Origin of the sequence: Amycolatopsis palatopharyngis, from assembly GCF_003385185.1 — a bacterium.
Lineage (GTDB): Bacteria > Actinomycetota > Actinomycetes > Mycobacteriales > Pseudonocardiaceae > Amycolatopsis > Amycolatopsis palatopharyngis.
Genome location: NZ_PQHZ01000005.1, coordinates 1 through 230686, shown reverse-complemented (window position 1 = coordinate 230686; position 230686 = coordinate 1). Strand labels below are relative to the sequence as shown.

General features: G+C 68.0%; 214 protein-coding genes and 4 pseudogenes (1 of these 218 cut by a window edge). 143 read left to right on the top strand and 75 right to left on the bottom strand.

Features of this window, described 5'->3' with window-relative positions:
* From secY to truA, 12 genes are all read left to right on the top strand, one after another.
* Positions 1-871, top strand: the 3' portion of a protein-coding gene (gene secY / locus D0C15_RS05895) for a preprotein translocase subunit SecY (RefSeq protein WP_116041506.1). Its footprint begins 437 nt before the window's first position; 871 of the gene's 1308 nt are visible here — the last part of the coding sequence; its start codon lies beyond the left edge, outside the window; it ends in the stop codon at positions 869-871.
* Complete coding sequence (locus D0C15_RS05890) at positions 868-1422, top strand: adenylate kinase (RefSeq protein WP_116041435.1); 555 nt, start codon at positions 868-870, stop codon at positions 1420-1422. The genes secY and D0C15_RS05890 overlap by 4 nt, the downstream gene beginning before the upstream one ends.
* Before the next feature lie 44 nt (positions 1423-1466).
* On the top strand, positions 1467-2246 hold the full coding sequence (gene map / locus D0C15_RS05885; protein ID WP_116041433.1) for a type I methionyl aminopeptidase: 780 nt from the start codon (positions 1467-1469) through the stop codon (positions 2244-2246).
* A 439-nt stretch (positions 2247-2685) separates the two neighbouring features.
* Positions 2686-2907 (top strand): translation initiation factor IF-1, encoded by a 222-nt coding sequence (gene infA, locus D0C15_RS05880; RefSeq protein WP_009948665.1) that lies wholly within the window; start codon positions 2686-2688, stop codon positions 2905-2907.
* Positions 2908-2944: 37 nt separating this feature from the next.
* Entirely contained in the window at positions 2945-3058 is a 114-nt protein-coding gene (gene rpmJ / locus D0C15_RS05875; RefSeq protein WP_091673789.1) for a 50S ribosomal protein L36, read from the top strand.
* Positions 3059-3261: 203 nt separating this feature from the next.
* The gene (gene rpsM, locus D0C15_RS05870) at positions 3262-3642 is read left to right on the top strand and encodes a 30S ribosomal protein S13 (protein WP_116041431.1); all 381 of its coding nucleotides are present in this window, start codon (positions 3262-3264) and stop codon (positions 3640-3642) included.
* Positions 3639-3836 (top strand): hypothetical protein, encoded by a 198-nt coding sequence (locus D0C15_RS05865; protein ID WP_116041429.1) that lies wholly within the window; start codon positions 3639-3641, stop codon positions 3834-3836. Before rpsM ends, D0C15_RS05865 begins: the two co-directional genes overlap by 4 nt.
* Before the next feature lie 19 nt (positions 3837-3855).
* A complete protein-coding gene (gene rpsK / locus D0C15_RS05860; RefSeq protein WP_091673792.1) occupies positions 3856-4260 on the top strand; it encodes a 30S ribosomal protein S11 in 405 nt (134 codons plus the stop codon).
* A 23-nt stretch (positions 4261-4283) separates the two neighbouring features.
* Complete coding sequence (gene rpsD, locus D0C15_RS05855) at positions 4284-4889, top strand: 30S ribosomal protein S4 (RefSeq protein ID WP_116041427.1); 606 nt, start codon at positions 4284-4286, stop codon at positions 4887-4889.
* A 118-nt stretch (positions 4890-5007) separates the two neighbouring features.
* Positions 5008-6081, top strand: coding sequence for a DNA-directed RNA polymerase subunit alpha (locus tag D0C15_RS05850; protein WP_091673794.1), 1074 nt, complete (start codon positions 5008-5010; stop codon positions 6079-6081).
* A gap of 81 nt (positions 6082-6162) precedes the next feature.
* Positions 6163-6891, top strand: a complete 729-nt coding sequence (gene rplQ, locus D0C15_RS05845) for a 50S ribosomal protein L17, sunset domain variant (RefSeq protein WP_116041426.1) — start codon at positions 6163-6165, stop codon at positions 6889-6891.
* Positions 6892-6902: 11 nt separating this feature from the next.
* Entirely contained in the window at positions 6903-7817 is a 915-nt protein-coding gene (gene truA / locus D0C15_RS05840; RefSeq protein WP_211323100.1) for a tRNA pseudouridine(38-40) synthase TruA, read from the top strand.
* Here truA and D0C15_RS05835 read toward each other — a convergent pair.
* The 3 genes from D0C15_RS05835 to eccE all read right to left on the bottom strand — a co-directional run bounded on the left by D0C15_RS05835 (position 7800) and on the right by eccE (position 10847).
* The gene (locus D0C15_RS05835) at positions 7800-8759 is read right to left on the bottom strand and encodes a hypothetical protein (RefSeq protein ID WP_425455362.1); all 960 of its coding nucleotides are present in this window, start codon (positions 8757-8759) and stop codon (positions 7800-7802) included. The genes truA and D0C15_RS05835 overlap by 18 nt on opposite strands.
* 187 nt (positions 8760-8946) lie before the next feature.
* Positions 8947-9669, bottom strand: coding sequence for a hypothetical protein (locus D0C15_RS05830; protein ID WP_116041422.1), 723 nt, complete (start codon positions 9667-9669; stop codon positions 8947-8949).
* Entirely contained in the window at positions 9666-10847 is a 1182-nt protein-coding gene (eccE, locus tag D0C15_RS05825) for a type VII secretion protein EccE (RefSeq protein ID WP_116041421.1), read from the bottom strand. The genes D0C15_RS05830 and eccE overlap by 4 nt, the downstream gene beginning before the upstream one ends.
* Before the next feature lie 465 nt (positions 10848-11312).
* Here eccE and eccB point away from each other — a divergent pair, with 465 nt between their 5' ends.
* The 3 genes from eccB to D0C15_RS05805 all read left to right on the top strand — a co-directional run bounded on the left by eccB (position 11313) and on the right by D0C15_RS05805 (position 14553).
* On the top strand, positions 11313-12935 hold the full coding sequence (gene eccB, locus D0C15_RS05815) for a type VII secretion protein EccB (protein ID WP_116041417.1): 1623 nt from the start codon (positions 11313-11315) through the stop codon (positions 12933-12935).
* Positions 12936-13015: 80 nt separating this feature from the next.
* On the top strand, positions 13016-13327 hold the full coding sequence (locus D0C15_RS05810) for a hypothetical protein (RefSeq protein ID WP_116041416.1): 312 nt from the start codon (positions 13016-13018) through the stop codon (positions 13325-13327).
* A gap of 134 nt (positions 13328-13461) precedes the next feature.
* Positions 13462-14553 (top strand): hypothetical protein, encoded by a 1092-nt coding sequence (locus D0C15_RS05805; protein WP_116041414.1) that lies wholly within the window; start codon positions 13462-13464, stop codon positions 14551-14553.
* 185 nt (positions 14554-14738) lie between these two features.
* Here the strand turns inward: D0C15_RS05805 and mycP are convergent, their stop codons facing one another.
* Both mycP and eccD read right to left on the bottom strand, forming a co-directional pair.
* A complete protein-coding gene (gene mycP / locus D0C15_RS05800) occupies positions 14739-16370 on the bottom strand; it encodes a type VII secretion-associated serine protease mycosin (protein ID WP_116041499.1) in 1632 nt (543 codons plus the stop codon).
* Positions 16371-16385: 15 nt separating this feature from the next.
* Entirely contained in the window at positions 16386-17780 is a 1395-nt protein-coding gene (eccD, locus tag D0C15_RS05795) for a type VII secretion integral membrane protein EccD (protein WP_116041413.1), read from the bottom strand.
* A gap of 356 nt (positions 17781-18136) precedes the next feature.
* On the opposite strand from eccD, the gene eccCa reads away from it, so the two are divergent.
* The 5 genes from eccCa (at position 18137) to D0C15_RS05770 (ending at position 25491) form a co-directional block, all read left to right on the top strand.
* Positions 18137-22153 (top strand): type VII secretion protein EccCa, encoded by a 4017-nt coding sequence (gene eccCa, locus D0C15_RS05790; protein WP_116041411.1) that lies wholly within the window; start codon positions 18137-18139, stop codon positions 22151-22153.
* 180 nt (positions 22154-22333) lie between these two features.
* Positions 22334-24247 carry a type VII secretion-associated protein gene (locus tag D0C15_RS05785; protein WP_116041497.1) on the top strand — a complete coding sequence of 638 codons (1914 nt, stop codon included), beginning with the start codon at positions 22334-22336 and terminating at the stop codon, positions 24245-24247.
* Positions 24244-24600: a hypothetical protein gene (locus D0C15_RS05780; protein ID WP_116041409.1), complete on the top strand. Its 357-nt coding sequence runs from the start codon at positions 24244-24246 to the stop codon at positions 24598-24600. Before D0C15_RS05785 ends, D0C15_RS05780 begins: the two co-directional genes overlap by 4 nt.
* Before the next feature lie 219 nt (positions 24601-24819).
* Positions 24820-25134, top strand: coding sequence for a WXG100 family type VII secretion target (locus tag D0C15_RS05775; protein ID WP_116041407.1), 315 nt, complete (start codon positions 24820-24822; stop codon positions 25132-25134).
* A 69-nt stretch (positions 25135-25203) separates the two neighbouring features.
* Positions 25204-25491, top strand: coding sequence for a WXG100 family type VII secretion target (locus D0C15_RS05770; RefSeq protein WP_116041405.1), 288 nt, complete (start codon positions 25204-25206; stop codon positions 25489-25491).
* Positions 25492-25566: 75 nt separating this feature from the next.
* On the opposite strand, the gene D0C15_RS05765 is transcribed toward D0C15_RS05770, so the two are convergent.
* A complete protein-coding gene (locus tag D0C15_RS05765) occupies positions 25567-26037 on the bottom strand; it encodes a DUF4333 domain-containing protein (protein ID WP_116041496.1) in 471 nt (156 codons plus the stop codon).
* 4 nt (positions 26038-26041) lie between these two features.
* The gene (locus D0C15_RS05760; RefSeq protein WP_245975585.1) at positions 26042-26956 is read right to left on the bottom strand and encodes a hypothetical protein; all 915 of its coding nucleotides are present in this window, start codon (positions 26954-26956) and stop codon (positions 26042-26044) included.
* Between the two features lie 182 nt (positions 26957-27138).
* Here D0C15_RS05760 and rplM point away from each other — a divergent pair, with 182 nt between their 5' ends.
* The 11 genes from rplM (at position 27139) to D0C15_RS05705 (ending at position 38438) form a co-directional block, all read left to right on the top strand.
* Entirely contained in the window at positions 27139-27591 is a 453-nt protein-coding gene (rplM, locus tag D0C15_RS05755; protein WP_091673810.1) for a 50S ribosomal protein L13, read from the top strand.
* 14 nt (positions 27592-27605) lie between these two features.
* Positions 27606-28091, top strand: a complete 486-nt coding sequence (rpsI, locus tag D0C15_RS05750; protein WP_116041404.1) for a 30S ribosomal protein S9 — start codon at positions 27606-27608, stop codon at positions 28089-28091.
* 262 nt (positions 28092-28353) lie between these two features.
* A complete protein-coding gene (gene glmM, locus D0C15_RS05745) occupies positions 28354-29688 on the top strand; it encodes a phosphoglucosamine mutase (protein WP_116041402.1) in 1335 nt (444 codons plus the stop codon).
* A 109-nt stretch (positions 29689-29797) separates the two neighbouring features.
* Positions 29798-30103 carry a hypothetical protein gene (locus tag D0C15_RS05740; protein ID WP_116041400.1) on the top strand — a complete coding sequence of 102 codons (306 nt, stop codon included), beginning with the start codon at positions 29798-29800 and terminating at the stop codon, positions 30101-30103.
* On the top strand, positions 30103-32385 hold the full coding sequence (locus D0C15_RS05735) for a hypothetical protein (protein WP_116041398.1): 2283 nt from the start codon (positions 30103-30105) through the stop codon (positions 32383-32385). The genes D0C15_RS05740 and D0C15_RS05735 overlap by 1 nt, the downstream gene beginning before the upstream one ends.
* A 20-nt stretch (positions 32386-32405) precedes the next feature.
* Positions 32406-32861: a hypothetical protein gene (locus D0C15_RS05730; protein ID WP_116041396.1), complete on the top strand. Its 456-nt coding sequence runs from the start codon at positions 32406-32408 to the stop codon at positions 32859-32861.
* 2 nt (positions 32862-32863) lie between these two features.
* On the top strand, positions 32864-34582 hold the full coding sequence (locus D0C15_RS05725) for a fatty acyl-AMP ligase (RefSeq protein ID WP_342768550.1): 1719 nt from the start codon (positions 32864-32866) through the stop codon (positions 34580-34582).
* A gap of 28 nt (positions 34583-34610) precedes the next feature.
* On the top strand, positions 34611-34892 hold the full coding sequence (locus D0C15_RS05720) for an acyl carrier protein (RefSeq protein WP_116041394.1): 282 nt from the start codon (positions 34611-34613) through the stop codon (positions 34890-34892).
* A gap of 104 nt (positions 34893-34996) precedes the next feature.
* Positions 34997-35317, top strand: coding sequence for a hypothetical protein (locus tag D0C15_RS05715; protein WP_245975584.1), 321 nt, complete (start codon positions 34997-34999; stop codon positions 35315-35317).
* The gene (locus D0C15_RS35415; protein WP_116041392.1) at positions 35317-37842 is read left to right on the top strand and encodes a WXG100 family type VII secretion target; all 2526 of its coding nucleotides are present in this window, start codon (positions 35317-35319) and stop codon (positions 37840-37842) included. Before D0C15_RS05715 ends, D0C15_RS35415 begins: the two co-directional genes overlap by 1 nt.
* A 29-nt stretch (positions 37843-37871) precedes the next feature.
* Entirely contained in the window at positions 37872-38438 is a 567-nt protein-coding gene (locus tag D0C15_RS05705) for a hypothetical protein (RefSeq protein WP_116041390.1), read from the top strand.
* A 19-nt stretch (positions 38439-38457) separates the two neighbouring features.
* On the opposite strand, the gene D0C15_RS05700 is transcribed toward D0C15_RS05705, so the two are convergent.
* Complete coding sequence (locus D0C15_RS05700) at positions 38458-39276, bottom strand: dienelactone hydrolase family protein (RefSeq protein WP_116041388.1); 819 nt, start codon at positions 39274-39276, stop codon at positions 38458-38460.
* Between the two features lie 227 nt (positions 39277-39503).
* Between D0C15_RS05700 and glmS the strand changes: the two genes are divergently transcribed.
* The 8 genes from glmS to tsaE all read left to right on the top strand — a co-directional run bounded on the left by glmS (position 39504) and on the right by tsaE (position 49075).
* Complete coding sequence (gene glmS / locus D0C15_RS05695; RefSeq protein ID WP_116041386.1) at positions 39504-41366, top strand: glutamine--fructose-6-phosphate transaminase (isomerizing); 1863 nt, start codon at positions 39504-39506, stop codon at positions 41364-41366.
* 24 nt (positions 41367-41390) lie between these two features.
* Complete coding sequence (locus D0C15_RS05690; RefSeq protein WP_116041384.1) at positions 41391-42839, top strand: bifunctional ADP-dependent NAD(P)H-hydrate dehydratase/NAD(P)H-hydrate epimerase; 1449 nt, start codon at positions 41391-41393, stop codon at positions 42837-42839.
* A 110-nt stretch (positions 42840-42949) separates the two neighbouring features.
* The gene (locus D0C15_RS05685) at positions 42950-44014 is read left to right on the top strand and encodes an NAD(P)-dependent alcohol dehydrogenase (RefSeq protein WP_245975583.1); all 1065 of its coding nucleotides are present in this window, start codon (positions 42950-42952) and stop codon (positions 44012-44014) included.
* Positions 44007-44819 carry a DeoR/GlpR family DNA-binding transcription regulator gene (locus tag D0C15_RS05680; RefSeq protein ID WP_116041382.1) on the top strand — a complete coding sequence of 271 codons (813 nt, stop codon included), beginning with the start codon at positions 44007-44009 and terminating at the stop codon, positions 44817-44819. Before D0C15_RS05685 ends, D0C15_RS05680 begins: the two co-directional genes overlap by 8 nt.
* Complete coding sequence (xylB, locus tag D0C15_RS05675) at positions 44816-46258, top strand: xylulokinase (RefSeq protein WP_116041380.1); 1443 nt, start codon at positions 44816-44818, stop codon at positions 46256-46258. Before D0C15_RS05680 ends, xylB begins: the two co-directional genes overlap by 4 nt.
* An 89-nt stretch (positions 46259-46347) precedes the next feature.
* Complete coding sequence (gene alr, locus D0C15_RS05670; protein ID WP_116041379.1) at positions 46348-47478, top strand: alanine racemase; 1131 nt, start codon at positions 46348-46350, stop codon at positions 47476-47478.
* Positions 47475-48593, top strand: a complete 1119-nt coding sequence (locus D0C15_RS05665) for an alpha/beta fold hydrolase (RefSeq protein WP_162829908.1) — start codon at positions 47475-47477, stop codon at positions 48591-48593. The genes alr and D0C15_RS05665 overlap by 4 nt, the downstream gene beginning before the upstream one ends.
* Entirely contained in the window at positions 48587-49075 is a 489-nt protein-coding gene (gene tsaE / locus D0C15_RS05660) for a tRNA (adenosine(37)-N6)-threonylcarbamoyltransferase complex ATPase subunit type 1 TsaE (RefSeq protein ID WP_162829907.1), read from the top strand. Before D0C15_RS05665 ends, tsaE begins: the two co-directional genes overlap by 7 nt.
* A gap of 65 nt (positions 49076-49140) precedes the next feature.
* On the opposite strand, the gene D0C15_RS05655 is transcribed toward tsaE, so the two are convergent.
* From D0C15_RS05655 to D0C15_RS05645, 3 genes are read right to left on the bottom strand one after another with little or no spacing between them, the layout of a single operon-like run.
* Positions 49141-50496 (bottom strand): carboxyl transferase domain-containing protein, encoded by a 1356-nt coding sequence (locus D0C15_RS05655; protein WP_116041376.1) that lies wholly within the window; start codon positions 50494-50496, stop codon positions 49141-49143.
* Positions 50489-51946 carry an acyl-CoA synthetase gene (locus D0C15_RS05650; RefSeq protein WP_211323095.1) on the bottom strand — a complete coding sequence of 486 codons (1458 nt, stop codon included), beginning with the start codon at positions 51944-51946 and terminating at the stop codon, positions 50489-50491. The genes D0C15_RS05655 and D0C15_RS05650 overlap by 8 nt, the downstream gene beginning before the upstream one ends.
* A gap of 24 nt (positions 51947-51970) precedes the next feature.
* On the bottom strand, positions 51971-53269 hold the full coding sequence (locus D0C15_RS05645) for an SLC13 family permease (protein WP_116041374.1): 1299 nt from the start codon (positions 53267-53269) through the stop codon (positions 51971-51973).
* Positions 53270-53488: 219 nt separating this feature from the next.
* Here D0C15_RS05645 and D0C15_RS05640 point away from each other — a divergent pair, with 219 nt between their 5' ends.
* The 5 genes from D0C15_RS05640 to D0C15_RS05620 all read left to right on the top strand — a co-directional run bounded on the left by D0C15_RS05640 (position 53489) and on the right by D0C15_RS05620 (position 57623).
* Positions 53489-54235: a FadR/GntR family transcriptional regulator gene (locus D0C15_RS05640; RefSeq protein WP_116041372.1), complete on the top strand. Its 747-nt coding sequence runs from the start codon at positions 53489-53491 to the stop codon at positions 54233-54235.
* A 45-nt stretch (positions 54236-54280) separates the two neighbouring features.
* Complete coding sequence (tsaB, locus tag D0C15_RS05635) at positions 54281-54961, top strand: tRNA (adenosine(37)-N6)-threonylcarbamoyltransferase complex dimerization subunit type 1 TsaB (RefSeq protein ID WP_116041370.1); 681 nt, start codon at positions 54281-54283, stop codon at positions 54959-54961.
* Positions 54958-55440 carry a ribosomal protein S18-alanine N-acetyltransferase gene (gene rimI, locus D0C15_RS05630; RefSeq protein WP_116041369.1) on the top strand — a complete coding sequence of 161 codons (483 nt, stop codon included), beginning with the start codon at positions 54958-54960 and terminating at the stop codon, positions 55438-55440. The genes tsaB and rimI overlap by 4 nt, the downstream gene beginning before the upstream one ends.
* On the top strand, positions 55440-56486 hold the full coding sequence (gene tsaD, locus D0C15_RS05625) for a tRNA (adenosine(37)-N6)-threonylcarbamoyltransferase complex transferase subunit TsaD (RefSeq protein ID WP_116041367.1): 1047 nt from the start codon (positions 55440-55442) through the stop codon (positions 56484-56486). Before rimI ends, tsaD begins: the two co-directional genes overlap by 1 nt.
* A 66-nt stretch (positions 56487-56552) precedes the next feature.
* A complete protein-coding gene (locus D0C15_RS05620) occupies positions 56553-57623 on the top strand; it encodes a DNA polymerase III subunit beta family protein (protein ID WP_116041365.1) in 1071 nt (356 codons plus the stop codon).
* A gap of 251 nt (positions 57624-57874) precedes the next feature.
* Here the strand turns inward: D0C15_RS05620 and D0C15_RS05615 are convergent, their stop codons facing one another.
* Positions 57875-59827 carry an N-acetylmuramoyl-L-alanine amidase gene (locus tag D0C15_RS05615; protein WP_116041363.1) on the bottom strand — a complete coding sequence of 651 codons (1953 nt, stop codon included), beginning with the start codon at positions 59825-59827 and terminating at the stop codon, positions 57875-57877.
* Positions 59828-59945: 118 nt separating this feature from the next.
* A complete protein-coding gene (locus D0C15_RS05610; RefSeq protein WP_116041484.1) occupies positions 59946-61583 on the bottom strand; it encodes an alkaline phosphatase D family protein in 1638 nt (545 codons plus the stop codon).
* Positions 61584-62011: 428 nt separating this feature from the next.
* Here D0C15_RS05610 and groES point away from each other — a divergent pair, with 428 nt between their 5' ends.
* Together groES and groL are read left to right on the top strand one after the other, a co-directional pair.
* On the top strand, positions 62012-62305 hold the full coding sequence (gene groES / locus D0C15_RS05605; protein ID WP_026360373.1) for a co-chaperone GroES: 294 nt from the start codon (positions 62012-62014) through the stop codon (positions 62303-62305).
* A 93-nt stretch (positions 62306-62398) separates the two neighbouring features.
* Positions 62399-64018 carry a chaperonin GroEL gene (gene groL / locus D0C15_RS05600; RefSeq protein ID WP_116041361.1) on the top strand — a complete coding sequence of 540 codons (1620 nt, stop codon included), beginning with the start codon at positions 62399-62401 and terminating at the stop codon, positions 64016-64018.
* A gap of 137 nt (positions 64019-64155) precedes the next feature.
* Here groL and D0C15_RS05595 read toward each other — a convergent pair whose 3' ends face one another.
* The gene (locus D0C15_RS05595) at positions 64156-64908 is read right to left on the bottom strand and encodes an SDR family NAD(P)-dependent oxidoreductase (protein ID WP_116041359.1); all 753 of its coding nucleotides are present in this window, start codon (positions 64906-64908) and stop codon (positions 64156-64158) included.
* A 93-nt stretch (positions 64909-65001) separates the two neighbouring features.
* Between D0C15_RS05595 and D0C15_RS05590 the strand changes: the two genes are divergently transcribed.
* Positions 65002-65637, top strand: coding sequence for a TetR/AcrR family transcriptional regulator (locus tag D0C15_RS05590; RefSeq protein WP_116041482.1), 636 nt, complete (start codon positions 65002-65004; stop codon positions 65635-65637).
* 85 nt (positions 65638-65722) lie between these two features.
* Here D0C15_RS05590 and D0C15_RS05585 read toward each other — a convergent pair whose 3' ends face one another.
* Complete coding sequence (locus tag D0C15_RS05585) at positions 65723-66025, bottom strand: WhiB family transcriptional regulator (RefSeq protein ID WP_116041357.1); 303 nt, start codon at positions 66023-66025, stop codon at positions 65723-65725.
* A gap of 384 nt (positions 66026-66409) precedes the next feature.
* On the opposite strand from D0C15_RS05585, the gene D0C15_RS05580 reads away from it, so the two are divergent.
* The 5 genes from D0C15_RS05580 (at position 66410) to D0C15_RS05560 (ending at position 70935) form a co-directional block, all read left to right on the top strand.
* Positions 66410-67438, top strand: a complete 1029-nt coding sequence (locus D0C15_RS05580; protein WP_245975581.1) for a MerR family transcriptional regulator — start codon at positions 66410-66412, stop codon at positions 67436-67438.
* A complete protein-coding gene (locus tag D0C15_RS05575) occupies positions 67435-68319 on the top strand; it encodes a hypothetical protein (RefSeq protein WP_116041353.1) in 885 nt (294 codons plus the stop codon). The genes D0C15_RS05580 and D0C15_RS05575 overlap by 4 nt, the downstream gene beginning before the upstream one ends.
* Positions 68320-68458: 139 nt before the next feature.
* Positions 68459-69055, top strand: coding sequence for a response regulator transcription factor (locus tag D0C15_RS05570; protein ID WP_003073605.1), 597 nt, complete (start codon positions 68459-68461; stop codon positions 69053-69055).
* Between the two features lie 284 nt (positions 69056-69339).
* Complete coding sequence (locus tag D0C15_RS05565) at positions 69340-69912, top strand: sigma-70 family RNA polymerase sigma factor (RefSeq protein WP_116041351.1); 573 nt, start codon at positions 69340-69342, stop codon at positions 69910-69912.
* Between the two features lie 93 nt (positions 69913-70005).
* A complete protein-coding gene (locus D0C15_RS05560; protein ID WP_116041481.1) occupies positions 70006-70935 on the top strand; it encodes an anti-sigma-D factor RsdA in 930 nt (309 codons plus the stop codon).
* 77 nt (positions 70936-71012) lie between these two features.
* On the opposite strand, the gene D0C15_RS05555 is transcribed toward D0C15_RS05560, so the two are convergent.
* Entirely contained in the window at positions 71013-71408 is a 396-nt protein-coding gene (locus D0C15_RS05555) for a DUF5319 domain-containing protein (protein WP_162829906.1), read from the bottom strand.
* A gap of 92 nt (positions 71409-71500) precedes the next feature.
* Here D0C15_RS05555 and guaB point away from each other — a divergent pair, with 92 nt between their 5' ends.
* The 3 genes from guaB (at position 71501) to D0C15_RS05540 (ending at position 76174) form a co-directional block, all read left to right on the top strand.
* Positions 71501-73009, top strand: a complete 1509-nt coding sequence (gene guaB, locus D0C15_RS05550) for an IMP dehydrogenase (RefSeq protein ID WP_116041348.1) — start codon at positions 71501-71503, stop codon at positions 73007-73009.
* A 190-nt stretch (positions 73010-73199) separates the two neighbouring features.
* Positions 73200-74351 carry a GuaB3 family IMP dehydrogenase-related protein gene (locus D0C15_RS05545; RefSeq protein WP_116041479.1) on the top strand — a complete coding sequence of 384 codons (1152 nt, stop codon included), beginning with the start codon at positions 73200-73202 and terminating at the stop codon, positions 74349-74351.
* Positions 74352-74455: 104 nt separating this feature from the next.
* A complete protein-coding gene (locus D0C15_RS05540; protein WP_116041346.1) occupies positions 74456-76174 on the top strand; it encodes a GMC family oxidoreductase in 1719 nt (572 codons plus the stop codon).
* A gap of 29 nt (positions 76175-76203) precedes the next feature.
* Here D0C15_RS05540 and D0C15_RS05535 read toward each other — a convergent pair whose 3' ends face one another.
* The gene (locus tag D0C15_RS05535; RefSeq protein ID WP_116041344.1) at positions 76204-77649 is read right to left on the bottom strand and encodes an aldehyde dehydrogenase family protein; all 1446 of its coding nucleotides are present in this window, start codon (positions 77647-77649) and stop codon (positions 76204-76206) included.
* A 127-nt stretch (positions 77650-77776) separates the two neighbouring features.
* Between D0C15_RS05535 and guaA the strand changes: the two genes are divergently transcribed.
* Entirely contained in the window at positions 77777-79375 is a 1599-nt protein-coding gene (guaA, locus tag D0C15_RS05530) for a glutamine-hydrolyzing GMP synthase (protein ID WP_116041342.1), read from the top strand.
* Positions 79376-79401: 26 nt separating this feature from the next.
* Positions 79402-80241, top strand: coding sequence for an E3 ubiquitin ligase family protein (locus D0C15_RS05525; RefSeq protein ID WP_116041340.1), 840 nt, complete (start codon positions 79402-79404; stop codon positions 80239-80241).
* A 181-nt stretch (positions 80242-80422) separates the two neighbouring features.
* Here D0C15_RS05525 and D0C15_RS05520 read toward each other — a convergent pair whose 3' ends face one another.
* Positions 80423-80698: a hypothetical protein gene (locus tag D0C15_RS05520; RefSeq protein ID WP_116041478.1), complete on the bottom strand. Its 276-nt coding sequence runs from the start codon at positions 80696-80698 to the stop codon at positions 80423-80425.
* Positions 80676-81971: a PspC domain-containing protein gene (locus D0C15_RS05515; RefSeq protein WP_116041476.1), complete on the bottom strand. Its 1296-nt coding sequence runs from the start codon at positions 81969-81971 to the stop codon at positions 80676-80678. The genes D0C15_RS05520 and D0C15_RS05515 overlap by 23 nt, the downstream gene beginning before the upstream one ends.
* Positions 81972-82097: 126 nt before the next feature.
* On the opposite strand from D0C15_RS05515, the gene D0C15_RS05510 reads away from it, so the two are divergent.
* Both D0C15_RS05510 and D0C15_RS05505 read left to right on the top strand, forming a co-directional pair.
* On the top strand, positions 82098-83480 hold the full coding sequence (locus D0C15_RS05510) for an ATP-binding protein (RefSeq protein ID WP_116041338.1): 1383 nt from the start codon (positions 82098-82100) through the stop codon (positions 83478-83480).
* Positions 83477-84151: a response regulator gene (locus D0C15_RS05505; RefSeq protein WP_116041336.1), complete on the top strand. Its 675-nt coding sequence runs from the start codon at positions 83477-83479 to the stop codon at positions 84149-84151. Before D0C15_RS05510 ends, D0C15_RS05505 begins: the two co-directional genes overlap by 4 nt.
* 31 nt (positions 84152-84182) lie before the next feature.
* On the opposite strand, the gene D0C15_RS05500 is transcribed toward D0C15_RS05505, so the two are convergent.
* Entirely contained in the window at positions 84183-85118 is a 936-nt protein-coding gene (locus D0C15_RS05500; protein ID WP_116041335.1) for a DMT family transporter, read from the bottom strand.
* A 101-nt stretch (positions 85119-85219) separates the two neighbouring features.
* On the opposite strand from D0C15_RS05500, the gene D0C15_RS05495 reads away from it, so the two are divergent.
* The gene (locus D0C15_RS05495) at positions 85220-86107 is read left to right on the top strand and encodes a LysR family transcriptional regulator (RefSeq protein ID WP_116041334.1); all 888 of its coding nucleotides are present in this window, start codon (positions 85220-85222) and stop codon (positions 86105-86107) included.
* Positions 86108-86141: 34 nt separating this feature from the next.
* Here D0C15_RS05495 and D0C15_RS05490 read toward each other — a convergent pair whose 3' ends face one another.
* The 3 genes from D0C15_RS05490 to D0C15_RS05480 form a co-directional block, all read right to left on the bottom strand.
* Entirely contained in the window at positions 86142-87179 is a 1038-nt protein-coding gene (locus tag D0C15_RS05490; protein WP_116041333.1) for a serine/threonine-protein kinase, read from the bottom strand.
* An 81-nt stretch (positions 87180-87260) separates the two neighbouring features.
* Complete coding sequence (locus D0C15_RS05485) at positions 87261-88901, bottom strand: serine/threonine-protein kinase (protein ID WP_116041332.1); 1641 nt, start codon at positions 88899-88901, stop codon at positions 87261-87263.
* Between the two features lie 239 nt (positions 88902-89140).
* The gene (locus D0C15_RS05480) at positions 89141-90034 is read right to left on the bottom strand and encodes a hypothetical protein (protein WP_116041331.1); all 894 of its coding nucleotides are present in this window, start codon (positions 90032-90034) and stop codon (positions 89141-89143) included.
* Between the two features lie 2 nt (positions 90035-90036).
* Here D0C15_RS05480 and D0C15_RS05475 point away from each other — a divergent pair, with 2 nt between their 5' ends.
* Positions 90037-90249, top strand: coding sequence for a hypothetical protein (locus D0C15_RS05475; RefSeq protein ID WP_116041330.1), 213 nt, complete (start codon positions 90037-90039; stop codon positions 90247-90249).
* A 173-nt stretch (positions 90250-90422) separates the two neighbouring features.
* Here the strand turns inward: D0C15_RS05475 and D0C15_RS05470 are convergent, their stop codons facing one another.
* From D0C15_RS05470 to D0C15_RS05460, 3 genes are all read right to left on the bottom strand, one after another.
* Positions 90423-91442, bottom strand: a complete 1020-nt coding sequence (locus D0C15_RS05470; RefSeq protein WP_162829905.1) for a hypothetical protein — start codon at positions 91440-91442, stop codon at positions 90423-90425.
* 694 nt (positions 91443-92136) lie between these two features.
* Positions 92137-92451 (bottom strand): hypothetical protein, encoded by a 315-nt coding sequence (locus D0C15_RS05465; RefSeq protein WP_116041327.1) that lies wholly within the window; start codon positions 92449-92451, stop codon positions 92137-92139.
* Between the two features lie 94 nt (positions 92452-92545).
* Positions 92546-92842, bottom strand: a complete 297-nt coding sequence (locus D0C15_RS05460; RefSeq protein ID WP_116041325.1) for a chorismate mutase — start codon at positions 92840-92842, stop codon at positions 92546-92548.
* Positions 92843-93126: 284 nt separating this feature from the next.
* Between D0C15_RS05460 and D0C15_RS05455 the strand changes: the two genes are divergently transcribed.
* Positions 93127-95667 carry a UvrD-helicase domain-containing protein gene (locus D0C15_RS05455; RefSeq protein WP_116041323.1) on the top strand — a complete coding sequence of 847 codons (2541 nt, stop codon included), beginning with the start codon at positions 93127-93129 and terminating at the stop codon, positions 95665-95667.
* A gap of 520 nt (positions 95668-96187) precedes the next feature.
* Here D0C15_RS05455 and D0C15_RS05450 read toward each other — a convergent pair.
* Positions 96188-97030 (bottom strand): M23 family metallopeptidase, encoded by an 843-nt coding sequence (locus D0C15_RS05450; RefSeq protein ID WP_116041321.1) that lies wholly within the window; start codon positions 97028-97030, stop codon positions 96188-96190.
* A 480-nt stretch (positions 97031-97510) separates the two neighbouring features.
* On the opposite strand from D0C15_RS05450, the gene D0C15_RS05445 reads away from it, so the two are divergent.
* The 8 genes from D0C15_RS05445 to purH all read left to right on the top strand — a co-directional run bounded on the left by D0C15_RS05445 (position 97511) and on the right by purH (position 107080).
* Positions 97511-99256, top strand: a complete 1746-nt coding sequence (locus tag D0C15_RS05445; protein WP_116041319.1) for a hypothetical protein — start codon at positions 97511-97513, stop codon at positions 99254-99256.
* A gap of 11 nt (positions 99257-99267) precedes the next feature.
* Entirely contained in the window at positions 99268-99630 is a 363-nt protein-coding gene (locus tag D0C15_RS05440) for a hypothetical protein (protein ID WP_116041317.1), read from the top strand.
* Positions 99631-99849: 219 nt separating this feature from the next.
* The gene (sucC, locus tag D0C15_RS05435; RefSeq protein ID WP_116041315.1) at positions 99850-101028 is read left to right on the top strand and encodes an ADP-forming succinate--CoA ligase subunit beta; all 1179 of its coding nucleotides are present in this window, start codon (positions 99850-99852) and stop codon (positions 101026-101028) included.
* Position 101029: 1 nt separating this feature from the next.
* Entirely contained in the window at positions 101030-101917 is an 888-nt protein-coding gene (gene sucD, locus D0C15_RS05430; RefSeq protein WP_116041313.1) for a succinate--CoA ligase subunit alpha, read from the top strand.
* Positions 101918-102166: 249 nt separating this feature from the next.
* Positions 102167-102898, top strand: a complete 732-nt coding sequence (locus tag D0C15_RS05425; protein WP_162829904.1) for a DUF5336 domain-containing protein — start codon at positions 102167-102169, stop codon at positions 102896-102898.
* A gap of 189 nt (positions 102899-103087) precedes the next feature.
* Positions 103088-104779, top strand: coding sequence for a cell division protein PerM (locus tag D0C15_RS05420; protein ID WP_162829903.1), 1692 nt, complete (start codon positions 103088-103090; stop codon positions 104777-104779).
* 121 nt (positions 104780-104900) lie between these two features.
* Positions 104901-105518 (top strand): phosphoribosylglycinamide formyltransferase, encoded by a 618-nt coding sequence (purN, locus tag D0C15_RS05415; protein ID WP_116041309.1) that lies wholly within the window; start codon positions 104901-104903, stop codon positions 105516-105518.
* Positions 105515-107080: a bifunctional phosphoribosylaminoimidazolecarboxamide formyltransferase/IMP cyclohydrolase gene (purH, locus tag D0C15_RS05410; protein ID WP_116041308.1), complete on the top strand. Its 1566-nt coding sequence runs from the start codon at positions 105515-105517 to the stop codon at positions 107078-107080. The genes purN and purH overlap by 4 nt, the downstream gene beginning before the upstream one ends.
* Before the next feature lie 121 nt (positions 107081-107201).
* On the opposite strand, the gene D0C15_RS05405 is transcribed toward purH, so the two are convergent.
* Together D0C15_RS05405 and D0C15_RS05400 are read right to left on the bottom strand one after the other, a co-directional pair.
* Complete coding sequence (locus tag D0C15_RS05405; RefSeq protein WP_116041306.1) at positions 107202-107924, bottom strand: hypothetical protein; 723 nt, start codon at positions 107922-107924, stop codon at positions 107202-107204.
* 129 nt (positions 107925-108053) lie between these two features.
* Complete coding sequence (locus D0C15_RS05400; protein WP_116041305.1) at positions 108054-108911, bottom strand: alpha/beta fold hydrolase; 858 nt, start codon at positions 108909-108911, stop codon at positions 108054-108056.
* 304 nt (positions 108912-109215) lie between these two features.
* On the opposite strand from D0C15_RS05400, the gene D0C15_RS05395 reads away from it, so the two are divergent.
* The 5 genes from D0C15_RS05395 to D0C15_RS05375 all read left to right on the top strand — a co-directional run bounded on the left by D0C15_RS05395 (position 109216) and on the right by D0C15_RS05375 (position 115770).
* Positions 109216-109947: a hypothetical protein gene (locus D0C15_RS05395; RefSeq protein WP_116041474.1), complete on the top strand. Its 732-nt coding sequence runs from the start codon at positions 109216-109218 to the stop codon at positions 109945-109947.
* 2 nt (positions 109948-109949) lie between these two features.
* Entirely contained in the window at positions 109950-111575 is a 1626-nt protein-coding gene (locus tag D0C15_RS05390) for a DNA polymerase Y family protein (protein WP_170161325.1), read from the top strand.
* Between the two features lie 64 nt (positions 111576-111639).
* Positions 111640-111777, top strand: a complete 138-nt coding sequence (locus D0C15_RS05385; protein WP_162829902.1) for a hypothetical protein — start codon at positions 111640-111642, stop codon at positions 111775-111777.
* A 3-nt stretch (positions 111778-111780) separates the two neighbouring features.
* Complete coding sequence (locus D0C15_RS05380) at positions 111781-115089, top strand: error-prone DNA polymerase (protein ID WP_116041301.1); 3309 nt, start codon at positions 111781-111783, stop codon at positions 115087-115089.
* 36 nt (positions 115090-115125) lie between these two features.
* Entirely contained in the window at positions 115126-115770 is a 645-nt protein-coding gene (locus D0C15_RS05375) for a pentapeptide repeat-containing protein (RefSeq protein ID WP_116041299.1), read from the top strand.
* Positions 115771-115781: 11 nt separating this feature from the next.
* On the opposite strand, the gene D0C15_RS05370 is transcribed toward D0C15_RS05375, so the two are convergent.
* Positions 115782-118472, bottom strand: coding sequence for a glycohydrolase toxin TNT-related protein (locus D0C15_RS05370; protein ID WP_116041298.1), 2691 nt, complete (start codon positions 118470-118472; stop codon positions 115782-115784).
* 167 nt (positions 118473-118639) lie between these two features.
* Between D0C15_RS05370 and D0C15_RS05365 the strand changes: the two genes are divergently transcribed.
* The 3 genes from D0C15_RS05365 (at position 118640) to D0C15_RS05355 (ending at position 120821) form a co-directional block, all read left to right on the top strand.
* Entirely contained in the window at positions 118640-119662 is a 1023-nt protein-coding gene (locus D0C15_RS05365) for a DMT family transporter (protein WP_116041471.1), read from the top strand.
* A complete protein-coding gene (locus D0C15_RS05360; protein ID WP_211323094.1) occupies positions 119659-120522 on the top strand; it encodes a bifunctional methylenetetrahydrofolate dehydrogenase/methenyltetrahydrofolate cyclohydrolase in 864 nt (287 codons plus the stop codon). The genes D0C15_RS05365 and D0C15_RS05360 overlap by 4 nt, the downstream gene beginning before the upstream one ends.
* 65 nt (positions 120523-120587) lie before the next feature.
* Positions 120588-120821 (top strand): DUF3017 domain-containing protein, encoded by a 234-nt coding sequence (locus D0C15_RS05355; RefSeq protein WP_116041468.1) that lies wholly within the window; start codon positions 120588-120590, stop codon positions 120819-120821.
* Between the two features lie 106 nt (positions 120822-120927).
* On the opposite strand, the gene D0C15_RS05350 is transcribed toward D0C15_RS05355, so the two are convergent.
* A complete protein-coding gene (locus D0C15_RS05350) occupies positions 120928-122121 on the bottom strand; it encodes an MFS transporter (protein WP_116041297.1) in 1194 nt (397 codons plus the stop codon).
* Positions 122122-122337: 216 nt separating this feature from the next.
* Positions 122338-122658, bottom strand: a complete 321-nt coding sequence (locus D0C15_RS05345) for an ArsR/SmtB family transcription factor (protein WP_116041295.1) — start codon at positions 122656-122658, stop codon at positions 122338-122340.
* A gap of 96 nt (positions 122659-122754) precedes the next feature.
* Here D0C15_RS05345 and D0C15_RS05340 point away from each other — a divergent pair, with 96 nt between their 5' ends.
* Positions 122755-124032: an MFS transporter gene (locus D0C15_RS05340; RefSeq protein ID WP_116041293.1), complete on the top strand. Its 1278-nt coding sequence runs from the start codon at positions 122755-122757 to the stop codon at positions 124030-124032.
* On the opposite strand, the gene D0C15_RS05335 is transcribed toward D0C15_RS05340, so the two are convergent.
* Positions 123965-124153, bottom strand: a complete 189-nt coding sequence (locus D0C15_RS05335) for a DUF1918 domain-containing protein (protein WP_116041291.1) — start codon at positions 124151-124153, stop codon at positions 123965-123967. The genes D0C15_RS05340 and D0C15_RS05335 overlap by 68 nt on opposite strands.
* Before the next feature lie 99 nt (positions 124154-124252).
* Between D0C15_RS05335 and D0C15_RS05330 the strand changes: the two genes are divergently transcribed.
* Positions 124253-124903: a spermine/spermidine synthase domain-containing protein gene (locus tag D0C15_RS05330; protein WP_116041289.1), complete on the top strand. Its 651-nt coding sequence runs from the start codon at positions 124253-124255 to the stop codon at positions 124901-124903.
* 7 nt (positions 124904-124910) lie between these two features.
* Here the strand turns inward: D0C15_RS05330 and D0C15_RS05325 are convergent, their stop codons facing one another.
* A complete protein-coding gene (locus tag D0C15_RS05325; protein ID WP_116041287.1) occupies positions 124911-125864 on the bottom strand; it encodes a TIGR03557 family F420-dependent LLM class oxidoreductase in 954 nt (317 codons plus the stop codon).
* Positions 125865-125902: 38 nt separating this feature from the next.
* Positions 125903-126334, bottom strand: coding sequence for a DUF6196 family protein (locus D0C15_RS05320; RefSeq protein WP_116041285.1), 432 nt, complete (start codon positions 126332-126334; stop codon positions 125903-125905).
* A 246-nt stretch (positions 126335-126580) separates the two neighbouring features.
* Here D0C15_RS05320 and D0C15_RS05315 point away from each other — a divergent pair, with 246 nt between their 5' ends.
* Positions 126581-127804, top strand: coding sequence for an NADP-dependent isocitrate dehydrogenase (locus D0C15_RS05315; RefSeq protein WP_116041283.1), 1224 nt, complete (start codon positions 126581-126583; stop codon positions 127802-127804).
* Positions 127805-127955: 151 nt separating this feature from the next.
* Positions 127956-128285, top strand: coding sequence for an SH3 domain-containing protein (locus tag D0C15_RS05310; protein ID WP_116041281.1), 330 nt, complete (start codon positions 127956-127958; stop codon positions 128283-128285).
* Positions 128286-128294: 9 nt separating this feature from the next.
* Here the strand turns inward: D0C15_RS05310 and D0C15_RS05305 are convergent, their stop codons facing one another.
* Complete coding sequence (locus D0C15_RS05305; RefSeq protein WP_116041279.1) at positions 128295-129029, bottom strand: MBL fold metallo-hydrolase; 735 nt, start codon at positions 129027-129029, stop codon at positions 128295-128297.
* 51 nt (positions 129030-129080) lie between these two features.
* Here D0C15_RS05305 and D0C15_RS05300 point away from each other — a divergent pair, with 51 nt between their 5' ends.
* The 3 genes from D0C15_RS05300 (at position 129081) to D0C15_RS05290 (ending at position 133071) form a co-directional block, all read left to right on the top strand.
* Positions 129081-129875 carry an exodeoxyribonuclease III gene (locus D0C15_RS05300; protein ID WP_162829901.1) on the top strand — a complete coding sequence of 265 codons (795 nt, stop codon included), beginning with the start codon at positions 129081-129083 and terminating at the stop codon, positions 129873-129875.
* 157 nt (positions 129876-130032) lie between these two features.
* Positions 130033-130377, top strand: coding sequence for a hypothetical protein (locus D0C15_RS05295; RefSeq protein ID WP_342768548.1), 345 nt, complete (start codon positions 130033-130035; stop codon positions 130375-130377).
* A gap of 138 nt (positions 130378-130515) precedes the next feature.
* Positions 130516-133071 carry a bifunctional FO biosynthesis protein CofGH gene (locus D0C15_RS05290; RefSeq protein ID WP_116041277.1) on the top strand — a complete coding sequence of 852 codons (2556 nt, stop codon included), beginning with the start codon at positions 130516-130518 and terminating at the stop codon, positions 133069-133071.
* A 53-nt stretch (positions 133072-133124) separates the two neighbouring features.
* Here D0C15_RS05290 and D0C15_RS05285 read toward each other — a convergent pair whose 3' ends face one another.
* Positions 133125-133874, bottom strand: coding sequence for a S1 family peptidase (locus D0C15_RS05285; protein WP_116041275.1), 750 nt, complete (start codon positions 133872-133874; stop codon positions 133125-133127).
* A 221-nt stretch (positions 133875-134095) separates the two neighbouring features.
* Between D0C15_RS05285 and trpS the strand changes: the two genes are divergently transcribed.
* Positions 134096-135133, top strand: a complete 1038-nt coding sequence (gene trpS, locus D0C15_RS05280) for a tryptophan--tRNA ligase (RefSeq protein ID WP_116041273.1) — start codon at positions 134096-134098, stop codon at positions 135131-135133.
* 57 nt (positions 135134-135190) lie between these two features.
* Here the strand turns inward: trpS and D0C15_RS05275 are convergent, their stop codons facing one another.
* Positions 135191-135568 (bottom strand): hypothetical protein, encoded by a 378-nt coding sequence (locus D0C15_RS05275; RefSeq protein WP_116041271.1) that lies wholly within the window; start codon positions 135566-135568, stop codon positions 135191-135193.
* A gap of 136 nt (positions 135569-135704) precedes the next feature.
* On the opposite strand from D0C15_RS05275, the gene yhjD reads away from it, so the two are divergent.
* Entirely contained in the window at positions 135705-136739 is a 1035-nt protein-coding gene (gene yhjD / locus D0C15_RS05270) for an inner membrane protein YhjD (RefSeq protein WP_116041268.1), read from the top strand.
* A 107-nt stretch (positions 136740-136846) separates the two neighbouring features.
* Here the strand turns inward: yhjD and D0C15_RS05265 are convergent, their stop codons facing one another.
* Positions 136847-138007 (bottom strand): acyl-CoA dehydrogenase family protein, encoded by a 1161-nt coding sequence (locus tag D0C15_RS05265; RefSeq protein ID WP_245975579.1) that lies wholly within the window; start codon positions 138005-138007, stop codon positions 136847-136849.
* Between the two features lie 692 nt (positions 138008-138699).
* Between D0C15_RS05265 and D0C15_RS05260 the strand changes: the two genes are divergently transcribed.
* From D0C15_RS05260 to D0C15_RS34645, 5 genes are all read left to right on the top strand, one after another.
* Positions 138700-139518 (top strand): AfsR/SARP family transcriptional regulator, encoded by an 819-nt coding sequence (locus tag D0C15_RS05260; RefSeq protein WP_116041266.1) that lies wholly within the window; start codon positions 138700-138702, stop codon positions 139516-139518.
* Between the two features lie 10 nt (positions 139519-139528).
* On the top strand, positions 139529-140467 hold the full coding sequence (locus D0C15_RS05255; RefSeq protein ID WP_211323093.1) for an MBL fold metallo-hydrolase: 939 nt from the start codon (positions 139529-139531) through the stop codon (positions 140465-140467).
* Between the two features lie 60 nt (positions 140468-140527).
* A complete protein-coding gene (locus D0C15_RS05250) occupies positions 140528-140947 on the top strand; it encodes a nuclear transport factor 2 family protein (protein WP_245975578.1) in 420 nt (139 codons plus the stop codon).
* A gap of 159 nt (positions 140948-141106) precedes the next feature.
* Complete coding sequence (locus D0C15_RS34650) at positions 141107-141661, top strand: nitroreductase/quinone reductase family protein (RefSeq protein WP_245975577.1); 555 nt, start codon at positions 141107-141109, stop codon at positions 141659-141661.
* Positions 141654-142145, top strand: coding sequence for a hemerythrin domain-containing protein (locus D0C15_RS34645; RefSeq protein ID WP_116041262.1), 492 nt, complete (start codon positions 141654-141656; stop codon positions 142143-142145). Before D0C15_RS34650 ends, D0C15_RS34645 begins: the two co-directional genes overlap by 8 nt.
* 69 nt (positions 142146-142214) lie before the next feature.
* Here D0C15_RS34645 and D0C15_RS05235 read toward each other — a convergent pair whose 3' ends face one another.
* Positions 142215-143531, bottom strand: a complete 1317-nt coding sequence (locus D0C15_RS05235) for a nucleotide disphospho-sugar-binding domain-containing protein (protein ID WP_170161324.1) — start codon at positions 143529-143531, stop codon at positions 142215-142217.
* Between the two features lie 81 nt (positions 143532-143612).
* The gene (locus D0C15_RS05230) at positions 143613-144779 is read right to left on the bottom strand and encodes a serine hydrolase domain-containing protein (RefSeq protein WP_245975576.1); all 1167 of its coding nucleotides are present in this window, start codon (positions 144777-144779) and stop codon (positions 143613-143615) included.
* Between D0C15_RS05230 and D0C15_RS05225 the strand changes: the two genes are divergently transcribed.
* The 5 genes and pseudogenes from D0C15_RS05225 to D0C15_RS35650 all read left to right on the top strand — a co-directional run bounded on the left by D0C15_RS05225 (position 144736) and on the right by D0C15_RS35650 (position 149758).
* Entirely contained in the window at positions 144736-146322 is a 1587-nt protein-coding gene (locus D0C15_RS05225) for an NDP-hexose 2,3-dehydratase family protein (RefSeq protein WP_245975575.1), read from the top strand. The two genes, D0C15_RS05230 and D0C15_RS05225, sit on opposite strands and share 44 nt — an antisense overlap.
* Entirely contained in the window at positions 146319-147434 is a 1116-nt protein-coding gene (locus D0C15_RS05220; protein WP_116041258.1) for a DegT/DnrJ/EryC1/StrS family aminotransferase, read from the top strand. Before D0C15_RS05225 ends, D0C15_RS05220 begins: the two co-directional genes overlap by 4 nt.
* 29 nt (positions 147435-147463) lie before the next feature.
* On the top strand, positions 147464-148195 hold the full coding sequence (locus tag D0C15_RS05215) for a class I SAM-dependent DNA methyltransferase (RefSeq protein ID WP_116041256.1): 732 nt from the start codon (positions 147464-147466) through the stop codon (positions 148193-148195).
* Positions 148192-148782: a dTDP-4-dehydrorhamnose 3,5-epimerase family protein gene (locus D0C15_RS05210; protein WP_116041255.1), complete on the top strand. Its 591-nt coding sequence runs from the start codon at positions 148192-148194 to the stop codon at positions 148780-148782. The genes D0C15_RS05215 and D0C15_RS05210 overlap by 4 nt, the downstream gene beginning before the upstream one ends.
* Positions 148779-149758 (top strand): annotated as a pseudogene (locus tag D0C15_RS35650) (NAD-dependent epimerase/dehydratase). Before D0C15_RS05210 ends, D0C15_RS35650 begins: the two are co-directional and overlap by 4 nt.
* On the opposite strand, the gene D0C15_RS05200 reads toward D0C15_RS35650, so the two are convergent.
* Positions 149744-150877 carry a nucleotide disphospho-sugar-binding domain-containing protein gene (locus tag D0C15_RS05200; protein ID WP_116041253.1) on the bottom strand — a complete coding sequence of 378 codons (1134 nt, stop codon included), beginning with the start codon at positions 150875-150877 and terminating at the stop codon, positions 149744-149746. The pseudogene D0C15_RS35650 and the gene D0C15_RS05200 sit on opposite strands and share 15 nt — an antisense overlap.
* Positions 150878-151071: 194 nt before the next feature.
* Here D0C15_RS05200 and D0C15_RS05195 point away from each other — a divergent pair, with 194 nt between their 5' ends.
* The 5 genes from D0C15_RS05195 to D0C15_RS05175 all read left to right on the top strand — a co-directional run bounded on the left by D0C15_RS05195 (position 151072) and on the right by D0C15_RS05175 (position 155466).
* Positions 151072-152337 carry a beta-ketoacyl-[acyl-carrier-protein] synthase family protein gene (locus D0C15_RS05195; protein WP_116041251.1) on the top strand — a complete coding sequence of 422 codons (1266 nt, stop codon included), beginning with the start codon at positions 151072-151074 and terminating at the stop codon, positions 152335-152337.
* Positions 152334-153539 carry a ketosynthase chain-length factor gene (locus D0C15_RS05190; RefSeq protein WP_116041249.1) on the top strand — a complete coding sequence of 402 codons (1206 nt, stop codon included), beginning with the start codon at positions 152334-152336 and terminating at the stop codon, positions 153537-153539. The genes D0C15_RS05195 and D0C15_RS05190 overlap by 4 nt, the downstream gene beginning before the upstream one ends.
* Positions 153532-153816 carry an acyl carrier protein gene (locus D0C15_RS05185; RefSeq protein WP_245975574.1) on the top strand — a complete coding sequence of 95 codons (285 nt, stop codon included), beginning with the start codon at positions 153532-153534 and terminating at the stop codon, positions 153814-153816. The genes D0C15_RS05190 and D0C15_RS05185 overlap by 8 nt, the downstream gene beginning before the upstream one ends.
* A gap of 26 nt (positions 153817-153842) precedes the next feature.
* The gene (locus D0C15_RS05180) at positions 153843-154625 is read left to right on the top strand and encodes an SDR family NAD(P)-dependent oxidoreductase (RefSeq protein WP_116041245.1); all 783 of its coding nucleotides are present in this window, start codon (positions 153843-153845) and stop codon (positions 154623-154625) included.
* A 73-nt stretch (positions 154626-154698) separates the two neighbouring features.
* Positions 154699-155466: a TylF/MycF family methyltransferase gene (locus tag D0C15_RS05175; protein ID WP_245975573.1), complete on the top strand. Its 768-nt coding sequence runs from the start codon at positions 154699-154701 to the stop codon at positions 155464-155466.
* A 186-nt stretch (positions 155467-155652) separates the two neighbouring features.
* On the opposite strand, the gene D0C15_RS05170 is transcribed toward D0C15_RS05175, so the two are convergent.
* On the bottom strand, positions 155653-156600 hold the full coding sequence (locus D0C15_RS05170) for an aromatase/cyclase (protein ID WP_116041241.1): 948 nt from the start codon (positions 156598-156600) through the stop codon (positions 155653-155655).
* A gap of 75 nt (positions 156601-156675) precedes the next feature.
* Here D0C15_RS05170 and D0C15_RS05165 point away from each other — a divergent pair, with 75 nt between their 5' ends.
* Positions 156676-157104, top strand: coding sequence for a nuclear transport factor 2 family protein (locus D0C15_RS05165; protein ID WP_116041454.1), 429 nt, complete (start codon positions 156676-156678; stop codon positions 157102-157104).
* Between the two features lie 141 nt (positions 157105-157245).
* Here D0C15_RS05165 and D0C15_RS05160 read toward each other — a convergent pair whose 3' ends face one another.
* The 3 genes from D0C15_RS05160 to D0C15_RS05150 are packed head-to-tail and all read right to left on the bottom strand — an operon-like array spanning position 157246 to position 160047.
* A complete protein-coding gene (locus D0C15_RS05160; protein WP_116041239.1) occupies positions 157246-158280 on the bottom strand; it encodes an LLM class flavin-dependent oxidoreductase in 1035 nt (344 codons plus the stop codon).
* Between the two features lie 34 nt (positions 158281-158314).
* Complete coding sequence (locus D0C15_RS05155; protein ID WP_116041237.1) at positions 158315-159052, bottom strand: SDR family NAD(P)-dependent oxidoreductase; 738 nt, start codon at positions 159050-159052, stop codon at positions 158315-158317.
* Positions 159049-160047: an acyltransferase domain-containing protein gene (locus tag D0C15_RS05150; protein ID WP_116041235.1), complete on the bottom strand. Its 999-nt coding sequence runs from the start codon at positions 160045-160047 to the stop codon at positions 159049-159051. Before D0C15_RS05150 ends, D0C15_RS05155 begins: the two co-directional genes overlap by 4 nt.
* Before the next feature lie 115 nt (positions 160048-160162).
* Here D0C15_RS05150 and D0C15_RS05145 point away from each other — a divergent pair, with 115 nt between their 5' ends.
* The 12 genes from D0C15_RS05145 (at position 160163) to D0C15_RS05090 (ending at position 170745) form a co-directional block, all read left to right on the top strand.
* Positions 160163-161242: a ketoacyl-ACP synthase III family protein gene (locus D0C15_RS05145; protein ID WP_245975572.1), complete on the top strand. Its 1080-nt coding sequence runs from the start codon at positions 160163-160165 to the stop codon at positions 161240-161242.
* Positions 161243-161313: 71 nt separating this feature from the next.
* Complete coding sequence (locus tag D0C15_RS05140) at positions 161314-161550, top strand: acyl carrier protein (RefSeq protein WP_116041233.1); 237 nt, start codon at positions 161314-161316, stop codon at positions 161548-161550.
* The gene (locus D0C15_RS05135) at positions 161547-162815 is read left to right on the top strand and encodes a beta-ketoacyl-[acyl-carrier-protein] synthase family protein (protein ID WP_116041231.1); all 1269 of its coding nucleotides are present in this window, start codon (positions 161547-161549) and stop codon (positions 162813-162815) included. The genes D0C15_RS05140 and D0C15_RS05135 overlap by 4 nt, the downstream gene beginning before the upstream one ends.
* Positions 162812-164017: a ketosynthase chain-length factor gene (locus D0C15_RS05130; protein WP_116041229.1), complete on the top strand. Its 1206-nt coding sequence runs from the start codon at positions 162812-162814 to the stop codon at positions 164015-164017. The genes D0C15_RS05135 and D0C15_RS05130 overlap by 4 nt, the downstream gene beginning before the upstream one ends.
* 18 nt (positions 164018-164035) lie before the next feature.
* The gene (locus D0C15_RS05125) at positions 164036-164296 is read left to right on the top strand and encodes an acyl carrier protein (protein WP_116041227.1); all 261 of its coding nucleotides are present in this window, start codon (positions 164036-164038) and stop codon (positions 164294-164296) included.
* A complete protein-coding gene (locus D0C15_RS05120; RefSeq protein ID WP_211323092.1) occupies positions 164293-165237 on the top strand; it encodes an LnmK family bifunctional acyltransferase/decarboxylase in 945 nt (314 codons plus the stop codon). The genes D0C15_RS05125 and D0C15_RS05120 overlap by 4 nt, the downstream gene beginning before the upstream one ends.
* Positions 165237-165497, top strand: coding sequence for a phosphopantetheine-binding protein (locus D0C15_RS05115; protein ID WP_116041225.1), 261 nt, complete (start codon positions 165237-165239; stop codon positions 165495-165497). The genes D0C15_RS05120 and D0C15_RS05115 overlap by 1 nt, the downstream gene beginning before the upstream one ends.
* Positions 165497-166729, top strand: a complete 1233-nt coding sequence (locus D0C15_RS05110) for a hydroxymethylglutaryl-CoA synthase family protein (protein ID WP_116041223.1) — start codon at positions 165497-165499, stop codon at positions 166727-166729. The genes D0C15_RS05115 and D0C15_RS05110 overlap by 1 nt, the downstream gene beginning before the upstream one ends.
* Positions 166726-167457, top strand: coding sequence for an enoyl-CoA hydratase-related protein (locus D0C15_RS05105; protein WP_116041221.1), 732 nt, complete (start codon positions 166726-166728; stop codon positions 167455-167457). The genes D0C15_RS05110 and D0C15_RS05105 overlap by 4 nt, the downstream gene beginning before the upstream one ends.
* Entirely contained in the window at positions 167454-168209 is a 756-nt protein-coding gene (locus D0C15_RS05100; protein WP_162829900.1) for a polyketide synthase, read from the top strand. Before D0C15_RS05105 ends, D0C15_RS05100 begins: the two co-directional genes overlap by 4 nt.
* Complete coding sequence (locus D0C15_RS05095; RefSeq protein ID WP_116041218.1) at positions 168206-169060, top strand: ACP S-malonyltransferase; 855 nt, start codon at positions 168206-168208, stop codon at positions 169058-169060. The genes D0C15_RS05100 and D0C15_RS05095 overlap by 4 nt, the downstream gene beginning before the upstream one ends.
* Positions 169057-170745: a polyketide synthase gene (locus tag D0C15_RS05090; RefSeq protein WP_116041216.1), complete on the top strand. Its 1689-nt coding sequence runs from the start codon at positions 169057-169059 to the stop codon at positions 170743-170745. The genes D0C15_RS05095 and D0C15_RS05090 overlap by 4 nt, the downstream gene beginning before the upstream one ends.
* A gap of 61 nt (positions 170746-170806) precedes the next feature.
* On the opposite strand, the gene D0C15_RS05085 is transcribed toward D0C15_RS05090, so the two are convergent.
* Positions 170807-171979: a serine hydrolase domain-containing protein gene (locus D0C15_RS05085; protein ID WP_116041215.1), complete on the bottom strand. Its 1173-nt coding sequence runs from the start codon at positions 171977-171979 to the stop codon at positions 170807-170809.
* Positions 171980-172135: 156 nt separating this feature from the next.
* Here D0C15_RS05085 and D0C15_RS05080 point away from each other — a divergent pair, with 156 nt between their 5' ends.
* A complete protein-coding gene (locus tag D0C15_RS05080) occupies positions 172136-172651 on the top strand; it encodes a hemerythrin domain-containing protein (RefSeq protein ID WP_116041214.1) in 516 nt (171 codons plus the stop codon).
* Positions 172652-172778: 127 nt separating this feature from the next.
* Here D0C15_RS05080 and D0C15_RS05075 read toward each other — a convergent pair whose 3' ends face one another.
* Complete coding sequence (locus tag D0C15_RS05075; protein ID WP_116041213.1) at positions 172779-173621, bottom strand: nitroreductase/quinone reductase family protein; 843 nt, start codon at positions 173619-173621, stop codon at positions 172779-172781.
* Positions 173622-174079: 458 nt separating this feature from the next.
* On the bottom strand, positions 174080-174415 hold the full coding sequence (locus tag D0C15_RS05070; protein ID WP_091673893.1) for a cupin domain-containing protein: 336 nt from the start codon (positions 174413-174415) through the stop codon (positions 174080-174082).
* 135 nt (positions 174416-174550) lie between these two features.
* Between D0C15_RS05070 and D0C15_RS05065 the strand changes: the two genes are divergently transcribed.
* Complete coding sequence (locus tag D0C15_RS05065; RefSeq protein ID WP_116041211.1) at positions 174551-175885, top strand: MFS transporter; 1335 nt, start codon at positions 174551-174553, stop codon at positions 175883-175885.
* A 21-nt stretch (positions 175886-175906) separates the two neighbouring features.
* Here the strand turns inward: D0C15_RS05065 and D0C15_RS05060 are convergent, their stop codons facing one another.
* Entirely contained in the window at positions 175907-177154 is a 1248-nt protein-coding gene (locus tag D0C15_RS05060; protein ID WP_116041210.1) for a serine hydrolase, read from the bottom strand.
* A 41-nt stretch (positions 177155-177195) separates the two neighbouring features.
* On the opposite strand from D0C15_RS05060, the gene D0C15_RS05055 reads away from it, so the two are divergent.
* From D0C15_RS05055 to D0C15_RS05025, 7 genes are all read left to right on the top strand, one after another.
* Positions 177196-177444 carry an SCO4848 family membrane protein gene (locus D0C15_RS05055; protein WP_116041209.1) on the top strand — a complete coding sequence of 83 codons (249 nt, stop codon included), beginning with the start codon at positions 177196-177198 and terminating at the stop codon, positions 177442-177444.
* 130 nt (positions 177445-177574) lie between these two features.
* Positions 177575-179011 (top strand): S8 family peptidase, encoded by a 1437-nt coding sequence (locus tag D0C15_RS05050; protein WP_116041207.1) that lies wholly within the window; start codon positions 177575-177577, stop codon positions 179009-179011.
* 171 nt (positions 179012-179182) lie between these two features.
* Positions 179183-181483: a PQQ-dependent sugar dehydrogenase gene (locus D0C15_RS05045; RefSeq protein ID WP_245975571.1), complete on the top strand. Its 2301-nt coding sequence runs from the start codon at positions 179183-179185 to the stop codon at positions 181481-181483.
* Between the two features lie 136 nt (positions 181484-181619).
* On the top strand, positions 181620-182570 hold the full coding sequence (locus tag D0C15_RS05040; RefSeq protein WP_116041205.1) for a M28 family metallopeptidase: 951 nt from the start codon (positions 181620-181622) through the stop codon (positions 182568-182570).
* A gap of 151 nt (positions 182571-182721) precedes the next feature.
* The gene (locus D0C15_RS05035; protein ID WP_245975570.1) at positions 182722-184092 is read left to right on the top strand and encodes an HNH endonuclease signature motif containing protein; all 1371 of its coding nucleotides are present in this window, start codon (positions 182722-182724) and stop codon (positions 184090-184092) included.
* A gap of 245 nt (positions 184093-184337) precedes the next feature.
* Positions 184338-185186 carry a helix-turn-helix domain-containing protein gene (locus D0C15_RS05030; RefSeq protein WP_170161323.1) on the top strand — a complete coding sequence of 283 codons (849 nt, stop codon included), beginning with the start codon at positions 184338-184340 and terminating at the stop codon, positions 185184-185186.
* A 6-nt stretch (positions 185187-185192) separates the two neighbouring features.
* Positions 185193-185381, top strand: coding sequence for a DUF397 domain-containing protein (locus tag D0C15_RS05025; RefSeq protein WP_116041203.1), 189 nt, complete (start codon positions 185193-185195; stop codon positions 185379-185381).
* 1 nt (position 185382) lies between these two features.
* Here the strand turns inward: D0C15_RS05025 and D0C15_RS05020 are convergent, their stop codons facing one another.
* The 7 genes from D0C15_RS05020 to sdhC form a co-directional block, all read right to left on the bottom strand.
* Entirely contained in the window at positions 185383-186612 is a 1230-nt protein-coding gene (locus tag D0C15_RS05020; protein ID WP_116041201.1) for an RNA polymerase sigma factor, read from the bottom strand.
* Positions 186609-186932 (bottom strand): YciI family protein, encoded by a 324-nt coding sequence (locus D0C15_RS05015; RefSeq protein ID WP_116041199.1) that lies wholly within the window; start codon positions 186930-186932, stop codon positions 186609-186611. The genes D0C15_RS05020 and D0C15_RS05015 overlap by 4 nt, the downstream gene beginning before the upstream one ends.
* Before the next feature lie 51 nt (positions 186933-186983).
* Positions 186984-187601 (bottom strand): dihydrofolate reductase family protein, encoded by a 618-nt coding sequence (locus D0C15_RS05010; protein ID WP_116041197.1) that lies wholly within the window; start codon positions 187599-187601, stop codon positions 186984-186986.
* Between the two features lie 177 nt (positions 187602-187778).
* Positions 187779-188573, bottom strand: a complete 795-nt coding sequence (locus tag D0C15_RS05005; protein ID WP_116041196.1) for a succinate dehydrogenase iron-sulfur subunit — start codon at positions 188571-188573, stop codon at positions 187779-187781.
* A gap of 37 nt (positions 188574-188610) precedes the next feature.
* Entirely contained in the window at positions 188611-190401 is a 1791-nt protein-coding gene (gene sdhA, locus D0C15_RS05000) for a succinate dehydrogenase flavoprotein subunit (RefSeq protein WP_116041194.1), read from the bottom strand.
* Positions 190402-190424: 23 nt separating this feature from the next.
* Positions 190425-190844: a succinate dehydrogenase hydrophobic membrane anchor subunit gene (locus tag D0C15_RS04995; protein ID WP_116041192.1), complete on the bottom strand. Its 420-nt coding sequence runs from the start codon at positions 190842-190844 to the stop codon at positions 190425-190427.
* Positions 190844-191290 (bottom strand): succinate dehydrogenase, cytochrome b556 subunit, encoded by a 447-nt coding sequence (gene sdhC / locus D0C15_RS04990; RefSeq protein ID WP_116041190.1) that lies wholly within the window; start codon positions 191288-191290, stop codon positions 190844-190846. Before sdhC ends, D0C15_RS04995 begins: the two co-directional genes overlap by 1 nt.
* A gap of 459 nt (positions 191291-191749) precedes the next feature.
* Here sdhC and D0C15_RS04985 point away from each other — a divergent pair, with 459 nt between their 5' ends.
* The 6 genes from D0C15_RS04985 (at position 191750) to D0C15_RS04960 (ending at position 198676) form a co-directional block, all read left to right on the top strand.
* The gene (locus D0C15_RS04985; protein WP_116041188.1) at positions 191750-192889 is read left to right on the top strand and encodes a BMP family lipoprotein; all 1140 of its coding nucleotides are present in this window, start codon (positions 191750-191752) and stop codon (positions 192887-192889) included.
* Between the two features lie 81 nt (positions 192890-192970).
* Complete coding sequence (locus D0C15_RS04980; protein ID WP_116041186.1) at positions 192971-194563, top strand: ABC transporter ATP-binding protein; 1593 nt, start codon at positions 192971-192973, stop codon at positions 194561-194563.
* Complete coding sequence (locus D0C15_RS04975; RefSeq protein ID WP_116041184.1) at positions 194560-195660, top strand: ABC transporter permease; 1101 nt, start codon at positions 194560-194562, stop codon at positions 195658-195660. Before D0C15_RS04980 ends, D0C15_RS04975 begins: the two co-directional genes overlap by 4 nt.
* An 8-nt stretch (positions 195661-195668) precedes the next feature.
* Positions 195669-196937, top strand: a complete 1269-nt coding sequence (locus D0C15_RS04970) for an ABC transporter permease (RefSeq protein WP_245975590.1) — start codon at positions 195669-195671, stop codon at positions 196935-196937.
* Between the two features lie 2 nt (positions 196938-196939).
* Complete coding sequence (locus D0C15_RS04965; protein WP_116041182.1) at positions 196940-197338, top strand: cytidine deaminase; 399 nt, start codon at positions 196940-196942, stop codon at positions 197336-197338.
* A 30-nt stretch (positions 197339-197368) separates the two neighbouring features.
* A complete protein-coding gene (locus D0C15_RS04960; protein WP_116041180.1) occupies positions 197369-198676 on the top strand; it encodes a thymidine phosphorylase in 1308 nt (435 codons plus the stop codon).
* 25 nt (positions 198677-198701) lie between these two features.
* On the opposite strand, the gene D0C15_RS04955 is transcribed toward D0C15_RS04960, so the two are convergent.
* A complete protein-coding gene (locus tag D0C15_RS04955; protein WP_116041178.1) occupies positions 198702-199793 on the bottom strand; it encodes a PA containing protein in 1092 nt (363 codons plus the stop codon).
* Positions 199794-200091: 298 nt separating this feature from the next.
* On the opposite strand from D0C15_RS04955, the gene D0C15_RS04950 reads away from it, so the two are divergent.
* On the top strand, positions 200092-201183 hold the full coding sequence (locus tag D0C15_RS04950) for an adenosine deaminase (RefSeq protein WP_116041177.1): 1092 nt from the start codon (positions 200092-200094) through the stop codon (positions 201181-201183).
* 116 nt (positions 201184-201299) lie between these two features.
* Positions 201300-202526, top strand: a complete 1227-nt coding sequence (locus D0C15_RS04945; protein ID WP_245975569.1) for an MFS transporter — start codon at positions 201300-201302, stop codon at positions 202524-202526.
* 1 nt (position 202527) lies between these two features.
* Here the strand turns inward: D0C15_RS04945 and D0C15_RS04940 are convergent, their stop codons facing one another.
* On the bottom strand, positions 202528-203805 hold the full coding sequence (locus D0C15_RS04940) for a primosomal protein (protein ID WP_116041175.1): 1278 nt from the start codon (positions 203803-203805) through the stop codon (positions 202528-202530).
* A gap of 147 nt (positions 203806-203952) precedes the next feature.
* Here D0C15_RS04940 and D0C15_RS04935 point away from each other — a divergent pair, with 147 nt between their 5' ends.
* Positions 203953-206487, top strand: a complete 2535-nt coding sequence (locus tag D0C15_RS04935) for a DEAD/DEAH box helicase (RefSeq protein WP_116041173.1) — start codon at positions 203953-203955, stop codon at positions 206485-206487.
* Positions 206488-206559: 72 nt separating this feature from the next.
* Here the strand turns inward: D0C15_RS04935 and D0C15_RS04930 are convergent, their stop codons facing one another.
* On the bottom strand, positions 206560-207552 hold the full coding sequence (locus D0C15_RS04930) for a sugar-binding transcriptional regulator (RefSeq protein WP_116041172.1): 993 nt from the start codon (positions 207550-207552) through the stop codon (positions 206560-206562).
* A 145-nt stretch (positions 207553-207697) separates the two neighbouring features.
* Between D0C15_RS04930 and D0C15_RS04925 the strand changes: the two genes are divergently transcribed.
* The 4 genes and pseudogenes from D0C15_RS04925 to D0C15_RS04910 all read left to right on the top strand — a co-directional run bounded on the left by D0C15_RS04925 (position 207698) and on the right by D0C15_RS04910 (position 211890).
* Positions 207698-208702, top strand: coding sequence for a zinc-dependent alcohol dehydrogenase family protein (locus D0C15_RS04925; RefSeq protein WP_116041170.1), 1005 nt, complete (start codon positions 207698-207700; stop codon positions 208700-208702).
* A pseudogene (locus D0C15_RS04920) lies at positions 208695-210060 on the top strand (ABC transporter substrate-binding protein). Before D0C15_RS04925 ends, D0C15_RS04920 begins: the two are co-directional and overlap by 8 nt.
* Positions 210060-211018, top strand: a pseudogene (locus D0C15_RS04915) (carbohydrate ABC transporter permease). The pseudogenes D0C15_RS04920 and D0C15_RS04915 overlap by 1 nt, the downstream one beginning before the upstream one ends.
* 2 nt (positions 211019-211020) lie before the next feature.
* Positions 211021-211890 carry a carbohydrate ABC transporter permease gene (locus D0C15_RS04910; protein ID WP_116041168.1) on the top strand — a complete coding sequence of 290 codons (870 nt, stop codon included), beginning with the start codon at positions 211021-211023 and terminating at the stop codon, positions 211888-211890.
* A 22-nt stretch (positions 211891-211912) separates the two neighbouring features.
* Here D0C15_RS04910 and D0C15_RS04905 read toward each other — a convergent pair whose 3' ends face one another.
* From D0C15_RS04905 to D0C15_RS04890, 4 genes are all read right to left on the bottom strand, one after another.
* Positions 211913-212767: an aldehyde dehydrogenase family protein gene (locus tag D0C15_RS04905; RefSeq protein WP_245975589.1), complete on the bottom strand. Its 855-nt coding sequence runs from the start codon at positions 212765-212767 to the stop codon at positions 211913-211915.
* Between the two features lie 177 nt (positions 212768-212944).
* Positions 212945-214384 carry an aldehyde dehydrogenase family protein gene (locus tag D0C15_RS04900; protein WP_116041164.1) on the bottom strand — a complete coding sequence of 480 codons (1440 nt, stop codon included), beginning with the start codon at positions 214382-214384 and terminating at the stop codon, positions 212945-212947.
* A gap of 1 nt (position 214385) precedes the next feature.
* On the bottom strand, positions 214386-215339 hold the full coding sequence (gene deoC / locus D0C15_RS04895) for a deoxyribose-phosphate aldolase (RefSeq protein WP_116041162.1): 954 nt from the start codon (positions 215337-215339) through the stop codon (positions 214386-214388).
* Between the two features lie 21 nt (positions 215340-215360).
* Positions 215361-216002: a DUF1707 SHOCT-like domain-containing protein gene (locus tag D0C15_RS04890; protein WP_116041160.1), complete on the bottom strand. Its 642-nt coding sequence runs from the start codon at positions 216000-216002 to the stop codon at positions 215361-215363.
* A gap of 93 nt (positions 216003-216095) precedes the next feature.
* On the opposite strand from D0C15_RS04890, the gene D0C15_RS04885 reads away from it, so the two are divergent.
* The 3 genes and pseudogenes from D0C15_RS04885 to upp all read left to right on the top strand — a co-directional run bounded on the left by D0C15_RS04885 (position 216096) and on the right by upp (position 218154).
* Entirely contained in the window at positions 216096-216806 is a 711-nt protein-coding gene (locus D0C15_RS04885) for a VOC family protein (RefSeq protein ID WP_116041158.1), read from the top strand.
* Between the two features lie 151 nt (positions 216807-216957).
* Positions 216958-217512, top strand: a pseudogene (locus tag D0C15_RS04880) (DinB family protein).
* A gap of 18 nt (positions 217513-217530) precedes the next feature.
* A complete protein-coding gene (upp, locus tag D0C15_RS04875; protein WP_091673942.1) occupies positions 217531-218154 on the top strand; it encodes a uracil phosphoribosyltransferase in 624 nt (207 codons plus the stop codon).
* 8 nt (positions 218155-218162) lie between these two features.
* Here upp and D0C15_RS04870 read toward each other — a convergent pair whose 3' ends face one another.
* Positions 218163-218756, bottom strand: a complete 594-nt coding sequence (locus tag D0C15_RS04870) for a TetR/AcrR family transcriptional regulator (protein ID WP_116041157.1) — start codon at positions 218754-218756, stop codon at positions 218163-218165.
* Positions 218757-218848: 92 nt separating this feature from the next.
* On the opposite strand from D0C15_RS04870, the gene D0C15_RS04865 reads away from it, so the two are divergent.
* A complete protein-coding gene (locus D0C15_RS04865) occupies positions 218849-219253 on the top strand; it encodes a MerR family transcriptional regulator (protein ID WP_116041156.1) in 405 nt (134 codons plus the stop codon).
* A 20-nt stretch (positions 219254-219273) separates the two neighbouring features.
* Positions 219274-220275: an aldo/keto reductase gene (locus D0C15_RS04860; RefSeq protein ID WP_116041154.1), complete on the top strand. Its 1002-nt coding sequence runs from the start codon at positions 219274-219276 to the stop codon at positions 220273-220275.
* Positions 220276-220381: 106 nt separating this feature from the next.
* On the opposite strand, the gene hisS is transcribed toward D0C15_RS04860, so the two are convergent.
* The 10 genes from hisS to D0C15_RS04810 all read right to left on the bottom strand — a co-directional run bounded on the left by hisS (position 220382) and on the right by D0C15_RS04810 (position 229973).
* Entirely contained in the window at positions 220382-221674 is a 1293-nt protein-coding gene (gene hisS / locus D0C15_RS04855) for a histidine--tRNA ligase (RefSeq protein WP_116041439.1), read from the bottom strand.
* Positions 221675-221726: 52 nt separating this feature from the next.
* Complete coding sequence (locus D0C15_RS04850; protein WP_116041152.1) at positions 221727-223238, bottom strand: MFS transporter; 1512 nt, start codon at positions 223236-223238, stop codon at positions 221727-221729.
* Entirely contained in the window at positions 223235-223939 is a 705-nt protein-coding gene (locus D0C15_RS04845; protein WP_116041437.1) for an LppX_LprAFG lipoprotein, read from the bottom strand. Before D0C15_RS04845 ends, D0C15_RS04850 begins: the two co-directional genes overlap by 4 nt.
* Before the next feature lie 38 nt (positions 223940-223977).
* Complete coding sequence (locus tag D0C15_RS04840) at positions 223978-224760, bottom strand: D-Ala-D-Ala carboxypeptidase family metallohydrolase (protein ID WP_116041150.1); 783 nt, start codon at positions 224758-224760, stop codon at positions 223978-223980.
* A 109-nt stretch (positions 224761-224869) separates the two neighbouring features.
* Positions 224870-225322 (bottom strand): flavodoxin family protein, encoded by a 453-nt coding sequence (locus tag D0C15_RS04835; RefSeq protein WP_116041149.1) that lies wholly within the window; start codon positions 225320-225322, stop codon positions 224870-224872.
* 101 nt (positions 225323-225423) lie between these two features.
* Complete coding sequence (locus D0C15_RS04830; protein WP_116041147.1) at positions 225424-227037, bottom strand: phospho-sugar mutase; 1614 nt, start codon at positions 227035-227037, stop codon at positions 225424-225426.
* A 414-nt stretch (positions 227038-227451) separates the two neighbouring features.
* Positions 227452-227679, bottom strand: a complete 228-nt coding sequence (locus D0C15_RS04825; RefSeq protein ID WP_116041145.1) for a hypothetical protein — start codon at positions 227677-227679, stop codon at positions 227452-227454.
* Positions 227680-227685: 6 nt separating this feature from the next.
* A complete protein-coding gene (locus D0C15_RS04820) occupies positions 227686-228492 on the bottom strand; it encodes a purine-nucleoside phosphorylase (protein WP_116041143.1) in 807 nt (268 codons plus the stop codon).
* Positions 228493-228501: 9 nt separating this feature from the next.
* Positions 228502-228963, bottom strand: coding sequence for an ABA4-like family protein (locus tag D0C15_RS04815; protein ID WP_116041141.1), 462 nt, complete (start codon positions 228961-228963; stop codon positions 228502-228504).
* Positions 228960-229973, bottom strand: a complete 1014-nt coding sequence (locus tag D0C15_RS04810; protein ID WP_116041139.1) for a hypothetical protein — start codon at positions 229971-229973, stop codon at positions 228960-228962. The genes D0C15_RS04815 and D0C15_RS04810 overlap by 4 nt, the downstream gene beginning before the upstream one ends.
* A gap of 86 nt (positions 229974-230059) precedes the next feature.
* Here D0C15_RS04810 and D0C15_RS04805 point away from each other — a divergent pair.
* Positions 230060-230686 (top strand): MerR family transcriptional regulator (locus tag D0C15_RS04805; protein WP_342768546.1); only part of this gene is annotated, 627 nt, incomplete at its 3' end.

Below are 230686 nucleotides of genomic sequence, written 5' to 3'. Positions count from 1 at the left end.
GGCGGTCATCCCGGACAACAGCGTCTACGCACTCGCGCTGATCGTCGTCACGATGACCGCCGGTACCGCGGTCATGATGTGGCTGGGTGAGCTGATCACGGAGCGCGGTGTCGGTAACGGCATGTCGGTGCTGATCTTCCTGAACATCGCGGCCCGCATTCCGGCGGAAGGCGCGAACATCCTGAGCAACCAGGGTGGCCTCGTCTTCACGTTCGTCTGCATCCTCGCGCTGGCGATCATCGCCAGCGTCGTCTTCGTCGAGCAGGGGCAGCGCCGCATTCCGGTGCAGTACGCCAAGCGGATGATCGGTCGCCGGATGTACGGCGGCACCTCCACTTACCTGCCGATCAAGGTGAACCAGGCCGGCGTCATCCCGGTGATCTTCGGGTCGTCGCTGCTGTACCTGCCGGACCTCATCAGCCGCCTGGTCGGCGATCCGAACAGCGCCTCCGGCTGGCAGGTCTTCCTGCAGAACTACGTGGTCGACCAGTCGAGCGTCGTGCACATCTTGCTGTACTTCGCGCTGATCATCTTCTTCACTTACTTCTACATCACGATCACCTTCAACGTGGATGAGCGTGCGGAGGAGATGAAGAAGTTCGGCGGCTTCATTCCTGGCATCAGGCCGGGACGACCGACCGCCGAGTACCTCAACTTCGTGCTCAGTCGGATTACCTTCCCTGGCTCGATCTACCTCGGTTTGGTAGCGATCCTGCCGAACTTCTTCTTGTCCATCACCGATCAAGGGAACAACCAGAACTTCCCGTTCGGTGGCACGGCCGTACTCATCATGGTCGGTGTCGGGCTCGATACCATGAAGCAGATCGAAAGCCAGCTGATGCAGCGCAATTATGAAGGGTTCCTCCGATGACGCGAGTTGTTCTCGTCGGTCCGCCAGGCGCGGGGAAGGGCACCCAGGCAACGGCGTTGTCCGAGAAGCTCGGTGTGCCCCACATCTCCACCGGTGACCTCTTCCGCGCACATGTCGGTGAGCAAACCCCGTTGGGACAGGAAGCGAAGCGCTACCTGGACTCCGGTGAGCTCGTTCCCGATTCGGTTACCAATGAAATGGTGCGCGAGCGACTCAACGAGCCCGACGCCAAGGCCGGCTTCCTGCTCGACGGCTTCCCGCGAAACACGCGACAGGCTGGCGTTCTCGGCGAAATGCTCGCCGAGTCCGACACCGCGCTCGACGCGGTGATTCAGCTTCAGGTTGCCGAGGACGTTGTCGTGCAGCGGCTGCTGTCCCGTGGACGCTCCGACGACACTGAGGACGTGATCCGGCGCCGCCAGCAGGTGTACGCCTCGGAGACCGCCCCATTGTTCGAGCACTACTCCGACATCCTGGTCACCGTCGATGGCGTCGGTGATGTCGACGAGGTTTCGTCGCGGGTGTTGGATGCATTGCGCAATCGCGAGTGAATCTCAGTGGATTTCGAGTCGTCCAGATGTTCCGGCGTGGGCGCATGATCGAGATTAAGACGCGTGGCGAGCTGGAGGCCATGCGTGCGGCCGGGTTGGTGGTCGCGCGCACGCTCGCGGCGGTGACCGCGGCCGCCAGGCCTGGTGTGACGACCGCTGAACTCGATGAGTTGGCTGAACAGACCATCCGGGAAGCAGACGCGATCCCCTCGTTCAAGGGGTACCACGGCTTTCCGGGGTCGATCTGTGCCTCATTGAACGAACAGATCGTGCACGGGATCCCGTCCACGGATCAGGAGCTCTCCGAGGGCGATCTGCTCTCTGTGGACTGCGGTGCGATCTTGGATGGATGGCACGGCGACTCGGCGGTGACGATCGAGGTCGGCGAAGTGTCGGAGCCGGATCGCGCGCTGTCCGCCGCCACCAGAGCGGCGATGTGGGCCGGCATAGAGTCGGTGGCAGCGGGCCGCAGGCTGACCGACATCTCGCACGCGGTGCAGACGGCTGCGGAGCGTGTGGCAAAGGCCGATGGGGTCGAATACGGCATGATCGCTGAGTACGGCGGTCATGGCATCGGCACCGAGATGCATATGGAGCCGTTCCTGCCCAATCTCGGCAAGCCGGGGAAGGGGCCGAAGCTGAAGGTCGGAATGGCACTGGCCATCGAGCCGATGCTGACCGGCGGAAGTGGCGAGACGGTCGAGCTCGCCGACGGATGGACCGTGGTGACCGCCGACGGCTCGAGGGCTGCCCACTGGGAACACACCGTCGCGATCACAGAAGAAGGTCCCTGGGTGCTGACGCAGCCCGAGACGGCTGTCTGACCCGCAGCTGGTCAAGTCCACCGCGGTGACGACACTTAGCCCGCTAAAGGCACTCAGCTAGACGGAACCGACCGCCGTAACGTTGTTACGTAATCTGTCGGGTCGAGTCGCGGGTGCAGGGCTGGCTGTTTTCGGGCATCCTGGAGTTCGTCCCGCGGGCTCATATCTGCCGGGCGAGGCTGTTTACGCAGCGTGGCGAGCTGTCGTTGTCGACGACTGTCACTCGTTCGCGTGGCCTGCGGACCCTCGTCCTGGTAGCACAGTCGGACCCCGATTGGGGGCCGCGACACAGGCTGCGTACACTGTCAAGTCGGCATGCTCATCACGCCGAGTCCATCGCGCTCGTGAACTCTCGCGGCACTTGGGGTCGGGGTGGCGTGCGTGTTGGCACCAGCCAGGTAAGCACTCACCGCTCAACCAATCACGAAACGCGGAGGACATGGGCAAGAAGGACGGGGCCATCGAGGTCGAAGGCCGCGTAATCGAGCCGCTTCCCAACGCGATGTTTCGCGTCGAGTTGGAGAACGGCCATAAGGTCCTTGCACACATCAGCGGCAAGATGCGGCAGCACTACATCCGTATCCTGCCTGAGGACAGGGTTGTCGTAGAGCTCTCGCCCTACGACTTGTCCCGTGGTCGCATCGTCTACCGCTACAAGTGATCACGGCGAGCAGAGCACAAGCAGGAGAGCAGGAGACGTGAAGGTTCAACCGAGCGTCAAGAAGATCTGCGACAAGTGCCAGATTGTCCGGCGTCACGGCCGGATTATGGTGATCTGCGACAACCTGCGGCACAAGCAGCGGCAGGGCTGATCACCCGCACTCGTTCAGAGTGGATTGACAGCTAAACAAATCTCCCCGCACCTGCCGGGTCGCCCCGCGACCCGGTTCACCCCCGGACTTCAGGCCGGGGCCGGGACACCAGCCGCGCAAGCGGATGGCACGACAGCGAGTCGGTCCCGGGAGCGGACGGGGAGCAGACCTGAAGATCGAACAGATTGAGGAGCACATCGCCCATGGCACGACTCGCTGGCGTTGATCTCCCCCGCGAGAAGCGGTTGGAGATTGCGCTTACTTATATTTTCGGCATTGGCCGGACCCGCTCGAAGGAAATGATCGCTGGGACGGAACTGAGCGCGGACACCCGCGTGAAGGACCTCAGCGATGAGGACCTGGTGAAGCTGCGGGACTACCTCGAAGAGAACTTCAAGGTCGAGGGTGACCTTCGCCGCGAGGTGAACGCCGACATCCGCCGGAAGATCGAGATCGGATGCTACGAGGGTCTGCGGTGGCGCCGTGGTCTTCCCGTGCGCGGACAGCGCACCAAGACCAACGCGCGCACCCGGAAGGGTCCGAAGAAGACGGTCGCCGGCAAGAAGAAGGCTGGCAAGAAGTGAGTGTCCGCGGCAAGAGGCTCGTGCAGGTCGGTGGCGCTCAGCGTCACCGCACGACCTCGTGCGTTTCGCCGAAGGCGCTCTACGCCCGCCCGATGGCCCTGCGCCAGCTGTACACCGATGCCGGTTCAGTGATCCGGCGCGGGCAGCGGGAAGCCAGGGACGCAGCCGCCGCTCACCACGAGAACTCGCGCTAACGAGGAGAATCACCCAGACATGCCACCGAAGACACGCGCTGCCGGCGCGAAGAAAGTCCGGCGCAAGGAAAAGAAGAACGTCGCGCACGGTCACGCGCACATCAAGAGCACGTTCAACAACACCATCGTCTCGATCACCGATCCCACCGGTGCGGTGATCTCCTGGGCGTCCTCCGGGCACGTCGGCTTCAAGGGCTCGCGTAAGTCCACGCCGTTCGCCGCACAGATGGCTGCTGAGAGCGCGGCCCGCAAGGCCGCCGAGCACGGGATGAAGAAGGTCGACGTGTTCGTCAAGGGCCCCGGCTCCGGCCGGGAGACCGCGATCCGTTCGCTGCAGGCGGCCGGGCTCGAGGTCGGCACCATCCAGGACGTGACCCCGCAGCCCCACAACGGCTGCCGCCCGCCCAAGCGGCGCCGGGTCTGAGGAACGGGGAGGAGTAAGAAGAAATGGCTCGTTACACCGGCCCCGCGACTCGTATCTCGCGTCGCCTCAAGGTTGACCTCATTGGCGGCGACCAGGCATTCGAGCGTCGTCCTTACCCGCCCGGCCAGCACGGCCGTGGCCGGATCAAGGAGAGCGAGTACCTGCTTCAGCTTCAGGAGAAGCAGAAGGCTCGCCACACCTACGGCATCCTCGAGCGGCAGTTCAGCCGCTACTACAAGGAGGCTGCACGGCGCACCGGCAAGACCGGTGAGAACCTGCTGCAGATCCTTGAGTCGCGGCTCGACAACGTGATCTACCGGTCCGGCATCGCCCGGACCCGGCGCCAGGCGCGCCAGCTGGTCAGCCACGGCCACTTCCTGGTCAATGGCAAGAAGGTCAACGTGCCCAGCTTCCAGGTCAGCAAGTGGGACATCATCGACGTCAAGCCGAAGTCGATGCAGATGCTGCCGTTCGTGGCGGCCAAGGAGTCCTTCGGTGAGCGTCCGATCCCGGGCTGGCTGCAGGTCGTGCAGTCCAACCTGCGGGTTCTGGTGCACCAGCTGCCCGAGCGTGCACAGATTGACGTTCCGGTTCAGGAACAGCTGATCGTCGAGTTCTACTCGAAGTGATCCCAGCCGGGCCATATGGCCCGGACGGGACCGGGCGGTGGCGCCCAGAGTGCGCCACCGCTACGCCATACCTTTCGGCGTCAAATGGCGGGCGTCGGCAGGAGAGGAAGAAAGAACAATGCTGATTTCACAGCGGCCGGGTCTCGGCGAAGAGACTGTCAACGAGACACGGTCCCGGTTCACCATCGAGCCGCTCGAGCCAGGCTTCGGCTACACGCTCGGCAACTCGCTGCGGCGTACGCTGCTGTCCTCCATTCCGGGGGCAGCCGTGACGAGCATCCGCATCGACGGCGTGCTGCACGAGTTCACCACGGTTCCCGGGGTCAAGGAAGATGTCACCGACATCATCCTGAACCTCAAGGAACTCGTCGTGAGCTCCGAGGAGGACGAGCCGGTCACCATGTACCTGCGCAAGCAGGGGCCTGGTGAGGTCACCGCTGCCGACATCGTGCCGCCGGCCGGTGTCACCGTGCACAACCCCGATCTGCACATTGCCTCGCTCAACGGCAAGGGCAAGCTGGAGATCGAGCTGGTCGTCGAGCGCGGCCGTGGCTACGTGCCCGCACTGCAGAACAAGCAGGCCGGTGCGGAGATCGGCCGGATTCCGGTCGACTCGATCTACTCGCCGGTGCTCAAGGTGACGTACAAGGTCGAGGCGACCCGTGTCGAGCAGCGCACCGACTTCGACAAGCTGATCCTCGACGTGGAGACGAAGCCGTCGATCACACCGCGGGACGCGGTCGCGTCGGCAGGTAAGACTCTGGTGGAGCTGTTCGGTCTCGCACGTGAGCTGAACGTCGACGCGGAGGGCATCGAGATCGGGCCGTCGCCGCAGGAGGCGGACACCATCGCCGCCTACGCGATGCCGATCGAGGACCTGGACCTCACTGTCCGGTCGTACAACTGCCTCAAGCGCGAGGGTATCCACACGGTTGGCGAGCTGGTGTCCCGCAGCGAGGCGGACCTGCTCGACATTCGGAACTTCGGTGCGAAGTCGATCGACGAGGTGAAGCTCAAGCTCGTCGGCCTGGGCCTCGCGCTCAAGGACAGCCCCCCCGGGTTCGACCCGACGGCGGCCGCCGCCAGCTACGACGGCGAAGGCTGGTCCGAGGGCGTCGACAGCATCACCGACGGTATTTCGGACAACGGCCACGACGATGGCCAGGATTACGCAGAGACGGAGCAGCTGTAAGGCCAGCTACGGTCCGTTCGTCGTGGATCTCCCCGGCGAACGGACCTGGCCTCCAGCTGAACAGCTGAACTAGGAGAACCGATGCCCACCCCCACCAAGGGAGCCCGTCTCGGCGGGTCGCCGGCCCACGAGCGGTTGATGCTGGCGAACCTTGCCACGTCGCTGTTCGAGCACGGCCGGATCACCACCACCGAGGCCAAGGCCCGGCGGATGCGGCCGCTCGCGGAGAAGCTGATCACCAAGGCCAAGCGTGGTGACCTGCACAACCGGCGGCAGATCCAGCGGGTCATCCGTGACAAGGCCGTCGTACACAAGCTGATGGCTGAGATCGGCCCGTTCTTCGTCGACCGCAACGGCGGTTACGTGCGGATCACCAAGACGATGCCGCGTAAGGGCGACAACGCTCAGATGGCGGTCATCGAACTGGTGTCGGAGAAGACGGCTACCGCTGAGGCCGAGGCCGCGCGGAAGACCAAGTTCGCCAAGGACGCGCCGAAGCAGGACGCGGCCGAGGCTACTGCCGAGACCACGGAGGAGACTGCCGAAGCCGCGGCGGGCACCGAGGCGGAGGAGACTTCCTCCACCGAGAACGCCCCCTACGGTGAAGGCAGCCACGCAGCCCTCGACGACGGTTCGCAGCCTGAAGGTTTCCCGATCAAGGGCAACGAGGGCTCGAAGCTGTACCACACGCCGGAGAGCTCGCACTACAAGCAGACTGGTGCCGAAGTCTGGTTCGCCAGCGCAGAGGCTGCTGAAGCCGCAGGCTTCCAGTTGCCGCCGTCGCAGCGCGAGTCCGAGGACGAGTCCTGACAGCTGCTGACATCCCGAACGAGCCCGCCACTCCCCAAGGGGAGGGCGGGCTCGTTCGTCTGCGTCTCGACGTCGGTTACGACGGCACAGACTTCTCTGGCTGGGCACGTCAGCCAGACCGGCGAACAGTTCAGGGCGTGCTCGAGTCTGCGCTGGCGAAGCAACCTCCAGGCGCCGCGGTCCCCCGCTCGGTGGTCGTGGCAGGCCGAACCGACGCCGGAGTCCACGCCACCGGCCAGGTCGTCCACGTCGACGTGGTGCCTTTAGCGGGCGAAACGTCGTCCCGGCGGCTGCAAGTGGACGAGTACGGCATCGTCGACCTGGAACGAATGTGTCACCGGTGGAACCGCTATCTTCCCGCGGATGTCCGGGTGTTGGCGGCATCCGTGGCTCCTGCAGGCTTTGACGCGCGATTCTCCGCAGTGCGACGGCACTACCTTTATCGGGTCTCGGATGCACCCTGGGGTGTCGATCCACTGAGGCGAAGGGACACCTTGTCCTGGGGCAAACCGTTGTCGGTGGACGCGATGAACGAGGCGTCGGAGGCGCTACACGGCCTGCACGACTTCGCGGCGTTCTGCAAGCAACGTGAAGGCTCCACGACGATCAGAGAGCTGCAGCAGTTGGTCTGGCGCCGTGTGGATGACCACCTGGTTGAGGTGTCGGTCTCAGCGGACGCGTTCTGTCACTCGATGGTGCGGAGTCTCGTTGGGGCGCTGCTGCTGATCGGTGACGGCCGCCGCGAGATCTCGTGGCCTGCGCGCCAGTTGAACAGCGGGGTGCGGCACAGTGCTGTGGCGCCGGCGCATGGGCTGACGCTGGTCGGCGTGGACTATCCACCAGATGACGAGTTGGCTGCGCGCGCGCACCAGACCAGGAACGTACGCTCTGCGCCCGAACAGTCCGGCTCAGGTTCCGGGCTCTGAGTTGCGGCGTTCAGCCTCCGATACCGCATTCAGGATCGCCTGGTAATCCGATGCGAGCAGGTCAGCGTCGACGATCACGAACGTCCAACCTTCATCGGTGACACGTCTTCGGCGCTCGCGATCCCTAATCCTCTGATCGGGATTGAGATGCCAGCGCCCGTCGTATTCGATTCCCACTTTTGCTTCCACTAATGCCAGATCAAGGCGTGCAAGGAACCGTCGCTTTCTGTGCACTTTATGCTGTGGAACCGGCTTGAATCCACCGATGACGAGTACGACGCGAAGTTCGGATTCCGGCATTGATTCGGCTCGTGGGTCGGCAAGACTGAGTGCGCACCTGGCGAGCCGGATGCCGCGATTTCGCCGTTTCAGCAGGGAACGCGCCAGTGCCCCACGCCGGACCAGTCCGGATCGCAAGAACGCGTCGATGTCGGGAACGGCGATACGCAGCCGGCGAACCCAGCCGCGTTTGCGCGGTGAGAGTCGAAGCATCAAGTCGAGTGCGATCCGTGGTGGGCGAGCGATGCGAATGCCGTTCCACGGACGTGATTCCCGTCGAGTGATGGCGGTACGCCTGACGTGGATTCCATCCACTGGCCCGAACCGGTGCTTCTCGGGCACTACGAACTCAACTGGGTCGTTGGGCTGCGCGAGCTGGACTCCGCGCACTGTGGCGGCCGAGCGTCCGGTCAGGACGGCTTCCTTGGGAACGATGAGCGCCGCACCGCGGCAACGGAGTTCGTGGGTTACCGGAACGTCGGCGCGCACGTAGACGTCCTGGAAGAGGCGACGAAACGCGGTGCCGCGAAGCCGGCCTTTGGTTACCAGTCCTGCGCGTCGTGCTTCGGAGCCGCGGAAGACATCGGTAGGTTCATCGAGCTTGTTGTGTTTGGTCACCAGAGCAGGGTCGGACGAAGCACCGACATTTTCCGCGATCTGCATCTTCGGCGGCTTCAGTTGTGCACAAGAGGTACGAGTAGTCCACAATTTCAGATTGGGACTTGACTAACTCGAAGCCCCACTGACGCCCATTGTGTCGGTGCCATAAATGCCTTTAGCGGGCTAACTGCACTCACCCCGGCCCCGAGGACCAGGCTGCAGTCAGCCCGCTAAAGGCGGTCCTCTGGTGTCAGTCGCCGCGGCGGACCGGGCCGAGGAGTTGTTGCTCCTTGGCGGTCGTGACGAGCCGGAGCGGGCGCCAGAGGTTTCGTCCCAGCGCCACGACCTGATCGTCCTTCAACGTCGTCAGCTGGCGCATCATCTGCGGCGGCAACCGCCAGATACGCCCCGCCAACTCCGCCTGCCCAGCGGGCAGTCGCTGCATCAGTACGAGGTCGGCCGCATTCGCCGTCGCCCCGGCCTGTGGGTGCAGGTACGGCAGCACATACACGGTGGTTTGCCACGGGGAGCGAGGCGGGAAGAGGTCCTGCGGTGTCGGTCCACCGTCGTGCACGACCAGCAACGGCGCATCCTCGGACGGCCGGGGCAACTCCACCGGTGAGAGCCGCCGGATCTGCACCAACGGGGACGGCCGTCCGTTCGCCTGTGTGCCAGCGGCCTTCGAGAGCACCTGCCAGGCCGTCGGGCGTCCCGTGGCGATCACGATCCAGGCACCCACCGCCATCGCCCTGAGCGCCACCTGGCGGGCCAGATACAGGCCACCCACGAGGACGATTCTCGTGGGGGCCGACCGTAGTGCGGAGATCGTCAGTGGCTCGCCCTGCAGGCCCGAACCGAGGACGATTCCACCTCGATCACCAGATGGGCTGATCGCGTCCAGCAGATTTGGATCGACCGTGAACTCCGGGGCGACACCGGTGTTCTGGTTCGCGTCACGAAGCCGCGAGCTCATGGGGTACCTCCCATCGGCAACGTGGCCGCGAAACCCTCGAACTGGAGACCACGCAACGGGGTGAGTGCCACGTTCATCCGGCTGGATATCGTGTTCAGCCGCTCGTCCGCGGCCTCGAGTTCCCGCGGATTACGGGCGCTCACGCGCACCACGCCACGCAGGCCCACCTCGCCCTCGTCGGCTGCGGGGGAAATCGACATCGCGACGGTGGCGGACAGCGCCCGGACACTGGTCAGAGCGTTCAAGCTGCTGGTGATTCGACCCTTCGGCCAACCGGTGATCGCGTAGCTGGTGTGCCCGATGCCCGCGGCGGTGACTCCGGTCCAGCGCTCCTGCATGTTCACGCGGGTGCCCGACCCCGCGACCCCGGTGAGTTCCGCGGCGGAAATCCCCGCTCGCAACAACTCGTCAGGATCCAGCGGCCGAGTCGGAACGCCACGGGACTCCAACGCGTTGCGGACCCGCGACAGCGCACCGATCAGCGCGCGGTGGGCGCCGACGACGCCGCCGCCGCGCTCGCGCACAGCCGAGGGGCACCGCTTGGGGTCCAGCCGGATCGCGACCCACGTCGTCCGTCGCGCTGCGGCGGGCAGCGGACCGAGAACCTCCAGGTACGAACTGAGTGCGGGGGAGTCCGACGGCAGCGCAGCACTTCCTGGGTAGCAGTGCCAGATGACCTGAATGGAGTCCAGCACCACACCGCGATCCTCGAGACAAGGCGCGAGTGCTGACAACGGCAGGCTTGGGGCACCGCCTGCTTGGGTGATCAGCCCCGGGGCAGGCTCCACCATGAGCACCGCGGTCCACGTTCCGTCGTTCCACGCGAGACCCACTTGCTGCCGCTCGTGGTCGACACCGTGCGCCACGACCAGATCCGGCACGGCGAGCCGGAGAAGATTCACCCGGGGGTCGTCGGGACCGGTGACCGAGTCACCTTCCGCGGCGATCGCTTCCAGGCTGGTGGGCGCAACCGGTTCCGCCACTCGATCGTGGGATCGCATGGTGTAGCGCATCGTGAGGCTCGCCCACTGGGTGAACCACTGGCCGCCCCAGCGAAGGAATGCGATCACCAGGGCCACCGCCAGCACGCCGATCCCGACGTAGACGAGTGAACTGTTGATCGCGATCAGGATCAATCCGACGGCGAGTCCGACCTCGAGGACGATCAGATTGGCCACGGGCAGTGGGCCGAGCCTGGCGCCGAGTGAACGTCGCCGTGCGGGCGGGGCGACTGGCCCGGAGGACGTTGGCTCCGGTGCGCCCCCGTCTCGCCGGGGAGGCTGCTGACCGGGTGGTGGTCCCCCTGGGCCACCGGGCCCACCGGGCCCACCAGGGCCGCCTGGTCCTCGTGGGCCCCCCGGCCCTCCTGGGCCACCGCCAGGTCCGCCTGGTCCTCCCGGCCGCTGTGGCGGGCCGGGAGGCCGTCCCGGCGGGGGCTGCGACCCCGGCGGCGGGCCCGTCGGACGTGGAGGAGTGGTGACGGACATCCGCGCGTTCTCTTCCCCTCGTTGGTGCTACTCGGCTGGAAAGCCGGTCCCGAGGAGTCAAACATTAGCTGGAGTTGGTAGAAAGCCCACACCAGACGGTCCCCGTACGACTATCCTGCGGAACCGTACCGCGACTGGGAGAGCTGTAGGTCGAGAATGCCGTCAACACCGACAACTAAGTCTCAGGTCCACGCGTACCAATTCGTGCTGCGTCGTATGCAGTCCGCGCTGGTCCGCAGGGACGCTGTGATGCTGCACGACCCGATGCGAACGCATTCCCGGGCCACGATCGTGGGTGCGGTGCTGAGTGCGCTGGCGATGCTCGGCTTCATCATCTTCGGCCTGTTCAAGCCGTCGCCACAGGCTCCCGGTCCGGGGAACATCGTGATCGCGGAGCAGTCTGGCGCGATCTACGTCATGGCCGGCAGCCCGAAGAAGCTGATCCCGACGTTCAACCTGGCCTCGGCACGGCTGTTGTTGATGGCGCAGACCGACCAGGAAGGTGGCGAGGGTGGCCCGCCAGCCGGTGGCGCTGCCGCAGGACCCGTCGAGGCCGTCGAACCGACCGTCATTCCCGACGAACAACTCAAGGACATCCCGCGCGGCAGGCTGCACGGCATTCCGAACGGACCCGAGTCGTTGCCGACGGGCGAAATGCGTGTATCGCCCGAATGGGCAGTCTGCGACGAGATCGGCCTGGACCCGTCCTTGCCGGATCCCACCAGCATCAACGTGAACGAGACGACGGTATTCGCCGGCGTTTCCGACCTCGGCAACGAACTCGCGACCAACGAGGCCATCCTGGCGACCTCGGAGAACGATGAGACCTACCTCATCTACCGACTTGTCGACAATCCCAACCAGCCGAACGCGAACACGGTGCGGGCCAAGGTGGACCTGTCGAAGGGATCGGTGCGTGCCGCTCTCGGTCTGAGTGCGAAGCCGCGCCAGATCTCGATGGGGCTGCTCAACGCGATTCCTGAGGTCAACGCGCTCAACCCGCCGACGGTCGCGGGGGCCGGAACCAGCAACTCCCTCGGCCTGAGTGGGCTCTTCGTAGGTGACGTGTTCTCGGTGTCGCGTACCGGCGAGGCCGACGAGTTCTGGGTGGTGACCAAGTCCGGAATCCAGGAGGTCTCCAAGGCCGTCGCGGACATGATTCGCTACGAGAAGTCGATCAGTGCCGACGAGATCGACTCGGTACGGCCGGACGCGATCTCGAACGTCCCTGTGCTTCGTCCCGGCGACCCCGACTACCTGCAGGTGAGTGAGTACCCGCAGGCTGTGCCAACGGTGCTGGAAGCGGAGAAGCACCCGGTGACGTGCCTCGGTTGGAACGTTGCCGGAGAGGGCGTGAACAGGGGCGGCCAGACGAAGGTCTATGTCGGTGCCGAGCTACCCGGACCGAAGAACGAAGCGGGTGACTCGACCGCGGTCCAAATCGGACAGCCGAGCCCGGACGGTCTGCAGATCGACAAGTTCTACCTGCAGCCGGGAATGGCCGCAGTCGTGCGTTCGGTGACCGCTAAGGAGACCTTCGACAAGGGGGCGATCCAGCTGATCACCGATCGTGGAATGCGGTACGGGGTGCCGGATCTGCGAACGGCCCAAGGCCTGGGGCTTGATCCCCAACAGCCGGCGCCGGACAACATCATCCGCTTGCTTCCGACGGGTGCTTCGTTGAACACGCAGGACGTTTTGCGGACATTCGACAGCGTGCCCGTCGAGGAGAACGCGGGCACGTTCACAGAGCCGAAGCCCCAGGCAGCGGGCAACTGACACGTCTGAACGGAACCTCTGTGTGAGGCTGGTCGTCCCAGGGATGACGGTAGCGGTTCGAGCGTGCGGGAGGTGCGGTGATGGCCTTCAAGATCGACGCAGCGGCGGTCGGTGAATATGTCGGGGACATTCGCCGCGCCGCTGACGGCCTCGAGCGCGCCGCACGTGCCAGAGATGCGGTGGAGCTGGCACCGGATGCGTTCGGCGCTGTCGGGCGTGAACTCGGCGTGCACGATGCCTACTTGCGTGCGGCGAAGGCACTTCGCGGGCAGCTGCGGGACGGATCGCAGGCACTGGAGTCGGCGTCGGACGCGCTGAACGATGTCGTCCGCAAGCATTCGGACGGTGACGAGGATCGCGCCGAGGACATCCGAAGGGCGGGGCAGCTGTGAACCGGTCGGAGCGGCCGTCGCCGGAGGGCAACCAGGATGCCTTTCGCGGGCTAAATGCTCCCCCGGGCGCCCTCGCGGGCGACGTTCGCGCGCCGGGGCCGGTGGCCTCAGCGGCGGGGTCGGAAGCGGAAGTAATGCCTGCCACGCAGGTACTCGGCGGTGTGCGAGACGGTGAGGACATCGCGGCGGCGATCGGTGATCACCTGAGCTGTCTCGAAGAGCTCTGCGAAGTCCTCGAGGTGACGAACCCCGTCGCGACCTGTTTCACCCCGTTGCTCGGGAGCTGGAGCGAACTCGAATCCGAGGCCGAACGGTGGCGGGCCGCCGCGGCGGCTGTAGCCGACGCAGCACAGGACGCCGAGGCACCTCTGGGCAAGTTGGACGGCGCCTGGGAAGGCAAGGACGCGGACGCTTTCGTCGCCTACATCGGGAGCGTGGTGGCGGCGAGCAGCGAGGCCCAGGAGGCGATCGGCCTGTTTGCGTCCGCGCTGGACGAGACCGCCACCGGTGTCCGGCGGATCGTGTTGGACATGGCGGAGGTCCTCGTTGACACGGCCGAAACCGTGTCGGAGTCGGCCGCGATGGCTGTGGGTGGAGCGGACACGGCGAGACTGCAGCTCGAGGACACACATCGGCATGTGCGGGCCTTGTCCGATGCGGCCGAGGACGTCTTGCGGGATTTCGCGCAACTGTGTGCCGCGGTGAGCGAAGACGGTGATGACGATGCTCAGGTGGGGCAGGCCCGAACGGAGCGCCGCTCTCCCGAAGAACGTTTCCGATTCACCGACGATGCGCCGCAGGAAGCTGGCGGCGGCAGTGCCTCGCATGGAAACACTGATGGCGCCGCAGGGCCCGAAGCCTCGGTCGATGAAGCCCCGATCGGTGGAGGTGCTGCCGCTGCCCAGGTGGGCGGTGTGGGTGGTGGCGAGCCCGATCCTGTCGATGGCGAGGCACGGGGACGGTCGGCGTCCGAGGAGGCGAGCGAATTCGGAGCAGGAGCGGTGACGGGCGCGGCCGCCGGCGCTGTCGCGGGCGGAGCCGTGCGCGCCGCTGGTGCGCCGATGATGGGCGGAATGATGCCGATGGGCGCCATGGGGGCGGCTTCGGGGCAGGGCGGCGACAAGGAACACCGCACCAAACAGCGCGTTGTGACAGAGCCGAACGAACTGTTCGGCCGACCGGAGCAGGTCGCGCCTCCCGTCATCGGCGAGGAGAAGCCGAAGTAGTGCACTTAGCCCGCTAAAGGCGCACAGGGCAGCCGGGGACCGGGGCCAGGCGACGCGGGACCCGGGGGAGTGCACTCAGCCCGCTAAAGGCGCACAGGACAGCCGGGGGCCGGGGCAAGGCGACGCGGGACCCGGGGGAGTGCACTCAGCCCGCTAAAGGCGCGTGCCGGCGGGCGGTGGGTGGGTCAGGTTGATTTGGGGCGATTCCGGCGGGCCGTGTGTACCACGAACAGGGTGATGAACAGGGCGACCAAGCCGCCCCCGGCGCCGGCGAACGCCACGATCATCGGAGTCTGGTCGCCCTCGTGTGACGGCGGAAGGTCGGAGGGCAGCTGCACGGGCTGCGCCGCGGCCATCCCCTCCTCCTCCGGAACCGTCGCGGTCAGCGCCGCGACCGGGTTGATCACCCCGTGTCCCACGAAGTTGTCCCTGCCGCCCGGCGCCGCTGGGTGCTGTGCGGTGCTCTTGATCCGGTTGATCACCGCTTCGGCCTTGAGGTCGGGGAACTTCGCCCGCACCAGCGCCACCACCCCCGATACGTACGGTGCCGCGAAACTGGTCCCCTGGATGGGAGTGGGTTCCCCGTTGCCCTCGACCGTCCGGTTGGCGAGTTTGTCCGAATCCTTCGCGGGATCCAGTGAGATGATGTCCGTTCCTGGCGCGGCGACGCTCACCCAGGGGCCGTGCACACTGAAGTCCGCCACGCCGCCCGTCTGATCTATGGCCGCCACCGAAAGCACGTGCTCGGAGAACCAGGGCGGCGTCACGATGGAGCGCGGTACGTCCGGGTCCAGCTGATCATTCTGCTTGCACGTGTCCCCGGTGTTGCCCGCGGCCGCGACCACGACGATGTCGCGCAGGTAGGCGTCCGCCACCGCGGCCTGCAGGCGCCGCTCCGGATCGGTGATCATCCCGTTCGCGGTCCGGCAGTTGTTGATCGAGATGTTGATGACCTTCACGCCGGGAACCTTCGCGGCGAATGCGACCGCCTGCGCCAGCGTGTCCACAGTGCCCGCCGCGTCGGCTTCGCCCTGCTGACGGCCGGGGGAGTCCTGAGCGGGACCGGTACCGGGCGCGATCAGCTGGTCGGAGCCACCTCCTGGCTGTCCGCCTCCACCGTCTTCGGGCTTGTCGCCCTCGCCGGAGGCGGGCTCCTCGGCCGTGCTTGGTGGCGCTGCTGTCTCCTTCGCGGGCTTGTAGTTCTGGCTCGACTGACGAATGGAGACGATGCTCGCGTCCGGCGCGACGCCGGTGAACCCGATTTCCGGATTGGTCGGGTTGGCCGCGATGATTCCCGCGACCTCCGTGCCGTGCCCGTCGCAGTCCTCCAGTCCCGGACCCGGCGGGACGTTCTTGACGTAGTCGGCGCCCGGCTCGACTCGTCCCTGGAAGAACGGGTGCGGGGTGACCCCGGTGTCGATCACCGCGACCTTGACCGGTTTCCCGTTGCTGTACTTTCCGGCGTATCCACCTGTGGCGGAGCGCGCCAGTTTCTGCGCGTCCTCGATCCGCAGGTACTGCTGGCCCCACGGCTTGTTCGGCAGGACGACGTTGTCATCCAGTTCCGCCCTGCGGACGCAACCGATCTCCTGGACGTAGTTCTTGTCTGGTTGATTGCTGGGAGCAGGGAACATGCCACCGTCCACTGCGGGCGGTTCGGCGTAGTGGCCGCCGTCGTCCGCCGAAACGGACGGCTGGGCCAGTGCCACCGGCGCGGTCACACCGGGTGTGAGGGCGCCGATGCCTGCTGCGAGCAGCAACGCGGTGAGGCGCCGTGCCGGACTCGTCGCGCGCACGTGCGTTCTCCTAGCTCCCATGCTGAGTTTGTCCACTCACATGATGTCGAGGTGGCGCAGTGTGGAGTACAGCCCCATCACGGCGAGGGCGAACGGGAGTACGGTCGCGATGCAGATGGCCTCGATGATCTCGACCGTGCGGCGCATCGGGGGCGAGAATCGCTGGTTGGGGAAGATCACCCCGACGACGAGGGCGCCTGCGGCGACCAGGATCAACGCGCCGAACACCCACAGCACCCGGCCGAACGGATCTTCGGTGAGCAGCCAGCCGATCAGAATGCCGCCTGCCGACACCATGCCGGTGGTGAGCAGCGCGATGGCCTGGCTGCCGTTCGCGTAGGACCTGGCTCGCAGCAGCAGCACCAGGGTGGCGATGACGCCGGTGATGATCCCGAAGATGCTGGGAGACGTCGCCGTGATGATGGCCGAGATGGCCGCCACCGAACCGCAGCCGATCAGTAGGCCGGTCATGTAGTTGTGCGCGATGTTCGTGCGCCGTTCGATGGCTGAGTAGTCCGGGAAGCCGGTGTCCTCCTTGAGTTCCTCGGCGGTACCGGGAACGTGTGGCAGAGGTAGCTTCGCCAGCCAGATCGTGGCCCTTGGCAGCATCGAGATGAACGCGAGCGAGAACGCTGCGGTGCCCGCCGCGATCCCGGCCGCGGGATGGGCGATCAGGGTCGCGAACGCGAACGCGATCAGCCCGAGCGCACCGGCCGTCGCCGCCGCGATGAACGTCGTGATGCCCGCCCCGATCACCAGGATCGCCACGGCCGCCACGACCACCACGAGACCACTGGCCAGCAGCAGATTCGCCCGTACCGACACACCGGGCACGATGTGGAATCCGCTGACGAACGCCATCGGAAGACCACCAGCGGCCGCGATCAGGACTCCGGTGGACTCGGCTTCGTAGCCCTTGGCCAGGGTGGCCCCGAGAGCGATGCAGGCGATGGCACCGATACCCCCCGCGATCGCGGGAGCAAGCGATGAGCCGCCGAACAGCGCGCCACTCATGAACAGGGCAAGTGCTGCGGTGACCAGTGCGAGGCCGCCCGCGATGTGCCCGATGCGCTGGGCGGTCTCCTTTGTCCACGGCCGGAAGCTGTCCGGATCGGATTCGGCGATCGCGTCGACGACGTCGTCGTAGAGCGGAGGCGGCGGGTTCTCGTTGCGCTTGCGCAGCTGCAACAGCTCACCGTCGATGACACCGAGGGATGCGAGTGTCCGGCTGGGGTCCAATGGCGCGTCACCGAGCTTCGCCAGTGCCCAGCCACCGTGGCGGGCGCCGCCGTCCGGTGTCGCCTCCCTGGCCATCTCCAGCAACATCGGCAGCAGGTCGGCCACGGCGACGTCAGCGGGCAGCGCCACGTCGATCCGGGTGCGCGGAGCCACCACAGTGACCCTGCTGAAAACCGTCGTGCCCGTCGCCACCTGCTGGCCCCCTAGCTAAGAGAGAATGCTGTGTTGCACCCCGGGTACTTATACCGAACTCCTGGGCGCACATCATCGCCCGCCCGCGAGTTTCCGGCAAAGACGGCCGGTTCGTGTGCTGATGCCGGATGGGGTGCCCAACCTCGGTCAAACCGCCCACTCTGTCGGTGCCGGGCCCTAGTATTAGCGCATCGGACGGGGGGCGTGTGGTCTTTCCGGCGAAACCGGGTGGAGTAATTCGTCACCCGGGTCTGTGCATGTCAGTGCTTGTTCATGATGGCGCGCGGTTCGCTACCGTGTGGACCCGGTCGCGTTCACGCCGGCCGCCATCGCCGAGTTGAATGAGGGGTCCTTCGGTGAGCACGCTGCAGTTCAAGCGGTCGCCACGACTTGCCGCACCGCGCCCACCCGGTGGCGAGGTACACCTCGAGCCGCCACCGGAGATCCCCAGGACGATCCCCGGCAACATCCTGATGAAGCTGATGCCGGTGGTCATGGTGGTCGCCATGCTCGGCATGGTCGTCTTCATGTTCACCAGCGGTGGCGCGATGTCGCGCAGCCCGTTGTTCCTGATGATGCCGCTGATGATGATGATGTCGATGGTCGGCATGTTCGCCGGCGGCGGCAAGGGAGGCGGCCCCAAGAAGGCCGAGATGAACGAGGACCGCAAGGACTACCTGCGCTACCTCGGCCAGATGCGCGACCGCGCCAGGGAGGCGATGGTCGAGCAGCGCGCAGCGCTCGAATGGGTGCATCCCGACCCGCAGACCCTGTGGTCACTGGCCACCAGCAGGCGGATGTGGGAGCGCAGGCAGAACGACCAGGACTTCCTGCACCTCCGGGTCGGCCGCAGTTCGCACCGTCTCGCCACCCGGCTGGTCCCACCGCAGACCGGCCCCGTCGACGAACTCGAGCCGATCGCGACCCTGGCGCTGCGCCGGTTCGTACGCGCGCACTCGATCGTTCCCGACCTGCCCACCCAGATCACGCTCCGTGGTTTCGCTGCCGTGAGCATGCAGGGCGACCGGGAGCTCACCCGTGGGCTCACCCGCGCCATGCTCGCGCAGTTGCTCACCTTCCACAGCCCCGACGACGTGCTGCTGGCCGTCGCGACGGCAGGCCGGGCCAAGGACGAATGGGAATGGGCGAAATGGCTGCCGCACGCCCAGCATCCCACGATGTCCGACGGGATCGGTCAACTCCGGATGATGGCCGGCTCGCTGGCCCAGATCGAGCAGTGGCTGGACGAGGAACTGCGCGATCGCCAGCGGTTCTCCCGCAACGCCACGCCACCGCCGGACCAGCCGCACGTCGTGATCGTGATCGACGACGCGGATGTCACCAGGGAAGAGCAGATCATCCTCGAGGAGGGGCTGGTCGGGGTCACCCTGGTCGACCTCTCCGACTCCATCGGGAACCTCGCCGCCCGCCGCGGACTGCGCCTGGTCGTCGAGGAGGACCGGCTCGGCGCGCGCAGTGCCGGTGGTGTCGAGTGGTTCGGCCGTCCGGACACGCTCAGCGTGGTGGAGACCGAGGCGCTCGCCCGCAAGCTCTCGCCGTACCGGGTCGGTTCCGCGGCGGCCGAGGCGAGTGAGGACGAGCCGCTGCTGTCCAACCCGTCGCTGCTGGAGTTGCTCGGGATCCCCGGCGACCCGATGACGTTCGACGTGCAGCAGGCATGGCGTCCGCGCCCGGTCCGGGACCGTTACCGGGTGCCGTTCGGCGTGGGTGAGTACGGGCAGCCGGTGGAACTGGACATCAAGGAAGCGGCCATGGAAGGCATGGGCCCGCACGGTCTGTGCATCGGTGCGACCGGTTCCGGAAAGTCGGAGTTCCTGCGCACCCTGGTGCTCGGCATGCTGGCCACGCATTCCTCGACAGCGCTGAACTTCGTCCTCGTCGACTTCAAGGGTGGTGCGACCTTCCTCGGCCTCGACCAGGCGCCGCACGTCTCCGCGGTCATCACCAACCTGGCCGACGAGGTCACGCTCGTCGACCGGATGAAGGATGCGCTGGCCGGGGAGATGAACCGGCGCCAGGAGGCGCTGAAGAACGGCGGCAACTTCAAGAACGTCTGGGAGTACGAGAAGGCCAGGGAGAACGGAGCGGACCTCGATCCGCTGCCCGCGCTCTTCATCGTCGTCGACGAGTTCTCCGAGCTGCTGTCCGCGAAGCCGGACTTCATCGACCTCTTCGTCGCGATCGGACGACTGGGCCGGTCACTGCAGATGCATATGCTCCTGGCGTCCCAGCGCCTGGAGGAGGGCAAGCTGCGTGGTCTCGACTCGCACCTGTCGTACCGGATCGGGCTGAAGACGTTCTCCGCGGCGGAGTCGCGCGCGGCGATCGGTGTTCCCGACGCGTTCGAGCTGCCTTCGGTGCCAGGTGGCGGTTACCTCAAGTACGACACCTCGACGATGGTGCGGTTCAAGGCCTCCTATGTGTCCGGCCCGTACCGCCCCGCCGGGATCAAGGCGGCAGCTCCCGGCTCGGCCGTGGTGCGCGCGGACAAGCGCCCGCAGCTGTTCGTCCCGGACTACATCGAGCTGCCATCGGAACCCGAGCCCGAGCCCGAGACGGTTGAGCCGCAGAAGCCCGAACCACAGTCCGAGGAGGCGGTGGAGCCGAGCGAGCTCGACGTCATCGTCAACCGGCTGATCGGTCAGGGCCCGCCCGCACACGAGGTGTGGCTGCCGCCGCTGAAGGAACCGAATTCGCTGGACACCCTGCTGCCGAACCTCAACCCGACCGAGGACCGTGGGCTCTCGCCCGTCGGCTTCTTCGGAAACGGGCGGCTGCAGGTACCGATCGGCATCGTCGATCGGCCCTACGAGCAGCGCCGGGACCCGCTGTGGGCGGACTTCTCCGGTGCCGCGGGACACGGTGTGATCGTCGGTGGGCCGCAGTCGGGCAAGTCGACCATGCTGCGGACACTGATCATGTCGATGGCGCTGACCCACACGCCGGAGGAGGCGCAGTTCTACTGTGTCGACCTCGGTGGTGGCACGCTGTCGGGGCTCGAGGACCTGCCGCACGTCGGTGGTGTGGCGGTCGCGCGCCGGGAGCCGGACAAGGCTCGCCGGATCGTCGCGGAGCTGACGACGCTGGCCAACGAGCGGGAGTCGCGTTTCGGGGCCATGGGCATCGATTCGATGAACGAGTTCCGTAATCGAAAGCGGCGCGGGGAGATTTCCGCCGAGCAGGACGGTTTCGGGGACGCGTTCCTCGTCGTCGACGGCTGGCGCGCGCTGCGCGACGACTTCGACGAGCTGGAACCGCAGATCACGAAACTGGCCGTGCAGGGGTTGACCTACGGCGTGCACGTCATCATCGCGTCCAACCGATGGGCCGACATCCGCCCGGCGATCAAGGACATGCTCGGTACGAGGTTCGAGCTGCGGCTCGGTGACCCGAGCGAGTCCGACATCGACCGGCGCGTCGCGGTGAACGTACCCGCCGGTCGCCCGGGACGCGGTCTGACCAGGGACAAGCTGCATATGCTCACGGGGCTGCCGAGGATCGACGGTTCCAGCGACGCAGAGGACGTCGGCTCCGGCGTGGCCGACGCCGTGGCGAAGATCAAGACGGCATGGAAGGGCAGGCATGCTCCGCAGGTGCGGTTGCTGCCCGAGCTCATGCCGTACGAGGAGCTGCTGGCCGAGGACAAGCACCGCAACAGCAAGCTCGTGCCGATCGGGGTCAACGAGGACGAACTCGCACCCGTCTACCTGGACTTCGACGCCGAGCCGCACTTCATGGCGTTCGCCGACGGCGAGTCCGGCAAGACGAACCTGCTGCGCCAGATCGCGCGCGGTATCACCGATCGCTACACGAAGCAGGAAGCGGTCATCATCCTGGTCGACTACCGGCGCACCATGCTCGGTTACGTCGATGGCGACCAGTTGCTGGGTTACGCGGTGTCGGCGAACCAGCTCACCGAGATGATGAAGGACGTCGCGGGTTCGATGTCGAAGCGACTGCCCGGCCCGGACGTGACCCAGGAGCAGCTCAAGAACCGATCCTGGTGGACTGGTCCGGAACTCTTCCTGATGGTCGACGACTACGACCTCGTGGTGACGCAGACGAACAACCCGCTCAAGCCGCTCTCGGAGTACCTGGCTCAGGCGAAGGACGTCGGCCTGCACATGATCGTGGCGCGCCGTACCGGTGGTGCCTCGCGGGCGTCGTTCGACCCGATCGTCGGCAAGCTGAAGGAGATCGCGGCTCCGGGCCTCATCATGAACGGCTCACGGGACGAAGGCGCACTACTGGGGAACGTGAAGCCCGGGCCGATGCCACCGGGACGAGGCACGTTCGTGAGTCGCAAGGTGGGCAAGCAGCTCATGCAGGTCTCCTGGATCAACCCCGACTGAGACGTCCCCGGCCTCCTGCGCAGGGACGCCGGGTTCAGCGCGCCTGCCGGTTGGTGCGTTTAGCGGGCTAAATGCACCAACCGGCCCCCGGGGGTCGTGCGTTCGGCCTCGGGGTGGGGGCGGCCGGGGATCTGGGAGAGTGACGCGGGGATCGAGAGCAGGATGGGGCGGGAGCGGTCGGTGACGTTGCGGGTGGCGGTGGACTTCGGGACATCGAGCACCTGTGTCGTCGCGTCGGTGAACGGTCGTGAACCTCAGGTCGTGGTGGTGGACGGCCAGCCCTTGCTGTCCTCGGCGGTGTACGCCGCTCCCGACGGGACGTTGTTCGTCGGCCAGGAGGCCGAGCGCCAGGCCGCGGTCGATCCCTCCCGCTACGAGCCGCACCCCAAACGCCGGATCGACGAGGGCGAACTGCTCCTCGGTGCCACCGTCCTGCCCGTGCTGGACGTCGTGCATGCCGTGCTCCGGCGCGCGGTCACCGAGGCTCGCCGGGTCGCCGGTGGCGCTGAGGTCGACCTCCTGGTCCTGACCCATCCCGCGCAATGGGGAGCCATGCGTACCCGCCTGCTGCGGCAGGCCGCCGGCAGGCTGGCCCACGAGGTGGCGCTCGTGCCGGAACCCGTCGCGGCGGCGGTTTTCCACGCCGCCACGCACGCCCCCGCCGAACTCAACCAGGACCGCACGGTCGAGTTCAGCGGCCAGGTGGGAGACACTATTGCCGTGCTCGACGTGGGCGGTGGCACTGTCGATGCCAGCGTCGTCCGCCGGATGCCCGCCACGGGCCCCGGTCCTCGGCGCGGAGGCTTCCAGGTGCTGGCCACCCGTGGTGATCCGACGTTCGGCGGCGCGGACGTGGATCAGGCGTTGCTCGAACACGTCGGTTCCCTGGTGTCGTCGGCCGATCCACAGGCGTGGCGGCAGCTCGTCGAAGGCAGGGAACTGACGGATCGGCGTCGCCGGCGTGTGCTGCGTCAGGACATTCGCGGCGCGAAAGAGACCCTGTCCAGGCACGCCTACACCGACGTGCCGATGCCGCCCCCCTTCGCCGACGCGCATGTCACGAGGGAGGACCTGGAGCGGCTGGTCGCCGGGCCGCTTGGCCGGGCCGTCGACCTCACCACGACCACGATCGAGGCCGCAGGGGTGCGGGCCAAACAGCTCACCGCGATCTTCCTGGTCGGCGGTTCCAGCCGGATCCCGATGGTCTCCCGGCTGGTCCATGAACGAACCGGCGTGGTCCCGACCACTCTCGATCAACCGGAGACCGTGGTGGCCCGCGGCGCATTGCGCGCCGTGCTGATCGATTCCGACCGCACTGGTTCGCTGCCCGGCGCCCCCGCGGTCCGGGCGGGGGTGCCCCGGCAACCCGGAGATCCGCGCACCGAGATCGTCGGACCGCGCGATATCCCGCGACCGGCATACCGGCGGCAGCCCGGCCCGCCCCCGGGAAACGGGCCACAGGGGCCACCGCGTCCCATGGCGGCACGTGCCTCGACCGCGTCGATGCCGCCGCACGGGCGACGCCCGCCCGCTCCGCCGGCCCCGGCCGCCTCACCGAAGCGCCCGTACCGTCGGTTGCCCTGGCTGCTCGGAGCGGGTGTGGCACTGGCCGCGGTACTGGCGACCGTGCTGGTCCTGACCTTGGACAACGCGCCGGAGGGGCGGACGTTCGCGCAGTACAACTACACGTTCGTCGCGCCGCCCGAGTGGACGCAGACTGGAGACAACGTCGCCGACCGGCAGGTGATCGTTAAGCCCGCCGACGCCGTGAAGGCCGACAATCTGGTGGTGGTGCAGGAGTTCGAACTGCCCTATGACGGTGTCGCCGAACGGGATCGTCTTGCACAGGAGTTGCGGACGCAGATCGAGAACAGCACCGGAAGCACGTTCGCCGACTTCGCTCCGCAAACCGAGTTCGCGGGGAAGGACACCGTGTTCTATCGCGAACTCAAGTCGGGGGCCACAGTCGACTGGTATGTGCTCGCACAGGCGAACACGCAGGTCAGTGTCGGTTGTCAGTATGTGCAGGACCGCACCCGAGTAGCGGGAGCATGTGAGCAGATCGTGCAGACGCTGGAGATCAGGGCGGGATGATCAGTGACGAATCGGCGCGATTGACCGCCACGGTCCAACATGCCGTCACCTTCAGCAGCCGGACCATGGGCGAGGTGAAGGCTCGCAACGAGCGCTATCGGGCGGAGAACGCGCGGCAGGCGTCCCGGGCGCCGCAGGCAGCCGATCCCACTCCGGCAGAACTCCGCACCGCCGCGCGCCGGTTCCGCATCGGACAGGGACTGCCCCTTCCGGACCGCGACGAGAGGGTCCAGGCTCGCCGTGGCCGGGACAGCGAACCCCGAACGAGTGATGAGGACGAGGACTTCTCGCAGGCGCGCGTCATGGTTCGCGAGGACGGAACACCCCCGCCCGAGCCGTTCCGTCGCGACTGAACTCGTTGTCCCCCAACGAGTGCGGCCGCTGTCGTCAGCGCAGCCCGGCGACCCGGAACCCGCTGTTCACCTGGGGTTCCCTTGCCAAGCGTTCACGCTAGCAACTACTTCCAAGCAAACGGGGACAACGCGGAACCAGTCATGGCAGGGTCTTCGTCGTAGGCACGTACGAACGAACGAAGTACGTACGACATCCACCAACGAAGGGGGTAACTCCAAATGGGCGGTTTTAAGGGCGAGGTCGCGCAGTTCACGCAGGCCGAGAAGGACGTCGTCGACACCAAGAACGCCATGGTGCAGAACCTGAACGCTCTGCGCGACAACATCGAGGCCACGCAGGCCGGATGGTCCGGCCGGGCGGCCGAGGCGTTCAACAACGTGATGATGCGCTTCGACGAGAACTCGCGGAAGATGTACGAATCCCTCGAGGGCATCGGCACCCTGCTCGAGCAGGCCGGTAGCAAGTACGAGGCCGCGGAAGAGGCACAGCTCGAGGCGGTTCAGAGCGCCTCGCGGGGCATGGAAGGCCTCTGAGTCAACTTCTTTCAGCTGTAGCGATAGTCCAGAAACACCACAGACTTTCAGGATCACAAGGAGGGTGAAATGCCGGACGGCATTGTCGTTGATTACCAGACCATCAACACCGCGGCGGAGGACTGCAACAAGACCGGCGGTGAGCTTGGTTCGCTGTTCGAGGACCTCAAGTCCAAGCTGAACCCGCTGATCACCACCTGGGAAGGTGAGGCGCAGGCCTCGTACCTCGAGCTGCAGACCAAGTGGGACCAGTCCTTCGAGGACATGAAGCAGCTGCTCGCGCAGATCGCCGCCGTGCTGCCGCAGATCGCCGACGGCTACCAGGGCACGGAAAAGGGCGTCACAGGGATGTTCTGAGCCCTTCCGGCTACGCTCCACAGACGACAGTGCCCCCAGCTCACAGAGCCGGGGGCACCGTCGTTTTCGGATGTTCTACTTCGGTGCGCCGACCTCGAACTCGGGCTTCTTGTTCAACACCCTGATGGACACGGACTTCTCCTCGCCGGAAATCTCGACCGTGCACTCGAACGTCGTTCCGTTGCGGACCGGCTGGCCATCGGGACAGCGAGCGTTGGCGACATCGTGCTCGCCGAAACTGTCGCGCAGCACTGTCGCGACCCCGTACTGCAGCGACTGCTGATCCAGCACGTCCCCCTGGAACGCGCCCAGCAGCCAGGCGGCCACTCCGCCCCCGCCCAGTACGAACACGATCGCGCCGACGGTCAGGAGCGCCTTCTTCCGCCGGCTGCCACGCTTCGGTGCCTGCTGTGAGCTGGGATCACCGAACGCTCCGAAGCCGCTGTACTCGGATTGGAACGAGCCGCCGTAGCCAGGCCCGGGCGGCGGTGGCTGGTGCCGCGGTGGTTGCCACCAGCCCTGCGGCTGACCTGGTGGTTGCGTCATCCGTTCACCCACCACTCTGGATCTTCCCGAGGCGGTCGTAGAAGTCGTTGACCGCTGCCTGATCCTTCAGAGCAGTGACCTCGCCGGCGTCCGGAACCGGCGGCAGGTCGTTCTCCGTCGGGGGTTCCAGGACCTGGTATGCCATCCGCACCTCCAGCTCGTGACCGTCATCGCTGACGGTGCCGGCCATCTCGATCCGCCGGAGTTCGTCCTCAGGCCCGAGCACGATGAGTGCGGTCAACGGCTCAGAGCGCATCGATTCGCTGACATTGGCGAGCAGCTGTTCGGGGAAGCCGATGACCCTGTGCTCGAGAAAGATCCGCAGCGGGATCTCGGCGGTCAGTTCGACGCTGCCGTCGGGCAGGCTCTTGGCCTGCTTGGCCGCTCTGTCCGCTTCGGCCGCGTCCGCGACGCTGTTCAGCATCTTGCAGACGGTGCTGTACCCCTCCCAGAAACATTCGCCGTAGTTGTGGCCGGTGTAGGGCATGGACACCCAGGGCGTCGGGGCGAGGCTCGAGTACAGCGGGCCGAGCCGTAGGTATTCCACCTCACTGCCTGCCGGATGGTAGGAGTCGAGGAAGGCGCCGGAGTCCCGGTTGGAGTGGTTCTTGGACAGGCGGGTGGGCGGGCTGCCGATCTGCACGGCCGTGATGGTGTCGTCGGCCTTCTTGTCATCGATCCTGGCGAACGAGTCGAGGGTGCTCTTGCGCGGCTCGTTGCCGGTGAAGTCCTCACTGAGGTGCTGCAGCTTGTCGGCGAACTTCGCACTGACGTACTCCGCGGCCTCCGCACCGTCGGGAATCGCGGTGGCGGTGTGAGTGGTGCCACACCCCGTTGCCGCCAGGGCGACGCCGGTCAGCAGCGCCGTCAGTGCGCCTGCTCGACGACGGCCGGACCGCGCATCCGGTCGGGTGGTCACCGTGAAGCCCCCTGGTTGTACGATCGGTCTGCTGGGTCAGACTAGTATGAGTACCGGCGGGGACCCCCCGCTTTGACCCTCATTCCGGCGGCCGAGTATCTTCATAAGCTGTTGTGCGCTGCGGCGCGTACGCGCTAGGCCCGCACGGAACCCACAAGCAATGTTGACGACGAGGTAGACCCTTGCCCACGTACAGCCCCAAGCCCGGCGACGTCACTCGTGCCTGGCACGTGATCGACGCCGAGGATGTCGTGCTCGGCCGGCTCGCGACCGAGGTCGCCACGCTGCTGCGCGGCAAGCACAAGCCCACCTACGCTCCGCACGTGGACACCGGTGACTTCGTCATCATCGTCAACGCCGAGAAGGTGGCGCTGACCGGCCACAAGCGGGAGCAGAAGTTCGCTTACCGCCACAGCGGTTACCCGGGTGGCCTGCGTAAGCGGTCCTTCGGCGAGCTGCTCGACTCCCGTCCCGAGCGACTGCTCGAGAAGGTCGTCAAGGGCATGCTGCCGAAGAACAAGCTTGGCCGCGCCCAGGGTAAGAAGCTCAAGGTCTACGCAGGCCCTGAGCATCCGCACTCGGCGCAGCAGCCCCAGCCGCACGAGATCACCAAGATCGCTCAGGTGACCAAGTGAGTGAGGAACAGTCTGTGACCAGCACCGAGACCGAGGTCGTCGCCTCCACGGAGTCGCCCGACGCCGTCGCGACCAGCGAGACGCCGGCCGCACCGAAGCCGTCGCGTGCCGCTGGTGGCGCCGCCCAGACGGTCGGCCGCCGCAAGGAGGCCGTCGTCCGCGTGCGGCTCGTCCCCGGCTCCGGCGAGTTCAAGCTCAACGGCAAGAGCCTTGAGGACTACTTCCCGAACAAGGTGCACCAGCAGCTCATCCGTGAGCCCCTGGTGACCGTCGAGAAGCCCGAGTCGTTCGACATCTTCGGCAACCTGCACGGCGGTGGCATCTCCGGCCAGGCCGGTGCGCTGCGCCTGGCGATCGCTCGTGCGCTCGTCGAGGTCGACGCGGATGACCGCCCCGCGCTGAAGAAGGCCGGCTTCCTGACTCGGGATGCCCGCGCCACCGAGCGTAAGAAGTACGGCCTCAAGAAGGCCCGTAAGGCACCGCAGTACAGCAAGCGCTGACGCGCCGAGGTACTGCGACCGCCGCGACCTCTGGTCACGGCCGAAAGCAACCTCCGGAAGCGCTCATCCGTCACACGGGTGGGCGCTTCCGTGCTTTCCAGGTCCCTGTCGCTGCCGTCCCGGCTCCAGAGCCGGAGTGCCTTTAGCCCGCTAAAGGCACTCACCGGGGGTGAAGGTGAGGGGGGCGGATCGACTGTCGCCGAGGCCGCTAGGTTGTCGGGGTTGTTCGGATGCGGGGTAGCCCGCACAAGGAGGTCGACACATGGCTCGCCTATTCGGCACCGACGGAGTCCGGGGTCTCGCCAACGGTGAACTCACTCCCGAGCTCGCGATGTCCGTCGCGGCCAGCGCCGCTCGTGTGCTCGCCGCGCATGATCGCTCGCACCGTCCAGTTGCGGTTGTCGGCCGGGATCCCAGGGCCAGTGGCGAGATGCTCGAGGCCGCCGTTGTCGCCGGACTGACCTCGGCCGGAGCCGACGTGCTCCGGCTCGGTGTGATCCCGACTCCTGGTGTCGCCTACCTGGTCGGCGCCCTGTCCGCCGATCTCGGCGTGATGATCTCGGCCTCCCACAATCCGATGCCCGACAACGGCATCAAGCTGTTCGGCGACGGCGGGCACAAACTGCCCGACGGCATCGAGGACGAGATCGAGGCAGGCCTGACCGCTGCCGCGATCCGGCCGACCGGTGCCGAGATCGGCCGCGTCACCGAGGCCCACGACGCGGTCGACCGATACATCGCGCACCTGATCGAGGCGAGCCCGCAGTCACTCGCCGGTATCCGCGTGGTCGTGGACTGCGCGAACGGGGCCGCTTCCGCAGCCGCACCTGACGTCTACCGCAAGGCAGGCGCCGAGGTAGTCGCCCTGTACGCGGAGCCGGACGGCGTGAACATCAACGACGGTTGCGGATCCACCCACCCGGAGCGGCTCCGCGAGGCTGTGCTCGCGCACGGCGCGGACCTTGGCATCGCCCACGACGGCGACGCCGACCGCTGCCTCGCGGTGGACGCGGAGGGCAACCTCGTCGACGGCGACCAGATCATGGCCGTGCTCGCGATCGCGATGGCCGAAGCCGGCGAACTGGTCGACGACACCCTCGTCGCCACCGTGATGAGCAATCTCGGCCTGCACCTGGCGATGCGTGCGCACGGCGTCGCCCTGCGGACGACCTCGGTGGGTGACCGCTACGTACTCGAGGAGCTGCGCAGCGGTGGTTTCTCCCTCGGCGGCGAGCAGTCGGGTCACGTTGTGCTGCCCGGCTACGCCACAACTGGCGACGGTCTGCTCACCGCGATGCGGCTCATGGCGAGGGTCGCGGCCACCGGCAGGCCGCTCGCGGAACTCGCCGGAGTCATGCGGCGGTTGCCGCAGGTCCTGGTCAACGTCAAGGTCGCAGACAAGGCGGCGGTCGCCGCCTCCCCGGCAGTCCGGGACGCCGTCGACGCGGTCACCGCCGAGCTGGGCGAGGAGGGCAGAGTGCTGCTGCGCCCCTCCGGAACCGAGCAGCTGGTGCGGGTCATGGTCGAGGCCCCCGCCGAGGAGACAGCGCAAGCCGCGGCGGACCGTCTCGCCGGTGTCGTCTCCACCGCTTCCTGATCCGGCCTTCTCCCGGCTTACTCCGAACCGCCTGCGTCGCTGCCCGCCGATCGGTACATTCTGTGTGCGCGGATCAGCGCATCGTCAGAGACCGTAGTGAAGGGGAGCCATGGCAGGCGGGCACTCAGTCGAGACCGACCGGTTGGCGAATGCGGCCGGGACCCTGAATGACGTGCCGCGGCAGGCTCTCGAGTCACCATTGCGCGCTGTCAAAGACGTGCAGATCACCGCAGCGGATTTCGGCCGGGCCCATGGCGCATGCTCCACGGCCTATACCGAAGGTGTACTGAAGCTGGCCGACTGCGCCGAGAGCTACCTGACCGCCTCGGAAGAGTTCGGCAAACGGATCACCGGCGCGGGCACACAGTACGCGGCGAATGAGGACCAGGTCGCCGGCGAAATGGGTAGGTACTGATGAGTCTCGCTGCGGTGGGCGATGACGGAACAGATATTCCGAGTCGTCAAGAGGCCGAACAACTCCTGGACGATCCGAATCCTCGAGGAGAGATCCAACGCGGTTTCGCCCTGCGCTACCTCGACTACGTCGAAGAAGATCCGACGGCATATGGATTCCGGGACGAAGCTGATTTCAACGCGTTCAAGGAGAAGTACAAGGAACGGCTGTCCATCAGCGACGGTGATCTGTTCCGGTCAGTAGCCGGCGCCGAGGACGACGTAAGACTCTTCTACACGAAGGCCAAAGAAGATCACGATCAACTGCGGGCTGACGCCAGGCAGGGCGACCGTGATGCTGTCAACGGTGGCGCGAGCGCGTTGGAGGCCGTTCGCGGCAGAAGCTCCGAGACCGATCCCGGGGCCGCGAACTCGAACGAGATACTCGACGCCGGCGTTTCGGGCCTGCGGGCTTTTGACGTTTGGCTGCCGCTGTACAACCGGGCCGTCGCGCTGAACGGTGGCGGCGCAGCCGTGACGATTGAAGAGATATATCGGCTCTACGACGAACAGCGAGACATCCCGTTCGACAAGTTCGGTGCCGGGGCCGGGGAATTCGAAGCATTGCGGGACGCGATCGCCAGCTCGTCCGCGGATGTGGCAGGCAGGCTCCAGAGCACATTTTCTTCGTGGGAAGGTGCTGCGGCGGATCGGGCACGCCAGTACGAGCAGGGCTATGCGGAGCAGACCTCGGCAGTTGCCGAGTCGATCGGCACGGCCGCGGAAGGCCTGCGGCACACGGTCGGTTCTGTGGGGCAGTTCTGCCAGGAGAAAGCCAACTGGGTCCTCACCTACTACTTCGATTCGATCAACGGTGTTACCGCGCAGGACATGGAACGACTTGTTCGAGTCGCCGAGGGCAACGGCAGCCAGAACGACATCATTCACTGCATCGGCTTCATGGGCATCGAGGCGAAAAACCGGTTCAATGACGACTGGGGTGGTCTTGATCAGGACACTGTGGACTTCATTGTCGAGCAGGCAGGGGTGTGGCTCGGAGAAGTGTTCTGCGCGTGGTTCGGAGAGCACCTCGGCAACTACCGGATGATGTGCGAGAACATCAGGGTGGCGGTCGATGGCGCGTGGAACGCCTTCCCGGAGATGATCAGCCGAATCCCGGAGAACCCGTACTCCGGAATCGGCGCAGCCGGGACACCGCCGCAACCACAGCAGGCAGGACCGGCTCCGGCCGCGGGCCCGAGCGTCGGACCGGCCGCAGGTATGACTGCGGCGCCGGAATCGGCCCCAGGTGTTACCGCCCCCGCATCGACCGTTCCCACCCCGAGTACTCCAGCTCCGGACGTCCAGTCTCCGAGTGCCCCGGCTCCGGCCGTTCCTGCCCCGACGGTTCCGGCTTCCAGCGTTTCCGAGGCGGAGGCCCGGCCCGAGATCCCAGCCACTGAACCGGATTCGAGCAGGCAGAACGCGCAGAGCGAGTCGAACGTTCTGACCATCTCCCACGGTGACTACGAAATCTCACTGAGCCTGCCCGATGGCGAGGGCGCGATGGAGATCACCCTGGACGACGGCACCGGCCAGCCCAAGGAGTTCGCTCTCGACTTCGGCGCCAAGGACGTCGAGCACGACACCGAGCCGGGAGCTGTGGACACGGTCGCTCCGAACAGCGCACCCCAGGCAGACCAGCCGCACCGGCCAGGCGCCGACGGGCGGATCCACGTCGAGGACGGCAGTCTTCGGGTCGTTGCCGAGCAGCCGGAGGGACCGAAGGGTGGCACCGTGCTCACGGTCGACGACGGAATGGGCGAGCCGGTGACTTACACGCTCGGCGCTGGCGAGCGGACAGCCGCGCCTCTCGAGCAGCCCGATGCCGCGCAGAGCACTACCCCACAGTCGGTGTCCGGACTCAGTGAGGTCGCCGAGGGCGCGGCGTTCGCGGATGTCAGCCGAGGAGCCATGGTCGACGAGCCGGACTCCGGCGTCCCGGCCTCCGGAACCGACGGTGCGCCCGCACGCCAGGCAACACCGGGCGCAGGCCTGGGGACCGCTCCAGGCGGCTTCGCGCCCGTCGATGGCGAGCAGAACACCTCTGCCGTCGGCGGCGCGGGCATGATGGGCGGGGCAGGTGGCGCCGCTGGCGGCTCAGGTGCTGACCAGGAGCGAAACGCCGGCGCCTTCCGGGTGGAGGGAAACATCTTCGACACCGCAGGTCTCGGAGATCGCATCAGTGGAACGTTGGGCCTCGACGATGACCCGGTGACCGGGCAACAGTCGAACGAGCGCTGACACCGGTTGAAGGAAAGCAAATGGATTCCGCGGCGAACCTGCAGCAGTTGCGCAGCAGACTCGGCTCGATCGACCGGGAGAACACGGAGCGGCTCGCGCTCATCGAGAAGCGGGCGACCAGGGCCGCGCAGGAGAGTAAGGACAGCACCCAGCGGCTCGCGACCAACGCGAACGAGGTCCTCACTCAGCTGAACGAGCGGGCCCAGCGCATCCGGAGCGCTGGGGGTTGGGCTACCGAGAGCAGTACCGCGAACTCGGCGATCGCGGAGAACGACTTCGGTTTCGACGAGGAAGAGCACGCCCCGGCACAGCCCGAGAACGCGCCCGTGACGAGGCCGCTGCCGCTCGCGCCGCCACCGGCTCCGGTGCAGCCGCTCCCGGAGGCCCCAATCACGAAACCAGCGGGCGGCAGGCCGGTGCGCAGAGCGCCCGTCGAGGAGGACGACTATGCCCACACCGACTGGACCGCCGACTGAGCGTGACTGAGATCGGCACGGGCGATCCGCCCGCTCTCGACATCCCCGAACGCGCGTTGACGGAGTACCTGCCGATGCGCGCGGAACGTGACGAGCCCGCCTTCACCTGGACCGGCCGCGACGGCGCCGAACACACCCTGAGCTGGCCGGACCTGCTCGCGCGGGTGCAGGCGCTCGCCGCGAACCTGCGGTCCGTCGCCGGGCAAGGCGAGCGGATCGCCGTGCTCACGAGGCAGGACCTGGACTACGTCGTGGGTTTCCTCGGCGTGTTGTACGCGGGTCTGGTGGCGGTGCCGTTGTTCGCCCCCGAGACTCGCGCGCACAGGCCACGGCTGGTCGCCGCGCTGCGGGACAGCGCGGCGACGGTGTGGCTGACCTCGGCGCGGGACAAGGATCGGCTGCGTGAACTGGCCGAGACCGAATCGCTGCCTCTGCCACCGCAGGTGATGGCGGTGGACGAAGTGCGCGGGAACGCTGCCGGAGCACCCGCCGAGGTCGATCTTGCCGCTCCGGCCTACCTGCAGTACACCTCGGGCTCGACCCGCGATCCGGCCGGCGCTGTGATCACCCACGGCGCGCTGACGGCCAGTGTCTGTCAGGTCGCCGAGGCTTATGCGGTGCACCAGGGCACGACCTGCGCCGGTTGGATCCCGTTCTCCCACGACATGGGGCTGATCCAGCTGCTCTGCGTGCCGGTGTTCACCGGCGCCCGGTCGGTCTTCATGGAACCGTTGGAGTTCATCCGCAGGCCACGCCGGTGGCTGGAACAGCTTTCCGGATATCCGGACGTCTTTACCGCTGCCCCCAACTTCGCCTATGACCATGCAGTGGACGCCGTTCCGGCCGCCGCGCGAACGGGCCTTGACCTGTCCGGCGTCCGGATCGCGCTCAACGGCAGCGAGCCGGTGCGGCAGGCGACCATCACGGCGTTCGCCGAAGCCTTCGGCCCGTACGGGTTCGCTCCGACAGCCCACCGCCCCTCGTACGGGCTCGCCGAAGCCACGGTCTACGTCTCCAGTGCGGGGCCGGAGGGGCCGACCAGCACGTCGTTCGGTCGCGCTGCGCTGGCCCGGGGCCGGGCCGAACCGCCCGGTTCCGAAGACGACGAACGCCGCCTGGTGTCCGTCGGACGGCCGGTGGGGCAGCTGGTGCGGATCGTGGACCCCGACCTGGGCCTGCTCCGTCCAGACGGCCGGGAAGGCGAGATCTGGGTGCACGGCCCCCATCTCGCCGCCGGCTATTGGCGGAAGCCGGAGAGCACAGCGACGACCTTTAGCGGGCTAATTGCAGATCCTCCAGCCGGGCTGCCCCGGGACGGGTGGCTGCGTACCGGGGATCTGGGCCTTGTGCACGCTGGGCAGCTGTACATCACCGGTCGGCGCAAGGACGTCATCGTCATCGACGGGCACAACCACTACCCGCAGGACATCGAGGACACCGTCGCCGGTGCGGACCCGCTGATCCGCCGCGACCGCGTGGCGGCCTTCGCCGTGACCGACGACCGGGGCGAAGGGGTGATGGTGGTCGCCGAGCACGTCCGCGTAGCCGATCCCACCGGGCCGGACCGGTCGCGGATCGCCACCGAAGTACGACGGGCCGTCGCCGAGCGGCATGATCTCGTCCTGCGCGCGTTCGAGTTGGTGGCGCCGGGGGGTGTGCCCAGGACGTCGAGCGGAAAGGTAGCCAGGTCCGCGGCCAGGCAACGTCACTGGCCGGGGTGAACGGGTGCGGCTCGGCGATAATGGCCGCATGACCAACGACGAGGCGGCACGGCCGGGCAGGCACATCGGCGACATCCGCAAGATCGTGTGTGACTCGCTGCTGCTGGAACCCGCGGCGATCGGTGACACGACACCGCTGGCCGACGTCGGGGTGGACTCCAAGCGGCGAGTGCAGCTGCTCGCCACGCTGGAGATCCATTACGAGGTGACGATCGATCTGGACGAGCGTGACCGGATGACGACACTGGCCGGTATCGCCGAGGTCCTCGATGAGGCCCTTCAGGCCAAACCGGCCATCTCCGGCGACTGACCACGGTACATTTCGTGTGCATCTGCGACGGCACCGAACCGAGCCGTGGTGCGTCGTAGGTCCGGACACGCACCCGGAAGACCTCAGGACAGGGGGAGCGCGCGGTGGGCGCAAAGGGCGAGGGTTACAAGACAGACGCCGACGCTATGGCGGCCGCGTCGAAGCGGATCAACGAGCTGGCCGAGGACCTTCCGGACGACAACAAGGATCTCGGCGAAACGAAGGTGAACGCGGCCGGTTTCGGTGAGGCACACGGCGAATACGCGACCAGCTACACCACGGGAGTGAGCACCCTCTCCGCCGCTGTACAGGGCCTCGGCACAACCCTCGCCGGTTTCGCGGCGCGCATCGGTGGCGCGGGAACCGCCTACACCGCAGGCGATGACGCGCGCACGGGTGACATGAATGCCGCGGGGAGGCAGTAATGGCCAAGTCGTGGGAGGAAGTCAGGACCGTCCTCGACGATCCGGCCGTTTCGCCCGAGACCAAGCAGGCGCTGCTGTCGTCGTGGCTGAACACGCCGGAGGGCTGGCAGGCGGACCGGGACGAGGTCGAGCCGTACTCGGAGGCGTACAACGCTTTTCCCGTCGGGTTCGGTGGATCCAATGTGGACGACCTGTACCAGGATGCACAGGACGAGTCGGATCAGGGCAGCTACAACGATCGTGAACAGGGCGAAGCCGTCGACCAGGGCAAGCAGGACCTGGAGAGCGCGCGACCTCCCGCGGTTGGCGGCGTGGGGACCAAGACCTCCGACGAACTGCTCGACACCGCCGTTGCCGCACTGAAGGTCTTCCAGAACTTCGGTCCGCTGCTGGCCGAGCTGCCTGCCGACTGTGTCGGGCAGACCAGACCGCTGGACTTCAACACCGACATCAAGAAGCGCTTCGATGAGCAGCGCGGCATCAGCTTCGAGAACTTCCTGACCGACGCGGAACGGTTCAGCACCGGTGCCACGACGGTCGACACCACCATGCGGGACACCCAGGGACAGCTGAGTTCCCTGTTCCAGAACTGGACTGGCGACGCCGCGGACGCGGCCCATGACCACTACTCCGAGAAGATCGCGCCGAAGGCGCAGGAGCTCAGCAGGGATCTCACCAGCGCCGCGGAGGCGGTCGAGATCGCCGTCGACGCCGTGTACCAGCTGGTGAAGGGCAAGGCCGACGCCGTCAACGACCTCTACACCGATCAGGTGGGCAAGGCCGACCTGGCGATGGCGCAGAAAGTCATCAACATCGCCAACGGTTCGGCCGCGGGTAAGGACGAACTCGCCGATGTCGCGGGCTGGATGGATGTCAATTTCGGTACCAACCTGCGTGAGACGCTCAACGACGACGCGTGCTGCGATGACGACGACATCAAGGAAGAGGGAATCCGGCTCGCCAAGCAATGGATCCAGAACCAGTTCAACCCGGACATGTGGGACTGGCTGTACCTGTCCTTCGACCGGACCTGCACGGACACTCTGGATCTGGTGAACCAGGCCTATGACGCGTTGGACGAGGTCATGGGCGACCTGGAGAACGAATTCCAGGGGGCGACCGACCAGCCGCCCACGCCCGAGCGGGAGGACGGCGGTGGTGGCGACACCGGAGGCGGTGGTGGCGGCACCGGCGGTGGTACCGGTGGCGGCACGGGTGGTGGTGGTACCGGCGGCGGCGGAACGGGCGGTGGCACCGGGGGCGGCGCCGAGGTTCCCTCGACCGAACAGCCCGGCACGAACCCGGTCACCGGAAAGCCGCTGGAGGTCGACCCGGAAACCGGCAAGCCCTATCCGATCGACCCCGAGACCGGTGAAGCGATCAAGGACGCGGGTGACGATCGGGACACGCTGACCGTCGAACAGGGCGATCGCACGATCGAGATGAACGAACCCGACGCCGAGGGCGAGATGGAGATCTCGGTCGACGATGGCAGCGGGGAACCGAAGGAGTACAAGCTGGACTTCAGTGCCGAGGAAGGCACCGAAGGCACAGCAGGCGACGGCGAGCGGGCCGGGGAGTTCGGCCCGGAGGGCAGCAAGGACGGCGCCGAGCAGATCTACCGGCCAGGGCCCGATGGCAAGATCCACATCGAGGACGGCGACCTCAAGATCACCGCGGAGCAGCCGGAGGGCCCTGACGGTCCGACCGTCGTCACCGTTGACGACGGCACCGGGGAACCCACGACCTACACCCTCGGCGAGGAGAAGGCAGCAGGTGAGCCGCGTACCGCGGGCCCGCGAGGTGATGCCGGAGCGGGTGGCGAACAGGCCGCTGGTGGCTCAGGTGGCTCCGGCTCCGCGGACAGTCCCGGTGACGGTGCGGAGAGCGGTGACGACATCCGCACCATGCCTGCTCCCGATGACGGTTCCGTGCCGATCTCGGCCGAAGCCGGTGCTGACGAGGGCGGTGCGGGTGGTGGCGCCGGGGACGGCGCGGCGGGCGGTGGCTCTGGTGGCGGCGGTTCGGGTGGCGCGGATGGCGGCGGTGCGGACGGCGCTGGCTCGGGCGGTGCCGGTTCCGACGGCGCTGGTTCCAGTGGTGACGGCGGCGCGCAGACGGAGCCGCAATCCGTCGGCGCGGGGGCGAGTGGCGGCATCGCGGCTGGTGTCGATGCCGGCGCGGGAGGGGTGTCCTCCGGAGTCGGCGAGCCGGTGATGGACGGCGGGGTGCAGACCTCGGCCACGCCCCAGCCCTCGGCTGGACTCGGAATGGCGCCGGGCGGTGTCGCGGAGCCGGTCGCGGCAGGTGCCGCGCAGGGTGCGTCCGGTGGAATGGGCGGCGGCATGGGCATGATGGGCGGCGGTATGGCCGGTGGCGCGGGCGGTGGTGGCGGCGGCGATCAGGAACGTGGCTCCAGCCAGTACCGCGTCGACGGTGGGATCTTCGAGACCAGCGGGAGCGCCAACCGGATCAGTGGATCGCTGGACGACGAGGGTGACCGTTCGATCAGCTACGAGCGATGATGCTGCGCAGGCGGGGTTGAGGAGGACCGATGGATGTGTCGGGACGTGTCGAGCGAATGCGAGCGACCCTGGGGGCGCTCGTGCGGGAACAGGCCGACCGGCGAGCGCTGCGTGATCGCCAGGGACAGGAGCTGAAGGCCCGCTCCCAGGAGTACATGACGAAACAGGTCCAGGCTGCCGAGCGGTATGTCCAGCATCGGCGGGAGCTGGGCAAGCGCAAGGAGGAGGCGGGTGGCTGGGCGACGGAGAAGACCCTGTCGGACAAGAGCCATGTGATGGGCTTCGGGCCCGAGGACCCGGAGGAGGCGCCGGCGGCCGGGTTCGCCCAGTACGCGGCGCCCTTGCCGGTTGCGCCTGCGGTGCCTGTGCCGGACCCTGTCGCGCCACCCGCTCCCGCGCCGGGTGGTTGGCAGGAGCCGCCGGCACCACCGCCGGCTCCGGACGCTCCAGCAGGACCGGCTGCACCGGCCGCACCGGCTGCATCGGCTGCATCGGCCTCGGAGGAGCCGAGGGCGCCGAAGCGGCCGGGTCGTCACGCGCGTCCGCAGGAGTCGTTCGACGACGACGATTTCTCCAACAACAGCTGGATGAAGTAGTCCGGGCCGAACGCCAGGATCAGGTCGCTGCTGGCTCCTGGCTGCTGTCGAGGAAGATCGCCGCCTGCTTGAGGTCGGCGTCGAGCAGCGGCCGGTAGCTGTCGTCGCTGGTGAGGTGGGTCAGGAAGAACCCCGCGAACAGCGCGCGCACCAGGCGCTGGGTCGGGCGGTGTGGCTTGCCGTGCAGCAGCAGCTGGCTCCAGTGCCTGCCTTCGGTCACGCCGAGGTGCGAGGACTTGGCGATGGTGCGCAGCTGTACTGGTCCACCCCAGGCTCGGGCGATGACCTCGGCGTTGCCCGCCGCGGGTGTCACCAGGTCGTCGTCCGGGACGAGGTGCAGGCCAGGTGCTTCGACGGAACGAGCGGCCTCGCTCGCCGGGGGAACGGTCTGCGCGGCCGCGATGGTCGCGACGGCCTTGATCCGCGAGCCCTGCTCGGCCGCGGCGAGAACCGCCGCGCCGCCGCCGATCGAGTGCCCGGCGAGTCCGAGCGCGGCGGGGTCGACGCTGATTCCCGCTGGACCGAGCCGGACACCGGTGAGGATGTCCAGCGTGCTGTGCAGATCCGCGGCGAAAAGGCGGTGGGACGGAACCGGGCCATGCTGAGTCGCGGGGGCCGCCGCGACGATTCCCCAGCTGGCGAGGTGTCGCAGCAGGCCGAGGTAACGGTCGGGGGACTGCATCCAGCCGTGTCCGAAGACGACGGCGGGCAGGTTCAGCCCGCTGGTCGGGGTGAACACCACGCCGGGCAGGCCGACCAGTGCCAGGTCGCCGCGCAACACCTCGTGTGGCCCGGGGTGCTGCAGCTGCTCGAGTAACCGCTTGGGCTTGGGCGCCATGGCGCGAGCGTAGCTGTTCCGGCGTCCGGTGGCCGGGTAGGCCGGGGAAGTGCATTTAGCCCGCTAAAGGCGCTCGGCCCGAACCAGGCGGCCTGAGTGCCTGACCTCGGCTTGCTTTGGGGGCGGTGTGTGCATTTAGCCCGCTAAACGCACTCACCTGGCCTCCGGGGGCGGGCTGGCGCCGAGCCGGGCGAGGCGGCCACAGTGGGCTCGTTACGCTGGAGTGCGTGTGCGGAATCGTGGGATATGTGGGCCATCGCCAGGCGCTCGACGTCGTCCTCGGCGGCCTCCGGCGAATGGAGTATCGCGGGTACGACTCGGCGGGAGTCGCCGTGCTCGACGGTGACGGCGCGCTGATCGTCGAGCGCAAGGCGGGCAGGCTGGCCAATCTGGAGGCCGCCCTGGACGAGGTCGGCCGCGAAGGCTTCGGTGGCACCGCGGGCATGGGCCACACGCGCTGGGCGACGCACGGGGCGCCGGTGGACCGCAACTCCCACCCCCACCGCGACGCGTCCGGCAAGGTCGCCGTCGTACACAACGGCATCATCGAGAATTTCGCGGCGCTACGGGCCGAACTCGAGGCCGACGACATCGAGCTGACCAGTGACACCGACTCCGAGACGGCCGCGCACCTGGTCGCTCGCGCTTACGGTGCCGGCCCCACCGAGGGCGACCTCCCCGCGAGTGTGGCGGCCGTTTGCCGCCGCCTCGAGGGCGCCTTCACGCTGGTCGTCACCCATGCGGATGACCCCGACCGCATCGTCGCGGCCCGCCGTTCGTCCCCGCTCGTGGTGGGGGTCGGCGAGGGCGAGACCTTCGTGGCCTCCGACGTCGCCGCCTTCATCGAGCACACACGGGAAGCGGTTGAACTGGGTCAGGACCAGCTCGTGGTGATCTCGCGCGACGGATACGACGTCACCGACTTCGCCGGCGAGCCCGCCCAGGCCAAGCCGTTCACCGTGGACTGGGACCTCTCCGCCGCGGAGAAGGGCGGCCACGAGTACTTCATGCTCAAGGAGATCGAGGAGCAGCCGGAGGCGCTGGCCAACACACTTCGCGGGCACTTCGACGGCGGCCGGGTGATCCTCGACGAGCAGCGGATCTCCGATCAGGACCTGCGCGACGTCGACAAGGTCTTCGTCGTCGCCTGTGGTTCCGCGTACCACTCGGGACTGGTGGCCAAGTACGCCATCGAGCACTGGACCCGCCTGCCGGTGGAGGTCGAGCTCGCCAGCGAGTTCCGCTACCGGGACCCGGTGCTCGACCGGGACACCCTGGTGGTGGCGGTCTCTCAGTCCGGCGAGACGGCCGACACGCTGGAGGCGGTCCGGCATGCGCGGGAGCAGAAGGCGCGGGTGCTCGCGGTCTGCAACACCAACGGGGCACAGATTCCCCGCGAGTCCGATGCGGTGCTCTACACCCACGCGGGTCCCGAGATCGGCGTCGCGTCGACGAAGGCGTTCCTCGCCCAGATCGCGGCCAACTACCTGGTCGGACTGGCCCTGGCCCAGGCGCGTGGCACGAAGTACCCCGACGAGGTGGCCCGTGAGTTCGCCGAACTCGAGGCCATGCCTGCCGCCGTCCAGAAGGTGCTGTCCACTGTGGAGCAGGTGCGGGCGCTGGCCAGGGATATCGCCGATTCCAAGGCGATTCTGTTCCTCGGCAGGCACGTCGGTTTCCCGGTCGCTCTCGAGGGTGCGCTCAAACTGAAGGAGCTCGCCTACATGCACGCGGAGGGTTTCGCGGCCGGCGAGCTCAAGCACGGGCCGATCGCGCTGATCGAGGAAGGCCTTCCGGTCGTCGTGGTGATGCCGTCACCGAAGGGCCGTGCCGTGCTGCACGCCAAGCTCGTCTCCAACATCAGCGAGATCCAGGCGCGGGGTGCGCGCACGATCGTGATCGCCGAGGAGGGGGACGAGACCGTGCGTCCCTTCGCGGACGAACTCGTCGAGATCCCCGCGGTGGCTACGCTGCTGCAACCCCTGGTCTCGACGGTCCCGCTTCAGGTGCTCGCCGCGGAGATCGCCAAGACCCGCGGCTACGACGTCGACAAGCCGCGCAACCTGGCAAAGTCTGTCACTGTGGAGTGAGGTTCGAGAGAGCCGGAGGGCAGCGTGCAGGGAATCTGGACCACCGAACGGATTCGCGACGCTGAGCAGCGGTTGCTCGCCGTCACGCGGGAAGGTGCTCTGATGCACCGGGCCGCGTTCGGGCTCGCCGTCCGTGCGGCCGAGATGCTCGCCGAACACGCGGGACGGGTCGCGGGTCGCAGCGTCGCGCTGCTGGTCGGCGCCGGGAACAACGGTGGTGACGCACTATGGGCGGGGGCGTTCCTGCGCCGCCGTGGCGTGGGGGTGACCGCTGTCCTGCTGGCTCCCGGCCGCGCGCACCCTGCCGGGTTGGCCGCCTTGCGCAGGGCGGGCGGCCGCGTACTGCCCGCCGAGGACGGTGCGTCCGTGCTCGAACGCTCCGACCTGGTGATCGACGGAATCGTCGGCATCTCCGCACACGGCCCCCTGCGTCCCGCGGCCGCGAAACTGCTCGAGCACATCGGTGCACCCGTGCTCGCCGTGGATCTGCCCAGCGGCGTGGATCCGGACACCGGCGCGGTCGACGGTCCGGCGATCACAGCCGCGCGGACGGTGACCTTCGGCGCCCGCAAACCGGTCCACGTCCTGAATCCCGCACGTTGTGGACGCGTGGATCTGGTGGACATCGGCCTTTCCAGGGAGTTGGGACAGCCCGACCTCCTGCGGCTCGACACCGCGGACGCTGCCGCCGCCTGGCCGGTACCGGGGCCCGAAGACGACAAGTACACCCAGGGCGTGGCCGGAATCGCGGCCGGGTCCGCTGCGTTTCCGGGCGCCGCCGTGCTGGCTGCCGGTGCCGCCGTGCGGGCCACGTCGGGCATGGTGCGGTACGCGGGACCGGCTGCGGACGTGGTTCGCGATCACTGGCCGGAGGTCGTCGCCACCGGCTCGATCTTTGATGCTGGCAGGGTGCAGGCCTGGGTGGTCGGCCCCGGCATCGGTACCGGCCGGGAGGGGCGCGAGGTCCTGGAGCACGCGCTCGGTCAGGGGGTGCCGGTGTGCGCCGATGCCGACGCGATCACGATCATCGCGAACTCGCCCGAGGTGCTCGACGCCAGGCAACCGGGCACGCCGTTGCTGCTCACACCGCACGCGGGCGAGTTCGAGCGGTTGACGGGGCGCGCTCCCGGCGCGGACCGGGTCGCGGCTGCCCGTGCGGCGGCGGCACGATTCGACGCGGTGATGCTGCTCAAGGGGCATTGCACGGTGGTGGCGGACGCCGGGGGACGGGTGCTGGTCAACCCGGCGCGAGGGTCGTGGCCCGCGACAGCAGGGTCGGGTGACGTGCTCTCGGGGATGACCGGTGCGTTGCTGGCGGCGCGGCTGGATCCCTGGCTCGCGGGCGGGGTGGCCGCCTACGTCCACTCGCTGGCAGCCGAACACGCCGCCCGGGGCGTGCCGGTTTCGGCCTCGGGCATCCTCGACGCGATCCCGGAGGCGATACGCGCGGTCCGCACGCTCAGGGCAGGGTGAGTGCCTTTAGCGGGCTAAAGGCACTCACCGGGCACCCACGAGGCCGGAACTTATCGAATTATGTGTTAACAACGCGGGCTTGCTCTGGTAAAAATGCCGCAATGGGCGACATGGGCAGTTCCAGCGATGTAGGCGCGATTCCCGACACGATGGCAGTGTCCGTGCTCCGCGGGGTGCACGACGTCGTCCTGCAGCGGCGTCCGGTGCCGACCCCCGCGCCGGACGAGGTGCTCGTGCGCGTGCACTCCGTCGGGACCTGCGGCTCCGACGTCCACTATTACGAGCACGGCCGCATCGGCGACTTCGTTGTCGAACAACCCCTCGTCCTCGGCCACGAACCCAGCGGCGTCGTCGTCGCGAGGGGCGAGTCCGCAACCCGGCACGAAATCGGCACCCGGGTCGCACTGGAGCCCGGAGTGCCCTGCTCGCACTGCGCCGAGTGCCGCCTCGGCCGCTACAACCTGTGCCCGCGCATGCGCTTCTTCGGCACTCCGCCGATCGACGGTGCTTTCTGCGAGTACGTCACCCTCCGCGAGGATTTCGCCCACCCCGTTCCCGACGCGCTCTCCGACGACGCCGCGGGCCTGCTGGAACCCCTGTCGGTCGGCGTCTGGGCCTGCCGCAAGGCGCGGGTCGGCCCGGGTTCGCGGGTGCTCGTCACCGGCGCCGGTCCCATCGGGCTGGTCGCGGCACAGACCGCACGGGCCTTCGGCGCCACCGAGGTGGTGGTGACCGACGTCAACGCCGGTCGCCTGCGCGTGGCCGCCGCCTTGGGTGCGACGGCGACGATCGACGTGTCGACGACCGACCTGGCCGAGTCCGGGTTCGAGCCGGATGTCCTGCTCGAGTGTTCCGGCGTCGCCGCGGCCGCCTCGCAGGCCATCCGCACGGTCGGCCGTGCGGGCCGGGTCGTGCTGGTCGGCATGGGCGGCGACGAGATCTCGCTGCCGCTGGCGCACGTCCAAGGGTTCGAACTCGAACTCACCGGCACCTTCCGCTACGCCAACACCTGGCCGACCGCGATCGCGCTCGCCGCAGGGGGCGAGATCGACCTCGACCGGCTGGTCACCCACCGGTTCGGGCTCGACGAGGTGGAGCAAGCACTGACCGTCGCGCGGCACGACGACACAGTGATCAAAGCCGTGGTCCGGCCGCAGGAAGCCGGCCATGGATAAGGTGCGCCCGCCACGCGGCGACCGGGCGGCGGTCGAACGCCGACGACAGCGCGTCCTGGACGCCGTGATCGCACAGGGCGAGGTGCGGATCGACGATCTCACCGAGCGGTTCGGCGTGAGTCTGATGACCATGCACCGTGACCTCGACGACCTGGCGGATCGCCGATTGCTGCGAAAGCTGCGCGGACGGGTCGCCGCCTATCCGGCGCTCACCATGGAGACCGCGAAACGATTCCGGGTGGGTCTGCACCGAGAACTCAAGGAGGCCCTGAGTGCCGCCGCTGTCGCCGAGATCGGGCGGGGGCAGACGCTCATCATCGACGACTCCACGACGTTGTTCCCACTCGCTCGCGGGCTCGGCGCGCGCGAGCCAGCCACCGTCATCACCCACTCGCCCGACGTCGCCAGGATCGTCTCGGGCGCCACCGACACGGAGGTGGTGCTGCTCGGCGGCCGCTACACCGAATTCGACTCCTGCGTCGGCCCGGACACCATCGCCGCTCTGCGCAAGGTGCGTGCGGATATCGCCGTCCTCTCGGTCACCGCGTTAGCCGGCGGTCGCCTCTACCATCCGGTTCGCGAGTACGCCGAGGTCAAAACCGCCATTTTGGGAGCGTGCAGGCAGGCCTTGCTGGTCGTCGACCACTCCAAGTTCGGCCGGACCGCGACCTACGCCCACGGGGACGCAGGGGAATTCGACCTGGTGATCACCGACGACGAGACACCGGCCGAGGAAATCGAGGCCATTCAGGCGCTGGGAACCCGTGTCCGGACAGTAAGTGCGACAAACGAGGAGCGGCCATGACGGCTGACAGACAGACCCTGGTGGCAGGGGTCGATTCGTCCACCCAGTCCACCAAGGTGATGGTGTGCGACGCCCGCACCGGCGAGGTGGTCCGCAGCGGCAGGGCAGAACATCCGGACACCACCGAGGTCGATCCGCAGGTGTGGTGGGACGCGCTCGGCGCTGCCTCCGGCGGGTTGCTTTCGGAGGTGCGCTCGATCGGTATCGCCGGTCAGCAGCACGGCATGGTCACCCTCGACGAGACGAACAGCGTCGTGCGGCCCGCGTTGTTGTGGAACGACACTCGATCCGGGCAGGCCGCGGCCGATCTCACCGACGAGCTGGGTGGACCGCAGGCATGGGCCGACGCGGTCGGCTTGGTGCCGGTGGCCAGCTTCACCATCACGAAGCTGCGCTGGATGGCCGAGCACGAACCGGGCCTGGCCGACCGCGTCGCCCGCGTGTTGCTGCCGCACGACTGGCTCACCTGGCGGCTGCTGGGGGACGACGCGCAGCCGGTCACCGATCGGGGCGACGCTTCCGGCACCGGCTACTACTCCGCGACCTCCGCCGCGTACCGCACCGACCTGCTGTCCCGGGCTTTCGGTGGGCGGGCACCGGAACTGCCCAGGGTTCTCCGCCCCGCAGAGGCGGCGGGGCACACCCCGGAAGGGATGCTCGTCTCGGCGGGCACCGGCGACAACATGGCGGCGGGCCTGGCGCTGGAACTGGACGAGGGCGACGTCGTGGTGTCGCTCGGCACCAGCGGCACCGTGTTCGGGGTCAGCGAGACCCAGCCCGCCGACCCGTCCGGAACCGTCGCCGGGTTCGCCGATGCCACCGGTCGATTCCTGCCGCTGGCCTGCACGCTCAACGCGGCCAGGGTCCTCACCGCCACCGCGAGCATGCTCGGTACCGACCTGGCCGGGCTGGACCGGCTCGCGCTCGCGGCCGAGCCAGGTGCGGGCGGGCTCACCCTGCTGCCGTATCTCGACGGCGAGCGAACGCCGAACCTGCCCGACGCCAGCGGTACTCTGCTCGGCCTGCGCAGGGCCAACATGACGCAGGAGAACCTGGCACGGGCCGCGGTGGAAGGCATGTTGTGCGGGCTCGCCGCGGGGCTGGACGCGCTGCGCGCGCATGGGGTCGTCGCCCGCAGGGTGCTGCTCATCGGTGGAGCGGCGCAGTCGGCGGCCGTGCGAGCGGCGGCTCCTGCCGTCTTCGGTGTTCCCGTCGCCGTCCCCCCGCCCGGGGAGCACGTCGCCATCGGAGCCGCACGACAGGCCGCGTGGGCGCTGTCCGCGTCCAGGAGTTCGGGGCCGGTCGAACCGCCACGCTGGCAGGGCAACGCGACAGTGCACCTGGACGAACCCACCTCGGCCGAATCGGCGGCCGGGGAGCAGGCCAGGCAGCGCCACGCGGAGGCCCGAGAGCAGGTCCACGGTCACGCGGAAGCCTGACGCGCTGGCCCTGTCTGCTCGGGCGTGGTGAGCGCCACGGCCTGCCGGGCAGGGCCAGGTGCGCCGCCTGTGGGAAACTCGGCAATGTTATGAACGCTGACCTGCACCGTCGCGCCGAGGTCGTCATCGATCTGGACGCCATCCGCCACAACATCGCGCTGCTCGCCGGAAGGGCGGCCGCGTCCGGTGCGGCGACCATGGCCGTCGTCAAGGCGGACGGTTACGGCCATGGTGCGGTTGCGGTGGCGCGCGCCGCCGTCGACGGGGGCGCGACCTGGTTGGGAACCTGTTCGCTCGGCGAGGCGCTGGATCTGCGGGCGGCAGGCATCGAGGTGCGCCTGCTGAGCTGGCTGGACGGCGATGATGTCGACTTCGCACCCGGCATCGAGCAGGGGGTGGACCTCGCTGCCAGTTCGATGGGTGAGTTGAGCCGGATCGCCGCCGCCGCGGGAAGGGCCGGGAGCAGGGCCCGGGTGCACCTCAAGATCGACACCGGGCTCAATCGCAACGGGTGTCCGCCGGAGAGCTGGCCGCAGCTGGTCAAGGCGGCAGCGGCGGAGCCGGATGTCGACGTGGTGGCCATCTGGTCGCATCTCGCCTGCGCGGACGAGCCGGGACATCCGTCGATCGACATGCAGGCCGCGCGATTCGACACCGCGTACACGCAGGCACGCGAAGCCGGGCTGCATCCCTTGCGGCATCTCGCGAACTCGGCAGCCACCCTGACCCGCCCTGATCTGCATTTCGACCTGGTGCGTCCAGGGATCGCCGCATACGGGCTCAATCCGGTGCCCACCGCCGACGACCTTCGCCCCGCGATGACCTTCCGGTCCACAGTGGTCCTCACCAAGCGCATCACGGCGGGTGAGTCCGTCTCCTATGGACATACGTGGACCGCGAACCGCGACACCACACTGGCATTGGTTCCCGTCGGATATGCCGACGGTGTTCCACGCACTTTGTCCGGGCGAATGAGTGTCTGGCTCGATGGCAGGCGTCGTCCTGTGGTGGGCCGGGTGTGTATGGATCAGATCGTGGTGGACTGCGGCGACGACGAGCCGGCGGTCGGAGCCGACGTGGAGCTGTTCGGTGCCGGCGCGGACGGTGGTCCGACGGCGCGGGAGTGGGCGGACACGATCGGCACCATCGACTACGAGATCGTCACCGGCATGTACCGCCCGCGAGTGCACCGGCGGTATCTCGGAGGTGCGATGCGATGACTCCATCGCGCCGGATTCTCGGAATCGCGGGCGGAGTCGGGGCGGTACTCACCGGGACTGTCGCTGCCGCACTGGCGGTCACGACTCAGCAGCGCAGGAATCGGGTGGACCCGTTCGTGGACGAACCACTCGGCAAGTTGCAGCCGGACCGCACCTCGACCGTGGCCGCCGACGACGGAACCCCGCTGTCGGTGTCGGAAATCGATCCCGAGGACGGGGTGGATCCCGAGCTCACCGTCATCGGCGTGCATGGTTTCGCGCTGTCGCAACTCAGCTGGCACTTCCAGCGGCGCGACCTCGCCTCGCTACGGCTGCCCGGCGTTCGTCAGGTCTACTACGACCATCGCGGGCATGGCCTCTCCGCTCCGGCGTCGCAGGAGAGCAGCACGATCGAGCAGTTGGCGCGGGATCTCGACGCGGTGGTGCGTGCCGTCGCGCCCGAGGGGCCGATCGTCCTCATCGGACACTCGATGGGCGGCATGGTGATCATGGAGCTGGCCCAGCAGGCCCCCGAGTTGTTCGCCGACCGGGTGCAAGGGGTCGCATTGATCGCGACTGCGGCGGGTGAGGTCGGTGCACGGGGACTGCCCCGGTCGCTGCTGTCGAAGTACAACCCCCTCACCCGAGGAGTCGGCGAGCTCGCGGGGTGGCAGCCGGGACTGGTCGAGTTCGTGCGGGCCGCGGGAGGGCAGCTGACCCGTCAGGCGATCCGCAGCCTCGCGTTCGGCGGGCGGGATGTCAGTCCCAGACTCGTCGACTTCATGCTGGAGATGCTCGCGGTCACCCCGGTGCGCGGGCTGGTGAACTTCGTGGACACCCTGGGCAGCCACAACCGCTACGCCGCGCTCGCCGGGTTGAAGAACACGCACGTGCTGGTGATCGGGGCGGCCGACGACCGGCTCACTCCGTTCTCGCACGCCGAGCGGATGGCGGCCGAACTGCCCGATGCCGAACTGGTCCGGGTGCGCGGCGCCGGGCACATGGTGCAGCTGGAACAACCCGAGTTGGTGAACAGCCACCTCATCGACCTGCTGCAGCGGGCGTCCGGGGCTGACGGGAGCGACGGAGGCAGCGGGATCGGATCGCGGGAACGAGGCAGGTGGTGGCGATGGTGAACATGGAACTGGCGACCGCCGAGGACACGATGGCGTTCGGTCGCGCACTCGGTGCCCGTCTGCGCCCTGGTGACCTCGTGCTGCTGGCCGGTCCGCTCGGTGCGGGTAAGACGACACTGACGCGAGGTATCGCCGAGGGCCTCGGCGTTCGGGGCAGGGTCAGCTCGCCGACGTTCGTCCTGGCGCGGGTGCATCCGGCCGGGATGGGGGAGGACGGCGCAGGCGTACCGCTGGTGCACGTGGACGCCTACCGTCTCGGCGGGGACCTCACGGAACTCGACGATCTCGATCTCGATGCCGACCTCGAGCGGTCCGCCGTCGTGGTGGAGTGGGGCGAGGGCTCCGCGGAGCGGTTGTCGGCGGACTACCTGGTCGTCCGCCTCGACCGCCGCCCCGACAGCGACGACGAGACCCGCACCCTCACCCTCGAACCGCACGGCACCTGGTCCGAGCGGGTCCCAGAACTGCACTTAGCCCGCTAAGTGCACTACAGGGGCCTGGAGCCGCGCCGGAGGGTGCGGCTCGGCGGGGGACGACACTTAGCCCGCTAAGTGCAGGTCACGGCGTGGGGGACGATGCCTTCGGCTACGCCCAGGGCTACTACGTCCGTGGGGCGCAGGCGGAGCTGGTCGGCGGTGGCGGGAACCTCGCCGGGGTCCCGCTTCAGGATGGAGGCCGCCGCCTCCGGAGAGGTCACCGAGAAGTAGCTGTCCGGCGTCATCCACGTACGTCCTGCCGCGGCGAAGGCCAGCGCGCCCCCCGAGCCGCCCTCACCGATCACCAGCGTTGACACCGGGACCCGCGCTGACGCCACCGCCGCGAACACCTCCGCGATCGCCCCGCCGACCCCGGCACGCTCCGCGGCAGCGTCGTTCGCCGCACCGGGCGTGTCCACCAGGGTGAGCACCGGGATGCCGAGGCGGTCGGCGAGCCGGATCAGCCGCGCCGCCGTGCGAAATCCGGGCGCGGTGGTCGCGGTGCCACACTGCGCCGCGTAAGCGATCACCTGACCTGCACGGCTGCCGAATCCGCACGCCACCGTCTGATCCACCCCGCCGCCGCAGCGGTCACCGCTGATGTCCTCCCTGTGATCGAAGTAGTCGTCGAGATAGGCCCCGGCACGCGGGCGCTGCTCCGCCCTCGCCGCCCGCACCGCGGCCCATCCGGACTCGGGCTCAGTCCTGACCCCGAGTGCCCGGGGCAGGTCAGGGGCCCCGCCCCGGCGCGCGGTCAGCAGACGCAGCCAACTCGCCAGGGTTCCCGGCAGGTTCTCCGGGGAGACGAGCCGGTCGACGTGCCCGCCGGCGAACTGGCCCTCGGCGGTGTAGGCGGCCACAGCGTCGTCGTCGCCGGCCGGGCGGACCCGCGAACCCGCGAATCCGACCTGTGCTCCCGGTACCGCCAGCGTGACATCGGCACCGGCGCCGAGCGTGGCCCAGCCGCCCCCCGTCGTCGGATCCCGCAACACGGCCACCTGCGGCAGTCCCGCCGTCCGAACCCGCGCGGCGGCCGCGGCGATCCGCTGCAACTGGGCGAGCGCGGCCATCCCTTCCTGCATCCGGCTGCCGCCGGTCGCCACCGCCGTGACCACCGGCAGCCCCTGCCGCACCGCGTGATCGAACGCCGCGTCGATGCGAGCACCGGTCCGCCTGCCGAGCGAACCGCCGAGGAACCCGAACTCGAACACCACCAGCAACGCCGTGACACCGCCGACGTCGCCGGTTCCGCACACGACGGACTCGTCCTCGCCCGTGCGTTCTGCCGCGCGCAGGCGGGCCTCGTCGTAGCCGGCCCAGCCGATCGGGCCGTCGGCCTCGGTGGAGGTCCGGTCCAGGAACGGGAGTTCGGTGAAGCTGTCCGCGAGTTCCCCGATCAGCTTCCGCGCGGGCTTTCGGTCAGGCATGCAGGGCTCGCTTCAGCACCTTGCCCATGTCGTTGCGCGGCAAGGCGTCCACATAGTGCACGACCCTCGGTCGCTTGTGCGGCGCCAGTAGCCGGGACACATGGTCGGCCAGTTCCTGCTCGTCCGGCCGTGGTGCGGACGAAACGATCCAGGCGACGATCCGCTCACCCAGGTCGGGATCCGGTTCGCCGGTCACCGCCGCCTCGGCCACGCCGGGATGCTCCAGCAGCGCGTTCTCGATCTCGCCTGCGCCGATCTTGTAGCCACCGCTCTTGATCAGGTCGGTTGCCTTGCGCCCGACGATGCGCACGTAGCCGTCGGTATCCCTGATGGCCATGTCGCCGGTCCGGAACCAGCCGTCCACGAACGCCTCCGCGGTGGCATCCGGGCGATTGAGGTACTCGGTGAACAGATTGGCCCCGCGCACCTGGATCTCGCCGACGGTCTCCCCGTCGCTGTCCTCGATCGGCGTCCCGTTCTCCTCCACGAGGCGCACCTCGACACCGCGCAGCGGCACGCCGACCGTCCCCGGCCTGCGTTCCCCGTCCGCGCGCACGCTGGTGTTCATCAGCGTCTCGGTCATGCCGTACCGCTCCACCACCTGCTGTCCGGTGGCGGCTGTGATCCGCTCGTGGTCGTGCACGGGCAGGGCGGCCGAACCGGATACCAGCAGTCGTGCGCCCGCGAGCGCGTTACGCAGTGCCGAATCGTCCTGCACCTCGGCGGCGATGCGGTGGTACATCGTCGGCACGCCGAACATCATCGTGGCGCCGTTCGCCAACTCCTCGGTAAGCGGCGCGGTGGCGAAGCGGCCGAGGTGGCGCACCTGCCCACCCCGGCGCAACGGACCGAGCACGCCGAGGATCAGCCCGTGCACGTGGAACAGCGGCAGGGCGTGCACGAGCACGTCCTCGGCGCTCCACTGCCACGCGTCCTCCAGTGCGTCGAGGGTCTCGGCGATCGCCCTTCGGGGCAGCACCACGCCCTTCGGTGGGCCGGTGGTACCGGAGGTGTAGACGATCAGCGCCGGCGACTCGGGGCCGGGCTCTTCCGGCAGCACACCGGACTCGCCGGTGAGGTTCACGTCCTTGCGCGGTAGATCACGCAGGCCGGCTGGCAGCTCAGTGCCGGGTTCGGCGAGCACGAGAGCAGGGCTGCTGTCGGCGATGATGTGGGCGAGTTCGCGCTCGCCGATCTTCGGGTTGATCGGTACGGCCGGCACCCCGGCCAGCAGGGCGGCCACCACCGCGACGCTCGTCTCGATCGTGGCCGTGGCCCAGACCGCGACCCGCACCGGCGACCCGCCCTGCCCTCGCAGTGTCCGCAACTCGCGCGCCAGCGTTCCGGCCACGTCGCCCAGTTCGGCGTAGGTCAGTGCGCGGTCGCCGAACCGCAGGGCCTGCCTGGCCTGCGCCGACTTTTCCTGTAGTGCCGGGAACAACTCGCTCACCCGAACTCCTTCTCCTCGTCGTTCTCAGCCGAAACCCGGCACGATCATGATCAGCCACACCACGGCGGGCATCGCCGCGACAATGATGCCGCCGTAAACCATCAGCTGCCGGAAGAACCGATCGCGATCCACCTCGGTCGCGTTGGCGAGCACCAGTGCGCCGTTGGTGCTGAACGGGCTCACGTCCACGACGGTGGAGGCGACCGCAAGACCGACGATCATGCCGATCGGCCCGATGGTGCCCTGCTCGAGGAACGGCACGGCCAGTGGAATCAGCGCGCCCATGATGCCGACCGAGGAGGCGAACGCGGACACGATCGCGCCGATGTAGCAGAGCAACACGGCCGCCAGCAGTGGGATGGCCACGTTGCCGACCGCGTTGCCCGCATAGTCGATGGTGCCCAGTTCCTGCAGGACCCCCACGTACGTGAGCACTCCGCAGATCAGCAGCACCGTGGGCCAGGTGATCTCGGTGACCGCCTTGCGGCTGCTCTCGGACCAGAACACGCTGAGCAGCACGGCCAGCGAAATCGCGGTGAGCCCGACATCGAGGTCGAACACCAGGGTCGCGACGACCAGGACGGCAAGACTGAGCAGGGTCGCGATCCGCGCCGGGTTCAGGCGAGGAGTTTGGGGTAGCACCGAGGTCGCGGTGGCTGCTCCGGGGCCACCCGCGCCGATCACGTCCGGCGTCGATCCGTCCGTGAGGGCGTTCTCGCGGCTGAGCCGCAGGCCGCCGAAGACCACGAACACCACCGCGGCGATCACCAGGTTCACCGCGAAGCTCGCGCCGAACAGGACGAGTTCGCTGCCGGGCAGCCCCTCACGCTCGACGATGCCGTTGACGATCGAGCCGTAGATGCTGATCGGGGAGAAGCCGCCCGCCTGCGCACCGTGCACGACCATCGCGCCCATGAGCAGCGGGTGGATGCCGTAACGGGCGGCGAACCCGAGCGCGATGGGGGCGACGATCGCCACGGCTGCGGGGCTCACCGCCCCGATCGCGGTGAGTGTGGCGCTGATGCCGAACATGACCCAGGGGATCAGCGCCAGCCGCCCTCCGACGAGACGGATCGCCGCGTGTACCAGCCAGTCCGTTGTCCCGTTGGATCTCGCGATGGCGAACAGGAACGTCACCCCGACCAGCACCACGAACAGGTCGGCCGGGAAGCCGGCGAAGATCGCGTCGGCGTCCATTTCACCCGCAAGGGTGCCGACGGCGAACGCGGCCGCGAAGGCCAGCGCGCCCATGTTGATCGACTTGGTGGTCGCGATGACGAACACGACCACGAGAACAAGGATGGAGATCAGTTCGGCGGACATCGGGCTCCCGTCGTTGGGTGCCGCACCGGCAGCGGTCGGATCGGGCGGTAGGGGCCAGTGGTACGGATGACACTGGCCTAGTGGCTGAACCACTTTGCGGTGCTGTGGTTCACAGTGTCAAGAGCCAAGTGGCAAATTGGCTGAGCCACTGCGCCGCTTCGAGCTGCTCACCGGCTGTTATCCTGCGAGGACGATTCGGGCGATCAACGAGGGGGAACCGTGTCCGACGCCCTGCGGCCGATGGCTCGCCCTCGCCTGTACGAGCAGGTACTGGAGCGGCTTCGGGACTACGTTTCCGACGGCAGGCTCGGTGTGGGCGACCGGCTTCCGCCGGAGCGGGAACTGGCTCAGCGGCTGGGCGTCAGCCGGGCCTCGGTAAAGCAGGCGATCGTGGTTCTCGAGGTGCAGGGCTTCGTCGAGGTACGACACGGCGGTGGCACCTACCTGGTGCGCGACACGCTCGACCCCGAGCCGGTGGAACAGCTCGTCGAGCGGCGCAGGCGGCTGCCCGACGTGCTGGAAGCCCGCGAGGCCATGGAGACGAAGCTCGCCGAACTGGCCGCGCAGCGGCGGACGAAGGGCGACCTCGACGACATGGAGGCCGCGCTGGCCCATATGCGCGACGAGGTCGACGCGGGGGAGTCCGGTGTCGAGGGCGATCGGCGGTTCCACGCCGCGGTGACGGCCGCCGCGCACAGCTCGCTGCTCGCGGAGTTCATGCGGACGATCGCCGAGCAGATCACCGAGAGCCGCACGGAGTCCCTGCGCCAGCCCGGCAGGCCGAAACGATCCCTCGCGCAGCATCAGCGGATCTTCGATGCGATCAGCCTCGGCGACGCGAAGGCAGCGGCGGCCGCGATGCGCAGACACGTGCAGACCGTGGCGAAGGTCCGGCTGCTCAGCTGGAATCCGGACGAGGAACCGGAGTCGTCACCGGCCGGCCCCGAGCTGCCTGACCGATCCTGACCGGTCGCGTGCGGCCGGGGAAAACGGTGGTCGTACGCTCGTCACGTGCTTGTTCTCGCCATCGACACCGCGACCCCCGCCGTCACAGCAGGAGTGGTCGCGCTGGAGCCTTCCAGGGTCACGGTGCTGGGTACGCGGGTCACCCACGACGCGCGGGCGCACGGTGAACTGCTCACCCCACACGTGCTCGAGGCCGTCACGGAGGCCGGGATCGGACTGCGCGACCTCGATGCCATCGCCTGCGGCATCGGGCCGGGGCCCTACACCGGTCTGCGTGCCGGGATGGCGACCGCGGGTGCGCTGGGCCACAGCCTGAACTTGCCGGTGTATCCCGTGTGCAGTCTCGACGCGATCGCTGCCGAGGTCGTGAGCAATGGGTCGGAAGCACCGTTCGTCGTCGTCACCGATGCGCGGCGCAAGGAGATCTACTGGGCCGCATACGACGGCTCGGGGACGAGGACCGAGGGACCCGCGGTCGACCGTCCCGCCCAGGTGTCGGATCTGCTCCCGGCCGGGACCTCGGCCGCTGGGCAGGGTGCCGAACTCTACCGGGAGGTGCTCGGCGCTGCCGTGCTCGAACCGGCCACACCCACGGTCGCGGGCCTCGTGCGTGCCGCGCGTGAAGGCCTGCTCGCGGGAACCGCTCCCGGCCCGCTCACGCCATTGTATCTGCGCAGGCCGGACGCTCAGGAGCCGGGACAACGGAAGCGGGTGACAGTCCAGTGAAACTGGAACCACTGCGCCGCAAGCATATTCCTCGATGTGTTGCGCTCGAGAAGCAGCTGTTCCCTGGTGACAGTCCCTGGAGCGCGCACGCCTTCCACTCGGAGTTGGACGCGGGCGCCTACTACGTCGCGGCCGTGACCGACGAGGACGTGCTCGCCGGATATGCGGGCCTGGCGATCCTGGGGCCGCGTGGTGACCAGGAAACCAGCCTGCACACGATCGGCGTCGACCCCGCTTTCCAGGGCATGGGCGTCGGAACCGCACTGCTGCGCACGGTGCTGGAACGGGCTGACGAACTCGCCGCGCCGGTCTTCCTCGAGGTACGCACGGACAACGAGCGCGCGATCGGCCTGTACGAGCGGCACGGGTTCGAGCGCATCGGCCTGCGCAAGCGCTACTACCAGCCGTCTGGCGCCGACGCCTACACGATGAAGCGACCACCGGTGCGCGTGGCTGAACCAGGGGAGGCGACGGCCTGATGTCGCGGATCGTGCTGGGAATCGAGAGTTCCTGCGACGAAACCGGAGTCGGCCTTGTGCGATTGCACGAGGACGGCACGGTCGAGTTGCTCGCCGACGAGGTCGCGTCCAGTGTGGAGCAGCACGCTCGATTCGGCGGCGTGGTTCCTGAGGTCGCCAGCCGCGCCCACCTGGAGGCCATGACCCCCACCGCGGAGCGGGCCTTCGCCACTGCGGGCCTGACCCTGTCCGATGTGGACGCGATCGCTGTCACCGCGGGACCTGGGCTTGCGGGTGCGCTCCTGGTCGGTGTCGCGGCGGCCAAGGCCTACGCGGCAGCGCTGGACGTGCCACTGTTCGGCGTCAACCACCTCGCGGGGCACATCGCGGTGGACACCCTGCAGCATGGGCCGTTGCCGTCTCCCTGCTTGGCGCTGCTGGTGTCCGGTGGACACACCCAGTTGCTGCGGGTCGACGACGTCGCTACGACGATCACCGAGATCGGGTCTACTGTGGACGATGCCGCCGGTGAGGCCTACGACAAGGTGGCCAGGGTGCTGGACCTGCCGTATCCCGGCGGTCCGCCGATCGATGCGGCCGCACGGCGAGGCGATCCGGCTGCGATCGCGTTTCCCCGGGGAATGACAGGACCGAGGGACGCGGCGTTCGACTTCTCCTTCTCCGGGCTCAAGACCGCGGTGGCACGTTGGGTCGAGGGTGCGGAGCGACGTGGTGAGACGGTCCCGGTCGACGACGTCGCGGCGTCGTTCCAGGAGGCCGTCGCCGATGTGTTGACAGCCAAGGCCATCCGAGCGGCCAGGGAGGCGGGGATCGGCACGCTCGTCATTTCCGGTGGCGTCGCCGCCAACTCGCGACTGTCCACACTGGCCGCGCAGCGATGCGCTGAAGCGGGGATCGAACTGCGGGTGCCGCGACCGAGGTTGTGCACCGACAACGGAGCGATGATCGCAGCGCTCGGCGCACACGTACTCGCCGCGGGAGTGCGACCGTCCGCGCTGGACCTTTCGGCCGATCCGTCGCTGCCGGTGAGCACCATCTCGATCTGAGTCGGGGCGAGACGGCGCCCGGCGAGAGTTGACCTTCAAGTGACTCGAACGCCCAGAATCAGGGCCATGGACGAGACTGACGCCGCACTGAGTATCGGAGCCTTCGCACGCCGGGTTGGGCTTACTCCCAGCGCTCTGCGCTTCTATGACGACTGCGAGATCCTGGCGCCCGCACGCGTCGATCAGGACACCGGGTACCGCTACTACGGCGAGTACCAGGAGCCCAGGGGGATCCTGCTGCGCAGGCTGCGCGCGGCCGGGCTGCCGTTGGCCGAGGTGAAGGTCGTGCTGGACGGAACCCCTGAGGACACGCGCACCTTGTTGCGCGAGCACCTGCGCCGGATGCGGGCGCAGGTGGATGTGGCCCGAGGCGCGGTCGAGGAGTTGCTTCGGTCGCTGCCGGTACCGGAGGTGGAGGCCGTGCTCGGCGGTCCCGAACTGGCCAGTGCGATACGGCAGGTGGTGCCGTCCGCCGCGGCCCGGGAGGGCTATCCGGTACTCGGCTGCGTACTGATCGAATTTGCCGACGCCGAGGTCCGGCTGGTCGCCACCGACCGCTACCGGCTGGCGATGCGGGTACTACTGCCCGGTTCCCTGCGCGGCGATCCGGCGAGGCTGCTGGTCCCGGCGCCCGAGTTGGCGCGACTGGGCGCCTGGGCCGCGCGTGCGGCAGACGTCGCGTTGGAGTTGACCGCGGGACAGGCGTGGCTGCGGGCGGGCTCGGAATCGGTCTCGCTGCCGGTGGTGGACGGCGAGTTTCCCGCTTACCGCGACATTATCTCGGGTCTCGGTGCGATGCCGTACCGGATCATCGTCGATCGGGCAGCGTTGTGTGCCGCAATGGCCGAGGGAGTGCGACGCGTGCTGCTTCGGGCGGAAGGGGACCGGCTGGTCGTGCAGCGGGAACAGGATTCCGTGACCTTGCCTGCCATCTGTCAAGGTGAGCCACCGGTCATGGCGTTCGACCCGGAGGTTCTCAGTCCTGCGGTGGAGGCGGGTGTGGGTCCGGACGTGCTGCTGGAGATCGCGGGTGACGCGCAGCCCGTGGTCGTCCGCTCGGCCGATCAGGGCAGCTTCACGACACTGGTGATGCCGGTGGCCTTGGCCGACACCGAGGAGGACTGCCGTGGACACTGACATGCGGTGGTGCGGTTGCGCCCAAGGGGCCGCGGACCGAGCGGCACAACACCCCGAAAAGGGCCGCAGAGTTGTTCCGGTGTTCCCGAGACCTGAGAGGTCCGGGCGAGCAGCCGTCCCCGACTCCCATTGGTACGCCTGCAAGTACACCCAAGCAAGATCGTTTCCGTCCATAACTGCTACCAAGCCAATCCGGCTTGGTAGCAGTTATGGACGATGTGGATCTTGCTTGGGTGTACTTGCAGACACTCCTACCGGCGAGCGGGCAGGATCAGGACGTCATCGGCCTTGACGAAGGCGACGCGGTGGCCGAACTGGATTTGCACGTAGCGGGTCTTGCCTCGGACCACGACGTGCTGGGCCGGATCGAACGTCACCGCACGGTAGTACTCCGAGCCGGTCACCTGCCCGACCGAGTAACGCTGCCCCTCGGGCAACGAATACTGCAGCGGCACGATGTCCTGTACCGGTACGCCATCGGGATAAGCCCCTGCCTCCGGATACGCCCTGCCGTATACCGGCACGGGGCCGTTGCCAGGTACGGCGACGGCCATCCTGCCAGTCGTCGCATGGGCGGCAGGAGCGCTACGGGGGTTGTGGAACCAGCCCTTCTGGCCGAGGTACCAGACCGCGGTCCACTCACCACGCACCTCGGCGACGGCATACTGCTGCCCGGTCTCCATCCGGCTGCCGATGTCGGAGACCCGCATCGTGGCGGGCGAACCGTCGGGTCGCAGGCCGATGTCGGAAAGCAGCGGCGCATCGGCCCTTGGTTCGGTGTGCAGCACGACCGAGCCGGAACCACGCGCGGGACAGACCTCGGCAGGAGCTTCCCGGTCACAACCGAAGAACGCGGGCTGGTTGGCGTCGAACCGGGGCGCGATCGTCACGAGCTGTGTGTCCGAAGTGGCCGGTCTGCCGTGCAGCGGGGCGCCCAGCAATTCGAAGTAGTGCGCCCAGTTCCAGTAGGGACCCGGGTCCCAGTGCATTCCGGCCACCCGATTCGGGGTGATGCCGGGAATGTTGTCGTGCCCGAGGATGTGGCCGCGATCCAGGGGAATGTCGTAACGGTCGGCCAGGTACCGCACCAGTTTCGCCGAGGTGCGGTACATCGCCTCGGTGTACCAGGTGCCCTTCGCGGCGAATCCCTCGTGTTCCAGACCGATCGACTTCGCGTTGACGTACCAGTTGCCCGCATGCCAGCCGACGTCCTTGGTCTTGATGTGCTGCGCGATGTGCCCGTCGGCGGAGCGCAATGAGTAGTGCCAGCTCACGTAGGTCGGGTCCTGCACGAGGTCCAGAACGGTGTCCCAGTATCCCTCGGTGTCGTGAATGATTATGTAGTCGATGTCCTGGCTCTCCGGGCGCTGCGCCTTGTCGTGATTGCCGTAGTCATCGCCGCCAAGCCGTTGATAGGGGGCCGGAATCCACTCGCAGGAGATCGAAACCGGACACTCCACATCGGACTTCTTGGCGTCCCGGAGGCCGAGTTCGCGCAACTGGCCTCGGTCCGGGGCCAAACCGGGATGTGCCGCCAGCCGCACCTGCTGGCCGTCGTCGGTGACGCGCTGCTCGCCCGAGGCGAGCACGCCGTACACCTCGTCGGCGAAAGCGGCGGCAGCGGCGGTGTCCGAACCCCCGCTGTATCGCGCGACCGCGCCGTACCAGTCGGCCGCGTTGCCTGTGCTCGGCTGCTCACCGAGTTCACGTTGGTAGTGCGCGAGCACGGCGGCGCCGCCGTGGATGTTCGCGGTCGGGTCGGCGCGCAGGGTGGCGGCGTCGAGCCCGGTGAGGTCGGCGGCGAGATCGATCGTCTGCAGCGAGTCGGCAGGTTCCGCGGGCCCTGGCTCCGCGGGGTGAAGCGCTTCGCGGGCGTCGTCGCCGCGCGGGTCCTCCGTGCCGTCGTCGTGGTGGCTGCCCGCACCCGCGGTACGTAGGTCGGTCAGGTGCATCGGCCCGTAGCCGGCGCTTGTGCTCGGGGTGCCGGCGTTGTAGTCCCACCTGGACTGCAGGTAGGAGACGCCGAGCAGGATCTCGTCCGGTACGCCGAACTCCGCCGCGGCTTCGCTGAACGCATGCTGGCGGTGCTGGTCGGGGGGTGCCGCACCGGCACCGGACGGGACCGCGAGCACCAGGCCCGCGCTGACCGCGGTGATCGAGAACGCGGCGAGAGCGAAACGCGTCGTGCGGGAACGAAGGGACATGGCGACCCTCTCGGTCGGAACAAGGAGAGTCAGAACCTAACAAAGAACACACGCTTCGCGTAAGAAATATGCCTCGTTCGGCGGCACGACTGGAGCCGTGCCGCCGAACGAGCGTTGCTCAGGCCGGGTCGACCTCGGTGAGACCTGGATTGCGGTCGGCGACGACGAACGACGCACGGGTCCGAGCCGGGGCTCCCGGTTCGGTCACCCGGTCGAGCACGCGGAAGTCCGCCCGCAGCTCGTTGCGGGTGATCCGGGTGCGTACGTACCCGCGCTGCTGGTTGAAGAACTTGATGTGCGGATTGCGCCGCAGGTTGGGATCTGTTGAGGGGTCGGAGTCCTTACCGTTGCCACCGGAGGAGATGGAGGTGGTGACCAGCTCCGTACCGACGCAGCGGCTGTCCGGATCGGCGTAGTTCTCCTTGAGCTCGTTGGCCCAGTGCGTGTGCACGTCGCCGGTCAGCACGACGGGGTTACGCACACCCGCGTCGATCCAGCCCTCGGTGACCCGCTCCCGTGATCCCTGGTAGCCGTCCCAGCCGTCCATGCTGCGCGCACCTGTGGCGCTGAGCCGCTGGGCGAAGAACACCTGCTGGCCGAGGATGTCCCAGCGGGCCCTGGACTCGCGGAAGTTGCGCAGCAGCCAGGCCTCCTGCTCGTCGCCGGTCAGGCTGCGAGCCGGGTCGGCGGCATCCTCACAGACCTTCCAGCCGTCCCCGCAGGCCTGGTCATCGCGGTGCTGGCGAGTGTCGAGCATGTGAAAGTTCGCCAGTGAGCCCCAGGAGACCTTGCGGTACAACTGGATCTCCGACCCCGACGGCTTGCTGCGCCTGCGCAGCGGCATGTTCTCGTAGTAGGCGCGGAAGGCGTTCGCCCGGCGCTGGATGAAGTCCGGCTGCGGGATGTGCGGCTTCTCGTAGATGTCGCCCGCCCAGTTGTTGTCCACCTCGTGGTCGTCGGGCACCACGAGCCAGGGGGCCACCGCGTGCGCGGCCTGGAGGTCGAGGTCGCTGCGGTACTGGGCGTAGCGCTGCCGGTAGTTGGCGAGGGTCTCGGTCTCCGGTCCCGCGTGGTCGCGCACGTTGCCGTCGGGGGAGATGTAGACCTGCGGCTTGTACTCGTACATGTAGTCGCCGAGGTGCAGCACCAGATCGGGCTCGTCCGCGGCGAGGTGGCGGTATGCGGTGAACCAGCCGTGTTCGAACTGCGAGCAGGAGGCGAAGCTCATCGCGAGGCCGGCGCCGAACGCGCCGATCGGCGGGGCGGTCCGGGTGCGACCCGTCGCGGAGACGTGCCTGCCGACCCGGAAGCGGTAGAAGTACTCCCAGCCCGACAGCAGCCCTGCGACCTCGGCGTGCACTGCGAAACCGTGGTCGGGCCCGGTGCGCTCGTGCCCTCGGCGCACGATGTTGCGGAACCGCTCGTCCAGCGCGAGTTCCCAGTGCACCTCGACGTGTCGTGAGCCCATCCCGCCGAAGCCGCCCTCGGCGAGGGGGTCGGTGGCAAGGCGGGTCCACAGCACCACGCTGTGCTGGTCCGGCTCGCCGGAGGCGACGCCGAGGGTGAACGGGTCTCCGGTGATGGGCCTGCCCGCGCCTGTCGCCCCGCCCCGGGCGGGGGTCGCCGCGGCAAGTGGCCCGGTCAGTCCGGTGGCTACGGCGGCGGCGCCGACGGCCGCGCTCCCGGCGAGTACGTGACGGCGCGAGGCCGTCCTGGGTGTGGTGTCACCTGATTCGGTCACGGAAGAGCTCCCCATGGTGGTCGAGTCAGCCAGATCTCGGACAGCCTGCGATGCCGTCATGGCTACCGTCCCCTGATCAGGTGAGCGCCCGGTGAACTTTGCCGCCTGAGCGCCCGTGCTCGGCCCCAGGGCGGGGTAGTGCCTTTAGCGGGCTAAATGCACTTCCAGGGCCGGGGACGGCACCTGTGCCGGGACGTTCTGTGCGGTCTTGGGGGCCCCTGGTTGCGCGGCTAGCACTCACGTCGCTAGAGTGCTAATTGCACGGCACCAAACACGCCCCGGCACCCGCGACGGCGGGGGTGGTAGGAGCCGTAACCGTGAGACGACGGGCTTGCGGGTTCCGACCGAGCGTATGCGAGCGAGGATTCCGCGCGTCCTGAATTGAGCACTGCAATCAGTTACGTACCTGCCGACGCTTTCGACGACCCGTGGAGGTCAACCCGGTGAGCGTGAACATCAAGCCGCTCGAGGACAAGATTGTTGTCCAGACGAGCGAGGCCGAGGAGACGACGGCTTCCGGTCTCGTCATCCCCGACACTGCGAAGGAAAAGCCCCAGGAGGGCAAGGTCCTGGCCGTAGGCCCGGGCCGGATCGACGACAAGGGCAACCGCGTCCCGGTGGACGTCAAGGAAGGCGACGTCGTCATCTACTCGAAGTACGGCGGCACCGAGGTCAAGTACAACGGTGAGGATTACCTGATCCTGTCCGCCCGCGACGTGCTGGCCGTCATCAACTGACGATCGGCATCAGCGTCGAACGCCCCGGGGTCCCGCATAGCCGGGGACCGGGGCGTTTCGTCGTCCAACCCCGAAAGGTAAGCGGAACAGGCTATGCCTAAGCAGATCAATTTCGACGAGGACGCTCGTCGCGCGCTCGAGCGCGGGGTGAACCAGCTGGCCGACGCGGTCAAGGTCACCCTCGGCCCGCGCGGCAGGCACGTCGTACTGGACAAGAAGTTCGGCGGACCGACCATCACCCTCGACGGTGTGACGGTCGCCCGGGAGATCGAACTGGACGACCCGTACGAGAACCTGGGCGCCCAGCTCGTCAAGAGCGTCGCCACCAAGACCAACGACGTCGCAGGCGACGGCACCACCACGGCGACCGTGCTGGCGCAGTCGCTGGTCAAGGTCGGCCTGCGCAACGTCGCGGCCGGCGCGAACCCGGCCGCCCTCGGCCGTGGGATCGAGGAGGCCGCCGAGAAGGTCGTCGAGATCCTCAAGGAGAAGGCGACCCCGGTCAAGGGCCGCGACAACATCGCCCAGGTCGGCACCGTCACCTCGCGTGACGCCACCATCGGCGCCCTGCTCGGCGAGGCCGTCGAGCGGGTCGGCGAGGACGGCGTGATCACCGTGGAGGAGTCCTCCACGCTGGCCACCGACCTCGAGATCACCGAGGGTGTCCAGTTCGACAAGGGCTACCTCTCGGCGCACTTCGCGACCAACCCCGAGGAGCAGCGGGCGATCCTCGAGGACGCCTACATCCTGCTGTGCCGGGAGAAGGTCTCCGCGCTGGCCGACCTGCTCCCCGTGCTGGAGAAGGTCGTCGAGGCCAAGAAGCCGCTGCTGATCATCGCCGAGGACGTCGACGGCGAGGCGCTGTCCACCCTCGTGGTGAACTCGCTGCGCAAGACCATCAGCGCCGTCGCGGTGAAGGCGCCGTTCTTCGGTGACCGCCGCAAGGCGTTCCTGGACGACCTCGCGGTCGTCACGGGTGCCGAGGTCATCTCCGCCGAGGTCGGTCGCAAGCTGTCCGAGACGGGCCTCGAGTCGCTGGGCCGGGCCCGGCGTATCGAGATCACCAAGGACGTCACCACGATCGTCGACGGTGCGGGCACCAAGGCCGACCTCGACTCCCGGATCGCGCAGATCCGCAGGGAGATCGAGACCACCGATTCCGACTGGGACCGGGAGAAGCTGCAGGAGCGCCTGGCCAAGCTGGGCGGCGGCGTCGCGGTCATCAAGGTCGGCGCGGCGACCGAGACCGAGCTCAACGAGCGTAAGCACCGCATCGAGGACGCCGTGGCGGCGACCAAGGCGGCCGTCGAGGAGGGCATCGTGCCCGGCGGTGGCTCGGCGCTGGTCCACGCGGTCAAGGAACTCGACGCGTTCGCCAAGGAGCGCACCGGTGACGTGGCGCTCGGCGTGGTCATCGTCCGTGACGCACTCACCGCGCCGCTGCACTGGATCGCCAGCAACGCGGGCTACGAGGGTGCGGTCATCGTGTCCAAGGTCAAGGAGCAGAACTGGGGCCAGGGCTTCAACGCGGCCACCGGTGAGCTGACCGACCTGCTCGCCGCGGGCATCGTCGACCCGGTGAAGGTCACCCGCTCCGCGGTGGCCAACGCGGCTTCGATCGCGCGGCTGGTGCTCACCACGGAGGCCTCCGTGGTGGACAAGCCCGCCGACGAGGACGAGGGCGCGGGCCAGGGTCACGGCCACTCGCACTGACGAACACCAGCACGACCCGGACGGGCCGGCACTTCCGCGAGGAGGTGCCGGCCCGTTCCGTCTTTCTGCCCGATTCCTGTGGATCCCTCCCGTTTCGTGGGGGCCGGTTAGTGCCTTTAGCCCGCTAAAGGCACTACTCAGGCAGTGAAGCCGCCGTCGACCGTGATCGCCGTGCCGGTCACATAGCGGGCGCCGGGGCCCGCTAGGTAGGCGACCGCGGCCGCGATGTCGGCCGGCTCGGCGAACCGGCCGAGTGGGATGCCGGCGAGTTGATCCGGCGCCAACGGCCCGTTGGCCGGGTTCATGTCGGTGTCCGTCGAGCCAGGGTGCACCACGTTCGCCGTGATTCCCCTCGGACCGAGGTCCCTGGCCAGCCCCTTGCTCAGCCCGGTCAACGCCGACTTGCTCGCGGAGTACAGGCTCAGCCCGGGAAACGCGGCGCGGTCGGCGAGGTCGCTGCCGATGCTGATGATCCGGCCGTCCGGCCGCTGCGCCGAGCTCATGTGCCGGATGGCGGCCTTGGCGGCCACGAGCACAGCGCGCACGTGGATCGCCAAAGTCCGGTCGATCAGCTCCACTGTCAGCTCGTCGACCGGTAGGGCCGGGAAGATCCCCGCGTTGTTCACCAGGATGTCCAGCCGGCCGAAGGTCTCCGCGGTCGTGTCCACCGCTGCCGTCACGGCCGCGGCATCCGAACTGTCCGCCTGGATCGTCAGTGCCTTTCGCCTCATTCCCTCGATCTCTCCGGCGACCCCGGCCGCCCGCTCGGCCGCCGACTCGTAGGTGATCGCGACGTGGGCTCCCTCCCGGGCGAGCCGGGTCGCGACCGCCGCGCCGATTCCGCGGCTCCCGCCGGTCACCAATGCCACCTTGCCGTCCAGTCCGGACATGACAACCCCTTTTCTGTATCGGTCGACACATAATTGAGGCGAGAGGAGGAGCCGGTCAAGCACTTTTGTGACGATCGATATAGAATGGGAGCCATGTCACCCCGAGGACGCCCCCGCGGCTTCGACCGCGAGGCCGCGCTGACCCGCGCCATGCACGTGTTCTGGGAACGCGGTTACGAGGGCGCGTCGCTGGCGGAGCTCACCGCCGCCATGGGGATCAACTCGCCGAGCCTCTACGCCGCGTTCGGCGGGAAGGAAGCACTCTTCCGCGAGGCGGTTCGGCTCTACGGCGCCACCCATGGCGCGATGACCGAGCGAGCCTTCCGTGAGCAGCACAGCGCACGGGACGCCGTCGGCGCGATGCTGCGGTACAACGCCGCCACCTACGCCGATCCCGACCTGCCAAGCGGTTGCATGATCGTGCTCTCGGCCACCAACTACACGCCGAGCAACGAGGGTGTTCGTGACTTCCTCGCGGCATTACGCAAGGAGGACATCGACGGCTTGCGGCAACGTCTCCGGCAGGGCGTCACCGATGGCGAGCTACCCGAGCACGCCGATATCGAAGGGATGACCGCCTTCTACGGGACCGTGCTGCACGGGCTGTCCATCCAGGCGAGGGACGGCGCCTCGCTCGAGGAGTTGACCGTGGTGATCGATGCCGCGATGGCCTGCTGGGATCGGTTCGCCCAGGTGGTGCCGGTCGACCGGACGAGCTGGACGGGGTGACACCCGCTGGTGTCACCCCGTCCACTTCCCCTGCCGTCGATCCAGTCGCCAGTCGCCAGTCGTCTCGTGGTCTGCCGGATTCGCGTCAGCTGCCCGTCAGGCTCAGCGTCCGTTTGCCGGACTTGATGATGTTCTCGCGTTCCGATTCCGACAGCCCGCCCCAGATGCCGTACGGCTCATGTACGGCCAGCGCATGACTTCGGCACATCTCCAGTACTGGACAGGCTTGGCAGATCGCCTTCGCCCTCGCTTCCCGCCTTGCTCTTGCCGGCCCCCGCTCCCCGTCCGGATGGAAGAAGGACCCGCTGTCCATCCCCCTGCATGACCCCTCGAGTTGCCAGTCCCACACATCCGCGTTCGGGCCAGGGAGTCTGCGCGTGTCTGCCATCGTGACCGCCTCCGCTGTCCGGCTCCATCAGCGCCGGACTCTGCAGTTGTTTGGTGCGACTCTGCGTACGGAACGTGCCAACGTCAGGTCCGGAATCGAGCCCTCATCTCCCGTTCCGCCCCCCTGCCGTTGAGCCGCTCGTTCGCTACTCCATTCGGTGCAACGGGCGTAACGTTAGAACCGCGCCAAGAGTTGTTCAAGAGGATCCTGACGATTCAACCGTTAGGCTTCCCCCGGATGTGTGAGCAGGCAGGAGACGCGAGGTTGCCGGTGGGGGAAAGGGCCGGGATATTGGGCGTCGTGGGATCCGAGTCTGGCTCAGGTCACGCAGCCGGCGATAGGCCGGCTGCGCGCGCCCCCACTCCATCTGTCAACTCGGCGGTGGTGGCGAATCGCGCCACCGCGCCACTTGACTCTCCCGAGCCCACGCTGCCGGTCGCCTCGGTCGCCAGGCGCCTCGGCGTCGCACCCTCGACCCTGCGCACGTGGGACCGGCGCTATGGACTCGGGCCGAGCAGGCACACCGACGGCCGCCATCGTCGCTACGGCTCCGCCGACATCGGCAGGCTGGAGTTGATGCAGCGGGCGCTGCTCAGAGGGGCCTCCACCGCGGAGGCCGCGCGCTACGCGCTACAGCGGATGCCGAAGGCGCCGCCCGATGCCACGCCCCGCCCGGCGGCCCCCACGCCGCCGCCGACCATGTCGCTGCGGATAGAGACTCCGGACGGAGCCGTCGTCCTGCCGGCGGAGGAGCCACCCGGTGCTGCCGGGGACGGCGGCATCTTCGGTCCGTCCCGCTTCGCGCGCAGGCTCAGCGCCGCCGCACTGGCGATGGACGTGCACGGTGTCCAGCGCCTGCTCGCCGAGGCGATCATCGAGGACGGCCCGCTCTACGCCTGGGAGGACGTCATCCATCCGGTGCTCTCCGCGCTCGGCGGGCGCGGCAGGTCCTCCGGCGACTCCACCGGCGCCGCCGTGGAGCACATGCTCGCCGAGTCCGCCCTCGGGGCGCTGATCAGGGCGACTCCCGTGCTCGCGGCTCCGCGAAACCGGCGGCCGATCCTGCTCGGCTGTGTTCCGGAGGAGCGGCAGGCACTGCCGCTGCACGTGCTGGCCGCAGGGCTCGCCGGAAGAGGCCTGTTCAGCCAGGTACTCGGGCCCGCGCAGCCCGCCGACGTGCTGGCGGTCGCCATCCGCCGGGTGCTGCCCTCCGCGGTCGTGCTCTGGGCGCAGCGCGGTAGCGGGGCCGATCCGAGACTGTTCACCAGGCTCTCCAGGGGACGCCAGCGCAGCAGGATGTTCGCCTGCGGACCGGGCTGGGACCCTGCTCACCTGCCGCCGAAGGTGGAGTTCCTCGGCGACCCCCCATGCGCGGTGGACCGCATCGAATACGTTCTGCTCGGCTCGGGATGACGGCGGGCGAGCACATCGGGCGTTCGCTGGAGGAGCACCTGCGGCGCGCCGCGTTCGGTGACCGGCCCTCGATCGAGGAGCGCACCCTGGCCGCCGCGGCCCGCGCCGATCCCCGAAGCCGCTGGCTGGCCGCGGTCGTCCTCGGCGCACAGGGGCGCTACGCCGCGGCCGCGACGCTGCTCGGTGAGCTGGTCCTGCGTAATCCGCCGCTGGTGGGAGCGCTCGCCTGCGCCACGTTCGCCGCGCACAGGAGGCAGCTGGGGGGTCATGCGGCCGCACTGTCGCTCGACGGCGCCGCGCTGCTGCGAATCGCCGAGCAGGAAGCGACGGGTGAGCGGGATCCCGACGGGGTCGACCCGGACGGCGCCCGGGTGGACGCCCTGCTCGGCCTTGCTGCCGACAATCTCGCGCTCGGCAGGCCAGGGGTGGCGCGACGGCTGCTCGACCTCGTCGACCGGACCGGGCCCGGGTGGCGCGGCCAGATCCGGGCAGGCTGGGTGCGGGCCGAGGTCGAACTCATCAGCGGAGATGCCGCTGCCGCCGTGTCCCCTGCGGAGTCGGCGGCGCGGCTGGCCACCGCCAGGAGCGCGGTTCGGCATGGGGTGAAGTCGGATCTGGTGCTTGCTGCGGCGCTCGCCGCGACTGGTGAACCTGACGCCCGGGAGCGGGCCAGTGCACTCGTCGCCCATGCGGGGGACACGGCTGAACGGCACGGGCTGCGCTCACTGACGTGGCCCGCGGGGCTCATCGCGGCGGATCTCGAGCCCGCGAACGCCGACCGGCACCGGGCTCAGGTTACTGACGAGTTATACGCAGTGTTACTGGCTGCCGACCCTGCTGGACGCCGTCTCGCCCGTGAATCTGCTTGGGTACCGTCGTGACTGTGTTTCCTGCGTCACACGGCCGATACCGACATCCGGGCGAGGCTTTCTCAAAAAAAGCCACCGGATCGTGTCAAGGTTCCGCCCAAAGCGTCCGATAGGGATAGGGAATGTCACCCGGCTGCAGGAAGGAAACCCCGTGACGACGGTCTTGATCTGCGACGACCGACGCAGTGTCCGCGAAGGGCTCACCCGCGTGATGTCTGCCGTCCCCGGCGTCAGTCGCATCGACTGTGTAGCGCACGGTGACGAGTTGCTTGCCAGGTACTCCCGGCAGCCGGTGGACGTCGTGCTGGTCGGCACCCAGCGCGCGGTGCCGACCGGAGTCGAGGCCACCCGCCGCCTCGTGTCCGCCAATCCACAGGCGAACGTCATCGTGTTCGGTGCTCCGGACGACGCGGGCAGTATCGCCGCGGCGATCGCCGGTGGTGCCCGTGGCTACCTGCGCTGGGACGCCTCGCGGCCGGAACTGGTCGCTGCGCTCGCGCATACGCTGGCGAGTACCTCCGTGCCGGCTCCCCGGCAGCCCTCCGATCCCGGTGTGCAGCTCACGGAGCGCGAGCTCCAGGTGCTGCGCGGGATGAGCCAGGGCAAGAGCAACGGCCAGATCGGCCGTGAGCTCTACCTCTCGGAGGACACCGTGAAGACACATGCCAGGAGGCTGTTCCGCAAGCTGGGCGTGCGCGATCGGGCGCAGGCCGTGGCTCACGGCTTCCGGCGCGGTCTCGTGTCCTGAATTTCGCATAGTCCGCTCGCTTCATCGGCATGGACGCATCACCGCCTCTACCGGCGGCGATGCGTCCATGCCGGTTTCGCATGTCCGCCCGCAAGTCGTTGAACTTTCGAGAACAAGGAGTAAGCTCCGGGATCCGCGTCGGATGCGAGACGCGCCGGCGCCGACCGTGAGCCAGTACCGGTGGAGCCGGAAGGTACGGTAGGTATCACCGGCGTGAGGGATATTCTTGGCCGCACGCCGGCCTCTTTGCACGCCTACACGTAACACCGGGACTGTTGTCTGCGATGGCCAATGTGGGGGATGGACTGGACGAGCCAGTCGCCGCCGCTGTCGAGGGTGAACCTCAGGCAGTCGAGCGGCTGCTGGCCGCTATCCGTCCCCTAGTGGTGCGGTATTGCCGCGCCAGGGTCGGAAGACAGGAACGTTCGTTTGCTTCGGCTGACGATGTCGCGCAGGAGGTGTGTCTCGCGGTGCTTACGGCATTGCCCTCGTACCGTGACCAGGGTCGCCCTTTCCTGGCCTTCGTCTACGGCATCGCTCAGCACAAGGTGGCCGACGCCCACCGTGCGGCCGCGCGCAACCGGGCCGAACCGGTGGCCGAAGTGCCGGACGAGATCGAAGTCGGCATCGGCCCTGAGCAGCGCGCCCTGCAGGGCGAGTTGAACGAGCACATGTCGCAGTTGCTTCGGGTCCTGCCCGACAAACAGCGCGAGATCGTGGTGTTGCGTGTCGTCGTCGGACTCTCCGCGGAGGAGACCGCAGAAGCGGTCGGCTCGACTCCAGGTGCGGTACGGGTCGCCCAGCACCGGGCACTCGCCAGGCTTCGCAAGGTGCTCGCCGCTGAGGAGGTGGTCTGAGTGACGGAACGGGATGACCCGCACACGAGTGCATTCGACGCTACGCCCGATAACGCGTCCGATGAGTCTGCACAGGCCGCCAACAGGTTCACGGTGCGCACGACGGACTTCTCGGGTGCCGCGACGGTCAACGGCTCCGGCTCCGGAAGTGAGGACGAGTACGCGGCCCCGCCGGATCTCTCCCTGGTCCAGGCGGACGACGCGCTGCTCGACGCACTCGGTGGCTCCGACCCCAAGGTGGCCGACGGCCTCGGTGACCAGGAACTCAACGCCCTGCTGCTCGCCTGGCGCAGGGACATCGACAGTGAGCCGTTCCCCGAGCTGGTCGACGTCAACGAGGCGGCGAACACCGTCCGGACGGCGTCACTGGCGAAGCGTCGGGCCGGTGGTGGTCGCAGGCGCAAGATGCTGGTTCCGGTCGCGGCGGCCGCGGCCGTGCTCGCGATCGCTTTCACCGGCAGCGGGCTCGCGGCGCGCGACGCCCAGCCCGGAGACACGCTGTGGGGCCTGACCAAGGTCCTCTACGCCGATCACGCCCGCTCGGTCGAAGCGGCTGCCGCGGTGCGGATCGATCTGCGGGAGGCCCAGCTCGCGATCACCCAGGGCCGCTTCGACGAGGCCAGGCAGGCACTCGAGCAGGCCAGGCAGTCGCTGGGAGAGGTCGCGGTCGAGGACAACGCCGACGAGTTGCGGGCGCAGCACTTGGAGCTCTCACTCCGGCTGAACGAGCCGGAGGCGCCGAGCGAGCCCGCGCCGGAGCAGCCGCCCGCACCGGGCACAACTCCGACCGCGCCGCCCGCAGAGGCGACCAGCGGTGGGTCGACGCCCACGCCGACGCCGGGTCCGCAGCTGCCGCCGTCGTCGACGACCAACCCGCCGCCCTCGTCGACGTCCTCTTCGCCCACTTCGTCGACGACCGCCGCCTCTGGCGACGGCACCGAAAGCCAGTCGGGCAGCAGCCCGCGCAGCGACACCGAATCCGACGTCAACGGCGTGCAGCCGGTGGCGCCGGCCGAGCCCTGATCAACGGCGGCAGAGACACCTGTGGAAGGGGCGCGTGACCCGCGGGTCACGCGCCCCTTCCACAGGTGCTCGATCTGTCAGTAGGCGCTCTCGGTCGCGGTCACCCCGTCGGCGAAGCCGCGGCAGTAGTCCCAGCTGACGTAGTCGGTCGGGTTGGGGTCGAAGGCCGGCTCGTGTGGGCGCATCCGGCCGTCGGCGAGCAACTGTTCGAGACTGGCCCTGAGCAGGTGCCAGTCGTGATAATGCGGTTGGTCACACTCGCCGCAGTCCACCACGATCCCCCGCACTCCTCGTGGAGCCAGCAGAGCCTGGTAGACCGCCAGGTCGGAAAGATCGGCGAGCAGTTCGGCGCGCTCATCGGCGCTGATGGGTTCGCCCGGCTCGTCGTCCAGGGCAGCGATCTCCCTGGCCGGGTCGTCCGGGTCGTTGGCGAACGGGTCTGGGGGCAACACGTCGTGCGGCACGGCCTGCACGGTACCCGGCGGCCCCCGGGGTGCGTCCAGATACCATCGATAACAACCCCGAGCAGTACCTGCCCCACGTCGAGGAAGGCCAACCGCCAGTCATGACGAGCGAGTTCTCCGCCGCAGTTCCCGACAAGTTCGCGATGCTCGGACTCACCTTCGACGACGTGCTGCTTCTGCCCGCCGAGTCGGACGTGATGCCGAGCTCGGCGGACACCGCCACGCGCCTGTCCCGCAACGTCACCCTGCGGGTGCCGCTGATCAGTGCCGCGATGGACACCGTGACCGAGGCCCGGATGGCCATCGCCATGGCCCGGCAGGGTGGGATGGGTGTGTTGCAGCGCAATCTGCCCATCGAAGAGCAGGCGGCGGCGGTCGAGGTGGTGAAGCGGTCCGAGGCGGGGATGGTCACCGACCCGGTCACCTGCACGCCCGACGACACTCTGGCGGAGGTCGACGCGCTCTGCGCCCGCTTCCGTATCTCCGGAGTTCCGGTCACCGACGCCGCGGGTCAGCTCGTCGGCATCATCACCAACCGGGACATGCGCTTCGAGGTCGATCACAGCCGCCCGGTCAGTGAGGTGATGACGAGGACCCCGCTGGTGACGGCCCAGGTCGGCGTCACCGCTGACGTCGCGCTCGGCCTGCTGCGCAGGCACAAGATCGAGAAGCTGCCGATCGTCGATGGCGCGGGCAAGCTGCGTGGCCTCATCACCGTCAAGGACTTCGTCAAGACCGAGCAGTACCCGAGTGCCACGAAGGATACGGACGGCCGGCTTCTGGTCGGTGCGGCCGTCGGTGTGGGGCCGGACGGACACCAGCGGTCGATGGCGCTGGCCGACGCCGGGGTGGACGTGCTCATGGTGGACACCGCGCACGGACACTCGCGGGCCGTGGTGGACACCGTGGCACTGCTGAAGAAGGAACTGGGTGACACCGTGGACGTGGTCGGCGGCAACGTCGCCACCAGGGCCGGTGCGCAGGCGCTCGTGGACGCGGGCGCCGATGGCGTGAAGGTCGGCGTCGGTCCGGGGTCGATCTGCACGACCAGGATCGTCGCCGGTGTCGGTGTGCCGCAGATCTCCGCGATCTACGAGGCCGATCAGGCGTGCAGGCCGGCAGGTGTGCCGGTGATCGGTGACGGCGGCATCCAGTACTCCGGGGACATCGCCAAGGCGATCGCCGCGGGTGCGTCCAGCGTCATGCTGGGCAGCCTGCTCGCCGGGACGGCCGAGTCGCCGGGGGACCTGATCCTGGTCAACGGCAAGCAGTACAAGACCTATCGGGGCATGGGCTCGCTCGGCGCGATGCAGGGGCAGGGCGAGCGCAAGTCGTACTCCAAGGACCGCTACGCGCAGGACGACGTGCTGTCCGAGGACAAGCTGGTGCCGGAGGGCATCGAGGGCCGGATTCCGTTCCGGGGTCCGCTGTCCACGGTCGTGCACCAACTGGTCGGCGGACTGCGGATGGGCATGGGCTACGCGGGTGCGCAGACCATCCCGCAGCTGCAGAACGCGCAGCTCGTGCGCATCACCGCGGCCGGTCTCAAGGAAAGCCACCCGCACGACATCACCATGACCGTCGAGGCGCCGAACTACACGTCGCGCTGACCTGCAGTTAGCGGGCTAAAGGCACTTTCGAGGGCGGTGGGTGGCCGCGTCGGGGGCATGACGACAATGGTGCGCGGCAGTGAGGGTCACTCAGGTCGGTGCGGCTCATCGCATCGGTGACACACGTGACGAACCTGAATGACCCGACCTCGGATAAGACGCAGTGCAGGGTGGCGAGAAGGGACTTGACGTGCGTGATCTGGTCGAGATCGGCATGGGACGTACCGCGCGGAGGGCGTACCAGCTCGACGACATCGAGATCGTGCCCTCCCGGCGCACGCGCTCGTCCGGCATCGTCTCCACGGCATGGCAGATCGACGCCTATCGGTTCGACCTGCCATTGGTGACCCATCCGACCGATGCGATCGTCTCGCCGGACACCGCGGTGGCTGTCGGGCAGCTCGGCGGGCTCGGCGTGCTCAACGCCGAGGGAATCTGGGCCAGGCACGAGGACGCCGAGGGCGCGCTCGCGCGGATCACGGACGCCGCGCAGCGCAGCCTTGCCGACGACGATCCGACGGCGCTCGTGCGGTTGCTACAGGAGTTGCACGCGGCTCCGCTGCGCATGGACCTGGTCAGCAAGGCCATCCAGACCGTGCGCGACTCCGGGGTGACCGTGGCGGCACGGGTGAGCCCGCAGCACGCGGCCGAATTGACACCGGATCTGCTCGCCGCCGGGGTGGAGATCCTCGTCGTGCAGGGGACCATCGTCTCGGCCGAGCACGTCGCCAAGGATGATCCCGACGCGCCACCGCTCAACCTCAAGGAGTTCATCGCAGACCTCGACGTGCCGGTCGTCGCCGGTGGCGTGAGTGACTACCGCACGGCGATGCACCTGATGCGCACCGGCGCGGCAGGTGTGATCGTCGGCCACGGTTCGAGCCCCGGGGTGACCAGCACTGACCGGGTGCTTGGGATCGGTGTGCCGATGGCGACGGCCATCATCGACGCGGCGGCCGCACGGCGCGACTACCTGGACGAGACCGGTGGGCGGTACGTGCACGTCCTGGCTGACGGCGGGGTGAGCGTGTCCGGCGACATCGCGAAGGCCATCGCCTGCGGTGCCGACGCCGTGATGCTCGGCGCCCCGCTGGCCGCGGCGGGCGAGGCTCCCGGCAAGGGGCTGTACTGGACCTCGGCCGCGGCACACCCCTCGCTGCCGCGTTCGCGGGTGGCGGCAGGGCCGGAGTACACCGTGGACCTGCGGACCCTGCTATTCGGACCGTCCACTGACGCCGAGGGTGTGGTGAACCTGTTCGGCGCGCTGCGCAGGGCGATGGCCAAGACCGGGTACTCCGATCTGAAGGAGTTCCAGAAGGTCGGCCTCACCATCCGCGGCTGACACCGGCCGAGTCCGTCTCGCACTTTCCCGGGAAAGTGAGCGGAGGTGAACCCGTCGGTAACTTACCCCTGGTCAGGAGTTAACGCGCGGGTTACGCTTTATCTGTGACTGCGCGTAACACCACCTCAGGTCCGGACAGCAAGGAACTCGACTACGACGTGATCGTGGTCGGCAGTGGGTTCGGGGGCAGTGTCGCCGCGCTCCGGCTGACGGAGAAGGGCTACCGCGTCGCGGTGATCGAGGCGGGCAGGCGCTTCGCCGACGACGAGTTCGCGAAGACGTCGTGGGACCTGCGCCGTTACCTGTGGGCGCCGCAGCTCGGCTGCTTCGGGATCCAGCGCATCCACATGCTCAAGGACGTCATGGTGCTGGCCGGCGCCGGGGTCGGCGGTGGGTCGCTGGTGTACGCGAACACCCTCTACCGGCCACTGAAGCCGTTCTATGCCGACGGGCAGTGGGCGCACATCACCGACTGGGAGTCGGAGCTCTCCCCGCACTACGACCAGGCCAGCCGCATGCTGGGCGTGATCACCAATCCTTCGGTCACCCCGTCCGACGAGGTCATGCGCAAGGTCGCGGCCGACCTGGGCGTGACGGATTCCTACCACCCGACGCCGATAGGCGTGTACTTCGGCAAGCCGGGAGAGCAGTCCGCCGATCCGTACTTCGGTGGCGCGGGGCCCGCTCGTACCGGCTGCACCGAATGTGGCTCGTGCATGACCGGCTGCCGGGTCGGGGCGAAGAACACGCTGGTCAAGAACTACCTGTATCTGGCGGAGCGCGGCGGGGCGAAGGTCATCCCGTTGACCACGGTGACCGGGCTGCGCCCCCGAGGCGACGGCTCGTTCGAGGTCGACATCCGCAAGACCGGCACGACCTCCCGGCGCTTCACCCACACCCTCACCGCCGGACAGGTCGTGCTCGCCGCGGGGACGTGGGGAACACAGAACCTGCTGCACTCCATGCGCGACAGCGGGACGTTGCCACGGCTGTCCGACCGTCTCGGCGAGCTGACCAGGACCAACTCCGAGGCGATCATCGGGGCGGGCAGGCCGGAGGTCGATCCCGAGCACGACTACAGCCGGGGTGTCGCGATCACCTCGTCCATTCATCCGGACGAGATCACCCATATCGAACCGGTCCGGTACGGCAAGGGCAGCAACGCGATGAGCCTGCTGCAGACCATCGCCACCGACGGCGACTCCGCGGTACCACGCTGGCGGCAGGCGCTGCGGTTCATGGTCCGGCACCCGGTCCAGACGCTGACCCTGCTCAACGGGTACAGGTGGAGCGAGCGGACGGTGATCCTGCTGGTGATGCAGAGCCTGGACAATTCGATCACCACCTACACCAAGCGTGGCCTGTTCGGTCGCCGTCGCTACACCTCGAAGCAGGGGCACGGTGAGCCGAACCCCAGCTTCATCCGGGCCGGGCACGAGGCGAACCTGCGCACCGCGGAGCACATCGGTGGTATCGCGGGCGGCACGTGGGGCGAGATCTTCAACATCCCGCTGACCGCGCACTTCATCGGTGGCGCACCGATCGCGGAGAACGCGGAGAAGGGCGTCATCGACCCCTACCACCGCGTCTTCAACTACCCGAACCTTTCCGTGGTCGACGGCACCGCGATCACCGCCAACCTCGGGGTGAACCCGTCGTTGACGATCACCGCGCAGGCCGAGCGGGCGTTCTCGTACTGGCCGAACAAGGGCGAGGTGGACCCACGGCCCTCGCAGTCCGCGGGCTACGTCCGCCTCGACCCGATCGCCCCGAAGAACCCCTCGGTCCCGGCCCACGCCCCCGGTGCCCTCCCGGCCCGCTGACGTGCATTTAGCGGGCTAAGTGCACTTTTCTAGAGGGGGACGCCGGTGAGTACGGTGACCCGCTCCACGGTCAGGTCGCGCATGGCGGGCAGGACGCCCTCGCGGCCGACACCGGAGCCCTTCACCCCGCCGTAGGGCATCTGGTCCGCCCGGTAGGACGGGACGTCGCCGACGATCACGCCGCCGACATCGAGGTTCGCCGTCGCCTCGAACGCCAGACGCACGTCGCGGGTGAAGACGCCGGCCTGCAGCCCGTACTCCGAGTCGTTGACGGCCGCGAACGCCTCCTGGGCGGAGTCGACCACCGACACAGCCAGCACCGGGCCGAACACCTCCTCGGCCCACACCTTCGCCGATGCCGGGACGTCGGTGAGCAGCGTCGGCTGCACGGTGGCACCCTCGCGAACGCCCCCGGCCAGCAACTTCGCGCCGCCCTGCACGGCTTCGTCGACCCAGGACACGATCCGTTCGGCCGCGGCCTCGTCCACTACAGGCCCGACCGAGACGGTGGTGTCGTACGGGTCGCCGGTCGCCTGTCCCCGCACCGCGGCCTCCAGCTTCGGCAGGAACTCATCGGCGATCTCGCGCTCGACGATCACCCGCTGTACGGCGATGCAGGACTGGCCAGCCTGGTAGTTGCCGAAGGTGGCGATCCGTTCGGCCGCGCCGTCGAGGTCCGGCCAGTCGGCGAGTACCACGGCGGCGGCGTTGCCCCCGAGTTCCAGCACCACGTGCTTGCGCGGGGCGGCGTCGGCGAGTGACCAGCCGACCGGGCCGGAGCCGGTGAACGACACCACGGGCAGCCTCGGGTCGCGGACCAGCTCGGAGGTTTCCTCGTTGCCTATGGGCAGCACCGAGAACGCGCCTTCGGGCAGATCGGCCTCGGCGAGAATCTCACCCAGGATCAGCGCTGACAGCGGGGTTCGTGGTGCTGGTTTGATCACGATCGGCGCGCCGACGGCCAGCGCGGGTGCCACCTTGTGCGCGACCAGGTTCAGCGGGAAGTTGAACGGCGCGATACCCAGCACCGGCCCGCGCGGAACGCGGGTCACCAGCGCCAGCCGCTGTTCCCCCGCGGGGTCGCCGTCCAGGCGCTGCATCTCCCCGTTGAACCGGCGCGCCTCCTCCGCGGCGATCCGGAACACCGAGACGGCCCTGTTCACCTCGGCCTCGGACCAGCGCAGCGGCTTGCCGTTCTCGGCGGTGATCACCTCGGCGATCTCCTCGGCCCGTGCGGCCAAGCCCCTGCTCACGTGGTCGAGTGCCGCGGCCCTGCGATGCGCGGGCAGGGTGCGGAAGTCACTCGCCACCCCGGCCGCCGCGGCAACGGCGCGCTCCACCTGTTCGGCGCCGGGAATCGCCACGGTGGCGACCTCGCTGCCGTCGAACGGATGGGTGACGACGAGGGTCTCCTCGCCCTGCTCGGCGTGACCGGCGATCCAGGCTGGCCGAGGTTCCGGCGTGATCGTGTCCATGCGAGCACGGTATTCCGCTGGGGTGACACACGCATGAACGACCCGGTTCGGGGCAGGTCGGCCGCCGGGTGGTGAACCCGACCTGGGACGATGGGCGCGCCCGGTCGTGTTGAGCAGGAGGTTCGCGGTGGCTAATGCCGACTCCGCGGTAGGAAGTACGTCAGCAGAGGCGGGGGCGCCCGAGGGCCCCGTGCTGGTGGTGGACTACGGCGCGCAGTACGCGCAGCTGATCGCGCGTCGCGTGCGTGAAGCCCAGATCTATTCGGAGGTCGTGCCGCATACGGCTGACGCGGGCGAGATCCTCGGCCGCGCACCCTCGGCGATCATCCTGTCCGGCGGCCCCTCCAGCGTGTACGCCGAGGGCGCACCTGCCATCGATCCCGAGCTGGTCGAGTCGGGGGTGCCGGTGTTCGGTATCTGCTACGGCTTCCAGCTGCTGGCCGGTGCGCTCGGTGGCACCGTCGAGCACACGGGCGCACGGGAGTACGGGCGCACGGACGTGCGCATCACCGGCGAGGGCGGGGTCCTGCACGGCGAGCTGCCCGCGCTGCACCCGGTGTGGATGAGCCACGGCGACAGCGTGACCAAGGCGCCGGAGGGAGCGACCGTCACCGCGACCACCGACGGTGCGCCGGTCGCCGGGTTCGAGCACCGGGAACGCCGCTTCGCCGGTGTGCAGTACCACCCGGAGGTCGCGCATTCGCCGCACGGCCAGGAGGTCCTGCGCCGCTTCCTGCACGACATCGCCGGCATCCGGCCACAGTGGACCACCGCGTCCATCGTCGAGGACCAGGTCGCGCGGATCCGTGCGCAGGTCGGCGAGGGCAGGGCGATCTGCGGCCTCTCCGGCGGGGTGGATTCCGCCGTGGCCGCCGCGCTGGTGCAGCGGGCCATCGGGGACCGGCTGACGTGCGTCTTCGTGGACCACGGTCTGCTGCGGGCAGGGGAGCGGACCCAGGTCGAGCGAGACTTCGTGGCCGCGACCGGGGTCAACCTGGTCACCGTCGACGCCCGGCAGCGCTTCCTCGAGGCGCTGGCCGGAGTCAGTGACCCTGAGGAGAAGCGCAAGATCATCGGCCGCGAGTTCATCCGCGTGTTCGAGCAGGCCGAGCGCGACCTCAAGGCCGAGGGTGACTACCGCTTCCTGGTGCAGGGCACCCTCTACCCGGACGTGGTCGAGTCCGGCGGCGGGGCGGGCACCTCCAACATCAAGAGCCACCACAACGTCGGCGGGCTGCCGGACGATCTGCAGTTCGAGCTGGTCGAGCCGCTGCGCCTGCTGTTCAAGGACGAGGTCCGGCGGGTGGGCCTCGAGCTGGGGCTGCCCGAGACGATCGTGCACCGCCAGCCGTTCCCCGGCCCCGGCCTCGGGATCCGCATCATCGGCGAGGTGACGGCCGACCGGCTGGAGACATTGCGCGCCGCCGACGCGATCGCTCGCGAGGAGCTGACCGCGGCCGGCCTGGACCGCGACATCTGGCAGTGCCCGGTGGTGCTGCTGGCCGACGTTCGCAGCGTCGGCGTGCAGGGCGACGGCCGCACCTACGGCCATCCTGTGGTGTTGCGGCCGGTGTCCAGCGAGGATGCCATGACAGCCGACTGGACGCGGTTGTCCTACGACGTGCTCGAACGCATCTCCACCCGAATCACGAACGAGGTGGCGGAGGTGAACCGGGTGGTGCTCGATGTGACGAGTAAGCCGCCCGGCACGATTGAGTGGGAGTGAGCACACCGACCGGGGGGTAAAGGCGTATGTGGATCTTGATCGGGCTCCTGCTGGTCGCGGCGGGAGTCGCCGGGTTCTTCTACATGCAACACACCAAGCGTGAGCTGCACGCGATGATCGGCACGGACACGCTGACGATCCCGCAGTTGGAGGACCTGCGCCGCATTTCGGACGACCTGGGTGCGATAGGTGGCAGTGACGCGGAGCGTCTTCCCTTGGGTGGTGGGGGGAGACGGGCGGGAGGGTTCCGGAAGGTCGCCGGGGTGGTGGGGACCGCGCACCCGCGGCCGGAGGGACCGTTGGTCTCCGAGGTCAGCAAGAGCGAGTGCGTCTGGTACCGCTACCGCATCGACCGTCAGTACGAGCACGTCGAGTACCGCGACGGCAGGCGTCACCGCAGCAAGCGCACGGAGAAGGTCGTCGAGCACACCTCGGCGGAGGGGTACGCGCTCATCGACGAGCAGGGGCGCACCATCGGCGTCGATCCGAACGGGACCAGCCCGGACGGTGTCGAGCAGTCGGTGAACAGGTTCGAGCCGCACCACGGCCGGGGCGGGCATTCCGAACTGTTCGGTATCCGGCTGCCCGCGGCGCTGGGCGGCGGGCGCGATTCGACGCTCGGATACGAGTACAAGGAGTGGCTGATCCGCCCCGGTCGCCGGATGTACATCCTCGGCGAGGTACACGACAAGATCGGCCCGCTGGTCATCGGTAAGCCGGAGCAGGGTGGGCACTTCCTGATCTCCACCCGCACCGAGCACGAGCTCCGCGCAGACCGAGTCCAGCGGCACAAGTTCCTCGCCGTCGGTGTGATCGTCGCCGTTGTCGGCGGAGTCGCGGCCGTCATCGGCGGCCTGGTGAGCTGAGCGGCTTTTTAGTTCCCCAATGTGGCATTCGGGAACTTCAACGTCCCCAATGTGGCATTGGGGTACTCCAACGTCCCCAATGCCACATTGGGGAACTACCACGAGGCGGCGGAGGCTGGCGGACATGACTCGGCCCCGGGGTGGTGCTCCCCGGGGCCGAGTCGTCGAGTGGTGCTGGTGGTCAGCCGCCCTTGCGGCCGCCGCGCATCGACGCGCCGAGCATCAGGACGCCGACCAGGACCGCGCCGCCCGCCAGGATCCACCGCAGGTCGAACGACGGTAGCCAGCTGTCGCCGTCGGAGAGGACGTAGGCCGAGATCAGCAGGGTGGCGACACCGGCCAACAAGGTGAACAGGTCCACTCCGCGCCGTTTGCCCTGCTCGGGAGCGGCCGGCTCGTCGTAGTCGTAGTCGTACGGGTTCGACGTGTTGGATTCAGCCACGGCGCACCTCAACATTTCCGGTCGTGGTCTGGACGTGCAGCGTGATGTTCAGGCCGCCTGGCCCGTCGGTGCCATTGTCGGTGGACGACACCGGCTCGTTGCCGAGCCCGGAGCGCTCCAGGCCAAGACACTCGATATTGCCGATGCTGTTCTCGCAGGTGAAGGTGACGTCCGCGGTATCGGGCACGATCACCGAACTGTTGCCCGCACCGGTACGGACGGAGGTGCTCACGGCCCCGCTGTCCGGCAGGTTTCGCAGGTCGAGCTCGATGTTGCCGAGACCGCGCTCGTACACCGGCCGCAGCTCGGCGACGGTGCGGGGCGCCCCGGTCAACTCGCCGACGCCACCTCGGAAGTCGTCGACGGGTGCCGAGGTGAGCAGCAGCCCGATGACCGACAGCGGAATCGCGAGGCCGATGAGGCCACGTCCGCCGCGGGCGAAGGAACCCGCCACCATGCCGATCCCGATCACACCGAGCACCAGCCCGACGACGTGCTGCGGGGTGAACCAGGGCTCGCCCTCGACGACGAGTACGGAACCGACACCGGCGACCACCAGCGCGATCGCGAACGTGATGGGTCCGATCTTGGAGCGCGGTCCCCTCGGTGCGGGCGGTCGAGGAGTCGCCGGCGGCGGGGTGAACGGATCAGGCTGGGGATCCGGCAGATCCCAGGCCAGTGGCGCGGCACCCAGTGGATCCCATGCGGGCGCGGTCGTATCCGTTCCGGCCACCGGGTTCGACACCGACGCCGCGGTGAACGAGGCGGAGCCATCGGCCCACGATGCGCTCGAAGCGTCGCCCACTCCCCGCGCGACGGGACGGTTCAGATGTCCCCGGCTGCGGTGCAGCAGGTAGATCGCCGCGACCAGCAGGGCGAGTCCGATGAAACCGCCACCGTTGAACCAGCCACCACCGGAGAACACCCAGCTGGCGGCTGGGAACAGTGCGACGCACAGCACGACCGTGAGCGCGTTGGAGGTGCAGCTGCGGCCACGGCCGATCAGCGACTCCATCGGCGCCACCTCGTCCCGCTCGTCCGCGAAGAACAGCCAGCCGAGGATGTAGAACAGCAACCCGACCCCGCCGAACATGGTCGCCGCCACGAGCGCGACCCGGATCACCACCGGATCGATGCCGTATCTGTTGCCGACCGCCGCGGCCACACCGGCGATCTTGCGCCCGTGTTGCGGCCTGCGTGGCCTGCTCGCCCAGAAGTCCTTGACGGTCTCCTCGAAGCCGCCCTGGGCAGGCCGGCCCGAGTTCTGCGTCCCTGTCGCACCACTCATGCCTTCGAGCATGCGTCAGCCGCCCCGCCCGCACATCGGGGAAGTCCCCTGAGGTTTGCCGGCTCGGGAGTCAGGGTGACTGGATCAGGGATTTCCCTGATGAAACGGTTCTGCTGCCGTGCGAGCATGGATGACGTGCGGGAACAGGCGACAGAAGAGGCGGCGGCCGACCAGTCCGGTGGTCGCCGCCCGGTACTTCCGCCCGTGCCGGCGGACGGTGTCGTGCAGCCTGCCGCGAGCAGCGCGCTCACCGAACCGCCCAAGATGTACCGGCGCCGGTCGGGACGAGTGCTCGCCGGTGTGGCCAGCGGTCTCGCCGACCACCTTGACGTCAAGGTGTTCTGGGTTCGAGTCGTGTTCGCCGTGCTGGCCGGGCTCGGCGGTGCGGGCCTGTTCGCGTATGGGTTGCTCTGGGTGTTCGCACCGCAGCGGCCGAGCGAGGAGGAGCGGGCCGAGGAATCGCCCAAGGAACGGCAGCAGGCGTTCGGGCTGCTCGCACTGGGCGTCGGACTCGCGGTGGCCAGCGGGGCCATCGCCGGAATCTTCAGCGGCTGGGCCGCGATCCCGGTCGCCGTGGTCATCGTCGGTGCGGCGGTGGTCTGGCGGGAGGCCGACGAGTCCCAGCGGCGCCGCTGGCGCGACGGCGCGAAGTCCGGGGTGGCCGGCGCGGTCGTCGGCGGCGGCGGCTGGTCGGCCACGGTCCGTGTGCTCGCCGGGGTGGCGCTGGTGATGACCGGCATCGGGGTCGTGGTGCTGCGCAGCGGAAGCCTCGACCAGGTGCAGTTCGCCCTGATCGCCGTGCTGGCCACGCTCGTCGGTGTAGCCGTGCTGACCGTACCGTTCTGGCTGCGGCTCGTCGGTGATCTCGGCGAGGAGCGCAGGGCGCGCATCCGGACCGAGGAACGCGCGGAGATCGCGGCGCACCTGCACGACTCGGTACTGCAGACTCTGGCATTGATCCAGAAGCAGGCCGAATCACCCCGTGAGGTCGCGCGCCTCGCCCGTGGTCAGGAACGTGAACTACGTGGCTGGTTGTACGGCCCCTCCGGATACGGCAAGCCCAAGGACCGCGCCGGTGAGCAGGGCGGCGGCCAGTTCTCGGCCGCGCTGGCAGCCGCGTGTGGCGAGGTGGAGGACGCGTTCGCGGTGTCGGTCCAGCAGGTCGTAGTGGGGGAGGCCGAGCTCGACGAGGCGTTGACCGCACTGGTGTACGCGGCCCGAGAGGCTATCGTGAACGCGGCCAAGCACGCGGGTGTGGACGAGGTGAGCGTCTACGCGGAAGTCGAACCGGTCGCGGTCACCGTGTTCGTGCGGGACCGGGGCAGGGGCTTCGACCCGGACACCGTTCCGGGGGACCGGCACGGCCTCGCGGACTCGATCCGGGGCAGGATGGAACGCAACGGCGGGACCTGCCGGTTGCGCACCGCCCCGGACGAGGGCACCGAGGTGCAACTGGAGATGCCGTTGAAGGTCGGCAAGGCGGCCGCGTCGAGCGAGGGAGCATCGTGACGGAACAGGATCAGGGGCGGGCACCGGTCACGGTGTTCCTGGTGGACGACCACGCGCTCTTCCGCGCCGGGGTGCGCACGGAGCTGGAGTCGATCACCGACGAGGTGCGGGTGGTCGGCGAGGCCGGATCGGTGGCCGAGGCTGCCGCCGGGATCGCGCGCACCCGGCCGCAGGTGGTCCTGCTGGACGTGCACATGCCCGACGGCGGCGGAGCCGAGGTGCTGCGCCGCGTCCGCACCGAACTGCCGGACGTGGTGTTCCTCGCGCTCTCGGTTTCGGATGCGGCCGAGGATGTCATCGCCGTGATCAGGGCGGGCGCGCGTGGGTACGTCACGAAGACGATCTCGTCCAAGGAACTCGTCCGCGCGGTGGTCCGGGTGGCCGACGGCGACGCCGTGTTCTCACCGCGACTGGCCGGCTTCGTGCTGGACGCGTTCGCCGACCGTCCCGGTTCCGCGCCGATCAGCGACCCCGAACTGGACCTGCTCACCCCCCGCGAGCGTGACGTGCTCCGCCTGCTGGCCCGCGGCTACGCCTACAAGGAGATCGCGTCGGAGCTGTTCATCTCGGTGAAGACCGTCGAAACACACGTCTCGAGCGTCCTGCGCAAGACCCAGCTGTCCAACCGCTATGAGCTCTCCCGATGGGCATCGGACCGAAGGCTGGTCTGACGGCGATCAGCGCGGACGTTACTTCCCCGAGTCAGGACCGTACGACGTCGCCGGGATTCACCTCGGCCGTCGTGGCCGGTGCCGGAACCTGGTCCGCGCGGCGGCGCACCCGGGTGAGTCCTACACCCGCCAGCACGACCACCATGCCCGCGACGACCCGCAGGTTCAGGGCCTCGTTCAGGAATAGCGTGCCCATGAGCACCGAGACCACCGGGAGCAGATAGCCCACCGTGGACGCCGCCACGGCACCCGCCGCGGAGATCAGCCGGTAGTTCAACGCGAACGCGATACCGGTAGAGAAGATGCCGAGCACCACGACCGCGAACAACGGACCCGTCTCGAGGTGGATCGGGCTCAGTCCGCCGACCGGCACCGCGAGCAGCATGAACCCGCTCGCGCTGATCATCTGCGCCGCCGCGAGCGCGATGGGGGACGCTCCCGTCTCGACCAGGAACCGGCCCTCGTAGACGAAGACGAATCCGTAGCTGGCCGAGGCGGCAAGGCAGGCCAGCGCACCCCAGCTCAGCAGTCCGCCGGACTGCCACGGCGCGAAGATCAGCATGGTTCCCGCGATGCCCAGCAGCAGGCCCAGCATGCGAACACCGTTGAGGCGCCGCTCGATGCGCCACACCAGTGCCACCGCGAGCGCCCAGAGTGGGGTGGTGGAGTTGATGACTCCGGTGACCCCCGAGTCGACCGTCTGCTCGCCGATCGCGAAGAGCAGGAACGGCAGCGCGTTGTGGAACATCGCGGCCACCGCGAGGTGACCCCACACGCGTCGCCTGGCCGGCAGGCGATGACGGTACGCGGCGCAGAGCCCCAGCAGCACTGTCGTGCCCAGAACCAACCGGATCAGCACGAGCTGGACCGGCGAGAACGAGTCCAGTCCAACCTTGATCCAGAGAAAGCTGGACCCCCACATCAACGCGAGCGCGCCCATGGTCGCCAGCGTCTTTCCCTCACTCATCCAGCCTCCCTTGTTTTCACCACCCAGCCTGATCAGCTCAAGGCGTAAGAACAAGCGAATTCTTCTGGAGTGAAACTTAAGGCGAGCTGTAAGGTTGATGGATGCTCGACGTGCGCAGGATGCAGGTTCTCCGTGCTGTGGTGACCAGTGGCTCGATCACGGCCGCCGCGCGCAACCTCGGCTACACGCCATCCGCGATCAGCCAGCAGCTGGCGACACTCGAGCGTGAGGCCGGGGTGACGCTGCTCGAACGCGTGGGCCGGGGTGTGCGACCGACCGCCGCGGGCACCCTGCTCGCGGAGCAGGTCGAGCTGGTCAGTGAGCAGCTGGCGAAGGCCGAGACCGCCCTGACCGAGCTCAAGGCGGGCCGGACCGGCCGGTTGACGATCTGGTACTTCGCCACCGCAGGTGCCGCGCTCGTCCCGCCCGCCGTCGCGGCCGTGCGCCGTGAGTTTCCCGGAATCCGCTTCAGCCTCCGGCTGTTCGAGGACGACCCACTGTCGTCGGTTGCCTCCGGGGAGGTCGATGTGGCGATCGTCGTGTTGTCGCAGCGCGACACCGAAGTGCGGAATGTCGAGTTCGTGCACTTGCTCGACGACCCCTACCGGGCAGTGCTGCCGAAGGGGCATCCGCTGGCGCGTAAACGGGCACTCGACCTTGCCGATCTCGCTGACGAACCCTGGATCGGCGCCGAGTGGCCGCAACCGGGCCCGTGCAGGGACATTCTGCTCGACGCGTGCGGTGCCGCCGGGTTCGCGCCGGATTTCGCCGTCGAGGCGGAGGACTACCAGACCGCGCAGGGTTTCGTCGCGGCCGGTCTTGGGGTCACCCTGCTCCCCGAGCTCGGCCTCGGTTCCCCGCACGCCGGGGTGGTGGTGCGTCCGGTGCGCAGGCCCGCGCCAGTGCGTTCCATCCAGGCCGCGGTGGCCGGGCATGCCCGCGACCGTCCCGCCGTAAAGGCCCTGATCGGCATGCTGGGCCCCCGCTGAGGAGCGTCCGTTCCTGACACGGTGTTCTCGGGTGCTAGACGAAGAGCAGTTCGACCACCAGGACGCCGAACAGGATCGCGGCCAGAACCGCCGCGCCGGTGATCGCCAAGGCCCGGACGTTCGGGCCGGTTCGGGCCGGGGCGGGCGGCGGCGTGGACGGCCGCACCTGGTGGTGCTGTGGCTGCTGTTGAATCGGCCACGGCTGCGGTTGCTGTGGTCCCGGCGACGCGAACTGGGGTCGCTGGGCCGGTCCGGCGGCGGTCATGGCCCGTGCGGTCGGCATCGCGGGCGCGGTCGGGGGTACGAAGGCCTGCTGCCTGCCCTGGGTGATGGCCCCGAGCGCGGTGACGGTGTCGGCCATCGTCGGACGCTTCCCGGGATCGGTGCGCAACAGTTTCAGCAGCGCTCCGGTGAGCGATCCCGCTCGCCTTGGTGCGGCCTGATCACCGGTGCCGTCACTACCGAAGGGCGGGGCACCTTCGACCGCGGCGAACAGCGTGGCACCGAGAGAGAAGGCATCGGACGCCGCCGTGGCCGGCTCACCCCTGGTCACCTCGGGTGCCCGGTAGGCCGGGTCGGGCGGGCCACCGGAGATCCCGATGTCGGTGATCTTCACACCGCCGTCGTCGGCGAGCAGGACGTTTCCGGGTTCGAGCACCCGGTGCGGCACTCCGACGGCATGCGCCGCGGCGAGCGCCGAACCGAGCTGGATGCCGAGGTAAGCCGCCTGCTCCGGAGTGAGCTGCCCGTGTTCGGCCAGGAAATCGGCCATGTTGCGCGAGGGAACGTACTCCATCACCAGCCACACATCGTCCCCGTCGCGCAGGGCGTCGAGCACACTGATCGCGTTGGGATGCACCACCCGGATCGCGTCGCGACCCTCCTGCAGCGCGACGGCCCGAGCCTGCTCAGCGCGTGCCGGGTCGAGGCCTGGCTCGACGTAGAGCCGCTTGGCGGCCACTGTCCGGTGCAGCCGGGTGTCGTTGGCCAACCACACAATTCCGGCGCGACCTCGACCTATCGGCTGGTCCAGCCGGTAGCGCCCGCCGACGTGGGTGCCCTCAGTCGTCACAGAACCCCTTACCTGCTAACACGGTCAATGACTCACCTGCACTCTAAAAGTGACGGCCTGTGATTTCCGTGAGCAGCAGGCTCAGGTGGTTGTATCGCTGGATCCGCCCCCGCCACCGCTCGACGTGGAGGGCGGACCTGTGGGCTCAGCGGGCTCCGATTGGCTTGGCTTCGTCGAACTCGAAGGCTCTGTCGGCGTGGTCTCGTCAGTCGGCTCCGGTTCCGGTTCCGGCTCCGAGGTCGGCGGCGGTGGCTGCGGTGCCTGCGTCTGGCGCGGCGCCTCGGTCTGCCGCACCGTCTCGACCGGGGCCTGCACGGACTCGGTCTCCTCCGAACTCGGCTCCGAGGTGGTCGTCGAGGTCATCGTGCTGGACGGGCTCGACGTCGTGGCGGCGGGCAGGGGCTGCTGCGCAGGCTCCGGGCCCTCGCCGGCGTGCGGGCCGGTCGCGATCCACACACCGAGCGCGACGAGGCCTGCCGCGACGACACCGCCGATCGCCGCGGGCACCTTCCAGTTGCCTCGCCGCTCCTGCTCCTCTGCGGGCGGCGGGAAGTCGTCGTCCTCGTACTCGCCGTATTCGCCGCCGTACCCATCGACGCCGCCGGCTCCGTATGCGGCACCTGCGGCGGGAACGGCTCTGGTGGCGTCGAGGCCCGCCGCGGAGTTGTCGAAGTCCTCGTCGGGGTAGCCGGTGCCCGGTGCGTAGCCGTCCTCGGGTTCGGTGCCGTAGAAACCCTGGACGCCCTCGTCGCCCAAGGTGCCCGAGTGATTGTCAGGAAGCTCGTCGTCCCCGTCGGCCAGCGCGGCTCCGGCCGCTCCCGCCCCGACCGCCGCCGCGCCGAGTCCCACGGCAGGCCCGACACGAGTGGCGTCGGCGGCCGAACCGCCGATCGGTGTCTCGCCCCTGGCGACCGCCGACAGCAGGTCCTCGCACTCCTCCGCAGTCGGCCGGTGCCGGGTGTCCGGATGCAGCAGCACGGCCAGCACGCTGGCCAGCGGGCCCGACTGCCGTGGCGGGTTGATCTGCCCCGCAGCCACCGCGTGCAGCAGGCTGAGGGTGTTCTCGCTCAGGCCGAACGGGGGCTGGCCTTCGCAGGCCGCGTACAGGGTGGAGCCGAGGGAGAACACGTCCGACTCCGGGCCGGGGTCACCACCGATCGCCACTTCGGGCGCGAGGTAGGCGGGCGTGCCGGCGATCATCCCGGTCTTCGTCACGGTGACGTCGTCCGTGGCGCGGGAGATACCGAAGTCGGTGATCTTCACCATGCCGTTGGGGGCGAGCAGGATGTTGCCGGGCTTGATGTCGCGGTGGACGATGCCGACCGCGTGGGCCTCCTTCAGCGCCGCGGCGATCTGGGCGCCGATCCGGGCGACCTCCAGTGGCGGCAGCGTCCTGCGTTCCTGCAGGCTCGCGGCCAGGCTGGTGGAGGCGAGGTACTCCATGATCAGGCAGGGCTGCCCGTTCTCGTCGGTGACCACGTCGAACACCGTGATGGCGTTCGGGTGGTGCAGCCGAGCGGCGATCCGACCCTCGCGCATGGTGCGCTGCCGTGCGTCCTCGGCCTCGTTCTCGTCGAGTCCCGGTTGCAGCAGGAGCTGCTTGATCGCGACCGTCCGGTGCAGCACCTCGTCCTGTGCCTGCCAGACAGCCCCCATGGCGCCGGTGCCGATCCGCTGGATGACGCGGTATCGGCCGGCGACCAGGCGACCCTCGTCGCTCACGCGACCCTCCTTCGGGGCTCCATCGTCAATGGCACCGGCGTCCGGTGCAGGCGGCGAAGCGTACTGCGGTGCGCCGTGTCCGGAGGAGCGTAGGCACATCTCGGTGGTTTTGTGCCGGTTTCGCAGAGACCGACCCGCGTCAAGGCTAGGCGCTCACTCTGCGCACACACACGCGGCACTGAGAGAGTGGCCGGGAGCTGGGCGGTCTGACCGAGCGCGTGGCCGGCGCGACCGAGGGGTCAGGTGTGGCGCGCGGAGACGAGTGTCGCGTTGGCGATCATCGCCACCGGGCCTTCGGCCAGCTGGAGTAGCTGCGTGACCCGCATACGCCTGCCGTCGGGCTGGGTCATCAGGACCACGGCGCGCACGGTTCCGTTTCCCTGGTCCTCGACTTCCTCGATCTCGATCGAGTCCATGGAGGACCAGGCCCGGACGAGATCGCCGGTCTGATCGCCAACGAGAACCGGATCCAGCAGGGAGAGCGCGTCCGTGGGCTGGTTCGCGACCAGGCGGTAGAACTCGCGCACGGTCGCGACCGGATCGACTGCCTCGGCCGCGAGTTCGGTACCTGTCGTCTCCGGCTCCTCGCTGGGGGCTGACGTCGGGTCCGGGCTTGTCGAACTGGTTTCGTCCGCGGGCACCCCTGCCGCCCGGTTTTCCTGCTTCGGCGCGGGCTGCTCCGGCTTCCGGTCGGTGGTACCGGTGCGCTGCTGATCGGGCGAGGTGGCGGGCTCGGGCGTGCTCGAGCGTTCGGCGTCGGGGATGACGAACCCACCGAGCGCCGCAGCCCCGGTGATCTCCAATTTGGCCGCGCCGCTGGGTAGCCCGGTGTCCTCCTGCTCGGTGAGCGTTGCCGCCGCGGCGATCGAACCGAACAGCACAGCGGCGGCGATGATCAGCGCGATCAGCTTCGAGCGCCGTGCGAGCGGGCTCTCTGGCTCGGGTGGGTCGATCGGTTCCGGGCGGCGGCGGACGCGTGGCGGCGGCAGGTAGCGGCTCGGCTCGCGGAAGACGGCGTCGAGGTGCTCACGGTCGACCAACTCATCTTCGAGCAGGCCGGGGTGCAGTACGTCCTCGGCGTGTCTCGTATGGCCTGCCTGAGCGAGCCGCTCTGAGCGCTTCCCGTCGTGCACGGATGGTCCGTTCTCCCGATCGCCGGTCCGGCCTGTGGGCCTGCACCGGGGCGATCCTGGTGTGTGCGGTGTTGATCGCGGTCTTGATCGTGTCGATCGTGTTGATCGTGTTGATCGTGGTGCGACTGGTCGTCGGTACCGGCCATACCACCGTTCGGCATATCGCCATGTCGTCCTGCGTGGGTGTCGCGGGGTGCGGGGTTCCTGCACACTAGGTAACCCTCTGCGATCTGCTGCGGCCAGGCTCGATCGGCGGAATGGCGCCGGAATACGACGAGCGGCATTCCATGTCACCCGGGTAGCGCAATTTCTAACCACTCACCGCACCGCACGTGCAGTGGAAATGCGCATCCGCACGTGCATCAGCGGGTGAACGCCGCGGCGTGCGCTACTCCGGCGATGACTTTCCGTCGCTTTCGATCTTCGTTTCCCTGCCGAAATGGAGTACCCGCTGCTCGGTCTTCTTGCTGCCGTCCGGGTACGTCACCTCGACGGTGTTGACGGTCTCGCCACGGTTGGGATCGATGTAGATCTTCTTGACCTCGTAGTAGGCCACGTCCCGATACTTCCGCTCGAGGCCTTTCGGGCCCTGTTCCTCCAGTTCCCCGGTGGTCACCGAGTGCGCGGCCGCCGGATCCTCGGTGACGGTGTTGAGGAAGTACTCGGAACGGTCCGCCATCAGTTCGGGATCGGCCGTCATCACGTGCCGGGGCGGCGCCTTGACCCGCTGCGCCTTGGAGGCGGGCGGCTTCGTCGGCTCGCTGGACGTGCTCGTCGTGGTCGGGGCCTCGCTGAACTCCGGTGAGCTCGTCATCGGCGGGGCACCGGGGGCGTGGGGTGCGATGGCGGAGGCGCGTTCGCTCACCGTGGTCTGCTGTGAACTGCTGGCACTCGATTCAGACGCCGCGGACGACGCGGATGCCGCGGCCGAGGTGTCCTCTTGCGTGCTGGAGTCCGGCCCACTCGTGCGATCGGTGAACTGCTCGCCCTCGAGTGTCGGCTGACCCCCGCGCTCGGTCCAGCCGTTGATCGCCTGCGTCCCGGTCTCCGAGGGCTGGCTGACCAGGACCGAACCTGCGAACAACAGGGCCACCACCACGAAGCCGGACGAGGCTGTCGCGAACCAGGCAGCCTTGCGCCACGTCCTGGGCGGAGTCACCGAGGCGGGCACCGAGCCGAGGTCGAACGTGCCGAGCCCGTCCAGCGCGGGCGCGGGTTCCGCTTCGTAGACGAGGATGTCCTCGCCGGTTACCTCGCTGGGACGGGGTTCCGGGGGAGTCGTCAGTGTCACCGTTCTCCGCCGGACCGTCGGCTCGTCGGCGGACTTCATCGCCGCGGACTCGGCCGCCGCGCGCTCGGCCGCCGCGCGCTCGGACAGCGTGGACTCGGGCGCTAGTGAATCGGGCACTACGGACTCGGGCGCTACGGACTCGGGTGCTACAGAAGGGGGCACCGGCCTGGACGCCGGTGCCGCCTGGGCCGGTACCTCGATCGGTAGTTCGCCCCTGGTGCTGAGGAAGCCCGATCGGTATCCGGAATCGTGCTCCTGCTGGCCGGCCGCCAATGGCAGTGATCCGCTGAACGAGGCGTCGAGGGGGACCGCCGCCTCGGCCGCCGGACGCGGCTCCTCGTGCCGTCCATGCGTTGGCTGTGTGGGAACGCTCGGGGTCCAGGTGCCCGCCGCGCCCTGGCGGTGGCGGCCCTGGCGTGGGGGACGTTGCAGTCGGTGGGAATGGTGCTCGGTGGAATCGGGTCCGCCGTTCATGCTGGTAGGACCCCTCCCTTCCGGTCACCTGACGGCGATTCCGCTCGAATTAAGCCGATCGGAGCAGCGGCAGACCGAGCATCTGCACACTCCAACTGCACATGCACGGCCTGGTGCCGAGCATGCGTCCCCGGCCCAGCACAACGGAGTGGGCTGGGGCAGGGAAACCTGCGACGTTTCGCGCCTACCAGAATAAGAGCCCGGCTGCGGCTTGGTGGGCCAGGTGGGCCAGTTTCTTCAGATTCACTCCTCCGGGCGCCGCCGACCCGGCGACATGCGACTGGGAGTGTGTTAGTGGTACGCGGTTCCGCATCATCTTTTGCCCGCCGACCAGGTGTTATCCGCCGCTGCGGTACCGCGCCTGCGTCGACTGCAGTGCCTTCGTGGCCACGGCTCCGCTACCGACGGCGAGAATGATCGCCACGATGTCCAGCCCGGGTCCCCCGCTGGTCAGCAACCAGGCGAGCAGTGACGCCGCCGCGGCTCCACCCGCCACCGGCCAGCGGCCACGAACATATTGAGCGATCGGGGCACCGCCCGCGCGTTTGCCCGCGGCGTTGTTCAGCATCGCCAGGTAGCCGGCGTGGCCTAGGGCGGCCAGCACGCTGGCGATGGCGATGACTACGGCGATCACGTTGACGAGCGTTTCCATGACCCCAGTGTGCCGTGAACATCCCCGCAGCGGCTCCGGGGAACCCCTGAGATCGCATACCGATCGCCGCAGCGGGCTAATCGGACCGGTCTGGTTACCTGCCGAGCCTGCCCCTGCCGAGGTTCAGCAGGGCCATGGCCAGCTGCCTGCCCTCGGGGCCGAGGTCGCGGTAGCGGGCCAGCACGTCCATCTCACGGTTGTAGACGATCCGGGTGCCCCCTGCCGCCATTCGTGCCGCCCCGATGGTCCTGGACACCTCGACCCGCCGTTTCACCAGACGGAGGATCTCGGTGTCCAGCCAGTCGATCTCCTCGCGCAGCGCGTCGATGTCCTGCGCCTCGGTCTCCTGCGGAGTCTCGGGCGGATTCGTGTCGTGGGTCTGGGCGTTCATCTGTCCTCCGGTCGATCCGGATCCCTGCGTGACCCCGAGCCGACGAAAGCCCCGGGTCCGAGGACTCCGGGGCTTGGGTGTGATGGCGGTTGGCGCACTACGCGATCACGGGAGCCGGAGTCCGGGTCCCGTAAAAAAATCGGCAGGCCGCGAGGTCCAGGAGAATCTGGACGTCCAGCCGGTCACATGCGTGCACACGTCAAGTATGCCACAGCGGCGCGACGTCTCCGCCGATGCCGCGACCCCTCCGCCATCGTCGGTGGCCCCGGGTAGCGTGAGTCCCGATGAGCACCCTCTTCGATCTGCCTTCGGAACACCACACCCCGGGGACAGCGCGGACACCACAGTCCGCGCGCAACGACAGGCACGCCGGTCTGCTCGGGGACCTCAATCCCGCCCAGCGGGCGGCCGTGGAGCACGCGGGCAGCCCCTTGCTGGTCGTCGCGGGCGCCGGGTCGGGCAAGACCAGGGTGCTCACCCGCCGGATCGCCTACCTGCTGGCCGAACGGGGGGTGCATCCCGGCCAGATCATGGCGATCACCTTCACCAACAAGGCCGCGGCTGAGATGCGCGATCGCGTGACCGAACTGGTCGGTCGCAGGGCCAACGCCATGTGGGTGTCGACCTTCCACTCCATGTGCGTGCGACTGCTGCGTCGCGAGGCGAAGACGCTGGGGATGTCGTCGAACTTCTCCATCTACGACTCCGACGACTCCAAACGCCTGATCACACTGGTCGCGCGGGATCTTGACCTGGACGCGAAGCGTTATCCGGCACGCACCCTCGGCGTGCACATCTCGAACCTGAAGAACGAGCTGGTCGACCCCGAGTCAGCTGCCGCGGCCGCGGCGAACGACCTGGAGCGCAAGGTCGCCGAGGTCTACGCCGAATACCAGCGCAGGCTCACCTCGGCCAACGCGATGGACTTCGACGACCTGATCATGCGCACGGTCGAGGTGCTGCAGGTCTTCCCGGACGTCGCGGAGCACTACCGCAGGCGCTTCTCCCACGTACTCGTCGACGAGTACCAGGACACCAACCACGCGCAGTACACGCTCGTACGGGAGCTCGTCGGCACCAAGTCAACGGAGTCCGGGGTGCCGCCCGCCGAACTCTGTGTGGTCGGGGACGCGGACCAGTCCATCTATGCCTTCCGCGGTGCCACGATCCGCAACATCGAGGAGTTCGAGCGCGACTTCCCGAACGCGCGCACCATCCTGCTGGAACAGAACTACCGCTCGACCCAGACGATCCTGTCCGCGGCGAACGCGGTCATCTCGCGCAATCCGAACCGGCGGGACAAGCGGCTGTGGACCGATTCGGGGGACGGCGCGAAGATCGTCGGTTACGTGGCCGACAACGAGCACGACGAAGCCGCGTTCGTCGCGGGCGAGATCGACTCGCTGATGGACAGTGCGGTCGGGGCCGGTAGCGGTGACGAACCGTCGTTCAAATACTCCGACGTCGCCGTCTTCTATCGCACCAACAACCAGTCGCGGGTGTTCGAGGAGATCTTCATCCGTCTCGGCCTGCCGTACCGCGTGGTCGGCGGGGTGCGCTTCTACGAGCGGCGCGAGGTACGGGACTCGCTGGCCTACCTGCGGGTGCTGGCCAACCCGGAGGACACGGTGAGTCTTCGCCGGATCCTCAACGTGCCAAAGCGCGGGATCGGTGACCGCGCCGAAGCCGTGGTCGCCGCCCATGCCGAGCGCGAGCGCATCTCGTTCGCGGCGGCACTGCGGGCCGCGGTGGCCGACGAGGTACCGCTGCTGAACCCGCGGTCGCAGAAATGCATCACCGGGTTCGTCGAACTGCTGGACGGCCTGACCGAACTGGTCGAAGAGGGCGCCGAGGTCGCCGAGGTACTCGAGGCGATTCTGGAGCGCACCGGCTACCGCGTCGCGCTGGAGGAGTCCGACGACCCGCAGGACGCCTCGCGGCTGGAGAACCTGACCGAACTCGTCACAGTGGCCAGGGAGTTCACCGAGTTCGCCGAGTCGGTTCGGGACGCCAGGCTGGCGGATGGGCAGGAGCAGGGGGAGGCGGACGAGGACGGCGAGGCCGCTGAACCGGCTGCCGCGGATGCCACTCCCGCAGATCTCGGCGTGCCGGAACCAGGTTCATTGCCCGCATTCCTGGAACGGGTCTCCCTGGTCGCGGACGCCGACTCCATTCCGACGCCGGACGGTGCCGACGAGGACGAATCCGACGATGCCGGAGTCGTGACGCTGATGACCGTGCACACGGCCAAGGGACTCGAGTACCCGGTCGTGTTCGGTACCGGCTGGGAGGACGGGATCTTCCCGCACATGCGGGCATTGGGCGAGCCGAAGGAACTGGCCGAGGAGCGTCGGCTGGCCTATGTGGCGATCACCAGGGCGCGAAAGCGGCTGTACCTGTCGCGTGCGCTACTGCGTACCGCGTGGGGACAGCCGATGACCAACCCGGCTTCCCGCTTCCTGGACGAGATTCCGGCCGATCTCGTCGACTGGCGGCGGACCGAGCCGGAGGCTGCCGGTTTCGGTACCTCTTCCGGCTCGCCACGGACCGCGACCACCTGGGGCTCGCGCCGGGGATTCGGCGGGGACTCGGCACAGGCGGGCCTGTCCTCGGGTGGCATGCGGAACACGTCCTCCAAGGGCTGGAAGGACACCGTGGCCATCAAGGTCGACGTGGGTGACCGGGTCAGCCATGACAAGTACGGCCTCGGCACCGTGGTGGCCACCGACGGCACCGGTCCGCGAGCCACGGCCACGATCGACTTCGGTGCCGCCGGCACCGTCCGGCTGATGCTCATCGGCAGCGTTCCGATGGTGAAGCTCTGAGCAGAGGTGTCCTCCGGGCCACCCACTCGCTTCGCTCGATGCACGACATTGTCGTACCCCTGCGCTACCTTTTGATCGAACACCAGTTCGGCTCGGATTAGCGAGCCCCGCCGTTCGACCGGCGGGGAGAAGTGGGGGGGCGCAAGTGTGGACGACCGTGTGTTTGGCCCAGTCGCGCGCGGGGTATGGCGCTATCTGGACGACGTCTCGGCGCGGGCGAACGGGGAACGGGGACCGCTGGCGCCGGAGGTACGCAGACTGGTGGCGTCGTGGCGGGCACTCCTGCGCCTGCACGAGTGCCACCAATGCAGGCGCTGTGCCGCCTGTAGGCGCGACCGGGGGCCGAGGTGGCGTTGGCGCCGCTCAACTGGGGGCGCGGCCGGCAGGGGCGAACTGTGCTTCCCCTGGCAGGTGGCGATCGCCTACTTCATTCGCAGGTTGCCGCCAGGAACGTGACGATCGAGGCGATGGCCTTGGTCGGCTTGGTCCGCCTGCTGGATCGATCCGTGGTGTCGACGGATCAGAGTTCGACGCCGCGCTCGCGCAGCCACGGGCGGGGGTCGAGCTTCTGGCCGCCAGCGCTCCACACCTCGAAATGCAGGTGCGGGCCGGTGGACTGGCCACGATTGCCGACCTCGGCGATCTGCTCGCCGGCCTTGACGCGCTCACCCTCGCTGACGGAGTAGCTGTTCATGTGGCCGTATACGTGGACCGTGCCGTCGTCGAGCTGGATTCGCACCCAGAGCCCGAAGCCGCTAGCCGAGCCCGCTTCGATCACGACGCCGTCGGCGGCGGCGACGATCGGCGAACCGATGCTGCCGCGGAAGTCGAGCCCGTAGTGCATGGTGCCCCAGCGGCCACCGAAACCCGAGGTCACGGAGCCGGCGGTGGGACGCACGGTCTTCGGCCGGGCGGCTTCCTCCGCAGCCTTCCGTGCGGCCTCGGCCTCGCGGGCCTCGCGCTCGATGCGGGCCTGGGTGACCTGCCTGCTCTCGGTCAGCTTCTGGACCTCGGCGGAGGCGTCGCTCGTACGAGCCACCGGAAGCAACTCCGGGGCGGCCGCGGGCGCGCCCATGGGGGCGGCATCGCCGCCGACTCCGATGGCCGAAGTGGCGTCACGGGAACTGGCCAGCGGCGTCACCTTGCTGTCCGAGTCCGTGGAACTGACAGCCTGGAGGGTCTGACCTGCGGCAGCAGCAGCAAAAGCACCGGCGGCTACGGCCGCTACAACAACGCGGCCACGCAGGGCCGACGAAGGTGCGGGAAGCCGGTGTGTTCCCCGGACGCGGACGACTGCACCGTCCAGTGCGTCGTCGAGTGCCGGGGAAGGAGCCTGACCGCCGGGGGAGCGGTGTCGAGCCAAGACAGGGCCTTCCGTACTCGGGGAGCCAGATCGTGGACTCCGGGCGGGGGATCCCGGTGAGCGGTTTCGGGGGAACCGCTCGTGACCTTCGCAGGCCTGTCCGTTTCGTGATCTGACCGTAATGGGGACCGCGGAACAGTAACGAAGGGGAACCGGTTGCAGCAAGAACCGGTTGGCGAGTCGGCCGAATGAGGAACTCGACAGGGTGATGAGGTGGCCGGATCACTCAAGGTGGGAGCCAGATTGCTCCAATCGGTGTGACTTGCGTTACAAACGGCCAACCGCGTGGTCGGACCGTTCGTCCGGGACGGTTCGCGCCGAAATGTATGCACGTTGAGTGACAGCTGAGTCACGTGCTGGAACCACTCGTGCGTGTCATCGAACTCCGGCGTGGCGGGTCGTTTTCCGGCGATGCCGGTGTCGTCGGCACGACGTCGTAAAGGCGGTGGCCAGCCGTGGCCGCTGCTAGCGTCGGCATCGATGACTCCGCGCTCCAGCACCTTGTTGACCGATGACCGATCCGTCAGCCCGTTCAGTGGTGCGCTCGGTGTCGCGGTGCTCGCTTCCCTGCTGCTCGCGGCTGCTGGATTCGTCCAGGTGGTCACTGGAGCCGAGCCGGCGTTCGCCAGCACTTCGTTGCTGATCGTTCTCGGACTAGCGCCGGTCGCGGTCGCGGTGGGCTTCGCCGCGCTCGGCCGTCCGGCCGTGGCCTGCGGGGTGCTCGCGGGTCTGGCGGCGCTGGTCCCTGGCCGGATTCTGCTGGACCTGCAACTCGTGGCCGACCCCGCGGAGGCCGCGCGCCCTGAGCTGTATCTGCCGGCGAGCCTGGGGTCACCGTCTCCCGCGCTCGGACTCTGGCTGTTGATCGGTGGCCAGCTTGCCCTCGGTGTCGCTGGGGTGCTCGCGGCGCATGCGGCAGGCAGGGGCGCCGAGCCGGAAGCAGGTCACACGTCATGGCTGCCCGTGGTGCTCGCGGTGACCGTGCTCGCCGCCCTGGGCCTGCTGATGACGCCGTTCGACTCGGACAACGCCTACCTGCTCGGCCGCGGTGCGTTCGAGGGGCCCATGCTCACGCTGGCCGGACTGCTGCTGGTCGCCGGTGCGCTCCCGCTGGTGGCCGCCCTCGCGGCGAGCTCAGGGTCGGCCGAGCTGGCCCGCGGTTGCGTACTGGGCCTGGGCCTCGGCTCGGCCGTGCTGGCACTGCCGAACCTGGTCGCGGCGCTGGCCGTGCCCTGGCTGCACGTGTCGACCGGGCCGGTGCTGGTTCTGCTCGCCTCGGCGGCCCTGCTGCTGCGCGGCCTGACCCTCCCCACCGATCGGGGACCGTCCGGACAACGGGAACACGACGACGCGCAGGTTGGTGTCGATGGCACTGCCGCCGCGGAGGCGGCCCTGCCAGGCGGCAGGCGGCTGCAGTGGGCAACCGGCGCGCTCGCCCTGCTGACGGGAGCCGCGGCGATGGCAGGCGCGCTCACGGCACAGCTGGTGTCTGCCGGTGCCGCGACCGCCCCGGACAGCGCGGCAGGCCCGTGGCTGCTCGCGGCGGGGTTGCTCGTTGTCGTACCGGGAGCGGCGATGTTCGTTCCCGGCCTGGCAGCGGTGGTGCGACCCGTGCTGTCGGTTGTCTGGGCCGGGGTGCTGCTGGCCGGGGCCGCCGTACTGGATGTCGCGGTCGCGGCCACGGGTCTCGGGGCCACCTACACGGCTGGGCAGGGCGTGGTGTGGACCGTCACGGCGATGATCGGCGCCACCGTCACGGCCTGCTGTTCACTCGTCGCCGGAATGGTCGAGCGGGAGGACAGCGAGGAAGCGGAGGGGTTGTCCGGCGGACAGGTTCCGCATATCGCCCCGACCGTGATCACGCCCCTGGTGGCCACCGTTGTGCTTGCCGTCGCCACGTTCGGCACGCCGGTGATCGCCGCACCGGATTTCGTTCCGGCCGGACTGTGGTCGGAGTTCGGCACTCCGTCCTGGGGGTTGCTGGCCGCGACACTGACCGTGCTCGGCGCTTCGGCGCTGGTCCCGCGCAGCCGCCCTGCCCGAGCGGCCGCGCTGCTCGTGGGCGTGGCGTGCCTGCTGATCCTGCGAGCCGCCGAACTGCCGTTGACGGCGTCGGACATCGACGGCGCCAGGGCCGGGACCGGGCTGTGGCTGGCGATCGCCGCCGCGCTGGCCGCGTTGTTGACCGCGGCCCTCGCGCTGGCCGGCGGGCGCGGGTCTCGATGACGCACCCGCGCGTGGCACCGCGGCTCGTACTGGCGGAACTCGGTTCGGAATGGACGGACGGTCCATCGGGCGAGCTGGTCGCTCTCGCCAGGGCGTTGCGGGACGCGGGGGCGGAAGTCGTGCACGGTGGGGCGATGGCCTCGGTCGAAGCCGTCGCCGGCATCGTCGAACAGGAGGACCCGGCCGCGCTGGTCCTCGGGCTCGGGGCAGGCCAGGAAATGGAGGCAACCCCGGACCAGGTCGCCGAAGTGGCCGAACTGGTGGCGACGTTGCCCGGCCTGCCGGTGTACGGACTCGGTGAGCTGGCCCGTAGCGCCGGCCTGCCTGCGCTACCCGCCGATCTGACTCGTGCTCTGGCCGCCCTGCGGAGGTAGTGCACGTCACGAACAGGTGGCCCGTGTGGCGGCTCACACCCGGTGTTCCCTGGTCGGATGCCATTCGGTGACCGAGTTCACCAGGTGCGGATACCCCGACTTCTGCGCAGGTCGCTAGGGTCAGCGTGGTCCGACAGCAGCAGGAAAGCGCCCCGTGTCCGTACGGCGCGGGTCCGCAGCGAAGCACAGCAATGTCGCGTGTCGTCAGGAGACTGGAGAGTGGATCTCTACGAGTACCAGGCGAAGGATCTCTTCGCCGCCCACGGAGTACCGGTACTGCCGGGTTCCGTGGCGAACAACAAAGAAGAAGCCCGCGCTGAGGCCGAGAAGCTCGGTGGCAAGGTCGTCATCAAGGCCCAGGTGAAGACCGGCGGCCGGGGTAAGGCCGGCGGGGTCAAGCTGGCCGACGGTCCCGACGAGGCCGAGGAGAAGGCGAACGCCATCCTGGGTCTGGACATCAAGGGACACGTCGTGCACCGCGTGTTGGTGGCCGCTGCCTCCGACATCGCCGAGGAGTACTACTTCTCGTTCCTGCTGGACCGCGCGAACCGCACCTTCCTGGCCATGGCATCGGCCGAAGGCGGCGTCGAGATCGAGCAGCTCGCCGTGGAGCGCCCCGAAGCGCTGGCGAGGGTGCCGGTCGACCCGATCAACGGTGTCGACAAGGCCAAGGCCACCGAGATTCTCAAGGCGGGCAACTTCCCGGCTGAGGTCGTCGAAGAGGCCGCTGACGTCGTGGTGAAGCTCTGGGAGACCTTCGTCGCCGAGGACGCCACGCTGGTCGAGGTCAACCCGCTGGTCCGCGACCCGCAGGACAAGATCATCGCGCTGGACGGCAAGGTCACCCTCGACGAGAACGCCGCCTTCCGGCAGCCGGGTCACGCCGAGCTGGTGGACAAGCAGGCCGAGGACCCGCTGGAGGCCAAGGCCAAGGCCAAGGACCTCAACTACGTCAAGCTGGACGGCCAGGTCGGCATCATCGGTAACGGTGCCGGGCTCGTCATGTCCACCCTGGACGTCGTCGCCTACGCGGGCGAGAAGCACGGCGGCGTGAAGCCGGCGAACTTCCTCGACATCGGTGGTGGCGCGTCGGCCGAGGTCATGGCCGCGGGCCTGGACGTCATCCTGCACGACGCCGACGTCAGGAGCGTGTTCGTCAACGTGTTCGGCGGCATCACCGCCTGCGACGCGGTGGCGACCGGCATCGTCGAGGCGCTGAAGATCCTGGGCGACGAGGCCAGCAAGCCGCTGGTCGTGCGCCTGGACGGCAACAACGTCGAGGAGGGCAGGCGGATCCTGGCCGAGGCCAATCACCCGCTCGTCACCGTCGTCGACACCATGGACAATGCGGCAGACCGGGCGGCGGAGCTCGCGTCTAGCGCTTCTGAGGGGGCGTGACATGTCGATCTTCTTGAACGAGAACAGCAAGGTGATCGTCCAGGGCATCACCGGCTCCGAGGGCACCAAGCACACCACGAAGATGCTGAAGGCCGGCACCAACATCGTGGGCGGCGTCAACTCTCGCAAGGCCGGTCAGACGGTGACGATCGAAGGCAAGGAACTCACCGTCTTCGGCACCGTCGAGGAGGCCATGAAGGAGACCGGCGCTGACGTGTCGGTCATCTTCGTGCCGCCGAAGTTCGCCAAGGACGCGGTCGTCGAGGCCATCGACGCCGAGATCCCGCTCGCCGTGGTCATCACCGAGGGCATCCCGGTGCACGATTCGGCGTACTTCTGGGCGCATGCCGTCGCGACCGGCAACAAGACCCGCATCGTCGGGCCGAACTGCCCCGGCGTGATCAGCCCCGGAAAGTCCAACGCGGGCATCATCCCGGCGAACATCACCGGCCCCGGCAAGATCGGGCTGGTGTCCAAGTCGGGCACGCTGACCTACCAGATGATGTACGAGCTGCGTGACATCGGTTTCTCCACCGCCGTGGGTATCGGCGGCGACCCGGTGATCGGCACGACGCACATCGACGCGCTCGAGGCGTTCCAGAACGACCCCGAGACCGAGGTCATCGTGATGATCGGCGAGATCGGTGGTGACGCGGAGGAGCGTGCCGCCGATTACGTCAAGGCCAACGTCACCAAGCCGGTGGTCGGCTACGTCGCGGGCTTCACCGCTCCCGAGGGCAAGACCATGGGGCACGCCGGGGCCATCGTCTCCGGTTCCTCCGGCACGGCGGCGGCCAAGAAGGAAGCCCTCGAGGCCGCGGGCGTGAAGGTCGGCAAGACCCCGAGCGAGACCGCTGAGCTCGCCCGGCAGCTGTACCAGGCGCTCTGACACGAGCGATCCAGCAATATGGCAAGGGGCCAGGCACCGGGAGTCGGTGCCTGGCCCCTTTTCGTGACGTGCGTCGCTTTCGGGAGGAGAAATCCGGGTTCCCACGAAACCCATACCCGGTGTCACACGTCTGATTACCAGGATGGGACGACTGCGTGCGGATCCGCTAGCGTCGTCGCACCGAACGACCTATTCGTCCCGGAGTTCCACACGGCACCGCGAGCGGGCCGAACGACAGGAGAAACACGGATGACCTATCCGAGCAGCGGGCCCGGCTACCCACAGCAGGGTGGCCCGCAGCAGCCCCAGACGCCGAATCAAAGCCTCTCGGCCGGGTCGCTGGCCGTCATCCTCGCGTTGGCGGTCACCGTGCTCGGCTTCATCAACTACTTCATCGGTTTCTCCGAAGAGGCACGTGGTGCGGGCAGCATCATCCAGTTCCTGTTGGCAGGCGGCTTGCTCGCCGCCCTGCGCGCGTTGCCGAACGGGCCGAAGGTCCTGCCGTTCGCCGCCCTGCTCAGTGCGCTCGGAGCGCTCATCACGCTGCTCAATGTGGTGCACAGTTCGGACGTTCCCGGCGTGATCACGGTGATGCTCATCCTGGGCATCCTGCAGATGCTGGTGGCGATCGCCGCGCTGCTCTTCGACTACAACGTGCTCAAGATGCCCGCCAGCAAGCCGCCACAGGGCCCCTACGGCCAGCAGTTCGGTCAGCCAGGCGCGCCGGGACAGTTCGGCGGCCAGGGTCAGTTCGGGCAGCCGGGGCCCCAGGACCCGCCGTCGGGCGGGTTCAACCAGCCGACCCAGTACGGGCCTCCGGCGACTCCGCCGCCGCCCACTCAGCAGGCGACGCAGTACGCGCCGCAGCAGGGCCAGTTCTACCAGCAGCAGTCCCCCGAGGCCGGTCAGCAGGGCGGACCAGGCCAGCAGCAGGGTGGCGGCCAGGGCCAGCAGCCGGGTGGACCCGGCCAGCAGGGCTGAACCTGACGACTGCCTTCGATGCCCGCGGTGACTCCGGTCCCGCGGGCATCGTGCTGTGCGAGGGTGCGAACACTATGCGTGGTGGTGTGATTTTCGACCTGCCCCGACCGGGTGGGTATGCACTGTCGTGCGCGTGTCGGGCGGCGTGGCTCACCCGGTTGGCCTATTACCGGTGCGAGGGTTCGGAACATGCAGCTGCTCACCTCACCGTCGCGCCTCGGGGGCGACGACGGCCAAGGTGATCCAGATGGCGCTGCGACTGTATCCGGCGGGATGCGGGCGCGAGCGCTGATCACCGCCGCCGTCGCTCCCATGGTGACGGGCTATCTCGCCGTCGCCGCCCTGCTCGCAGCGGTCACCGCGAGCGCCACGCAGGGCAGATTCGACCCGATCACCGTGTTGCTCGCGGCGGGGCCCGGATGGCTTGCGGCGTACCAGGTTCCGCTACAGATCGACGGCAGAACCCTCGGGGTGCTTCCCTTGCTGCCGACGGTCGGTGTCTTCCTGCTGATCATGAAGGCGACTGCCAGTGCGGCCCGGCGGCTGGACTACCGGGAACCCGCTCAGGCCGTGACACTGATCGGGATCATCGCGGCGACGCACGGCACTGCGGGGGCGGTCATCTCCGTGCTGGCCGACGGCCACCGGCTCGCCGTCGAACCCCTGCCGGGCCTGCTCGTACCGGGGCTCGTGGCCGGCCTCGCGGCACTGGCCGGGACCGCGAGCCGCTGCGGAATGCTCGCTTGGGCCTCGCGCTATGTCGAGCCGCTGGCACTGCACGGGCTACGAGCGGGCGCGCTCGCCGTGGCCGCCCTGCTCACCGTCGGGGCCATGACGGTGACGATCTCCTCGGCCCTGTCCGCCTCGGCGGTGCACGAGGTCTTCCTGGCGAACGCCCCCGGCCTCGGCGACGGCGCCGGCATGCTGCTGCTTTCGCTGGGTTACCTGCCCAATGCGGTGCTGGCCGGCCTCGGGTTCGCCGCGGGGCCCGGCTTCTCGATCGGTGCCGCGACCCTGACCCCTGTCGGATTCGCCGGCGGACCTGTGCCCCCGCTGCCGTTGTTCGCCGCGGTGCCGGAAAGCCACGCCATCTGGTGGCCGGCGCTCATGCTGCTCCCGGCCGCGGCCGGCCTGCTAGTCGGCTGGTCGCGGCGGCGGATCGACGATGATCCCAACGTCCGGGTCCGGGTGGTGGCCGTGGCCGGTGCGCTGGCGGCGTTCGGTGTCGTGGTGCTCGGCGCACTGGCCGGGGGCAGGCTCGGCGGCGGGCCGTTCGACCCGATCTCGTTCCCGCTCGGCACGCTTTCGATCGCTGTTTTCGTCTGGATCGTGCTGCCCGGCGCCCTCGTGGCGTACTACTGCGGCCCTCGCGAGCAGCCGGAACCGGCGCAGCCGGAGGCAGTCGCCGAGGATCCGGCGGACACCGAGGACACCGAGGACACCGAGGACACCGAGGACACCGAGGAAGCAGAAGGTACCGAGGACAGCGCGAGTGCCGAGGATGCCGAAAGCACCGAGGACGGCGAGCAGCCGGAGTCCGAGGACAGCGACGACACCGAGTCCGAGGACCCCGAAGCCGAAGCCGACACGCACGAAGCCGGCGACGAAGCCGGCGACGAAGCCGCCGTCGAGGACGGCGATCCCGAGGCCGCCGAGGAAACGGCCGGCGAGATCGAGGTCCTGGACGTTCCCGAGGACACCGCCATCGAATTCGACGACGAGTTCGACCCGGACGATCCAGACGACGAGAATCTCGACACCACCGACGACACCGCCACCACCGAGGACACCGCCACCACCGAGGACACCGCCACCACCGAGGACACCGGCGACACGGTTGACGGCGCCGCGAAAACGGAGCGAGAGCCACGCGGAGAGTGAGCTGGGCCGCACCCACCGCCTCTCGTAGATCAACAACCCGGCGTTAAGGTGAGGTGACCAGGTCGATCGGCGTGCGTGCGAGCGCGTTCGCCCCAGCAAGGAGACCGTTCTGGCTACTCGGTTGGAGCTGCCCGCGTCCGCCAGGCTCGTGGTGCTCGCCTCAGGGTCGGGAACGTTGCTTCAGGCACTGCTCGATGCGGTGGGACGAGACGACTACCCCGCGGAGGTCGTCGCCGTCGGCACGGACCGCGCGGACGTCGAGGCGCTCGCCAGGGCCGAGCGGGCCGGTATCCCGCATTTCACCGTGCGCATGGGGGATCATCCGGACCGGACGAGCTGGGACAAGGCGCTGACCGAAGCCGTCGACGCATACGGGCCCGATCTCGTCGTGTCGGCAGGGTTCATGAAGATTCTCGGTGCGCACTTCCTCGACCGGTTCCCGAATCGCGTGGTGAACACCCATCCCGCGCTGCTTCCCGCGTTTCCCGGCATGCACGCCGTTGCCGACGCGCTGGAGCTGGGAGTGAAGGTGACCGGGTCGACCGTGCATCTGGTGGACGCGGGGGTGGACACCGGGCCGATCATCGCGCAGGAGGCCGTGCGGGTCGAGGCCGATGACGACGAGGCAAGCCTGCACGAGCGGATCAAGGCGGTGGAGCGCAGGCTCCTCGTCGACGTGATCGCGAAGCTGGGCCGTGCGGGGTGCACGGTGGACGGACGAAAGGTGAGTTTCACGTGAGCGAGCAGTCTGCCGGGCGGCACCCGGTCCGGCGCGCGTTGATCGGGGTGTCGGACAAGGCCGGCCTGCTGGAGCTGGCCACCAGCCTGCACGCCGCAGGCGTGGAGATCGTCTCCACAGGTGGTACCGCGAAGGTCATCGCCAACGCCGGTGTCCCGGTGACCCCGGTGGAGGAGGTCACGGGCTTTCCGGAGTCGCTGGACGGCAGGGTGAAGACCCTGCACCCCAGGGTGCACGCGGGCCTGCTCGCCGACCGCGGCAAGGACGAGCACGTGGAGCAACTGCGCAAGCTGGACATCGCGCCGTTCGATCTGCTGGTGGTGAACCTCTACCCGTTCGCGAGCACCGTGGCTTCCGGCGCGAGCCATGAGGACTGTGTGGAGAACATCGACATCGGCGGTCCCGCGATGGTGCGCGCGGCGGCGAAGAACCACGGCAGCGTGGCGGTGGTGGTGGATCCGCAGCGCTACGACTGGGTACTCGAGCGGGTACGCGAAGGCGGGTTCGAGCTTGCCGACCGCAAGCGGCTGGCGGCGCAGGCGTACGCGCACACCGCGGCCTACGACGCCCAGGTGGCCACGTGGTTCGCCGAGCAGTACGCGCCCGCCGACGACTCGGGCTTCGGTGAGTTCATGGGGATGACCTGGCAGCGCGGGGAGACCCTGCGCTACGGCGAGAACCCGCACCAGCGGGCGGCGGTGTACACGCACTCGCGGACCGGTCTCGCGCACGCCGAGCAGCTGCACGGCAAGGCGATGTCCTACAACAACTACGTCGACACCGACGCGGCTCGCAGGGCGGCCTACGACTTCGAGCAGCCTGCGGTGGCGATCATCAAGCACGCGAATCCATGCGGCATCGCGGTGGGTTCCGACATCGCGGAGGCGCATCGGAAGGCGCACGCGTGCGATCCGGTGTCCGCCTTCGGTGGGGTCATCGCCACGAACCGGCCGGTCTCGGTGACCGCTGCCGAGCAGATCGCCGACGTCTTCACGGAGGTCGTACTCGCGCCGGACTTCGACGCCGAGGCGCTGGACGTGCTCAGCCGTAAGAAGAACATCCGCCTGCTGCGTCTGCCCGCGATCGCGAACGCGGACGCGGTGGAGGTCCGGCCGATCTCCGGTGGAGTGCTCGTGCAGACCCCGGATGCGATCGACGCACCAGGAGACGACCCCGCCTCCTGGACATTGGCCACGGGCGAGCCCGCCGACGAGCAGACCATGGCCGACCTGGTGTTCGCCTGGCGTGCGGTACGCGCGGTGAAGTCGAACGCCATCCTGCTGGCCGCCGGTCTGGCGACCGTCGGCGTCGGGATGGGGCAGGTGAACCGGGTGGACTCCGCGCGGCTCGCGGTGCAGCGTGCCGGAGATCGGGTGTCGGGATCGGTCGCGTCCTCGGACGCGTTCTTCCCGTTCCCCGACGGGCTGCAGGTGCTCCTCGACGCCGGGGTACGCGCGGTGGTGCAGCCTGGTGGTTCGGTGCGCGACGCCGAGGTGATCGCCGCGGCGGAGGCCGCTGGCGCGACGGTCTACCTCACCGGTACCCGCCACTTCGCCCACTGACCCGCACCCCACCCGCGGTGCAACATGTCCCCAATGTGGCATTGGGGACGTTGAAGTTCCCCAATGCCGCATTGGGGAACTTTCCCACCGCGGGAGCGGCGGCCGATTTCGAGTGCCGGGGTCAACCCTGCAGGGTGCCGAGAACTTCCTGGCCGACCCCGGCCGCGGCGTTGGCGAAGTCCTGCACGGGGGCGGGTTCGTTGCCGAGTAAGCCGACGTCCCACCCGCTGTAGCCGACCAGGACGAAGTAGCTGCCCTGACGGACCTGCAGGGTCACGGTGGTGATGTTGCCGCTCTGCGTGCTGCCGATGCATGCTTCCTGCCCGAGCTGCGGCGGTGGTAGCTGCGAGCCGTCACACCGGGGCCGCCGCTGTTCCTGTGCGGCGGCCCCGGCGTAGCGAAGAATCTGTACCTGCAGGTCGCGGCTTCCCTCCCCGTCCTGCCCACGGGTCTGTGTCCACCCGCAGTAGACGAGGGAGACGCCCTGGCTTTCGCGCGCGCTGCTGGCCGTGGGATCGGGATTGGTGGTGCGCAACCGCTGCCGGGTCTGCTCACTGACGGCATCGCAAGCCGGGTCGAGCTGCGCGCCAGTGGGCGGTATGCCGCCGTCGGCGTGCGCGTTCAGGTAGAAGACGACGCCGCCTGCGATGGCCCCCAGCACCAGCAGCGACACCAGGACCAGCGAGACGATCAGGCCCGTGCGCTTACGCTTCGGCGGCTGGGGCTGCGGGTATGGGGCGTACTGCCAGCCCGGATGCTGCTGGTATCCCTGCGGTCCGCCCGGCCAGGAGCCGCCGTGCTGGGGTCCCGGGTACTGAGGTCCGGTGTACTGAGGTCCCGTCACGATGCCTCCCCGTCGGCCACGCAGCGAAGTATCGCACCGGTCCCGCCGCACTGGAGCGGTGTGGTCGAAGTCGGGAGTTCTCGGAGGTGCGCCATGGCCGGGGGAGCACTGCCCAAAATGGAGTCGTGCCTAGTGCACTGGCGTCAGGAACTCCAGTTCCGTCGCCTGTGTGGGAATGAAATGACCAATGCCGGGCAGCAGCCGCACTGTCGCGTGCGGGACGCTCGCTTCCAGTCGCCGCTTGGTTTCCCCGGAGTCGAACATCACGTCCAACTCGCCGGCGAGCACGTGCACCGGCATGGTCAGCCGTCGTAGCGCGTGCTCGTCGAAGACCGGAAGCGCCTCCAGCCGGTATCGGTAGTTGTTCGCCACAAGCAGCACCTCGTCGAAGACCACTTCGGTCTCCTCCGCCCGCAGCGCGGACAGCCCTGGTCCGAGAATTCCGTGCACCGACCTGCGCCGGCCTCTTTCGCCGAGCGAGTTCAGCAGCAACGCCTTGAGTAGGAAACCCTTCTTCTGTCTGCCGATCCCGCCCGGGCAGGACAGCGCGAGGCGAGCCACCCTGCTCGGCCGCCGTGTCGCGTAGTCCACGGCCAGCCAGCCACCGAGGGACACGCCCATGATCGACACCCGGTTCAGCCCGAGTGAGTCCAGCACGGCATCCAGCCACACGGCGTATCGGTCGGAGTCCAAGGGCGGCCGAGACGGCGTGCTGCGGCCTTGTTCGCCGATCATGTCGATCGCGCATACCCGGAAATGTGTGACGAGTTCGGGGATTCTGCTCAGCCACTGTGCCGAGTTGCCGCCGGAGCCGTGCAGCAGCACCAGGGGTGGAGCGTCGTCTGCTCCGCAGGTGACGACGAAGGTCTCGCCCTCGGGTGTCGGCACGTGTAACTGCTTGTTGGCGACCGGCCAGCGCTCCAGGGCTTTTCGATAGCGCTCACGCAGCTGGCGGGCTCCTGCCGCTGATCGATAGATCTCGCTCATGTTCCTGACCCCTCCATGGCAGCCTTCGCTGCGCGAAAGGCGACACTAGCATACCTAAACTTCCCCAATAAAAGAACAATAAGGAAGTTTACGTAAGGAAGAGCCGGTATCAGTCGACCTGCAACGCCTTGCTTGACAGCGATACGGCATTCAGTGTTCACTGGACGCATCGAACATACGTTCGACGCTCTGCCGTCTTCCCCGCGGCGGGGCACGAATCGCGAGCAGGGCTCGAGCACCTGCCGCGCTGCCGTGCTGTCGTGAGGGGAGGTGGTGCCCGGTGCCGAGAGGGCTCGCGAGCGAGATCCGGGGTGTCGAGCCGGAGCAGGCCGGGGCTGCCATCGCCCGGCTGACGGCACTGCCGGGTGTGCGTACGGCCAGCGGGGTGGCCGACGCCGCCGAGCACGCGCAGACCACGGGACAGGTTCTGCCGGTGCAGTCGGCGCTGTCCGGATTGCTGCCCTGGGGAGGGCTGCGCCGGGGCAGCACGGTGGCGGTGCACGGGTCCACTTCGCTGTTGCTCGCGCTGCTCGCGGAAGCCACCGCGGGTGGATCGTGGGCCGCGGTGGTCGGGGTGCCCGATCTCGGGGTGGCCGCTGCCGGGGAACTCGGGGTCGAGGTGGCTCGCCTCGCCCTCGTGCCTCGTCCCGGTGCCGACTTCGCCTCGGTGACCGCCGCGCTGCTCGACGGGGTGGACCTCGTGGCGGTCGGGCCTGTGGGCAGGGCCGAGCAGACCGCCCGTCGACTGTCCGCCCGTGCCCGGCATCGCGGTGCCGTGCTGCTCTCCCTCGGCCCTTGGCCTGGTGCCGAGGTGGAGCTGCGATGCACGGGTGGCCGGTGGTCGGGTCTCGACGGTGGGTACGGCTACCTGCGGCAACGGCAGGTGGTCGTGCACACCGCCGGCCGGGGAGCGGCGGCGCGACCTGCGCGCACCGATCTGCTGCTGCCTGCGCCGAACGGCGCGGTGGACGGCGCGGACACGGCTGATGGTGTGGCAGGGCCCGCCGTTTCCTGGAGCGAGCGGGGGGTGAGCTGATCATGGTCGCCCCTCCGGTGCGAGTGCTCGTGTTGTGGTGCCCGGACTGGCCGGTGGTCGCGGCGGGGCTGGCCGCGGGGGTTTCTCCGCACCTGCCTGCCGCGGTTTTCCTCGCCAATCGTGTGGTGGCGTGCTCGGCCGTTGCCAGGACCGCCGGTGTCCGGCGTGGGATGCGCCGCAGAGAGGCGCAGTCCCGATGCCCGGAGATCGTGGTGCTCGGCGAGGATCCCGGCAGGGACGCCCGGTTGTTCGAGCCCGTCGCGGCCGCGGTGGAGGAGCTCGTCGTCGGGGTGGAGGTCGTCCGGCCAGGAGTGGTCGCGGTGCCGGTGCGGGGAGCCGCGGGCTACTTCGGCGGCGAGTCCCGGTTGCTGGAACTGCTGGCCGAACACGTACCCGTCCGGACGGGAGTGGAGTGTCAGCTCGGCGTCGCCGACGGGCTCTTCGCCGCCGTGCTCGCCGCCCGCAGGTCCGCGCTGGTCGAACCAGGAGCCTCGGCCGAGTTCCTCGCCCCGTTGAGTATCACCGAGCTTGATCAGCCGGATGCGTACCGCGGCGACCTGGTCGATCTGCTGCGCAGGCTGGGCCTGCGCAGCCTCGGCGACTTCGCCGCGCTCACCGAACGGGACGTGGCCTCCCGGTTCGGTGCACCCGGACTGCTCGCGCACCGGCTTTCGCGGGGTCTGTCCGATCGGCCACCGCACCGCAGGCGTCCACCTCCTGAGCTCTCGATCAGCGAGGAGTTCGATCCGGTGCTGGACCGGGTGGACGCCGCCGCGTTCGTGGCCAGGACGCTGGCCACACGGTTCCACAGTGGACTGGCAGCCCGTGGGCTGGCCTGCACCAGACTGGGCATCTACGCCACCACGGAACACGGCGAGGAACTCGCCCGCGTCTGGCGCTGTGCCGAACCCCTGACCCCACAGGGGATCGCCGATCGGGTGCGCTGGCAGTTCGAGGGCTGGCTGCGAAGGGGTGCGGGGGTGCGGCCGACCGCGGGAGTCTGCCGACTCCGGCTCGATCCCGAGGAGACGGTCGCTGGGCATTCCTTGCAACTCGGCCTCTGGCAGGCGGGTTCCGCGGCTGCGGCGCGAGGGGGGCTCGGGGACGAGCCCACGCTCGCGGCCGAGCGGGCAGGCAGGGCACTGGTGCGGGTACAGGGCCTGCTGGGGCCGGACAGCGTGGTCACAGCGGTACTGGGCGGTGGGCGCGGTCCCGCCGAGCGGGTCCAGCTGGTGCCCTGGGGGGATCGCCCCGAAGCCCCCGTCGAGCCGGATGCCCCCTGGCCGGGCAGGCTGCCCGCGCCGTCGCCGGCCACGGTCTTCGCCGGGCAGGTATCGGCGACTGTGCTCGACGAGTCGGGCGCACCGGTGGAGTTCACCGAACGGCTGTGTCTGACCGCCTCGCCACACCGCGTCGCGATCGAGGACGGGCCCGCACGACAGGTACGGGAGTGGGCGGGGCCGTGGCCGGTGGCTGCGAGGTGGTGGGCACAGGAGCGGCAGGGGGACAGGGCTCGCGTCCAGGTCCTGCTGGGCGGGGACGGGCGGGAACAGGGCGACCTCGCGGTACTCCTGCTCCTGGAGAAGCATCGCAATCCATTGTGGACTGTAGAAGGGATGTACGACTGAGATGGCAGCTGAGAACGATGGATTGCGAGGTCATGGTGACCGGAACTCTTCGACAGGCACGGAGATGCACGGTCATGACGACCTCGAGAACACCGACCCGTTGTGGATCGAGTTCAACGAGGTGCTGGAGGCGGAACTGGAGTCGGAGCTGAGCTCGCTGATCCCGTCGCAGCGCCTGTCGGCCGAGAACATCCGGGAGTGACGCATGGGCTGGGACAACCCGCCGGTTCCCTGGCGGGACCTGCGACGCTCACTCGCGGGCGCGCCGAACGCGACAGGTGCGGAACCGCCGATGCGCGCATCGCCGATGCGCCCTGCCCCGCCGGTCGGCGCCGCAACTGGTCGCAACCGGGTTCCCTACGCCGAACTGCACTGCCACACCAACTTCAGCTTCCTGGATGGCGCCAGTCACCCTGAGGAACTCGTGGAGGAAGCGGCCAGGCTGGAACTCGACGCCCTCGCGATCACCGATCACGACGGCATGTACGGAGTCGTTCGTTTCGCGGAGGCCGCCCGCGAGTCGGGCCTGCGCACGGTGTTCGGCACGGAACTCAGCCTCGGGCTCCGGGCACCGCAGAACGGCATTGCCGACCCCGAGGGCGAGCACCTGTTGCTACTCGCCAAGGACGTCGACGGCTACGCCGCGCTGTGCCGGGCCACCACTGCAGGGCAGCTGGCCGGGCACGACCAGGATGGGGCGCGGCGCGCGGAGAAAGGCCGCCCGGTGTACGACCTCGAGAAGGTCGCGGCGGAGGTGTCGGGTAGCTGCGTCGTCCTCACCGGGTGCAGGAAGGGTGCCGTCCGAAGGGCGCTGGCCGAGGCGGGGCCGGACGCCGCAGGAGACCAGTTGCGCCGGTTGGTCGGCCTGTTCGGCCGGGAAGAGGTCTACGTGGAACTCACCGACCACGGACTGCCTTCGGACACCGCCGACAACGACGCGCTGGCCGAACTGGCCGTGCGACACGGCCTGCCCACCGTGGCGACCAACGCCGCCCACTACGCCACTCCCCGCAGGGGCAGACTCGCCGCCGGTCTCGCGGCGATCCGTGCCCGGCGCAGCCTCGACGACATGTCGGGCTGGCTGCCCGCGAACGGTGGTGCCCATCTGCGCTCCGGAGCGGAGATGGCCGCGCGCTTCGCGCGGTATCCGGGAGCCGTGCACCGGGCGGCTCAGCTCGGAGTCGACTGTGCCTTCGACCTGAAACTGGTCGCGCCCGAACTGCCGCCGTTCGACGTGCCCCACGGCCACACCGAGGCGAGCTACCTGCGTGAGCAGACCTACCGTGGTGCGGCGGTGCGGTACGGAACACGGACGGCTAATCCCGAGGCGTACCAGCAGATCGAACACGAGCTGGCGATCATCGAGCAGCTCAATTTCCCCGGGTACTTCCTGATCGTCGCCGACATCGTCCGGTTCTGCCGGGACAGCGACATCCTCTGCCAGGGCAGGGGATCCGCGGCCAACTCGGCGGTCTGCTATGCGCTCGGTATCACCAATGTGGACTCCGTGACCTGGAAGCTGCTCTTCGAACGTTTCCTCGCGCCGGATCGGGACGGCTATCCCGATATCGACCTGGACATCGAGTCCGACCGCAGGGAGGAGGCAATCCAGTACGTCTACCGCAGGTACGGACGCCTGTGCACGGCCCAGGTGGCCAACGTCATCACCTACCGCGCACGGTCCGCGGTGCGCGACTCGGCACGAGCGCTCGGGCACTCCCCTGGACAGCAGGACGCTTGGAGCAAGCAGATCGACAGATGGGGTCCGTTGGCCGAGACCCAGCACGACCATGACCACGACATTCCGCTGCCGGTACTGGAGTTGTCGGCCGCGCTCGAGGACTTTCCCCGGCACCTTGGCATCCATTCCGGTGGCATGGTGATCTGCAACCGGCCGGTCAGTGAGGTCTGTCCGATCGAGTGGGCCCGCATGGACAACCGGAGCGTGCTGCAGTGGGAGAAGGACGACTGCGCGGCCGTCGGGCTGGTCAAGTTCGACCTGCTCGGGCTGGGCATGCTCTCCGCGCTGCACTACATGATCGACCTGGTCCGGGAACACGAGAGCGTCGAGGTCGACCTCGCGAAGCTGGACCTCGAGGACGACGAGGTCTACGCGATGCTCCGGCGGGCCGACGCGATCGGCGTCTTCCAGGTGGAGAGCCGTGCCCAGCTGGCAACCCTGCCGAGACTCGCGCCCCGCACCTTCTACGACCTGGCGATCGAGGTCGCGCTGATTCGCCCCGGTCCCATCCAGGGTGGGTCGGTGCATCCCTACATCAAGCGAAACAGCAAGAAGGAGAAGTGGGACTACGACCACCCGCTGCTGAAGAACGCGCTCGAGAAGACGCTGGGTGTGCCCCTCTTCCAGGAACAACTGATGCAGATCGCGCTCGACGTCGCCGGGTTCAGCGCGGCCGAGGCAGACGAGTTACGGCATGCGATGGGCGCCAAGCGGTCCACGGTCAGGATGGAGCGGCTGCGGCAGCGGTTCTACGACGGCGCCGCGCGCAACGGCATTGACGAACCGATGGCCGAGCACCTGTTCCAGAAGCTGCAGGCCTTCTCGAACTTCGGCTTCCCGGAAAGTCATGCGCTCAGCTTCGCCCATCTCGTCTTCGCCAGCGCCTACTTCAAGCGCTACCACCCCGAGGCGTTCTGCGCCGCTCTGCTGCGAGCGCAGCCGATGGGCTTCTACTCGCCACAGTCGCTGGTCGCGGATGCACGCAGGCATGGAGTCGTCGTGCGTGGCCCGGAAGTGAACGCGAGCCTGCCGCACGCCACCGTCGAACCCCGGTCGGCGCGGCACGGGGGTCTCGCGGTCCGGCTCGGCCTTGGCTCGGTGCGCGCGGTGGGCACGACGAAGGCGGAGGCCATCGTCGCCGAACGCGATCGGGGAGGGACCTTCACCGACATGGCGGGCCTCGTTCGCCGGGTCCGGCTGACGGCACCGCAGGTCGAGGCGCTGGCGACGGCGGGAGCGTTCGGGTGCTTCGGCCTCGACCGCAGAGCGGCGTTGTGGGCGGCCGGAGCCGCGGCACAGGAGCGCCCAGGAAAGCTTCCCGGTGGTGGGGTCGGAATGACCGCACCCGCGTTACCAGGAATGGACGACCTCGACCTCGCCGCGGCCGATGTATGGGCGACGGGCGTATCCCCGGACAGCTTCCCCACACAGTTCATCCGGTCGAAGCTCGATGAGCTGGGCGTGGTGCCTGCCGATCGGCTTGACCGGGTGGATCCCGGATCACGGGTGCTGATCGGTGGAGCGGTGACTCACCGCCAGCGGCCCACAACCGCGGGCGGTATCACGTTTCTCAACATCGAGGACGAGACCGGCATGGTCAATGTGGTGTGCACCGCGGGACTCTGGCGGCGGTACCACCGCATCGCCCGCTCCAGTCCCGCGCTGCTGGTCCGAGGCACTGTCGAACGTGCCGACGGCGTCGTCAGTGTGCTCGCTGACCGATTGCAGCACCTGCCGATGCGGATCAAGGCCAAGTCGAGGGACTTCCAGTGAGCGACCCTGTCGGCAGGCTGTGTCAGGCTCGACGACATGACCGACGCCGCCGATACGTCCAGCACCGTCCGGGTCGACGAGCCGGACCCGGAACCGGAAGTCGGGGAGGACTATCGCGACGCGGTACTTCCCGGAAAGCGCTGGGTACGCAGGCGCTTCGTGCGCTGCGACTTCAGCGACGCCGACCTCCGTGGGCTGAACACCCAGGGATGCACCTTCGACGAGTGCGACTTCACCGGCGCCGACCTCGGGGACTCCGAGCACCTCTCGTCGGCACTACGGTCCTGCGTCCTGCGGCGGGCTTCCCTCACCGGGTCCACCTGGCGGGGTTGCTCCCTGCTCGGTTCGTCGTTCGACGAATGCCGCCTGTTGCCGATCACCCTGCGCGACAGCGACCTGTCCCTGACCGGTCTCGGCGGGGCCAGGTTGCGCAGGTGCGACCTCTCCGGACTCCGGCTGCGCGAAGCCAACCTCACCGACGCCGACCTGACCCGAGCGGACCTGCGAGGTGCGGACCTGACCGGCGCGCGCCTGCACGGTGCCCAGCTGGCCGATGCCGACCTGCGTGGAGCCAGGGTCGACGCCAACGGCCTCCGCCAGGCCCGGCTCGCGGGAGCGCGGGTGGACCTGGAGACCGCCGTCGCGTTCGCTGGAGCTCACGGGCTGCTGGTCGGGGATTGACGCTCCTGCTCTCAGGAGACAGGCGGCTCCCCGGGTTCCAACTCGATCAAGTCGCCCTCGGCGACCAGTTCCTCGATCGAAGCGGGCAGCAGGTAAGCCGCGCCACCACCGGGCTGGTTGAACCACGGGATCGCGACCCCGGCCAGCGATTCGAGCGGACGCTGTACCCGGTACACGTGGTACGGGCGATTCACCCACTCCGGCACCAGGGACCGTTCCTCGAACGGTGTGCCCGCGGCATACGTGAGATTGCCGTTGGGGCCGCCGAATCGGTCGAGTTCACTTCCCGCCGGGAGTTCGCGCACCTCCTTGCCACGGAACAACGTGAGTGGCGGCTCGCCCTCCATGGGCTGAATCGGCCACTGCTGCCCCGCTCCCGGAGCACCGCCGGAGGCGCCGCTCGTCTGCGCTGGGCGCGCGGGCGGTGCGGCCGCACCGGAACCATTGGCGGCCACTCCCTGCGGGGGCAGTGCCTGCGCGGGCGCTTCGTCCCGCGCGCCAGGGGCGGGTGACGTTTGCGCGGGTGTGGCAGGACGTGCCGGTGACTGCGGAGCCTCCTGGCCGTGTTGCGGCCGCGAGCCGGTGGCGATCTCCGGCGAGAGGGTGGTCAGCAACGGTGCCTGCTTGGACTGCGCGGGAGCCGGAGCCTGTCCCGACGACTCCGAAGTAGCAGCAGCACCCGAAGCAGCGGCACCCGAAGCAGCGGCCGCAGAAGCCGGCGGAGCCTGGGGTGGCTGCGGCGGTGCCGGGGGCACTGACTGCGGCTGTGGCGTCGACGATTCGGGTGTGGCAGCGGGCGGCGGCTGGGTTCCCGAGACTCCGCCGTCGGGTGCGAGCAGGAGCTTGCCGAGCATGAACGCGGCCGCGTCCTCGGGGTCACCGAATACCGCTGGGTTGGTCAACTCGCCCTCGTACCAGCCGACCCGCCAGCCGTCGGGAACCTCCTCGACGCTCCAGCCCCGTTCGGCGGGCTCGCCGATCCGGTAGTCGCCGTCCGGAACACCCAACTGCCGGAGAGTGTCCTGCAGCTGATCGAGTACCGGCTCCGCGTGCTCGGGCAGCGGGACCCCGCCGATCTGGGTCGGCGGGCCGCCGTCGTCGAAATCGGCCCGGTGGCCACCGGGCTGTGGTTCGGGTTGCCCCAGCCCAGTGCGCTGGGCCTCTGGGTGCTGGGCCTCGGGGTGCTGGGACTCTGCGGGCGAAGCCCCAGCGTGATCGAACCCCGTGTGTTCGAACCCCGGGTGATCAAAACCTGTGTGATCGAAGCCCGCGTACTCGGTCTGCGCGTACTCCGTCTCCGCGTGCTGGGGGTCCTGACGCTGAGTCTCCGAGCCAGGACCGCTCACCTCGGCCGGGTGCCGCTCCGAAGCGGCAGGCGGTGTGGGCACCGACGGCGTGATCGTGGTCATCGGGCCCGGATCCATCGACGCGGCGGGGGTGAAGGTCGTGGGCGGGTCCACCAGCGCGCGGTGTGAACCGGCGTCGGGCATCTGGTCCGTCTGTGCCTGGTCGGCGTCCGTCGACCCGGCGGTCTGTTGGTCGTGCTGGTAGTCCGGCTCGTCGTAGCTCTCGGTGTCGTACTCGTCGTACTGGTCGAAGCCGGACTCGTGGACCTGGGTGTCGTCCTGGCCGGGTTCGGTCTGGGCCGGTTCGGTGAACCCCCGGTCCGCGAACCCCCGGCCGTCGACCACGGGTTCGGCGTACGTGGTCTGGTCGAACTCCTCCTCGTACGGCGACTGGGGCGGAGTCTGGGCCTGAACCGGGGCCGGTTCGGGCTGCTGCGGTTCCTCGGTCTGCCGTGCGGGCACGCGCTCGGTGTGCCCCTCGGCCTGCGGCGGGGTCACGGGCGGTGGCACTGGTGGCGGTGCCTGACGTGGCGGCGGGGCGCCCCGGTTGATGTGTGCCGCCGCGGCCTGTCGCAGCTGATCGGGAACCGCGGGTACGGCGAAGCCGCTGGCGTGGATGTGCTGGATCAGATCGGGTTCGGGGGAGACGCCGTACTCCCGCAGGTAGTAGTTGACGGCGGCGGGCCAGATCCAGACACCGTCGCTGTGGAAGGCGACCGGGACGGTTCCTTCCGGAGTGCTCGCGAGCCGGTCGATGTCGTAGCCCCTGTTCGGGACCACGACCGGCGCGGCGTCGAGGTACTCCAGCAATCGGTCCTGCTCGTCGACCTCGAGTTCAGGGCGGTTGATCACGGGTCGGCCCCCCGGGCCGGCACCGTCGAAGATCCGGGCGATCCGGAAGCGCGGACCCGGCCGTTCGGGGCCGAGGCCGGACATCCGGCGCATCAGCCATTCCGGCACGTTGTCCTCCGAGCGGGGGAACATGCGCAGCTCGTCGGCATAGGCCTGCGGCGGCGGCATGAGGTCCCACCTGGGTTCCTCGCGGTCGTACTCCAGGTTGTAGCTGGACGGGTGGTCCAGCTGGTAGCGGGCGTTGAACCAGGTTCCCCGCCCCTCCCGGTACATGCCCGCGCGCAGGCGGCCGAAGAGCGTCGCGATGTCGTGGGTGGCCACCCAGTCCACCGTCGACCCGTCAGCGAGGACGATCTCGCCGTTCAGCTCATGGAACCTGCCGACGGCGCGGTACTCCGCGGTGACGCGCTGCCAGTCGCGCGGGGCAGCGCGGAGCAGGGACAGTCCTATCTGTTTGACCAGTGTGTCCTGCTCGGTTGCGTTCAGCTGCGTCGCTTGTGCCACCAGAACATCTTGACTTGTTACCCACGCTTATGCACGGGGCATGTGAGTTTCCGGGCTCTTCTTCCTGGTGAACGACGTGGTCGAGGCGGCAGAGCGAGTGTGTTTCGGGGCATAAATCACCGATCCGGGGAAGTTTGGCCCGGCTGGCGGGTTGACAATAGATCGTGATGACTACTGCCCGTACCACTTCGGGTTCTCAGCGGCGCGATTCCGACACGAACCGGCGAGAACCGAGCACCCCGCGAGTGTTCGGTGTGTCGCTCGCCATAGCGGCCGGACTCGCCATGGCCGCGCAGAGTCGGATCAACGGGCAGCTCAGTGTCGAACTGCACGATTCGCTGCTCGCCGCGGTCATCTCCTTCGGCGGTGGCCTGCTGGTGCTCGTGGCACTGGTGCCCCTGCTGCCTGCGATGCGGGCGGGCATGCGCCGCCTCGTCGCCGCGTTGCGCGAGGGCGGCCTGCGGCCCTGGCAGTGTCTCGGCGGTGTCGGCGGCGCCATGTTCGTGGCAGGCCAGTCGGTCACCGTCGGTGTGCTCGGGGTCTCGCTGTTCACCGTCGGTGTCGTCGCGGGGCAGACCGTGAGCGGCCTGTTCGTGGACCGGATGGGGCTCGGGCCCGCCGGTGCACAGCGACTGAGCCTCACGCGCGTGCTCGGTGCTGCGCTCACCCTCGTCGCGGTGGCCTGGTCCGTCTCCGGTGGCCTGAACGTGGCGGGCGGGCCGGGACGCTTGTGGTTGCTGACGCTGCCCGTGGTCGCCGGGGTGTTCGTTGCCGTGCAGCAGGCGATCAACGGGCATGTCGGCAAGGCTTCGGGCAGCGCGCTCACCGCGGCGCTGATCAACTTCACCGTCGGCACGGTCGTACTGGTGCTGGCGTGGCTGATCTCGCTGATCGTGCGCGGTGGTCCCGCGGCCGCCCCGGAGAACCCGGTGCTCTATCTCGGCGGGCTGGTCGGGATCGCCTTCATCGCACTGGCCTCGCTCGTGGTCCGCTGGACCGGGGTGCTGCTGCTGGGGCTGTCGGCGATCGCCGGGCAACTGATCGGCTCGGTGCTGCTGGACGTGTTCCTGCCCGCCGCGGGACGGCCGCTTTCGATCACCACCTTGAGCGCAACCGCGCTGGCACTGGTCGCCGTGGTCATCGCCGGGATGGGCGGGCGACGGCGATGGCGGCCCCGTTTGGAACAATGACGACCGTGACGGCGACTGTTCTGGACGGTAAGGCCACAAAGGACGCCATCTTCGCGGAGCTCGCGCCTCGCGTAGCGGCACTGGCCGAGCAGGGGATCACCCCTGGTCTGGCGACGGTGCTGGTCGGCGACGACCCGGGTTCTCACTGGTATGTCAAGGCCAAGCACGCCGACAGCGCGAAGGTGGGCGTGACCTCGATCCGCCGGGACCTGCCTGCCGACATCTCCCAGCAGAAGCTGGTGGCGGTGATCGACGAACTCAACGCCGATCCGGCCTGCACCGGCTACATCGTGCAGCTCCCGCTGCCGAAGCACCTGGATGAGGGTGCCGTGCTGGAACGCATCGACCCGGCCAAGGACGCCGATGGTCTCGCACCTGTGAGCCTCGGCAGGCTGGTGCTCAACCAGCCGGCCGCGCTGCCCTGCACGCCGCGCGGCATCATCGAGTTGCTGCGCCGGTACGAGGTGCCGATCGCAGGGGCGCGGGTGACCGTGGTCGGCAGGGGGATCACCGTCGGCAGAACACTCGGGCTGCTGTTGACCAGGCGCAGCGAGAACGCGACGGTCACGCTCTGCCATACCGGCACCACCGACCTCGCCGCCGAGGTGCGGCGGGCGGACATCGTGATCGCGGCCGCGGGCGTGCCCGGCCTCATCACCCCCGACATGGTGAAACCCGGCGCCGCGGTGCTCGACGTCGGTGTCTCCCGCGTCGACGGCGCACTGGCGGGCGACGTGGCGACCGGGGTCGAGGAGGTCGCCGGGTTCCTGTCCCCGAACCCCGGCGGGATCGGCCCGATGACCAGGGCGATGCTGATCACCAACGTGGTCGAGGCCGCCGAACGGGCCGCGGCGGGTTGAGCACGGTGACCTCACCGCGCCGCGGCACCCGCAACCTGCTCGTGCACCTGCCGTTCGCGGTGGTCATGGCGCTGGTGGCGGTGGCGGCCCTGCGGATCGGGATGTACCACTGGCGTCAGGGTGCCGCGCTGATCGGCGGCGCCCTCCTGGTGGCGTCCGTCCTGCGCGCGGCGCTGTCCGACGAGCAGGCGGGGTTGCTGTGCATTCGCGGCCGTAGCGTGGACATCCTCAGCTATGCGGGCCTCGGCATCCTGATCCTCTTCGTCGCACTCACCATCACCGGCGGCCCGCTCGGCTGACAGCCACTCGTGATGTCCCCAATGTGGCATTGGGGACGTTGAAGTTCCCCAATGCCGCATTGGGGAACTTCAGCCCAGCCCCGCCGGCGGCCCGCTCGGCTGAGCCTCAGGAACCCGCGGTCGCCATGGCCGGGGCCGGGGCGGGTGTGTCGGCGTCCTCGCGACGGTCCAGCGTGCCGGACACCACCGCGATGCTCAGGCCGAGCACGGCCAGCAGCGCACCCACCCAGTTGGGCGCGACCAGCCCGAGGCCGCCTGCGATGACGAGCCCGCCGAGGTAGGCGCCGATCGAGTTGGCGATGTTGAAGGCCGACTGCACGGCCGCCGAGACCATCGACGGCGTGCCGCCCGCCTTCTCCATGATCCGCGCCTGCATCATCGGGCCGATCATGAAGCCGGCCACACCGACGAGGAAGATCGTGATCGCCGCGCCGATCTTGCCCTGCGCGGTGATCGTGAAGACGGCGAGCACAGTGGCCAGCGCGCCAAGTGCGACGTACAGGCTCGGCATCAGCGCACGGTCCGCGAGCCTGCCGCCGAGGAAGTTGCCCAGCGTCATGCCGAGCCCGGCCAGCGACAGCAGCAGCGTGACGCTCGCGGGCTGGAAACCGGCCACGTCGGTCATCATCGGCGTGACGTAGCTCAGGCAGGCGAACACTCCGCCGAGGCCGAAGGTGACGATGGCGAGCGCGAGCCACACCTGCGGCTTGCGGAACGCGGCGAGCTCGCCGCGCAGGGAGGTCTCCGCGGGCTTGCCCTGGTGCGGGACCAGCTTGGCGATACCGCCGATGGCCACCAGTCCGATCACCGCGACCAGCGCGAAGGTCGCACGCCAGCCGACCTGCTGGCCGAGCAGGGTGCCGAGGGGCACGCCGACGACGTTGGCCAGGGTGAGGCCCATGAACATCATCGACACGGCCTTGGCCCGGTCGCCCTTCGCCACCAGGCTGGAGGCCACCACCGCGCCCGCGCCGAAGAACGCGCCGTGCGGCAGGCCCGCGATGAAGCGGAAGACCACGCCGAGCTCGTGGTTCGGCGCGAGGGCGAACAGGACGTTTCCGGCGGTGAACAGCCCCATCATCGCCAGCAGCATGGTTTTGCGTGGCAGTCGTACGGCGACGGCCGTGAGCAGCGGAGCTCCGATGACCACGCCGAGTGCGTAGCCGGAGATGAGATAGCCGGCGGACGGGATCGAGACACCGAAGTCGGCTGCGGCCTGCGGCAGCACGCCCATCATGACGAATTCGGTGGTCCCGATACCGAAGGCGCCGATGGCGAGTGCGAGCAGTGCGATGGGCACGGCTGTCCTTCCGAACGTTACGGGCGGGTGCTGGATCGGCCGGGCGCATCGAGCGGCTCTGGATCGATACAGCGGAAGCCGAAAATCAAGGACGGCCGAATCACCCCTGATCGGGCCGTCCCGGGTGCTCGCCTCACGCGCCGGCGGGCTGCACAACCAGTCCAACGCACAAGCGTGCCGTTGTCATCCTGTGACCGCGTGAGCCTGCCCACGCGGTCATCGGCGGGCGGCGAGTACCCCGTCGAGCAGGCCGGGGAAGAGGGCGTCGAGATCGTCCCTGCGCAGGGAGTTGAACCGCGTCGTGCCCTGGTGGCGCCCGGTGATGATGCCCGATTCGCGCAGTGTGCGCAGATGGTGGGTGAGTGTGGACTTGCTCACGGAGACGTCGAAACCGCTGCAGGAGATCTCCTCCGCCCCGGCCAGTTGGCGCACCATTGCCAGACGTACCGGGTCGGCCAGTGCCTGCAGCACCGACTCGATGCGGATCTCCGATCGGTCGGGAAACGGTAGTTGCTTCGTCTCCTCGGCGGTGGCCATGCGGCAATTGTACGACGGGCTTCGAACTTCTCGTCCAGCCATAGTACGATTCGCATCGAACTATGACGCTCGTCGAACAAAGGTCAGGGGACCGCGATGACCACCCATCCGTACGCCGGCCGGACCTCGGTGCTGGCGTTGGGCACGTTCGCCGTGGGGACGAGCGGTTATGTCGTCGCGGGTCTGCTCCCCGCGCTCACCGCCGAACTGCACGTGTCGGCGGCCACGGCGGCCCAGCTCGTCACCGCGTTCGCGATCGCCTACGCCATCGGGTCGCCGCTGTTCGCGGCCGCCACAGGGCGCTGGGAACGGCGCACCCTCCTGGTGGTGGCTTTGCTGGTGACGGCGCTCGGCAACGTGCTGGCCGCCCTCGCGCCGGGCTACGGTCTGCTCTTCGCGGCCCGGATGGTCACCGCGATCGGCGCCGCCGTCTTCACCCCGGCCGCCAGCATGGTCGCCGCCGAACTGAATCCGCCGCATCGCCGGGGCAGGGCGGTCGCCGCGGTGTTCGGCGGACTGACCCTGGCCACCATCCTCGGCGTGCCACTGGGCAGTCTGCTGTCCGGACCGCTCGGCTACCGATGGGTCTTCGCGCTGGTCGCGGTGTTCTCCGTACTGGGAGCGCTGGCCGTGCGACTGGCGCTGCCCGCGGTCGCACCGCCACCACCGGTCCCGCTGGCGCAGCGGTTCACCGTCGCCAGGGACCCGAGAGCGCTGGCCGTGCTCGTCACGACCGTGCTCGGCTGCCTCGCCGCGTTCAGCGTCTACACCTTCGTCACGCCGGTGCTGGCCGCGACCGCCGGTGTCACCGGCACGACCGTGAGCCTGCTGCTGCTCTGCTACGGCATCGGCGGGGCGCTCGGCAACTACGCGGGCGGCAGGGCCGCGGACCGCTGGGGTTCCCGGCGGCCGCTGATCGTCGTGATCGCCAGCCTGACCGTGGTGCTGCTGACCCTGCCACTGATCGCGACCTCGGTGCCGGGCGCGGCGATCGCGCTCCTGCTCTGGGGACTGACGACGTGGTCGTTCAACCCGCCCGTGCAGCACCGGCTGATCGAACTCGGCGGCAGCAACGCCGGGCTGTTGCTCTCCCTCAACGCCTCGGCCATCTACCTCGGAGTGGGACTGTCCGGAGTCGTGGGTGGCATCGTGCTCACCAACGCCGGGCCGACAGCCCTGCCTCCGGTGGCGGCCGCGCTCACCGCGGTCGGCGGCCTGGTGGTGCTGCTCTTCGGCTGGCGGTCGCCGGCTCGCGCGCAGAGCGCACCGGCGGACACCGGCCCCGGCGCCGCCGGTGCCTCTGCGGTCAGTCGCGGTGTTCCTCGACCTCACAGTCCGGTCCGGGATAGACCAGCCGTTCGTGCCCGTCGGTGAACCGCACCCAGTACGGCGGACTGCCGTCCGCGCCGCGCACCTCGATGATCTCGCCACGCCGTTCGGCGGAGCCGACGGTGCGACCGTGCACCCGGATCTCGTCTCCCACTGTCGCCTGCATGTGCATCACCTCCGCCCATCAAGGGTAGGAGCCGCACGCGGACTGGTCGAGCCGGGAACGCCCGCGACGGTGTCGCCCCCCGCCCCTAGAGTGGATCGGATGACCGAGGTGATCGATCGGGCCGACGGCGAGTGCGGCGAACTGGTGCTGCGGCGCAGCGGCGCCGATCTGGAAGTGATCGCGGACGGAATGTTCCTGATGGACACCCGCGACGGCAGGTCCGAACGGCTGCTGGTGACTGCCGCCGCGGACCAGCTCCGGCCGGACGCCTCGATGGTGATCGGCGGGCTCGGCGTGGGTTTCTCGCTGCGGGCCGCGCTCGACCACCCCGGGGTCGGCGAGGTCGTGGTCGTGGAGCGGGAGCCCGCCGTGATCGACTGGAACCGCACGGGACCGTTGCGCGAGGTGCACGGGGACGCGCTGGCGGACGAGCGGGTCCGGCTCGTCCGCGACGATCTCGTGCACTGGTTGTCCCAGAGCGCGGGGCACGAGCGGTTCGACGCGCTGTGCCTGGACATCGACAACGGCCCGGACTGGACACTGAGCGAGGGCAACGCCGCCCTGTACGACGCCGCCGGGCTGGAGCTGCTCGCCGCCCAGCTGCGGGTGGGCGGGTTGCTCGCGGTCTGGAGTGCGCACTCGAGCCAGGCGTTCACCGGGCTGCTCCGGGAACACTTCGACGAGGTCCGCGTACTCGACATCCCGGTGCCGCGTGGGGAGCCCGACGTCATCTGGCTGGCACGGAACTGAGAAGCCGTCAGCGCAGCTCCGGCAACACCTTGGTGGACCAGGCTTCGAAGAACGCCTCCTGGTCCGGGCCGATCTGCTGGACGTAGACCTCGTCGAAGTCGGCCTCCGCGAACGCCTGCACCGCCCGGACGTGCTTGCCGGGGTCCGGGCCGCACGGCACGGCCTCGCGCACCATGTCCTCGGTCACCAGCTTCGTGGCCTGCTCGAAGTCGCGGGGGGTCGGCAGTGCCTGCCCGAGCTGTCCGGGCAGTTGTTCGTTGGCCCAGAGCCGGTGTGCCGTCGCAGCCCCCGCGTCCTCGCTGCTGGACCAGCAGACCTTCATCCCGCCCTGCACGGGCTTGCCACCACCGCCGTTGTCGCGGAAGGCGCGCACGAGGTCCGCGTCCGGCATCGCCGTGCAGAAGCCGTCCCCGGTGCGGCCCGCGCGCCGGGCGGCCTGCGGGCCGAAACCGGATACGTAGATCGGCACCGGCTGTTCCGGCAACGTGTACAGCTGCGCCTGCTGAACTGTGTAGTGCTCGCCGTAATGGCTCATCTGGCCGCCGGCGTGCAGCTTCCGGATGATGTCGATGGCCTCGTCCAACATCGTCAGCCGGACAGCGGGAGGGGGCCAGGCGCCGCCGAAGATGTGCTCGTTGAGCGCTTCGCCGGTGCCGACGCCGAGCACGAACCGCCCTTCGGTCTGCACCGCGGCCGTCGCGGCCGCCTGGGCGATCACCGCTGGGTGGATGCGCACTATGGGGCAGGTCACGGCGGTGGTGATCGGCAAGGAGCACACCTGAGACAGGGCACCGATCACCGACCAGACGAACGGGCTGTTGCCCTGTTCCGATGTCCACGGGTGGTAGTGGTCGGAGATCCAGAGCCGGTCGAACCCGGCCTCCTCGGCCATCTTCGCCTGCCGGACGAGTTCGTTCGGCCCGAACTCCTCACTGGACAGGAAGTATCCGATGCGCACCATGACGGAGCCGTACCCGGCGCCGCCAGCGAGGAAACGCGTCAGGCTCGCAGTTCGCGGATGACGCGCAGGACGTCGTCTCGCACCGCGATGGGAAAGCCGGTGTAGTCGAAGACCCCGCCGCGCCCGCTGTTGTAACCGCAAACCACGAACACGCCGGTACCCAGCCGGGCCTTCAGCGTTCCGGCCAGCCAGCCGACGAAACCGCTGTTGTCGATGCCGCCCGGAAAGTGGAAGGACACCAGGCCGAAGACCTCGGTGTCCGGTTCCGATGCTTCGGCGGGCACCAGCCGGCTCCATGTGTGCTCGTCGCGGACCACGGCCAGCACCTCTGGGCCGAGTTCGGGCGGTTCGGCCAGTGGCGACTCCCGGAACTGCCAGCTGCCGTCGTGCACGACCAGCTCGGCGGCGGCGATAACCGCACGCAGACGCTGGTCGGTCTCGGCGGCGGACTCCGCACTGATACTCACCATGCTAACTATTGTAGCGGTTTCACCGGTTATCGCGGTGTGCTTTCGCTCGCCATCCTGGACAGCGGGTGCCCTGGGCGACGTAGATTGCAACTGGGCGAGAATCGACGGCGTTACCGCTGGGTAACCCAGGTGCGGAACACGCACGCGCCGTTTACCAGTACGCTTGTACCGCTTACACAGTGCCGAACGAACACGAACGTGCCGAACACGAAACGCGCGAGATCCGCGGAAGGAGCACCGCTGCTCATGGCCAAGATCAAGGTCGAGGGCACCGTCGTCGAACTCGACGGTGATGAGATGACCCGCATTATCTGGCAGTTCATCAAGGACAAGCTGGTCCACCCGTACCTGGACATCAACCTCGAGTACTACGACCTGGGCATCGAGGAGCGGGACCGCACCGACGACCAGATCACCGTCGACGCCGCGAACGCCATCAAGAAGCACGGCGTCGGCGTGAAGTGCGCGACGATCACCCCGGACGAGGCGCGGGTCGAGGAGTTCGGCCTGAAGAAGATGTGGCGCAGCCCGAACGGGACGATCCGGAACATCCTCGGTGGTGTGGTGTTCCGTGAGCCGATCATCATCTCCAACATCCCGAGGCTCGTGCCCGGCTGGACCAAGCCGATCATCATCGGCCGTCACGCCCACGCCGACCAGTACAAGGCCACCGACTTCAAGGTGCCAGGGCCCGGCACGCTGACCATCAAGTACCAGCCGGAGGACGGCTCGGAGCCGATGGAGTTCGAGGTCGCCAAGTACCCGGAGGGCGGCGGCGTCGCGATCGGTATGTACAACTACCGCAAGTCCATCGAGGACTTCGCCCGCGCCTCCCTGCAGTACGGCCTCGACCGCGGCATGCCCGTCTACATGTCGACGAAGAACACGATCCTCAAGGCCTACGACGGCATGTTCAAGGATGTGTTCCAGGAGATCTTCGAGGCCGAGTTCAAGGCCGATTTCGACGCGAAGGGCCTGACCTACGAGCACCGGCTGATCGACGACATGGTCGCCGCCTCGATGAAGTGGGAGGGCGGTTACGTCTGGGCCTGCAAGAACTACGACGGTGACGTGCAGTCCGACACGGTCGCACAGGGCTTCGGCTCGCTCGGTCTGATGACCTCGGTGCTGCGCACGCCGGACGGCAAGACCGTGGAGGCCGAGGCCGCGCACGGCACGGTCACCCGGCACTACCGGCAGCACCAGCAGGGCAAGCCGACCTCGACCAACCCGATCGCGTCCATCTTCGCCTGGACTCGCGGGCTGGAGCACCGGGGCAAGCTCGACGGCAACTCCGAGCTGATCGACTTCGCGCACAAGCTGGAGCAGGTCGTCGTCGAGACCGTCGAGAGCGGCAAGATGACCAAGGACCTGGCGCTGCTCATCAGCAAGGAGCAGCCGTACCAGACCACCGAGGAATTCCTCGCGACGCTGGACGAGAACCTGGCCAAGAAGGTCGCCCAGGACTGACGCCCGGCACGTTCGTCCGAGTAGTCAGCGGCTGGTGACCCAGTGTCACCGGCCGCTGGCTCTGGCGAGTGGTTCCGCTCGTCGGCCCTGTTCCGCTGGTGAGCCTGCCCTTACTCTGGCTGAGAACCTGTCCGTGGCCGGAGGAGCAGGCGTGATACTCGGCATACCGAAGCGGATCTTGATCGTCCTCGTGGCGGTGGCTGGCATCGGGTACGTCTATCTGAACGGCGCGAGCGAGCGCACGTCCGAAGGGGCCGAGGGCGGCGGCGCCGGTCCAACGGGTTGCCGGATGGTGGTGACCGCCGACGTCCTCAACGTACGGGCCGAGCCAGGGACGCACGCGGACATCGTCGGCAAGTTCAAGGAGAACGCGGAGACCGACGCCGAACTCGTCGAGCGGGACGGCTTCCGCAAACTCGCGGAGAACCGCTGGGCCTCGACGGAGTTCCTGAAGCCCGTCGGCGGGGCCGACTGCGGCTGAAGCGCCGATTCACAAACCGATCTCGAGGCCGTCCGCCGCGGCGATGACCCGGCCGTCGAATACCGCCTTGGCCTCGGCGACCGAGCGTTCCCGGTCGCTACCGGGCCAGAAGTGCGTCAGCAGCAGCGTTCGTACCCCGGCGCGCGCGGCCCAGGTCGCTGCCTCGGTAGCCGTCATGTCATATCGCGGCACGTTGTCCGGTGCGCCTGCCTGCAGCGTCGCCTCAGCGATCAACAGGTCCGCGCCCTCGGCCAGTCGTGCCAGCTCGGGGCTGGGGCCGCTGTCGCCGGTGTAGGCGACCACGAGACCTGGAGCGCTCAGCCGCACGCCGACGTCGGGCACGTGGTGGGGCAGCGGGAATCCGGTCAGCCGGAACGGGCCCAGTCGCTGAGGGCCCTCGATGTCGTGCACCTCGAAGACCGTATGCGGGTCCGGTCTTGGTTCCACGGCTGTCAGCACGCGCAACACCCCAGGTGGGCAGTACAACGGCAGCCGCTTTCGGGGTTCCGCGGCGTGCCACACCCTGCCGATCGCGCTCAGGTCGGCGCAGTGGTCGGGGTGCTCATGTGTGATCACCACCGCGTCCACGGCCCCAGCGGGGCAGTGCTCGAGCAGCCGGGAAGCGATGCCGTATCCGAGGTCGAGAACCACCCGGAACCCGTCGTACTCGAGCAGGTAGCCGCTGCACGCCCCACCCGGTTCGGGCCAGGCACCGCAACTTCCGAGCACGCGTAGCCGTCGCATCGCGCCAGTCTCCCAGCGAAGCTGTCGGTGCTCGCCGGTAGCCTGCCCGGCGTGCTCACCGTTTCCACTGTGAATGTCAATGGCCTCCGTGCTGCCGCCAAGAAGGGGTTCGTCGAGTGGCTCGCCGGCACCGACGCCGATGTGGTCGCCTGCCAGGAGGTGCGAGCGGAAGCCGACCAGTTGCCCCCGGGAGTCCGCGAGCCGGACGGCTGGCACACCGCCCATGCGGCCTGCTCGATCAAGGGCCGCAACGGTGTCTCGCTGTACAGCAGGCAGGAGCCGGAGGCCGTGCGGATCGGGTTCGGCGAGGCCGAGTTCGCCGACAGCGGGCGCTACCTCGAGATGCAGCTGCCCGGAGTCGTGGTGGCCAGCCTGTACCTGCCCAGCGGCGACGTCGGCACCCCACGGCAGGAGGAGAAGGAGCGCTTCATGTCGGCGTTCCTGCCGTACCTGGCCGAGTTGCGCGAGAAAGCCGCGGCGGAGAGCAGGGAGGTACTCGTGGTCGGCGACTGGAACATCGCGCACGCCGAGGCCGACCTGAAGAACTGGCGGACGAACCGGAAGAACTCCGGCTTCCTGCCGGAAGAACGCGCGTGGCTCGGGCGGGTGTTCGACGAGGTGGGCTACGTCGACGTGCAGCGCAGGCTCGACCCCGAGGGCCCCGGGCCCTACACCTGGTGGTCCTACCGCGGCAAGGCCTTCGACAACGACTCCGGCTGGCGGATCGACCTCCAGGTCGCGACCCCCGGTTTGGCCGATCGCGCGGTGAAGGCCACGGTGGAACGTGCCGCGACCTACGACGCCCGCTGGTCCGACCACGCCCCGCTGACGGTGTCCTACGAGTGATGAGTACCCCGGAGGCAAGTCCACTCGGTGAGTCGCTAGTCTCGGCCCCCGAGTTGATGCATTCCGACAGGGCTTGACACGCTCGGTAGTTTTCAACTCGAGCAAGTCCCCCTTTCGGGGGAAGCATGAATGCGTTCTCGTAACGGGAGGCACTCCGGTGCGCAGTGCTCTGGCAGGGCTGGTGCGATCGTCGGCGTCGATGTTCCGTACCGCATCGGTGCTGATCCTGGGTGTGCTGGCTTCGCTCGCCACGGCAGCGGGCACCGCGACCGCCGAACAGGCGGCACGAGTGGAACCGAATACGGTCACCTTCGGACTGCTGGGTCCCGTCGGCCTGGCCGCGGTGGTGCTCGGCATCATCGGGATGACAGCGGGCGTCGTGCGCCAGCGCAGGCGCGCACGCGCGACCGAGCCGGCCGACGCCGGGTCCACGGTCAGCGACCACGTGACGGCGATGGCCGGCGCGATGATCACCGAGCCCGCCCCCCGCGTGAAGAGCTGACCCCTCCTCGCACTTTCCCGGGAAAGCGCGGGCTCCTGGGGGTGGCCGCGGGAGCGGGCGTTATTCCCGCCGGGTCGAGGTAATCCGTCACATCGAAACGCCTTACTGGTGCCGCTGCTTCGCCCGTAGTCTCGGATCATGGCTGACGACGTGTCGATCACCCCGCCCGCTGCATCGGAGACACCACCGAGCCTCTCCGCCCTCCGCCGCGCCCTAAGGCGTGCCGAGGACGGCGTGGCTCTTGACGTCACCGAATCCGCTGTGCTGCTGCACGCGCGCGGGGAGGAGCTGGACCGGCTGCTGGCCGCCGCGGGAACGGTGCGCGAGGCCCACCTCGCCGATCAGGGGCGCGCGGGCATCGTCACCTACAGCCGCAAGGTCTTCATTCCGCTGACCAGGCTGTGCCGGGACCGCTGCCACTACTGCACCTTCGTCACCGTGCCCGGCAAGCTGCGCTCGATGTACCTCGAACGCGACGAGGTACTCGAGATCGCCAGGGCCGGAGCCGCCGCGGGTTGCAAGGAGGCGCTGTTCACCCTCGGGGACCGGCCCGAGGACCGCTGGCCGCAGGCGAAGGAGTGGCTGGACGAGCGCGGCTACGAGTCCACACTGGACTACGTGCGCGCCTGCGCCATCGCGGTCCTCGAGGAGACCGGCCTGCTGCCGCACCTCAACCCCGGCGTGATGAGCTGGGAGGAGATGACGCGGCTGAAGCCGGTTTCGCCGAGCATGGGCATGATGCTGGAGACCACCGCGGAGCGGCTGTGGTCGGAGAAGGGCGGGCCGCACTACGGCAGCCCGGACAAGGATCCCGCCGTTCGCCTGCGCGTGCTCGACGACGCGGGCCGGGTCGGCGTTCCGTTCACCACCGGAATCCTGGTGGGCATCGGCGAGAACCACACCGAGCGGGCCGAGTCACTGCACGCCATCCGCTCCCGCGCGCGGCAGTTCCGCAATGTGCAGGAGATCATCGTGCAGAACTTCCGCGCGAAGCCGGACACGGCGATGCGCGCGGCTCCCGACGCCGACCTGCAGGACCTCGCGGCCACCGTCGCCGTGGCGCGACTGCTGATGCCGCCGGGGGTGAGTGTCCAGGCGCCGCCGAACCTCGTCGGCGACGAGCACGCTCTGCTGCTGCGCGCGGGCATCGACGACTGGGGCGGGGTTTCTCCGCTGACCCCGGACCACGTCAACCCGGAACGTCCCTGGCCGCAGATCAGTGAGCTGGCGGGCTGGACCGCCGAGGCCGGGTTCACCCTGCGCGAGCGGCTGACGGTCTACCCGAAGTACGTCCGGTCGGCGGAGAAGTGGATCGACATCCGGTTGCACGAGCACGTCTCGGCGCTGGCCACCGAGGACGGCCTCGCCGACGAGGGCGCGGTGGTCGAGGGCCGTGCCTGGCAGGAGCCGGACGGCGGGCTGGACACGACCGGCCGGTCCGACCTGCACACGGCGATCGACACCGAGGGGCGAACCGGGGACCGGCGCGGGGACTTCGACAGCGTCTACGGCGACTGGGAGATGCTCAAACAGCAGGTTCCCGACGCGACAGCCCCGCAGCGCCTGGACGACGACGTGCGCACAGGGCTGCGGCTGGCCGCCGACGATCCGGCCGCGTTGCTCGACGAGCGCAACAGCGCGGCGGCGATGGCGCTGCTGACCGCGGAGGGGACGGCACTGGAGACGCTGGCCCGGCTCGCCGACGAGCTCCGTGCTGACGTCGTCGGTGACGACATCACCTACGTGGTCAACCGCAACATCAACTTCTCCAACGTCTGTTACGTCGGTTGCCGGTTCTGCGCCTTCGCCCAGCGCGAGCGGGACGCGGACGCCTTCCGGCTTTCGGTGCAGGACGTCGCGGCGCGTGCGGTGGAAGCCGCCGAGGCCGGGGCGACCGAGGTCTGCATGCAGGGCGGCATCGACCCGAAACTGCCGATCACCTACTACGCCGACGTCGTCAGGGCGATCAAGGCCGCGGTCCCGGACATGCACATCCACGCCTTCTCCCCGATGGAGATCGTCTCCGCCGCCTCGAAGGCGGGGGTGAGTGTGCGTGAGTGGCTCACCGAACTGCGCGACGCCGGACTCGGCTCCATCCCTGGCACGGCGGCGGAGATCCTCGACGACGACGTGCGCTGGGTGCTCACCAAGGGCAAGCTGCCCGCGCAGACCTGGATCGACGTCGTGTCGACGGCGCACCGCCTCGGCATCCCGTCGTCGTCGACGATGATGTACGGCCACGTCGACCACCCCGGCCACTGGCTTGGGCACCTGCGAGTGCTGTCCAGGATCGCGGGAGACACCGGGGGCTTCACCGAGTTCGTCGGCCTCCCGTTCGTGCACCACAACGCGCCGATCTACCTGGCAGGAGTGGCCCGGCCCGGCCCGACCATGCGGGACAACCGTGCCGTACATGCCTTCGCCCGCCTCGGCCTGCACGGGCGGATCGACAACGTGCAGTGCTCGTGGGTCAAGCTCGGCGACGAGGGCACGGCGCAGGTGTTGCGCGGCGGGGCGAACGACATCGGCGGGACGTTGATGGAGGAGACGATCTCCAGGATGGCCGGGTCCGAACACGGCTCGTCCCGTACGGCGGCCGAACTTGATCACCTGGCCGGGCTGGCGGGACGCACCTCTCGACAGCGCACCACCACCTACGGCAAAAAGCTCGAGCCGCTCGAGGTCCTTTCCTGACGAACGGAACTGGGAGCGGGCACCCTGCCCGCTCCCAGCCGTTGTCGCCGGAACTATCCGGTGTAGCGAGCGATCCAGTTCGAGTAGTACGGCACGTCGACGTAGATCGACGGCCCGGTGGCGCAGGTGGTGCTGCTGTTCCCCGCGCGGCTGGTGGCACCGATCAGCTGCCACACACCGTTGACCCGCTTGATCTGCGGCCCGCCGGAGTCGCCGTAGCAGGCGCCGGAGTTGTTGTTCGGGTTGTCCGTGCAGATCTCACTGGCGCCGTAGATCCCGGAGCACTCCCAGTCGTTGACGATCGACGTGTCGAGTTGCTGCAGGGTGATCGGAGAGCCGCAGGCACCACGCGGGGCGCAGGTCTGGCCCCAGCCGATGATCCGGGTGTTGGTGCCGACCGGGCCGGAGGACGACGCGATCGAGATCGGTGCCCGGTTGGTGATCTGGGTCGAAAGGCGCAGCAGCGCCAGGTCCGCGGACGGGTGCGCGATCCGCTGGGAGACGCGCGCGACCGTGCCGCCGCTGGTGCGGTTGGTGGTGCCGACTCGTACCTGGTAGGGCGTGCCGCAGTGGGCGGCCGTGACCACCCAGCCGGGTTTGATCAGCGAACCGCCACAGGAGTGACCGCCGCGGCTCGACTGCAGTGAGGCCATGAACGAGTAGGTTTCGGTGGCGTTGCCGCCGCCGACGATCAAGGGTTCGACGCCGGCCGGTTCGGCCGAGGCCGTCCCCGGTACCGCCAATGCGGACAGCGCTGTCGCCGCCGCGAGTAGGAGGCCGGAGAGCAGGGACCGTGCCTTCATGGGTTCTCCTTCGATTTCGCAATCCCGAACGGGTGGTTCGGTATCGAAAGAAACGGTAGAAAGTTGCTCCCCGTCACAGAACCGTCGGAAGTAGGTCCTGTTTAACTGTTTAGTACTTTCGTCTTGTTCACCGATCGGGTGCGGTTCATTGTCCGGTGGGTTGACACAGGGGGCGGTGACCTCGCCGTCGGCGCGGAAGCGCGGCCTGAGATAATTCGACCGTGTCCGACGTTTCCGCAACTTCCGAGCAGACCCGCAAGCTGCGCGTGCTGTCCGGTATCCAGCCGACCTCCGACTCCTTCCACCTGGGCAACTACCTCGGCGCCCTGCGCGAGTGGGTACGCCTGCAGGAGACGCACGAGACCTTCTACATGGTGGTCGACCTGCACGCGATCACCGTGGAGAACGATCCGAAGGTGCTGCTGGATCGGACCAGGCGCTCGGCCGCGCAACTGCTCGCGCTGGGGGTCGACCCGGAGCGCAGTGCCCTGTTCGTGCAGAGCCAGGTGCCTGAGCACGCCCAGTTGAGCTGGGTGCTGGAGTGCCAGACCGGGTTCGGCGAGGCGGGCCGGATGACGCAGTTCAAGGACAAGGCCGCCAAACAGGGCGCCGACCGGGCGAGCGTCGGCCTGTTCACCTACCCGGTGCTGCAGGCGGCCGACATCCTGCTGTACCAGGCCAACGCGGTTCCGGTCGGCGAGGACCAGCGCCAGCACCTCGAGTTGTCGCGGAACCTGGCCCAGCGCTTCAACCACCGGTTCGGCAAGACGCTGACCGTGCCCGAGCCGCATATCGTGAAGGACACGGCCAAGATCTTCGACCTGCAGGATCCCACCGCGAAGATGAGCAAGTCGGCGTCCTCGACGAACGGGCTGATCGAGTTGCTCGATGATCCGAAACGCTCGGCGAAGAAGATCCGCTCAGCGGTCACCGACACCGGTCGCGAGGTGGTCTACGACCCGGAGAACAAGGCCGGGGTGTCCAATTTGCTCACCATCTATTCGGCACTCACCGAGCGTTCCGTCGCCGAATTGGAAACGGCGTACGAGGGCAGGGGCTACGGCGATCTGAAAAAGGAACTCGCCGAGGTGCTTGTCGATTTCGTGACACCGTTCCAGGATCGCGTTCGTTCCTACCTGGACGACGTGTCCGAGCTGGACAAGCTGCTCACTCGCGGTGCCGACCGCGCCCGCGAGGTGGCCGTGCCGACGCTGGCCTCGGTGTACGAGCGGGTGGGTTTTCTCCCGGCCGTGCGCTGATTCGACTGCGCTCGTCGGTGAACCCGCGCCCGTGATCCGCTGGTCCCAGGCGTCCTGTCAGCCGGTGTCCGCCTGCGGGTGGGTGTCCGAAATGCTCCACCGGCGAGTCCGTTCGTGCGCGGCCTGCTCCCGCCGTGGTTCCCGGTGGATCAGCACCGAGAGCCGGTGATAGGCGTTCAGCAGCTCGGTGCGCGCCTCGTCGTGCTCCTGCGCGACGGCGTGGCGCAGCGCCTGCTCGATCGCGGCGAGCACGATCGGCTCCACAGCGGACAGCGTGCGGGCCGCCTCGTTGGTGCTCTCGCGCAGCCGGGCCAGCAGAACTTCGGCCTGGCGCCCGCCCTCGGTGACCGTCAGCGCGGGGATCAGCAACCGGAGCTGAGTGTGCAACCGGGCGAGCAGCGCGCGCACGTCCGGTTCGGGGACAGCTGCGTTCATCGTTGCTCCTTCCCCGTCCTGTCCCGGTGGGACGCGCGGCCGTGTCAGGCGTGACGCTACGCCAGACACTTTTCCCGGGCAGACCGCCGGTCCCCCCCGCGTTGCGGGGTCCCTGCCACGTGGTTAGCGTTCTCCCGTGGCAGACAAGGACCAGCGCACCGAGGCCGAGCCCGACAAGGAGAAGCTGCTGCCCCGGCTGCGCCGGAAGTACCCGTGGCTGGATCACCTGGTCCGGGCCAACGACTCGTTCAACGAGAACTACGGCAACCACTATGCCGCGGCGATCACCTACTTCAGCGTTCTCTCGGTGATCCCGATCCTGATGGTCGCGTTCGCGATCGCCGGCTTCATCCTCGCGGGTAACCAGGCGATCATCGACCAGATCACCCAGGGTATCGACAAGTCGGTCCCGCAGGGTCTCAACGAGATCGTCAACGACATCGTGGGAACCGCGCTGGAGTCCGGTGGCGGGCTCGGGGTCATCGGTCTGGTGCTGGCGCTGTACTCCGGGGTCGGCTGGATGTCGAACCTGCGCGACGCACTGACCGCGCAGTGGGGCCAGGAGAAGAAGCAGGTGCCGATCGTCTCGAAGACGATCAACGATCTCGCCGCACTGCTCGGGCTCGGGGTGGCGCTGGTGGTGTCCTTCGCCCTCACGGCGGCAGGCAGTGGTCTCGGCAGGCTGCTGCTCGAACTCGTCGGCCTCGAGGACGAAAGCTGGGCGGTGTTCCTGCTCAAACTCGCCACCATCGTGCTGTCGCTGCTGGCGAACCTGCTGGTGTTCCTCTGGGTCATCGCCCGGTTGCCGAGGGAGAAGGTCGCGCTACGCAGCGCGGTCAAGGGCGCGGCCATCGCCTCGGTCGGTTTCGTCATCCTCCAGCAGCTGGCCACCTACTACCTGCAGGGACTGTCGGACAAACCGTCGTTCGCCGTGTTCGGTCCGGTCCTCGGTCTGCTGATCTTCGCCAACCTGGTCTCCCGCTTCCTGCTCTTCGTCACCGCGTGGACGGCCACCGCCAGGGAGAACGCCACCAGGACCGTCGAGCCACCTCCGCCCGCGGTGATCCGGCCGCAGGTCGTGGTGCGCCGCAGCCTCGGCGCGGGCGCCACGGCCGGAGCGTTCAGTGCTGGTGCGCTGCTCGCCTGGCTGGCCGGGCGCGGCCGCCGGTAGGTCAGCCGCTCGCCGAGGGCTCGACCGGGAACCACGTGAACCGTCGGTAACCGCTCAGCGGTCGGTTTCCGGCAGGAACCGCGGACGTACCACCATCTCTCGTACTGTCAGACGTCGAGCATGCGACGGGCGTAGGCGGCAGCGGCAGGGCCGAACTGGAGTACGATGTGCCCGGCGGCCGAGTGAATGTCGCGCCACCACCGCTGCAACGGGCTGGATTCACTGTGTCCACCGGTGCCCGAGGCCCGGAACAGTCGATCGACGGCAGAGACCAGCAGATCCGCGGCCAGTGCGCAGTCGCGCTGACTGCGGGCGGTTTGTTGCGGGGAGATGGCACCCCGGTCGGCGACCGCGGCGACTCGGTCCAGCAGTAGTCCCGCCGCGTCGATCTCACCCGAACTGCGAGCCAGCGTCTCCTCGTAGAAGCCGCGACCAGGACCAGGTCCGGGTGCAGCCTCACAGGTCCGGATCCGGCTCTCCGCATAGGTCGACCAGTGTTCCAGTGCGCCTTCCGCGGCGCCGAGCATCGGTAGGCAGAACGAAAGCCCGTTCACCGCGGGCAGGGGTACGGAGTGGCAGTTGGCTGCGGGTTCGGGGGCGTTGCCCTCCAACAGATCCTTGGCGACGACGCTCAGCGTCGACGGCACGAACACGTCCTCGACCACCAGGGTGTTGCTGCCGGTAGCCCGCATGCCGATGTCGGACCAGGTCGGCTCTACTCGGTAGTCCGAGCGGGGAAGGGCGAACAGGCGCGGCTCACCTGCGCCGTCCACCTGAGCAATCCCCAGTACCAGTGCCCATTCCGAATGGTCGACCGCGCTGATGTAGGACCAGCTACCGGAAAGCCGCCAGCCGTCCTCCTCCGGCACCGCCTTGCCCTTGGGGGACACAGCGCCGACGACGAACGTGTCGGGGCCGTCTCGCCAGACCTCCTTGCGGCCCTCTTCCGGCAGATAGGCGGCCATCCGAGCGAGGTTGGCGGCGATGGAGGCGCACCAAGCGGTCGCGGGGCAGTGGGTACCGACCGTGACGAGTGCGGCGCTCAGTTCAGAGAATGTGCCCGCATTGCCGCCGTTGCTCACCGGGACGAAATGGCGGGTGAAGCCGTTCGCGACGACTGCCCGTGCCACCTCGGGGTGGATGAGACGCTCCTGTTCGGCCTGGTCCGCGTGCTGGGCCGCGAGGATCGCGACCTCCCGCGCCGCTCGTGCCAGTCCGAACTCCGGCGAGGCCTGATCGGACATCAGTTCGTTCTCTGCGCTCGTCACCCTGCCGATACTCCGGCTGGGTGTTAGCGCTCAGCTTGATTGCCGCTAGAGCATTGCTATTGCCGCGCCAGGCCTCCTCGGAGCTTCCCGCGCCTTTACGGGTTGATCAGGCTCCGACACTTGAACTGCAGGTCCTGGCGCCTCTACGATCCTTGTCCCAAGGCCGCCTTCTTAATGCTGGTAGGTTGTTGGTAGCTCCGATTTGTTTCATTCCATCCCGTGTTGCTTCATGCTAGGCTGACGCTGCGGCGGGATTTGAGTACAAACGATAGGGGGACTGTATACAATGGGGTTGTCTTGGTGCTTTGAAATAGAAAGTCGAAGTCCAGTGGCTAACCTTGAGTTCTGGATTTTTGTCCGCCGCCTTCCTGTTGGGCGCGTCGGACCCTCGGGCCCGCGAGGTGCTGTTTAGCGCCAGGATGGTGCGCAGAATTTTCTACTGGGGTGGAAATCTGGGGTGGATCTCTACTTAGGCTGCACTTCTTATGGTGTAGTCGGTTGAGCTTCTGGCACGACCATGCTCGTCGATGCGTTTGGGTCGTGTTTGTCGTGTCAAGTTTGGTTCGGCCGGACTGTTGATCGATTAGGCTGTTTGGTCCAATCCGGCCTGAAAATTAGCTGACAGACTTCATGAATAATCATTATTTGGGGCCAAAATGCAATTAAGTAATGTCGAGTTGCAGGGGCATTCCATGGAAATCGGGGTGCTCGGGCCGGTTTCTGTGCACCTGCAGAACGGGTCGATCGTGCCGACCGCGGGGAAGCCGCGGCAGTTGCTGGCTTTGCTGGCATTGCGCTGCGGGCGGGTTGTACCGGTGTCGACTTTGATGGAAGAAGTCTGGGGCGACGACATTCCGCGCAGCGGACTGACGACCCTGCAGACCTATGTTCTTCAGCTACGGCGACTGATCGCCGACGCGATCCCGGCGGGAGCTCCGTGGACAGCGAAGGAGCTGCTGACCACGAGTTTCAACGGTTACCAGCTCTCGGTCACGCCGAGCTCGTTCGACCTCGATGAGTTCGAGCGGTTGGCCAGGTGGGGTGACGTCGCGCTGGAGCGGGGAGACGCCGAGAGCGCATCGAAGCATCTGAGCCAGGCGCTGGCGCTGTGGCGGGGGCAGGCGCTGATGGACGTTCCCATGGGCCGTGTGCTGACCATGGAGGTCATCGGCATGGAGGAGGCCCGGATGCGGGTGCACGAGCAGCGCATCGTCGCCGACCTCCGCCTCGGCAAGCATGCGATGCTGATTCCCGAGTTGCGCAAGTTGGTCGCCGAGAATCCGATGCACGAGAACATCTGCGCGTCGCTGATGATCGCCTTCCATCGAGCCGGGTCCATGCCGCGGGCCCTGCAGGTTTTCCGCAACCTGCGTCAGGCGCTCATCAGTGAGCTGGGCGTCGAACCGTCCAGCCGCCTCCAGAAGCTCCACCAGGCGCTGCTGTCGAGTACGCCGGATCTCTCACTCCGGGAGTTCTACATGTCCGACGTCAATATGGCCGGAATCGCGTGAGGAGACCGCAGTGGCCCAGCAGGTGAGAACGGCGGAGCCCGTCCTTGAAGAGGTCGCCGACGGGGTCTTCGCCTACGTGCAGCCGGACGGCGGATGGTGCGTGAACAACGCGGGCGTACTGGTTTCGGGCAAGGCAGTAGCGCTGGTGGACACCGCCGCGACCGAAGCCCGTGCCCTGCGACTGCGAAAGCATGTGCTCGCCGAGACCGGTCGCTCGCCGTTCGTGGTGGTCAACACTCACTCGCACGGTGACCACACCTTCGGCAACTTCGTCTTCGAACAGGCCACGGTGTTCGCGCACCAGGAGACCCGCCGCGAGATCGACCAGGCCGGTCTGCATCTGACCGAGCTGTGGCCCGATGTGGAGTGGGGCAACATTCAGCTCTCCTTGCCGACCGTGACGTACGAGAACGGCGTAACGCTGTACGTCGGTGACCTCAGGGCCGAGCTGATCCACATCGGGCTGGCCCACAGCACGAATGACACCGTGGTGTGGGTACCTGAGCGGAAGGTGCTGTTCACTGGTGACATCGTGATGTCCGGGGTGACCCCGTTCTGCCCATTGGGCTCGGTCGCCGGCTCGCTGCGTGCTATTCAGCAGCTGCGCGAGCTGGGCCCCACCACGGTGGTGACCGGGCACGGGCCGGTCGGCGGCCCCGAGATCTTCGACCGTACCGAGCAGTACCTGCGCTGGGTGCAGGTGCTGGCCAAGGATGGCGTGGCGGCCGGGCTCGCCCCGGCGGAGGTGGCCCGCGAGGCCGACCTCGGGCAGTTCGCCGAGCTGCTGGAGACAGAGCGGCTGGTGCCGAATCTGCACCGAGCGTTCGCCGAGGAGCGGTTCGCCACGCACGGCGACTCCCTGGACATGGCCCGCATCATCAAGGAGATGGGGGCCATCTTCGGCGAGATGGTCGAGTACAACGGTGGACCGCTGTCCTGTCACGCCTGAAATTTCTTGCCCGACACGAAACGCCCACCGGAGGCTCCATCAATGCCTGCCCTCTCCAGCATGACGGACGTCCACGCCGCGGTTAATCTGCACTATGCGCGGCAGGTGCAGATGCTTGACAGCGGCCGCTTCGAAGAGTATGCGGACACCTTCACCGCTGACGGCGAGTTCCAACACACGCCGGGACAGCCGGCAGCGCGGACGCGATCGGGGATCGTCGCCGAACTCAAACGGTTCAACACGCGGTTCGAGAACGATCCGGTGCAGCGCCGGCACTGGTTCAACATGATCGACCTGCGGCCGCGTGCGGACGGTGTCCTCGATGCGACGTTCTACGCGCTCGTCCTCACCACTCGCCCTGGAGTCAAGGAGCCGATCGTCGGTCCCAGCTGTCTTGTGCGTGATGTCCTGGTCTTCGACAACGACGGCGAGGTGCGCAACCGCTCGCGCCAGGTGGACCACGATCAGCTCTTCTCCTAGCGCAGCCGTTCCATGATGTTGCGGGGCCGGTGGACGTGCTGCTAGCGTGAATTCGTGCCCCGTATGGGCCTACGCGTGGAGGTTAAGCTCTCTGAGCCATCAGTGATCAGGACACGCATGCACGTGTTCTCCATGGCTTCCGTTAATCCATAGGGATTGATGTATCTCTTCATCGCGTTCGCGGCCAGCGGGCTTTGTGGTGCCTGGTCACTATCTCCTTCACCTTATTCGTCGTGTACTTCGATATGGAAGGAATGTATGACCGAGGAACAGACCGATTCGAACGCGGACTTCGATGTCAGCGCGTTTCAGCGACAGATCATCTCAGAGTTTCGGGAGAATCATGGGGAACTCAGCGGGATGTTCGAGGGCTGGACGTTGTGTGTGCTGACCACGGTCGGCGCCAAGACCGGCCTGCAACGGGAAAGTCTGCTGGGGTACATGGAGGTCGACGGGCAGCCGCTGGTCGTTGCTTCGGCGATGGGGGCGGATACCAATCCGGCCTGGTACCACAACGTCAGGAAGAACCCGGAAGTGACTGTCGAGACCGGTACCGAGACCTACCGGGCGATGGCCACGATCACCACCGGCGAGGTGCGTGACGCACTGTTCGCCAAGGTGGTCGAGCAGGACCCGGGCATGGGGGAGTACCAAGCGAAAACCTCCCGGCGGCTGCCGGTGGTGACCCTGACCCGGGCTGACGACAATGAGTGAGACAGCGGACCGAGGTCGTGGCCTTGGCGACTTCCTGGTTGAAAGCCACGACTGGCTGCGTAAGGAACTCGTCGATCTCCGGCGCCAGGTGGACGAACTCGTCACAGGCAGCGACGACGGCACGCTCGAGCAGCTGCCCGCCGACCTTGGACAGCAGATGCGCATGCACTGCCTCGAGTTCTGCGGCGCGGTTACCGAACACCACTCGGGAGAAGATCGGGGAGCCTTCCCCATGTTGGCGTACAGCTATCCCGAGCTCGAGCCGGAGCTGATCAAGCTCGGCGAGGAGCACAAGGTGGTAGCGAAGCTGCAGGAAGAGATCCGGCAGTTGGTGGAGGAGTACGTGCCGGGGGAGACCGACCCGACACGGCTGCGGCATGAGCTGAGTCGGTTGTCCGATGATCTCGAAGCCCACTTTGAGTACGAGGAGAAGACCGTGGTCGACCTGCTCAACACGATGGGGCCTGCGCCGGACATTCCGTGAGTGGCACAGCCGCGAGACCGGGAGGGTTATTCGCAAGTCGGTGAAGGGGTGTAATGGACGGCTCGTCCATTACACCCCTTTTCCGTCAACCGCTTGCGTGCGTTCGATTCCGGCATCCATAGCCGCCGCCATTCCGCGCTGAGGTGAACTCACAATCCCGGACGCGACAAGTGAGTCCCTTCGGGAAAGGTTCGTCGTGACACGTTCGATGATCGAAGCCGGACTGGGCTGCGTGGCGATCTCGGTACGGACAGCGGCCGCTTCCCGGCCGAAGGACTCCTCGTGCAGTAGGCGCTCGGCCATCACGCGAACCATGGAAGCATCTAGTGTGGACGGATCCATGGACAGTCCCACCTTCCGGTTCACGACACGTTCGGCGCACAGAAGGTTGTCCGCGCCACCAGGCAGGATGAGCTGCGGCACCCCGTAGTGCAGTGCGGCGGCAGTGGTCCCGGAACCGCCGTGGTGCACGATCAGCGAGCAGTCCCGCAGGATCCCGGACAACGGAACGAAACCAGCTGGGTGCAGATTCTCCGGCAGTGGGCCGAACTGACTGAGGTCCGTCTCGTCGTCCGCGAGCACGATGTCTGCGTCAAGCCCGCCCAGCGCTTCGATCAGCATGCCGAGGCCACTGCCGCCCGGCAGCAGTGGTGCGACGGTGCCCAGCGTCAAGCAGATCCTCGGTCGTTCGGGCTCGCACATCGACCAGTCCGGAAGCACTGCCCCACCGTTGAACGGCACATACCGCATCGGCAGCCACGGCACTCCGTCTGTGCCGTCCCGTTCCTCCTGGTTCAACCCGCCCAGGCTCGGCGCCCGCGGGTCGATACGTGCGACCAGTTCCGGCATTCGCTCGCCCAGGTCGAGCCGCTCTCGTAGCGCGCGCACCACCGGTGCGTTATCGAGCACGATCCCCATCCGAGCGTCGTGCTCACGAGCCGCGCGAAACTTCGTGTCCCGCATGGACCACGACACGCGGTTGCCGACCTCCACCGCTGGGATGCCCAGTGCGACCGCGGTCAGCTTGCCTGCCGTGTGGTCCGAGCAGTAGACGACCAGGTCGGCGTCGAACCTGCGGCCTGCCTGGATCGTTCCCTCGGTCATCGCCAAGGTGAACAGGTCGAACGGGCGCATCGCCCGGACCAGGTCCCAGTAGCCCTCCGGGACTCCGCCCTGCTCGCCGACTGCACCGGCCACCAGATCCTCGCCGATGTCCCTGGCCGGAAACACGTCCAACACCGGCAGGCCCGACTCGGCGCCGACCTTGGTCATGTAGGCCGTGGTGGCGAGCAGAACCTCGTGCCCCGCCGCGCGTGCGGCCCAGACCAGCGGCACGAGCGGGAGCAGCAAGCCGTACCCCGGAGCAGCGGGGAACAGAATTCGCATGCTGATTCCTTTCGAGAGGATGCTGATCCGCTAGGTATGCGACGTGTGCGAAGTCGAGCCGCCGAGCGGAGCGAGCGCTGCTCAGGAGGATTTCTTGACACTGCGATAGACGGCCTCGGTCAGCCGGCGAATCCGGTCGTCCATGCTGCCCATAACCTCGGAACCGGCGTTCGGGACATAGGCGAAGGCGAGTTCGTTTTCCGGATCGGCGAAAGCGAAGACACCGTTCGCGCCACTGAACCCGAACGCGGTGCCAAGGCCGACTTCCGCCGGGAACACCGGGCTGTCGGCGACCTGCATTCCGAGACCCCAGGTGCACGGCGACAGCATCACCAGACAGTCGCCTGTGGAGTGCACCTCGCGTATCTGCCGCATGACCGCCGGGCTGATCAGCCGGAAACCGTCGACCTCGCCGATGAACGAGGCAAAGTAGCGGGCCAGCGACTGTGCGCTGGCCAACCCTCCGTAGGAGGGCTCCTCCACGGTCGGATCCGCTGGATCCTGCGACATACTGGCCATCGTCGCGCGGTAGGTCAGTGACGTTGGGTCCCGTAACTCCTCGATCTCACCAGGGTCGGCTCCGGTCATCAGTTCCTCGGCCTTGCACTCGATCATGTGTGCCAGGTGCGCGGTCTCGGGGTCGGAGAGCCCGATGTAGCAGTCGAGACCGAGCGGCTTGCCGATTTCCCTGCTGAAGAACGCTCCGACCGTGAGCCCGGTGCGCCGCCGGATCAGCTCGCTGATCAGATGTCCGAAGGTGGTGGCGTGGTACCCGTGCGCCGTATCTGGTTCCCACTCCGGCTTGGCTGCCGCGATTGCCTCCGCGATCGGCGTGTGCGTACGGAGGTACTCGCGGGTGATCGGATCATGATCAAGGCAGACGACACCGGAACGCTGGCTCAACACCATGCGCAGGGTGATCTTGTCCTTACCGTTGACACCGAACTCGGGCCAGTAGTGCGCGATCGGTGTGTCGAGTTCGAGCACCCCCTGGTCGACGAGCACCAGCGCGGCCCCGGTGACCAGAGACTTCGTGGGAGAGGCGAGCACGCCAAGCGTGTCGGCTCGCCACGGATCCGTGCTTGCTTCATCCGCGAACCCGCCCCACAGGTCGACGACCGGTTTGCCTTGGTGGTACACGCACGCCGCTGCACCAACCTCGGAGCCCGCGGCGAAGTTCGCCCGGAACGCCAGCATTACCTCGGTGAAGGGGCGTTCGGCCACCCCGCCGGTCGGGAACTTGTTCACTGATTCATACTCCAATGTCAATTCTATTTTCCACTATAACTATCCATTTCAGACTTGGGGCTCGCTCAAATCCTGGTATTGCGACACTAGGGTTGAAACCAAATACTGGACAAGCGCGGTAACCATAATCTCCATTCTCTGGCACTATCCCTGCATAAGCAATTGGTGCGGAGGGTGGCCTTCAATGTTCGCCGAAACAGCAGAATTTCATGCCTGGTACGCCGAACGCTGCCGGGCGCAGAAGTACCGGACAGGCAAGATCTCGCTCGACCAACTCAACGGTTGGATCATCGATCCGGACTCCGGCAACCTCGTGCACCATACCGGCAAGTTCTTCACCGTCGAGGGGCTCGAGGTCACCCGGTCGGGACGCGCGGTGGAAGCCTGGCAGCAGCCGATCATCATCCAGCCGGAACGTGGTGTGCTCGGAATTCTGGTCAAGGAGTTCCACGGTGTCCCGCACTGCCTGCTCCAGGTCAAGATGGAGCCGGGCAACGTCAACGGGCTTCAGCTGTCGCCGACCGTGCAGGCAACGCGGAGCAACTTCACGGGGGTACACGGCGGCAAGCCCGTTCCTTACCTGGAGTACTTCGCCGCGCCGAGACCGGGGCGGGTCCTCGCCGATGTCCTGCAGTCCGAGCAGGCATCGTGGTTCCTCGCCAAGCGGAATCGGAACATCATCGTGCAAGTCGAGGACGAGGTTCCGGTACTGGAGGACTTCTGCTGGCTGAGCTTCGATCAGATCGACGAACTCCTGCGGGTCCCCAATCTGATCAACATGGACACCCGGACGGTGCTCTCCGGAGCGGCCTCACGCCGACTGCAAGACGCCGACCTGTCGGCGGACAACTTTCGCGGCGCGCTGGCTCGCTCCTGGTCGCCGGAGGGGCACTCGCTGCACGCTACGGTTGAGCTGCTGAGCTGGTTCACCGAGGCGAAAGGGCGTTGCACGCTCACCAGACGGCTGATTCCACTGTCGAAAGTGGATGGATGGTCGTACCGGGACGGTGAGCTGACCCACGACCGCGATCAGCACTTCGCCGTGGTCGGCGTGGATGTGCAGACCAGCAACCGGGAGGTTTCCGGCTGGCAGCAGCCGATGTTCGAGCCACGCAGCCAAGGCGTCATCGCTTTCCTGATCCGCCGTATCAATGGCGTAGTGCATCTGCTGGTCCAGGCGCGGACCGAGACCGGCGCGTTCGACGGTGTCGAGATGGCTCCGACCGTGCAATGCCAACCAGAGAACTACCACCATCTGCCCGACGACAGTAAACCTCTGTTCCTCGACGAGGTGCTCGCAGCGCCACGCGAACGCATCCGATTCGATGCCATCCACTCGGAGGAGGGCGGTCGGTTCTACCACGCGCAGAACCGTTACCTGCTGATCGAGGTCGAGGACGATTTCCCGCTCGAAGTGCCAGAGAACTACATGTGGGCGACGTTGCGGCAGCTCACCGAGTTCGTCCAGTACGGCAACCACCTCAACGTCGAGGCCCGGATCCTGCTGGCATTCTTCGGATTCTACAAGGAGGACGACCAGTGACGATGTACGTCTGGGACTATTTGCCGGAGTACGAGGCAGAACGGGAGGACATACTCGACGCGGTGCGGAAGGTCTTCGCCAGCGGCAAGCTCGTACTCGGCGACAGCGTGGCGGGCTTCGAGCGGGAGTTCGCCGCCTATCACGGCCTTGCGCACGCGGTCGGCGTCGACAACGGCACCAACGCAGTGAAGCTGGCCCTTGAGTCGATCGGCGTTGGCCGGGGTGACGAGGTGATCACCGTGTCGAACACAGCGGCGCCGACTGTGATCGCCATCGACAACACCGGTGCTGCTCCGGTGTTCGTCGATGTGCGCGACGAGGACTACCTGATGGACACCAGCCTGGTCGAGGCGGCGATCACCGAACGAACCAAGGCAATCCTGCCGGTGCACCTGTACGGCCAGTGCGTGGACATGGAGCCGTTGCGGCGGCTCGCCCGGAAACACGAGCTCAAGATCGTCGAGGACTGCGCACAGGCACACGGTGCGCGTCACCATGGCGAGCTGGCCGGCACGATGGGTGACGTCGCGGCGTTCTCCTTCTATCCGACCAAAGTGCTGGGCGCTTATGGCGACGGAGGTGCGGTGATCACCGCCGACGACGCGAGCGAGCAGGCCCTGCGCCGCCTGCGCTACTACGGCATGGAAAAGGTGTACTACGTCGTCGGAACCCCCGGCCACAACAGCAGGCTCGACGAGGTGCAGGCCGAGATCCTGCGACGGAAGCTGACTCGGCTCGACCGCTACGTCAAGGGACGAAGGGAGATCGCCCGTCGATACGTCGACGGCCTTGGCGACCTGTGCGGCCCCGGCGGCCTGGAATTGCCATCGGTAACCGGGGGTAACAGTCATGTCTACTACGTCTACGTCGTGCGTCACCCGCGCCGGGACGAGATCATCAGAGTGCTAAGGGAGCGCTACGACATATCGCTGAACATCAGCTACCCCTGGCCGGTACACACCATGAGCGGGTTCGCGCACCTCGATGTCCCGATCGGCTCGCTCCCGGTTACCGAGTCGCTCGCCGGACAGATCTTCTCCCTGCCGATGTATCCGTCGCTGTCGGAGGCCCGGCAGGACAAGGTGATCAACGCGCTGCGCGAAGTGCTATAAGAAAAGGACTCTTGGAAGGCGATACTGTAATGCCCGATAGTGCGGAAAAGACGATCTACGAACGCGCCGACATCTACCACGACTTCTACCAAGGTCGTGGCAAGGACTACCGGGCCGAGGCGACGCTGATTCTGGAACTCATCCGGGATCGAAACCCGGTAGCGGACTCCCTGTTGGATGTCGCCTGCGGCACCGGTGCGCATCTTCGCGAGCTGGCTGGGCCCTTCGAGACCGTCGTGGGTACGGATCTCTCGCCCAAGATGCTCGAGGTGGCCATGCGGAACACCCCGGAGATTCCGCTGCACCAAGGGGACATGCGTGACTTCCGGTTCGACCGGCGATTTGACGCAGTGACTTGTATGTTCAGCTCGGTCGGCTACCTCGCCACAGCGGATGACCTGGACAAGGCCGTGCGCAACTTCGCCGATCATGTCAACCCCGGCGGGGTGGTCATCGTGGAACCATGGTGGTTCCCGGACAACTTCGTCTCTGGATGGGTCGGCGCCGACATCGTCAATGTGGACGGACGTACCATCTCGCGACTCTCGTACTCGGTTCGGAAGGGGAACGCGAGCCACATGGAGGTGCACTACACGGTTGCGGTACCCGAGACAGGCATCGAGCATTTCACCGACATCCATGTCATGACGTTGTTCGACCGGGACAGCTACGAGGCTGCCTTCCGCAAGGCTGAGCTCACAGTCGAGTATGTCAAGCACGAGCAGGCCGCGCCGGGAATGTTCGTGGGGTACAAGCCGTGAAGGTCCGCGAGCTCGCTGTTGAGGATGCGTACGAGTTCATCCCGCCAGTCTTCGGTGATGACCGGGGCGTGTTCTCTTCGCCGTTCCAGGAGACCGCGTTCGGCGAGGCACTCGGGCGTCCGCTGTTTCCGGTGGCGCAGGTGAGCAGTAGCAGGTCGCGACGCGGAGTGGTGCGGGGTGTGCATTTCACCGCGCTGCCCGGCTCGATGGCCAAGTACGTCTACTGCACCGGCGGGCGCGCGCTGGATTTCGTAGTCGATGTTCGCGCCGGTTCGCCGACATTCGCTCGCTCCGAGGCGGTCGAACTGTCAGCGGCCGGGTTCAACGCACTGTACCTGCCGCCGGGTGTAGGCCATCTCTTCGCCGCGCTGGAAGATGACACCACGATGGTGTATCTGCTTTCGGCGAGCTATGTCGCGGAGAAGGAACGCGCTGTGCACCCACTCGACCCTTCGCTCGATCTGTCGATTCCAGACGATCTCCAGCTGGTGATGTCCGATCGCGACAAGAACGCTCCCGGTGTGGAAACCGCACTGAAGCAGGGCCTGCTGCCCGAGTACGAGGCCTGTCAGGAGGCGGTCCGATGAGGACCGTACGTCCGCTGGTCGTCGTGTTCGGCGCATCCGGCTTTCTCGGCTCCGCAGTCTCGCGGACTCTGTCGGCGCTGCCGGTGCGATTGCGGGTGGTGGCCAGGCGCGAGACCGTGCTGCCTGGTGCGCCGCTCGCGGAGGTGGAGGTGTGCCGGGCGGATCTGACCGCTCGCGGCGCTGTCGCCGATGCCGTCAAGGATGCGGATGTTGTCTTTCCGTTCGCCGCGCGTATCCGCGGCACATCGGGCTGGCGGATCGCCGAGGACGACACCGAAGCCGAGCGGACACATGTGGGGATGGTCCGTGAGTTGGTCGAGGTGGTCGACGACTCTCCGGTGGTGGTGTTCCCCGGAAGCAACACCCAGGTCGGCAAGGTCGAGGCTGACCGCATCGACGGAACCGAGGACGATCATCCGGTCGGGGTGTACGACCGGCAGAAGCACACTGCCGAGTGGATCCTGAAGGAGGCAACCCATGCCGGCCGCATCCGGGCGGTCAGCCTGCGTTGCCCCCGGTGTTCGGTGCCCCCGCAGCGCCCACCACCAGCGACAGGGGTGTCGTGTCCACCATGATTCGCAAGGCGTTGGCGGGTGAACCGTTGACCATGTGGCATGACGGCACGCCTCGTCGGGACCTGCTGAACGTGGAGGACGCAGCACGGGCCTTCGTCGTCGCGATGGAGCACATCGACGCACTCGCCGGACGGCATTACGTGCTGGGTACGGGGCAGGCCAAGTCGCTGGGCGAGGTTTTCCAGGCCATCGCGGCCATCGTGGCACGCCAGACCGGGGCCGATCCGGTGCCGGTGGTCTCAGTGCCTCCGCCCCCGGAGGCGGACGGGACCGACTTCCGGAGCATCGACGTCGACCCTTCGGCCTTCTTGGCGGCGACTGGTTGGCGCTGCGAGATTCCGCTGGTCGAGGCGCTGGAACGAACCGTCGCTGCCCTCCTCGCGGAATCAGCGGCGCACTAGGTCGGTGAGCTCCGCGACAACCGCGCTGGGCGTGGGTTGCGCGGCGATCTCCGCGCTCACCGAGTGAGCCCGCTCCCGGAACGACGGTGTCCCCAGGATCTCCGAGGCCGCCTTTGCCAGGTGCTCTGGGGCCTGGTCCTCGCCCAGCAGGGTGGTCCCGGCGCCGTAGTCGGAGATCCGCGTGCAGGGCGGGACCATTTTGGGGATGGTCGGAATGAGTAACTGCGGCACGCCTGCGTTCAAGGCGTTGAGACAACTCTGGCCGCCTCCGTGGTGAACGATCAGATCGCAGGTGGTGAGCAGCGTGTCCAGCGGGAACCAGCCGACGTGCACCCGCGGCTTGGCGGCGCGGAGGTCGGCGGCAACGGCCTCCGGCGCGGCGATCACTATGTCCGCTTCGAGCGGGTCGATGCTCTCGACGAGTGCGGTCAAGTATTCGATCTCGGCCTCGTGCGAGACCCGGCTGCCCGCGGTCACGCACACGCGCGGCCGGTCCCCGCGACGGTACATCCAGGGCTCCAGCGTGCGCTGCTGGTTGTACGGGATGAACCGCATGTCCTGGCGCCCGCTCAGTCCGGGGGCACGCAGGCTCGGTGGGCAGATGTCGATCCACAGATCGGGCACCGCGACGCCGTCCAGGTTCAGCGCCGCCAGTTCGGACGCGAGCTCCTCGCTCGCCCCGTCGTCGATTGCCGGCGGCTCGCCGAGATCCCAGGTGTGCCGGACGAACGGGGCGCCGATCTCCCTGGCTATCAGTCCCGCCGCATAGCAGAGCGAGCCGCCGACGACGAGGTCCGGCTGCCAGTCCGCCACCAGCTCGCGCAGCTTCGGCAGGCTGGCGGCCGCAAGCCTGCCGAAGCCGCGCCCATTGAAGCGGAGCCGGTCCATCGGGTCGCCCGGCAGGTCAAGCTTGGTGCCATCGCGGTCGGTGAACATGAACTCGAGCATCTTCCCGCTCGTCACCGAAACGGTGGGCAGGCCGACGGATGCGACGAAGGAGCTCATGTCCTCGTTCGAGGCGACAAGTACGTCGTGACCGCTCAGCCGGGCCGCGGTCGCGAGCGGGGACAGCGCGAACACCGTCGCGGGGCTTCCGCCGGTGAGAAACAGGATCTTCATACCTGCCGAGCGTGGGCACCATGCCTCGAGGACCGGTGGATACCGCCCGGAGCCGGAGAAAACCGGTCATAGCCGGTGTCTAGCTGTCCTCGAGTGGCCGTTGACAGCCTCGGTCAAAGACGGCACTCGTGGAGTTGTTGCCACTTTCGCATCGAGCATTCTTCGTGCCGCTTCAAAGGAAGGAGCCGATTCCGATGTCCCGTCGGGTTGTGATCACGGGGATTGGGGTGCGCGCACCGGGTGGAGCTGGAACGAAGAAGTTCTGGGATCTGCTGATCGCAGGCCGTACCGCGACTCGCCGGATCAGTTTTTTCGATCCTGCACCATATCGATCCCAGGTAGCCGGGGAATGTGACTTCGATCCGGCGTCGGAAGGGCTGACCGCGCGCGAGATCCGGCGTATGGATCGGGCTTCGCAGCTGGCTGTGGTGTCTGTGAGGGACGCCGTCGCCGACAGCGGCATCGAGGTGGCGGCCATGGATCCGTATCGCGTCGGCGTGAGCCTGGGTAGCGCGGTCGCCGCCTCCAGCAGTCTGGAGGCTGAGTACCTCGTCCTGTCCGATTCGGGTAGGAAATGGGAAGTCGACTATGCGCACCTGTCCCCGCACATGTTCGACTACCTCACTCCGGGCATCATGCCAGCCGAGATCGCCTGGACTGTCGGTGCAGAAGGCCCGGTCACCATGGTGTCCAACGGTTGCACCTCCGGAATCGACGCTGTCGGCAATGCCGCGCAGCTCATTCGCGAGGGATCGGCGGATGTGATGCTGACCGGGGCCACCGACAGCCCGGTCACGCCGATCGTCGTGGCGTGCTTCGACGCGATCAAGGCGACCACGCCGCGCAACGACGACCCCGAGCACGCGTCGCGCCCCTTCGACGCGACCCGTAACGGATTCGTCCTCGCCGAGGGCTCCGCGATGTTCGTCCTGGAGACCCATGAGCGAGCCCGTGCCCGCGGCGCGCACATCTACGCCGAGGTAAGTGGTTATGCCAATCGTGCCAACGCTTACCACATGACTGGACTGAAGAAGGACGGTCGCGAGATGGCCACCGCTATCCGGGACGCTATGGCCCAGTCACGACTGGACTCCGACGCGGTCGACTATGTCAACGCGCATGGTTCAGGAACTAAGCAGAACGACCGTCACGAGACTGCAGCGTTCAAGGCGACCCTGGGTGAGCACGCGTACCGGACGCCGATCAGTTCGATCAAGTCGATGGTCGGTCACTCGCTTGGTGCCATCGGATCGATCGAGATCGCGGCGTGCGCGCTGGCGATCGAGCACAACGTCGTCCCGCCCACAGCGAACCTGTACGAGGCCGATCCCGAATGCGACCTCGATTACGTGCCACTGAATGCGCGAGACAAGCGCGTGGACGCCGTGCTGAGCGTGGGAAGCGGTTTCGGTGGATTTCAGAGCGCGATGGTGCTGAAGGCGCCTGGAGGAGCGGAATGACCAGGACAGTGGTGACCGGACTCGGTGTGGTGGCCCCGAACGGGCTGGGGGCCGAGGACTTCTGGAAGGCCACGGTCGACAGTCGCAGCGGGATCGATGTGCTGACCCGCTTCGACTCGTCGAAGTATCCGGCGCGGTTGGCTGGACAGGTACACGACTTCGTCGCCAAAGAACACATCCCGAAAAAACTGCTGCCACAGACCGATATCTCCACCCAGTTCGCGCTCGCCGCCGCCGACTGGGCGCTCTCCGACGCGGGCGTGGATCCGTCCACCTTGGTCGATTACGACATGGGCGTGGTGACCTCCAACGCGCTCGGCGGCTTCGAGTTCACGCACAAGGAATTCGCCAAGCTGTGGGAGAAGGGGCCGCAGTACGTCAGTGTGTACGAGTCGTTCGCATGGTTCTACGCGGTCAATACCGGCCAGATCTCGATCCGGAACGGGATGCGCGGCCCGAGCAAGGCGCTGGTGGCCGAGCAGGCGGGCGGCCTGGACGCGCTCGGCCACGCCCGGCGTACCGTCCGAGACGGTACCGGGTTGGTTCTCGCCGGCGGCGTCGACTCGGCCTTCGACCCCTGGGGCTGGGTGTCGCACCTTTCTGGTGGTCGGGTGAGTTCGACCGGTTACCTGCCCTTCGACAGTGCCGCCGACGGTTATCTGCCAGGTGAAGGTGGCGCGATCCTGGTCACGGAGAATGTCGCCACCGCGCGCGGCCGGGGGGCAGGTCAGGTATACGGCGAGATCGCAGGCTATGCCTCGACCTTCGACCCAGCGCCGGGGTCCCCGCGTCCGCCGGGTCTGCGCAGGGCGGCCGAACTGGCGTTGATGGATGCCGGGCTGACGCCCGCCGCGGTCGACGTGGTCTTCGCCGATGCGGCTGGGATACCCGAGTTGGATGGTCAGGAAGCCGAGGCGATCCGCGGCGTCTTCGGCCACAACGGCGTGCCGGTGACCGCGCCCAAGGTGTTGACCGGACGCCTGTTCTCCGGGGGCGGGCCGCTGGACGTCGTGGCCGCCTTGCTGTCCATAAGGGATGGTGTCATCCCCGCGACACCAGAAGTAGCGGATGTCCCGTCCGCATACGGGATCGACCTGGTCCGGGGTGAGCCAAGGTACGGGCCGGTCGGCAACGCGCTCGTACTGGCCCGCGGCAAGTGGGGATTCAACGCGGCAGTCGTCTTGCGCGAGTTCAATGACTGAGAGGAACGAGAAGCGGATGAGCAACGGGATCACCATCGACGATCTGCGCCGGATACTCGCCGCATGCGCGGGATCCGACGATGAAGTCGACCTGAACGGGGACATCCTCGACCTGCCTTTCGAGGATCTCGGTTACGACTCGCTTGCGTTGATGGAGACCGCGGCGGTGATCGGCAGAGAGTTCGGCGTCGCGATCCCGGATGACGAGCTCGGTGATCTGGACACACCACGGGCGATGCTCGACAGGGTGCACGACCTCGTAGGCACGACGAGCTGAGACGAAGTAGAGAGTTCGGAGGAAACATGGCTGAGGCTGACCAGGTCGCACTCGTGACGGGTGCCACCAGCGGTATAGGACTGGAGATCGCCAGAAGCTTGGCCCGCGGTGGTGCGAAGGTCTACATCGGAGCACGGAACGCGGACAGGCTGGCGCAGACCGTCAAGTCCCTGCGGGACGCAGGCTATGAGGTAGACGGCCAGACCTGCGACGTCACGGAAGCTGACGATATCCGGTCGCTGGTCCGTTCGGCGAAGGATGCTTTCGGGCCCATCAGCATCCTGATCAACAACGCGGGACGGTCCGGTGGCGGGGTCACCAAGGATATCGCGGACGAGCTGTGGTTCGACGTGATCAACACGAACCTCAACAGTGTCTTCGTGATGACCAAGGAGGTGCTGAACAACGGCGGGATCCTGGATCGGGGCTGGGGGCGGATCATCAACATCGCCTCTACCGGCGGAAAACAAGGCGTGCTCCATGGCGCGCCGTACTCGGCCGCCAAGCACGGCGTGGTCGGCTTCAGCAAGGCGCTGGGGCTGGAGTTGGCCAAGACCGGTGTCACAGTGAACGCGGTATGTCCTGGATTCGTCGAGACGCCGATGGCGGAGCGGGTGCGTCAGGCGTACTCGAGTATCTGGGACGTGTCGTTGGACGAGGTCAAGGAGCGTGTCAGCGCTCGGGTCCCGATCGGCCGCTACGTTGTGCCCGAAGAGGTGGCCGCGATGGTCGACTACCTGGTCAGCTCCGGCGCCAACGCCGTGACGGCGCAGGCCCTCAACGTCTGCGGCGGTCTCGGCAACTACTGAGCAAGGAGTTGCCGGAACCGGCGCGAACACAACCATGACACGGCGGGTTGTTCACCAGATCAAGGGAGCCCAGTTGCAAGACCTCACAGAGACCGGCAGAGAACTTTACCTCACCTTGCTGAAGAAGGTACTGGTAAACGTCATCTACGAAGACCCAGCGATCCCCAATCCGATATTCGATGACGCCACGCACGACAAAGAGGCAAGGAACTCAGGAGCCGACTGGCCGAGCGTCGCGCACACGATGATCGGCATGATCAGGCTGGACAACGTGGAGAGCTGTTTGAAGCAGGTGATCGCGGAGCGCGTCCCTGGCGACTTCATCGAGACCGGCGTCTGGCGCGGCGGTACCTGCATTTTTGCCCGCGGACTCCTCAAGGCCTACGGAATCAAAGACCGCAAGGTCTGGCTCGCCGACTCCTTCGAGGGGATCCCGAAGGTCGACGAGTCGAGCCATCCCCTGGACTTGGAGCTCAACCTGCACGAATTCAATGAAGTACTCGGCGTCTCCGAGGAAACCGTGCGGGAGAACTTTCGGCGCTACGACCTACTGGACGAGCAGGTGGAGTTCCTGCCCGGTTGGTTCTGCGACACCCTGCCCGCCGCGCCCGTCCGGCAACTGGCCGTGCTACGGCTCGACGGTGATCTCTACGAGTCCACAATGGATGCGCTTGTGCACCTTTACCCAAAGCTCTCGGTCGGCGGCTTCGTCATCATCGATGACTACATGATCCCGTCCTGCCGCGAGGCAGTGCAGGAGTTCCGACGCAAGGAAGGCATCGAGGGCGACCCCATCAAGGAGATCGACGAGTTCAGCGTGTACTGGCGCCGCAGCCGGTAGGGCGAGGGCACGTTCTGGTTCTGCGCGTGCGGTTGAGACCGCGTCAGCGTGGGCAATGCGCGTGTTGCCGGCAGCCGTGCCTCGGTGGGCAACAACCGCCTCGTGCGTTGGGTCAACCACGCCGTGGACACGGTGTGCCGGACGATGTGGAACATCCTGCGCGGCACTGGTCACCATTGACCATGCTCACGTCAGGAACTCGAGAGCCCGCCCGAGCGTGGCAATGCTGTTGCGGCGCAGCAGTTCCGCGGTCTTGGTGCGCGCCTGCGCGAGTGTCGTCCCCGCACCGAAGGTGTCTTCGATCTGTTTCGGGTCAAGCGCGACTCGGTGTGTGGCCTGCACCCGGACACCGTTCTCGTCCGGGACGATCAGCCATTCCCCAGTGTGCGCTTGGAGGCCGTGCGGTACGACAGTCTGCTTGTACAGAATGCGCTCGTGTGGCCAGCAGAGTCGGATCGAACGGGTGGTGTGCGCACCGCCGTCGTGGGCCCTGGTCTCCATTGTCATTGTCTGCACCTCGACGCCGCCGGCGGCCTCGGACGCGGCGTCAGTTTGCAGGTTGAGCGAGACCACGTGCGGCAGGCGCTCCGGCCACAGGTCCGAACGATGTAGGAAGTCATAGACCGCCTGTGCTTTCGCGGGAATCGCGACCTCGTCACTGAAGGAGAACACGATATCGTCGAAGTCGTCGCCGTATTCCGCCCATTCCCGCACAGCGGCGGTCTCGGCGTTGCTGTTGGCGTCCAGGACGTCGGAGGCCCATTTCTCGCTTTGCGGAGTTGGGTCCGTCAGGGCCCAGTGATGTGCGAGCACCAGGCGCTCCCCGTCGACCCGCCAGTGACCACCCATCGCAGCCAGCGGGGGCTTGCTGTTCTCCTGTTCGAAGTCGACTCGTGTCGCGGCCTCGTTCAGTGTGCGCCGTGAGGTCCAGCTGCGCACGGAGTCACCAGTGCGTGCCCAGAGCCGGATCCGGTCTGAATCGGGGCCGCGGTCGAGAATTTCGGCATGCACACACGGGGAGAACATCAGCGGCCAGCGCCTCACGTCCGCGATCAGGTCGAACACCCGTGACGGCGGGGCGTTGAGCACGATGTCGTGTTCGGCGTAGTCGCCGTGAATCTGGGCCTCGGTCATACTCAAGGACGCTTCCGTAGTCCGCTTGAGGTGTCCTTGAGGTGCCGTCGAGTAGCAGCCGTGAGGCTACTGCGCGTGAACCAGCCCTTCACTGATCTCTATGTCGAGATCCAGCAGTTCTATGCCACCCAGGTCCAGTACCTCGATGCGTTGCGGTTCGAGGAGTTCGCGGACACCTTCACCGAGGACGGTGTGTTCGGCCATGTCCGCGGTGCGCCTGCGGCGCACGGGCGAGCGGGTATCGTCGCGGCGTTGAGCGAGTACCAGGAACGACGCTACGGCGACGACCCGACGCAGCGGCGTCACTGGTTCAACATGCTGAAGGTCATGCCCCAGGATGACGGCTCGATCGTCACGAGTTATTACGCGGTGGTGCTGGCGACCAAGCCAGGGGATCCGGTCGCATTGCCGACTCCGAGCTGTTCGGTGCAGGACGTGCTGGTGCGCCAGGACGGGCGGCTGCTGGCCCAGGAGCGCGAAGTCAGCGCTGACCATACCTTGTAGCGGCACGGTGCCACCCGCACCGTGTGGAGGCGCGAGGCCTGTTGCCGGACCGCATTTCTGATCGACACGGCCCTGTGCGGCTTTCGCGCATGAGCTGCGAGAAAGTCCCACCTGGAGCGACGAAGTGCCCCGCTCCGCGGCTCAGCCGTCGACGCCGGACAGTTCGAGTGCCTGTGCGGCCTGCCGCAGGATTTCCAATCGGCCCTCAGTACCGGTGACGTTGGCCGAGACCATGATGCTGAGCGTCGTCACACCCGCCTCGGCGAACGCTGTCATCCGCTCGGCGACACGAGGGAGCGGGCCGATCAGGGCGGTGCGGTCGATGAAGTCCAGCGGGACCGCGGCCGCGGCGGCGGGCCGGTCGCCGGACATGAGGAGATCGCGAAACACAGCGATCTCCTTCTCGAAGCCCATCTGCCGGGCGAGGCCGCAGTAGAAGTTGTCCTTCGGGTCACCGACACCGAGCAAAAACGTGTAGTGCGTACGTAAGGCGTTCGCCGCCTCGCTGAGGTCGTCACCGACCTGCATCGCCACGAACGGGACGATCGCGAACCCGTCGAGGTCGCGACGGGCACGCTCGGCGCCGCTGCGGATCTCGGCCACCGACTTCGCCACGTGCTCCGGCGTCGTGAAACCACTCAGCCAGCCGTCGGCCAGCTCACCGGCGAGTTGGAGGCTCTTCGGACCCACAGCGGCCAGGTACAGCGGGATCTGCGTGCTCGGGCGCTCGGTGAACAGGTGCAGCGGCGCGTCCTCTTTGCCGTACGAAGGAAGGGAGAAGTGCGTACCCGAGTAGCGGACCGGACCGCCCGCCAATGCCCTGCGGACGATGTCGACGTACTCCCGGGTGCGGCCGAGCGGCTGGTCGAACCGGACTCCGTACCAGCCGTCGGAGACATGCGGGTTGGAGACACCGAGGCCGAGCCGGAACCGACCTTCGCTCAGCGCATCGAGGGTGGCAGCGGTGAGCGCCGCGGTGCCCGGGGGACGGGCGGGGATCTGCATGACACCGGAGGCGAGACCGATGCGCTCGGTCTGCCCGGCGACAAGGCCGAGCACGCTCGCAGCATCGGCCCGGTAGCCCTCGGCGGCGAGCACGAGATCGTAGCCGAGGGCTTCGGCGGCACGCGCCAGCTCGCCGGCTCCCTGGTAAATGAGATTCGCGCCTAGGCGCATGGCAGTCCTCCTTGATGCACGGTGTCTTGTTCACTCAGATGAGGTGCGCGCCGCCGTCGGCAAGCAGTACCTGACCGGTGGTGTAGGTCGAGAAGATCAGCGCGTGCACTGCTTCGGCGACGTCCGAGGGCAGGCCGACCCGCCGCAGTGGCGTTCGCTGGCGGACCTGTTCGGCGATCGGTTTGAAGAAATCCTTGTCCTGCGTCCACGGCGTCTCGATCAGCCCGGGGGCGACGGCGTTGACCCTGACCTCAGGGCCCACGGTGTTGGCGAGCAAGCGCGTCATGTGCTCGATGGCCGCCTTGCTGACAGCGTAAGGAATCGAACTGCCCGCGGGTCTGCTGCCGGCGATCGACGAGATGTTGACGACCGCGGCGTTCCCGCTTTCCTGTAGCGCAGGTATCGCAGCGACCGTCGTCTGCCAGGTGCCGAACACGTTGACCCCAAAAATTTCCTGCCAGACCGCGAGATCCGCGGAGGCGAGGTCGGCGTGTGGGATCGGACGGGACACGCCTGCATTGTTGACGAGCACGTCCAGCCTGCCGAAGTGTTCGACCGCGGTGGCCACGAGGTTCTCCGCCTCGTCCTTTTTGGAGATGTCACCGCGAACGTACACTGCCTCGGGCAGCGACGCTGCGAGTTCCTGACCGGCTTCGGTCGAGCGGGCGGAGTTGATCACGACATGTAGGCCACTGGCGGAGAGCTTCCTGGCCACCTCGGCACCGATACCGGACGAAGATCCGGTGATCAGGGCTACGCGTCTCTCGTTCACCTTGTTCTCCCATGTGGATTCTGATGTCGCTGGCACGCCAGCAGGATCTGACGGGCACGTTCACCGGTTTCCCGCTCCACCGCTGGGTCGCGGTCCCGTACCGGCAACAGGGCGGTCACCGCGCTCCGTCCGGAGCGAACGTCCGGATGGCGCCGCGCCAGGGTGGCGAGTCCCTGGCCCGGTCCCAGATCTGCGAGCAGGCAGGGGCCTTCGGCCATGATCTTCTCCAAAGTGGGCCAGAAGAGCACCGGTTCCGCGGGGTGGCCCGCCCAGGAATAGGGGTCGGGAGTGAGTACCCGGTTGGCGGTGAACGCCGACCACAGGGGGATCCGTGGACTGTGCATGATGTGCTCGTCGATCGGATACGGACCGGCGAAGACTCCGGCGAGTGCCGGACTGTGGAAGGCCTTTCCGGCCGCGACGCGACGCACGGTGTAACCCGCTGCGCGCAGGTCTTCCTCGGCTGCGCCGAGTTCTGCCTGAAAGCCTGTGAGCGCGATCTGCCGTGGCGCGTTGATCGCGCCGACCGAGACGCGAGGATGCCGGACCAGTACCGAGGCCAGGTCGGACTCCTGTGCGGACACGGTCAGCATGCCGCCAGGCGGGGTGCCTGCGAGTTTGGTGACCCGATCGCTCAGCAGGTCAACGGCGGCGCGCGGGGTGAAGACCCCGGCGAGCGTCGCGGCGACCAGTTCGCCGACACTGTGGCCCAGCAGCGCCGCCGGACGGACACCCCAGCTCAGCACCATACGCCCGAGTGCGTAGCCGATGGTGAACAGCAGAGGTTGTGCCCTGCGAACGTCCTCGATCGCCAGGGATGGCGCATCCGACAGCCAATCCGTACGCAGCTGGTCGCCGTCGGAGAACATGGCGAGCACGGTGTCCACGGTTTGGGTGAACTCCGGATCATGACCGTAGAGTCCCTCGGCCATGCGGTTGTGCTGTGCACCCTGGCCGGGAAAGAGGAGCACCACGTCGCGGCTTCCCGATCGCATGGACCGAAGGTTTTCGCGGGCGCTTCAAGGTTTGCTAGAGCGGGGCTCCAGCCGTGTTCCACAGCGCCGGGAAATGCTCTGTTCTTGACGGGGGCTAGGCGGGAGGACCGGGAACGTGCTCTGGGATGACGTGTATCTGCGGGCGGCCGCGAGTTGGCTGCCGCCCGCCATGCCCGCCGAGGTCGCGGTGGCGCTCGGCCTCGCCGAGGCGGAGGCGGTACGGCGGGCACAGGTGACTGGGGTGACCATAGCAAAGGATTCCCCGCCGGAAATGGGAGTCGCCGCCGCGCACGCGGCCTTGGAAAGGTCTGGTTGCGCGTCCGGGGACATCGCACTGGTCCTGCACGCCTGCTCGTATTACCAAGGCCACGACATGTGGGCTCCAGCGTCCTATATCCAGCATCACGCGGTGGGAAACCGGTCGCCGGCCATCGAGCTGCGGCAGACTTCCAACGGTGGCATGGCAGCACTCGAACTCGCGGCCGCGTACCTGACAGCGACCGGCGGTGCGGCGGCACTGCTCTCCACTTCGGATCGTTTCTGTGCACCGGGAATCGACCGCTGGAGAACGGATCCAGGCACCGTCTTCGCCGACGGCGCGACTGCGCTGGTGCTTGCCAGAGGATCGGGATTCGCCCGGCTGCGTTCGCTGGTGACCGTTGGCGAGCCGGCTTTGGAACGGATGCACCGCGGGGACGACCCGTTCGGCGACGCGCCGCTGGCCACGCGCGTTCCGGTCGACATCGACGAGACCACGAGGGCCTACGTTCGTGGCCGGGCCGGGCAGCGGGTGGTCGCGCTGATGGCGTCCCGGCACGCCGAGTCGGTCGAGTACGCGCTCGACGAGGCCGAAGTGAAGCTGGGCGACATCGATTGGTTCGTGCTGCCGCATTTCGGCAGGCGCAGGCTGGACGTGAACTACTTTCGCCGGTTCGGCATCGACCGTGACCGCACGTTGTGGTCGTGGAGCCGCGGCGTGGGTCACCTCGGTGCTGGCGACCAGTTTGCCGGAATCGCCCACCTCCTGGAGAGCGGGAGGCTTCGGCCGGGTCAGCGGGTGATGCTGATGGGCGTCGGTGGGGGGTTCACCTGGTCCGCCGCTGTGCTGGAGATCGGCTGTGTGCCGGACTGGTATCCGGAAACAATCGCCGAAAGCCAAGGAGGGCAAGTGAAGAGTAGCGGCATTCCGCTGTAGTTCAAGTGTGACTGTAGTGGGTGCTCGCAGAGTCGGCGAGTATCGAGCACGAAACTGGAGGGTGGAGCCAGATGACCATCGACGATCTCCGGAGGATTCTCACGGAATGCGCCGGTGAGGATGAGAGCGCCGATCTGCACGGTGATATTCACGACACGCCGTTCGCCGAGCTCGGCTACGACTCGCTGGCACTTATGGAGACCGCCACCCGGATCAAGCACGAGTACGGGATCGAGATCTCCGACGAAGACATTGCGCTGGTCGAAACTCCTCGATTGCTGCTCGAACTCCTCGCGCAGGCAGCATGAAGCGCCGCTCGATCATCACCGGAATCGGGGTGCTGGCCCCAGGAGGCGACGGGACGAAGCCGTTCTGGGATCTGCTCACCTCGGGTCGGACCGCGACCCGCAGGATCACAGCCTTTGATGCGGCGGCCTTCCGCTCCCAGGTGGCCGGCGAATGTGACTTCGACGCTCAGCTGCACGGCCTGCGGCCACAGCAGATCCGCCGGATGGACAGGGTCACCCAGTTCGCCGTGGTCAGCGCCCGCGAGGCTATAGAGGACAGTGGGATCGATCTCGGCTCGGTGGACTTGGGCAGACTGGGGGTCAGCGTTGGCAGCGCGGTCGGTGCCGCGACCAGCCTGGAACAGGAGTATCTGGTGCTGTCGGACTCCGGCCGGGAGTGGCTGGTGGACCACCACTACGCCTCGCCGCACCTGTTCGGTCACCTCACTCCGACCACGATCGCGACCGAACTCGCCTGGGAGGTGGGTGCGGAGGGGCCGGTCGGGCTGCTGTCCACGGGCTGTACGTCCGGGATCGATTCCGTCGGCTACGCCCATCAATTGATCAGTGAGGGCAGCGCGGACGTCGTCCTCGCCGGTGCGACGGAGGCCGCGGTCTCGCCGCTGGCCGCAGCGTGCTTCGACGCGATCAAGGCGACGACGCCGCGCAATGACGATCCTGAGCACGCGGCGCGGCCGTTCGACGCGTCACGCAATGGTTTCGTACTTGCCGAGGGAGCCGCGATGTTCGTCATCGAGGAGTACGAGCACGCACGTCGCCGGGGTGCACGGACCTACGCCGAGATCGCCGGGTACGCGACGCGGTGCAATGCCTACCACATGACCGGTCTCCGGTTGGACGGCAAGGAGATGGCCGAGGCTATCCGGGGCGCCCTCGATGAAGCCCGGATGCCAGGCGAGGACCTCGACTACATAAACGCGCACGGGTCCGGCACCAAACAGAACGACCGGCACGAGACGGCCGCGTTCAAACGTGCGCTCGGCGAGTGCGCGTACCGGACACCGGTCAGCTCGATCAAATCGATGATCGGCCATTCGCTGGGCGCCATCGGCTCGATCGAGATCGCGGCCTGCGCGCTCGCCATCGAGCACGGGGTCGTACCGCCGACGGCGAACCTGCACGAGAAGGACCCCGAGTGCGACCTGGACTATGTCCCGCTCGTGGCCCGTGACCACACCGTCGGCGCCGCGCTCACGGTCGGCAGCGGTTTCGGCGGTTACCAGAGTGCGATGGTGCTGCGGCGGCTTCAGGGAGCGAAAGCATGAACCCGGTGTTCACCGGGCTGGGTGTGGTGGCGCCCAATGGTATGAGTGCGGAGGAGTACTGGTCCGCCACGGTTGAGAAACGTAGCGGCATCAGAGAGCTCGAACGTTTCGATCCCACGGGTTATCCGGCCCGGCTCGCCGGTCAGATCCCGGATTTCAATGCCGAACAGTACCTCTCGAGCCGGCTGCTGCCACAGACCGATCGCGTCACCCGGCTTGCGCTGATCGCGGCCGAGCAGGCGCTGGCCAGTGCCAAGGTCGATACGAGGTCCTTTGCGGACTCGGACATGTGCGTGATCAGCTCCAACGCGACCGGCGGTTTTGAATTCACCCACAGGGAGATCCAGAAGCTGTGGACGAAAGGGCCCGAGTACGTCAGTGTTTACGAATCCTTTGCCTGGTTCAACGCGGCCAACACGGGCCAGATCTCAATTCGGCACGGAATGCGCGGGCCTGGAAGTGTGATCGTCGCTGAGCAGGCAGGCGGGCTGGACGCCCTGGCACACGCCCGGCGGATGATCCGAGGTGGGATCTCGCTGTCGGTCACCGGAGGTGTCGAGTCGTCCTACGACCCATGGGGCTGGGTGTCACACCTGGCGAGCGGCCGGATCAGCACCGAAGCCGATCCGCGTCGTGCCTACGTGCCTTTTGGCAGCGACGCGGCCGGTTATGTACCGGGTGAAGGTGGGGCCTATCTCGTACTCGAAGCGGAGAAGTCGGCCCGTGCCCGCGGCGTAGCGACTGTTTACGGCTCGCTACTGGGACATGCTTCCACCTTCGATCCCAAGCCGGGCTCGGGCCGCCCTTCCACGTTGGGCAGGGCGATCCGACAAGCGTTGGCCGACGCCGGGTTGGAGCCGGGCACCGTCGACGTCGTTTTCGCCGATGCCGGCGGGATTCCCGAACTCGACCGGGTCGAGGCCGCAGCGATCGCCGAGGTGTTCGGGCCCTTGGCGGTCCCGGTCACCGTACCCAAGGCACTCGTCGGACGGCTGTATGCCGGAGGTGGTCCGCTGGACGTCGCCTGTGCCCTGCTTGCCATGCGCGACAGCGTGATCCCCGCGGTGGAGCGCATTGACATGCCGCCGGAGTACGAGATCGATCTTGTGTGTGGCGAGCCGCGCATGGCCAACCTGCGGATCGCGCTGGTACTCGCTCGCGGCAACGGCGGCTACAACTCGGCGATGATATTGGGCCGATGAGAAGAGCTGAGGAGAGAAATGACTGTTTCGCTGGAGATTTCCGCTATCCGGGACGAGTTGCGGGAACACCTTGCGGAGGTCCTGTATCTGGACGTCTCCGAGATCGACGACGACACCACGTTCCGGGATCTCGGCCTCGACTCGGTACTCGGCGTCGAACTCGTCTCGGTGATCAACGCCAAATACAACCTGACCGAGTTGGTCGAGGCCGTGTTCGAGCACCCGACGCTGAACAAGCTCGTAAGCTACATCAGCGAACGCGCGACTGGCCCGTCGTGACAGCCCCAACGATCCTGCGGGCGCCGGTGCTCGCCGATGGCGGTTCAGTCGTTCGGCGGGTGACGATCGCACCGCACATGTGCGGGGGCAGCTCGTCGATTTTCGCGCAGCTCGGTGACTGGACCTGGGAGGCGGTGGCAGCGACCTGCGGTACCAACGTCTACGACGCGCGGACCGCTGACGGGTTGCCCGCCTATCTGTCGTTTTACTACTACCACGTGCTGGGCAGTATCGAGCGACATCCGCATGGGCTCACCTTCGGCGACGAGCTGACGGTGACCTCGCGCGTGTTCGACTTCGGTGGCGAGTCGGTGCTCACCCTGCACCGGCTCGCGCCGGTCGATGTCGGCGACGAACTGTTCGAACCGGTCGAGTTCTTCGAGCGACCACGGCCGGACAGCCTGTATGTGGAGAACTTCAACCGGTGGATCTCCCGGTCCAGGGAGGACAGCAACGCCGACCTCGTGCGTTCGTCACCGCCGGGCTTCCATTTCGAGCACCTGCCGTCGTTGCCCAAGCAGTACTCGCCGCGCGGAATTGCCTCCCGAGCGCGGAAGAACGCCGGATTCCATCCAGGTGGAATTCCCGGCTACTTTCGGGCAGAGCCCTGTTTCACATCGTACGATCTTGATCTCGTACATGATTTCAACGGTGTGGGACTTGTGTACTTCGCGTCCTACTTCTCGATCATCGACACGGGCCTGCTGCGATTGTGGCGGCAGCTCGGGCGGGGTGACCGGCGCTTTCTCGGTCGGAAGGTGCTCGATCAGAAACTTGGCTACTTCGGCAACGCCGACAGCAGTTCACGTCTTTTTCTGGCGATACAGCTGTGGCGGCACGAGTCCGAGGCCGGTGACGAGATTGCCGAAGTCACCGTACGCGAGGAGGGCACCGGTCGGCTGCTCGCGGTGTCCGCGATCCATCTGGTTTCGGAGGAGTAATGAGTCTTCCCAGTGCCACCGATGTGGAGGACGCGATCCGAAGGGTGATCGTCGATATTATGCCTGACCTCCCCGCAGCCGAGATCACGAGAGACAAGAGCTTGCGGGATCTCGGCGCCGATTCGGTGGACCGGGTGGAGATCATCAGCCTGCTGCTGCACCGGCTCCAGCGCTCCGACCCCATCTCGGTTTTCGCCACCATTCCCGATATCGGTGCGCTGGTCGAGTATTTGAGTTCGAACGGTGAGAAGAGCGACTGATGGAAGCAATCGGCATCGAGAGCCTCAACGCCTACTGCGGTTTCGCACGTCTTCCCGTGGAGGAGTTGTTCGTCGGACGTGGCCTGGACCAAGAGCGGATCGGCAATCTCGGCCTGGAGAACCGGTCTGTGCTACTGCCGTGGGAGGACCCGGTCACGAATGCGGTCAACGCGGCAAGGCCCCTGGTGGACTCGCTTGGCGAGGACAGGGACACTATCGAAGTCTTGGTCACCTCGAGCGAGTCCGGCGTGGACTACAGCAAGTCGATTGCTTCCTACGCACATCGATACCTTGGCCTTTCCCCTCGTTGCCGGATCATGGAGGTCAAGCAAGCTTGCTACGGTGCCACGGGCATGCTGCAGTTGGCCGCCGGATACTTGGCAGGGCAGGGCAATCCCCGAGCTCGGGCACTGGTTGTCGCCACCGATATCAGCCCGATGGACGAGCGCGCGAAGTACGCCGAGCCGACCATGGGCAACGGCTCCGTCGCGGTGCTGATCTCCGGCGATCCGAAGATTCTCCGGCTGGACCTGGGGCTCCATGGCCTGCACAGTTTCGAGACGATGGATACCGCACGGCCTGCTCCGGATCTCGACTATGTCGATCCCGATCTTTCGTTGCTGAGTTATCTTGAATGCCTTTCCGGAAGCTACGCGGACTACCTGAAACGGGCTCCGGAAACCGATTTCGCCACCACCTTCGACCACTTGGTCATGCACACCCCGTTCCCGGGAATGGTGAAGGCTGCGCACCGGAAGTTGATGCGTGAGCACAGACCAGGACCACCCAAGATGATCGAGGCCGACTTCAATCGGCGTGTCGGGCCTTCACTGAAGTACGCACGGGCGGTTGGCAACTTGTGTTCCGGGTCGATATATCTCGCGCTTGCGAGTCTGATCGACCACGAACCGTCCGTCGCGGGCGCGAAGCTGGGCCTGTACTCCTACGGTTCGGGCTGTGCTTCGGAGTTCTTCAGCGGAGTTGTCACCCCTGGCGCGCGAGAAGAGCTGTCGGCAATGGAAATCGGGGGCCGGATTCGCCGTCGTCGCGAGATTTCCTTCACCGAGTACGAGAAGCTACTTCCTTGGGCGCGGGAATGCCTGATTCCCATGGCGGACAGGACGATCGATCTGTCCGCTTGGGACCAGTATTCCGAGCCGTCGCGTGCGCACGGCGATGTGCTGGTGCTGACCGGAGTCGAGAAATTCCATCGGGGTTACGAGTGGCGATGAAGCGAGTGGAACTGGACATTACGCGACCGCCGGTCGCGCGTTTGACGTTGTCCTGCCCGGATACGCACAATCGGCTCTCCGAGGAGATGCTCACCGAACTGGGCGACGCGCTTGCCGATGCCGAGTCCACCGCCGCCGTACAGGTACTCGTGCTCGCGGCCGGAGGTGACACATTCTGCGCGGGGATGGAGCTGGACGCGATCGAGACCACGTGGCGCCGGCTGATCGTTGCGCTCGGTGATCTGCTTCATCGGATCGCCACGTCGCGCCTGGTGACGATCGCGCTCGTGGAAGGGGCTGCACTCGGTGGCGGAGTCGGCCTGTTGGCGGCGTGCGATCAGGTGGTTGCCGGGGAACGGGCCACGTTCCGGATGACCGAGGTCCTGCTTGGCCTCGTGCCCGCCGCGGTCCTGCCCGTGCTGGCGCGGCGGACCGGCCACCACTCGGCGTTCGGGCTGGCGCTGACCGCGCGCGAGCTGTCCGGCGCGGAAGCGGTGTCGATGGGCCTCGCCGACGTATACGGCGACGAGGCGGAGCTGCGGCGCATCCTGCGCAAGCTGCGAGCTGCCGATCCGTCCGCGCTGCTCGCACTCAAGGAGTACTACGCCGAACTGGCTCCTCCGGTGCGGCGCGACGAACTGATCATGGAGGTTCTCGGAAGACGACTGGCGGACCAGGCGGTTCACGAGCGGCTGTCCGGTTTGCGGAAACAGGGGTTGATCGCGTGAGTGTGGTTACGCTCGATATGGCCGCTCCCGTCGCGACCGTCCGGATGGACGACGCCACCGGGCAGAACCGGCTATCACCCGAACTGCGTGCAGGGACCATCGCGGCTCTGGAACAGGCGGGTGGCGCGCCGGACGTACGAGCCGTGGTACTGGAAGGACTCCCCGAGATCTTCTGTGCGGGAGGATCGGCCGAGCAGATGCTCGGCTCACGAGAGCACCGGGTCGACGGGGTGTGGGAGTTTCTGAACGCCGTGCTCGGCTGCCCGGTGCCGGTGCTCGCCGCCGCACAGGGACATGCGCTTGGCGGCGGGTTCCTCCTCGCGCTCTACTGCGACGTGACCGTGCTCAGCGAGAGCTCCCGCTACGCCGCCAACTTCCTCACCTACGGGTTCACGCCCGCGCTGGGAGCCACGTACCTGCTGCCTGCCAAGCTGGGCATGGCACTGGGCACAGAGCTGCTGTACTCGGGCCGCAGCTATCTCGGACGCGAGCTCGCCGATCGTGGCGCGGGTGTCCGGGTGACCGCGGACGGCAACGTTGTCGCCCAGACGCAGCGGACCGCGTTGCGCATCGCGCAGGCCCCGCGTGAGGCCGTCGAGCGGCTCAAGGCGCAGCTGCGCGAACAGGTGGGCGGGCAGGCCCAGGCCGCGCACGCGCGGGAGATTCCGGACCATCAGGCGACGATCTCCAGTGCCGAGGCCAGACGGCGGATCCAGGCGCTGTACGCCGACCGGCCGGTGGTGGGGTCATGACGCGGGTGGTTCTCTTCGCCGGGCAGGGTACTCAACGTACGGGGATGGGCGCCGAGCTGTTCGACCGTTTCCCGGAGCTGGTGGAACAGGCGGACGAGATCTTGGGCTATTCGATCCGTGAGCTCTGCGTCGGCGATCCGGGCGGGCGACTGGGTCGGACCCGGTTCTCCCAGCCCGCGATCTACGTCGTCAACGCACTCGCCAGGCGCGCGATGGACGGCCCTGCGGATGTTTACTTGGGGCACAGTCTTGGCGAATACAACGCGCTCGAGGCGGCGGGTGTCTTCGATTTCGCAACCGGGTTGGAACTGGTGCGGGAACGGGCCCGGCTGACGGATGCCGTCGAAGGTTCGATGACTGTGGTGATGGGCTTGTCCGCGGAGGCGGTCGAGGACGTGCTGAATGCCAGGGACGACCTTCAAGCAAGTATCGCCGCATTCAACGGACCTGCGAACGTGGTTGTTGCCGCGCCAGGTGATGGGGGCGATGTCGTCGCGGCGATGTGGGGCGCAGGCGCACTGAGAGTCCGGCCACTGCTGATCAGCGGTCCGTTTCACACGAGGCATATGGCGGGCGCGGCGAAGGCCTTCGGTGAACTCCTGCGGCGCGCCTCTGCCCGGCTGCATGCTCCGCGCATCCCCGTGATCGCCAACCGCCATGCGCGGCCCCACGAGTCGGAGAGCCTCGTCGTGGACCTGACCGAGCAGATCACCCATCCCGTGCTCTGGAGCCAGTCGATCGAGGGCCTGCTTGGTTCGGGGGTGCACTTTCACGAGGCATATGGCGCGACCCTCACGACACTCACCAGACAGATCCAGCGGCACCATTCCCGGATCGGAGGCCTTCGATGAACGAGCCGATCGCCATCATCGGCATGTCCGTGCGCGCGGCAGGTGTGGAGACGTTGGCCGAGCTGTGGGATCTGCTGAGCCGAGCCGAGCGTCGGTTCACCTCGGTACCCGAGGATCGCTGGTACGGTCTCGACCCGGGAACCGGACCGGAGAACCCGCCCACGGCGTCGCTGCTCGAGCGAATCGACATGTTCGACGCTCGCTTCTTCGGCATCTCGCCGCGAATGGCGGCCTGGATGGACCCGCAGCACCGGATCATGCTCGAGTTGGCTTACCACGCGGTGGAGAACGCCGGGCTCGATCCGGACCAGCTCGACGGGGCCCAGGTCGGGGTGTTCGTCGGCTCGTTCATGTCTGACTACCGGGAGCGGATCAATGCGAAGGGACGGGCCGACAGCGCGGCATTTCCCGGCGCGATGACGGCGTTCAGCGCGAACCGCGTCTCGTACCAGTTCGGCTGGACCGGGCCGAGTATGGTGATCGACTCGGCCTGCTCGTCGAGTCTGTCGGCGCTCGGCATCGCAGTGCAAGGGCTCCGAAGGGACGAATACCCGATGGCGCTGGTCGGGACTCCGAGCGTGATCAGCAACGGGTTCTACGCGAACACCGCATTCCGTGGCGGAGCGCTGTCACCGACCGGTGAGTCGGTACCGTTCGGCCCGGACCGAGATGGCTACATCCGCGGCGAGGGCGGCGCGTGCGTGCTGCTCAAGCGGTTGGACCGCGCGCTGGCGGACGGTGATCCGGTGCACGCGGTCATTCGTGGTGCGGAGTCGGCACACAACGCCAGGGGTGGTGGACTCACCGGTACCGACAGTGATTCGCAGGTGCTGCTCATGCGCAAGACCGCCGCGGCCGCGGGATGTGCGGTCGGTGCGCTTGGGTACCTGGAAGCGCATGGTTCCGGCACCCCGAGCGGTGACGCCGTCGAAGTCGCGGCCCTCGCCGAGGCGCTGGCAGGTTCGACCGCGCCTGCGGGACCGGGCGGCAAGGTGTGGGTCGGCTCGATCAAGGCCAACATCGGCCACCTCGAGGCAGCATCCGGACTGATGGGTGTGGTCAAGGCCGTACTGGTGCTCAAGTACGGGAGGATCCCGCGGATCGCGGGACTGACCGAGGCCGATCACAAGCTGCCGATCGAGGGCACCGATGTAGCGATTTCGGTGGAAGAAGTACCGTGGCCGCGCGGCGAGGTCGCGCGGATGGCCGGGGTGAACTCCTTCGGCCTTGGTGGCGGGATCTCGCACGTGCTGCTCGAGGAAGCACCTGAATCCACAGTGGATCCCGAGCAGGGCCGGTACGTTGTACCGCTCTCGGCGCAGGACGAGGAATGCTTGGCGCGGCTGGCGGCGAATCTGTTGGCCGAGTTGGATGGCGGCGCGCCGCCGAGCCTGCCTTCGCTGGCGTGGACCCTGCAGACCAGCCGGCATGCGCACGCGTCGCGGTCTGTGCTGGTCGTCGACGACCTCGCGGAACTCCGGCAGTTGCTGGACGAGGTCGCGTCCGGGAAGTCGCCGTCCACTGTCGACTCTCCACTCGTGCAGGCGTGGTTACGTGGCGATTCCGTGGATTGGACGTCATCGTGGGACACCCGACCTGCGCGTGCGAACCTGCCCGGGTCCCCTTTCCGTCGCCGCTCGCACTGGTTCGACAAGCAACCGCCTGCCCCGGTCAGCTATTCCTGATCGCGGAGATGTGGGGCCTGCAAGGGTGTGCGCCGCAGGCCCCACATCGAGCTGATCGTTGTCAACGCAACGCGGAGTACACCGCTTCGGTCAGTCGCCGCGCCCGGTCTTCTATGTGGCCGATACCTCGCGCCCCGCTGTTCTGGACATACGCGAAACCCAGTTCGTGCTCAGGATCGGCGAAGGTGAAGTTGCCGTTCGCGCCGGCGAGTCCGAATGCGCTGTCCAAGCCGACTGATGGCGGGAAAACCGGCCCGTTCGGCAAATTGAAGCCCAGGCCCCAGGAGCGCGGCAGCAGCGTGACCTTGCAGATGCCGCTCGAGTGTGGCTTGCGCAGCTCGTCGACGGTTTCCGGGGTGAGCATACGAAAACCGTCCACCTCGCCGATGAGCGCGGCGTAGAACCGGGCGAGCGACTGCGCACTGGACAGCCCGTCGTAGGACGGGTTTTCCACCTTCGGGTCGGCCGCACCGGTCAGCGCCATGCTGCCGAGCGCCGCGCGGAAGGTCAGCGAACTGGGGTCACCGAGCGCGACCAGCATGGCCAGTTCATCTCCGGGTTCGGCTCCCGCCATCAACTCCTCGGCCTTGGACTCCAGCATGGTCGCTAGGTGCGCCGACTCCGGGTCGGGCAGGCCGATGTAGCAGTCGAGCCCGAGTGGTTCCGCGATCTCTCTGGCGATGAACTGTCCTACGGTCCGCCCGGTGGTACGGAGGACCAACTCGCTCACCAGGTGCCCGAAGGTCGTGGCGTGGTAGCCATGCGCTGTGTCCGGTTCCCATTCCGGCTTGGCCGCGGCCAGCGCGTTCGCGATGGGCACATGCTCGACCAGGTACTCGTAGGTGATCGGGTCGTGGTCGAGGCACACGACACCGGAGCGCTGTGCCAGCACCATGCGCAGGTTGATCTTCGATTTGCCCTCGGCCGCGAACTCGGGCCAGTACTCGGCGATCGGGGTGTCAAGCTCGAGCACCCCGCGGTCGACCAGCATCAACGCGGCACCGGTGACCAGCGCCTTGGTGGGAGATGCCAGCACCGCGAGGGTGTTCGGGCGCCACGGGTCGGTTCGAGCCGCATCGGCGTACCCGCCCCACAGGTCCACAACAGACTTGCCGCGGTGGTAAACACACACTGCCGCTCCGACTTCGGCGCCGACAGCGAAGTTTTCCCGGAACGCCTCGGCGACCCCGGCGAACGCCTCCTCCGCCGAACCGCCGTGCGGGAGTTCACTCACTGAGTCCAGCCCTTCTGCCAGTCGTGCCTCGGACGTCCAGCAGACCTCGGGCGACTACACATCTGGTGGAGTACCGCTGCAGATCCACCGGATTCGCTGTGCGTTCCGCCACGGCTGACGATACTGGTCGGACCACCCCCGACCCAGAGGAACAGAATGGACGCACGTTCCGAGGCGAGCGATCGCCTCACCGCCTTCGGCACGCAGTTGATCGAAGTGCATGTCTGGCTCCGCGAGGTGCTGGAAGACCTCCAGGACAGCATTGACGACTACGTCGATGGCAAGGGGGTTCCGCCTCGGGACCTGCGAGCCCACTGTCTTTCGTTCTGCACGGCACTGACCCGGCACCACACCGGCGAGGACAAGACTGCGTTCCCGGCGATTGCCGAGGAGTACCCCGAACTGCGCAAGGTGCTCGCGGACCTCCGTACTGACCACAACCAGCTGGAATGGCTGCTGGGCAACCTGCGGAAGCTGCTGAGTTCCCTTCCGGAGACCCCGGACCCGGCTACCGCGTCGAAGGTGCGTGAAGAGGTGAACGCGGTGTCGGCCATCATGCAGACACACTTCATCTACGAGGAGAAGAAGCTCATCTCCGTGCTCAACTCCATGGACGTGCCCGAGTGGCGGGAGAACCGGCCCAGCTTCCTGATGGCCGACGACGAGGACTGACAGCGGGGCCACCAGGCCTTGACGTGCAACAACGCCGTGAAGCCGGCATCGCCAACTCGCCGATGGCGTTTCCCCACGATCCGCGGTTCGAATGTGCCGTCTCGATCTCTCGGGCGGCACATGCCACCTACGTCAGTGACATCCGGTTGAGGACCGGAATGAGTTCTTGCTCTTCGTAGTCGAGGTGGGCTTCGAGTTCGATGGTGAGCCTTTCGACCTCGGCGATCACGGTGCTCCGATCGGCGTCCGTCGCCGAGACGGCCTCCTGCAGTTGTTCGAGCAGGACCGCGATCTGCTGGTGTTCCTGGCGGAGGCGGGTCAGCGTAGGGGCGAGTTCGGGGTGCTTCTCGTCGACCACGGGGTACATCTGGTCGTCTTCGCTGTTGTGGTGGTGCTGTAGGCCCTGGCAGAGGCTGAGGCAGTTGATCCGCAGTTGTGCGCCAAGGCCGGGCCCGGAAGTGGCGACCTCCTTGTGGATGAGCGCAAGCTCATGACGGAAGGCGTCGTGGATCTGTAGGAGGAAGTCGCCTTCCCGGTCGGTGTTGGGGCCGCCACCGACCGGGTGGAGCGTGACAACGGGGATCTTTAGTTTGCTGGCGGCTTGGCGGTCGGCCCAGGTGGGATCCGCTTCGGCAGCGCGCGCAAATAGCTTGTCGCGCTCGTCGTCCGGGAGGGACTCGGCTTCGGCCTCCAAGGTGAACACCCCGGTCTCGGCGGTGACCTGGGAATGTGTTTCGAGGTCGTGGTACCAGGCGGGGTGGTCGTCGGCGTCGCCTACCGCGATGAGCAGCATGCGAGGGCCGCCGTCGGGGCGCTCGTCGTGCAGGAATTCGACGGGAGTGGTTCGGGTTGCTCCGGTCGCGGTGGTGGTGGTCAGCAGGATGATGCGGCGTTCGCCGAGCAGGCCGCTGAGTCTTCCGTGATTGGCGCGGAACTCGTCGATGGTCTGGTGGTCGAAGTCGTTGGACATGCTGTGTCGTTTACTCCAGGGTCGGTGCGGCGGCACGCGAGAAAATGATGATCGACAAAGAAGAGCGCGGCCTTGTGGCAAGACGGCGCGATAGAGGCGGTGCGGTGCGGTCTGGCCGAGCGGATAAGGCGGGCCTCGAGCCCGCCTGGACGTCACGCTCTGGCCGGGTACCTTCCGCGCTGTTGGCTCTGGGCCGACCCGGCAGTCACCTGGCGACCGTAACACGATCCGAACCTGCAGGGGTGTTGTCAGCTCTTGGTTACCAGTACCTCTTCACCATGCTCCGCGAAGCCCGCTCGGGCCGTCCACACTCTGCTTCCGTGTGAATGGTTACGAGCCCAGCCCTGCGTATTGGGCTCGTAACCACCACACCTCGTCAGAAAATGCTGCCAGTAGATTACGTCTACCTGGCAAAACTCCAAGTAACACCGGGCGCGGCTGGTGGGGACATCCCCGCCTTAGCGGAGCGCGACGGTCAGCAGGACGGCGGCCTCGCCGATGGCCTGGACGGCGTGCCGTTCGGGCGGAACGGGAGCCAACTCGCCGCTGCTCAGCAGCAGGTCGCGTTCGGCCGTGCGCAGCCGCACTCGGCCGTCGAGGACCTGCACGGTGGCGGCAGGGGGCGAATCGTGCTCGGCGAGTTCCATGTCCTCGGCAAGCGCGATGATCGTGACCCGCTGGGAGGTACTGGAGACGATCGTTCGGGCGGCGCGGCCCGCGTGGTGGGCGCGGGCCTGCTCGAGCAACTCGGCGGACAGGGCGTGGATCGACGTGACCTCGGGGTGATGGCTCATGGTGCGGCTCCCGGTTCGGATCCTTCCTGACCGTGATCACTTCGACGATAACGGTGAGTGGCGGCGTGCGCAGGTTGCCGACAGCCGCGATGGAATGCCGGCTAATCCCTTAGCGTTGCGAAGGACCGGGAGCATATGCTCGCGGACGACCAGGAAAGGGTGACGGTGACGGACACGGACGCGCGGGAGACCGCCGCGACAACACGGCTGCCTCGCGAGATCTGGGTGCTGGTCGGTGCCAGCTTCCTGATCGCGATCGGCTACGGCCTCATCGCGCCTGCGCTGCCCAACTTCGCGGTCAGCTTCGACGTCGGGGTCACCGCGGCCGCGGTCGTGGTGAGCGCGTTCGCGTTCGTGCGGCTGACGTTCGCGCCGGCCAGCGGCCGGCTGGTGACGCGGTTCGGCGAACGCCCGATCTACCTCTGGGGCCTGACCATTGTCGCCGCGGGCAGCTTGGCCAGCGCTTTCGCCGTCGAGTACTGGCAGCTGTTGTTGTTCCGCTCATTGAGCGGGATCGGCTCGACGATGTTCACCGTCTCCGCCGTGGGGCTGCTGATCCGGATCTCGCCCCCGCACCTGCGTGGCAGGGCCTCCGGTCTCTGGGGCACCAGTTTCCTGCTCGGCGGCATCGCGGGACCGATCGTCGGCAGTGGCCTGGTCGTGGTTTCGCTACGGGCCCCGTTCCTGGTCTACGGGCTCGCCCTGTTGTTGACGACGGGCCTGGTCTGGTGGCAGTTGCGCAACTCGACGCTCGCCTCGCGCGCCGACGAGGACGGGGAGCCGGTCCTCACGTTCCGGCAGGCACTGCGCGACCGGACCTACCGGGCGGCGCTGGCCTCGAACTTCGCCAACGGCTGGGTGGTCTTCGGGGTGCGAATGTCGCTGATTCCGCTGTTCGTCACGGCCGTGCTGGCCAGAGGCGAGGAGTTCACCGGCTTCGCCCTCGCGGTGTTCGCCGCCGCGAACGCGGCGGTGCTGCTGGTGTCCGGACGCTTCGCCGATACCCGCGGACGGAAGCCGCCGGCGTTGGTCGGCCTCGCACTGCTCGCGATCGGCACGGTCCTGCTCGGCCAGGCGCAGGAGCCGTGGCTGTTCCTGGTGGCCTCACTCGTCGCCGGATTCGGCTCTGGTGCGCTGAACCCGGCGCAGAACGCGGCCGTGGCCGACGTACTGGGCCGGAAGGCAAGGGGCGGCGGCGTGCTCGCCGGGTTCCAGATGTCGGCCGACGTCGGCGCGGTCCTCGGTCCGCTGGTGGCGGGAGCGATCGCGGACTCCTGGTCCTACGGGGCCGCCTTCGCCGTCACCGGCGGAATCTCGGCGCTGGCCCTGCTGGTCTGGATCCCGGCACGCGAGACCCTGCCCGCCCGGGATGCTGCCGCGGACGACGAACAGGAGCGCGGCGAACCCGAGCACACCGCCCAGGATGCGGTGTCCGAGTGCTGTGACCTCGACAGCACTCGTCGACGCTAGCCACCCACTCGCCAGGCCCCGCTACTGTTCGGCCTGGCGACGACGGTGCACGAAGATCACGCCGCCGATCGAGACGATTGCCGCGATCAGGGTGATGATCCATCCTGTGACGCCGAACGGATCCTTGTCGGAGGGCAGTATCGCCGTGCCCGCCTCGGCGACCTGATCCTGATCCTGCTGCTCCGTCTCCTCGGGCACCGTGAGCTTGTCCGGGGAGAAGTGCAGCTGCCCGACGGGTTCGGGGCCGGTCGCGGCCAGCTCGAAGCCGTAGTCGAGCAGCTCCGCCGCCTGTGCCGAGAGGCGTGTCGGACGCTGCTCGCCGCGCAGCAGCACCACGCCGATGCGCCTGCCGTCGCGCTCGGCACCACCCGCGTAGGTATGCCGCGCGTCGTCGGTGAAGCCGGTCTTCCCGCCGAGGAAACCCGGGTAGTCGTCGAGCAGGCGGTTGTCGTTGTAGATCGGGATGTCCGGGGCGCCACCCCAGCCGGGGAAGTCGATGTGCTGGGTGCCCACCGCCGACGCGAACTCCGGTTCGTGCATCGCGTAGTTGTAGACCAGGCTCATGTCATACGCCGAGGTCATCATCCCCGGCCCGTCCAGGCCGGAAGCCGATGCGGCGCGCGTGTCCGTCGCCCCGATGCGAGCGGCGAGCTCGTTCATCTTCCCCAGTGCGACCGGCATTCCGCCGAGGGCCGTGGCGAACGCGTGCGCGACATCGTTCCCCGAACGCAGCAGCAGGCCGTGCAGCATGTCGTCTACTTTGTACTGTCCACCCGCGACAATGCCGACACAGGTGCACTCCTGGTTCGCGTCCAACTCGGTAGGGGTGATGATGTCGTCTGGCTCGAACTCCTGGATCGTCACCAGGGCCAGCAGTATCTTGACCAGCGAGGCAGGACGATACCGTCCGTGCGGGTTCTTCGCCGCCAGCACGGCGCCGCTGTCCAGGTCCTGCACCATCCAGGAGCCCGCGGTGAGACCCTCGGGGGGCGCGGGCGCGCCCTGAGGCAGCACCAGCCCGCACTCGCCCATCCGCTCACCGCCCACCGGCTCCTGGGGGACAGGGAGGGGCTCGGGAGAGGCCACCCCCGGCGGCGGCTGCTCGGAGGTGTCCACCGGAGGCGGCGGTAGCCGACGGTTCGAGCAGGACTCGCTGGAGGTATCGCCGGCCCCGTCCTGGGCTGCCGCCGGCAGTGCCGTCACGGCGAGGACGCCGGAGAGCACGGCGACCAGCAGGACCCGGAGCGACCGATCACAAACGCTGCGCACCCGAGCAGTATGACGACGGCCGCGCGGTCATACTGCACCCCATGCGCATGTCTCGTCGCACCTCCCTCTTTCTGCTGATGTTCGGCGTGTGGTCCTGGGTCATCTGGATCACCTTCGTCAAGAACCTGTGGGCGAGTGACAACGCCTGGTCGGCGGACGGTTCGCCGACCCCGTTCTTCGTCGTGCACCTGGTACTGGCCGTGGTCTCGTTCACGCTCGGCACGATCATCGGAGTGATCGGCTGGCGCGGCTGGCGGGCGTCGCGAAGGACCGCGTCTTCGACCCAATAGGGGCGATTGCTCCGAATGGCGGGCAGCGCGTTGTAGTTTCGCTACCTAACGTTCTGCGCGTTGACCCGACTCCGGGCAGATCCCCGCGAGGCTGACCGCCTCCGGCCTGCTGCCCGCATCTGGAGGTGGAATGTCCCGGATCCGAACGAGGCTGTTGCCCGCGGCCGCGGCCCTGGCAATGGGGGCGAGCGGCGTGCTGCTGGCTCCTACCGCCGCCGCGACGCCGTCCGAAGCGGCTGTCTGCGATACGACCAGCCCGCAGTACAGCTACGTGGTGCTGTACCAGAAGGCCACCCCTCAGTCCGATGTGGACTCCGAGCTGGCCGCGGAATGCGGTAAGCGGGTCGCCTACTACCCGCAGATCGGTGTGACGGTAGCCAGTTCGCGCAATTCCGACTTCGCCGAGCGCATCGGCGTGTTCCGCGCCTACTCGGCGGAGCGCGAGATGGCCGAGCCATCGGCCACCACCGCGGCGGCGGCCCGGTCCGCCGCTCGGGCGGCGGCCGTCGAAGAGACCGATCTGGAGCGAACCACCGAGGTCAGCGTGGCAGCCGACCTCAGTGCTCAGCAGTGGGACATGCGCGCGATCAACGCGCCGGAGGCCAACGCGATCAACCCCGGCAGCCGTTCGGTGACCGTCGGCGTGATCGACTCAGGTATCGAGGCCACGCACCCCGGCCTGCGGCACGCGATCGATCCCGCCACCTCGGCGGGCTGCCTCACCGGCGCCCCTGACACCAGCCCGAGCGCATGGGCGCCGACGACCTCCGACCACGGCACACACGTGGCCGGGACCATCGCGGGTAAGGACACCGAGGCCGGCTTCACCGGCGTGGCGCCGAATGTGCGCCTCGCCTCGGTCAAGGTCGTCAGCGACCAGGGGCTGATCTTTCCCGAAGCCGCGGTCTGTGGCTTCATGTGGGCAGGTCAGCACGGGTTCGAGGTGACCAACAACAGCTACTACATCGATCCCGGCATGTTCTACTGCCCGGAGCAGCCCGGTGACGCGGCCGCGTACGAGGCCGTTCGCCGTGCCGTGGAGTACTCCCAGCGCCGTGGTGTGCTGAACGTCGCCGCCGCCGGGAACAGCGATCTGGACCTGGCCAACCCGACCAGCGACCCGAACCGGCCGCACCCGGTCGACTCCAGTTGCGCGATTCTGCCGAAGGGGATCGACGGCGTCGTGACCGTTTCGGCCATCGGTTACGAGGGCACCAGGTCCTACTACAGCAACTACGGCACGGGCGAGATCGAGGTGACGGCCCCCGGTGGGGACCGGACCCAGTCGCCACCGGAGGGCGAAGGTGCGGGCTGCCCGCTGTCGACCGTCTTCGACGGGAAGTACGGCACCAAATGCGGCACGTCGATGGCAGCGCCGCATGCGGCCGGTGTCGCCGCGCTGTTCGCCAGCCGGTACCGGAACGCGCCCCCGCAGGCGTTGAACGCGCTACTGCAGGCCAAGGCCGATCCGGTGGCGTGTGACGGGGCCGAGGAGTGCAGCGGTTCCCCGCGAAACAACTCCTTCTACGGACGTGGTCTGGTCAACGCGCTGCGCGCGGTGCGCTAGCCGCCACCTCCGACAGGCGATCAGGGCCACCCCGTGTCATTCGCGAGGTGGCCCTGATCGCGCCGAGGACACCGGCGGTTCCCCTTTCGGGTTACGGAACGCACTTCTGGGCGGAAATTGCTGTAACAAGAGGAGAGTTTGCCGCTTGTTCTACAGTGACTGGAGTCCGGCATGGGTGTACCCACGCTGCCGTTCCGTATTCGGTTCCGCCGACTGCTGGCAGCCTCGATGGCGACGGTTCTGGCGACTGCCGGGCTCGCTGTGGTTCCGTCGGCGGCTGTGGCCGCGGTGCCCGCGGGATTCAGTGACACTGCCGCGTTGGGTGGGCTCACTGCGCCGACGGCCGCTGCGTTCGCTCCTGATGGCCGGGTGTTCGTGGCGGAGAAGAGTGGCATCGTCAAGGTCTTCGACTCGCTGGCCGATCCGAGTGCGACGGTGTTCGCCGATCTGCGCAGGCAGACTCAGGACTTCTGGGATCGCGGCTTGCTCGGGTTGACGGTGGATCCGCAGTTCCCGGTTCGCCCCTTTGTGTATGTGTCCTACACCTACGACGCCGAACCCGGCGGGAAGGCGCCTCGTTGGGGAGACGCGTGCCCGACCCCGCCTGGCCCGACCGACAAGGGTTGTGTGGTTACCGCACGGGTTTCGAAGCTGACGATGGGGCCAGGTGGGACGTCGACGGGGGAGCAGCCGTTGCTCACCGGCTGGTGCCAGCAGTACCCGAGCCACACGATCGGCACCGTGACATTCGGCCCGGACGGCAACCTGTACGTCGGCGGTGGGGACGGTGCCAGCTTCAACTTCGCCGACCACGGTCAAGCCGGCAATCCCTGCGCGGATCCGCCCGGCGCGCAGGGCACCGACCTCGTAGCGCCGAACGCCGAAGGTGGGGCGCTGCGCTCGCAGTCGCCCCAGCGACCGGCGGGGCAGCCGGTGTTGCTCAACGGTGCCATTCTGCGGATCGATCCGGACACCGGTGCGGGTGTGGCCGGCAACCCGTTCGCCGGCAGCGGGGATACCAACGCGAAGCGGATCATCGCCTACGGCATGCGCAATCAGTTCCGGTTCACCTTCCGGCCAGGTACCAAGGAACTGTGGACCGGTGACGTCGGCTGGCACGAATGGGAGGAGATCAACCGCGTCGCGGACGCGACCGACTCGGTGGCGGAGAACTTCGGCTGGCCCTGCTACGAGGGCAACGACCGGCAGTCCGGGTACGCGAACCTGCAGCGGTGCGAGTCGCTGTACTCCGGGCCTGGGCAAACCGGCCCGTATTTCGCATACAGCCACAGCGGCAAAGTCGTGCCAGGCGATGGTTGCGCCACCGGCGGTTCGTCGATCAGTGGCATCGCCTTCGAGTCCGGCAGCAGCTATCCGTCGGCTTACGACGGCGCGTTGTTCTTCGCCGATTCCTCCCGAGGCTGCATCTGGGCAATGCGCACGAGCCTTACCGGGCGGCCGAGTCCTTCGCGGATCGTGCCGTTCGTGACCGACGCGAACATCCCGGTGCAGCTACTCACCGGTCCCGGTGGCGATCTGTTCTACGTCGCGCTCGGCGCGGGCGAGCTGCGCAGGGTGTCCTACCGCAACGGCGACAACCGTCCACCGGCCGCCGCGGCGACGGCCAGCCCCTCGTCCGGTCCCGCACCGCTGGCGGTGCAATTCGACGGGACCGGCTCCAGCGACCCGGATTCCGGGGACACGCTGACCTACGCCTGGGATCTCGACGGTGACGGCGCCTACGACGACGCGACCGGGCCGAGGCCAACGCGGACCTACCGGGACACCACGGCGGTGGAGGTCGGGCTGCGGGTGATGGACTCGCACGGTGTCAGCGCGACCACCACGGTGTCGGTGACCGTGGGAAGCCCGCGTGGAGATGGTCCGGTTCCGGCCATCGAGCAGCCGACAGGGCAGCTCAACTGGAGTGCCGGGCAGTCGGTGCCGTTCGCCGGAAAGGCGGTCGACCCGCGCAACGACGCACTGCTCCCCGCGTCGGCACTGTCCTGGCGGCTCGCCATCCGGCATTGTGCGACGAATGGGAGCTGTCACACCCACGACGTGCAGAACTTCACCGGCGTCGGCTCGGGGTCGTTCATCGCGCCGGACCACGAGTACCCCTCGCATCTGGAGCTGACCCTCACCGCGAGGGACTCCGCAGGTCGTACGGGCAGCCGGACACTGGAGCTGCATCCGCAGACGACGCGGTTGAACTTCACCTCCAAGCCGAGCGGAGCGATGCTCTCGGTGGCGGGCAGCCAGCAGCGGACACCGTTCTCCCGCACGGTGATCGTCGGATCCAACAACTCGATCAGTGCGGCCAGCCCGCAACGGCTCGGCGTGTTCAACACCAGGCACGCTTTCACCGGCTGGTCTGACGGCGGAGCCAGGACCCACAACATCACCGCACCCTCGGGCCCCACCGAGTACCAGGCGAACTACCGCCAGTGCGGGATGGAAAACCCCTGCTGACGCGGGTTTGCGTTCCGCGTTCCTGAACCGCGCGGAAAAATAGGTGTTCGTACCTATTGGTTCCACGGTTGTTTACCCCTTCGCCGTGCGCACACGCTGATCGGAAGCGTCCCTGCCGCCCGAAGGAGCCGATCCGATGAGACTGCGCCACGCGCTGCCCGCGATGGTGTTCACCCTGTCGCTGGCCGCGGCACCGGCCACGGCGAGCCAGTCGCAACACACGCTCGCCACCCCCGACATTCCGGTGGCCAACGTGCAGGCCCACCTCTCGCAGTTGCAGACGATCGCCAGGAACAACGGGGGCAACCGCGCTCACGGCAGGCCGGGATACAAGGCGTCCGTCGACTGGCTACGGGCCGAACTCGACGGCGCCGGGTACCGCACCCAGGTGCAGCAGTTCTCCCGTAACGGCGCGACCGGTTACAACCTCATCGCCGACTGGCCGGGCGGCGACGAGAGCAACGTGGTGATGGCGGGCGCGCACCTGGACAGTGTGACGGCGGGACCGGGAATCAACGACAACGGCTCGGGCTCGGCGGCACTGCTCGAAGTCGCGCTGACCGTGGCGCGCGACGGTGTGGCCCCAGACAAGCACCTGCGGTTCGGCTGGTGGGGCGCCGAGGAGCTGGGTCTGGTGGGCTCGACCCACTATGTCGATTCACTGTCCTTTACGGAGCGAAGCAGGCTCGACGCCTATCTGAACTTCGACATGATCGGTTCACCGAACCCCGGTTACTTCGTCTACTCCAGCTCCGGGCAGCCTTCCGGGTCGCAGGAACTGGAGGACCTGCTGAAGGGCGGGTTCGCGGCCAGGAACGTGCCGACCGAGCCGATCAGCATCGGCGGCCGTTCGGACCACGCGGCCTTCGCCCGCGCCGGTGTACCCGTGGGCGGGACGTTCAGTGGCGCGGAGGGATGGAAGAGCTCGAGCCAGGCGAGCAAGTGGGGCGGCAGCGCCGGAGTCCCGTTTGACCGCTGCTACCACCGTTCCTGCGACACCACCAGCAACATCAACGCGACGTCGTTGGACCGGCACACCGATGTGATTGCCCACGCCATCTACACCCGCACCGGCGCCGCGACCTGATCTCGCACTTTCCCGGGAAAGCGCGAGGGGGATGGGCGCACTTTCCCGGGAAAGTGCGACGGGTGGTGGTGGGGGTGCCGCTCGTCGGGTTGGGTTGACCGTTGGTCGATAGACAGTCCTGGTAGAACGTGTGTTCGAGTAGCGTGGTGGTGTGGACGTTGACGAGCAGGTGATACCCGCGTGGCAGCTCTCCGAGGGGGAGCTGCTCGGTGGGCTGCTCGAGTCCGAAAAGGTCTTGCGTCGGCAGTACGGGCGAATGCTGGAACTTGTCGCTGAGACCGAGAAGCGGGGTGCGGCCTCGGCGCAGGGGTATGCGGGCACGGTGTCGCTGTTGATGATGGCGCTGCACCTGACCCGCGCTGAGGCCAAGGCCCGCGTGGCGCAGGCGGCCACTCCGATGCCGCTGGTGGAGGAGGCTCTGCGGGCGGGGGAGATTGGACTGGGCCAGGTGGCACAGATCCAGAAGGTCCTCGCCCAGGCACCGGATGCCCTGCCCGAGGCCGAACGGCTCGCCACCGAGAACACGCTGGTCGAACTGGGCTGCCAGGCCAACGCTACCCAGGTCGCCAAGGTGGGGCAGCGGATCCTGGGGCACTGGGATGTCGAGAATGCCCCGCCGAAGGACCGCGAACAACCGGCGGGCCCGTATCGGGAGTTCCACGGCCGCTACCGCCGTGATGGGCAGTACGTGTTCTCCGGCCAGCTGGACCCGGAATCCGCCGGGGAGCTGGAAGGCGTCATGCATCCGCTGGCCAAGCCCGACCCGGCGGATGCCGACGGCACCCCGGATCGTCGCAGCCACGCGCAACGACAAGGTGACGCTCTCGCGGAGATCATCAGCCGCACCGCCCGCGCCGACGACCTCCCGACCACCGGCGGCGAACGCGCCGTGGTGACCGTGACCATTTCGCTGGCCGAACTGGAGCAGCGCGCCGAGACCGCGATGCTGAACGCGAGCGGCTACACCAGCATCAGCCAGCTGCGCCGGTGGTGCTGCGAAGCGAAGGTGCTGCCCGCCGTGCTCGGTACCCAGGGCGAGGTCCTCGACCTCGGCCGCGCCCAGCGTCTCGCCACCCCGGCACAGCGCCGGGCCCTGGCGATCCGGGACCGGGGCTGCACCCGGCCGGGCTGCACACGCGGCCCCAAGTGGTGCCAAGTTCATCACGTGATCTCGTGGATCGACGATGGACTGTCCGATTTGGACAACATGATCCTCCTCTGCGCCAAACACCACCGGGAATTGCACCACACTGGCTGGTCGGTTCGCATCCGCCACGGCACCCCGGAATTCACCCCACCGGAATGGCTCGATCCGGAGCAACAGCCACTCCGCAACACCGCACACGATCCACCCGGCCGACGGCGTCATCGCTCGATGTCGACCCAGAGCAGGCCTACGTCGCACCGCTGGCCGAGGACGCGCAGCATGCTCTCCTCGGACGTGAAACGCCCGTGCACGGTTTCGTCCATGGACCGAACCACCAAGTGGTCCTCGAACCCCAGTCCCCAGGCGAAAACCTGACCGTCAAAACCCGCATCGTCCTCTGTGGATTCGTACAGCGCGAACCGCCGGGGTGGATTGGCGAGCGCCCACGACCTCAGCAGGGCACGCAGCTCGTCTCGCGTCCGGGGCAACTCGGGAGTCATGGAGACAGCGTTGCACTACGGCGGACTGTCCCAGTAGTTGAAACAGCGGGTCCGATCGTGTGATCGCGCCCGTGCCGAGCGAGCGATGGGATGGAGACGAGCACGGGAGAGGGGAGCCAGATGCCGACCAGACACGGCACCGCGCGCATTCGCAGCATCGCGACCGAACTGCGAGACCTGCGCGACAAGGCAGGCCTGAGCACCCGGGAGGCGGCCAAACGCGTGGGCATGTCCGCGTCCACACTGAACCGCCTGGAGAACGGCGGCAAGGCCGTCGAGCCGGAGGACGTCTCGGCGCTGCTGGTGGTCTACGGCGTGACCGGCGTCGAACGCGAGCGCCTGCTGCAACTGTCCCGAGAGGCGAACCTTCCAGGCTGGTGGGAGACGGGGGACCGGCCGCTGCCGAAACATCTGCCAGCGCTGATCAGCTTCGAGTCGGAGGCGACGGCCATCGTCCACGTGTCGATGTTGCGCGTTCCAGGGCTGCTGCAGACCGCTGACTACATCCGTGAAGTGATGTCGACCAGCGGGGTCGCCGCACCCGAGGTGGAGACGCGGGTGGCTGCGCGACTTGGCCGTCAGTCGGTGCTCACAAAGCCCAGCCCTCCCCAGTACCTGGTGATTCTCGACGAGGCAGTCCTGCGGAGGCCTGTCGGTGGCGGTCAGCTCATGGCGGAGCAGTTGAGGCATGTTGTGAATTCGGCGCGCAGGCCGAACATCGATGTGCGCGTGATCCCCTTTGCGCGAGGTGAGCACGCGGGCGTGGACGGCACGTTCGTCGTGATGGATTTCGCCAAGGCTCGCTCGATCGTCTACCTCGAACACAAGCGGTCGTCGCTGTTCGTGGACGACCCGGACGAGGTTCGTGCGTTTCACCAAACGACAGATACCCTGCTCAGTACGGCCCTCGGATCGGGTGAATCACTGGAGTTCGTCGCTTCAGTGGCTGATGGATACAGCGAAGGGTGAAACGCGATGGAGCGTTCCGAAGGGGTGCGGGACGCCGCATGGCGCACGTCCAGCTACAGCGGAACCGAAGGCGAGTGCGTCGAGGTCGCGCCGCTGCCCCGCGTCACCGCCGTCCGCGACACCAAGGACCGCGACGGCGGCACGCTCCAGTTCCCCACCGCCGCGTGGCGCGCCTTCACCGCGCACCTCGTTTGAGCTATCGCAGCTGGTCGCGGCGGCGGGTCAGGTAGGCGATCTCGGCGGTGTTGCCCGCCAGTTCGATCGCTCTGTCGTATGCCGCGCGCGAATCCTGGCCGCGGCCCAGTCTGCGCAGCAGGTCGGCGCGGCTCGCATGGTAGGCGTGATATCCGGCCAGTTGGTCCGCAAGACGGTCGACGGCCGCCAGCGCCACCTCCGGGCCGTCGAGCTCGGCGACCGCGATGGCCCGGTTGAGGGCGATGATCGGCGAGGGGTCGAGGCGGACGAGCTGGTCGTAGAGGGCGACGACCTGCGACCAGTCGGTGTCCCGTATGTCGCGGGCGGAGGTGTGCACGGCGTTGATCGCCGCGAGGATCTGGTAGCGGCCCGGGGCCACACCGGTGGCCAGGCGCTCGCGCACCAGCCGATGGCCCTCGGCGATCAGCGCCGCGTCCCAGGCTCCACGGTCCTGCTCGTCGAGGGTGACCAGTTCGCCGCCCGAGACCCTGGCGCAGCGGCGGGCCTCGGTGAGCAGCATCAGCGCCAGTAGCCCGGCCACCTCACCGTCGTCCGGCATGAGGGCACGGATCAGGCGGGTGAGCCGGATCGCCTCGGTGGTCAGGTCGTGACGTACGGGATCGGTGTCGGGGCCGGTCGCCAGATAGCCCTCGTTGAAGACGAGATACAGGACGGCGAGTACGCCGGCGACGCGTGCCGGAAGATCCTCCGCCGCGGGTACCCGATAGGGGATGCGAGCCGCCTTGATCTTGGCCTTCGCGCGGGTTATCCGCTGTCCCGTGGTGTTCTCCTGCGCCAGGAAGGCGCGGGCGATCTCGGGCACGGTCAGGCCGCCGACCAGGCGCAGCGTCAGCGCCACCCGGGTTTGCATCGCGAGCGCGGGATGACAGCAGGTGAAGATCAGCCGGAGCCGCTCGTCGTCAAGGGCGCCGAGCGGCTCGGACGGCACAGTCGGATCGTCCCACAAGGTCCGAGCCTCCTTCTGCTTGTCGTCGCGCTTGTTCTCCCGCCGGATCCGATCGATGGCCTTGCGGTTGGCGGTGGTGGTCAGCCAGGCGCCGGGATTGGGGGGTACGCCGTCGGTGGGCCACCGCTCGACGGCGGTCGCGAACGCCTCGGCGGCCGCCTCCTCGGCGATGTCGAGGTCACCGAACCGTCTGGCCAGGTAGGCGACCACCCGTGCCCACTCCTCCTGGTGGGCCCGGGTGATCGCCTTCTCGACGTCGTTCACTGGAACGGCCGCACCTCGATCTTCCGGTCGCAGACCTTCGACGCCTCGGCGGCGAGCTTGAGCGCCACATCCAGATCGGGGGCCTCCCACACCCAGACGCCGGCGAGGTACTCCTTCGACTCCACGAAAGGTCCGTCGCTGAACACCGCCTGCTCGCCACGGTTGTCGACGACCGTGGCAGCGTCGGTGTCCGCGAGTCCGCCGGCGAAAACCCAGTGGCCGTCGGCGATCAGCCGTTCGTTGAACGCGCTGATGGCGGGCCGCCTGTCCGTGCTGCCGGGATTGGTCTTGTCATCGATGACGGAAATCAGGTACTGCATCTCGGGTCCTCTCCTTTGCTTCAAGTCAGCGTGGTTCGGTGGTCAGGGGCTTCAGGCTGTGGCATACCGCGGGCGCCCGCCGGGCCGGTAGATCTGGATCGTCACCCCGTTGGGGATGGCTCGCGAGTCGACCAGCTCGAGTGCCGTGTCCGGGCCGTTGGCAGGGAACAGCCGCGTGCCCTGGCCGACGATCAGGGGATAGGTGACCAAGGTGATCTCGTCGACCAGATTGTTGCGGACGAGCCAGCGAACCAGGTCGCCGCTGCCGTGCACCTGCAGCTCGCCGCCGGGCTTGGCCTTCAGCTCCCCGATGGCGGCCGCGACGTCTCCGGCGAGGACAGTCGTGTCCGCCCACTGCGGATCGGCGAGTTTGGTCGATGCCACGTACTTGGGCCGCTTGTTCAACGCCACCGAGATCGGGTTGTCGCCCTGATCCGTCCCCCAGGAGCCGGTTCCCCAGGAGTCGGCGAAGATCTCGTAGGTCCGGCGGCCGAACAGGAACGCGTCGGCGCGCTGGAAGACCTGGCCGAGCCACGTCTCGGCCTCGTTCTCGAACAGCGGCAGGGCCCATCCGCCGCGCTCGAATCCGTCGCCGCGGTCCTCCTCCGGCCCGCCGAGTCCCTGCATCACTCCGTCCACAGTGACGTGCGTGATGGTCGTCAGCTTCATGATCTGAGCTCCTCCGGGTCGCCGCCGCCCCTCGTGGGCGGCCTCTCACCCCTTCTACGAACGACTCCGCCCTGATCCGACACCGCCTCCCGAATTTTTCGACGAAATTCTGGTCCGAACGCCAAAAGGGCCACCCCGCGTCCGATGAACGCGAGATGGCCCTGACGGCGTGACAGCTCAGACGCGGCGGAACAGCAGCGCGCGCTTCACTTCCTGGATCGCCTTGGTGATCTGGATGCCACGGGGGCAGGCGTCGGTGCAGTTGAACGTCGTGCGGCAGCGCCACACGCCCTCGGTGTCGTTGAGGATGTCCAGCCGCTCCTCGGAACCCTCGTCGCGCGAGTCGAAGATGAACCGGTGGGCGTTGACGATCGACGCCGGTCCGAAGAACGAGCCGTCGCTCCAGTACACCGGGCAGGCCGAGGTGCAGCAGGCACAGAGGATGCACTTGGTGGTGTCGTCGAAGCGCTCCCGGTCCGCCTGCGACTGGATCCGCTCACGGGTCGGCTCGTTGCCGTAGGCGATCAGGTAAGGCTTGACCGCCTTGAAGGCCTCGAAGAAGGGCTCCATGTCGACATAGAGATCCTTCATCGTCTGCAGGCCCTTGATCGGCGCCACGGTGACAACAGAGGGTTTGCCTGCGGTGTCCTTCTTCCCAAGCAGGTCCTTCACCAGCACCTTGCAGGCCAGCCGGTTGATCCCATTGATCTGCATGGCGTCGGAGCCGCAGATGCCGTGGGCGCAGGACCGGCGGAACGACAGCGTGCCGTCCACATAGCTCTTGATGTTGGTGAGCAGGTTGAGCACCCGGTCGGTGGGCAGCGCCGGGACGTCGTAGGACTCCCAGTGCGGCTCGGAGTCCAGCTCCGGGTTGAACCGCAGAATCTTCACCGTGATGGTGACGGAGCCCTCCGGCGCGGGGATCTCCGAGGTGTCGTGGGAGCCGGTGGTGGGCTCGGCGATAGCAGTCATTTCACTTCCTCAGCGGGAGGTAGTACTTCGGAAGGCATCAGTACTTGCGCTCCATCGGCTCGTAGCGGGTGAACACCACCGGCTTGTAGTCCAGCCGGATGTCGGCGAGGAACCCGGTCAGCCCGAGCGGGGCATCAGGGTCTTCCTTCTCCGGCAACACCTTGTACGACATCGAGTGCCGCATGAAGTTGGTGTCGTCCCGGTTCGGGTAGTCCTCGCGGGCGTGCCCGCCGCGAGATTCCTTACGTGCCAGTGCGGCGTGCACCAGAGCCTCGGCGAGGTCCAGCAGGAAGCCGAGCTCGACGGCCTCCAGCAGGTCGGTGTTGTACCGCTTTCCCTTGTCCTGCACCGCGATCCGGCCGTAGCGCTCCTTGAGCGCCTGCACGTCGGACAGTGCCTGCTTCAGCGTCTCCTCGGTGCGGTAGACGGCGGCGTTGGTGTCCATCGTCTGCTGCAGGGCCGTGCGGATGTCGGCGACGCGCTCGCCACCGTGCGCGGTGCGCAGGTGCTCGACCATGCCCTCGACCATCTTCGCCGGGGTCTCCGGCAGCTCGACGAAGTCGTGGCCCGACGCGTACTCGGCGGCAGCGATACCCGCGCGGCGGCCGAACACGTTGATGTCCAGCAGCGAGTTGGTGCCCAGCCGGTTGGAACCGTGCACCGAGACGCAGGCGACCTCGCCTGCGGCGAACAGGCCGGGGATGACGTGTTCGTTGTCCCGCAGCGCCTCGCCGTGCACGTTGGTCGGGATCCCGCCCATCGCGTAGTGCGCGGTCGGGTACACCGGGACCGGCTCGTGCACCGGGTCCACGCCGAGGTAGGTACGGGCGAACTCGGTGATGTCCGGCAGCTTCGACTCCAGCACCTCGGCGCCGAGGTGGGTGCAGTCGAGGTAGACGTAGTCCTTGCTCGGCCCCGCGCCACGGCCCTCGAGCACCTCGAGCACCATCGACCTGGCGACGATGTCGCGTGGTGCGAGGTCCTTGATCGTCGGTGCATAACGTTCCATGAACCGCTCGCCGTCGGCGTTGCGCAGGATCGCGCCCTCGCCTCGCGCACCCTCGGTGAGCAGGATGCCGAGCCCGGCGAGACCGGTCGGGTGGAACTGGTAGAACTCCATGTCCTCCAGCGGCAGGCCCTTGCGGTAGTAGATGCCCATGCCGTCGCCGGTCAGCGTGTGCGCGTTCGACGTCGTCTTGAACACCTTGCCGAAGCCGCCGGTGGCGAACACGATCGACTTGGCCTGGAAGACGTGGATCTCCCCGGTCGCGAGCTCGTACGCGATCGCGCCGGACGCGACCTGCTCACCCGACTCGTTGGTGCTGAGCGTGATGTCGAGAACGTAGAACTCGTTGTAGAACTCGATTCCGTGCTTGACGCAGTTCTGGTACAGCGTCTGCAGGATCATGTGCCCGGTGCGGTCGGCCGCGTAGCAGGCCCTGCGCACGGCGGCCTTGCCGTGGTCGCGGGTGTGCCCGCCGAAGCGACGCTGGTCGATCTTGCCTTCCGGGGTGCGGTTGAACGGCAGCCCCATCTTCTCCAGGTCGAGCACCGCGTCGATGGCCTCCTTGGCCATGATCTCCGCGGCGTCCTGATCGGTCAGGTAGTCGCCACCCTTGACCGTGTCGAAGGTGTGCCACTCCCAGTTGTCCTCTTCGACGTTGGCGAGCGCGGCGCACATGCCGCCCTGGGCCGCGCCGGTGTGCGACCGCGTCGGGTAGAGCTTGGTGAGCACCGCTGTGCGCGAGCGCTGACCGGCCTCGATCGCCGCTCGCATGCCCGCGCCGCCCGCTCCGACGATCAACACGTCGTATTTGTGGAACTGCATGAGAAGAACTCTCCTGGTGGGGGTCAGCTGGCCGCGATGTCGGGGTCGAAGGTGAAGATCACCAGCGTGCCGACGACGAGAATGACGAACATCGAGACGTAGAGCACCATCTTCAGCCAGAAGCGGGTGCTGTCCCTGCGGGCGTAGTCGTCGATGATCGTGCGCAGGCCGTTACCGCCGTGCAGCTGGGCGAGCCAGAGCATCGACAGGTCCCAGAACTGCCAGAACGGGGAGGACCAGCGGCCCGCGACGAAGGCGAAGTTGATCCGGTGCACGCCGCCGTCAAGGATGTTCATGATGAACAGGTGGCCGAGCACGAGGACCACCAGCGCGAGGCCGGACAGGCGCATGAACAGCCAGCTGTACAGCTCGAAGTTGCTGCGGCGGGCGGCCGGCCTGCGTGGCGAGCGGGGCTTGTCCAGGGTGAGGGATTCGTTGGTCATCAGTTCGCCCCTCCGAGCAGGTCGGAGACGGTCCGCTCGAGCATGTAGTAAGTGCCCGGGACCATCACCAGGATCCAGATGCCGATGATCGTCCACAGCATGGGCCGCTGGTAACGCGGGCCCGGCTCCCAGAAGTCGATCAGCATCACGCGAATGCCATTGAGCGCGTGGAACAGGACCGCGCCGACGAGGCCGACCTCGAGGAGGTTGACCAGTGGCGACTTGTAGGTCTCGATGACCTCGTCGTAGACGTTCGGGGACACCCGGACGAGTGCTGTGTCGAGCACGTGAACGAACAGGAAGAAGAACGTGAGCACGCCGGTGATGCGGTGCAGCACCCAGGACCACATTCCGGGGTCGCCGCGGTAGAACGTTCCGTTCCGGCGCGAGGCACCCGCCCGATCGCTCGCCTCCGCCGCTGCGGCGGTGCTAGCCGTGGTGGACATCGGTGAAAGGCCTCCAACGTCGTGGCTGGACTGAGCCCGCTTGATCAGAACTCCGGTTGCCATCGTGAGGCGCGTCCACCTGGGACGGTTCGGCGACGGTGCCGGGGTCATGGTCATCGAGCGTGGATGCAAGGGATGCTAGACCCGCCCCTTCACACCCGCCCAACCTCGGGTTGTTCTGTGTGATGGACCAGACACAGGACGTGTGGTACACGTCTCCCTGAGGACGGTTGTACGGGAATCAGGGGAATCCGCCCCCGATGGCGTTGAACACGTAACGTGATCGAGTCGTCGCCATGCGCGGGGCTGAGTGAACATTTAGATTACGTAGGGTGTATTCGCCGTTGGCGGCCTTCTCACTGACCGGTACCGTTCGCCAGTCGGCCCGGCATCGCAGAGTCCGGGCCGTTCTCGGTTTGTCCGCTGGAACAGCGGGGAGGGAGATACACCGTGCGTTCAATGCGTGGTGGCCGGATCGTGGCGATCGCCGCGGCTGGTGTGCTGGCCTTGGCAGGTTGCGCCAAGGACTCCGGCAACAATGACAACGCCTCGGGTAACGAGGGGGGCAATGCGGGCGAGTGCGTGACCGCGCAGGCCCCGCCCGCTCCGCCCGCGGAATCCGCTAGTGAGAGCGCCGCGGGAGCGGACGTCGACGCGAGCAAGCTCAAGGTCGGTCTCGCCTACGACGTCGGCGGCCGGGGTGACGCCTCGTTCAACGACGCCGCAGCGGCCGGTGTGGACCGTGCGGTGGAACAGATGGGCGTTGCGGACACCACCGAGAGCACCGCGTCCGCCACCGAGGACGAGGCCTCCAAGCAGCAGCGGCTGAGCCAGATGGCCAACGAGGGCTTCAACCCGATCGTCGCGGTCGGGTTCGCCTACGCCGAGGCACTGAAGGCGGTCGCACCGAAGTTCCCGGACACCCAGTTCGCCATCGTGGACGACAACTCCGTCGAGGCCGAGAACGTGACCCCGCTGGTGTTCGCCGAGGAGGAGGGTTCCTTCCTCGCCGGTGTCGCAGCCGTCTACAAGAGCGAGAACTGCCACGTCGGTTTCGTCGGTGGCGTGGACACCCCGCTGATCCACAAGTTCGAGGCAGGTTTCGTGCAGGGCGCCGAGGCAGTCTCGGACAAGGTCACGATCGAACGGGACTACCTCACCCCGGCCGGGGACATCTCCGGTTTCCAGGACCCTGGCAAGGGCAACGTGGTCGCCAGCGCCCAGGTCTCCAAGGGCGCTGACGTGCTCTACCACGCCGCAGGCGCCTCGGGTAAGGGCGTCTTCGAGGCGGCCAAGTCCGGCGGGGCGAAGGCCATCGGTGTGGACTCCGACCAGTACAACCAGAAGACGCTGGCTTCGGTCAACGACGTCATCATCACCTCGATGATCAAGCGGGTGGACGTCGCGGTCTACGACTACATCGCCGCGGTCGCCGAAGATGACCTCTCGACGCTGCCCGAGCGTTTCAACCTCGAGGTGGACGGGGTCGGCTACTCCACCTCCGGCGGCATGATCGACGACATCACGCCGGTCCTCGAGGGCTACAAGCAGCAGATCGTGGACGGCACGATCAAGGTTTCGGACAAACCGGAGAACTGACCGCAGATCACGGGCGTGGGACCAGAAGGGTGACCCTCTTCTGGTCCCACGCCGTGATTTCATGGGGAGCCCAGCAGGAACATGAGCACATCAGACCCCGTCCCGCGGGGTGAACCGGTCGTCGAACTGGCCGGCATCACCAAGCGTTTCCCCGGCGTCGTGGCGAACTCCGACGTCAACCTCACCGTCCGCGCGGGGGAGGTACACGCCCTCTGCGGCGAGAACGGTGCGGGCAAGTCCACGCTGATGAAGATCCTCTACGGGATGCAGCAGCCGGACGAGGGCACCATCACGATCAACGGCGAACAGGCGCGCCTGCGCAACCCGCAGGACGCCATCCGTGCCGGGATCGGCATGGTGCATCAGCACTTCATGCTCGCCGACAACCTGACCGTGCGGGAGAACGTGCTGCTCGGCGCGGAGAACCTGTACGGCATCGGCAAGGCCGCTTCGCGCCGGATCGCCGAACTCGAGGATCGCACCGGGCTGCGCGCCGACCAGAACCTGCTGGTGGAACGGCTCGGCGTCGCCGACAGGCAGCGGGTCGAGATCGTCAAGGTGCTCTACCGCGGTGCGCGGATCATCATTCTCGACGAGCCGACCGCGGTGCTCGTTCCCCAGGAGGTCGACGCACTGTTCGAAACCGTGCGCGCCATGCAGGAGGAGGGCTTCACCTTCCTGTTCATCTCGCACAAGCTCGACGAGGTGCGGGCGATCGCCGACACGGTCACCGTGATCCGCCGTGGCGCCACGGTCGGCACCGCCGATCCCAAACAGGTCAGTTCCCGCGAACTCGCCGAGATGATGGTCGGCAGCGAGCTCCCCAGTCCGGAGACCCGCGAGTCCACAGTGACCGATCGCGATGTGCTGCGGGTGCGGGACCTGCGACTCGCCGCCGAGGACAGCGAACGCGCGGTGCTCGACGACATCTCCTTCACCGTGCACGCCGGGGAGATCCTCGGCATCGCCGGTGTCGAGGGCAACGGGCAGACCGAACTGGTCGAGACGATCATGGGCATGCGCAAGGCGACCTCCGGCGCGGTCGAGCTGGTGACCGACGAAGGGGACCGGAACCTGACGAAGCTGGGCACGCTCGGCCGCCGGGAAGCGGGCATCGGTTACATCGCCGAGGACCGCACCCGGCACGGACTGCTGCTGAACCAACCGTTGTGGGTCAACCGGGTGCTCGGCTACCAGACTCGCCGACCTGTCGCCAAAGGACCGTTGATCGACCGCGCGGGCGCGCGCAAGGACACCAGCCGCATCGTCGAGCAGTTCGACGTGCGGACACCGGGCATCGAGGTGCTCGCCGGGGCGCTCTCCGGCGGTAACCAGCAGAAACTCGTGGTCGGCAGGGAACTCTCCGGAGAACCCGTGCTGCTCGTCGCCTCGCACCCGACCCGGGGTGTGGACGTCGGCGCGCAGGCGCTGATCTGGGAGCAGATCCGCACGGCACGGGCGGACGGCCTCGCCGTGGTGCTCATCTCGGCGGACCTGGACGAGCTGATCGGCTTGTCCGACACCATCCGGGTCATGCTGCGCGGCAGACTCGTGGCCGAGGCGGACCCGCGCACGGTCACCCCGCAGGAGCTCGGTTCGGCGATGACCGGAGCGTCCACAGTGTCCGATCCGGCCGACCCGGCCGACGGCACGGGGGAGAGTGACGGTTCATGAAGTCCTGGCGCACGGCGCTGCTTCCGCCGCTGCTGGCGATCATCTTCGCGCTCCTGCTGTCCTCGATCGCGCTGCTGATCTCCGGTGCGGACCCCTTGCTGGCCTACGGCACGATGCTGAGCCAGCTCACCGAGGGCTCCATCGCGGTCGACACGGTCAATCTGGCCACCGTGTACTACCTGGCCGGACTGGCTGTCGCCATCGGCTTCCAGATGAACCTGTTCAACATCGGCGTGGAGGGCCAGTACCGGTTCGCCGCGATCGTCGCCGCGATCGTCGGCGGGGCGCTGCAACTCCCGCCGGTGCTGCATACCTTCGTGATCATCATGGTCGCGGCGCTGGCCGGTGCGGCCTACGCGGCGATCCCGGCGATCCTCAAGGTCACCCGCGGGGTCAGCGAGGTCATCTCCACGATCATGCTGAACGCCATCGCGGGCGGGATCATCGCGTTCCTGGTGAACCCGGACCAGTTCGGTGTGCAGACCGGAAACAACGTCAGCACCAGGGATATCCCGGAAAGCGGCTGGGTTCCCGGCATTCCGTTCGGTAACGCGGGCACGCTCTTCGGGTTCGTGTTCATCGCCGCCGCCGTCGGTTACGCCTACTGGTTCATGCTGAACCGCACCCGGTTCGGCTTCGAGCTCAAGGCCAGTGGCGAGTCCACCACCGCCGCCTCGGCAGGCGGTGTCGACGCGAAGAAGATGGTGCTCGCGGCGATGCTGCTCTCCGGTGCGGTCGCCGGTCTGGTGGCGCTGCCCGAACTACTGGGGCGCGACTACAGCTACGGCATCACCTCGACTCAGCAGTACGGCTTCACCGGCATCGCGGTGGCCCTGCTCGGGCGCAACCATCCCGCGGGCATCGCGTTCGGCGCGCTGCTGTGGGCCTATTTGGACAAGTCCGCCGTCTCGCTGGAGGCCATCGCGGTGCCCAAGGAGATAGCGACGATCATTCAGGGCACGATCGTGCTCTCGGTCGTGGTGGCCTACGAGATCGTCAAGCGTGCCGACATCGCCGCCGAACAGCGGCGCGTCGGCAGGGCGCTGGCCGGGAACGGGCGCAAACCCGCGAGCGTGCGAGACGGAGGTGCCCTGTGACGAACACGGTGATCAACTCCCCGAGCCCGGTCAGCGGGCCGCGTGGAGGCGAACTGTCGAAGCGGCGGATTCCGGGCTGGGCTCGGGGCCTGATGTGGGCCGTCGCCGCGATCGCCGTGCTCGCCACGGCCTCGTACGCGACCGGCATGGACGTGCTGACGTCGTCCAACACCGCCAACACCGCGCTGCGCCTCGCGTTGCCGATCCTGCTCGCGGGGCTCGGCGGGTTGTGGGCCGAGCGTTCCGGCGTGATCAACATCGGGCTCGAGGGCATGATGATCCTCGGCACCTGGGGTGCGGCCTGGGGCGCGTACTTCGGTGGCAGTGTCTGGACCGGACTCGCCGCCGCGATCCTGTTCGGCGGGCTCGGCGGGCTGCTGCACGCGGTCGCGACGGTGACCTTCGGGGTCAACCACATCGTCTCCGGTGTGGCGATCAACCTGCTCGGGCTCGGGGTCACCAAGTACCTCGCGAACCTGATCTTCGAGCCGATCTCCGGTAACCCGCGACAGTCACCGGTGGTGCCGAAGTACGACACCTACTCGGCCACCTTCCTCTCCGACTGGCTCGGGGACATCGAGGCCATGCAGCGGGTGTTCATCTCCGACGCCGCGGGCCTGATCCGTGGCCTGATCACCCAGGTCACCCCGCTGGCTGTGCTCGCACTTCTGCTGGTGCCGGTGAGCTACCTGATCCTCTGGCGCACCCGGTTCGGCCTGCGGCTGCGGTCCTGCGGCGAGAACCCGGTGGCGGCGGAGTCGCTCGGGGTCAACGTCTACCTGCACAAGTACGTCGCGCTGGCGATCTCCGGCGGGCTGGCAGGCATGGGTGGTGCCTCGCTGGTGCTGCTGCCCGGCGGTGCGGACTACCTGGAGAACCAGACCAACGGCAGGGGGTTCATCGGTCTCGCGGCGATGATCTTCGGTAACTGGCGGCCCGGTGGTCTGCTCGGCGGTGCGGCGCTGTTCGGTTACGCCGACGGCCTGCAGCTCTCCGGTGGCGGCGAGGCGGTGCTCTCGCTGCTGTACGGCGTGGTGGTCCTGCTGGTGGTGATCGTGGTGATCCAGTTGGTGCGCAAGCAGTGGTTCCCCGCGCTGCTGTCCGCGGCGGGCGCCGGGATCCTGTACTACATCTACTGGTCCAACGACGCGCTGCCGCGTGACCTGATCCCCTACACCCCGCACTTCGTCACGCTGATCGTGCTGGCGGTGTCGGCGCAGAAGCTCCGCCCGCCCCGGTCGATCGGGCGGCGTTATCGGCGCGGTGAGGGGGACTAGGCATGTCTGGCACAGTCGTCGACTGGGATGCGTTGCGGGCCAGTGCGGTCCGCGCCGCTCAGCTCGCCTACGCGCCGTACTCGGGGCTGCTGGTCGGCGTCGCCGGGATCATGGACGACGGTCGCGAGGTGCTCGGCTGCAACGTGGAGAACGCCTCCTACGGGCTGGGTCTGTGCGCGGAGTGCACGATGGCCGGGCAGGCCCGGCTCAGCGGCGGGGGACGGCTCGTCGCCGTAGCCTGCCGCAGCGGTGCCGATGAGCTGCTGATGCCGTGCGGGCGGTGCAGGCAGATCCTGTTCGAGCTGGGCGGGGGCGCCTGCCTGGTGGACACCCCGCGCGGTGTCCTGCCGATGTCCGAGGTCCTGCCCGACGCCTTCGGCCCTGCGGATCTGCCCGGCTGAACGCAACCGAGGCGAGTGGAAGGAGCACGCGTGGCTCAGGAGCCCTTCGCGGCGGTGGACGTCATCCGTACCAAGCGCGACGGTGACAGGCTCAGCGAGGCCCAGATCAGCTGGGTCGTCGATGCCTACACCCGGGGCGCGGTCGCCGAGGAGCAGATGTCCGCGCTCGCGATGGCGATCTTCCTTCGCGGCATGGACGCCGCCGAGATCGCCAGGTGGACAGGAGCGATGATCGACTCCGGTGATCGTCTCTCGCTCGCGGTCTCCAGGCCGACCGTGGACAAGCACTCCACCGGCGGCGTCGGCGACAAGATCACCCTGCCACTCGCGCCACTGGTCGCGGCCTGCGGTGCGGCGGTGCCCCAGCTGTCCGGCCGCGGGCTCGGGCACACCGGCGGCACGCTGGACAAGCTGGAGGCCATCCCGGGCTGGCGGGCCGCGCTCAGCACCGAGGAGATCATCCGGCAATTGGAGGATGTCGGCGCGGTCGTTTGCGCGGCGACCCCGTCGCTGGCGCCCGCGGACCGCAAGCTCTACGCCCTGCGCGATGTCACCGCGACCGTGGAGTCGATCCCGCTGATCGCCAGTTCGATCATGAGCAAGAAGATCGCGGAGGGTTCTGCCGGACTCGTGCTCGACGTCAAGGCCGGTTCGGGGGCGTTCATGAAGTCCAGGGAGCAGGCCCGCGAACTGGCCCGCACCCTGGTGGATATCGGTACGGCACACGGGGTCGCCACGACGGCGCTGCTCACCGACATGAGCGTCCCGCTGGGCAGTGCCGTCGGCAACGCCGTCGAGGTGGCCGAGGCCGTCGAGGTGCTGCGTGGCGGGGGACCCGCCGACGTCGTGGAGCTGACGCTCGCGCTGGCCAGGGAGATGCTCGCGCTGGCCGGCATCGACACCGACCCAGCGGCCGTGCTCGCTGACGGCCGCGCCTACGAGACCTGGTGCCGGATGATCCGCGCACAGGACGGCGACCCGGACGCGCCACTGCCCGAGCCGGAGCACGTGCACGTCGTCGAGGCCGAACACGCGGGCACGCTCGCCACACTGGACGCCTACGCGGTCGGCGTCGCCGCCTGGCGGCTCGGTGCGGGCCGGACGCGCAAGGAGGACCCGGTGCAACTCGCGGCGGGCGTGCGCTGCCTGGTCAAGCCGGGGGCGCGGGTGGAGGCAGGCCAGCCGCTGCTGGAGTTGCACACCGACACCCCGGACGCCGTTCCCGCCGCACTGGAGTCGCTGCGCGGCGGTGTCGTGGTGGCCGAGCCGACGAACAGCGCACACAACGATGCCCCCGCGCAGGGCGGGGGCATCGTGTTCGAGACCGTACGCGGCTGAGGCGTCCCGCCAGCCGCGCCGTTGGTCAGCTCTCGCTTTCCTCGGTGGAGTCTCCGCTGCCGTTCTTCGCCTTGTCCGTGACGGCCTTGGGCGAGCGGCCGTTGCGCGCACGGCGCGGCTGCCTCGGTGCGGGCGGTGCCGGGACGGGCTGCGGAGCGGGGCCGCCGCCGAGCATCAGTTCGGCGAAGGTCGCCATCGCCTCGTCGAGCTGGCCACCGATGCGCCGCTCGGACTCCTCGGCACTCTTCTTCACCACGGAGGTGACCGAATCGGTGTCCGGCCGGGCGGAGATGGTGGTCTCCACCTTGGACAGGCCGGACTTGACCGAGCCGTTCAGGTCGCCGATCTGAGTGGTGACGCCGTCCTCGACCTTGTCGAGGCGGCCGCCCAGCTCGTCGAGGCGGTTGGTGACCTGCTCGAGCCGCTCGGCGAGGCCGTCGAGCCGGCTCGACGGGTCCACCATGTCGCCGGTCTCGGTGACCGTGGTGCGCAGCGCCTCGGTGTTGGCCTCGATCCGCTCGCGGGTGGAGGTGTCGAGTGCGTCGATCCGGTCCTTGGTGGCGTCGGCGACGGTGTCGATCCGGTCGCGCAGGGCGGCCTCGGAGTTCTCGATGCGCTCGCGCACCGGGCCGTGCACCGATGCGGGCAGCGCGTCGAGCTTGTCGTCCTGCTTGTCCAGGTGACCGCCCAGCTCGTCGAGCCTGCGGTGGATGTTCTGGAGTTTGTCCTCGAGGCCGTCCATCCGGCCTGCGACACCCTCGAAGCGCGCGCCGACTCCGTCGAGCCTGCCGTCGAGCTGGGCGAACGGCTTCGCCAGCTTGTCGACGATGGCCTCCACCGAACGGGCGACCGCCGCGATGGCGTTGTCCTGTGCCTCAAGACGGGACATGGCCTCGTCGAGGCGCTCGGCCAGGACGCCGACCTCGGTGCGGTCGGGCAACTCGGACAGCCGCTTGCGCACCGCGCCGAGCGAGTCGACCGGCGAGAGCCGGGCGTAGATGTCGTCGAGGGCGTCGAAGATCTGCTGCTGCTCGCTCTCCCGGACCTCGGCCGCGCGCACCAGCATGTTGCGCATCCGGTCGAAGGACGGGGCTGCAAGGTGGTTGTCAGTGGTCACTGCGGTGTCCTTCATCGGCGGGGAAAGGATGGGACGTGGGCGGCAGCTTATCTAGTGTCGAATTGCTGTGAGTATCGCCCCCACGAAAATGAGAATGACGTGCGCAACTCCGTTGGCCGAATGGTAGCCGGGTCCGTACGAGCTGAGGGTTAAGTTCAGGCTGAGAGTTGCGCCGCGCAGGTGATAACGCACCGCCGATCGGCCCAGCATGTCCAGGTCGTTTACCGGATTGTCTCCGGGTGTTCGACGTGTTCGATGGACGGATCCGCACCGCGGGAGCGGCGGTACTGTGCGGAGTATGCCAGCCGTTGACCTTCCTACGCTCGAATCCATTCGCCGAGTTCCCAAGGTGCTGCTACACGACCACCTGGACGGGGGGCTGCGCCCCCGGACCTTGGTCGAACTGGCCGAGAGCACGGGCTACCAGGGACTTCCCACCACCGACGTCGACGAACTCGGCCGCTGGTTCACCGCGGCCGCCGATTCCGGCTCGCTCGAGTCGTACCTGGAGACCTTCGCCCACACCTGCGGTGTCATGCAGACCGAGGAAGCGCTGGTCAGGGTAGCTGCGGAATGTGCGGAGGATCTGGCAGAAGACGGCGTGGTCTACGCGGAGGTGCGGTACGCGCCGGAACTGTTCGTGGAGCGCGGTTTGTCACTCGATGCGGTGATCGAGGCTGTGCAGGCGGGGTTTGCCGAGGGTGAACGCCGGGCGGCCGAGCGAGGTAGGCGGATCCGTATGGTCACGCTGCTCTGTGCGATGCGTCAGCACGCCCGCGCGCACGAGATCGCCGAGCTCGCCGTCCGCTATCGCGATTCCGGTGTCGGCGGTTTCGACATCGCCGGTCCCGAAGCCGGCTTTCCGCCCACCCGTAATCTGGACGCATTCGAATACCTTCGAACCAGTAATGCGCATTTCACCATTCATGCCGGAGAGGCATTTGGTCTCGCTTCCATCTGGGAGGCGATTCAGCATTGTGGAGCCGAACGGCTCGGGCATGGTGTCCGGATCAGGGATGACATCGAGGAACGAGCGGACGGTCTCCACCTGGGACGGTTGGCGGCATACATCCGCGACACCCGGATCCCGCTCGAGGTGTGCCCATCGTCCAATGTGCAGACCGGTGCCGCGAAGTCCATTGCCGAGCATCCGATCGGCCTGCTCGCCAAGCTGCGTTTCCGGGTCACCGTGAACACCGACAACAGGCTGATGAGCGGCTGCACCGTCTCCTCGGAGTTCGCGGCTCTGGTGGACGCTTTCGGATACGACTGGGCGGACATCCAGTGGTTCACGATCAACGCGATGAAATCCGCCTTCCTCGATTTCGACCAGCGCCTCGCCCTGATCAACAACGTGATCAAGCCTGGTTACGCCGAGTTACTCGGCTGACCCTCGTCCCTCGATCGAACAGGTGGCGCCGGTGACCCTGCGCGCTTGCATTGCTTAGCGTTGCGAAGTAATATCCAGGATATAGGAAGTCCTTCCTAAATACTGGGACGGTAGCCGTGGCCGTGCGACGTGCGCAGCAGGAGCAGCATCAGGATCTAAAGGTGGCGCCGCGTCGCTGGCTGATCCTCTGCCTCGGCCTGACCGGACAGACGGCCAGCTGCACCTTCCTGTACGGGATCCCGTTCCTCGTGCCGGACATGCGGGCGGCGGAAGGACTGTCGCTGGCGCAGGCGGGCACGGTGGTCGCGGCTCCCAGCATCGGCCTGCTCTTCACGCTGATCGCCTGGGGCGCGGCCGCGGACCGTTTCGGCGAGCGGCTGGTCATGGCGCTGGGGCTGGGAGTCTCGGGAGCGTTGCTGCTCTCCGCGGGCGCAGGTGGGCATTCGCTCGGCACGCTGTTCGTACTGTTCCTTCTCGCGGGCGCGGCCACCGCCTCGGTCAACGCCGCGAGCGGGCGGGTGGTGATGGGCTGGTTCGCCGAACGCGAGCGGGGGCTGGCGATGGGGATCCGCCAGACGGCGCAGCCGCTTGGCGTCGGCATCGCCGCGCTCGCCCTCCCGCCACTGGCCGAGCACTGGGGTTTCCGGGCGGCGATGCTGTTTCCCGCCGTGTTCGCGCTCATCGCCGCGGTTCTCGTACTGCTACTGGTGGTGGACCCACCCCGGCCGCAGCGGCCGGGACCGACGGCCGCTGCGCCGGCGCGGGGTAGCTCGCCGTACCGGACGTCCACGCTGTGGCGGGTACACGGTGCGAGTGCCCTGCTGGTGGTGCCGCAGTTCGCGGTCTCGGCCTTCGCGCCGGTCTACCTCGTGGCGATGCACGACTGGAGCCCACTGGCCGCGGGCTGGTTCTTGGCCGCGGTGCAGGGACTCGGCGCGGCGGGCAGGCTGGTGGCGGGGCACTGGTCGGATCGTGTGGGCAGCAGGCTCCGGCCGATGCGCCTGCTGGCAGGCGCCAGCGCCGCGGTGATGCTGCTGGTCGCCATCGGCGACGCGAGCTGGCCCTGGCTCGTGCTGCTCGCGCTGGTCCTCGCCGCCGTGGTCACGGTCAGCGACAACGTGCTCGGGTTCACCGCATCGGCCGAGTTGGCCGGCGTCGCGTGGTCGGGCCGGGCGATGGGGGCACAGAACACCGCGCAGAACGTCGCGGCTTCACTGACGCCGCCGATGCTGGGCCTGTTGATCGGCGACTCCCGCTACGCGCTGGCCTTCGCCGTCACCGCGATCTTCCCGCTGCTGGCGATCGGCCTTGTTCCAGTACGTGCCGAGCGCGCCGAGCCGTGAGTCAGTGGCTGCGCAGACGGTCCTCGAAGGACTCGACCAGCTTGCGCCAGGCGCTCTGCTCGGCGTCGAACGGAGCGCTCGGCGCGAGCCGGTTCGGTTCTGGTCGCAGCACGAACGACACCAGCCAGCCGAGACTCTCGGACTTGGTCAGCGCGGCGGCGACACTGTCGTCGCCCGCCCAGTCGGCTGCGTCGGTCAGCAGCTCCACCGCCAGCTCGAGCTGGGTCGGGTCGATCGCGTCCACGCCCTCGGCGAGGTCCGCGTCCAGGCCGGCCAGCACGTAGGTGTTGTCGGTGTCGACCTCGACCTCCAACTCGCCCGCGGTCGCCGCGTCACGCACCGTGCTCCAGGTGGAGACGTCGGCGAGGTCGGTATCGCCGAACTTCGAGCTGTCGGCGAGGCCACGTGCCAGCGCCCGCTCCGAGGTGTACACGTCGATCTCGCCGTCGGAGCCGAGGAAGATCGGCTCGTCGTCGAGGTAGCAGCGCAGGGTGTAGTACTCCTGGTCGCTGGTGACGATCTTGATCGGGTCGATGCCGACCTCGCCCCAGAAACCGACCGGCTCGTCGTCGGTGTCGTCGGAGTCGGTGGCCCCAGCGGCTTCGGCGTCGTCCGAGTCGACCGTGTCCAGGTCGTCGTTCTCGCTGTCCACGCCTGCCTCGGCCTCGGCCGACTCCTCGTGGAAGGCGGCCAGTTCCTCAGCAGTCGCCTCCAGCGTCGCCGCGTCCACCGAAGGAACGGTGACCAGCTGGTCGATGGCGTCCAGGACGCTGTCCCACTTCTCCGAGACCGCCGCGGACAGGTCGTTCCACAGCCGCTGGCCCTCCCGGCCGGTGAACGGCAACCGCCCCTGCTCCAGCAGCGAGAAACCCTCGTAGGCGTCGAGCACCTCGTGGACCTCGTCCAGTTCGCACACGTCCGCCAGTGAGCGGACGATGCCGACGATCTCGGCGAGCTCGCCGATCGTCCAGGAGTCCGGCTCGTCGGCGACCATCTCCGGCACGCCGACCAGGTCGTAGGAGTGGTCGTCGTCCGGGATCAGCTCCGGCACGTTCAGCGCGGGAACGATCTCCCACGCCGGATGGTCGACGAGGTCGTGCTGCTCGGCGGTGCGTACGAACGCGGCAAGGTGCGCGGCGTCCGGGAAGGCGTACAGATCCTCCTCGTCGCCGAGGAACGCCTCCCATTCCTCGCCGTCCTCCCGCCAGCGCGGGGCCCACAGGGTCACCAGGTCACCCTGTGGCAGCCCGAGTTCGATCGGGATGATGTCCTGTGCCATTACGACCCTCCGGAATAACCGCCTGTGTGCACGCGGGCAGGAGTGTCATCCCCGGCCGCGCGCGCCTGCGGGCAGCCTACGGGTTTCCGACCGAAGCCGCGATCACCCCTGGTGCCCTCGGGCCGGGATGGCACCATCTAGGGCACCATGGATCCCAACCTCGTCAGTCTCGCCGACGCCGTGCCCGCAACCCCCGACCCCGACTCGCTGTTCGAGGCCTTCTCCTCGTGGGCCGCCGAGCGCGGCATCGAGCTGTACCCGGCGCAGGAGGAAGCGCTGATCGAGGTGGTGTCGGGAGCGAACGTCATTCTGTCCACCCCGACCGGCTCTGGCAAGAGCCTCGTCGCGGTCGGCGCGCATTTCACCGCGCTGGCCCACGGCAGACGGAGCTTCTACACGGCGCCGATCAAGGCGCTGGTGTCGGAGAAGTTCTTCTCCCTGATCGACATCTTCGGCGCCGAGAACGTCGGCATGATGACCGGCGACTCCAGCGTCAACGCCGACGCGCCGATCATCTGCTGCACCGCGGAGATCCTGGCGAACATGGCCTTGCGGTTCGGCCCCGAGGAGGGCAGGGAGGTCGTCGGCCAGGTCGTGGCCGACGAGTTCCACTTCTACTCCGAGCCCGATCGCGGCTGGGCATGGCAAGTGCCGTTGCTGGAACTGCCGCACGCGCAGTTCGTGCTGATGTCCGCGACGCTGGGCGACGTCTCGTTTTTCGAGAAGGACCTGACCAGGCGTACCGAGCGTTCGACCGCGGTGGTGACCTCGGCGCAGCGCCCTGTCCCGCTGACTTTCCGCTACGCGCTGACGCCGATGCACGAGACGATCTCCGAGCTGCTGCACGGCGGGCAGGCGCCGATCTACATCGTGCACTTCTCCCAGGCCGCCGCCATCGAGCGCGCGCAGGCACTGATGAGCATCAACCCGTCCAGCAGGGCGGACAAGGACGCGATCGCCGAGGCCATCGGTGACTTCCGGTTCTCCGCGGGTTTCGGCAAGACCCTCTCCCGGCTGGTCCGCCACGGTGTCGGCGTGCATCACGCCGGCATGTTGCCGAAGTACCGCAGGCTGATCGAACAGCTCGCACAGGCGGGGCTGCTGAAGGTCATCTGTGGCACCGACACCCTCGGCGTCGGTATCAACGTCCCGATCCGCACCGTGCTCTTCTCCGCGCTGACCAAATACGACGGTGTCCGCCAGCGCCACCTCAAGGCGCGTGAGTTCCACCAGATCGCGGGCCGGGCGGGGCGCGCGGGGTACGACACCGACGGCTACGTAGTGGTGCAGGCGCCCGACCACGTGGTGGAGAACGCCAAGGCGCTGGAGAAGGCGGGCGACGACCCGAAGAAGAAGCGCAAGATCGTGCGCAAGAAGGCGCCCGAGGGATTCGTCAACTGGACGGAGAGCACGTTCGACCGGCTCGTCGGCGCCGAGCCGGAACCGCTGACCTCTAGCTTCCAGGTCAGCCACTCGATGCTGCTCAACGTCATCTCCCGGCCGGGCAACGCCTACGAGTCGATGAAGCACCTGTTGGAGGACAACCACGAGCCCCGTCCCGCACAGCGCAGGCACATCCTGCGCGCGATCGCGATCTACCGCGCACTGCTGGCCGCGGGTGTCGTCGAACAACTGTCCGAACCAGACGAACAGGGCCGCTACGTCCGGCTGACCGTCGACCTGCAGTTCGACTTCGCCCTGAACCAGCCGCTGTCGCCGTTCGCGTTGGCCGCGATCGACTTGCTGGACAAGGAGTCCCCGAGTTATCCGCTGGACGTCGTCTCCATTGTGGAGTCAACCGTGGATGACCCTCGCCCGGTGCTCTCACAGCAGCAGTTCAAGGCGCGCGGGGAAGCAGTGGCCGAGATGAAGACCCAGGGCATCGAGTACGACGAGCGGATGGAGCTGCTCGAGAACATCACGTACCCGAAGCCGCTGGAGGAGCTGCTGCACGCCGCGTACGAGACCTACCGGCAGGGCCATCCGTGGGTCGCTGACTACGAACTGTCGCCGAAGTCGGTCGTACGGGACATGTACGAGCGGGCGATGAACTTCGTGGAGTTCGTCGGTTTCTACTCCCTGGCTCGCTCAGAGGGTCTGGTGTTGCGGTACCTCGCGAACACCTACGACGCGTTGCGGCACACGGTTCCCGACGAGGCGAAGTCCGAGCAGCTGCAGGACCTCATCGAGTGGCTGGGCGAACTGGTGCGCCAGGTGGACTCGAGCCTGCTCGACGAGTGGGAGGCGCTGCGCCACCCCGACGAGCACACCGAGGGCGAGGTGCGTCCGTCCCTGCCGGAGGGGCCGCCGCCGGTGACCCGCAACGAGCGGGCGTTCCGTGTGCTGGTGCGCAACCAGCTGTTCCGGCGCGTCGAGCTCGCGGCGCGGCGTGCGTACGAGGAACTCGGCGAACTCGATGCCGCCTCGGGCTGGAACGCCGACGAATGGGCGGACGCGCTCGAGGACTACTTCGAGCAGCACGACGAGATCGGCATCGGACCGGACGCAAGAGGCCCCGCGTTGTTGCTCATCGAACGCGAGGCGGAGGTATGGCGGGTCCGGCAGATCTTCGACGATCCGGCGGGTGACCACGACTGGGGCATCAGCGCCGAGGTCGACCTGGCCGCCTCCGACGAAGCAGGCGCCGCCGTCGTCCGCGTAACCCGCGTAGACCAGCTCTAGTCCCGCACTTTCCCGGGAAAGTGCGGTGGGTGCATGCGCGGGGTATCGCGCTTTCCCGGGAAAGTGCGGGTCTCAGTGCTTTGGGGGGCGTTTGGCGGCGAGGTCGAGCAGGATCTCCGCCGTGTCGGCATCGGTGATGAGGGTGGTCACCATTCCGGTGCGCAGCATGGCATCGACGGCCTCGGCCTTCGGTGTGCTGTAGCCGAGGGCGATCACCTCGGGGACCCGGAGCAGCTCCTCGGTGCTGATCGCCAGCACGTGGTGGGCGAGCCCGGTGGACATCGGATTGCCGTCGGCGTCGAACAGCCGCGCCGCGACCTCCGCCTTCGCGCCGCGCTTCTCGATCGTCGCCCGCTCCGCGTCGGCCACCGCGTCATACACAGTGGACTCGCCGGGTTGCCAGGAACCGATGCTCACCACGGCCTTGGTCAGCTTGCCGAACTGGGCGAAGGTCTCCGCGATTCCCGGCTGTCTGCGCAGGATCTCCGTGGTGCGCCGGTCGGGTAGCACCAGCGGCCCGAAGATCGGGTAGGCATCGCCGCCGGAAACCGCGGCGATCCGGCGCACCGTCTCCACGGACCGATCGCGAGAGTCGATCCCCGCCTGAACCCCGCACAGCTGCACGATCGGGCAACGAGGCAGTGACCGGACGAAATCGGCCATCACGTTGACCGACCGTGCCCACGACAGGCCGAGGACGTCATCGGGGGTGACGATCTCGGTGAGCAGGTCGGCCGCGAGCGCGCCGATCCGGCGTCGAAGCTCCTGTTTGGTCTCGCTTGATTGTGCTCGTTCGAGCACCAGCGCTCTGCGCAGTCCGTACGCGACCCTGACCTCGTCGGACAACGTCAGTTCGACCGGAGCCGGAATGTCGAACTCGACTCGCACGAGTCCCGCTTCCCGTGCCGCGTCAAGTATTCGGGCGACTTTGAACCGGCTGATCCCGAACTCCTCCGCGATCTCCAGCTTCGATCTGCCCTGTACGTAGAAGCGCCGGGCGATGGACGCGGCGTGCACCGCCGCGTCCGGCCCGGTGATGGTGTCTACCAGACGTATGGCGCTCATATGAGCAAGATAGCACGAAAAACCCTCGAAAGGTTGACGTAACTACGGCAGGAGATCTTCAATGCCTTGACATGCGCTGACGCGCATCCGATCTCAAGGTGCTCATATGAGCGACAGTGCGAACCCAACTGAGAGGTGGAGTGGCATGCGCGCCGCGATCATCGACACACCAGGCTCGATCCGGGTAGGAGACGTACCCGATCCGAAGCCCGGCGATCGCCAGGTGGTCCTGAAAGTGGGGGCATGCGGCATCTGCGGTACCGATCTGCACATCGCGGACGGGCACTTCCCGCCGACGCCCTACCCGATCGTGCCTGGCCACGAGTTCGCCGGTGAGATCATCGAGCTCGGTGCCGATGTTCCCGGCGACTGGCGGGTGGGTGACCGCGTCGCCGTGGACCCCTCGTTGTTCTGCGGGTACTGCGGTCCCTGCCGGGCCGGTCACGGCAACCTCTGCGCGAACTGGGGCGCGACCGGCGACACGGTGGACGGTGCGTTCGCCGAGTACGTCGCGGTCCCCGCGGCCAACTGCTATCGCATGCCGGACGAGATGACCTGGGAACAGGGCGCTCTGGTGGAACCGGTGTCCTGCGCGGTACACGGCGTGCGCCGGGTCGGCGTGGAGGCCGGCGAACGGTTCCTCGTGGTCGGAGCGGGCACGATGGGCTTGATCATGCAGCAGTTGCTGCAGCGGGCCGGTGCCGAGGTGACGGTGGTGGATCGCAACACCGCCCGCCTCGGCAGGGCCACCGAACTCGGCGCTCGCGCGGTGGCCGGCGACGTCGCGGAGCTCGACGGTGAGCGGTTCGACGCGGCCGCCGACTGCAGTGGAGCCGTCCCGGCGATCGAGGCCGCCTTCGACTCACTACACAGGGGCGGCAGGCTCCTCGTCTTCGGCGTGGCTCCCGAGCAGGCCCGCGTCGCGCTCTCGCCGTTCCGGATCTACAACGACGAGATCACCGTCGTCGGCTCGATGGCCGTACTGCACAGCTTCGGCCCGGCGCTGGACCTCGTCGCGTCCGGTGCGATCGACACGGCGCCGCTGCTCACCCACACCCTGCCGCTGGAGCAGTACCCGGAGGCGCTGGACCTGATGCGCAGCGGTGCCGGACTGAAGGTGCAGGTTCTGCCAGGAGGCGACAATGTTTAGGACTGCCAGGGCATTTCGCCGCCGACGGGGCCTGGCCGCCCTGCTGGTGGCCGTGCTCACGCTGAGCGGCTGCGCCGGAGCGGGTGCGCTGGGCGCGGGCGGGCAGACGCTCGTGGTGGCCATCGTGTCGAACCCGCAGATGAACGACGCCATCGAGCTCTCCCATCGGTTCGAGGCCGAGCATCCGGGTGTCAGTCTCAAGTTCGTGTCCCTGCCGGAGAACCAGGCCCGCGCGAAGATCACCGCCTCCACCGCGACCGAAGGCGGCGAGTTCGACGTGGTGATGATCAGCAACTACGAGGCGCCGCAGTGGGCGGCGAACGGTTGGCTGGAGAACCTGCAGCCCTACATCGACGCGAACCCGGAGTACGACCAGGATGACTTCATCCCGAGCATCAGGGAGTCGTTGTCCTACGAGGACTCGATGTACGCCGTGCCGTTCTACGGCGAGTCCTCGTTCGTCACCTACCGGAAGGACCTGTTCGAGCAGGCCGGTCTGACCATGCCCGCGAACCCGAGCTGGGAGCAGATCGCCGAGTTCGCCGCTGTGCTCGACGACGACCAGGCCGGAATCGCCGGGATCTGCCTGCGCGGTAAGCCTGGCTGGGGCGAGAGCCTCGCCCCGTTCAACACCGTCGCGAACACCTTCGGTGCCCGGTGGTTCGACATGGACTGGAACGCGCAGCTGACCTCGCCCGAGTTCACCGCCGCGGCGAAGTTCTACGTCAACCTGATCCGGGAGCACGGTGAGGTCGGTGCCTCCAGTGCGGGGTTCTCCGAGTGCGGCAACAGGTACGCGCAGGGGCAGGCGGCGATGTGGTACGACGCGACCGTAATGGCGGGTACCAACGAGAGCCCGTCGGACAGCAGGGTGGTGGGCAAGTCCGGGTATGTGCCCGCGCCCGTCATGGAGACGGAGTCCAGTGGCTGGCTCTACGCCTGGTCGCTGGCGATGCCGAAGGTCACCGAGCACAAGCAGGCCGCCTGGGACTTCATGCGGTGGATGACCGACAAGGACTTCGTGCGGATGATCGGTGAGGAGTTCGGCTGGAACGCGGTCCCACCGGGCTGCCGGCTGTCCACCTACGAGATTCCCGAGTATCGCGAGGCGGCGAGTGCCTACGCGCAACCCACTCTGGATGCCATCAAAAAGGCAGACCAGCAGCGAACGATGACCGAGCCGGTGCCTTACCCGGGCATCCAGTTCGTCGGCATTCCCGAGTTCCAGGACCTTGGCACCCTGGGTGAGCCAGCAACTGTCCGCCGCGATCGCCGGTCAGATCACCGTCGAGGAAGCGTTGGAGCAGTCGCAGGAGTACGCGGAAACCGTAGGCAAGTCCTATCAGGAGGCACAGTGATGTCCTCGACTTCCACGGCCACGGCAGAACCTCCGAAGGCCAGCACGGGCACACCACCCACAGCACGTCCTCGTAGCGCGGATCGCGACCGCCGCGCCGGTGGCTGGCGGCGCAGGGCCCCCCTGCTGCCGGCACTGATCTTCGTGATCGCGGTGACCCAGATTCCGTTCCTGCTGACCGTCTTCTACTCGTTCCAGTCCTGGAACCTGGTCCGGCCCGGCTCGCAGCACTTCGTCGGGTTCCAGAACTACGTCGACGTCTTCGCGGACAGCCAGTTCCGCGGCGCCCTGTTCAACACCGTGCTGCTCACCATCGTATGCGTGTTCGTCGCCATGGGGCTCGGACTGGGGCTGGCTTTGCTGCTGGATCGCAAGTTTCTCGGCAGGGGGTGGTCCGGACACTGATCATCACGCCGTTCCTGATCCTGCCAGCGGCCGGCGCGCTGATCTGGAAGACCACCATGTTCGATCCGGTGTACGGGTTGCTCAACTTCGTGTTCGGCGGCAACACCGACTGGCTCTCGCAGTTCCCGCTGGCTTCGGTGATGACCCAGATCGTCTGGCAGTGGACGCCGTTCATGATGCTGCTGATTCTGGCCGGCCTGCAGTCGCAGTCCAAGGAGGTGCTGGAGGCGGCACAGGTCGACGGGGCGGGCCCCTGGCGTACCTTCGCTTCGATCACGTTGCCGCAGCTGAGCCGGTATCTGCAACTGGCCGCGCTGCTCGGCGCGATCTACATCGTGAACAGCTTCGACGCGATCTTCCTGATGACGCAGGGCGGGCCCGGGACCGCGAGCACCAACCTGCCGTTCTACATCTACCAGCGGGCCTTCCAGGGATTCGACATCGGACAGTCGTCGGCTATGGGCGTCATCGTGGTGATCATGACGCTGGTCGTGGCGACCTTCGCGCTGCGTCTGATGTTCCGGGCCTTCTCGGTCAACGAAGGGGTGAAGTGACGATGAGCGTCCAGACCGTGGGCGAGGATCGCATTGTGGCGATCCCGCGCAGGAAGGCACCCAACCGGCTCGGCAAGTCCGCGCTGACCGTGACCACCTGGGTCATCGCGATCCTGTTCGTGTTCCCGGTGATCTGGATGGCACTGACGGCCTTCAAACAGGAGGCCGACGCGGCGACCGATCCGCCGAAGCTCTTCTTCACGCCGACTCTGGAGCAGATCGCCGGCATCATCGACCGCGGGTTCCTGCCGTACCTGGGGAACTCCGCGTTCGTGACCGTGCTGTCGACCCTGGCCGTGCTGGCGCTCGGTATCCCCGCGGCTTACGCCCTGTCGCTGGCGCCGGTGAAGAACACCAGCAACGCGCTCGGTTTCTTCCTCTCCACGAAGATGCTGCCGGTCGTGGCCGCGATCATCCCGCTGTACGTGATCTCGCAGAACTTCGCACTGCTGGACAACGTGTGGGCACTGGTCGTGCTGTACACCGCGATGAACCTGCCATTGGCGATCTGGATGATGCGCTCGTTCTTCCTCGAGGTGCCCAAGGAGATGATCGAGGCGGGCCGGATCGACGGAGCCAACCTGCCGACCCTGCTGCGCAGGGTGATCCTGCCCGTGGTCGCGCCCGGAATCGCCGCGACGGCGCTGATTTGTGTGATCTTCTCCTGGACCGAATTCTTCTACGCGGTCAACCTCACGGCCGCGCGGGCCGGGACGGTGCCGGTGTTCCTGGTCGGCTTCATCACCAGCGAGGGCCTCTACTGGGCACAGCTGTCGGCTGCCGCGCTGATGGCGTCGCTACCGGTGATGATCATCGGCTGGATCGCGCAGAACCATCTGGTCCGAGGCCTGTCCATGGGCGCGGTCAAGTGAGCGACCGGCCGGGCACGCCGGCCTAGACGCCCAGGGGGTGCCAGACGGTCTTCGACTCCAGATAGCGGCGTAGGCGGGCGATGTCCGGCCGTTGTGTCCAGTCGGGCTCCTCCGCCGGGACCTCGAGCACCCGCTTGACCGTGCCCGCCGCGTCGCGGGCCAGGTCGGTCCGCGCCTCGATGTCGGCGCCGGTCGGGTCCAGTGCGTTGACGTCGCCGTGCGAGGCCAGCCACGATCCCAGCTCGGCGGCCCTGCCGGTCAGGATGTTCACCACCCCTCCGGGCACGTCCGATGTGGCCAGCACCTCGGACAGGGTGATCGCGGGCAGTGGCCGCTGCGCGCTGCTGACCAAGACTGCCGTCGACCCGGTCGCGAGCACCGGAGCGAGTACGCTCACCAGCCCGAGCAGCGAGGACCGCTGCGGGGCGAGGATCGCGACCACTCCGGTCGGCTCCGGCACCGTGAACGAGAAGTACGGCCCGGCCACCGGGTTCGCCGAGCCCAGCACGGCGGCGATCTTGTCGGTCCAGCCCGCGTACCAGACCCAGCGGTCGATAGCGGTGTCCACAACGGACTGAGCCTTGCGGTCGGTCAGCCCCTCCGAAGCGGCGACCTCGGCGATGAACTGCTCCCTGCGGCCCTCCAGCATCTCGGCCACCCGGTACAACACCTGGCCCCGGTTGTACGCGGTGGCGCCGGACCAGCCGGGGAACGCCTTGCGGGCGGCGACGACCGCGTCGCGGGCGTCCTTGCGCGAGGCGTGCGCGGCGTTGGCGAGGAATGCGCCCTTGCTGTCGGTCACCGGGTACACCCGGCCGGACTCCGAGCGCGGGAACTTTCCGCCGATGAACAGTTTGTAGGTCTTGGCGACCGAGATCCTGTTGTTGTCAGTGCTTGTCTCTGAACGCGCTACACGGTCGCGTCGCCGGGGCTCGGGCTTGCTCACGCCAATCCAACTTTCGTTTCGCGGGCGCCCCGCCGCCACGACCGTGGGGCTTCGCCGGGCGCGTTCTGTGGTCGCCATCGCAGTTCACACTCCGCCTGGAGCTGTCTGTCAGGCATTGAGGTAAGCCTCCAGACCGGCGCGCCCGCCCTCGCGGCCGAACCCCGATTCCTGGTAGCCGCCGAACGGTGCGGCGGGATCGAAACGATTGAAAGTGTTGGCCCACACCACGCCCGCGCGCAGCTGGTTGGCCATCCACAGGATGCGGGAACCCTTCTCGGTCCAGATCCCCGCCGAGAGCCCGTACGGCGTGTTGTTCGCCTTGGCGACGGCCTCGTCCGGGGTGCGGAAGGTCAGCACGGACAGCACCGGGCCGAAGATCTCCTCACGGGCGATACGCATCGACTGCTGGACGTCGGAGAACACGGTGGGAGCGAAGAAGAACCCGCGCTCGGGCAGCGGGCAGGAGCTGGTCCAGCGCTGCGCGCCCTCGTTGTCGCCGGAGTCGACCAGTTCGTGGATCTTGGCCAGCTGCTTCGCGGAGTTGATCGCGCCGACGTCGGTGTTCTTGTCCAATGGGTCGCCGAGGCGCAGGGTGGAGACGCGGTAGCGCAGCTTCTCCAGCAGTTCGTCCGCAATGGACTCCTGCACCAGCAGCCGGGACCCGGCGCAGCATACGTGACCCTGGTTGAAGAAGATGCCGTTCACGATGCCCTCGACGGCCTGGTCCAGCGGTGCGTCGTCGAATACGACGTTCGCGGCCTTCCCGCCGAGTTCCAGGGTGAGCCGCTTGGGCGTGCCCGCGACCGAGCGCTGGATGAGCTTGCCCACGTCGGTCGATCCGGTGAAGGCGATCTTGTCGATCCCGTGATGGTTCACCAACTCGGCGCCGATGTCTCCGGCACCCGGCACGATGTTGACCACGCCGGGCGGCAGCTCCGCCTGCTGGCAGATCTCGGCGAACACCAGCGCCGTCAACGGAGTCGTCTCGGCGGGCTTGAGCACCACGGTGTTGCCGGTGGCCAGTGCGGGCGCGATCTTCCACGCCAGCATCAGCAGCGGGAAGTTCCACGGGATGATCTGCCCCGCCACCCCCAGCGGGCGCGGATCGGGACCGAGTCCCGCGTAGTCGAGCTTGTCGGCCCAGCCCGCGTGGTAGAAGAAGTGCGCGGCCGCGGTCGGTACGTCGGAGTCGCGGGACTCCTTGATCGGCTTGCCGTTGTCCAGGGTCTCCAGCACCGCGAGTTCGCGGGAACGTTCCTGGATCAGCCGGGCGATACGGAACAGGTACTTCGCCCGCTCGCTGCCGGGCATCCGGCCCCAGACCTTGTCGTAGGCCTTGCGAGCCGCCTGTACCGCTTTGTCCACATCGGACGCCGAAGCCGTCTCGACCTCGGCAAGGACCTCTTCCGTCGCCGGATTGATCGTCTTCAGCGGCTCGCCTGCGCCTTCGACGAACTGCCCGCCGATGAACGGGCGGTAGTGCGGCTTGAGGTTGGCGATGTCCCTGGATTCGGGTGCGGGCGCGTACTCGAACGGTGAGTCAGTCATGTCAGTCCAGGGTCACGTAGTCGGGGCCGCTGTAGTGGCCGTCGATTTGGGTGCGGCGCTGCAACAGCAGGTCGTTGAGCAGGCTGGAGGCGCCGAACCGGAACAGGTCCGGGGTGAGCCACTGCGGACCGGCAACCTCGTGCACGGCGACCAGGTAGCGGATCGCGTCCTTCGTGGTGCGGATGCCGCCCGCGGGTTTGACCCCGCGCAGCTCACCGGTGCTGGTGTGCCAGTCGTGCACGGCCTGCAGCATCACGTGCGTGACCGGCAGGGTGGCGGCGGGGGAGACCTTGCCGGTGGAGGTCTTGATGAAGTCGCCCCCGGCCAGCAGTGCGAGCCAGGACGCGCGCCGCACGTTGTCGTAGGTGGCGAGTTCGCCGGTCTCCAGGATGACCTTCAGGTGCGCGTCGCCGCAGGCAGCCTTGATGGTCCGGATCTCGTCGAAGACCTGCCCGTAACGGCCCTCCAGGAACGCACCCCGGTCGATCACCATGTCGACCTCGCTCGCGCCCGCATCCACGGCCAGTGCGACATCGGTGAGCTTGACCTGCTGCGACGACCGGCCGGAGGGGAACGCGGTGGCCACGCTCGCGACGCCGATGCCGGTCCCGGCGAGCGCCTCGACCGCGACGGCCGCCAGATCCGGGTACACGCACACGGCCGCGACCCGGGGAGTGTCCGGGTGGTCCGGATCCGGACGCCGGGCCTTCGCGGCCAGCGCACGGACCTTACCGCGGGTGTCGGCGCCCTCCAGCGTCGTCAGGTCGACCATCGAGATGGCCGTGTCGATCGCCCAGCGCTTGGCGGCCTTCTTGATGCTGCGGGTGCCCAGACCTGCGGCGCGTTGTTCCACGCCCACCTGGTCGACACCGGGCAGCCCGTGCAGGAACCTGCGCAGGCTCGCGTCGTCGCGGGTGGCGTCGGCGAGCTCGGCAGGCAGGGTAGCTGTTGCCATGGGACGAGCGTAACGGCCCGGTCAGCCGCCCAGTTCCTTCGGCGTCTTGCGTGGCTTACGGATGACGGTCACCGCGCCCCAGAAGGCGAGTCCGTTTACGGTCACGACCGGTGCATCGGCAGGTGGGACTGTCAGCTCGCCCTTCTCCTTGGTCTCGAAGGCGCCCATGAAACCGATGCCGGTGACGTCGACGATGACGTCGTCCGGGACGACGATGTCGATACCGGCCATGATCGCCACCGCCGTGATGGTGACGTGCTGCTCGGCGAACCGGGCCTGGCGCAGATCGATCTTCACCTCGCCCCAGAAGGCGACGCTGTTGTGCTGGCGCGGGACCACCCAGCTGCCCTTGCGGGTCGCGCCGGACATCACCGCGATCGAGCTCGTCGATCCCGGGGTGCCGCCGACCCGGGTCTCGGGGGATCGGCTGAACGCGGGCTGCACGGTGGCGCCCGGCGCGCTGGCATCGGGCAGATCGGCGGTGACCGGCTCCAGCTCGCCGAGCGTTTTCGCAGAGTAGACGCTGTTCAGCCGCTCCTCGAGCTCCACCATCGTGATGCGGCCCTCGCTCATCGCCTGCTGCAGGATCCGGGCGACGTGCTCACGATCGGTGTCGGAGGCGCGGAACTGCTTGCGATCGGGGATACCGGACAACTCACTCACCAGGCGAGGGTAGCGCGCGGGTGCGTCATGTCGTGGGCGTTTCGCAGGTCGTCGACCACGAACTCGCCGTGGTCGTGCTGCGATGATGGCGGGATGGAGGACGACAACCGGCACCCGGGTCGGTCACTCAGCAGAGAGCAGATCTCCGATGCCGTCAGCGACCTGGGGTGGCGGTACGTACTGACGGGCCTGCACACCTATGTCCGCGTGAGCTCTCTGGCGGAGGCGGCCGAGGTCGCCTCGCGTGTCGTGGCTGGTGCCGGCGACGACCTCGGCGAGCACCTGAGCGCCGACCTCCGCCAGGACCGGCTGATCCTGACGCTGCAGTCGGCCGCGACCGAGTCGGTGACCGCGCACGACATCGACCTCGCCGGCCGGATCTCCGCCCTCGTCACGGAACTCGGGTTGCGGACCGACGCCCGTGCCGATACCGGAACACGGGCGGTACAGGTTCTCGAACTCGCGATCGACGCCCTCGACATCCCGTCGATCCGCCCGTTCTGGAAGGCGGTCCTCGGATACCGGGACGAGGTAGCTGGTGGTGGCCCCGAGGGGGCACTCGTTGATCCGGCCGGGCAGCACCCGGCCGTCTGGTTCCAGCAGATGACCGAGCCGAGGCCGCAACGCAACCGGATCCACGTGGACATCTCGGTGCCGCACGACGAGGCGCGGCGGCGGATAGCTGAGGCACTCGCGGCGGGAGGCGAGCTGAGGTCCGGCGCGGCGGCTCCGGCGTTCTGGATCCTGGCCGACGCCGAGGGCAACGAAGCCTGCGTCACGACCTGGCAGGGCCGGGACGGCTAGCGAGCGGCCATCGGGAGCGGTATCGTCGTCATCGACCCGGTTCTCCTCGGCTCTGGACATGTTGTCCCCGAGGATCCTCTGACACGGGCCGGAACGTTTCCGCGGCGTGCTGCCGCGACTCCTGCCGTCAAAGCCGAAGTGGCTCGAATTCATGCCCTCGGTGCAGATCCGTCAATTCGCCTCAACTCAGAAGGTTGGACGACCTGTGTACACGTTTCCCGGAATGACCACTGGACCCGAACGTCTCATGTTGGAGAGCATGCTCGACCGCAATCGGCGGGCGCTCATCGACACCGTGCGAGGACTGTCCGAAACCGACGCGCGGCGACGTCTGGTCGTCTCGCTGACCACGCCGATCGGGCTGATCAAACACGCCGCCACCGCCGAGCGAATCTAGTTCCAACGCACTTTGCGCGGCCTGAACGAGTCCGAATGCGACGGATACGCCATCGCTGACAACGGCAGTTTCGTCGTCGCCGACGACGAAACGCTGGCCGGCGTGATCGCGGAGTTCGAGCGTGCCAGTGAGCGTTCCCGCGTGATCGCCGCCGACTTCGACCTCGACGACATCACGACACGCCCCCGCGTCGGCGATGTGAGTCTGCGGTTCATCTACCTGCTCCTGATCGAGGATTTCGCCCGGCACGCCGGGCACGGTGACATTCTCGAAGAACAGCTCACCGCGGTGGGACACGGCTGCGGGTGACGGCTACGGTGGTCCGCTATGGATGTGCACGTAGTCGATCACCCGCTGGCGAAGGCCAGGCTCTCCACCATGCGCGATGCGCGGACTGACAGCGCGGCCTTCCGGGCGGCACTGCACGAGCTGACCGTGATGCTGGTGTACGAAGCCACCCGCGACTTCCCGGTACGCACCGAGCGCATCCACACGCCGGTGGCACTCACCGACGCCTACCGGCTGGCGACGCCGCCGCTGCTGGTGCCGGTGCTGCGGGCGGGTCTCGGTATGGCCGACCAGGCGCACAAGCTGATCCCGGACGCTCGGATGGGCTTCGTCGGCCTGGCCCGAGACGAGGAGACGTTGCAGCCGACGCCCTACATGGAGTCGCTGCCGGACAGCCTCGCCGACCAGCCGGTGATGGTCCTCGACCCGATGCTGGCGACCGGCGGCTCGATGGAGTTCACCATCCGGCTGCTGGTGGAGCGCGGTGCCACCGACGTCACGGCGGTGTGCGCGCTCGCGGCCCCTGAGGGGATCGAGCTGCTGCGCGAGTCCGGCCTGCCGCTGCGGGTGGTGACCGCGAGCATCGACGAGCGGCTCAACGACTCCGGCTTCATCGTTCCCGGCCTCGGCGACGCGGGCGACCGCCAGTACGGCGCGCGTTAGGGGCACCGTCACTCGCGCAGCCAGCCCCGGGCGTTGGCGCGCAGCGCCGTTTCGTACGCACCGGACGCGCTGAACTCCGGGGGCAGGTTGCCGTTGAGTTCCAGTGAGACGAGTCCGTGCGTGAAACCCCAGCAGCTCACGGCGATCAGCTCGGCGGGGTGGTCGGCGAGCACGCCTCGCGCGAGGCCGTCCCGGACGATCTCCAGCAGGGGGTCGAGGGTCGAGGCGGCCAGCTTCCCCGCCTCCTCGTTGGGCTCGAAGCCGGGAACCGCCTTGGTGAACATGATCGAGTACAGGTGCGGGTCGGCCTTCGCGCTGATGCGATAGACCTTGCCGAGTTCGATCAGGTCCTCGATGGTGTCGCCGGTGCGGGCCACCGTGCACATCCGGCCCGCGAACCGCCGGAACCCCTCCAGGAAGAGTGCGTTCACCAGGTCCGGCTTACTGCCGAACAGCGAGTACACGGCGGTGGTGGAGGTATCCACGTCCGCGGCCAGCTTCCGCAGGCTCAGTGCCTTCGGGCCCTCGGCGGAGAGCAGTTCCCCGGCACGGTCGAGCAGCCGCAGTCGCAACGCCTCGTCGTGAATCTTGGGTCGGGCCATCGGGTCAGGGTATCGCGACGCTGTTACCGAACGAATCACCCCGAAAAGTTCGCGTTTGACCTGGAGCGCACTCCAGGTCGTACTGTCGGTTCATGAGCTACTCGATAGCGGAAGCCGCGCGACGTAGCGGACTGTCGATCGACACTCTCCGGTACTACGAACGCATCCAGTTGCTGGAGCCACCCGACCGGGACGCCGCGGGCCGCAGGGCCTACTCGGACACCGACCTGGTGTGGCTGGAGTTCCTGACGAAACTGCGCACTACCGGCATGCCCATCCGGCGCATGCGCGAGTACGCCTCTCTGCGCAGGCTCGGCACTGCCAGCGCGGGCAGGCGCAAGGCGATCCTGCAGGAACAGCGGGTCGCCGTATTGGAACGAATCGCCGAGCTCCGGTCCTGTTTGGACGTACTGGAGTACAAGATCGACAACTACGAGAAGATCGAATGCGCGATGGCCGACGTGCTCAGCAACGAGCCGCAAGGGGTGTCGGCGTGAGCGCCAACGAGGGGACAGGCATGGGCGAGCAGGAAGTGCGGGCGCGCAGGCTCGGGGAGCTGGAGGTCAGCGCACAGGGCCTCGGCTGCATGGGGATGAGCGAGTTCTACGGCGAGACCGACGACGCCGAATCCGCCGCCACGATTCACCGTGCACTGGAGCTCGGCGTGACGCTGCTGGACACGGCGGACATGTATGGCTTCGGGCGTAACGAGGAGCTGGTCGGCCGCGCGATCGCCGGCCGGAGGGACCTGGTGGTACTGGCCACCAAGTTCGGCATCGTGCGAGACGAGAACGACCCGTCGGCACGCTGTGTCCGGGGGGACGCCGCCTACGTGCGTCAGGCCGCCGAGGCGTCCCTGCGCAGGCTTGGCGTCGACCACATCGACCTCTACTACCAGCACCGGGTGGATCCGGACGTCCCGATCGAGGAGACGGTCAGCGCGATGGCCGAGCTGGTCGCCGAGGGCAAGGTGCGCCACCTCGGGCTCTCCGAGGCGGGCGCCGAGACCATCCGCAAGGCGCGCAGCGTGCACCCGATCGCCGCCGTGCAGACCGAGTGGTCCCTGTGGTCACGCGAAATCGAGGACGAGGTCGTGCCCACCTGCCGCGAACTCGGGATCGGCCTGGTGCCGTACTCCCCGCTCGGACGCGGATTCCTCACCGGCCGGTTCACCTCCCGCGCCGACTTCGGTGACGGCGACTACCGGCAGGAGGTCCAGCCGCGCATGGCCGAGGGCAACCTGGAACGCAACCTGGCGATCGTCGAGGCGCTGCGCGAACTCGCCGGACGCAAGGGCGTCACCGCAGGGCAGCTGGCACTCGCCTGGGTGCAGCACCGGGGCGCCGACGTGGTGCCGATCCCCGGCACGAAGCGACGCAAGTACCTGGAGGAGAACGTCGCGGCGACCGGCGTCGAACTGTCCGCGGCCGAACTCGCCGAGATCGAGACCGCGGTACCCGCCGAGGTCGTGGCGGGTGCGCGCTACCCCGAGGCGGCGATGAAGCTGGTCGGCCGGTAGCCCGCCGGCTCGCACTTTCCCGGGAAAGCGCGATACCCCGCGCGCGCAACCACCGCGCTTTCTCGGGAAAGCGCGACGCCTGGGTGGGTGAGGGGCGCGCTTGGGCCTACGGGGCGAGTAGGTCGGCGACGGCGCTCGCGGCGGCGTCGACGGAGACCTGCTGCTGGTCACGGGTGGCGAGGCTGCGCACGGTCACGTTGCCGTGCTCCCAGTCCTCCTGCCCGACGATCACCACGGCCCGCGCCCCCGCCTTGTCGGCGCGGCCGAGTTCCTTGCCGAGTTTGCGCGGCTCCAGCGGCACCGAGGTACGCAGGCCCGCGCCGCGCAGCTTCGTCGCCACCGTCCGCGCCGCGTCCTCGAGATCCTCGGACACCGGGATCACCACGACGTCCACCTCGGCGCGCGGTGCGGGCGCGAGGCCGTGGGTCTGCAGGAAGTCGATCAGGGTCACATCACCCATGCCGAAGCCGATACCCGGGATCTGCTGTGCGGTGAACAGCCCCGCGAGGTCGCTGTAGCGGCCGCCGCCGAAGAGCGCGCGGTTGTTCTCCGGCGAGGTGTCGAAGACCTCGAACACCGTCGAGGTGTAGTAGGCGAGGCCACGCACGATCAGCGGGTCGAACCGCACGAGCCCGCCGGACCCGCTGGCCAGCATGCGGACCAGGTTGGAGCTCTCCTTGACCGGCTCTGGCAGCTCGTCCAGCAGGGCCGTCCCCGCGCCGAGTACCTCGGCGAGGCGGTCGAACTGCTTTCCGGTCAGCCCGATCTCCTCGGCTGTCTCGGCCAGTTTCTCGCGGTCCTGCTTCTCCCACCGGTCGACCAGCGAGAACACCGGCGACAGCTGCTCGCCGGTCACCCCCACCAGGTCGGTAAGCGCGGAGGACAACAGTGTGCGGTCGTTTGCCCGCACCACGAACATGTCCTCCGTCGCGCCGAGCCCGCGCAGCATGTCGTGGATGAGTTCGAAGATCTCGATCTCGCAGTTCGCGCTCTCCGAACCGAAGATGTCGGCGTTGATCTGCCAGTGCTCACGCACCCGGCCCCGCTGCGGCCGCTCGTAGCGGTGGCAGTTCGGGTGGCTGTACCAGCGCACCGGGAACTGCAGCGAGCCCGCGTTGCCCGCGATCATCCGTGCCACCGACGGGGTCATCTCCGGGCGCAGTGCCAGCCTGCGCCCGCCCCGGTCGGTCAGCGTGTAGAGCTGCTGGTCGGCGATCTCCTGGCCGGACTTGGCCTCGTAGATCTCGGCGGACTCCAGGACCGGGCCGTCGTAGCGCTGGAAGCCGTAGCGTTCCAGCACCTCGTAGAGCGTGCCGAACACCTGGGTGCGGACGGACATCTCCGGGGGCAGAAAGTCCCGCGTTCCCCGGTAGGGCGTTGTCGGCAGAAATTCGGGCACGGCGAGTAGGTCCTCTGGGTCCTCGATGAGCGGCGAGCGTGGTCCGTCCAGCCTATCGGCCACGCCTCGCGGGGATGAACAGGGAGGTCAGCGCGCCCACCACACAGACAACGGCGGTGATCAGGAAGATCTCGGTGTACTGGGTGAGCAGCGCCGCGCGTACCGCCTCCGTGTAAGCGGACAGCGCCGCGTCGAATGCCGCCTGGTCCGGGTAGAGCATCGGCAGCGGGGTCCGCAGGCCGGCGGTCATGTCGTGGAACCGGTGCAGCCCCCACGCCGACAGCGCCGCGACCCCGACCAGCATCCCGGTCATCCTGGCGACCACCACACCGGCCGAGGCGATCCCGTGCTGGTCCGAGGGCACGACCCGGAGCACGGCCGCCGACAGCGGGGCGATCACCAGGCCAAGGCCGATGCCCACGATCGCGAGGTCGGTGTCGAGCCGGGGCAGTGACAGCGCGCCGAGGTCGTGCCGTGCCGCGAGCACGTCGAGCGGCCAGCCGGACATGAGCAGGTAACCCGCGGCGGCGACGAGCAGACCGCCGAAGGCCACCCAGCGTTCGCCGATCCGCGACGCGAGCAGCCCGCCCAGCAGCGCGCCGACCGGCAGCGCGATCAGGAACCGCAACAGCAGTGCCACGCTGCCCCGGTCGTCCCGGCCGAGCAGGGTCTGGGCGAACAGGTCGACGTCCACCAGGGTGACCATGAGCGCCGCTCCCGCAGCGGCGCTGGCACCCAGTGCGGCCAGGAAGGGGGTCATCCGGACGCCGGTGGTGTCGATCAGCTTCGTCCGTGCCCTTCGTTCCCAGAGCAGGAACGCGACGAGCGCGATCACCGCGCAGGCCAGCAGCGGCAGTCCCCACGACGGCAGCACCTGACCGCGCGGGTCGGGGTTGTACAGCCCGATCACGACCAGGCCGAGCACCACCGCGAGCAACCCGCCGCCGACGACGTCGATTCTGCCCCGGTCACTCGCACGCCGGCCGGCCGAAGGGACCGCCCAGGACACGGCGATCATCGCGAGTACGGCCAGCGGCACGTTGATCCAGAACACTCCGCGCCAGCCCGCTACAGCGGCGAGCGCGATGCCGTACACCGGGCCGAGCACGCTGCCGAGTTCCTGCGCCGCGCCGACGGCGCCGAGCACGGTGGCCCTGCGGTGTTCGGCCCACAGGTCGGCCACCAGCGCCATCGTCACCGGCAGCAGCGCTCCGCTGGCCACGCCGAGCACCACCCGGCCGGTCACCAGCACCAGCAGATCCGTGGACAGCGCGGTGATCACCGAACCGGCGAGGAACCCGCCGAGGCACACCTGGAGCAGCAGTTTGCGCCCGAACCGGTCGGACGCCTGCCCGAGCAGCGGCATCGCGGCCACGTACCCGAGCAGGTAGCCGGTGACGATGGGGGTGACCTGTTCGAGCCGGTTCACCGGGATCCGCAGGTCTTCGATGATCTGCCGGAGCAGTCCGATCACCACGTAGGTGTCGAGCGCGCCGAGCAGGACGGCGAGGCCGCCCGCCCCGATGGCGACGGAGCGGCCCCGGCGTGACGCGGTGAACGTCACGCCGGTGGCGTCACGGTTACCGGCTTGTCCACATCGGACAGCACTACGTCCACAGTGGCCGGCTCGCCGCCCTCACCCGGCAGTGCGACCGAGGCCTTCACCGGCAGGTGCTCGCCCTCGGTGCGCAACCAGAAGGTGATGTCCCCGCCGGAGGGTGCTCCGGGCAGCAGACCGGCGAGCACGTCCTTGCTCACCGTGCCGGTGACCTTGTACGTCTGGACGCCGTCCACCTCTTCCTGGGCCTTGGTCACCGGGTTCTGCACGCTGCGCAGGACCTTGGAGACGCCGCGTTCGGGGTCCAGGACAGCGGACGGGTCGTACACGCCTGCCCCGAGCGCGGCAGGCAGTTTCTGGAAGCCGCCGGTCGGTCCCTTGATGTACAGGTTGTCCTCCGCGAGCACGAACTCCACCTCGACGAGCTGGCCACCGAGGGCCACCTTGCCGGTGCCCCGCGCCGCACCCGATGGGCCGCCCTCCGTGGTGAGGTCGCCCTCCAGGTTCTGCACGCTCAGGCCAGGCACACTGCCATTGACCTGCAGCGCGAAGTGCGCGCTGGTGATGTTCGCGGTCGCGGTGGCCGCCTGGTCGAGCAGGCCGGGCGCATCGGGCAGCGGCCCGTCCTGCGCCTCGTCGGAGGTGCAGCCTGCGGTGGCCGCGATGGCGAGCGCGAACGCCCCGAGCAGTATCCGGCGCGAGATCATGAGTGCATCGTAGAGCTGTGCGGGCCGGCCGCGGATGTTCAGGTCACCACGCCGCTTTCCCACCACCAGGACTGGCTGCCGTAGGGGTATTCCACGCGGCTGTCGGCGTGCTGCCAGCTCACGGTGTAGCGCTCGAGGCCGGAGAAGCCGGAGCTCTCGCAGGCGACGTAGAAGGTGCGGGTGGAGACGCCGGAGGAGACGAAGTCGGCGGCGATGCCGTAGAGGTGCTGGCTGTTCGACGCACCGCCCACGTTGGAGTTGTGCGAGATCGAGCGGAATCCGGAGTTGATGGTCATCGGCTTGTTGCCGACCTTCTTGCGTACCGCCTCGAGTTTGTACATGAGCCTGCGCACGTTGGCCTTCACCGTGCTCGCGCCCACCTTGCCGCCGGAGAAGCCGGAGCCGTCCTTGGAGTAGAACTCGGAGAAGTTGAAATGCGCCGTGGAGCCGTCGGAGTCCTCCAACGCGTTGAGCTTGCTGTGGGTGCTGCTCGCCGCGACACCGTTGGCGGTCAGGCCGTAGGCACGCTGGAAGCGCTTGAGTGCCGCCTCGGTGCCCGGCCCGAACTGCCCGTCCACGGCGACGTAGGTCTTGCGCGGGGAGTCGGCTGCCCAGCCCGCGATCCGGATCTGGAGTTCGGTGACGTCGGCGCCGCTGTCCCCGGCTCGCAGGGTGCGGGTCCAGTTGTAGGCGTGCGCTGTGCCCACGGTCAGCAGGCCGAGCCCGGCGGCGACGGGCACGACCGCGGCCGTGCGGAGGAAGGCCCGGCGGCCGTGGCTTGCCGGTGGTCGCTCGGAGTCGCGGGGTGAGGGGGACGGCATGGTTCGGCTCCCATCCGATCGAGGTGAACGCTTGACCAGATGCTTGCTGCCCCGGTGACCTGGTGGCAATGCCGTTCGGCAGTTTGGGAAAACGTTAGAACAGGGGCGGTCAGGCCATCAGGCCCGCGGCGATGGTGGCACCCAGTTCCCAGCAGGCCGCCAGATCGTCCTTGCTCGGATCGCCGGTGATCGTGACTCCGGCCGCGGACTGTTCCCAGCCGAGTCCGGTGGTGATGGCCTCGATACCGCGGATGGTGCCCGCCACGTCGCTGTTGCCGTGCACGAAGAAGCCGTAGGGCCTGCCCTTCGTCGCGTCGAGGCAGGGGTAGTAGATCTGGTCGAAGAAGTGCTTCAGCGCTCCGGACATGTAACCGAGGTTGGCCGGGGTGCCGAGGAGGTAGCCGTCGGCCTCCAGCACGTCCGGCACCGTCGTGGCCAGTGCCGCACGCCGGATGACCCGCACGCCCTCGATCTCCGGGTCGGTCGCGCCGGAGACGACGGCCTCGAACATCGCCTGCATGCTCGGCGACGGTGTGTGGTGCACGATGAGCAAGGTGGACACGTCTGGCGAGCCTGCCGTGCCCGGCCCTGTGGGGCAACCCGGGCGGGCCGATCCGACGGCCCGGCCCCGGCCGGACGTGCGGGCTCTGGTGGGCGCGTCGCCTAACCGCCCATGCCGAACAGCGCGTGCACCTCGGCGCGCAGCGTCGTCAGTCGCTCGTTCGCGTGCCTGCGTGCCGGTGCGAGTCCGGTTTCGTCCGCTACCGGCTCGGTGACCTCGAGATACGCCTTCAGCTTGGGCTCGGTACCCGACGGCCGGATCACCACTCGTGCTCCGGTTCCGCTCAGCCGGAGGACGTCGGCCTCCGGCAGGAGGTCCTCCGAGGTGACCGGTCGTCCTGCCAGTTCCGCCGGCGGGTTCCCGCGGAGATCGGCCATCAGCCTGTCGATCCGGCCGAGGTCGGTGACCCGGAGCGAGATCTGGTCGGTCAGGTGCACACCGTGCTGGACGGCCAGTGTGTCGAGCGCGTCGAGCAGGGTTTCGCCCCGCGCCTTCAGCGTCGCGGCGAGATCGCAGGAGAGGACGGCGGCGGCGATGCCGTCCTTGTCCCGCACGAAGCCCGGGTTCACGCACAGTCCCAGCGCTTCCTCGTAGGCGAAGACCAGGCCCTCCCCGGCGCGGGAGAGCCACTTGAATCCGGTCAGCGTCTGCGCGAACCGTGACCCGTGGGCCGTCGCGATGTCCGCCAGCATCGAAGAGGACACGATGGTGGTGGCGACGAGCGGGTCGGGCACGACCGCACGGTCCACAGTGGACAAGATGTGCTCGCCGAGGAGCACTCCCGCCTCGTCGCCCCGCAGCATCCGCCAGCTGCCGCCGGGTCCCGCGACGCCGAGAGCGCACCGGTCCGCGTCGGGGTCCAGTGCGATCGCGAGATCGGCCCGCACCTCGGCGGCCAGCGCCAGCAGCAGGTCGGCCGCACCCGGCTCCTCGGGATTGGGAAAGGACACGGTGGGGAAGTCCGGATCGGGCTCGGACTGCTGGGCCACCAGGTGGACGTCGGTGAATCCGGCCTCGTGCAGTGCCGCGCGCAGCACTTCGGCGCCGACGCCGTGCAGTGCGGTCGCGGCTATCCGCAGGCCACGCTCCGGACCGCGCGGGAGCGCGGACACCCGCGACAGGTAGGTCCGCACGAGGTCCTCGCCGAGGACGGTGGCGCCCTGCGCGCGGGGCACGCTCACCGCGGCGGGTGCCGCGGCGATGGCGGCCTCGATCTCGCCGTCGGCGGGCGGCACGATCTGGATGCCCGTTTCGTCGTACAATTTGTAGCCGTTGTCGGCAGGCGGGTTGTGTGACGCGGTGATCTGGATTGCCGCCGCTGCCTCCAGATGCGGGGCCGCGAACGCCAGTACCGGGGTCGGCAGGGGGCGGGGCAGCACCCGGACGTCAAACCCGGCCGCCGTGAGCACGTCGGCTGCCGCCGCGGCGAAGGCTGCCGAGCCGTACCGGGCGTCGCGCCCAACCACCACGGTCGCTCCGGCGTGCCCGTGCCGGTCCAGCCAGGCGGCGACGCCCGCGGTGGTGCGAATGACGACCGCGAGGTTCATTCCGTTGGATCCCGCGCGAACCGGGCCCCGCAGACCGGCGGTACCGAACTCCAGCGGTCCCGCCATGCGGTCGGCGAGGTCGGCGATCGCGGCTTCCTCGCCGCCCATCGCGCGGGCGAGTACTGACTGCAGTTCGGTCCGTGCTTCTGGATCGGCGTCGTCGGCCATCCAGCGGAAGGTCCTGTCACGGAGTTCGGGAGTGAGTCTGGCCGCAGTCGTCACGCCGGTCAGCCTACGTGCAGCCTGCGTGCAGCCACTGTCATACACGTACGGCTTCTGTGCGTCGGCGTTGTACGGAATTGACAACCCGGATCAGCCGATGACTTCGCGGCGGCCGCACGCGCACTTTCGACACGATTTCTCGGTCGCCAGCTTTGCTTCTGTCCATGGAAATGGCCCCTGACCGAGTGGTCATTTTGTGAGGCAGATAACACACTTTCGGTGCGCACGGCTCTTGATTCGGGTCGAGCACCCGAACGGGGTATTGTCGTCGGCCGACAATTTCGAGACCTTGTACTTACCGGCCGGTAGGTGGCTCGTTCGCAATTCGGAAATGGTGCGCGTCCCCTGTCGCGAGCCATTTCAGATCCATGCTGTTTCCGCTTTTCTGAGGCCCTCGGTATCTGGGGAAACCACCGGGCCCTTCGACACGGAGGTCGAGATGAATCGAAATTCGCGCTTGGGTACCCGGATCTGGTTGCGCCCGGAGATCAGCGACGTACCGATCACCTCGACGGTCCCGGCCTCGCCGGTCGGCCGTCCTGCTCGCTGATCCGGAACCGCTGTGGCCGGCGCGTCCGCGCCGGCCACAGCGACTCACGCGCGCGTGACGAGTTCGCGCAACAGTGTGCCCATCCGTTCGGCGGCTGCCCTGCCGGCTTCGATGACCTCTTCGTGGTTCAGTGGCTCACCGGTCATACCCGCAGCGAGGTTGGTGACCAGCGACAGGCCGAACACCTCGACGCCAGCGGCCCTGGCCGCGATGGCCTCCAGCACGGTCGACATACCGACCAGATCCGCACCGAGCGTGCGCAGCATCCGAATCTCGGCAGGGGTCTCGAAATGCGGCCCCGGCAGTCCCGCGTACACACCCTCGGCGAGTGAGGGGTCGATCTCCTTCGCGATCCTGCGCAGCCTGTCGGAGTACAGATCGACGAGGTCCACGAAGTTCGCGCCGGTGATCGGCGACGTGGAGGTCATGTTCAGGTGATCGGCGACGATCACCGGCTGGCCGACCTGAAAGCCCTCCCTGAGGCCGCCCGCCGCGTTGGTCAGCAGTACCGAGCGCACACCGGCCGCGGCCGCGGTGCGGACCGCGTGTACGACCCCGGCCACACCCTTGCCCTCGTAGAGGTGAGTCCGGCCGAGCAGGACCAGCGCTCGTTTTCCACCAACGTCGACGGAGCGGACGGTGCCGCCGTGGCCGACCGCGCTCGGCGTCTCGAAACCGGGCAGCTCGCCCAGCGGGACCTCGGCGGAGGCCTCGCCGATGATGTCGGCGGCGGGGCGCCAGCCGGAGCCGAGTACGACGGCGACGTCGTGGGTGGGAAAGCCGGTCCGCTCGGCCAGGGTGGCGGCCGCGGCGGTGGCGAGTTCGTCGGGATTCTCAGCGTGTTCGCTCACGGCGGCAGCCTACGGGTGCACGGCCTCGCTCGTGTCCGACGGCGTGCGGTCGCCGCGTCCCGCGATCGAGCGGGCCAGCAGATACGCGAGCATGCCGAACGGTGACAGCAGGATCGTGACCACCAGGATCGGTGCGAGCACCAGGTGCGGGACACCACGCTGCCTCGCGTCGCCGTACATCCAGCGCCCGACGAGCAGGTCGTAGCCGACCAGGTGTGCCCAGAGCCCCGCTGCTCCCTCCGGTGTGCCGAGGAACGCGCGCAGCGTCTCGAGGTCGGGGCGGCTCATCACCGCCCAGAGGTCACCGATGTCCGGGATCATCAGCACCGCGTAGACCGCGAGGGGGAGGGCGGCGATCCAGGGTGAGGCCACGATCCTGCGCGTCCACGACCAGCCGGGTGCGAAGATCATCGCTGCCCAGAACGGGACGACCAGATAGAACGTGATGCCGAACAGGAATGCGGTACTCATCGTGCGGTGACCTCCTCGGTCGGGATCGCCTCGGCGGGGTTGCCTGCGGATTTCGTCGGGGAGCCGCGCAGGGCCAGCGCTGCGGCGGCCGCGATCGCGACGAGCAGGGCCGCGAACGCGGCCAGGGTCCAGCCGTCCGGGCGGATCAACGGCTGGCCGCGCAGGGCCTGCCAGGTCACGAGTGCGACCAGGCCCGCGTAACCGGTCGCGGCGATTCGGATCAGCCGGAGCCGCACCGGCTCGTGGAGCAGAGCAGACCTGGCGGCCAGCGCCGCGAGCACCATCGCCACCAGCGGAAGTACCTGCAGTGCGTGCATGCCGATGAAGTGCGGGATGCGCAGGTCGCCGCCTTCGGTGCTCCAGTTGACGAAGAGGATTCCCTGGCCGCCGTCGGGCACTCCGACGCTGTGCGCGCCGATCGTCGTGCGCACTACGTCGTCCCGCTCTCCAGTGGCGATCTGTTCGGCTGTCGGAGAGAGCATCAGTCCGCCGAGGCCGAGTCCCACGGCGGAGATCGCCATACCGAGTCGTACTGCCGAGGCCGTGACTCGATCGCCGTAGCGTCCGGCGAGCAGGAGTGCGGCGAGGACGAAATGGCCGACCAGGAGCACGGAGATCGTCCCGCCCATCAGCTGGTAGACCAGGTCGTCGAACGTGGTCTCCACGTTGAAGTGGCTGCGTCTGCCCCGGACCACCTGCCCGACGATCGCGACCATCTCCACGATCCCGGCGACGGCGATCGCCGTTCCGGCCCACCAGCCCCAGCGGCGGGCGCGGCGCTGGAAGGTGAGCATCCAGGCCCAGGTGACCGCGTAGAGGACGAAGGAGATCGAGAACTTGAGTGGTTTGGCCCAGGCCGGTGCGCCCGCGATGATCCGGTCGTCCACGACCAGGCCCACCGCTGCCACCACGGTCAGTGCGGCCATCGTCGCGGCGAAGAGCATCAGCGGGCCGTGCCAGCGCAGGGCCCTCCTGCCGAGTTCGAGTGCTGCGGTCACGGCTACCCCCATGAATAGATAGTGAGACTTTCTATTACGGAAAGCTAGACTATCTATTCTGAGAGATTCACAGGAAGAGCCGGAGGTGGCGCATGCGGATGGCCGAGTTGAGCGGCGAGTCCGGGGTGCCGGTCGCGACGATCAAGTACTACCTGCGGGAGCGGTTGCTTCCGCCGGGCGAACGGACCAGTCCCAACCAGGCGCGATACACCGAAGGCCACCTGCGCAGGCTGCGGCTGGTGCGAGCGCTGATGGACGTAGGTGGACTGTCCCTCACCCAGGTCAGGGACGTGCTCGAGGCGCTCGACGAGCCGGATCCGGACCCGCACCACGTGCTGGGCGTCGCTCAGCGCGGAATCACCCCGGCCAGGGAGCAGCCCGACGAGGAGGCCAGGGAGTGGGCGATGGACCGCGTGCGTGTCATTGCCGAGGGCCGCGGCTGGGAGTTCGAGCCGGACAAGCCGCCGGTCGCCGCGCTGGTGTCGGTGTTCTGCAGGTTCCGGGAACTGGGCCACGAGGACCTGCTGAGCAGGCTCGACGGCTACGCGGAAGTCGCCGACCGGATTGCCGAGATCGATCTCGCCGCCGTGCTGGACCTGCCGCGGGAGGAGATGGTCGAGAGCGCCGTCGTTGGCACGGTGCTGGGTGATGCGATGCTCGCCGCCCTGCGCAGGCTCGCCCAGCAGCACGCCTCATCCCGCGCGCTCAGCACAACCACCCCACCC

What these genes read in the sequence shown, in the direction of transcription:
- D0C15_RS05390 (WP_170161325.1), top strand. Translation starts at nt 109,950, where the DNA reads ATGGTCGCCCCTCCGGTGCGAGTGCTCGTGTTGTGGTGCCCGGACTGG.
- groL (WP_116041361.1), top strand. Translation starts at nt 62,399, where the DNA reads ATGCCTAAGCAGATCAATTTCGACGAGGACGCTCGTCGCGCGCTCGAG.
- D0C15_RS05520 (WP_116041478.1), bottom strand. Translation starts at nt 80,698, where the DNA reads ATGTTGAGGTGCGCCGTGGCTGAATCCAACACGTCGAACCCGTACGAC.
- D0C15_RS04995 (WP_116041192.1), bottom strand. Translation starts at nt 190,844, where the DNA reads ATGACCAACGAATCCCTCACCCTGGACAAGCCCCGCTCGCCACGCAGG.
- D0C15_RS05070 (WP_091673893.1), bottom strand. Translation starts at nt 174,415, where the DNA reads ATGAGCCATCACCCCGAGGTCACGTCGATCCACGCCCTGTCCGCCGAG.
- D0C15_RS05835 (WP_425455362.1), bottom strand. Translation starts at nt 8,759, where the DNA reads ATGCAGATCGCGGAAAATGTCGGTGCTTCGTCCGACCCTGCTCTGGTG.
- D0C15_RS05890 (WP_116041435.1), top strand. Translation starts at nt 868, where the DNA reads ATGACGCGAGTTGTTCTCGTCGGTCCGCCAGGCGCGGGGAAGGGCACC.
- D0C15_RS05185 (WP_245975574.1), top strand. Translation starts at nt 153,532, where the DNA reads ATGACTGAGAGGAACGAGAAGCGGATGAGCAACGGGATCACCATCGAC.
- D0C15_RS05275 (WP_116041271.1), bottom strand. Translation starts at nt 135,568, where the DNA reads ATGAACGCAGCTGTCCCCGAACCGGACGTGCGCGCGCTGCTCGCCCGG.
- glmM (WP_116041402.1), top strand. Translation starts at nt 28,354, where the DNA reads ATGGCTCGCCTATTCGGCACCGACGGAGTCCGGGGTCTCGCCAACGGT.
- D0C15_RS05465 (WP_116041327.1), bottom strand. Translation starts at nt 92,451, where the DNA reads ATGGAAACGCTCGTCAACGTGATCGCCGTAGTCATCGCCATCGCCAGC.
- D0C15_RS04975 (WP_116041184.1), top strand. Translation starts at nt 194,560, where the DNA reads ATGAAGTCCTGGCGCACGGCGCTGCTTCCGCCGCTGCTGGCGATCATC.
- D0C15_RS05115 (WP_116041225.1), top strand. Translation starts at nt 165,237, where the DNA reads ATGAGTCTTCCCAGTGCCACCGATGTGGAGGACGCGATCCGAAGGGTG.
- D0C15_RS04965 (WP_116041182.1), top strand. Translation starts at nt 196,940, where the DNA reads ATGTCTGGCACAGTCGTCGACTGGGATGCGTTGCGGGCCAGTGCGGTC.
- deoC (WP_116041162.1), bottom strand. Translation starts at nt 215,339, where the DNA reads ATGGCAACAGCTACCCTGCCTGCCGAGCTCGCCGACGCCACCCGCGAC.
- D0C15_RS05080 (WP_116041214.1), top strand. Translation starts at nt 172,136, where the DNA reads ATGGACGCACGTTCCGAGGCGAGCGATCGCCTCACCGCCTTCGGCACG.
- rplQ (WP_116041426.1), top strand. Translation starts at nt 6,163, where the DNA reads ATGCCCACCCCCACCAAGGGAGCCCGTCTCGGCGGGTCGCCGGCCCAC.
- D0C15_RS05425 (WP_162829904.1), top strand. Translation starts at nt 102,167, where the DNA reads ATGACCTATCCGAGCAGCGGGCCCGGCTACCCACAGCAGGGTGGCCCG.
- D0C15_RS04815 (WP_116041141.1), bottom strand. Translation starts at nt 228,963, where the DNA reads ATGAGTACCGCATTCCTGTTCGGCATCACGTTCTATCTGGTCGTCCCG.
- D0C15_RS04830 (WP_116041147.1), bottom strand. Translation starts at nt 227,037, where the DNA reads ATGGCCGACGACGCCGATCCAGAAGCACGGACCGAACTGCAGTCAGTA.
- rpsK (WP_091673792.1), top strand. Translation starts at nt 3,856, where the DNA reads ATGCCACCGAAGACACGCGCTGCCGGCGCGAAGAAAGTCCGGCGCAAG.
- D0C15_RS05320 (WP_116041285.1), bottom strand. Translation starts at nt 126,334, where the DNA reads ATGGTGAGTATCAGTGCGGAGTCCGCCGCCGAGACCGACCAGCGTCTG.
- D0C15_RS05655 (WP_116041376.1), bottom strand. Translation starts at nt 50,496, where the DNA reads ATGCCTGACCGAAAGCCCGCGCGGAAGCTGATCGGGGAACTCGCGGAC.
- alr (WP_116041379.1), top strand. Translation starts at nt 46,348, where the DNA reads ATGAACGCTGACCTGCACCGTCGCGCCGAGGTCGTCATCGATCTGGAC.
- D0C15_RS04900 (WP_116041164.1), bottom strand. Translation starts at nt 214,384, where the DNA reads ATGACTGACTCACCGTTCGAGTACGCGCCCGCACCCGAATCCAGGGAC.
- D0C15_RS05345 (WP_116041295.1), bottom strand. Translation starts at nt 122,658, where the DNA reads ATGGCCACCGCCGAGGAGACGAAGCAACTACCGTTTCCCGACCGATCG.
- D0C15_RS04910 (WP_116041168.1), top strand. Translation starts at nt 211,021, where the DNA reads ATGAGCGTCCAGACCGTGGGCGAGGATCGCATTGTGGCGATCCCGCGC.
- D0C15_RS04930 (WP_116041172.1), bottom strand. Translation starts at nt 207,552, where the DNA reads ATGAGCGCCATACGTCTGGTAGACACCATCACCGGGCCGGACGCGGCG.
- D0C15_RS04940 (WP_116041175.1), bottom strand. Translation starts at nt 203,805, where the DNA reads ATGGCACAGGACATCATCCCGATCGAACTCGGGCTGCCACAGGGTGAC.
- D0C15_RS05400 (WP_116041305.1), bottom strand. Translation starts at nt 108,911, where the DNA reads ATGAGCGAGATCTATCGATCAGCGGCAGGAGCCCGCCAGCTGCGTGAG.
- D0C15_RS05720 (WP_116041394.1), top strand. Translation starts at nt 34,611, where the DNA reads ATGACCAACGACGAGGCGGCACGGCCGGGCAGGCACATCGGCGACATC.
- D0C15_RS05475 (WP_116041330.1), top strand. Translation starts at nt 90,037, where the DNA reads ATGGTCCGTTCTCCCGATCGCCGGTCCGGCCTGTGGGCCTGCACCGGG.
- D0C15_RS05095 (WP_116041218.1), top strand. Translation starts at nt 168,206, where the DNA reads ATGACGCGGGTGGTTCTCTTCGCCGGGCAGGGTACTCAACGTACGGGG.
- D0C15_RS04870 (WP_116041157.1), bottom strand. Translation starts at nt 218,756, where the DNA reads ATGGCCCGACCCAAGATTCACGACGAGGCGTTGCGACTGCGGCTGCTC.
- D0C15_RS05730 (WP_116041396.1), top strand. Translation starts at nt 32,406, where the DNA reads ATGGATTCCGCGGCGAACCTGCAGCAGTTGCGCAGCAGACTCGGCTCG.
- D0C15_RS05445 (WP_116041319.1), top strand. Translation starts at nt 97,511, where the DNA reads ATGACTCCGCGCTCCAGCACCTTGTTGACCGATGACCGATCCGTCAGC.
- D0C15_RS34650 (WP_245975577.1), top strand. Translation starts at nt 141,107, where the DNA reads ATGTATCTCTTCATCGCGTTCGCGGCCAGCGGGCTTTGTGGTGCCTGG.
- D0C15_RS05330 (WP_116041289.1), top strand. Translation starts at nt 124,253, where the DNA reads ATGACCGAGGTGATCGATCGGGCCGACGGCGAGTGCGGCGAACTGGTG.
- sucD (WP_116041313.1), top strand. Translation starts at nt 101,030, where the DNA reads ATGTCGATCTTCTTGAACGAGAACAGCAAGGTGATCGTCCAGGGCATC.
- D0C15_RS05830 (WP_116041422.1), bottom strand. Translation starts at nt 9,669, where the DNA reads ATGAGCTCGCGGCTTCGTGACGCGAACCAGAACACCGGTGTCGCCCCG.
- D0C15_RS05765 (WP_116041496.1), bottom strand. Translation starts at nt 26,037, where the DNA reads ATGACGCAACCACCAGGTCAGCCGCAGGGCTGGTGGCAACCACCGCGG.
- upp (WP_091673942.1), top strand. Translation starts at nt 217,531, where the DNA reads ATGGATGTGCACGTAGTCGATCACCCGCTGGCGAAGGCCAGGCTCTCC.
- D0C15_RS05140 (WP_116041233.1), top strand. Translation starts at nt 161,314, where the DNA reads ATGACCATCGACGATCTCCGGAGGATTCTCACGGAATGCGCCGGTGAG.
- D0C15_RS05260 (WP_116041266.1), top strand. Translation starts at nt 138,700, where the DNA reads ATGGAAATCGGGGTGCTCGGGCCGGTTTCTGTGCACCTGCAGAACGGG.
- D0C15_RS05010 (WP_116041197.1), bottom strand. Translation starts at nt 187,601, where the DNA reads ATGAAGCTGACGACCATCACGCACGTCACTGTGGACGGAGTGATGCAG.
- D0C15_RS05455 (WP_116041323.1), top strand. Translation starts at nt 93,127, where the DNA reads ATGAGCACCCTCTTCGATCTGCCTTCGGAACACCACACCCCGGGGACA.
- D0C15_RS05045 (WP_245975571.1), top strand. Translation starts at nt 179,183, where the DNA reads ATGGGTGTACCCACGCTGCCGTTCCGTATTCGGTTCCGCCGACTGCTG.
- D0C15_RS05500 (WP_116041335.1), bottom strand. Translation starts at nt 85,118, where the DNA reads ATGAGTGAGGGAAAGACGCTGGCGACCATGGGCGCGCTCGCGTTGATG.
- D0C15_RS04925 (WP_116041170.1), top strand. Translation starts at nt 207,698, where the DNA reads ATGCGCGCCGCGATCATCGACACACCAGGCTCGATCCGGGTAGGAGAC.
- D0C15_RS05160 (WP_116041239.1), bottom strand. Translation starts at nt 158,280, where the DNA reads ATGCGCCTAGGCGCGAATCTCATTTACCAGGGAGCCGGCGAGCTGGCG.
- D0C15_RS05525 (WP_116041340.1), top strand. Translation starts at nt 79,402, where the DNA reads ATGTGGATCTTGATCGGGCTCCTGCTGGTCGCGGCGGGAGTCGCCGGG.
- D0C15_RS05610 (WP_116041484.1), bottom strand. Translation starts at nt 61,583, where the DNA reads ATGGGGAGCTCTTCCGTGACCGAATCAGGTGACACCACACCCAGGACG.
- D0C15_RS05735 (WP_116041398.1), top strand. Translation starts at nt 30,103, where the DNA reads ATGAGTCTCGCTGCGGTGGGCGATGACGGAACAGATATTCCGAGTCGT.
- D0C15_RS05495 (WP_116041334.1), top strand. Translation starts at nt 85,220, where the DNA reads ATGCTCGACGTGCGCAGGATGCAGGTTCTCCGTGCTGTGGTGACCAGT.
- D0C15_RS05290 (WP_116041277.1), top strand. Translation starts at nt 130,516, where the DNA reads ATGGCTGACGACGTGTCGATCACCCCGCCCGCTGCATCGGAGACACCA.
- D0C15_RS05645 (WP_116041374.1), bottom strand. Translation starts at nt 53,269, where the DNA reads ATGTCCGCCGAACTGATCTCCATCCTTGTTCTCGTGGTCGTGTTCGTC.
- eccB (WP_116041417.1), top strand. Translation starts at nt 11,313, where the DNA reads ATGCCGTCAACACCGACAACTAAGTCTCAGGTCCACGCGTACCAATTC.
- D0C15_RS05105 (WP_116041221.1), top strand. Translation starts at nt 166,726, where the DNA reads ATGAAGCGAGTGGAACTGGACATTACGCGACCGCCGGTCGCGCGTTTG.
- D0C15_RS05740 (WP_116041400.1), top strand. Translation starts at nt 29,798, where the DNA reads ATGGCAGGCGGGCACTCAGTCGAGACCGACCGGTTGGCGAATGCGGCC.
- D0C15_RS05235 (WP_170161324.1), bottom strand. Translation starts at nt 143,531, where the DNA reads ATGCGAATTCTGTTCCCCGCTGCTCCGGGGTACGGCTTGCTGCTCCCG.
- D0C15_RS04860 (WP_116041154.1), top strand. Translation starts at nt 219,274, where the DNA reads ATGGGCGAGCAGGAAGTGCGGGCGCGCAGGCTCGGGGAGCTGGAGGTC.
- sdhC (WP_116041190.1), bottom strand. Translation starts at nt 191,290, where the DNA reads ATGTCCACCACGGCTAGCACCGCCGCAGCGGCGGAGGCGAGCGATCGG.
- D0C15_RS05075 (WP_116041213.1), bottom strand. Translation starts at nt 173,621, where the DNA reads ATGTCCAACGACTTCGACCACCAGACCATCGACGAGTTCCGCGCCAAT.
- D0C15_RS05515 (WP_116041476.1), bottom strand. Translation starts at nt 81,971, where the DNA reads ATGAGTGGTGCGACAGGGACGCAGAACTCGGGCCGGCCTGCCCAGGGC.
- D0C15_RS05460 (WP_116041325.1), bottom strand. Translation starts at nt 92,842, where the DNA reads ATGAACGCCCAGACCCACGACACGAATCCGCCCGAGACTCCGCAGGAG.
- D0C15_RS05375 (WP_116041299.1), top strand. Translation starts at nt 115,126, where the DNA reads ATGACCGACGCCGCCGATACGTCCAGCACCGTCCGGGTCGACGAGCCG.
- D0C15_RS05360 (WP_211323094.1), top strand. Translation starts at nt 119,659, where the DNA reads ATGACGACCGTGACGGCGACTGTTCTGGACGGTAAGGCCACAAAGGAC.
- D0C15_RS05190 (WP_116041249.1), top strand. Translation starts at nt 152,334, where the DNA reads ATGACCAGGACAGTGGTGACCGGACTCGGTGTGGTGGCCCCGAACGGG.
- D0C15_RS05385 (WP_162829902.1), top strand. Translation starts at nt 111,640, where the DNA reads ATGCACGGTCATGACGACCTCGAGAACACCGACCCGTTGTGGATCGAG.
- tsaE (WP_162829907.1), top strand. Translation starts at nt 48,587, where the DNA reads ATGGTGAACATGGAACTGGCGACCGCCGAGGACACGATGGCGTTCGGT.
- D0C15_RS04985 (WP_116041188.1), top strand. Translation starts at nt 191,750, where the DNA reads ATGCGTGGTGGCCGGATCGTGGCGATCGCCGCGGCTGGTGTGCTGGCC.
- D0C15_RS05420 (WP_162829903.1), top strand. Translation starts at nt 103,088, where the DNA reads ATGCAGCTGCTCACCTCACCGTCGCGCCTCGGGGGCGACGACGGCCAA.
- xylB (WP_116041380.1), top strand. Translation starts at nt 44,816, where the DNA reads ATGACGGCTGACAGACAGACCCTGGTGGCAGGGGTCGATTCGTCCACC.
- D0C15_RS05125 (WP_116041227.1), top strand. Translation starts at nt 164,036, where the DNA reads ATGACTGTTTCGCTGGAGATTTCCGCTATCCGGGACGAGTTGCGGGAA.
- D0C15_RS05680 (WP_116041382.1), top strand. Translation starts at nt 44,007, where the DNA reads ATGGATAAGGTGCGCCCGCCACGCGGCGACCGGGCGGCGGTCGAACGC.
- D0C15_RS05850 (WP_091673794.1), top strand. Translation starts at nt 5,008, where the DNA reads ATGCTGATTTCACAGCGGCCGGGTCTCGGCGAAGAGACTGTCAACGAG.
- D0C15_RS05585 (WP_116041357.1), bottom strand. Translation starts at nt 66,025, where the DNA reads ATGGCAGACACGCGCAGACTCCCTGGCCCGAACGCGGATGTGTGGGAC.
- D0C15_RS05615 (WP_116041363.1), bottom strand. Translation starts at nt 59,827, where the DNA reads ATGTCCCTTCGTTCCCGCACGACGCGTTTCGCTCTCGCCGCGTTCTCG.
- D0C15_RS05355 (WP_116041468.1), top strand. Translation starts at nt 120,588, where the DNA reads ATGGCGCTGGTGGCGGTGGCGGCCCTGCGGATCGGGATGTACCACTGG.
- D0C15_RS04885 (WP_116041158.1), top strand. Translation starts at nt 216,096, where the DNA reads ATGGAGGACGACAACCGGCACCCGGGTCGGTCACTCAGCAGAGAGCAG.
- D0C15_RS35415 (WP_116041392.1), top strand. Translation starts at nt 35,317, where the DNA reads ATGGCCAAGTCGTGGGAGGAAGTCAGGACCGTCCTCGACGATCCGGCC.
- D0C15_RS05040 (WP_116041205.1), top strand. Translation starts at nt 181,620, where the DNA reads ATGAGACTGCGCCACGCGCTGCCCGCGATGGTGTTCACCCTGTCGCTG.
- D0C15_RS05250 (WP_245975578.1), top strand. Translation starts at nt 140,528, where the DNA reads ATGACGGACGTCCACGCCGCGGTTAATCTGCACTATGCGCGGCAGGTG.
- D0C15_RS04865 (WP_116041156.1), top strand. Translation starts at nt 218,849, where the DNA reads ATGAGCTACTCGATAGCGGAAGCCGCGCGACGTAGCGGACTGTCGATC.
- D0C15_RS05130 (WP_116041229.1), top strand. Translation starts at nt 162,812, where the DNA reads ATGAACCCGGTGTTCACCGGGCTGGGTGTGGTGGCGCCCAATGGTATG.
- D0C15_RS04935 (WP_116041173.1), top strand. Translation starts at nt 203,953, where the DNA reads ATGGATCCCAACCTCGTCAGTCTCGCCGACGCCGTGCCCGCAACCCCC.
- D0C15_RS05775 (WP_116041407.1), top strand. Translation starts at nt 24,820, where the DNA reads ATGGGCGGTTTTAAGGGCGAGGTCGCGCAGTTCACGCAGGCCGAGAAG.
- D0C15_RS05025 (WP_116041203.1), top strand. Translation starts at nt 185,193, where the DNA reads ATGGAGCGTTCCGAAGGGGTGCGGGACGCCGCATGGCGCACGTCCAGC.
- D0C15_RS05770 (WP_116041405.1), top strand. Translation starts at nt 25,204, where the DNA reads ATGCCGGACGGCATTGTCGTTGATTACCAGACCATCAACACCGCGGCG.
- D0C15_RS05285 (WP_116041275.1), bottom strand. Translation starts at nt 133,874, where the DNA reads ATGAAGGCACGGTCCCTGCTCTCCGGCCTCCTACTCGCGGCGGCGACA.
- D0C15_RS05150 (WP_116041235.1), bottom strand. Translation starts at nt 160,047, where the DNA reads ATGCGATCGGGAAGCCGCGACGTGGTGCTCCTCTTTCCCGGCCAGGGT.
- sdhA (WP_116041194.1), bottom strand. Translation starts at nt 190,401, where the DNA reads ATGCAGTTCCACAAATACGACGTGTTGATCGTCGGAGCGGGCGGCGCG.
- D0C15_RS05780 (WP_116041409.1), top strand. Translation starts at nt 24,244, where the DNA reads ATGATCAGTGACGAATCGGCGCGATTGACCGCCACGGTCCAACATGCC.
- D0C15_RS05705 (WP_116041390.1), top strand. Translation starts at nt 37,872, where the DNA reads ATGGATGTGTCGGGACGTGTCGAGCGAATGCGAGCGACCCTGGGGGCG.
- D0C15_RS05535 (WP_116041344.1), bottom strand. Translation starts at nt 77,649, where the DNA reads ATGGACACGATCACGCCGGAACCTCGGCCAGCCTGGATCGCCGGTCAC.
- D0C15_RS04980 (WP_116041186.1), top strand. Translation starts at nt 192,971, where the DNA reads ATGAGCACATCAGACCCCGTCCCGCGGGGTGAACCGGTCGTCGAACTG.
- D0C15_RS05200 (WP_116041253.1), bottom strand. Translation starts at nt 150,877, where the DNA reads ATGAAGATCCTGTTTCTCACCGGCGGAAGCCCCGCGACGGTGTTCGCG.
- D0C15_RS05195 (WP_116041251.1), top strand. Translation starts at nt 151,072, where the DNA reads ATGTCCCGTCGGGTTGTGATCACGGGGATTGGGGTGCGCGCACCGGGT.
- D0C15_RS05325 (WP_116041287.1), bottom strand. Translation starts at nt 125,864, where the DNA reads ATGGTGCGCATCGGATACTTCCTGTCCAGTGAGGAGTTCGGGCCGAAC.
- D0C15_RS05030 (WP_170161323.1), top strand. Translation starts at nt 184,338, where the DNA reads ATGCCGACCAGACACGGCACCGCGCGCATTCGCAGCATCGCGACCGAA.
- D0C15_RS05565 (WP_116041351.1), top strand. Translation starts at nt 69,340, where the DNA reads ATGGCCAATGTGGGGGATGGACTGGACGAGCCAGTCGCCGCCGCTGTC.
- D0C15_RS05135 (WP_116041231.1), top strand. Translation starts at nt 161,547, where the DNA reads ATGAAGCGCCGCTCGATCATCACCGGAATCGGGGTGCTGGCCCCAGGA.
- D0C15_RS05180 (WP_116041245.1), top strand. Translation starts at nt 153,843, where the DNA reads ATGGCTGAGGCTGACCAGGTCGCACTCGTGACGGGTGCCACCAGCGGT.
- D0C15_RS04810 (WP_116041139.1), bottom strand. Translation starts at nt 229,973, where the DNA reads ATGGGGGTAGCCGTGACCGCAGCACTCGAACTCGGCAGGAGGGCCCTG.
- D0C15_RS05110 (WP_116041223.1), top strand. Translation starts at nt 165,497, where the DNA reads ATGGAAGCAATCGGCATCGAGAGCCTCAACGCCTACTGCGGTTTCGCA.
- D0C15_RS05595 (WP_116041359.1), bottom strand. Translation starts at nt 64,908, where the DNA reads ATGTCCGGACTGGACGGCAAGGTGGCATTGGTGACCGGCGGGAGCCGC.
- D0C15_RS05005 (WP_116041196.1), bottom strand. Translation starts at nt 188,573, where the DNA reads ATGACTGCTATCGCCGAGCCCACCACCGGCTCCCACGACACCTCGGAG.
- D0C15_RS05055 (WP_116041209.1), top strand. Translation starts at nt 177,196, where the DNA reads ATGCGCATGTCTCGTCGCACCTCCCTCTTTCTGCTGATGTTCGGCGTG.
- D0C15_RS05365 (WP_116041471.1), top strand. Translation starts at nt 118,640, where the DNA reads ATGACTACTGCCCGTACCACTTCGGGTTCTCAGCGGCGCGATTCCGAC.
- D0C15_RS05340 (WP_116041293.1), top strand. Translation starts at nt 122,755, where the DNA reads ATGACCACCCATCCGTACGCCGGCCGGACCTCGGTGCTGGCGTTGGGC.
- D0C15_RS05065 (WP_116041211.1), top strand. Translation starts at nt 174,551, where the DNA reads ATGCTCGCGGACGACCAGGAAAGGGTGACGGTGACGGACACGGACGCG.
- D0C15_RS05170 (WP_116041241.1), bottom strand. Translation starts at nt 156,600, where the DNA reads ATGACCGAGGCCCAGATTCACGGCGACTACGCCGAACACGACATCGTG.
- guaB (WP_116041348.1), top strand. Translation starts at nt 71,501, where the DNA reads ATGACGAGCGAGTTCTCCGCCGCAGTTCCCGACAAGTTCGCGATGCTC.
- D0C15_RS05810 (WP_116041416.1), top strand. Translation starts at nt 13,016, where the DNA reads ATGGCCTTCAAGATCGACGCAGCGGCGGTCGGTGAATATGTCGGGGAC.
- D0C15_RS04845 (WP_116041437.1), bottom strand. Translation starts at nt 223,939, where the DNA reads ATGATCTCGCGCCGGATACTGCTCGGGGCGTTCGCGCTCGCCATCGCG.
- D0C15_RS05620 (WP_116041365.1), top strand. Translation starts at nt 56,553, where the DNA reads ATGGACGAGACTGACGCCGCACTGAGTATCGGAGCCTTCGCACGCCGG.
- tsaD (WP_116041367.1), top strand. Translation starts at nt 55,440, where the DNA reads ATGTCGCGGATCGTGCTGGGAATCGAGAGTTCCTGCGACGAAACCGGA.
- D0C15_RS05665 (WP_162829908.1), top strand. Translation starts at nt 47,475, where the DNA reads ATGACTCCATCGCGCCGGATTCTCGGAATCGCGGGCGGAGTCGGGGCG.
- D0C15_RS05315 (WP_116041283.1), top strand. Translation starts at nt 126,581, where the DNA reads ATGGCCAAGATCAAGGTCGAGGGCACCGTCGTCGAACTCGACGGTGAT.
- D0C15_RS05575 (WP_116041353.1), top strand. Translation starts at nt 67,435, where the DNA reads ATGACGGCGGGCGAGCACATCGGGCGTTCGCTGGAGGAGCACCTGCGG.
- infA (WP_009948665.1), top strand. Translation starts at nt 2,686, where the DNA reads ATGGGCAAGAAGGACGGGGCCATCGAGGTCGAAGGCCGCGTAATCGAG.
- D0C15_RS05215 (WP_116041256.1), top strand. Translation starts at nt 147,464, where the DNA reads ATGCCCGATAGTGCGGAAAAGACGATCTACGAACGCGCCGACATCTAC.
- D0C15_RS05590 (WP_116041482.1), top strand. Translation starts at nt 65,002, where the DNA reads ATGTCACCCCGAGGACGCCCCCGCGGCTTCGACCGCGAGGCCGCGCTG.
- D0C15_RS05380 (WP_116041301.1), top strand. Translation starts at nt 111,781, where the DNA reads ATGGGCTGGGACAACCCGCCGGTTCCCTGGCGGGACCTGCGACGCTCA.
- D0C15_RS05015 (WP_116041199.1), bottom strand. Translation starts at nt 186,932, where the DNA reads ATGCAGTACCTGATTTCCGTCATCGATGACAAGACCAATCCCGGCAGC.
- mycP (WP_116041499.1), bottom strand. Translation starts at nt 16,370, where the DNA reads ATGGGAGCTAGGAGAACGCACGTGCGCGCGACGAGTCCGGCACGGCGC.
- D0C15_RS04840 (WP_116041150.1), bottom strand. Translation starts at nt 224,760, where the DNA reads ATGCCGTCCCCCTCACCCCGCGACTCCGAGCGACCACCGGCAAGCCAC.
- rpsM (WP_116041431.1), top strand. Translation starts at nt 3,262, where the DNA reads ATGGCACGACTCGCTGGCGTTGATCTCCCCCGCGAGAAGCGGTTGGAG.
- D0C15_RS05805 (WP_116041414.1), top strand. Translation starts at nt 13,462, where the DNA reads ATGCCTGCCACGCAGGTACTCGGCGGTGTGCGAGACGGTGAGGACATC.
- D0C15_RS05305 (WP_116041279.1), bottom strand. Translation starts at nt 129,029, where the DNA reads ATGCGACGGCTACGCGTGCTCGGAAGTTGCGGTGCCTGGCCCGAACCG.
- D0C15_RS04950 (WP_116041177.1), top strand. Translation starts at nt 200,092, where the DNA reads ATGCCAGCCGTTGACCTTCCTACGCTCGAATCCATTCGCCGAGTTCCC.
- map (WP_116041433.1), top strand. Translation starts at nt 1,467, where the DNA reads ATGATCGAGATTAAGACGCGTGGCGAGCTGGAGGCCATGCGTGCGGCC.
- D0C15_RS05510 (WP_116041338.1), top strand. Translation starts at nt 82,098, where the DNA reads ATGGATGACGTGCGGGAACAGGCGACAGAAGAGGCGGCGGCCGACCAG.
- D0C15_RS05700 (WP_116041388.1), bottom strand. Translation starts at nt 39,276, where the DNA reads ATGGCGCCCAAGCCCAAGCGGTTACTCGAGCAGCTGCAGCACCCCGGG.
- D0C15_RS05335 (WP_116041291.1), bottom strand. Translation starts at nt 124,153, where the DNA reads ATGCAGGCGACAGTGGGAGACGAGATCCGGGTGCACGGTCGCACCGTC.
- D0C15_RS05050 (WP_116041207.1), top strand. Translation starts at nt 177,575, where the DNA reads ATGTCCCGGATCCGAACGAGGCTGTTGCCCGCGGCCGCGGCCCTGGCA.
- rpsD (WP_116041427.1), top strand. Translation starts at nt 4,284, where the DNA reads ATGGCTCGTTACACCGGCCCCGCGACTCGTATCTCGCGTCGCCTCAAG.
- D0C15_RS05685 (WP_245975583.1), top strand. Translation starts at nt 42,950, where the DNA reads ATGGGCAGTTCCAGCGATGTAGGCGCGATTCCCGACACGATGGCAGTG.
- D0C15_RS34645 (WP_116041262.1), top strand. Translation starts at nt 141,654, where the DNA reads ATGAGTGAGACAGCGGACCGAGGTCGTGGCCTTGGCGACTTCCTGGTT.
- D0C15_RS05090 (WP_116041216.1), top strand. Translation starts at nt 169,057, where the DNA reads ATGAACGAGCCGATCGCCATCATCGGCATGTCCGTGCGCGCGGCAGGT.